Source organism: bacterium (genome assembly GCA_019637795.1).
GTDB lineage: Bacteria > Desulfobacterota > Binatia > HRBIN30 > CADEER01 > JAHBUY01.
This window is the reverse complement of sequence record JAHBUY010000004.1, coordinates 171,243-401,272: the sequence shown is the minus strand read 5'-3', so window position 1 is coordinate 401,272 and position 230,030 is coordinate 171,243. Positions and strand designations below refer to the sequence as shown.

The following is a 230,030-nucleotide window of genomic DNA, read 5'->3' as shown; positions in this document are numbered from 1 at the left end:
TGGCCGCGCCACAGGCCCTCGTGGTTCGCCCAGCCGAGCACCGTCGGCAGCCCGGTGTTGGCGGAGAAGCGGGCGAAGTACGAATACGGGTTGCCGGTCGCCTCCAGGATGACCGCCTGCTCCGGCACGTTGGCGCGCAGCCACTCGATGGCGGCGAAGTCGTCGGGGTGCTCACGCCGCAGGTAGGCGTTGCCGTCGAGCGTCTTCCACGGCGAGTTGATGCGGTCGAGGGTGATGCCGAGCGGGTAGCAGGCCGACATGGCGACCAGCACCGCGGTGGCGCCGCCGATCAGGCGCGCCGTCGGCGCCCACTGCCACTGGCGCGCCTGCAGCCGGCCGAGCGCCCACGGGGCGGCGATGGCGAGGATCGTCCAGCCCTGGAAGTAGAGCTTGAACACGGTGTTCATGCGGTAGAGCTTCTCGCCGTACGAGTCCTTGATGAAGGCGAGCTCGCAGGCGAGCAGCGCCGTGGCGCCGAGGGCGATGAGCAGGAAGCCGGCGCGTTCGGGGCCGTCGCTGTCGCGGTAGGCGACGGCGAGCGCGCCGAGGACGATGATCGCCAGCAGCGGCAGCACGGCGTTGCCGGCGAAGGCGGCGACGGCGATCGCCAGGCCGACGACGGCGTAGAGCAGATGCTGGCCCTCGCCGCCGCCGCTCGGCAGCAGGCGGGCGCCGCGCGCCGCCACCAGCACCGCCGGCGGGAACAGCAGCAGGCCGAAGACGGTGACGAACTGCGCCAGCGAGGTGGTGGCGATGGTGAAGCAGGCGGAGCCGATGCACGGCTCGTTCGGCCCCGGCTTCACCAGCGGCGGCACGAAGTGCAGGTAGAAGGGGAGGAAGAGCACGTAGATGCCGACCAGCATCACCACCAGGCGCACGCCGAGGCGCAGGCGCTGGCGCGACAACAGGGGCGTCAGCGGGATGGCGCGGCCGGCGAGCAGGGCCACCACCAGGACGCCCATCGGCAGCTCCCAGTTGCTGATCGCCACCATCGCGGCGAGCACGAAGGTGACCAGCGCCCAGGGCACGAGCGCGCGCCAGGGGTTGGCGGGCGCGTCCTCCGGGCGCGACGGGAACAGGCGCTCGTCGAGCAGCGCCGCCAGCAGCAGGATGCCGACCGGCAGCACCATGAAGTGCGGGTGCAGGTCGCCGTGGATGGTGGAGAAGAACGGGAACTCGTTGATCGTGTCGCCCTTGGCGACGATGCGCGACGAGCGCCAGTAGTCCATGCCGCGCAACGTCCCCTTCTCGAGGAACTGCCAGGCGCCGTCGAGGTTGCCGAGGAGCGACGACATGGCGCCGCCGAGCACCGCCAGGCCCCAGCGCGCGGTGAGCGCCAGCACCACCCAGGCGGTCTGCGAGAAGGCGAGGCCGCCGACGGTGGCGACGCAGAGGTTGTAGCCGACGGTGTCCGCCACCGGCGCCAGGCGCAGCAGGTTGGCGAACATCAGGTAGCCGAAATAGTAGTAGTTGATGGTGTCGCCACTCATCCACGGATCGTAGGGCGGCATGGCATCGGCGCGCAGCAGCCCGTTGATGAACGCGAAGTCCATGTACTTCTCGGCGCCGAAGATGTCGGGCGCCATCCAGCGCTGGAAGACGAAGAAGAGGAAGCCGATGGTCCACAGGCCGTCGGCGCGCGCCACCTGCCGCCAGCCGCCGTCGCGCAGCCAGGCGCCGATCGCGGCGCGCTGCGCCACGGCCAGGGCCGCCGCCAGCGCGATCCAGCCGGCCAGCGACACGGCGAGCGCCGTGCCGTAGGGGACGGCGAAGCCGAGCAGCCAGGCGACGTAGGTCAGCAGCAGCAGGCCGGCGATCTTGGCGAACGGGTAGCCGTGCGCCGACGCGCGTCCGAACAGCGGAAAGAGCAGCGGAAGCGCCAGGATGCCCAGCGCCTCGAGCAGCAACCACCAGATCAGCACCGCCATCGGCGGCCCATAGCAGGCCGGGCGGTTGCCCGGCCAGCCGCCAGGGGGCGGGCCGAGGCCACCCGGCGCCTTCGCGCGTCAACCGCGTCTCTGCTCGGATGGCAGGGCGCCGTGTCGGATCGGGGCCGGACGGCGCGGGCTATGCCGATGGCGGACCTTCGTCGAGGCACGGCAGCCCGTCCGCGAGCTCGACCCAGCGCAGCTTGTGACTGGTCCAGACGTGGGCGACGGGCGGAAACGCCTCCGGGTCATCGAGGCTGTTGGTCGTGACGTCGATCGCCGGCCCGTAGTCCGTGGTCCAGTAGGTCAACGGCGTGCCGCAGCGTCCGCAGAAGGTGCGCGTGACCGGGGGCGACGACGTGAATTCGACCGGCCTGCCCGCGGTGAACGAGAAATTCGCCGCATCGAGATGCAGCCACGGCACGATGGCCGCTGCCGAGGCCTTGCGGCAGGTCCGACACTGGCACGTCGTGCTGACGAGCGGCTCACCCTGGATGCGATACCGCACCGCGCCGCACAGACAGCCGCCTTCGATGGTCTTGGTCACCAACGTCGCTCCTCGCTGCTGCGTCCGACGTAGCAGACCTCGGCCGCGCCGGGCGAGGGAGCGCGCCCGCGGCGTCCGCGGCGAACCGGAGCCGGGCCGGCACCGCGGGCGGTCGCGCCGTGAGGCGGTTGGCCGGCGGGCGTTCCGAACCTCGCCGCCGGTGGCGTCATGACGCTCACCCGCTGTCCCGTCCCGCCGCGGGCGCTGGCGTCCGGTCTCACGGCAAACGGCGTGACAGCGAACCGCCGTTCGCCCACGACTCCAGCCGTGTCGACGACATGGCCGGGCAATGCCGCGCCGCTCCGCGTTCGCGCCGTCGTGTTGAAAGGGCCGTGACCAGCGCGATAACGGTGGAGGTCGCATGAAGATCGCGATCATCGGTGCCGGCGCCGCCGGCCTCGCCGCCGCATACGACCTGACCAGGGCCGGTCATTCCGTCACCGTGTTCGAGGCCGCGAACCGCGTCGGCGGGCTCGCCGCCGGATTCAAGGCCGACCACTGGGACTGGACGCTGGAGAAATTCTACCACCACTGGTTCCAGTCCGATGCCGACATCCTCGGCCTGATCGACGAGCTGGGCGCCAGGGACAAGGTGATCTTCCCGCGGCCGACCACCGTCGTCTACCACGAGGGGAGGTTCTATCCCTTCGACTCGCCGCGGCGCTGGATCACCTTCCCCGGTTTCAGTTGGCTCGATGTCGTCCGCTTCGGCGCCGTCGGCGCCTACTTCAAGGCGCTGCCCAACGGCATCGCGCTGGAGAAGCACACCGCGCACGAGTGGCTGCAGCGCTGGCTCGGGTGGCGCGCCTACGACGCGGTGTGGCGGCCGATGCTGGTCGGCAAGTTCGGCGAGGAGCACTACAAGGACATCAACCTCGCCTGGCTGTGGGCCCGCATCAAATCGCGGACGATGCGCCTCGGCACCTTCGAGGGCGGTTTCCAGGCCTTCCTCGACCTGCTCGCCGATCGGGTACGGGCCGCGGGCGCGACGATCGCCCTCGAGGCGCCGATCGCGCAGATCGCCACCAATCCGGACGGGACCCTGACCGTGACCACGCCCGAGGGGCCGTTGGTGGTCGACCACTGCATCGCCACCACCGCGCCGCGCGCCCTGGCGCGCATGGCGCCGCAGCTCCCCGCCGCGTACAGCGCCCAGCTCACCAACCTGAAGAGCCTCGGCGCCGTGGTGATGGTGATCACGCTGCGCCAGCGCCTCACCGACTACTACTGGTTCAACCTCCCCAAGGAGGCGGGCTTCCCCTACCTGGCACTGGTCGAGCACACCAACTTCCTGCCCCCCGAGCACTACGGCGGCGACCACATCCTGTACTGCGGCGACTACCTGCCGCCCGGCCACGAGTACTTCCAGCTCTCGGCCGACGCGCTGCTCGAGCGCTTCCTGCCGTCGCTGTCGCGCTTCAACCCGTCCTTCGACCGCGGCTGGGTGAAGCAGCACTGGGTCTGGCGTACCGAGTACGCCCAGCCCATCCCGCTGCGCAACCACTCGCGCAACATCCCGGCGATCAAGACGCCGCTGCCCGGCCTGTGGCTGGCCAGCATGAGCCAGGTCTACCCGTGGGACCGCGGCACCAACTACGCGGTCGAGATCGGCCGGCGCGTGGCCCGCATGGTGATGGGGAAGCCGGAGACGGCGTGAGCAGTGGGCGCGCCCTGCCCGGCGGCGCGTTCCGGACGCCAACGACCGCCGACGATCAGCGGCCGGTTGCGGCGACCACGCCTGGCCTCCCGGCGGGTCGCATGGCCTCCGCTCAGGCGCTCCTGCGGCGCCGGTGCTCCTCGATCGACACCGGCTGCGGCTGCATCACCACGCCGGCGGGCAGGGACAGGCGGAAGATCGAGCCGTCGCCCGGGCGGCTGCTGGCGCTGACCCGGCCGCCGAGCAGCTCCACGAAGCGGCGGACGATGTAGAGGCCGAGGCCGACGCCGCTGGTCGCGGCATCGCTGGGCGCCTGGTGGAACATGTCGAAGATGTGCGGCAGGTGCTCGCTCGGGATCCCCACCCCGGTATCGCGCACCTGGACGTCGAGCAGGCGGGCGCGGGCGTCGAACAGCACCGACACGGTGACGGCGCCCCGCTTGGTGAACTTGAGCGCGTTGCCGACCAGGTTGCGGACGACGATCTTGAGCTTCATCGGGTCGGTGCGGATCAGATCGGCGTTGCGCGGCACTTCCCAGCGCAGCGCCACCCCCGGCTGCCGCGGCAGCGCGTCGGTCTCGTACTGGAGCTCGGTGAGCAGCGTGCGCAGGTCGACCTCGCGGAGCTGCAGGCCGCTGCGGCCGGCTTCGATGCGGTTCACCTCGAGCGTGGCGTTGATCAGCTCGAGCAGCGAGTGGGCGTTGTCGCGCAGCCGGCGGAGCACGTCCTGCTGATCGCCGATCACCGGCCCGAAGGCCTCGTCGCGCAACAGGTCGGCGTAGCCGATGATGACGTTCAGCGGCGTGCGCAGCTCGTGCGACATGGTCGACAGGAACTCGGTCTTGAGGCTGTCGGCGCGCCGCAGGTCGCTGACCAGGCGGACGTTGTTGAGCGCGATCGCGACGTGCTGCGCGACGCCGCGCACCAACTCGCGCCCGCGGTCGGCGAAGCGCGCCGCGCCGGCGCGGGTGCCGGCGAGCACGACGCCGATGACGGCGTCGCGACGCGACAGCGCGGCGCCGAGCAGCGAGCGCGTCTCCCAGCGCTGCAGCAGCGCCGCCGTCTCGCTGTCGGCGTCCTCGTCGCTGAGCGACAGATCGCGCGCGTCGAGGATGCGGTCGACCAGCGGGAAGGCGCCGGCGTCGAACTCGACGCCGCGCAGGCTGGCGATCGCGCCCGGCACGCGGCCGGCGGTGCCGACGATCAGGTGTCCGCCCTGCGCGTCGCGCAGGATGATGACGCTCCAACTGGCGTGCAGGGCGCTGCGGATGGCGTCGGCGATGCGGTCGAGCACGTCGTCGGCGTCGAGCGAGTCGTTGATCTCGCGCGCGATCGCCACCAGGCTCTGGCCGACCGCCGCCTCCTCCTCGCGCCGCGTCGCCTCGCAGAAGATGGCGAAGCGGTAGAGGTCGAGGTGGTGGGCGCCGAACAGCGACACCGCCGCCGCCGCGGCGCTGACGAACAGCAGGTAGGGGGCCGGCACCGCCGAGGCCGGGGTCGCCGCCAGCAGCGCGGCGCTGGCGATCAGCGCCACCGCCACCAGCACGCTCTGCCCGCGCAGGCCCCAGGGCAGCAGCAGCGAGACGCCGGTCATCAGGCAGATCGCCGCCAGCAACGTCAGCTCGGGCGGCATCCCGGCGATCCAGCCGTAGACGTGCACCAGGATCATCAGCGCCGACCAGGCGAGGATGTTGACCGCCGACAGCCAGCCGCGCCGCACCAGCTCGCGCCGCCACATCAGCAACGGCACGAAGACCGCCACCTCCAGCGGGTAGATGGCCAGGAACACCGGCCAGTGGTCGTCGTAGAGCAGGTACTCGAAGATCCCGGCCAGCCCGAACAGCCCGAGGCAGAGGCCCACGGTCAGCGGCAGGCGGTCGGCGACCAGGTGCTCGCTCTCGTTCCGATAGGCGCTGTCGAGCGGGGAGTCCTCGTCCACGGAGGGCGGGGATCAGCAAGTTCGGCGCCAGCCCTGGCGTCGGGAAGGACACGCCCGCCGCCGCCGCCGCCGGACGATTGTGCGCCACCCGGCGTACCGCCGTGGACGCGCTGCGGCACCGGCCGTGGGCGGTCGGCGGGACCGGTCAACCGGCGAGGCGGCGGATGACGGCGTTGGCGAAGCCGTCGGTGCCGAGCGAGCCGCCGAGGTCGCGGGTCTTCTCTCCCGCCTCGAGGGCGCCGTCGTAGGCGCGCTTGATCCGCTCCCCGACCTGCCGGCAACGGGGGTCGTCGCGCTCGTCGGCGAGGTGGTTGAGCATCATCACCGCTGACATCAGCAGCGCCAGCGGATTGGCGATGCCGCTGCCGGCGATGTCGGGCGCCGAGCCGTGCACCGCTTCGAAGACCGCATGGCGATCGCCGTAGTTGGCGCCGGGAACGACGCCGAGGCCGCCGACCAGCCCGGCGCACAGGTCGCTGACCACGTCGCCGTACAGGTTCTCGAGCAGCAGCACGTCGAACTGGGTCGGATCCTGCACCAGCTTCATGCAGCCGGCGTCGATGATCATCTCCTGGTAGTCGATGTTCGGGTACTCGCGCTGGTGCACCCGCCGCGCTTCGCGCAGGAACAGGCCGTCGGTCATCTTCATGATGTTGGCCTTGTGGAAGACGGTGATCTTGCGCCGCTGGCGGCGGGTGGCGAAGCGGAACGCCCAGTGGGCGATGCGGGTGCAGGCGGTGTGGGTCGCCACCTTCATGCTCATCACCGCGTCATCGGTGATCTGGTTCTCGATGCCGCTGTAGAGCCCTTCGGTGTTCTCGCGGATGATGATCAGGTCGACGCCGTCGAAGCGCGTCTGCACCCCGGCCAGATTGCGCACCGGCCGCACCGCCGCGTACAGCGTCATGCGCTTGCGCAACTGCACGTTGACCGAGGTGAAGCCCTCGCCCACCGGCGTCGTGCACGGGCCCTTGAGGGCGACGCCGCAGTGCTCGATCGCCTCCAGGGTCGCGGCCGGCAGGACGTCCGTGCTCTCCGCGAGGGCCGCCAGGCCGGCCTGGCGCTCGACCCACTCGAGCGGCGCGTCGGCCGCCGCGAGGATGCGTTGCACGGCCGTCATCACCTCCGGGCCGATGCCGTCGCCTGGGATGCACACCACCGAGTGCTTGCTCATGCCACCTCCGCGTCCGGCGGGTTGCCCAGATCCGCGCCGGCCGAATAAAGCGCACGCCGCGAGCGGCGGCAACGTGGGGTCCGCGCCCGGGCCGCGGTCGCCGCGCCGTCAGCGCGCCGCGGCGCGCACCGCGCGGCGCAGGATCTTGCCGGCCGGCGAGCGCGGGAAGTCGGCGACCACGCGCAGCCGGCGCGGCACCTTGCCGCTCGCCAGCCGCGCCCGCGCGTGGGCGAGCAGCGCCCCGGGGTCGGGACCCGGCGCCGTCAGCGGCCGCACCCAGGCGGCGACGATCTCGCCCCAGATCGGATCGGGGAGGCCGAAGACGCAGGCCTCGGCGATTCCGGGATGGCTCTCGAGCGCCTCCTCGACCTCGCGCGGGTGCACGTTCTCGCCGCCGCTGATGATGACGTCGTCGGCGCGGCCGACGATCGCCAGGCGGCCGTCGGCCGCCAGGACGCCGAGGTCGCGCGTCGCCAGCCAGCCCTCGCCGTCGCGCGCGAGCGGGCTGACCACCGGGCCGTCGATCTCGACGATTCCGACCACGCCGGGCGGCGCCAGCGCCCCGTCGCGCCGCACCCGGATCGAGACGCCGAGCAGCGGCCGGCCGTCGACCGCGATCTGCGACGCCGCCTCGGTCATGCCGTAGGTGGTCACCACCGGCACGCCGCGGCGCGCGCACGCCGCGAGCAGCGCGCGCGGCGCCGGCGCGCCGCCGAGCAGCACGGTGCGCAGACGCGGCGGGAAGGGGCGCGCGCCGCGCGCCTCGAGCACCCGCTGCAGCATGGTCGGCACCAGCGAGAGGCGCGAGATGCCGGCGCCGTCGATGGCGGCATTCACCGCCGCCGGGTCGAAGCGCGGCTGCAACACCACCGGGAGCGCCGACACCAGGCCGCGCATCAGGATGGCGAGGCCGCCGACGTGGTGCAGGGGCAGGCAGGCGAGCCAGCGGTCGTCGTCGCGCACGCCGAGCGCCAGCGCCGAGCCGAGCGCGCTCCAGTAGTGGTTGCCGGCGGTGAGCGCGATCGGCTTCGGCGCCCCGCTGCTGCCGGAGGTGAAGACGATGCTGTGCGGCGCCGCGGGATCGAAGGGCGCCGCGGGCGCGTTGCCGCTGCCGATGTCGGACCCGGCCAGGCGCGCGCCGACCAGCGCATCCGGCAACGCGCGCGCCAGCGCGTCGGTGTCGCCGTCGGTGATCAGCGCCCGGCACGGCGCCGCGCGCAACTGTCGTTCCAGCTCCGCCGCGGTCAGCCGCTCGCCGAGCGGCACCGCCACCGCGCCGCGGTGGGCGATGCCGTGCAGCCAGACGGCGAAGGCGAGGCGATCGCCGAGCAGCAGCCCGACGCGCTCGCCGCCGCCGACGCCGGCGGTCGCGAGCCGAGCCGCCACCGCGGCGGCGCGCCGGTGCAGCGCCGCGAAGGTGAGCGTCCGCTCGCCGTCCTCGAGCGCGACGCGTTCGCCATGCGTCGCCGCCCGCTCGGCCAGGAGCGAACGCGCGGCCGGCGCCGCGGTCGGGGGCGGCGCCGCGCGGCGTCGGGATCGTGGGATGGCCTCGGCATCGACCGCATACGCCGTCCCCATCTGCGCCCGCGCCAGCGCCGCGGCGTCGACCTCGACGCCCAGCCCGGGTGCCTCGGGCACCACCAGCGCGCCGTCGGCGATGGCCAGCGGCGACCGCACCAGGTCGCTTGCCAGCAGCGCCGCCGTCGCCAGCCCGCAGGCCAGCAGCGGTCCCTCGATCGCCGCCGCCACCTGCGCCGCGGCGGCGATGCCGACGCTCGCGTCGAGCGCCGAGGTCACCGTCACGCCGAGCCCGGCGGCGCGGGCGCGGCGCGCGACGGCGATGCTGTCGCGCAGACCCAGCCACGCCGGTTTGATGACGATCACGTCGGCCGCCGCGGCGGCGATGAGCCGCTCCACGCCTGCCAGGTCGGCGGCGGATTCGTCGGCGGCGATGGCCACCGGGACGGCGCGGCGCACCGCCGCCAGGCCGGCGATGTCCGCCACCGGCTGCTCGACGTACTCGAGGTCGTATGCGGCGAGCGCCCGCAGCGCCGCGATCGCGTCGTCCACCGACCACGCCGCGTTGGCGTCGGCGCGCAGCGCGACCGCCGGGCCGACCGCGGCGCGGACGGCGGCCAATCGCCGCCGCTCGCCGGCGAGATCCGTCGGGTCGAGCTTCAGCTTGAGGCAGCGGACGCCGCGCCGCACCCATGCCGCGGCCTCGGCGGCGGCCGCCTCGGGGTCGCCGGCGGCGAGCAGGGCGTTGAGCGGAATGCGCCGGCGGCGCACGCCGCCGAGCAGCGCCGCCAGCGGCACGCCGGCGGCCCGCGCCCGGTCGTCGAGGGCCGCGCACTCGAGCGCGGCGCGCCGGGCGGCGGCGCTGACGACGTCCGGCGGTGCCGCTCCCGGACGCGCGCTCGCTTCGCCGCAGCCGCGGCCGAGCTCGAACAGGGTGCCGAAGCGCGCCGCCACGGCGACGCCGGCGATGCGCAGCGGACGGACGAGCGGCAGCGCGAACGGCGTGGCGCGCGCCGTCCCGCTCATCGCAACAGGCCGGCGGCGAACAGGACCGCGAACCCGAGTTGCAACTGCGCGGTCGCCGCGAGCAGCGCATTGAACGCCGGGCCGTCGGCGGCGCGTCCCATGTCGGCGACGCGGCGCCCGGCGAGCGGCAGGGTGGCGAGCGGCAGCAGCACCCAGGGGGACGTCCAGCCGCGCGTCCACAGCAGCAGCGGGACGAGATAGGCGAAGCCGAGCAGCAGCGCGTATGCGACCCGGCCGGCCGCCGTGCCGAGGCGCACCGCCAGCGTCCGCTTGCCGGCGGCGCGGTCGGTGTCGGCGTCGCGGGTGTTGTTGACCACCAGGATGGCGGTGATCAGCGCGCCCACCGGCAGGGCGGCGAGCAGCGCCAGCGGATCGAGGGCGGCGGTCTGCACGTAGGTCGTGCCGACCACCGCGGCGACGCCGAAGAAGAGGAAGACGCAGACCTCGCCCAGGCCGTGATAGCCGAGCGGCCACGGCCCGCCGGTGTAGGCCCAGGCGGCGGCGACGGCGGCGGCGCCGAGCACGGCGACCGGCCAGCCGGCGGTCGCGATCAGGTAGAGCCCGACCAGCGCCGCGAGGGCGAAGGCGAGCCACTGCGCGGTCCGCACCTGCCGCGCCGGGAGCAGCCCGCTCTGCGTCACGCGGATCGGCCCTCGGCGCGCCGCGGTATCGGCGCCGCGCTCGAAATCGTCGACGTCGTTGGCGAGATTGGCGGCGATCTGCAGCAGCAGCGCGCCGCTCAGCGCCGCCGCCGCCGGACCGGCGCGGAACCCCCCGGCGCGCGCCGCGATCGCCGAACCGACCAGCACCGGCGCCACCGCGGCGCTCAGCGTTCTCGGGCGGATGGCGAGCAGCCAGGGGTGGGCGGCCGGATCCGTCATCGCTGCTCCGTCGCCGCGGCTCACGGCAGGCGCGGATACTTCGAGAAGTCGGGCGGCCGCTTCTCCAGGAACGCGTTCCGCCCCTCCTGGCCTTCCTCGCTCATGTAGAAGAGCAGGGTCGCGTTGCCGGCCAGCTCCTGCAGACCGGCCAGGCCGTCGGTATCGGCGTTGAAGGCGGCCTTCAGGCAGCGCAGCGCCATCGGCGAGTTGGCGAGCATCTCGCGCGCCCACTGCACCGTCTCCTCCTCCAGGCGCGCCAGCGGCACGACGGCGTTCACCAGGCCCATCGCCAGCGCCTGCTGCGCGTCGTACTGGCGGCAGAGGTACCAGATCTCGCGCGCCTTCTTGTGGCCGACGATGCGCGCCATCAGCGTCGCGCCGTAGCCGGCGTCGAAACTGCCGACGCGCGGTCCGGTCTGGCCGAAGCGGGCATTGTCGGCGGCGATGGTGAGATCGCAGACCAGGTGCAGGACGTGGCCGCCGCCGATCGCGTAGCCGGCGACCATGGCGATGACCGGCTTGGGGATGGCGCGGATCAGGCGCTGCAGGTCGAGGACGTTGAGGCGCGGCACGCCGTCGTCGCCGACGTAGCCGGCCGCGCCGCGCACCCGCTGGTCGCCGCCGGAGCAGAAGGCGTCCGGACCCTCGCCGGTGAGGATGATGACGCCGACCGCGCGGTCCTCGCGCGCCGCGGCGAAGGCGTCGAGCAGCTCCATCACGGTCTGCGGCCGGAAGGCGTTGCGCACCTCGGGGCGGTTGATGGTGATCTTGGCGATGCCCTCGCCGACCTCGTAGCGGATGTCGGTGTAGGCGCGGCGGGGTTTCCACTCGATGGACATGGGGTTCTCCGCTGTCGACCGCGGCCCTCAGCCGGCGGCGGACAGTGACGGGGCGGCGTCGGCTGCCGCGAGGAAGTCGCGGACCAGGCGCTGGAACGCCGCCGGGTTCTCGAGATGCGTGGTGTGGCCCGCGTCGGGGACGATCCGCGACACGGCCTGGGGGATGCGCGCGCGCATCGCGCGCGCGATGGCCTGGAACCTGGCGTCGTGGGCGCCGGCCAGGAGCAGCACCGGCATCGCCAGCTCGTGCAGGCGGTGCCAGTACGAGGGCTGGCTGCCGGCGCCGATGCCGCGCAGCGCGCCGGCGAGGCCGGCGGGGCGCTGGCGCAGGCGCGCGGCGCGCGCCGCGGCGCGCGCCGCCGGCGACAGCCTGGCCTGGGTGGCGAACAGCGGCTGCGCCATCCAGACGTCGACGAAGGCGGGCAGGCCGTCGCGCTCGAGGCGCTCCGCGAGCTGCGCGTCGGCGGCGCGACGGGCGGCGCGCTCGTCGGCATCGGCGATGCCGGGGGACGCGCCTTCGAGGATCAGCGAGGCGACGCGCGCCGGCTGCTCGACGGCGAAGGCGAGGGCCAGTCGGCCGCCGAGCGAGTAGCCGAGCAGGTGGACGCGCTCGAGCGCCAGCGCATCGAGCAGGGCCGCCAGGTCGTCGACGGCGCGTCGCATCGCGTAGCGCGCGGCGTCGGCCGGCGCGTCGCTGTCGCCGTGGCCGAGCAGGTCGGGGGCGACGACATGGAACCGCGCGGCGAGCCGGCGCGCGTGCTCCTCCCACAGCGCGCCGCTGCCGGTGAAGCCGTGCAGCAGCAGCAGCGGCGGTCCGTCGCCCCACTCGCGCACCGCGTAGCGGACGCCGTTCGCCGCCAGTGCGCGCGGCACCCCCGCGCGCGCCGGCGGGTCGCTCCCGGCGAGGGCGGCGCGCGCCGCCGCGCCGGCGGCGGCCCAGATCCGCCGGTGCCGCGCGACGCTGCCCGCGAGCGCGATCGGCACCTCGATGACCGTGACGCCCGGCGCGGCGAGGGCGGCGCGCAGCGCGGCGGCGACGGCGTCGCGCGAGGTCGCGCGACGGAAGGCGCAGCCGTACATCTCGACCCCGCCGCGCAGGTCGAGGCCGTGCGGGGTGCGGAAGAGGCGCTCGAACGCCGGGCTGCCGTCGGCCTGCGGCAGGTAGGAGAAGATGCCGCCGCCGTCGTTGTTGCAGACCACGAACACCGCCCGCAGCGCATGCCGCGCCGCCGCCAGCAGGCCGCCGAGGTCGTGCAGGAAGCCGAGATCGCCGGTGAGCGCCACGGTCGGGCCGGGGCTCGCCGCGGCGACGCCGAGCGCGGTCGAGACGAAGCCGTCGATGCCGTTGGCGCCGCGGTTGCACAGCACGCGCACGGCGCGCTCGGCGCCGGACCAGAAGGTGTCGAGGTCGCGGGTCGCCATGCTGTTGCCGACCATCAGCGTCGCGCCGGCGGGCAGCTCGGCGGCGAGCGCGGCGACGACGCTGCCCTCGAAGCAGGCGTCGTCGGCGGCGAGCTGGCGCGCCACCGCCGCGGTGGCGGCGGCATCGGCGCGGCGCCAGGCGGCGAGCCACCGCGGCTCGCGCGCCAGCCCGCCGCGCGCCGCCAGGGCGCGGCAGAGCGGCGCCACGTCGGCGTGGGCGATGGCCGTCGCGCGCTGCAACGGATCGTCCCAGCCGGCCGACGGATCGACCACCACCTGCCGGCAGTCGGGGAGGTCGCGCAGCCAGGTCAGCAGCGCCTTCGAGATCGGCAGCGGGCCGATGCGCAGGACGACCGCGGGGGCCAGACGGCGCGCCGTCGCCGCATCCCGCAGCAGGGCGTCGTACGCGGCGATGACGTGCGAGCGATCGTGGTCGCCGTCGCGCAGTTGCGCCGTCGCGTCGGCCAGCAGCGGCCAGCCGCGCGCCGCCGCCAGCGCCGCGATGGCGGCGCGGGTTTCGCCGTCGGCGTCGAGCGGCCCGCAGACGATGACGCCGCGGGCGCTGACGGAGAGCGCGGCGTCCAGCGCGTCGAGATCGGGCAGACGCCCCGGCGTCAGCAGCGCGGTCGGCGGCGGCGCGACGTCGGTCGAGTCCGGCAGCAGCGCCCGCGGGTCGTCGGGCCCGAGCGGTTCGCGCAGCGGCAGGTTGAGATGCACCGGTCCGGGCGGCGCGGCGCCGGCGACGGCCACGGCGCGGCTGCCGACGGCGTGGAAGTAGGCGCGCCCGGCGCTCGGCTCGCCGACCTCGCAGAACCACTTGGCGTAGCGGCCGAAGAGCGCGAGCTGATCGATCGCCTGGAAGGCGCCGCAGTCGCGCAGCTCGGGCGGGCGGTCGGCGGTGAGCAGCAGCAGCGGCACGCGCGCCTGCGCCGCCTCGACGACGGCGGGCAGGAAGTTGGCGGCGGCGGTGCCGGAGGTGCAGACGACGGCCGCCGGGCGGCGCGTCGCCCGGCCGAGGCCGAGGGCGAAGAAGGCCGCGCTGCGCTCGTCGAGGTGCGACCAGACGCGCAGGCGCGGATCGTGCGCCACCACCAGCGCCAGCGGCGTCGAGCGCGCGCCCGGGGCGACGCAGACGTCGCGCAGGCCGGCGCGCGCCATGGCGTCGACCAGGGCGCGCACCGCGGCATAGGTTGGGGCGCTCGACGGCATCGGGGCGGGGGCAACCGCCGGCTCCATCACACCTCCATCAGGGCCGCCAGCAACGGCTGCAGTTTGAGCCGCGTCTCGTCGAGCTCGGCCTCGGGATCCGAACCGGCGACGATGCCGGCGCCGGCGAACAGCAGGGCGCGCCGGCCGCGGATCAGGGCGCAGCGCAGGGCGACGTCGAAGGCGCCGTCGCCGGCGGCATCGAACCAGCCGAGCGGACCGGCGTACCAGCCGCGCTCCAGCCCTTCGCGGGCCGGCAGCGCCGCCAGCGCCGCGGCGCGCGGTTGGCCGGCCACCGCCGGCGTCGGGTGCAGGCGGTCGACGACGTCGAGCGCGTGGGCGGGCGCCGTCAGCCGGCCGGCGATGGCGCTGCGCAGGTGGTGCGCGTTGGCCAGCCGCACCACCTGCGGCACGGGGTCGATGGCCAGCGTCTCGCACAACGGCTGCAGCGCGGCGCGGATGCCGTCGACGACGATGGCGTGCTCGCGGCGGTCCTTGTCGCTGGCGAGGAGGGCGCGCGCCAGCGCGTCGTCGGCGGCGGCCGTGGTGGCGCGGGGAGCGGTGCCGGCGAGCGCGGCCGTCGAAACCGCCCGGCCGTCGACCCGCGCCAGCAACTCGGGCGTCGCGCCCAGGAAGTCGCCGCCGGCGCCGCCGAGCCAGAAGGTGGTGCAGCTCGGATAGGCCCGGCGCAGGCGCGCCGCCGCGGCGGCGCACGGGAACGGCTCGTCGGCGTCGAGCCGGCAGGTGCGGGCGAGCACCAGCTTGCTGAAGTGGCCCCGTCCGATGTCGGCGACGGTGGCGGCGACGGCGCGCTGCCACGCCGCCGGGTGCGGCGCGGGGCGGGCGCGATAGCAGGGGTGATGCGCCGCCGCGGCGGGACGGGCGCGCCACTCGTCGAGGCGCGCCAGCGTCCGGCGCAGGCGGAACGCGACGGCGTCGGGCGCGTCGCCGGGTTCGACCAGCAGGGTGACGATGCGCGTCGCCACCCCGCCGCGGCGGAGGAGGGCGAGGCGCGGCACCAGCACGCGCGCCGCCGGGAAGCCCTGCCAGTCGCCGCCCGGCGCGGCGGGGGCGAAGGCGAAGGCGGCGATCGCCAGTGGCGCGACGTCGCCGTCGACGACCGCCTCGGCGAACAGCGCCGCCGCCGCGTCGCGGGCGGTCGCGAAGCGGTGCGCGCCGTTGGCGGCGTGGCTCCAGGCGACGCCGAGCCCGGCGATCGCCTCGTCGGTCCGTTCGAGCAGCGCGGTGGCGCGTCCGGCGCGCCGCGCCGCGGCGACCAGCGGCAGCGGATCGGGGAGGTCGGCGAGCCGGCGGGCGATGCTCAGCAGCACCGGCCGGCGGCGCGCGGCGGCGAGCCCGCAGGCCTCCGCCAGGCTGTCCCGCGGCGGCGGCCATGGCGCGGCGAGGGCGGGATCCATCAGCGCGTGGCGAGCAGGAGCTGGGCGATGCCGCCGGCGAGGCGCCGCTTGCGCGGCTGGCGGAAGCCGGCGGCGGCGAGCATCGCCAGCAGCTCGGATTCCGGCGGCAGGTAGGCGGTCGAGGCCGGCAGGTACGCGTAGGCGGCGCGGTCGGAGAGCAGGCCGCCGAGCAGCGGCACGGCGCGGCGGAAGTAGAGGGCGTGGCCCCAGCGGCTGAGCGGGTGGCGCGGCTCGTCGACCTCGAGCAGCCCCAGGCGGCCGCCCGGGCGCAGCACGCGGGCCGCTTCGCGCAGCAGCGCGGGGATGGAGATGACGTTGCGCAGCGCGAAGGCGCTGGTGACGACGGTGGCGCTGGCGTCGCGCAGCGGCAGCTCGCAGGCGTCGCCGCGCACCAGGGCGTCGGCGGCGCGGCGGGCGCGCGCCCGGGCGAGCATGCCGGCGGCGAAGTCGACACCGACGACGCGCGCCCCGGCGACGCGGCCGAGCGCGCACAGATCGCCGGTGCCGCAGCCGAGGTCGACCAGCAGGTCGGCCGGGCCGACGGCGAGCAGGCGGAGCGCGCGCCGTCGCCAGCCCTGGTCGAGGCGCAGGGTGAGCAGCCGGTTCAGCAGGTCGTAGCGCGGGGCGATGCGGTCGAACATCGCCTGGACCATGGCTGCCTTGTCCTCGGGCGGCGGCAGGGTCAGCGCCATGCGACCTCCAGGCGCCCGGATTCGATCACCGCCACCGCCTGCTCGAGCGCCGCCGCATCCGGCTGTTGGCGCAGGCGGGCGAGGGCGCGCTGCAGCAACGTGCGCTGGAAGTGCAGGGCGACCAGCGTCGTCACCGCCGGCAGCAGCTCGCGGAACGTCTCGGCGATGCGTTCCGGGTCGGCGCCGCCGCCGTCGACCTTGCGCACGAAGCGGTCGAAGAGGGCGACGGCGTCGTCGGCCAGCCCCTCGACGTGCTGGGCGTGGCGCAGCGCCATCTGCATCAGCTCGGGGAGCGGGAAGCCGGCGCCGAGCACCGCCAGGCCGGCGCGCGCCATGCGCAGGTCGGCCTCGCCGTAGCGCGGCTCGCCATCGACCAGCGCCGGGACCAGCAGACCCGCCGCCTCGATCGAGGCCAGGAACGGCTCCGGAACGCCGGAGCGCGCCGCCAGCTCGGCGCGGGTCAGCGAGGGCTCGCCGCTCTCGGCGCTGACCGCCTCGAGCAACGCCGCCTTCTTGGCGCCCGAGGCGCCGCTGGTCAGCAGTCGCTTGACCACCGCCAGCGGCAGGCCGTCCGCCTGATAGCGCTTGATCCGCTCCAGCACCTCGAGGTGCGCCGTGCCGTACACCGCCCGCCGTCCCGCCCGGCGCGGCGCCGGCAGCAGGCCCTTCGCCTGGTAGAAGCGGATGGTGTCGATGGACACCCCGGCCGCGCCCGCCAGTTGCTCGACGCTGTACTCCATGCGTGATTACTCTTAGAGTAATCACTCTCAACGTCAAGCGGGGCACAGCGCGCCAGCGCCGCGCGGCGGTGACGTGCCGCGCCGCCGGCTACTTCGGCAGGGTCGGCGTCCGGTTGCCCTCGACGGTGATGTTCTGCGGCAGGACGAAACCGCCGATGACCACGGCGCCGAAGAAGCCGGCGATGATGCCCTCGAGCAGTCCGCCCTGGACGATGCGCGCCTCCACCAGGCGCTCCTGCTCGATGATGTACTTCGCCTGGTCCGACTGGGTCATCGGGAACAGCCCCCAGGCGTAGTAGAACGTCTGGTACTTGCGGCTGACCTCGACCGGGGCGTCGGGCGGCAGCAGGCGGACGTGCTCGGGGAAGGGCGGCGCCTCGGCGCGGACGTGGAAGCAGGCGGTGCTGGTGCAGGCGAGGACGGCGATCAGCAGCGCGGCGATCACCCGGGAACCGCGCGGTGTCATGGGTTGCCCTCCACGATCACGGTGCGGCGCTGGATGCTGACGATCGACATGACCGGATTCATCAGCATCTCGAACCACTTCTGGTAGGTATCGAAGCGGACCTCGCGCAGGTGGTAGCGCTCGATGTCCTGGCGCGTGCTGTTGCTGTCCGAGAACGCCTTGGCGCCCCACTGGTAGAACCAGACCGTCCGCTCGACGTGCACCTGCGCCGGCTTGTCGGCCGGCATGATGTACACTTCGCGTCCCGGCGGCGCGACGAGGTGCATGGTGCCGCAGCCGATTCCGGGGGCGGCGAGCAGGCCGACCAGCAGCAGCCGGCGCAGGGTTCGGTATCCGCGCATGCTTCCTCCCTCCGCCGCGCTTCCTAGCGGACCGGGTCGGTGGCCGCCACGCCGTCAGCCGGCCTTCGGAAACCAGGGGATGAAGGCCGAGGTGCGGGCGACGTAGTCGGCGTAGCCCGGACGCCGCCGGCCGATCGAGCGCTCCAGCAGGGCGACGCCGGAGACCTTCATCAGGAAGAAGGTCATCAGCGCCGGGCTCAGCACCGTCCACCAGGCGCCGCCGGCGGCGGCGACCAGCCACAGCCCCCACCAGACGCAGGCATCGCCGAAGTAGTTGGGGTGGCGGGTGTAGCGCCACAGGCCGCGATCCATGACCGCGCCGGCGTTCGCCGGGTCGGCCTTGAAGCGTGCCAGTTGCCAGTCGCCGACGCTCTCGCAGGCGAGACCGAGCGCCCACAGCGCGGCGCCGGCGGCGTCGAGCCAGGTCAGGTGCGCCGGCGCGACGGTCGTCTGCCCGACCTGCACCGGCAGCGACACCACCCACATCAGCGCGCCCTGCAGTCCGAACACGGTCGCCAGGCTGACGAGCGGGAAGCGCGCCCCGTGGTGGCGGCGCATCGCCTGGTAGCGGTAGTCCTCGCCGTGACCGGCGTTGCGCCAGAACAGATAGAAGGCGAGGCGCAGCCCCCACAGGACGGTGAGCAGGGTCAGCAGCAGCTTGCGCCACGGATAGCCGCCGGCCAGCGCCGCGGCGACGATGGCGATCAGGGCGAAGCCGAGGCCCCAGTAGATGTCGACGATGCTGACGTCGCGCAGGCGCAGGCTGGCGAGCCAGAGCAGCAGTTGGGCGAGCAGCGTCGCCAGCGCGGTGGCGAGGAGGATGGTGCCCAGGTCCACGGCGGTCTCAGGCGGAGAGGGCGCGCGGGCGCGGCGGCGCGGCCGCGGCGGCGAGGGCGGCATCGACCCAGTCGTCGATGCGCTGCCAGTGGGCGTAGAGCCACTCGGCGCGCCCGTCGGCGTCGCGCGGGATGGAGGCGAAGGGGACGCGCCAGAAGGCGACCCGCACCTCGCGGCCGATCAGGGCCCCCGCCAGCAGGTCGCGGACGCTCGCCGCGCCCTCGAAGCCGGTGTGGGCGCAGAACACGACGTCGGCGCCGGGGTTCTTCTCCAGCAGGCCGAGCGCGCCGCCGAGGCGCGGCGGCAGGGTGTGGCGCAGCCGCTCGGCGCGCGCCTGCAGCCTGGCGGGCAGCGCCCCGCGCAGGCGGGCGACGACGCGCTCCCGCTTCGCCGGCGAGAACCGCGTCCCCTCCGGATAGAGGAGCACGCCGTCGTTCGGGCCGAGCTGCTCGATCAGGCGCTGCACGGCGGCGATCTCGCGCCCGCTGTCGCCGGAGCCGCGCTGCACGAAGTAGTTCGGCAGGCGGTTGCCGACGATGTCGAGGCAGGGATCCCACAGCAGCTCGCGCTTCATCACGTAGCGCAGCATGATGCCGTGCCGGGCGCCGATGTGCACCGCCGGCAGCACGGTATCGCCGATGCTCGCGTGGCGCAGGAACAGCAGGTACGGGCCGCTGCGCACCGCCGCGTCGCCGCTGACCACGGTGCGCAGGCCGAAGATCCGTTCGGCGCCGTGGAAGAGGCGGCACGCCCACCAGCACTGGAGCCGGAAGTTGGCGCGCAGGTAGGCGTCGGACAGGCCGCTCAGCCGCGCCGCCGGCGTGCTGACGCGGCCGCGCCCGCCGGCGGTCGCCAGCCAGAGGACACCGGCGGCGGCGACGCCGGCCACCTCGCAGCTCAGGTAGAGCAGCGCGAAGGCGAGGCAGCGCAGCGTCGGCCATCGCCGATCGCCGCGCCACGCGTCCGTCGCCGCGGCCGCCAGCGCCAGCGCCGGCAGGGTCGCCAGCAGCAGCAGCCAGGCCGAGGCATAGAGGGTGATCGTCGTGGCGCGGCGCGCCCAGGCGCGCCACCGCGGCGGCGACAGCGGCGCGTCGCTCATCGGCTGGCCAGCAGGGCGCGCTTGAGGTCGCCGTCCAGCGGCTGCGGGCCGAGCCAGATGGCGAACAGCGCGGCGGCGAAATCGGCGTCCGGGATGGTGCCGAGCGGGCGCCCGTTCAGCGACAGCTCGGTGCCGACGCCGGGGAGGTAGGTGAGCGCGTAGCGGTCGCCGGGGCGGATGTCGACGAACAGCCGCGCGAACTGCTCCAGGCGCGGCCGCAGCGAGGCGAGCGTCGCGGCGTCGACGTTGCGCGCCATGCCCTCGATCGTCGCCGGCCCGAAGTCGCGGCCGGCGAGGGCCCAGAAGTACTCCGCCTCCAGCCGCTTGGCGACGTCGCCGAGCGCGCTGCCCGGCGCCGCTCCCTCCTCGAGATGGAGCGCCGCGACGTACGCCTTGATGACGACGCGGTAGCGCAACAGACCGGCGTTGTTGAGCACCAGCAGACGACCGCCGGCGTGGACGCTGGGGGCGAAGGTCACCCCCTCGATCTCGATGCCGCCGCGCGCGCCGACCGGCCCGCTCCAGACCACCGCCTGCACGGCCAGCGCCATCGCCGTCATCCAGCGCATCGCCCGCGTCGCCACCCCTGAACTCATGCCAGGCCGCGACACCTCTGCAAGCCGTCGCTGCGAGGAAATCCCTGCCTCCCCCGCCTACCGACAGTCCTCGCGCCCCGCAGCCCGCCCAGTAGCCAAAAGCCGAGCCGACGTGGCGATAATGGCCAATGGGTGCCCGTATTCGGGCAAATTCGTTGCTTTCGCCGTTCTCGAATGGTTCCATGCCGCTTCATGGAGAGTACGGACGGCTTTGCCGCGTTGGTCGAGCACCTGGAGCGGACGACGCGGCTGAGTCGGGCCGAGGCCGAGCGGGTGGTGGCCGAGGTGCTCGACTACTTCTCGGAGTCGCTGGAGGGATTCGTCGTCCGTCGCCACGCCGAGTTGCAGGGCGAGGAGCTGCGCAACGCGGAGATCTTCGCCCGCCTGGTCGCGGAGGCGCGGCAGCGTCGCTTCGCGGCGCCGGCGCTGAGCGAACGCCAGGTGCGGCGGATGGTGTACGGGTGAGCGGGCGCCGGCGCGCGCGCGTGATGGAGGAGCCATGTGTGGGATCGTCGGCTACGTCGGGCGGCAGGATGCGCTGCCGATTCTGATCGCCGGGCTGCATCGGCTGGAGTATCGCGGTTACGACTCGTCGGGGGTCGCGGTGGTGACCCGCGGCGGGCTGAAGGTGCACAAGGCGGCGGGGAAGGTGCGGCAGATGGAAGCGACGCTGCCGCGGCGGTTGAAGGGGACGGTCGGCATCGCGCACACGCGGTGGGCGACGCACGGGGAGCCGACGGACGCCAACGCGCACCCGCACCGCGACTGCAGCGGCCACATCGCCGTCGTGCACAACGGCATCATCGAGAACGCCGCCGAGTTGCGCGCCGAGCTGGAGGCGAAGGGGCACGTCTTCGCGTCCGAGACCGACACCGAGGTGCTGGCGCATCTCATCGAGGCGTTCGGCGGCGAGCTCGACGCGGCGGTGCGGCAGGCGCTGGCGGTGATCCAGGGCACCTACGGCATCGCCGTCGTCGACGCGCGCCAGCCGGATCGGCTGGTCGCGGCGCGCAACGGCAGCCCGGTGGTGATCGGCGTCGGCGAGCGCGAGATGTTCATCGCCTCCGACGTCGCCGCCCTGGTGCGTCACACCGAGCAGGTGCTGTACCTCGACGACCGCGAGGTCGCGGTGCTCGATGCCGGCGGCTATCGCACGGTGACGCTCGACGACCAGCCGACCACCAAGGCGCCGGCCACGGTGCAGTGGGGCCAGGAGGCCTACGACCGCGGCGAGCACGACCACTTCATGCTCAAGGAGATCCTCGAGCAGCCGGAGGCGTGCGAGCGGACGCTGAAGGGGCGGCTCGACCTGCAGTTCAGCACCGCGCACCTCGGCGGTCTCAACCTGACGCCGCGCGATCTGCTCGACATCAAGCGGGTGAAGATCCTCGGCTGCGGTTCGGCGTACTACTCCGGCATCGGCGGCGCCCACCTGCTGGAGGCGCTGGCCCGCGTGCCCGCCGACGCCGAGGCGGCGTCGGAGTTCCGCTACCGCAATCCGGTGATCGAGAAGGACTGCCTGTACGTCGCCGTCAGCCAGTCGGGCGAGACCGCCGACACGCTGGCCGCGGTGCACGAGGTGCAGCGCAAGGGCGGGCGGGTGCTCGGCATCGTCAACGTCGTCGGCTCGAGCATCGCCCGCGCCGTCGACGGCGGGATCTACATCCATGCCGGGCCCGAGGTGTCGGTGGCGTCGACCAAGGTGTTCACCTGCACGCTGGTCGCCTTCGCCCTGCTGGCGCTCTACCTCGGCCGCATTCGCGACCTGTCGCCATCGGCGGGGCGGCGGATCATCGACGGGCTGCAGAAGCTGCCCGAGCAGATGCGCGCCGTCCTGCGCGGCGCCGAGCAGATCCGCGCCGTCGCCCGCGCCCATGCGACGCGCGACAACGCCTTCTACATCGGCCGCGCCAACGGCTACCCGGTGGCGCTGGAGGGGGCGCAGAAGCTGAAGGAGATCGCCTACGTCCACGCCGAGGCCTATCCGGCCTCGGAGCTCAAGCACGGGCCGCTGGCGCTGGTGTGCCCGGAGACGCCGACCTTCGTCGTTCTGCCGCGCGACCACCTCTACGAGAAGTCGTTGTCGTCACTGGAGGAGATCCGCGCCCGGCGCGGGCCGGTGATCGCCGTCACCCACGCCGGCGACGAGCGTCTGCCGGGGCGCAGCGACGCCCTGCTGCTGGTGCCGCCGAACGAGGACGAGCTCAACCCGATCCTGCTCACCCTGCCGCTGCAGCTCGTCGCCTACTACGCCGCCGTCGAGCTCGGCCGCGACGTCGACCAGCCGCGGAATCTGGCGAAGAGCGTGACGGTGGAGTGAGGCAGGTTGTTGGTTGTTGGGTTCCGGAACTCTGACTGGCAACTCAACAACCAACAACGTGACGACCTTCAGATGACGTACTCCAACTGGAACAACACATTGTCGCGGTCGCGCAGCAGGCTGATGCCGGAGCCGCCCTTGAGCGTGCTGGCGTACAGATAGCTGTAGCTGAGCGTGAAGCGGAACGGGTCGCGCACCAGGGTCACCTGCGGCTGGGCGACGACGGCGCCGCCCCAGTCGTAGAAGACGCCGAGCGCCGGCGCCACCTGGCCGCTGAAGTACTGGGTCGCGACCAGCAGGGTGTTCAGGTACTGGTCGACCGGCTGGTGGATGAAGACGCTCTCCGACGCGCCGCTCGGGATGCCGCGGCTGTCGGGCGACTGGTTGTAGGCCGGCACGGGCAGCACCTCGCCGTTGAACAGCTTCGGCTGGCCCGGGACGTACGGGCCGATGGCGGGGATCGGCACGCGCTTCGCCGCGCCGTTCAAGTGCTTGTAGAAGAACTGGGCGCTGAAGAAGATCGACTGCCCCGGGTTGAGCCAGCGGATGAACTGGTTGTGGTCGATGCCGAGGGCGTAGTTCCAGGAATCGCCGGTGCGCCGCCCGCCGGTGCAGTAGCCGGTGCCGGTGAGGCGGCCGCCGGCGGTGCAGTTGCCGAGCGCATAGACGAAGGGATCGAGCTGCGCCTGGGTGAAGCGCGCCTCGTTGCTGAAGTAGGCGAGCTCGCTGCGCAGCACCGGCTCGCCGCTCAGGCCGAGGTAGCGCGCGTAGTCCGCCGGGACGCTGGTGGTGATGCTGGCGCCGGTGATCTGGGTCGTCGGCACCGTCTGCACCGCCTGCGCCAGGTAGCCGGCCGCCCGGCCCTGCTGGATGGCGAGCGGGAAGAAGATGCCGCTGTTGGGATCGCCCTGCACCAGGGTCTGCACCGCCGGGGTGTCGAGATACGTCCAGTAGCTGGCGATGCCCACCTGGGCGTCGCTCAGCGGCGGCAGCGGCGTGGAGAACTTGAACTGCAGGCCGCCGCGCGTGTGGGGGAGATTGGTCGGCGGGATGTCCTTGGTGGTGAGCAGGACCGCGCTCGGCTGGAAGTTGGGGAGCTGCCACGGCGAGCCGTTGGGGATGCCGGGCTGGATGGCGACGGCGTTGTCGACGGCGGCGAAGCCCTCCAGGTACGAGTCGTAGAACGGCAGGAACGGGATGTCGCCGATCTGGTAGCTGGTGCGCAGCATGTCGAGCGGCAGGCGCCGCTCGTCGAGCGGGACGAGGAAGCCGCCGAAGCTGTTGTCGAGCGGGTTGATGTTGTCGAGCAGGCGGAAGGCGTCGGTCTCGCCCCAGGCGAGGATCTGGCGACCGAAGCGGAGGTACAGCTTGCCGACGTCGGCCTCGAGGAAGGCCTGGAAGAGCCGGGCGCGCCACGAGGCGACGTTGCGCAGCGTGCGCCGCACCGGCAGGACGGGCGGCGTGCGGCCGGAGAACGGCGGCACCAGCACCTCGTTGTAGTACTGGTACGCGGTGCGGTACTCGGCCGGGCCGTAGTCGTAGACACCGTCGTACTCGAAGCGGCCGGTGAGGTTGTACTTCACGTTGCGCACCCGCACCGGCAGGTCGTTGATCAGCGCCAGCGGCCCGAAGCCGTCCTTGATCAGGCGGTCGAGATTGTGCCGCAGCTCGGCCTCGAGGAAGTACCGGCTCTGGCGCATGTGGCCGGCCGGCGACACCGGAAACGTCAGGCTGCGGAAGGTCTGCCGGCTGTGGGTCGGCGTGCCGTAGATGATCGAGATGTCGGTGTGCTGGCTGCCGACGCGCGCCGCGGTGTAGCTGCGGACGCCGAGCGAGAGCTCGCCCGCTTCGTCGAGCGCCGCGCCGTGCGCGGCGTGCGCGGCCAGCAGCAGTGCCAGACTTGCCGCCAGGGCGGCGGCGGCGGATCCCCCCGGTCTGCGCATCACGACCCTCCGTTTCGCTGACGATCTGACCGCCGGGTTTCCGCGCGCCACGCCCCACACGCGCCGCGCCCCGCCGATCACCCGGCGCCGTGTTACGTCATCGCCGCTCGTTCGCGCAACCTGGTTGACACCTCGCCGGCGCTCGCCGATCGTCGCCGGCGAAGGAGCGTCCCATGACCGCCGATGTGCTGCTCGTCGACGTCGCCGACGGCGTCGCCACCGTCACCCTCAATCGCCCGCAGGCGATGAACGCGCTGTCGCGCGTCCTGCGCGCCGCCATCGCCGAGACCTTCACCCGTCTGGCAGGGGATCCGGCCGTCGAGGTGGTGATTCTCACCGGCGCCGGCCGCGCCTTCTGCGCCGGCCTCGACCTGAAGGAGCTCGGCGGCGAGACCGGCGCCGCCGACGACGCCGCATCGGCGGTGGCCGGCGGCGACGTGGTCGGCGCCGTGCAGGGGTGCGGCAAGCCGGTGATCGGCGCCATCAACGGCTTCGCCATCACCGGCGGCTTCGAGCTGGCGCTCGCCTGCGACCTGCTGATCGCGGCGCGCGGCGCCCGCTTCGCCGACACCCACGCGCGGGTCGGCATCATGCCGGGCTGGGGCCTCAGCCAGAAGCTGTCGCGCACCATCGGCATCTATCGCGCCAAGGAGCTGTCGCTGACCGGCAACTACCTGAGCGCCGAGCAGGCGGAGGCGTGGGGGCTGGTGAATCGCGTCGTCGAGCCCGCGGCGCTGCTGCCGACCTGCCAGGCGCTGGCGCAGGACATGCGCTCCTGCGTCCCCGACGTGATGCGGGCCTACAAGCGGGTCATCGACGCCGGCTATGCCGAGACCTTCGCCCGCGGTCTGGCGATCGAGAGCGAGACCGCGCGCGACCATGCCCGCGGACTGACGCCCGAGGTGCTGGCCGCCCGCCGGGCCGGCGTGCAGTCGCGGGGACGACAGCAGTCGAGTTGAGGAGCCACGGAGGAACACCGAGCCGCAGTGATCCTCCCTGGGGTGGTGCCTCCGCTCACCACGGGTCGACGCAGGGGCGCTTCTTCCCCGCGCGCGGCGGTGGGGGCGGCGCGGCGGCGAGGGCGGCGACGATCCAGCGGCGGGTGTCGGCGGGATCGATCACGTCGTCGATCTCGAAGTGCGAGGCGACGTTGACCGCCTTGCCGATCTCGTAGGCGCGGGCGACCATCTTCTCGAACAGCGCCTGCCGCTCGGCCTCGTCCTGCACCGCGGCGAGCTCGTTGCGGAAGCCGAGGCGCACCGCGCCTTCGAGGCCCATGCCGCCGAATTCCCCGCTCGGCCACGAGACGGTGAACAGCGGCGCCTTGAAGCTGCCGCCGGCCATCGCCTGGGCGCCGAGGCCGTAGCCCTTGCGCAGGACGACGGTGCAGAACGGTACGGTCAGGCTGGCGCCGACCACGAACAGCCGCGCCGCGTGCCGCACCAGGGCCGTCTCCTCGGCCGCCGGGCCGACCATGATGCCGGGCGTGTCGCAGAGAAAGAGCAGCGGCAGGTCGAAGGCGTCGCAGAGCTGCATGAAGCGCGCCGCCTTGTCGGCGCCGTCGCGGTCGATGGCGCCGGCGAGGTGCAGCGGGTTGTTGGCGACGATGCCGAGCGGCCGCCCCTCGATGCGAGCCAGCGCCGTCACCATGCCGGCGCCGAAGGCGCGGCGCAGCTCGAGCACCGAGTCGTCGTCGGCGAGACCGGCGATGGCGCGGCGCACGTCGTAGACGCGCAGCCGGTTCGCCGGCACCACGGTGCGCAGGCGGCGCTGGTCCGGGCACGTCCAGGCGGCGAGCGGACCCTGGAAGTACGACAGGTACTGTCGCGCCACGCGCACCGCGTCGGCTTCGTCGGCGACCGCGACGTCGACGACGCCGTTGGCCGCCTGCACCGCCAGCGGCCCCACCTCCTCGGGCCGGAAGACGCCGAGTCCGCCGCCCTCGATCATCGCCGGGCCGCCCATGCCGATGTTGGCGCCCCGGGTCGCGATGACCACGTCGCAACTGCCGAGCAACGCCGCGTTGCCGGCGAAGCAGCGGCCGGAGGCGATGCCGACCAGCGGCACCAGCCCGCTCAGCGCGGCGAAGTACTGGAAGGCGAGGCAGTCGAGACCGGAGACGCCGGGGGCGTCGGTGTCGCCCGGCCGGCCGCCGCCGCCCTCGGCGAACAGCACCACCGGCAGCCGCTGGCGTTCGGCGAGCTCGAACAGGCGGTCCTTCTTGCGGTGGTTCTGGAAGCCCTGGGTGCCGGCGAGCACGGTGTAGTCGTAGGACATCACCACGCAGCGGCTGCGCGCCGGGTCGACGCGGGTGGCGTTCACCGTGCCGATGCCGCCCACCAGGCCGTCGCCGGGGGTGCGGGCGATCAGGTCCTCGAGCGGGCGCCGGCTGCGCTGCGCCGCCAGGGCGAGGGCGCCGTACTCGACGAAGCTCCCCGGGTCGCAGAGGTCGTCGACGTTCTCGCGCGCCGTGCGCTGACCGGTGCGGCGGCGCCGCGCCACCGCCTCCGGGCGGCGCGCGTCGAGGCCGACGGCGTGCCGTTCGATCGCTTCGACGAGCTCGGGGCGCAGCGCGTTCGGGTCCTCGCCGTCGGCGGCGGTGGTCGCCGCGATCGCGTCGTCGGCGGGTTCGAGGAAGAGCAGCGGCGCCGCCTCGCGCACCGCGGCGCCGGCGGCCACCGCCACGGCGACCACGATGCCGCCGGTCGGCGCGGCGACGACGTGCTCCATCTTCATCGCTTCCATCACCAGCAGCGACTGGCCGGCGGCGACCCGCGACCCGACGGCGACGTCGATGCTCACCACCGTGCCCTGCAGCGGCGCGCGCACCGCGCGCGCCCCCGGCGGCGTTGCGATCTCCACCGACGCGTCGGCGGCGGCCTCGACGTCGGCGACGGCGAAGAAGCGGCGCGGATGGCGGGCCGCGTCGGCGGCGGCCAGGCTGCCGAGGCGGGCGTCGACCCAGCCGGTGGTGACGTCCATCGCCCGCACGTCGGGCTCGCTGAGCAGGGTCTGCAGGAAGTCGACGTTGGTCGCCACGCCGCCGACCCGCAGGGCGCTGAGGGCGCGAGAGGCTTTGTCGACCACGGCGCCGATCCGCGCATCGGGGACGTGCACGACGACCTTCGCCAGCAGCGAGTCGAAGCGCGGGCTCGGCGACCAGCCGCTGTAGGCGCAGGTATCGACCCGCACCCCCGGTCCGGACGGCGCGTCGAAGGCGGTGAGGGTGCCGCCGGCGGGCTTCACCGATCCGTCCGCGCCGACCGTCTCCATGTTCACCCGCGCCTGCAGCGCCATGCCGCGCGGCGGCGGCGCGGCGGCGCCGAGACCGAGATCGGCGAGCGAGCCGCCGGCGGCGATGGCGAGCTGGATCGCCACCAGGTCGAGGCCGGTGACCGCCTCGGTCACCGTGTGCTCCACCTGCAGGCGCGGATTCGCCTCGATGAAGAAGAACGGCGCCTCGTCCGGCGCCGCGTCGGCGTCGACCAGGAACTCGACGGTGGCGACGCCGTCGCAGGCGACCGCCTCGGCGAGCCGCCGCGCCGCCGCGGCGAGGCGCTGGCGCAGCCGCGGCGTCGCCCACGGGCTCGGGGCGAGCTCGATCAGCTTCTGGTGGCGCCGCTGCAGGGTGCACTCGCGCTCGCCGAGATCGACGAGCCCGCCCCGTCGGTCGCCGACGATCTGCACCTCGAGATGGCGCGCCCGCGGCAGCAGTTGCTCGACGTAGACCCGATCGTCGGCGAAGGCGTTGCCGGCTTCGGAGCGGCAGCGGGCATAGGCGGCGGCGAGGTGGTCGGCCTCGGCGACGATGCGCATGCCGCGGCCGCCGCCGCCGGCGACCGCCTTGATCACCATCGGCGCCCCGGCGAGACCGGCGAGGAAGGCGCGCGCCTGTTCGAGCGACACCGCGCCCTCGCTGCCGGCGAGCACCGGCACGCCGGCGCCGACCGCCAGGGCGCGCGCCTTCGACTTGTCGCCGAGCAGCGCCAGCGCGTCGGCGTGCGGCCCGACGAAGGTCAGGCCGGCGGCGCCGCAGGCGCGCGCGAAGTCGGCCTGCTCGGCGAGGAAGCCGTAGCCCGGGTGCAGCGCGTCGCAGCCGGCGTCGCGCGCCGCGGCGATGAGCTGCTCGGCGTCCAGGTAGGCCGCCGGACCGACGCCGCGCAGCGGCCGCGCCGCGTCGGCGTGCAGGCGGTGCAGCGCCGTGGCGTCGTCCTCGGAGAACACCGCCACCGTCGCCACCCCGACCTCGGCGGCGCTGCGGGCGATGCGGATGGCGATCTCGCCGCGATTGGCGATCAGCAGACGGGTGCACGGCATGCGAGCGGCGGCACGCCTAGCACGCGCCGCCGCGATTGACCACGCAGCGGCGGCGCGGGTCCGCGCGGCGACGTCACGGCTTCGGGATGCGCAGCGTCTTGCTGATCATCAGGCTGCCCGACGCGGCGAAGAGCAGCACCGGGAGATGCCAGGCAAGGCCGAGCGTCGTCACGGCGCCCAGGTGGTCGGTCGCGTAGGCGAGCAGCAGCAGCGCGAGCGGCACGATGCTGGTCGGGATCGGCGTGCCTTCGAAATGCGTCACCGCGCCGTCGGCGTCGCTGAGCGATTCGGCGGTGACGTTGTAGCGCGCCAGGCGGCTGAGGCCGCAGAGGACGAAGGCGACGAGGACGAGCTGGTCGAGCGCGGTCGCGAGGCCGACCGCGTAGGCGATCGCCGCCGGCGCCACGCCGAAGGAGATGACGTCGGCGAGCGAGTCGAGCTCGCGTCCCATCGGCGACTGGCGATGGCGCCAGCGCGCGACGCGGCCGTCGAGCACGTCGAAGACGATGGCCAACGGCACCAGGGCCGCCGCGATCCACAGCGCGCGCGCGCCGCCGCCGCCGTGGAACTGCATGGCGTGGAAGACCGCCAGGACGCCGCAGCCGCCGTTCGCCATGGTGAAGAGGTCGGCGGCGTGAAAGCTGCGGAGCATCGAGAAGTGCTTCATCGCCGCGGCAGGGAACCACAGATGACCCGGCGTGGCCAGGCGCGACCCCGCGTCGCGCGGGGAATTCGCGTTCGCCCGCGGCGACGCGCTAGAGAGCGCGGCGCATGGCATCGGCGATCGAGGCGCGTCCGCCGCGCTGGCTGCGCCTGGCGCCGTTTCTCGGCCGGGCGCCGGCGCTGACGCCGCGCCAGTGGCAGGTGCTGGGGCTGGTGTCGATCGCCACGCTGTTCGATCAGTACGACCGCGCGCTGTTCGCCCTGGCGCTGCCGCAGATCCAGTCGAGCCTCGGCATCGCCGAGGCGGACGTCGGCTGGCTGGGCTCGATCGTCCGCCTCGGCGCGCTGCCGGCGTTCCTCGCCACCGTCGCCGCCGACCGCGTCGGCCGGCGGCGCGTCCTGCTGGCGACGATCGTCGGCTACACCGTCTGCACGGCGGCGACGGCGCTGGCGCCCGACGCCCGCAGCTTCGTCGCCTTCCAGTTCCTGGCCCACATCTTCACCGCCGCCGAGTCGATGCTGGCGGTGGTGGTGATCGCCGAGGAGCTGGACGCGGAGGTGCGCGGCTGGGGCATCGGCGCGCTGTTCGCGATCCAGTCCTGCGGCGTCGGTCTGGCGGCGCTGCTGTTTCCGCTCTTCGAGTGGCTGGGGCTCAACTGGCGGGCGCTGTTCGCGGTCGGCGTCGTGCCGCTGACGGTGGTCGCCTACTGGCGGCGGGTGTTGCCGGAGACGGCGGCTTCAGCGAGGCGCGGGCCGCGGCGCTGACCCGCACGCCGGCGCTGGCGCCGATCGTCGCCCTGGCGCGGGCCTATCCCGGGCGCTTCGCCGCCGTCGCGGCGGTGGCGTTCGTGTTCTCGGCCGGCGGCGCGGCGGCCGACTTCATGGGCCCGAAGTACCTGCAGGACGCGCACGGCTGGTCGCCGGCGCGGGTCGCCGTGCTCTACGTGCTCGGTGGCGGGCTGGCGATCGCCGGCTCGGCCTACGCCGGCCGGCTCAGCGATCGCGTCGGCCGGCGGCCGGTGACGGTCGCCTTCGGCGTCACCGTGCTGTCGCTCGCCATCGCCTTCTACAACGCCGCCGGCTGGTGGCTGCCGGTGCTGTGGATCGCGCTCATCTTCGCCGTCGTCGGACACGACGTCCTGCAGGCCAGCTTCGGCGCCGAGCTGTTCCCGACCTCGTACCGCAGCACGGCCACGGGGGCGCGCGCCATCGTCGCCACGCTCGGCGGCGCGCTCGGCCTGGCGGTGGAATCGCTGCTCTACGGCGCGCTCGGCTCGCACTGGCAGGCGATCTCGCTGATGCTCGCCGGCGCGCTGCTCGGGCCGTTGATCGTCGCGCTTGCCTTTCCCGAGACCGCTGGGCGAAGTCTGGAGGACATCGCTCCCGAGCCGACATGACCGCATCCCGTTCTCGCGGCGCCCTGGCCGCCGGCCTCCTCGTCCTCCTCGTCGCCACGGCGTTCGCGCAGAGCGCGCCGCCGACGCCGAAGTCGGTGCGCATCACCATGGAGGCCCTCCATGCGGCCGGCGGCGTGCCGCCGGGGTGGGAGCTGGCGCTCATCCCCGGCGACGTCCTGAGCGGGCGGCAGTTGTTCATCACCCAGGGCTGCCACAACTGCCACGTCGTGCAGGGCGCCAACCTGCCGGAGGTGCCGCCGGCGCAGCGGCAACCCGGGCCGGAGCTCACCGGCATGGGCTCGCACCACCCGCCGGTCTACTTCCTCGAATCGATCGTCAACCCGCAGGCGGTGCGGGTCGAGGGCGCCGGCTACCTCACGTCCGATGGGCACTCGACGATGCCGGCCTACCCGGACCTGACGGTGGCGCAATTGCAGGACCTCGTCGTCTTCCTCGCCAGTCTCACCAGCGGCGGCGAGGCCTGCCACGCGCCGCCGGCGATCACGCCCGGGGCCGGGCCGGTGCCGACCAACGTCGTCGCGCCGTCGGCGCCGACGCCGGCCGCGCCGCTGCCGGCGCCGCCCACGGTGGCGGCGCAGGTGTTCCTGGTGCAGACCTACGACATCCTGCCGGACAAGCTGACGGCCTTCGAGCAGTGGCTGCAGCAGACCTTCGTGCCGGCGCTGCGGGCCTTCGGCGGCGTCGTCAGCATCGAGACCACGGTCGACCGCGCCCGCCGCGGACCGCCGATGACCACGGTCATCGCCTTCCGCGATCGCGCCGCCTACGAGCGCTGGAACAACAACATCGGCCAGCGCGAGCTGGCGGCGAAGTTCGACGAGTTCATCGGCGTCCACGGCCACGTCGTGTACGACTCGCCGCCGCTGTATCGCGCCAGGACGTTGTCGATGGAGTCGGAATGACCGGCGCGGCGCGCCATCTGACGTGCGGCCTGTGCGGGTTGCTGGTGAGCGGCCTGGTGGCGGCGTCCCCGGCGCTCGCTGCCGAGGAGGAGACGGCGCGCCAGATCCTCGACCGCCAGCGCGCCCTCGACGAGGGGGCGCGCCGTTGGAGCGACCGCCATCAGCGACTGGCGATGGAGGTCGTGACCCCGGAGCACGCGCCGCGGTCGATGACGCTGGATCTCTTCGACAAGAAGACCGCGCCCGGCGAGCAGCGCACCATCGCCTTCTTCTCGGCGCCGGCGAGCGCCAGGGGCACCGCGTTCCTCGGCGTCACGCACCCGGATCGCGCCGCCGACCAGTGGCTCTACCTGCCCGAGCTCCGCCGCGCCCGCCGGGTGGGCGGCGCGGCGCGCCACAGCGGCTTCGTCGGCACCGACCTCACCTATCACGACCTCGACCTGCTGGCGGAGATGCCGCACTGGAGCGAGGCGGACGCGACGGCGGCGCGGCGGGGCGAGGAGACGATCGACGGCGTGCCGTGCCACGTCATCGAGCTGACGCCGGTGCGCGAGGACATCGGCTACCAGCGCATCGTCCTCTGGCTGGGGCGCGACGACCTGGTCGCCCGCCGCGTCGACCTCCACGAGCAGGCGCCGGCGCGCGGGTGGTTCGGGCGCGGCGGCGACGCGATGCCGACGCGCCGCATCGAGCAGCGCGACATCCGCCGCGTCGGGGCGATCCCGGTGCCGTTCCGCGCCGAGGTGCACACGCCGGCGGCGGGGAGCCGGACCATCATCAGCTTCGAGCGCGTCACCTTCGACCTCTCCCTGCCGGACGAGCTCTTCACCCAACCGGCGCTGGAGTGGGGCTCCTACGCCCCGGGCGCCAGGTAACGCCGCGGCGGCGCTCCGCCCTGGCCCCTCACTCGAACAGCGGAATCACCCGGGCGCCCTCGACGCGCGGCGTCTGCACCTCGCGGACGATCTGGCCGTCGCGCAGCTCGACGGTGCGGTGGCCGTAGGTGGCGGCGAAGGTGCTGTGGGTCACCATGATCACCGTCACGCCGCGCTCGTCGTTGAGCTGGCGCAGGAGATCGAGGATCGCCTGGCCGGTGAGCGAATCGAGATTGCCGGTCGGTTCGTCGGCGAGCAGCAGCGTCGGCGCGGTGATCAGGGCGCGGGCGATGGCGACGCGTTGCTGCTCGCCGCCCGACAGCTCGGCGGGCCGGCGGCGGGCGGTGGCGACGTCGACGCCGACCTGCGCCAGCAGCTCGCGGGCGCGGGCGGCGGCGGCGCGGGCCCCGTGGCCGTGCAGCTCGAGCGGCCAGGCGATGTTCTCCTCGACGCTGAAGCTGGGGAAGAGATTGAAGTTCTGGAAGACGATGCCGACGTGGCGCAGGCGGATGTCGCTGCGCGCGTCGTCGGAGAGCGCCGCCAGATCCGCGCCGGCGACCCGCACCCGGCCGGTGTCGGGCGTGTCGAGTCCGGCGATCAGGTTGAGCAGCGTGCTCTTGCCGGAGCCGCTGGCGCCCATGATCGAGAGGAACTCGCCGCGCGCGACCGCGAGGCTGACGTCGCGCAGCGCCGGCACCGCGGCACGCCCCTGCGCGTAATGCTTGCTGACCCGGTCGAGCTGGACGGCCGGCGGGTTCGGCATGCGCTCCTCCTCCTCATCGCGCCGGCGCGGCGCCGGCCGCGGCGCGCTCCGGGGGCGACGGCTCGCCATGGCGCGGCGCACGGGACTCGCTCATCGGCGCCGGCGCGCGGCGGCGCGCAGGGCGCGCGCCGGCTCGCTGGCGCTCTCCGCCACCATCGGCGCGGCGGCGTCGTCGAGAAAGGCCTGGTACCGGGTGCGCAGCTCGCCGAGGAACTCGATGTCGGCGGCGACGTGCTTGAGGCGCCGGCCGAGCAGCAGCGGCAGGACGCGGAAGGCCGCCGGCGCATCGGCGGCGTCGGCCTCGGCGATCGCCTGCCGGCGCGCGCGTTCGAGGCTCTTGCCGTAGAACCAGACGTTCTCCTGCAGGCGGTCGAGGACCTTCAGCATGATCGGCGGGTCGGCCTCGTCGGCGAACAGCAGGCGGGCGGAGATCTCGTCCTCGGCCCAGCCGCCGGCGGCGGCGTCGTGCGCCGTCAGCCACTCGTCGAAGACGGTGATGCCGAGCGGCGTGATCTCGTACGGGGTCCGCCGCGCGTCGGCGTCGGGCGGGTTGTCGGCGCTGCGGATCAGGCCGTCGAGCACCAGTCGCTGCAGCTCGCGATAGAAGTTGCCGGTGCTGACGTCGACCCCGGATCGCTCGCGGTACGCCTTGACCAACGCATAGCCGTGCTGGCGGCTGCCGGCGCGGAGCATGCCGAGGATGAGATAGCGAAACATCGGTCTCCCTCCACCTGCGTCGCCGATACGTCCGCCAAATTCCGACAGTCAAGACACATCAATGGGTAGCTGCAACGCAGTCAGTGGCGGGTCACAGCGGCCGCCGCTGGCGGGCGGTGCACGCCGCGCAGCGAGGAGCGGCATCGAGCGGCGGGCATCGAGTCGACCCGCTCATTGTGCCGCGCGGCGCGGCGCGGCTAGCTGGCGCGTGGGCATCCACCAGGAAGGAGGCGGCATGAACAGCGTCGACGGATGTTGCGACGGGGCGGCTGGCGCTCCGCTGCCGAGCGCCGAGGCGGCCATCGATCGGGCGCGGGCCTTCCTCGGCTCGCGCCGCCTGGGCGAGCTGCCGGAGGAGGTGTTCCGGCTCGGCGAGGTGTGGATCCTGTGCGAGCGCTGCGTCGCCCGCGGCGACGCCGGCGCCGCGGACGGGCTCTACGCCCTGCTCGCCGGGTTCGCGCGCCGCGGCGCCGAGCCGCCGTCCGGATTCTGGCCGGGCACGGCGGCGCTCTATCTCGGGCTGCTGGCCGGGACCGCCGGCCGGGCGGATGTGGCGGCGGCGCACCTCGAGGATGCCCTGCGCGCCGCGACGACGATCGGCGCCGCCGTCGAGGTGGCGCGCACGCAGCTCGCCTACGCGCGGGTGCTGCTGGCGCGCGGCGCCGCCGGCGACGCGGCGCGCGCGCACCGGCTGCTGGTGGCGCTGCTGGCCAGCCTGCAGTTGCCCGAGAACCCGCCGGCGGCCGCGGCTCCGGCGGCCCCCGTCGCGCCGGCGCGCCGCGGCTTCGTCTTCCGCCGCGAGGGCGACTACTGGACCCTGGCGTCGCCCGGGCGGCTGGCGCGCGTGCGCGGCCGGCGCGGCTTCGAGTACATCGTCGAGCTGCTGCGCCGGCCGCACCGGCCGATCTACGTGGTCGAGCTGATGCGCCCCGAGGGCGGCGGCGCCGCCGGCCTGTCGGCGCGCGAGCTCGACGAGCACGGACTGCGCGTGGTGGCGGCGGCGCGCACCGAGTCGGAGCTCGACCGGCGCGCCCGCCTGGACTATCGCGCCCGCTGGCGCGAGCTGCTCGCCGAGCAGGCGGCGGCGGAGCGCGACAACGACCCCGGCCGGATCGAGCAGGCGCAGCGGGAGATCGACATGCTGGCGCGCCAGCTCGCGGCCGGCCGCCATGGAACGCGCGGCGCCACCTCGGCGCAGGAGCGGGCGCGGGTCAACGTGCGCAACTGCGTCGCCGGCGCGTTGCGCGCCATCCGCCGCCACGACGAGCCGCTGTGGCGCCACCTCGTGAACGCCATCAAGACCGGCACGTACTGCGTCTACGAGCCCGACCGCCCGATCGACTGGGAGCTGTGAACGATGACCCGCGAGCGGCAGACCGCGGGGCGCGCCGGCCAGGATGCGGCCGAGCGGTGGCTGCGCCGCGCCGGATACGTGATCCTGGCGCGCAACTATCGCTGCGCCGCCGGCGAGATCGACCTCGTCGCCCTCGACCGCCGGGTCGTCGTCTTCGTCGAGGTGAAGACGCGCCGCCGCCCGCTGCTCAGCCCGCTCGATGCCGTGACGGCCTCGCAGCAGCGCCGCATCGTCAGCGCCGCGACCGACTACCTGAGCCGCCATCGCCTGTCCGGTCGCCCGCTGCGCTTCGACCTCGTCGGCGTCTGGCTCGACGGCGCCGCGCCGCGCTGCGAGCTGGTGCGCGGCGCTTTCGGCGGTGACGACGGGTGATGGCGGGAGGGGCTGGTCGCGCCCGCGGCGCGGCGCGCATTGCCGTCGAAACGGACGGCGAACCGGGCGGCGAACCGGGCGGCTGGCCCCGGCTCCGGGCGCGTGCTACCCGGCAGCGCATGCTCGACATCAAGATGATCCGCGAGCGGCCGGACGAGGTGAAACGCGCGCTGGCGACGGTGGGCACCGCGCCCGAGCTGGTCGACGCCGTCCTCGCCGCCGATGCGCGGCGCCGCAAGCTGATCACCGAAGCGGAGCAGATGCGGGCGACGCGTGCCGCGACCTCGAAGAGCGTCGGCACACTGCCGCCGGCGGAGCGCGAGCGGGTGGTGGCCGAGATGCGCGCCCTCGGCGACCGCATCGGCGAGGTCGAGCAGCAGGTGGCGGCCGCCGAAGCGGCGTTCACCGCGGCCCTGTTCGAGCTGCCGAACCTGCCGCACCCGGACGTGCCGGTGGGTCCCGATGAGAGCGCCAACCGCGTCGTGCGCGAGGTCGGCGACGCGCCGGCGTTCGCCTTCGCGCCGCAGCCGCACTGGGATCTCGGCCCGGCCCTCGGCATCGTCGACTTCGAGCGCGGGGTGAAGATCGCCGGTTCGCGCTTCTACGTGCTGCTCGGCGCCGGGGCGCGCCTGCAGCGGGCGCTGATCAACTGGATGGTCGACCTGCACACGACGGCGCACGGCTATCGCGAGGTGTACCCGCCGGCGATGGTGCGCACCGAGTGCGCGATCGGCACCGGGCAGTTGCCGAAGTTCGGCGACACGATGTACCGCGACGTCGAGGAGGACTTCTGGTTCGTCCCCACCGCCGAGGTGCCGGTGACCAACCTCTATCGCGACGAGATCCTCGAGCCGGGCCGGCTGCCGATCCGCCACGTCGCCTACACGCCGTGCTTCCGGCGCGAGAAGATGTCGGCGGGGCGCGACGTCCGCGGCATCAAGCGCGGACACCAGTTCGACAAGGTCGAGATGGTGAAGTTCGTCGCCCCCGAGACCTCCGACGCCGAGCTGTTGTCGCTGCTCGACGACGCCGAGGACGTCTGCCGGCGGCTCGGCCTGCGGCATCGCGTCGTGCAGATGTGCACCGGCGATCTCAGCTACGCGGCGGCGATGAAGTACGACGTCGAGGTCTGGGCGCCCGGCTGCGGCGAGTGGCTGGAGGTGTCGTCGTGCTCGAACTTCCGCGACTACCAGGCGCGGCGCGCCAACATCCGCTACCGGCCGGCGCCCGGCGCCAAGCCCGAGTTGCTGCACACCCTGAACGGCTCCGGCCTGGCCCTGCCGCGGGTGATGATCGCCGTTCTCGAGACCTACCAGCAGGCGGACGGCAGCGTGCAGGTGCCGCTGGTCCTGCGGCCCTACATGGGCGGCACGGCGGTGATCGCGGCGGACAACGGATGAGCGGCCGCCGGGCGACGGCATTAGCGCGGCTTCAGAGGCTGCTGCGCGGGTGGCGCCCGCTCCCCTCCATTGGCAGCCCGGAAGGGCGGTGCTAGCCTCGCGCCGTCACCGTACCCGGACGCCCGCGGCGTCCACAGCCCGCACCGTATGCCAGAGCTCATCATCGGGGACGATCCAGCCGACGACCCTCCACAAGGTCGCGCCGGCCGTCTGCGCTCCCGATGCGCGGGCGGCCGGGCGGGACGAACCACCCACGTCGCACGACGGGGTGAGTGGAGGATGCATGGCTGATCGTTCAGTCGAGCCGCTGCCCGAACCGCGCCTGCGGCCCGTCCGCCGCGCCGAAGGCGATCTCGCCAGCAAGTGGGCCGAGCTCGCCGGGGTGCTCGAGCGGCACCGCGGCGAGCGCCTGGTGATCCTGCTCGCCGGCTACCCGGACCCCGACAACATCGCCTCCGGCCTGGCGCTGCAGCACCTGGCGCGCCTGCACGGCGTCGAATCGCGGCTGCTCTCGTTCCACGAGGTCAGCCACCAGGAGAACCAGGCCCTGGTCACCCAGCTCGACCTCGACCTCTGGCTGTACGACGGGCGGTGCGATCTCGCCGCGTACGCCGGCTACGCCCTGGTCGACACGCAGCGAATCGATCCGGCGATCGTCGAGGCGCTCGCCGGCAAGCGCTTCGTCGCCTGCGTCGATCATCACAAACGGATCGAGGAGACGGTCGCCGAGTTCACCGACGTTCGCGAGGAGGTCGGGTCGACGGCGGCGATCATGTGCGAGTACCTGCGCGGTGCCCACCCCGACGGTCTCGACCCCGACGATCCCGAGCACATCAAGCTGGCGACGGCGCTGATGCACGGCATCCGCACCGACACCCGGCTCATGCTCGAAGCCTCGCGCGCCGACTTCCTCGCCGCCGCGTTCGTCTCGTCGGCCGTCGATCAGGGGCTGCTGCGCAAGATCTCGGCGCAATCGGTGAGCCCGGCGGTGATGGACATGATCCAGGCGGCGCTGGAGCGGCGGAAGACCTACGACAATTTCCTCGTCAGCGACGTCGGCTTCGTCCGCAAGGAGCACCGCGACGGCATTCCCCAGGCGGCCGACTTCCTGCTGACCCGGGCCGGCATCGACACCGTGCTGGTGTTCGGCATCGTCGACGGCAAGGCGATCGAGGGCTCGCTGCGGACGCGCGGCGACACCATCAATCCCGACGCCTTCCTCAAGCGCGCCTTCGGCGTCGACGAGGAACGGGGCGCGCCGTACGGTGGCGGCAACCTGCGCAACAAGGGCGCCTTCCAGATCCCGCTCGGCTTCCTCGCCCAGCACAAGGATCGCGAGCAGCTCTACCGTCTCGCCTGCGAGATCGTGCACGAGAAGTTCCTCGCCGCGATCGGACGGGTGGAGAACAATTCCTGAGATGCGACGCCGGTGCAGACGCGGGGTCCGGGGGGTAGGGGGTGACGGGTGACGGGGCTTTGCCCAAGAAAGGTTGCTAGGTTGTTAGTTGTTAGGTTGTTAGTCTCAGAGGCCGTTCAGGCCTAACAACCTAGCAACCTATTGAGTATCGTAAAATATAGTGACATTGAGCGGCGGATGTGATACACGACGATCCATGGGAAATCCGGCGGGGGTGAAGCGGGATTTTGATGAGTTGGAACGGCGGCGACTGGAGGCCGCGCGGTTACTGAAGGCCGGGGTGAAACCGGCCGAGGTGGCGCGGCGGGTGGGCGTCCATCGCCAGTCGGTGAGTCGCTGGGTGCAGCAGTTGGCGACCCACGGGCGGGCCGGGCTGAAGAAGGCGGGGCGCGCGGGGCGCCCACCGCGCCTGACCGCCTCGCAACGCCGCCAGCTCGAACGCGCCCTGCAGCGCGGCCCGGAAGCGCTCGGATACCCCACCGGGTTGTGGACCACCGGGCGCGTCGCGGAGCTGATCGAGCAGGAGTTCGCGGAGCGCTTCCATCCCGGCCACGTCTGGCGCTTGCTCCGGCAGCTCGGGTGGAGCTGCCAGCGGCCGACCGGGCGCGCCCTGGAGCGCGACGAAGCCCGTATCCGCTGGTGGAAACGCGAGCACTGGCCCGCCCTTAAAAAAAAGCCCGCCGCGAGCGGCGCACCATCGTCTTCATCGATGAAAGCGGACTCAGTGAGCGCCCGCACCGCTGTCGGACATGGGCGCCGCGGGGGCAGACCCCGGTCCTCCAGTATCACTTCCACTGGAAGACGCTCTCGGCGATCGCGGGCGTAACGTGGTGGCAGTTCTACTTCCGGCTGTACCCCGGCACGATCAAGAGTCCGGAGATCGTCGACTTCTTGGGCCGTCTCCAACGGGCCCTCCCCGGCAAGCTGCTCATCATCTGGGATGGGCTGCGGCAGCACCGCAGTCGACTGGTGAAGGACTTCATCGCTCGCCAGCGCGGCGCGATTCACCTGGAGTACCTGCCCGCCTACGCGCCGGAGCTGAACCCCGTGGAATACATCTGGGGGTACTGGAAGAAGCATGAGCTGCCCAACTTCTGTCCGAAGGACTTCTCGCAGCTCACCACCGTGGCGCGCCGCGCCTTGCGCCGAATGCAGCGCCGCCCCACGCTGGTGACCGCCTTCTGGCAGCAAGCGGAGCTGTTCTAGATCCCGTCACTATATTCTGCGAGACTCAATAACAACCTGGGGCTGCCTCGCGGGAGCAGCGAATTCTTGGGCAAGGCCGGGTGACGGCTTGCGCGCCTGAGCGCGCACCAACCTGCAACTCCAGCAGCGCGGCGCCGCAAGGCGCTACGCGCCCTTGATCCGCAGGCCTCTCGGCGTCGCGAGCCGCTCGACCGCGTGCAGCCCGAGGTCGACGGCGATCGCCAGCAGCGCCGCGGGCAGTGCGCCGCTCAGCACCAGGTTGACGTCGGTCACCGACAGGCCGGTGACGATGGGGTCGCCGAGGCCGCCGGCGCCGATGAAGGCGGCGAGGGTGGCGGTGCCGACGCTGATGACGGCGGCGGTGCGGATGCCGGCGAGGACCACCGGCGCCGCGAGCGGCAGCTCGACGCGCCACAGCAGGTCGCGCGGCCGCATGCCGACGCCGCGTCCGACCTCGATGAGCAGCGGATCGACGCTGCGCAGCCCGGCGACCGTGTTGCGGAGGATCGGCAGCAGCCCGTAGAGGAACAGCGCCGCGATCGCGGGCGCGGTGCCGATGCCGAACAGCGGCAGCATGAAGGCGAGCAGCGCGATCGACGGGATGGTCTGCAGGATGCCGGCGCTCGCCAGTGCCAGCCCGGCGAGCAGCGGCCGCCGCGAGGCGACGATGCCGAGCGGCAGGCCGATCAGCACGGCGCCGAGCAGCGCCGTGCCGGTGAGCAGCAGGTGCTGGGCGGTGAGCCGGGCGGTGATGGCGCGTCGCTCCCAGAGCACGCCGGCCAGCGTCGTGGCGCGGCGCGTCGGCGCCACCTCGCGCGTTCCCAGCCCGAGCTCGCGCAGGAAGGCGGCGGCCACCTCCTCCGGAGCGCGGCGCTCGATCTCGACGGCGGCGTTGAGGCGGCGCATGGTCGCGGCGTCGATGCGGCCGGCGAGCAGGCGCAGCGCGGCCTCGGCGTCCGGGACGCGGGCGAGGAGATCGGCGCGCGCGAACGGCGCCGCCTGATAGGGCGGGAAGAAGGCGCGGTCGTCGGCCAGCGGCAGCAGGGCCAGGGCGGCGATCTTGGCGTCGGTGGCGTACCCGTCGGCGACGTCGATGTCGCCGTTCGCCAGCGCCTGGTAGGCGAGGTCGTGCTCCATCCCGACGGTGCGGGCCTCGTCGAGGCGGTAGGCGGCGCGCAGCCCGGGCATGCCATCGGGGCGGGCGAGGAACTCGTGCGACAGGCCGTAGCGCAGCGGATGGGCGGCGAGATCGCTGGCCGTGGCGATGCCGAGCGCGGCGGCGCGCGCCGGCCGCATCAGCAGCACGTACGTGTTGTCGAACCCGAACGGGGCCAGCCAGACGAGCCCCTCGCGGCTGCGGAAGGCCTCGCTGACCTCGGCGAACACCGCCGCCGCGGTGGTGGGCGCGTCGGCGGCGCCGAGGATGCTGCGCAGGGCGGTGCCGGTGTACTCCGCGTAGACGTCGATGGCGCCGCTGCGCAGGCCGTCGTAGCAGACCTGGGTGCCGGCGAGGTTGAAGCGGCGCTCGACCACGGCGCCGGCGTGGGTTTCCAGCACCTGGGCCATGAGCTCGCCGAGGATGGCGCTCTCGGTGAACTTCTTGGCGCCGACCACGACCCGCGGCGGGTCCGCGGCGCTGGCGCGCGCCGGCGCCGCGCTCAGCGCGGCGGCGAGCAGCAGCAGGGCGCGGCTCATGGCGGCGCGGCGTCGCGACGGGTGACGAAGGCGGCGACGAACGGCGACGCCGGCGCGCGCCGGATCGCCGAGGGCGTGCCGAGCTGGACCAGACGGCCGTCGTCGAGCACGGCGACGGCATCGGCGAGGCGGAACGCCTCGTCGACATCGTGGGTGACCAGCACCACCGTCTTGGCGAGCCGCGCCTGCAGGGCGCGGAACTCGTCCTGCAGGCGGACGCGGATGAGTGGATCGAGCGCTCCGAACGGCTCGTCCATCAGCAGGATGGCGGGGTCGGCGGCGAGCGCCCGCGCCAGGCCGACGCGCTGGCGCTGGCCACCGCTGAGCTGCGCCGGGTAGCGGTTGGCGAGCGCGTCGTCGAGGCCGAGGAGGGCGAACAACTCGCGCACCCGGGCGCGGCGGCGCGGAGCCGGCCAGCCGAGCAGGCGCGGCACGATGGCGGCGTTGGCGGCCGCCGTCAGGTGCGGAAACAGGCCGGCGTCCTGGACGACGTAGCCGATGCGCCGGCGGAGCAGGACGGGGTCGAGCGCGGCGGCGTCCGCGCCATCGATCCGCACCCGCCCGCTGCTCGGTTCGAGCAGGCGATTGATCAGCTTCAGCAGCGTCGTCTTGCCGCCGCCGGAGGGGCCGAGGAGGGCCAGCGTCGTGCCGCCGGCAATGCGCAGCGAGACCTCGTGCAGGGCGACGTGGCCGCCGGGATAGACCTTGCGCACCTCCTCGATGTCGATGGTCGCCACTGTCGGGCGCGATACTGGATGGACGGTGCGCCTGCAACGGAACGCTCGGGCGCGGCGGGCGCGCGTCCGCCGCGCCGCGCGCTCATGGAAGGTGCGGCCCCGCGTTGACAAGCCGCCAGCCCTGTGTTGCAAAACGTGAACGTCCCGGCGACGGGCTCGCAACCGCCACGGCGCGGGGCCCGACGTCGCTGACGACGAGCGCGATGACGTCCGCGAGCCCCGGCCCCAGCGCCGTCGATCCCCTCCTGCACATCGAGCAGCACCGGGCGCCGCACGTCCTTCGCGAACGCCTCGCGCACGACGTGCGCCGCGGCCTCGTGGGGCGCCCGAAGCGGCTGCCGCCGAAGTACTTTTACGACGATCGCGGCTCGCAACTGTTCGACGCCATCTGCGATCTGCCGGAGTACTATCTGACGCGAACCGAGCACGCGCTGCTGCGGCGCGTGGCGGGCGCGATCATCGCGATGGTGGCGCCGTCGCATCTGATCGAGCTCGGCAGCGGCGCCTCGCGCAAGACGCGCGTCCTGCTCGATGCGCTGCAGCGCGATCAGGCGCGGCCGGTGTACGTGCCGATCGACGTCAGCGGCGGCATCCTGCGGCAGAGCGCGAGCGCGTTGCGCGCCGCCTATCCGCGCCTGCGCGTGCACGGCCTGGTGGCGGATTTCGAGGACGGACTGCCGTCGCTGCCGCGCGGCCGCCGCCTGGTGGCGTATCTCGGCAGCTCGATCGGCAATTTCGAGCCGCCGCACGACGAGCGCCTGTTGGGCTCGATCGCGGCGCGCCTGCAGCCGGGCGACGCGCTGTTGCTCGGGGTGGATCTGGTCAAGGCGGCGGCGACGCTCGAGGCCGCGTACGACGACGCGGCCGGGCTCACGGCGGAGTTCAACCGCAACATCCTGCGGGTGCTGAATCGCGAGCTCGGCGCCGATTTCCGCCCCGACCGCTTCGATCACGTGGCGTTCTTCAATGCCGACGCGGCGCAGGTCGAAATGCACCTGCGGGCGCGCGAGGCGCACGCGGTGTCGATCGCGGCGCTCGACCTGGTGGTGGAGTTCACCGCCGGGGAGACGATCCACACCGAGTGCAGCCGCAAGTTCACGCGCCCCGGCGTCGAGGGGCTGCTGGCGCGGAGCGGGTTCCGCCTCGCGCGCTGGGACGAGTCGCCGGACGCCGCCTTCGCGCTGGCGCTCGGCTGCGTCGGGTCCGTCGCGTGACCGCGGGCGACGGCCGGGAGCACAGGGGGGCAGGGCGGATGAACAGTGGACGCGGGGCGGCGTACGACCTCCCGGTGACGTATGTGGACGACGACGCGGCGCTGCGGCGCGTCTGCGCCCATCTCGCGGCGGCGCCGCGGTTCGCGCTCGATACCGAATTCGTCGGCGAGCGGACCTATGTGCCGGCGCTGGAGCTCATCCAGGTCGCGACTGCCGACGAGGTGGCGTTGATCGACTGCCGGGCGGTGGCGTCGCTGGCGCCGTTCTTCGAGGTGCTCGCGGCGCCCGGCGTCGAGAAGGTGTTCCACGCCGGTCAGCAGGACCTCGATCTCTTCCACAGCCTGACGGGGAGCGCGCCGACGCCGATCCTCGATACGCAGGTGGCGGCCGCGCTCGGCGGTTACGGGGCGCAGGTCGGCTACGCGCAACTCGTGGAACGGCTGCTCGGCGTCAGCGTCGACAAGAGCGAGACGCTCACCGACTGGTCGCGGCGGCCGCTCACCAAGGCGCAGCTCGCGTACGCGGTGGACGACGTCCGCTACCTGCTGCCGGCCTGCGACGCGTTGAAGGCGCGCCTGAGCGAGCTCGGCCGCTGGGCATGGGCGGTCGAGGAGTGCCGGCGGTTGGAGCGCACGGTGCGCAGCATTCCGATGGAGCCCGGCGACGCGTGGCTGCGGGTGCGCGGCCGCGGTTCGCTGCGGGCGCGCGGCCTGGTGGTGCTGAAGGCGCTGGCGGAGTGGCGCGAGGAGATCGCCAGGACGCGCAACAAGCCGCGCGCCAGCATCGTCCGCGACGAGGCGCTGGTGGAGATCGCGCGCAAGGCGCCGATCACCGTCGACGGCCTGCGCGGCCTGCGCGCGGTGCACTCGCGCGACCTCGAGCGGCAGGCCGCCGACGTGGTGGTGCGGATCGCCGCCGCGCTCGATACCCCGAAGGACACCTGGCCGCAGCCGCCGCCTCCGCCGACCGCCACCCCCGCCACCGGCGTCGTCGAGCTGTTGCAGGCGGTGCTGCGGTTGCGTGCCGAGGAGGCCGGGATCGCGCCCACCCTGCTGGCGACCAACGCCGACCTGCAACTGCTGGTGCAACGCCACGCCGCCGGCGCCGCGGCCGAGCTGCCGATCATGCAGGGCTGGCGCCACGCCATCGCCGGCGACGCGCTGATGGCGCTGCTCGAGGGGCGTGCCGCGGTGTCGCTCGACCCGGCGAGCGGCGCGGTGCGGGTGAGCAAGCGGCGCGACGGCGAATCCTGACCGCTTGAGGAGCACGATGGCGATCCTGCGGATGACCCACATCGGCGTCTGCGTCAGCGACCTGGCGCGCGCCACCGCCTTCTATCGCGACGGCCTCGGCTTTCGGCACCGGTCGGAGCTGCGCGTCTGCGGACCGCCGTCGACCACCCTCCTGCGCCTGGCCGACGTGGACCTCGAAGCGGTGTACCTCGAACGTGACGGCACCCGCATCGAGCTGTTGCACTACGTCGTGCCCGGCGCGCTCGGCGATGGCGCGCCGCGGCCGATGAACGGTCGCGGCCTCACCCACCTCTCGTTGCGCGTCGACGATCTGCGCGCGACCCTGCCGGCGCTGCGCGCCCTCGGCGGCCGGGTGCTCGACGAGACGCTGATCGAGATCCCGGAATTCGGCGCCGCCGCGGTGTTCGTCGCCGACCCGGACGGGACGCTCATCGAGCTGGTGCAGGCGCCCGGCGATCCGGAGGCGCCGCCGGGCGGCTGAGCCCGGCGCCCGCGGCGGCGGCGCCCGGCCGGCGCCCGCCGGGATGGCCGGGTCAGCGACGGCCGCGCGTGCGAGCCGCGTCGGCGAGGCGCGCCAGCACGGCGGCGAGCGCGGGGTCGCTCACCTCGGGCAGCGCGATCGGCGCTTCGATCGCGCGCGGTGGTCCCGCAGGCGCCGGCCGGGGGGTGGCGCGGCGCGGCGCCGGGCCGGACACGAAGTAGATGTCGCGGATCAGGTCGGCGCCGAGCCGCTGGTTCAAGCGCCGCCGCAGCTCCTCCTTCATGAACTGCAGCTCCTGCATCCAGGCCGCGCCGGCGACCCGCACGGAGAGCACGCCGTCGCGATACGACGCCGGCTCGGCGCGCGCCGCGACCGCCGGTCCGACCTCGTCGGCCCAGAACGTCCACAGCCGATAGGCGGCCAGCCGGCGCTCGGGATCGATCCGTTGCACCACCTGACGCAGCGCGTCAGCGACGCGGTCGGGGCGATTGCGCGGCCGCGTCATCGACCGATCTCGTCGGCGGGCGAGCCCATCCCTAGTGGAAGAAAAAACTTGACCCCGCTAGATCTTGTGGTATGACGCGTCGCCACGACACGAAGCGAGACGAGATCCCGGGTGCGGCCGGGCAGGTGAGGGGGAGAGGGTCCGATGGCTGAGCGGGCGGCCAAGCGAGAAACGGCGGCAGGGACGGAGACGGTGGCAGCGGCGCCGGCGCGCGAGGGGCTGCGGTTCCAGCGCCACTTCACCAGCCCCGACGTCGCGCCCTTCGACGCCGTCGCCTGGGAGCGGCGCAGCGCCGTCATCCAGGATGAGAAGGGGCGGGTGGTCTTCGAGCAGCACGACGTCGAGATCCCCGCCGCCTGGTCGCAGTTGGCCACCAACGTCGTCGTGTCGAAGTACTTCCGCGGCGCCATCGGCAGCCCGGAGCGCGAGAGCAGCGTGCGCCAGATGATCGGCCGCGTCGTGCGAACCATCCGCGGCTGGGGCGAGGCGCAGGGATACTTCGCCACGCCGGCGGACGCCGAGATCTTCGCCGACGAGCTCACGCACCTGCTCCTGGAGCAGAAGGCCTCGTTCAACAGCCCGGTCTGGTTCAACGTCGGCATCGAGGCCCACCCGCAGTGCTCGGCCTGCTTCATCCTGTCGGTCGAGGACACCATGGAATCGATCCTCGGCTGGTACCGGAACGAGGGGATCATCTTCAAGGGCGGATCCGGCGCGGGAGTCAACCTGTCGCGCATCCGCTCCTCGAGGGAGCGCCTGGCGGGTGGCGGCACGGCGTCGGGTCCGGTGTCCTTCATGCGCGCCGCCGACGCATCGGCGGGCGTCATCAAGTCGGGCGGCAAGACCCGCCGGGCGGCGAAGATGGTGATCATCAACGCCGACCACCCCGACGTGATGGAGTTCGTGCGCTGCAAGGAGGAGGAGGAGAAGAAGGCCTGGGCGCTGATCGACGCGGGCTACGACGCCTCGCTCGACGGGCCGGCCTACGGCTCGGTCTTCTTCCAGAACGCCAACAACTCGGTCCGGGCGACCGACGAGTTCATGCAGGCGGCGGTCGAGAACAAGCCGTGGCAGACGCGCTTCGTGCTCGACGGCCAGGTGTGCGAGACCATGCCGGCGCGCGAGCTGCTGCGCGCCATCGCCGAGGCGACCCACGTCTGCGGCGATCCCGGCATGCAGTTCGACACCACCATCAACGGCTGGAACACCTGCGCCAATACCGGCCGCATCAACGCCTCGAATCCGTGCTCCGAGTACATGCACCTCGACAACTCGGCGTGCAATCTGGCGTCGCTGAACCTGCTCAAGTTCCTGGGCGACGCCGGCGAGTTCGACGTCGAGGGGTTCCGCCACGCGGTGGACCTGCTGATCACGGCGCAGGACATCGTGGTCGACAATTCGAGCTACCCGACCGAGGCGATCGGCGCCAACGCCCGCGCCTTCCGCGAGCTCGGGCTCGGGTACGCCAATCTCGGCGCGGTGCTGATGTCGCTCGGCCTCCCGTACGACTCGGAGGGTGGTCGCCAGTACGCCGCTGCGATCACGGCGCTGATGTGCGGCGAGGCCTACCTGCAGTCGGCGCGCATCAGTGGCCAGCTCGGGCCGTTCGCCGGCTACGCCGTGAATCGCGAGCCGATGCTCGGCGTCATCGCCAAGCACCGGAGCTGCACCCACAAGCTCGATCCGTCGCTGGTGCCGCTCGAGCTGCTGACGGCGGCGCGCGCGGTGTGGGACGAGGCCTACGCGGCCGGCCGCGAACACGGCATCCGCAACTCGCAGGCGACGGTGCTGGCGCCGACCGGCACGATCGCCTTCATGATGGATTGCGACACCACCGGGGTCGAGCCCGACATCGCCCTGGTGAAGTACAAGAAGCTGGTCGGCGGCGGCATGCTGAAGATCGTCAACACGACGGTGCCGCGGGCGCTGAAGCGGCTCGGCTACGAGTCGAAAGAGGTGCAGGAGATCGTCGAGTACATCGACGAGCATGACACCATCGAGGGAGCGCCGAACCTGAAGGACGAGCACCTGCCGGTGTTCGACTGCGCCTTCAAGGCGGCGCGCGGCCAGCGCTCGATCCACTATCTGGGCCACCTGCGGATGATGGGCGCGGTGCAGCCGTTCATCTCGGGCGCGATCTCGAAGACCATCAACATGCCGCACGAGGCGACGGTCGACGAGATCATGGAGGCGTACATCGCCGCCTGGAAGTTGGGCGTGAAGGCGGTGGCGATCTATCGCGACGGCTGCAAGCGGACGCAGCCGCTGAACACGGCGAGGAGCGAGAAGACGCTCGAGGTGGCGGCGCCGGTGGTCGAGGCACGACCGGTGCGCCGGCGGTTGCCGCAGGACTGCCGCTCGGTGCGGCACAAGTTCGACATCGCCGGCCACGAGGGCTACATCCACGTCGGCCTGTTCGAGGACGGCAGCCCGGGCGAACTGTTCATCAAGATCGCCAAGGAGGGCAGCACCATCTCCGGGCTGATGGATACCATCGGAATCCTGACCTCGATGGCGCTGCAGTACGGCGTGCCGCTCGACGTGCTGGTGAGCAAGTTCAGCCACGTTCGCTTCGAGCCGTCGGGGTTCACCAAGAATCCCGAGATCCCGCTCGCCAAGTCGCTGATCGACTACATCTTCCGCTTCCTCGGGGCGAAGTTCCTCAATCCCGAGCAGCGCGAGGCGGTGGGGTTGGCGCTGCCGGATCGCGGCGATTCGACGGCGGAGCGGATGTCCGCGGCGCCGGCGCCGGTCGGCGATCACGTCGTCGACGGGCTGGGTTTCAGCCCGCAGTCGGACGCGCCGAGCTGCGCCGACTGCGGCTCGATCATGATTCGCAACGGCAGTTGCTACAAATGCCTCAACTGTGGCGCGACGAGCGGTTGCTCGTGACGGGCGCCGGCTGAGGCCGGGCAAGACCTGGGAAGCGCTGGCACGTGGTGGTGCGGTGGTGTGGAGCTTCCCGGAGGTGGTGGGGTGGTGTGGCCGGTGGGAGCCGGCGCGGGGCGCCTTCGGGCGCCCCGCGGAGGTGGAACTCTCGCCCCACGCTCGCGGCCTCTATAGGACCTAACCCTCAGGCGATCAAGCGTCGAAAGACGGTCTGCTTGAGATGATCCATCAGCGCCGCTGATTCGTCCTGCTCCCGCATCAGTTGCTCGATCAGGATGCCGGCGAGCGACACGAGGATCAGCGAGGCGTCGAGGCGGGGATTGACGTCGGCCCGGAAGATCCCGCGGGCCCGGCCGCGCTCGATGATGTCGGCCAGCACGCTGCGGAACAGCTCGTAGAGGTCGCTGATCCTGCCGATGACGTCGTCGCGCTTGGGCTCGGGGCGGATCAGCAGGCCGAACAGGAAGCGCACCGAGTAGACGTTGCCGCGGACGAACTCGAAGAAGCGGTCCATCAGCAGCTCGATCTGGGCGCGTTCGTCGAGGCCCTCGAGGTCCTCGAGATCGAGGTGATACGGCTCGAGCGTGCGCCCGAGCGCGGCGCGGAACAGCGCCTCCTTGGAATCGAAGTGCCAGAGGACGAGCGCTTTGCTGACCTGCGCCTCGCGCGCCACCTGAGAGAGCGGGGTGTGTTCATAGCCGTTCTCGGAGAAGAGGCGGGCGGCGGTGGCGAGGATCCGATCGCGCGTCTGGAGTCCCTGGTCTCCGTGTGCCTGCTCGACCATCCCAGGCGAAGCTACGGGGAAAGCGCGGCGTGTGTCAATTTGCGCCGCCTGCCGCGGCATCGCTCGCGCGCCCCCGCGCGCAAGGGGCGCGCGACTTGCCGCCGCGAGAGGGCTTGGGCAGAGTACGGGCTCGATGGGGGTCCGGTTCTACATCGGCTGCGCCGTGACGGCCTGGGTGGGAGCGCTCGTGGCGATCGGCGTCGGCCACCGCATGGTCCATGACGTCGCCGCGTCCGCAGCGACGCCCGAGGTCGATGCGGCGCCGGCCGGCGTGATCGCCGCCGCCCCGAGCGGACCGCGCTGGTCGGTGCAGATCGACGGCTGGACGATCAAGGTCGACGAGGTCGTCAAGCAGGCGATTCCCGAGCTCGAGCCCGAGTACGTGCGGCCGGTGCTCTCGTCGTACGATGAAATGATCGCCCGCCACGCGGAGGCGGCCGGGCTCGATTGGCGGTTCGTCTCGGCGGTGATCTACGAGGAGTCGCGCTTCGATGCCGACAGCCGCAGCTCCGCCGGCGCGGTGGGGTTGATGCAGGTGATGCCGGCGGCGGCCGAGGACGTCGGCGAGCTGCGCTTCCACGAGCCCGAGGCCAACGTGCGGACCGGCGTGCGCTACCTGCAGCGCCTGGTGCGGGAGTACGCGGCGGCGCCGGAGCGCGACCGCCTGGCGCTGATGCTGGCGGCGTACAACATGGGCATGGGGCACGTCCGCGACGCCCAGGAGCTGGCGCGCCGCTTCGGCTACGATCCGCTGCGCTGGGACGGGGCGATGGACGTCATGGTCGGCCTGCTCGAGGAGCCGCAGGTGGCGTCGGCGACGCGCCACGGCTTCGCCCAGGGGCGCGCGGTGGTCGGGTACGTCGAGCGGATCCTCAATCGCTACGCCAGCTACCGGCGGACGCTGCCGGCGGTGATGCCGGCCAACCTCGCGACCGGGTGAGCGCGGGCGGAATCGCGGATCTCACGGGCGAGGGGCGTCCCGGCCGCGAGATCCGCGCTGCCCGCTCGGTTCATGCCGCGCTCGGGAGCGGTTCGGAGGAGAAGCGGAGCTCGCCGTGCTCGGCGTCGACCGCGACGCGGCTGTGGTCGCGGATCTCCCCGGCGATGATGCGACGGCCGAGGGTGGTCTCGAGCTCGCGCTGCAGCAGGCGCTTGAGGGGCCGGGCGCCGTAGACCGGATCGTAGCCGACGGTGGCGAAGTGCTCGAGCGCCCGATCGGTGAGCGTGAGCTCGATCGCGCGCTCCGCCAGGCGGGTGCGCAGTCGCGCCAACTGGATCTCGACGATGCGCTTGAGTTGCTCGCGGCTGAGGGCCTGGAAGACCACGATCTCGTCGACGCGGTTGAGGAACTCGGGCCGGAACTGCTGCCGCAGCGCCTCCAGCACTTCCTCGCGCATCCGTTCGTGCGCCTGCGGGTCGGCGCCGCCGCGGTAGCCGAGGATGATCGGGCTGCCGACGTTGGAGGTCATGATCACGACCGTGTTCTTGAAGTCCACCGTGCGGCCCTGGCCGTCGGTGAGCCGGCCGTCGTCGAGGATCTGCAGCAGGACGTTGAACACGTCGTGATGGGCCTTCTCGATCTCATCGAACAGGATGACGCTGTACGGCCGGCGGCGAACCGCCTCGGTGAGCTGGCCGCCCTCCTCGTAGCCGACGTAGCCCGGCGGGGCGCCGATCAGCCGGGCGACGGTGTGCTTCTCCATGTATTCCGACATGTCGAGGCGGATCATCGCGCCCTCGTCGTCGAACATGCACTCGGCGAGCGCGCGCGCGACCTCCGTCTTGCCGACGCCGGTCGGCCCCAGGAAGATGAACGAGCCGATCGGGCGGTTGGGATCCTTCAGTCCGGAGCGGGCGCGGATGACGGCGTCGGCGACGGCGCGCACCGCCTCATCCTGGCCGATGACCCGCTGGTGCAACTGCGCCTCGAGCTGCAGGAGCTTCTGCACCTCACCCTCCATGAGACGGCTGACGGGAATGCCGGTCCAGCGTGCCACCACCTCGGCGATGTCCTCCTCGTCGACCTCCTCCTTCATCAGCCGGCTGGCGCCGCCCGCCTGCAGCCGCTGCTCCTCGGCGGCGAGCTGCTTCTCGAGCTCGATCACCTTGCCGTACTTGAGCTCGGCGGCGCGGTTGAGGTCGTAGCTCCGCTCCGCCTGGTCGATTTCCTGCTTGGTGTTCTCGATCGCCTCGCGGATCGAGCGCAGCTTGCCGATCGCCTCCTTCTCCTGCTGCCAGCGGGCGCGCAGGCCGTCGGTCTCCTCGCGCAGCTCGGCCAGCTCCTTCTCCAGCTTGGCGAGCCGGTCGCGCGACGCGGCATCGGTCTCCTTCTTGAGCGCCTCGCGCTCGATTTCGAGCTGCATGACGCGGCGCGAGGCCTCGTCGAGCTCGGCGGGCATCGAATCGTTCTCGGTGCGCAGCTTGGCGGCCGCCTCATCGACCAGATCGATCGCCTTGTCGGGCAGGAAGCGATCGGTGATGTAGCGGTGCGAGAGCGTCGCCGCCCCGACGATGGCGCTGTCCTTGATGCGCACGCCGTGGTGGATCTCGTAGCGCTCGCGGAGGCCGCGGAGGATCGAGATCGTGTCCTCGACGGTCGGCTCATCCACCAGCACGGGCTGGAAGCGCCGTTCCAGGGCGGCGTCCTTCTCGATGTGCTTGCGGTACTCGTCGAGGGTGGTGGCGCCGATGCAGTGCAGCTCGCCGCGCGCCAGCATGGGCTTCAGCAGGTTGCCCGCGTCCATGGCGCCCTCGGCGGCGCCGGCGCCGACGACCGTATGCAGCTCGTCGATGAACAGAATCACCTCGCCAGCGGCGTCCTGGACCTCCTTCAACACCGCCTTGAGACGCTCCTCGAACTCGCCGCGGAACTTGGCGCCGGCGATCAGCGCGCCCATGTCGAGCGCGACCAGGCGGCGATCCTTCAGGCCCTCGGGCACGTCCTTGCGGACGATACGGTGGGCGAGGCCCTCGACGATGGCGGTCTTGCCGACGCCGGGCTCGCCGATGAGCACCGGGTTGTTCTTGGTGCGGCGGGACAGGACCTGGATGACGCGGCGGATCTCCTCGTCGCGGCCGATCACCGGATCGACCTTGCCGAGCGCGGCCAGCTTGGTCAGATCGCGCCCGTACTTCTCGAGCGCCTGGTAGGTGCCCTCGGGATTCTGGCTGGTCACCCGCTGGCTGCCGCGCACTTTCTGCAGGGCGCTCATCAGGGCGTCGCGGGTGAGGCGCTGCTCACGGAACAGACGCCCGGTCGCTCCGCCGTCGGCCTGGGCTGCGAGGATCAGATGCTCGACGCTGACGTAATCGTCCTTCAGCGCCGTGGCCTCGTCCTCGGCCTTGGTCATGAGTTGGCTCAACCGCTGGGTGACGAATACCTGGTCCGGCCGGGCGGCCGGGCCGCTCACCTTGGGCAGGCGGTCGACCTCCTGCTGGAGGCGCGCCTGCAGAGCGCTCGGATCGGCCCCGGCGGCCTGCAGCAGCGCCCCGGCGATGCCCTCGCGCTGCTGGAGCAGGGCGAGGAGCAGGTGCTCCACGTCGACGCCCTGGTTGCCGGCCCGAGTCGCGAGTCCCTGGGCGTCGCGTATCGCTTCCTGCGACCGTTCGGTCAGGCGGTTGAGATTCATGGGCTCCTTCTTGGTGCGGCGGATTGTCGACCGGCTGCACAAATCGACGCGGCGATGGTAAGCACGAAGTGCACCGGCGCAACGCCGCGGGCGAGAATCGGCTGGGCGACAGGGTCGCTCTGACCTGCTACACGATCTCGATGTCCGGCGGGCAGCGGCGCCGACGATCAGGAAGGAGCGAGGACGATGGCGGACACTGAGCGGGACCGGTTCGGCGACAAGCTCCGGGACCGGCAGAAGGGGCAGGAAGACGACTACTTCGGCCGGCGCGACCGAGAGCTGCTGGAGAAGATGCGGCAGCAGCGCCGGCAGGCACTGCAGAAGCCGACGGCGACCATGCAGTGCCCGCGCTGCCACTCGGAGCTCGTGGAGCGGGTGCACCACGACGTGACCGTGGACGAGTGCCCGAGTTGCGGCGGCCTCTGGCTCGACAAGGGGGAATTCGAGCTCATCGCCGGGCGGGAGCAGGAGGGCTACTTCGGCCGCCTGCTCCGGGAGCGGCTGAGCGGCGGCTGAGCGGTTCGCGGTCGGCCAAAAAGACAGAGGGGGCGGATCACTCCGCCCCCTCTTCTTTTTCCGTGAGGCGCTGGTCGCGCTCCTGGATCAGTCGGAGATGTGGGTCAGGGTGCGCAGCGAGAAGTAGTCGTCCGGATAGTCGCGCTCGATGAACTGCGAGCTGTACCGGCCGGCCAGGCAGGCGCGGTTGGTCTTGTCGTTCACGCCCACCACCATGTTCGGGGTGACGGCGGTGAACGTGCCATCGTCGTTCTTGGAGAAGTGGTAGGCGCACATGGCGTTGTAGAAGTACTCGCCGGCGCGGTTGTGCACCAGCTTCCAGTAGATCCGGTACATGTCCTTGTCCATGTACATGATCACCTTGCCGAAGTTGTAGTACGGGTCGGTCGACTCGCCCTCGAGCACGTAGACCGGGCGCGGCACCAGCACCAGGTTGTCGACCACCAGCCAGGGGATGCCCTTGGCGCCCGGCGTCTCGTAGGCGCCCTTGAAGTAGGGGATCTCGACCTCGAAGCGGCTCGGCGAGCTGGTCTTCTTCTGCGCCAGCGGCTTCGGGCTCAGGAGCGGCGCCAGGATGTTCTGCTCGCCGATGACCTTCCACTTGTAGTACTCGACCTTGCCGCCGTAGCAGTTGAGGTCGTCGGCGAAGATGTCGAGGCCGGCGACGGGATCGGAGCGGGTGGCGGCGTTGACGCGGCGGACGCGGCGGGTGGCGGGGACGTAGAACCACGACTTGTCCTGCGAGTCCCAGTCGTTGACGCGCTTGGTCAGGCCGCCGACGCCGTCGACGTCCTGCGGTTCGAGGACGTTGGAGAGCGACGTCGCCCGCAGCCCCTCCGGGTTCTCGATCGGCCCGCCGTGGCGGCCGAGGAACGCCATGGTGTGCAGCCACAGCTTGATGCGCTTGAACTCGCCACTGGTGTCGATGCCGTTGAGCGTGAACGTGGCGCCCTGGCCCTCGCCCATCGAGTTGGCGGCGTCGAAATTCCACGCCATCTTGCACGCGGCGAGCGGTTCCTTCGGGTCGATCTTCGGGAAGGGGTAGCCGAAGTAGAAGTCAGGCACCTTGCCGGTCTTCACGTCCTTGAGACCGCAGGTATTGGGATCGAGGTCGAACTTGCCGGCATTGGCCTCGCTCGCGTCCCAGAACTTCTGCGAGTAATTGTGCTTGAACTGATCGGGGTCGACGGGGACGACCTTGTACCAGTAGTCGCCCTTTTTGACCCGCTCGAGCACCACCGGCGGCAGCATGCCCTCGGCCTGCTGCCAGTTGTTGCTGTCGAGGATCCACTCCTTGCCGTCGGCGCCGGCATCCGCCGCGCCGGCGCTCGGCGTGCAGGGCGCGAGCGCAGCCAGGCCGGCCAGGAACGCCGCGGTCGCTGCGATCTGTCGTGAATAACGCATTGAGACTGCCTCCTTGGGGTCGGTCGGTCCGCCGTTCGTGTGATGCGGGACGAGGGCGCGGCTAGCGGTCGGTGGTCAGCGACCGCGTCGCGGCGCGCGCCTGCTCGGTCGACATGATGGTGCGGGGCACGCGGTCGAGCAGGAAGGCCGGGCGGATCACCTTCACCAGCGCCGGCACCACGATCAGGGCGCCGAACTTGTTGAAGGTCATCAGCAGCGTGAGCAGCAGGCCCATCTCGGCCAGGAACTTGAGGTCGGACAGGTAGAAGAAGCCGGTGCCCGCGATCATCGTCGTGCCGGTGAAGATGATCGCCTTGCCGGTGGTGGCGGTGGCGTAGTCCACCGCCTCGTCGAGGTCGCCGACCTCGTCGTAGGCGTCGATCATGCGACTGAAGTGATAGATGCCGTAATCGACGCCGACGCCGGCGCCGGCGGCCGCGATGGGGAGCGAGTTCACGTTCAGGTCGATCTTCAACCACACCATCATCGCTTCCGAGGCGAGCTGCGAGAGCACCACCGGAATCATCAGCAGGCCGGCGGCGACGAACGAGCCGTAGGTGAGGTAGAGGCAGATGAACACCAGGATGAAGATCAGGGTGAGGTTGGTCCAGTACGAGTTCTCGACCGCCTCGTTCACCGCCGCGAGGATGCCGAAGATGCCGCCGGCGAACTTGAACTCGACCCGGCTGTCCTTGCCGGCGCCGAAGCGCTTCCCGTAGTCGATCGAGTTGGCGATGATGTCGTGCGAGTAGCCGCGGAAGAGCGTCATCACGGTGCCGTAGCGGCCGGAGGGATCCATGAAGCGGTCGAGGTCGCCGGCCGACGCCGAGCTGGTGAAGACGTAGAAGAGCTGGCCGATCTCCTTCGGGCTCTCGGGGATGAGGCCCCACTTGGGATCGCCATCGTGATAGAGCTGCGCCAGTCGCTTCACGACGTCGATGATGGTGAGCGAGCCGCTCGCGCCCTCCGCCCCCTGCATGTAGTCGGAGAACTCTTCGATCTCGCTCAACGTCGCGGCGTTCTTGATGCCGTCCGGCTGCTTGGTGTCGGCGATGACGATCAACTGGCTGGCGCCGAGGAACTTGTCGTTCAGCTTGTGGTAGCCGACGTTGTACGGGTGGTCCGGGAACAACAGCGCCGAGCCCGGGGTCATGTCGCCGACCTTCAGCGTCCAGCCCCAGATCGGGAAGATGATGAACAGCGCGATAGTGAGCGCCACCACGTACCAGCGGCGCGCGCCCTCGGTGGCGATGATCGTCCAGCGCGACCAGGCCACGTAGGCGCGATCGCCGTAGTGCAGCCAGTACCAGGCCAGGCCTGGGGAGATGATGAGGAAGGCGATGAAGGCGTTCGGGACGAGGCCGTGGTGGGTGGCGCCGTAGGCGGCGGCGACCAGCCCCCACAGGATGACGCGCGCCCACCAGATGTTCATCGGCACCTTCCGCGCCGCCGGGTTCTCGTGCGACTGCGGCGGAGGGTCGATGTACGACAGCAGGATCGGGTGCAGGGTGACGACGCTGATGAAGATCGACACGATCCAGAAGCTGGCGAAGATGGCCACCTTCTGGATCAGCGGGATCGGCGCCACGGCGACCACCAGCAGGCCGATGCCGTCGGTGATGATGCCCGACATCGCCGGCTGGAAGAGGTGCGAGTAGGAGACGATGATCGCCTCCTGTTTGTCGTGCAGCCGGTAGTACTCCTCGTGGTAGCGGTCCATCGATTGGACCGAGTGGCTGAGCGCGCGGGCCGTGAGGAAGATCGGGATCACCAGCACCAGCGGGTCGAAGTTGAACCCGAGCACGGCGGCGAAGCCGAGGCCCCAGACGCTCGACAGGATGCCGGAGAGGATCGGCACCCAGATGCCGGTCCAGGTGCGGAAGTAGGTGTAGAGCAGGAAGGCGAGGGTGATGAAGGTGAGGCCGAAGATCCAGAGCAACTGGTTCAGGTACTGCAGCACCGACGTGTACAGCCAGGGCAGGCCGGTGATGTAGATGGTGTGGTTGGCGTCGTCCTCCTCCGCCTTGAGCTGCATCAGGCTCGAGTAGAGGTCGCGGAAATCGAGCGCCTCTTCCCAGAAGCCGGCGTGGACGACGGCGGCCGTGTCGTCGAGCGAGGTGAACACGCCGCGCACGCCCTTGGTGGAGTAGACCGCGAACTTGACCCGGTCGGCGTCCTCCTGCGTCTTCGGCACCTCGGGGTAGAAGAGCTCGCGGATCTGCAGCGCCCCCTCGCGGGCGGTGATGCTCTTCACCTTCGGGTGGGCGATCGACAGGATCTGGTAGGGGACGACGCCCTTGAGCAGCGTGACCTTCTTGGTGATGCGGTCGATCTTCTGCAGCGTCTCCGGATTGTAGATGTCCCCGTTCTTGGTCTCGACGATCACCGAGAGGATGTTCGCGCTGCCGAACATCCGTTTGAAGTCGGTGTAGATCTTGATGTACGGGTTCGGCCCCGGCTTCACGACCGACGGCACGAAGCAACTGAAGCCGCTCTTGCCCGACTCGCGGCACTCGGAGAACGCGTCGGCGAAGGTGCGGTACTTCGGATAGAAATCGAGGAAGTCCGTGTGCACGCGCATCTTCGTCAGGAAGAAGCAGAAGAGCGCCGTGAACAGGATGATCGCGATCGTCACGCTGCCGCGGAACTTGAGCAGGAACTTCAGGTAGGCTTCGATCCAACGCTGCGGAATCATGCGAGACCTCCGATGACGTGGTCGCTTCGGGACGTCATCACGAACCCGCGCGCTCTCTGTACTGATCGCCCTGGGTGGTGAGGATCAGGCCCTCGCTGCCGACGATGATGCCGGCGGTGCTCGGCGTCAGGCCGATGCCGCGGAACCAGTTGCCGGCGAGCTTGATCGGCAGCTCGACCATCTGCCAGCTTTCCCCGCCGTCGGTGGTGCGCAACAGCAGGCCGCTGTCGCCGATGACCCAGCCGACCTTGCCCTGCACCGCCACGTCGTAGAGGCCGAGCACGAATCCCTTGGGGCCCGGCACCGTCACCTGCTTCCAGGTGGCGCCCCCGTCACTGGTGCGCAGGAGCACCTGCTCGATGCCGGTGGCGAAGCCGTGGCTGGCGTCGGTGAACTGGACGCCGAACAGCGTCGTTTCGACCGGTCCCTTCTGCGCGTGCCAGGTCTTGCCGCCGTCGCTGGTGGCGAGGATGACGCCGAACTCGCCCACCGCCCAACCCTGCTCGGGGGTCGGGAAGTCGACGTCGTAGAGCAGGATGTCGCCCGGTTCGACGATCTCGGCGACGTCCTCGGGCAGCGCGATGTCGCTCGGCAGCGGGATCCTCGTCCAGGTCTGGCCGCCGTCCTCGGTGCGCACCATGGTGCCGAAATCGCCGACCGCGACGCCCACCTGCGGCGTCGCGAAGTGGACGCTCAGCAGGTCGCGCTTCACGCCGGTGTCGAGCGTCTCCCACGTCTTGCCCTTGTCGCGGCTGCGCATCGCCAGCCCCTTCTGGCCGGTGACGATGACGGAGCCGTCGCCCAGGCAGGCGACCGAGAGGAACGCCGCTTTGGTGCCGGCGTCCGAGCGGGAGAAGGTCTTGCCCCCGTCGGTGGTGTGGTAGATGCGGCCCAACTCGCCCACCACCCAGCCGTCCTCGTCGGACGAGAAGCAGGTGGAGAACAGGTTCTGGCGGATGTCGCCGGGCGCGACGGTTTCCTCGCCGCGGGCCGGCGCCGCCAGGGCGCACCACACCGCCGCGAGCACGAAAAGCCTAGAATGTCGGGGAATCACCTGTGCCTCTATACTTGGTTGCCCACGGTTGTGGAACCGCGTTGCGCCGGCGGGTCGCAGGGGCGACCCGCCGGTCGGATCAGGGTGCAAACGGCCGTTCGGATCGCCTCATCAGATGACGTAGTCGAGCTGGAAGAGCACGTTGTCGCGGTCGCGCAGCAGACTGACGCCGGAGCCGCCGAAGAGGTGGTTGGCGGTCAGGTAGCTGTAGCTGAAGCTGAAGCGGAACGGGTCACGGCTGAGGACCACCGCCGGCTGGACGACCCAGGCGCCGTTCCAGTCGTAGACCAGGGTGAAGGTCGGCGACACCTGGCCGCTGAAGTAGGAGGTCGAGAGCAGCAGCGTCTGCAGATACTGGTCGACCGGATTGTGCACCAGCACCTGCTGGGCGGCGCCGGAGGTCAGGAACGGCGGCTCCAGGGTCAGCGCCGGCACCGCGAGCACCTCGCCGTTGAAGACCTGCGGCGCCTGGCGGCCGAGGCCGGCGCGGTTGCGCGCCGCGGCGCCGTTCAGGTGCTTGTAGAAGAACTGCGTGGTGATGAAGATCGACTGGTTCGGGTTCAGCCAGCGGACGAACTGGTTGGTGTCGATGCCGAGGACGAAGTTCCAGGAGTCGCCGTAGCGCTTGCCGCCGGTGCACAGCTCCTGCCCCTCGGGGGTGACGATGAGGCGGCCCTTCGAGCAGCCGCCTACCGCGTAGATGAACGGATCGAGCTGCTGCTGGCTGTTGCGCGGCTCGCCGTAGAAATAGGCGAGCTCGTAGCGGATGATCGGCTGGCCGCTGAGGAACATGGCGCGGGCCCAGTCGACGGGGAAGCCGAAGGTCGACGCCAGACCCGAGATCATCACCCGCGGCGCGGTCTGCACCGTGTTGGCGAGGAAGCCTTCCGCCGGACAGTTGCCGCCGTTGGGGCAGCCGCCGATGGCGCGCGGGAACTCGCGGCTGACGTAGCTCTGCACCATCGGGTTGTCGAGATAGGTCCAGTAGTTCGCGAGACTGAACTCCATCTCGTCGATGACCGGCATCGGGGCGGTGAAGTTGAAGCGCAGGCCGCCGCGGGTGTCCTTGATGGTGCGCTGCGGATGCGTGCGCTGCTGCTGGGTGGTGGCGCTCGGATAGCCCAGGTTGGGCAGCGACCACGGCGAGCCGACGGGGATGCCCGGGTCGAAGCCGACCTTCTCGTCGATCGCCGCATAGGCCTCGACGAAGGCTTCGTACAGCGGCCCGATGCTGCCGATGCGATAGTTGGCGAGCAGCATGTCGAGCGGCACGCGCCGCTCGTCGAGCGGGATCAGGAAGCCGCCGAAGCTGTTGTCGATCGGATTGATGTTGTCGAGCAGGCGGAAGGCGTCGGTCTGTCCCCAGGACAGGATCTGACGGCCGAAACGGAACATCAGCTTCGATACCTGCGATTCCAGGTAGGCCTGGAAGAGGCGGTTGCGGATGACCGCCACCGAGCGCAGGCGGCGGCGCGCCTGGCCGATGTTGGGGAAGTTGCCCGAGAACGGCGGGACGAGGAGCGGGTTGTCGTACTGGTAGTGGGTGCGGTACTCGGCCGGACCGTAGTCGTACACGCCTTCGTATTCGCCACGGTAGGTCAGATGGTACTTGAACTTCTTGAACTGGAACGGGAGGTCGTTGAGCAGCGCCAGCGGACCGAAGCCCTCCTCGAGCAGGCGGCTGAGATTGTGGTCGAGCTCGGCTTCCACGTACGAGCGCTGCTGGCGCAGGTGACCGGCGGGCGAGACCGGGAAGGTCAACGACTTCCTCACGACGCGCGTGCCGGCCGGGCCGCCACCGTTCGAGCCGCCGCAGACGACCTTGCCGCCGACGAGATTGCAGATCGTGATGTCGGTGTCCTGCGTACCGACGCGCGCCGCCGTGTAGGCGCGGACGCCGAGGTTGATCTCGCCCCGTTCATCCAGCGCAGCGCCGAACGCCACGCCTGCCAGAGCCAGCGATGTCACTGCCGCGAAGAGACACCAATGCCCCCATCTGAATGCGCGCCGCGCCATTCGAGACCCTCCCTCTGTCGCTGTGGTGACGCCCGATCGGCCCCCCCCAAGGTGCCGGCAAGCAGGCGGCTGCTTACGTGACACCATTCTCCATTGTCAAGCTGAATGGACAGCGCTCCGCGGCGGCTATTGTGGCGTCCCTTCTGCACTTTCTCGCCGCCCCGCGACGGTCCGCAGGGCCCTGGCGCGAGCGGCGGAGGCGCGCCCGGGGCGATGGGCGACGGGCGGTCCGCCCCCCCGCCGCCCAGCAGGAGCCGAAGCGCGGCGACGGCGGCGGCCGGGACAGATGTCGCGGGGTGGCATTCAACGCCTGCCCTCAGCAGCGCATGCCGACAGAGCCGTGATCGTTTCACGCTGATGCCGCGTCGCACCCGATTCGCGACGATCCTCCCGGCGCTGTTCCTGCTCGCGGGCGCGGCGACGGCGCAGGTGCCGGCGCCGGGTGTCGCGTCACTATCGGGCGACGGAGTCGGCTGCCTGCGCGGAGCCGCCGAGGTGGAGATCGCGCTGCTGGCCTGCGCCGCGGACTGCGCGCCCATTCCCTGGCAGCTCGACGAGCGCGACGGCGACGGTCGCTGGGCGCTCGATCAGGGACCGGAGCCGAACCTCGACGATCCGCCCGGGATCGTCGACGACAACGACGAGCTGGTGTGGATGGCCGCCGACGGCGGCCGGCGCGCGACCCGCGACGAGTTGCCGGTTGGCGAATGCGTCGTCGAGGTCGAGGTCCGGCGCGGCGAACAGGCGACGTGGGTATACGCCGTCCGCACCAGTGGGGCGGCGCCGCGCTCGCCGCGCCGCTACGTGACCTACGATCCCGCCGCCGATCGTGTCGAGGGCGAGCGCGTCGCCGTCGGCTTCGGCGCGCCCACTCCGCGCTACCTCGCCGTGCGCGGCCCCGGCGCCGCCTTTGGGCCCAATCTGCTGGACCGCCTCAAGGTGCGGGCCCACGCCCGCTTCCTCGGTTTCATCCCCCTCGGTCGCGACGAGGACGACATCGAGTACGCGTTCAGCGCCTGGCGCGCCGGCCCAGTGCGCGTGCTCCGCCGCGAGTACCAGTGGGTGCGCCTCGCCTCCTGGCTGCGGACGCCGGTCTTCGAGACCGAGACGCTGATGACCCGCGACGCCATGACGCTGCCGGTGCGCCTGCGCCTCAACTTCCCGCCGACGTACTTCTTCGCCGGCATCGAGGTGCAGGCGGTGCTCGACTTTCGCGACCTGCGCGGGTGGCAGGTGGCGGCCGACGGCCGTCCAGCGGTGCGCGTCGGCGACGCGGCCGCCGCTCGGCTCGACGGCACGCGCAGCGACTGGGTGGCGATGCGTGGCGCCGACGCGACCCTGACCCTCGAGCTGGTGCGTGGTCCGTCGCTGGCGACGCTGGTGCCGACGATCGTCTACCGCGACGCCGGCGAGCCGGCGCCTCCCGAGGGGGTGCCGGGCGAGGCGCCGGCGATCGGCTACCGCCTCACCGAATGGTCCGACGTGGACCGCGGCACCCACTGGTTCGCCGCCGTGGCGCGCGCACTGCCGCCCGACGCTGACCTCGCCGCGTTCGCCCGCGAGCGCGATCAGCCGATCACCGTCTCCGCGCGCCAGCTCACGACGCCATAGGGGATTCCGTTGAAGCGGCTCCGCCCACGGACGGACCCGGCGTCGGTGACGCAGGGCCGGGCCGTCGGGCTGCCGGGGAGCCGGGCACTGTCCTGCCAACGCCAACGGGGGATGCGCCCGTGGCGAACGGGGCGAAAATCACCCGTCGCGGCGATTTCAGGTCGGCGCCGCGCCTGGCAGTCTGGCGGAGCCTTGAACGACGACGCACGTCACCGGTCCAGCAGTCGCTGCTCGTGAGCGACTGCGGCATGGGATTCGCAACCGGCGGCTGGACGAGGTGCGGGCCTCGCGCAGGAGCGGTTCCACCGGCCGGCGACGTGGCGTGGCGACCAAGCGGATGCTGAGAGACGACAGCGGTCAGGGAGCGAATCGCGGCCATCGCGTCGGGCCCGTGACGCCGATCGTGCTGCTGGCGGGGGCCGACGCGAGTCAGGCGGATCTGGCCCGCACCCTCGGCGACGCCGGCTACCCGGTCATCGCCGTGCCGCAGACCCGTCAGCTCGCCGTGCTGGCGGCCAGCGGCGCTCTGGGGCCGGTGGTGGTGGACCTCGCGGCCTGCGAGCCGGCGGCGATCGAGCGCCTGCGCCGCGCCGTCGCCAGCGCCGGCGGGCTGCTGATCGGCATCTCCGGCGGGCTGTCCGAGCGTGAGCGCCGCCGGCTGCGCCGCCGCTATGCGCTGTTCGCGATCCACGACCCGGGCGACGGGCTGGAGCGGTTCCTCGAGCTGGTGGACACCGCGGTCGACGTCGGTCGCGACCAGCAGCGCCGCCGCGCCGAGCACGCGGTGCGGGTCACTCTGCTCGCCAAGCTGTGCCACGACCTGCGCGCCAACCTCGACGTCATCAACGGCTACGTCGACGTGCTCGGTGAGGAGACCGATGGGTCCGCCCGCGCCCGCGGCGCGGTGGCGGGGTTGCGCAAGGCCGGCCGGCAGAGCCACGAGCTCGTCGACACCTACGCGGCGCTCGCCCACTGCGACGCCGAGCACCTCGCCGAGCGGCGCGAGCCGATCGACGTGCGCGCCATCGTCGCCGCCGTGCGGCGGCATGTCGAGCTCCGCTCCCGCTATGCGCCGTGCGCCCTGCTGGCCGGCGCCTCGCCGGCGGCGGCGGTGCGCGCCGACCGCGAGAAGCTGCACGCCATGCTCACCCATCTCGTCGACGCGGCGCTGAAGCGGAGCGCCGACGGCGTGGTCACGCTGCGTGTCACTGCCGCCAGCGACGCGGTGGTGTTCGATGTCGCCAGCAGCGCGGACGCCGCGGCGGCGGGCGTGCGCACCGAACCGCTTGCCCTGGACGCGGCGGACGAGCTGTTCGAGACCCCGGACCAGATTCTGGCGCTGACCATCGCGCAGCGCTTCGGCCAGTTGCTCGGCGCGACCGTCGAAGCGCGCCCGCTCGACACCGGGATCCTCTTCCGCGTCGCCCTGCCGTTCACGCCGCCCGTGCTGCGCGCGCTGCCGGCCCGCGGCGCCGCGATCTGAAAAGGGGCGGTGCCGTGGCGCGCCGTCTTCCGGCCCACCTCGCTCGCCCAGGCTAGGCCGCCGCGCTGCCCGGTTCGCGTCGCGGCTTGCCGTGGAACACCAGCGTCGCCTCGACCCGGTTGCGCACCCCGAGCTTGGCGAAGACGTGCCGAAGGTGGGTTTTCACCGTCTCCTGGCTGATCGAGAGCCTCGCGGCGATGGCGCGGTTGCTGTCGCCGTGCGCCATGCAGGCGAGCACCTCGCGTTCGCGGCGTGAGAGACTGGCATCGAGCGGCGCGCTGTCGCCGCGGTCGCCGGCGCGGCGCTGGAACTCGGCGAACAGTCTGCGCGGCAGCGACGGGTCGATCCAGACGCCGCCGGCGGCGACCGCGTGGATGGCATCGACGACCGACGACAGGCGGGTGGTCTTCAGCACGTAGCCGCGGGCGCCGCCGTCGGCGGCGCGGGTCACCATGTCGAGGTTGGCGAACGCCGAGAGCACCAGGGCGCGGGCCGCCGCAGTGCGCTGCAGAATCTGCTCGAGCAGGCCGCGGAAGTCGCGCGCGCCCGGCATCTTGTAGTCGAGCAGCACGACGTCGGGGCGCAACCGGTGCAGCACGTCGAGCAACTGCGGACCGTCGCCAGCCTCGCCGAGGATCTCGATCTCGCCCGCCTTCGCCAGTGCGATCCGCATCATTTCGCGGAACATCGCATGATCGTCAGCCAGTACGACGCGAACCATGGCCGGCGGCGATGAGCAAGCCGCGTTCCCGCCTCCCGCGTGCGGGGGATGACACGGATTCGACATCCCCAGGTGTTGGCGCGGCGTCACCGATGACAGTTTGCGCTCATGCCGCGGCCGGGCGACGCATGCGCTGCGCTGTGTCGGTTGTGGTCGGTCTCAGACCATCCTCGTCGGATCGACCACGCGATCGAAGGTGGCGGCGTCGATGTAGCCGCTCGCCAGTGCCGCTTCGCGCAGGCTGCGGCCGTCGCGCAGCGCGGCGTGCGCGATCTCCGCGGCGCGGTCGTAGCCGATCGCCGGCGTCAGCGCCGTCACCAGCATCAGCGACCGTTCGAGCAGCTCGGCGATGCGGCGACGGTCCGGTTGGATGCCGGCGACGCAGTGGATGCGGAACGACTCGCTGGCGTCGCCGAGGATGCGCGCGGCGTGCAGGAACTCGTGGATGGCGAGTGGGCGCAGCGTGTTGAGCTCGAGATTGCCCTGTGAGCCCGCGATGGCGATGGCGGTGTCGGCGCCGATGACCGCGACGCAGACCATGATCAGCGCCTCCGACTGGGTGGGGTTCACCTTGCCCGGCATGATCGACGAGCCCGGCTCATTGGCGGGCAGCCGCAGCTCGCCGAGGCCGCAGCGCGGTCCCGAGGCGAGCCAACGGATGTCGTTGGCGATCTTGAGCAGCGCGCCGGCGAGGGTGCGCAGGGCGGCGCTGGCGTGCACCAGGGCATCGATCGAGGCGAGGGCGGCGAACTTGTTCGGGGCCGAGACGAGCGGCAGACCGGTCAACGCCGCCAGGCGCGCGGCGCTTGCCGCGGCGAAGCCGGGCGGTGCATTCAAACCGGTGCCGACCGCGGTGCCGCCGAGCGCCAGCTCGCACAGTCCGGCGAGCGCGGCATCGATGCGGGCCAGGGCGTCGGTGAGTTGGCGCGCGTAGCCCGACCACTCCTGGCCGAGGGTGAGCGGCACGGCGTCCTGCAGGTGCGTGCGGCCGATCTTGACGATGTCGACCCAGGCCGCCGCCTGCTCCGCCAGCGCGTCGCGCAGGGCGGTCACCTTGGGGCACAGGCGCTCGACGAGCTCGCGGGCGGCGGCGATGTGCATGGCGGTCGGGAAGGCGTCGTTCGACGACTGCCCGAGGTTGACGTGGTCATTGGGGTGGACGGGGTCCTTGCTGCCGAGGCGGCCGCCGGCGAGTTGGATGGCGCGGTTGGCGATCACCTCGTTCACGTTCATGTTGCTCTGCGTGCCCGAGCCGGTCTGCCAGACCGAGAGCGGGAACTCGTCATCGAGCGCGCCGCTGATCACCTCGTCGGCAGCGCGCGCGATCAGGTCCGCCGTGTCGCGCGACAGCCGGCCCGCGTCCGCGTTCACCAGCGCCGCCGCCTTCTTGACGTAGCCGAGGGCGTGGATGACCGCCGCCGGCATGCGATCGTCGCCGATCGCGAAGTGCTGCAGCGAGCGCTGCGTCTGCGCCCCCCACAGGCGCGCGGCGGGCACCGCGATGGTGCCCAGGCTGTCGGATTCGATGCGGACCCCTGGCGTGGTCATGAGCAGCGAGCGCTGCCTTCGTATCTACCCCGACCGCCCCTCCTGTCCACTCCGGGGCCGGTCACGGACCCCGACCAGAGGGCGGGATCATCCGACGGCGCGGTCCAGCGTTCGGTACTGCACCGCCTCGGCGACGTGGGCGGCGGTGATCGACTCGGCGCCGGCCAGGTCGGCGATGGTGCGCGACACCTTGAGGATGCGGGTGTAGGCGCGGGCGCTGAGGGCGAGGCTGCGCATGGCGCGCTCGAGGAGCTGGCCGGCGGCTCCGTCGATGGCCGCGGCCGCGCGCAGATCGGCGGTGGTCATCTGGGCATTGCAGTAGAGGCCACGGCCGGCGAAGCGCTCGAGCTGGGCGGCGCGGGCGCGGTGGACGCGGGCGCGGATGGTGGCGGAGCTCTCGCCGGATGCGGTGGTGGCGAGCTCGGCGTAGGGCACCGGGCGCACCTCGAGGTGCAGGTCGATGCGGTCGAGCAGGGGGCCGGAGATGCGGCTGCGATAGCGCTGCACCTGCTGGATGGTGCACGAGCAGCGGTGCTGGGCGTCGCCGAGATAGCCGCACGGGCAGGGGTTCATCGCGGCGACGAGCATGATGTCGGCGGGGAAGCTGACCGAGCCGGCGGCGCGGGTGACGGTGATCCGCCGCTCCTCGAGCGGCTGGCGCAGCACTTCGAGCACGTTCTTGCGGAACTCGGGCAGCTCGTCGAGGAAGAGCACGCCGCGGTGGGCGAGCGAGACCTCGCCGGGGCGCGGGATGGTGCCGCCGCCGATCAGGCCGGCGTCGCTGATGGTGTGGTGCGGAGCGCGGAAGGGGCGGGCGGTGATCAGCGAGCGGCCGCGCATCAGGCCGAGGACGCTGTGGACGCGCGTCGCTTCCACCGCCTCTTCCAATGTGAGCGGTGGCAGAATGGTCCCCAGGCGCTGCGCCAGCATGGTCTTGCCGGCGCCCGGCGGGCCGACCATCAGGACGTTGTGGCCGCCGGCGGCGGCGACTTCGAGGGCCCGCTTGGCGCCGTCCTGGCCGCGCACGTCGGCGAAATCGGCCTCGGCACGTCCATCGCGGTTGAAGACGGCGTGCAGGTCGACCCGCGTCGGCTCGATCGGGCGCTCGCCGCGCAGGAACCCGACCGCGTCGGCGAGCGTGCCAACCGGCAGCACCTCCAGCTCCTGCACCACGGCGGCTTCGCGCGCGTTGGCTTCCGGCAGGAGGATGCCGCGCAGGCCGCGGGCGCGCGCGCCCGCGGCGATGGGCAGGGCGCCGCGCACGGCTTTCACCGCGCCATCGAGCGACAGCTCGCCGAGGACGGCATAGCCGCCCAGCGCCTCGCGCGGGAGCTGGCCGCAGGCGCCGAGAATGCCGATGGCGATCGGCAGGTCGAACGCCGAACCCTCCTTGCGCAGGTCGGCCGGGGCCAGGTTGATCACCACCTTGCGGTTCCCCGGGTACTGGTAGCCGCCGTTGCGGATGGCGGCGCGGACACGAAACATCCCCTCCTTGACCGCTCCCTCGGGCAGGCCGACCACGAAGACCTTGGACTGGGTGCCGAAGACGTCGCACTCGACGGCGACCGCGAGGCCGTCGACGCCGCGCAGCGCGCCGGACTGGACCGTTGCCAGCATTCATACTACATAACACATATCCGAAGAAGCTAGCAACATGATTGAACCTCTGCGACGCGAAGGCGCGAAGACGCGAAGTCGTGCCGAGGGCGCCGGCGCGTCTGCCGCGGGGCGCCGCGTCTTCGCGTCTTCGCTGAAGAGCTCGTCCCGGTGAGGTCGCGGGTCGGATGGGGGGCGTGGATCGCTCTGAAGCTGGTATCGGGCATCGGCAACGTGCTCGGGGTGGGCCTGGTGCGCGCCCTCGGCTCGCCCGAGGCGGTGTTCGCGGCCGGTGATCGCGAGCTGCAGCGGATCGGCGTGCGGCGGGAGGTGCGGGCGGCGCTGCGCGGGTTCAGTCGCTGGGCGGATGTCGACGACCAACTCGCCCGTCTCGACCGGGCCGGCGGCCGGCTGATCACCTGGGAGGACGCGAGCTACCCGGACCTCCTGCGCCACATTCCGGATCCGCCGCTGTACCTCCACGCCCGCGGCGAGCCCATCGACCGGGACGCACTGGCGGTCGCCCTGGTGGGGTCGCGGGACGCCAGCCCGTACGGCCGGCAGATGACGGCGCAGCTCGGCGAGGGATTGGCAGCCCGGGGCATCACGATCGTCAGCGGCATGGCGCGCGGAATCGACGCCGCGGCCCATGACGCGGCCCTGCGTGCCGGGGGGCGGACCATCGCCGTTCTGGGAAGCGGGATTGACGTGATCTACCCGAGTGAGCATCATCGCCTGTCCATGCAGATCGCTCGCAACGGCGCCGTCGTGTCCGAGTATCCCATGGGCGCGGCCCCAGACGCCGAGAACTTTCCCGGAAGAAATCGCATCATTAGCGGCATGTGCCTGGGCACCATCGTGGTCGAGGCGGCGGAGCGCAGCGGCTCTCTCATCACCGCCCGTTACGCGGCCGAGCAGGGGCGGGAGGTGTTCGCGGTGCCCGGTCCGGTGGGTGTCCGGACGCGTGGAACGCATCAGCTACTGCGCGACGGCGCGGCGCTGGTCGAGGGGCCGGAAGACGTGCTGCGCGAGATCGCGCCCCACCTCCGCACCGCGGCGCGGCCGGCGGCGCCGGTGGTGGCGGGTGTCGAGGCGACGGTGCTGGCGGAGCTCGATGAGACGCCGCGCGGCATCGACGAGCTGATCGGACGCACGCGGCTGAGCGCCGGGGCGTTGCTCGAGAGCCTCCTGCTGTTGGAGCTGCGCGGTTTGGTGCGCCAGCTCCCCGGCCAGCAGTTCGCGCGCGGCGGCGCGCCGACGGCGCACTGAGGCGACATGGCCAAGCACCTCGTCATCGTCGAGTCGCCGGCCAAGGCGCGGACGCTCACCAAGTACCTGGGGCGCGATTACCAGGTGAAAGCGTCGGTCGGCCACCTCGTCGACCTGCCGAAGAGCAAGCTCGGGGTCGACATCGAGCGCGACTTCGCCCCCGAGTACACGGTCATCCACGGCAAGTCGAAGATCATCACCGAGCTGCGGCAGGCGGCGAAGGGCAAGGAGACGGTGTTTCTGGCGCCCGACCCGGATCGCGAGGGCGAGGCGATCGCCTGGCACATCGCGCACCGCCTCGACGGCAAGAAGACCAAGGTGCGCCGGGTGTTGTTCAACGAAATCACCAAGAAGGCGGTGCAGGAGGCCCTCAAGCACCCCAAGGATCTCGACCAGAACCTCTTCGAGGCGCAGCAGACGCGGCGCATCCTCGATCGCCTGGTCGGCTACCAGATCAGCCCGCTGCTCTGGAACAAGGTGCGGCGCGGCCTCTCGGCGGGGCGCGTCCAGTCGGTCGCCGTGCGCGTGGTGTGCGAGCGCGAGCGCGAGATCCAGGCCTTCCAGAAGGTCGAGTACTGGTCGATCACCGCCCAGCTCGAAGCGGGCGCGCCGCCGGTGTTCCCGGCGCGTCTCATCCGCATCGGCGACAACCGGCTCGATCCGGAGAAGTTCCGGGTCGAGAACGAGGCGGCAGCGACGGATCTGGTCGCCCGCCTGCGCGAGGCGACGTGGACGGTCACCAAAGTCGAGCGCAAGGAGCGGCGCCGCTTCCCGACGCCGCCGTTCATCACCTCGCGGCTGCAGCAGGAAGCGTCGCGCAAGCTCGGTTACGCGCCGAACCGGACGATGCGCATTGCCCAGCGTCTCTACGAAGGCGTCGAGCTCGGTGACGCCGGGCCGGTCGGCTTGATCACCTACATGCGCACCGATTCGGTGCGCATCGCCGACGACGCGCTGGCCGAGGTGCGCAACCTGATCGGCGAACGCTACGGCAAGCCGTACCTGCCCGAGCAGGCGGTCTTCTACAAGACCAAGAAGGGCGCGCAGGACGCGCACGAGGCGATTCGCCCGACCTCGATGGAGCGGCCGCCGGACGCGGTGGCGGCGTTCCTCTCCAAGGAGGAGCTGGCGCTGTACACCCTGATCTGGAACCGCTTCGTCGCCAGTCAGATGATGCCGGCGGTGTTCGACCAGACGACGGTCGACATCCGCGCCGCCGACACCACCTTCCGCGCCACCGGCCAGGTCATGAAGTTCGACGGCTTCATTCGCGTGTACACCGAAGGGCGCGACGAGGAGCCGGCCGAAGGCGACGACGACGACGAGCACGCGCTGCCGGTGCTCAGCGAGGGGCAGTCGCTGACGCTGCGCGACCTGCTGCCGGAGCAGCACTTCACCCAGCCGCCGCCGCGCTTCAGCCAGGCGACCCTGATCAAGGAGCTCGAGGAGAAGGGGATCGGCCGGCCGTCCACCTACGCGGCGATCATCTCGACCATTCTCGCCAAGGAGTACGTGCAGGAGGACAAGCAGCGCCGCCTGCGACCGACCGAGCTCGGCTTCCTGGTCACCGACCTGCTGGTGCAGGCGTTTCCGGACATCCTCAACGTCGAGTTCACCGCTGGCATGGAGACCGTCCTCGACGACATCGAGGAGGGCAAGCAGAACTGGGTCGAGGCGATGCGCCGCTTCTACGAGCCGTTCGCGCGCGACCTCGCGCAGGCGGCGCAGAACATGCGCGACGTCAAGCGCAGTGGCCAGCCGACCGACATCACGTGCCCGAAGTGCGCCGCGCCGATGGTGGTGAAATGGGGCCGCGGCGGCGAGTTCCTCGCCTGCTCGAGCTACCCGGAGTGCAAGAGCACGGCGAACTTCGAACGCGACGCCGACGGGGTGATCAAGGTCGCGCAGGAGGAGACGACCAACGAGGTCTGCGAGCAGTGCGGCCGGCCGATGCAGATCCGCTTCGGGCGTTTCGGGAAGTTCCTCGGCTGCAGCGGCTACCCCGAATGCAAGACGACGCGCCAGATGGTGCGGCCGGTGCCGACGGGCATCACCTGTCCGGACTGCAAGGAAGGCGAGATCATGGAGAAGCGCTCGCGGGCGGGGAAGATCTTCTTCTCCTGCGGGCGCTATCCGCACTGCCGCTTCGCCACCTGGGATCGGCCGGTGCCGGAGCCGTGTCCGCTGTGCGAGGCGCCGTTCGTGGTCGAGAAGACGACCAAGCGCGCCGGCACGGTGCGCCGCTGCCTGAGCGAGGGCTGCGACTACAAGGAGCAGATCGCCGAGCCGGAGGAGGAGTGAGCCGCCGGCTCACCGTGGTTGGCGGCGGGCTCGCGGGCTGCGAAGCCGCCTGGGCCGCCGCGCATGCCGGCTGCGAGGTCGAGCTCTTCGAGATGCGACCGCTGCGCCGCACCGAGGCGCACGAGACCGACGCGCTCGCCGAGCTCGTCTGCTCGAACTCCTTCCGCAACAACTCGCGCGACACGGCGGTCGGCCTGCTCAAGGAGGAGATGCGCCAGCTCGGCTCGCTGGTCATGCAGTGCGCCGACGCGCACGCAGTGCCCGCGGGCTCGGCGCTGGCGGTCGATCGCGGCGGCTTCGCGGCGGCGATGACGGCGGCGATCGCATCGCATCCCCGCATCACGATGCGGCGCGAGGAGGTCAGCGAGATCCCCGGGGGCGTCGTGATCATCGCCACCGGACCGCTCACCTCGCCGGCGCTCTCGGCGGCATTGCAGGCGCTGCTCGGGACCCGCCACCTGTACTTCTACGACGCCATTGCGCCGATCGTCGCCGCGCACTCGATCGATCGTGAGGTCGCGTTCTCGCAGTCGCGCTACGGCAAGGGCGGCGACGACTATCTCAACTTCCCGTTCACGCGCGACGAGTACTACGCCTTCATCGATGCGGTGCTGGCGGCGGAGAAGGTTCCGACCCGCGACTTCGAGCGCTGCGTCTATTTCGAGGGCTGCATGCCGATCGAGGAGATGGCGCGGCGCGGCCGCGACACGCTCGCCTTCGGTCCGATGCGTCCGGTCGGACTCACCGATCCGCGCACCGGCCGCCGCCCGTTCGCGGTGGCGCAGGCGCGTCAGGACAACGCGGCGGCGACGCTCTACAACCTGGTCGGCTTCCAGACCAAGATGACCTATCCCGAGCAGCGCCGCGTGCTGCGCATGATCCCGGGCCTGGCGCGGGCGGAGTTCGTGCGCCTCGGCAGCCTGCACCGCAACACCTTCATCGACTCGCCGCGCGCCCTGGAGCCCACCCTGCAACTGCGGCGCCGGTCGGACGCCTTCCTCGCCGGACAACTGATCGGCGTCGAGGGCTACGTCGAATCGGCGGCCAGCGGTATCCTCGCCGGGCTGAATGCCGTGCGGCTCATGGACGAGCGGCCGCTGCTGCTGCCGCCGCCGACCACCGCGCTCGGCTCGCTGCTTGCGTACGTCACCGACCGCGCCCGGCGCGATTTCCAGCCGATGAACGCCAACTACGGCCTCTTCCCCGCCGAGGGGATCGCCGGCCGCGGGCGGGACCGCCGCGCCGCCTTGGCGGATCGCGCCGTTCGCGACGCGGCGCAGTGGCTCGCCAGCAGCGCCATGCGCTCGGCGGAGTCGACGGCTTCCTCGGGGCTGAGTCGCTGACAGGCGCCAGACGCGGAGGCCGGCAGGAGCCTCTGCGCACCTTCCGCTCAGCATCTCGGCTTCGAAGCGTCGGCTGGCCCGTCCTCCGGTCTGGGCCCGCGGCCCATTTCAAGGGCATGGAGGGGCGGTCATCTCGGCCCTTCGCGTTGACTTGCCGGCAGCGCTTCGTTAGCTCTGCCGCTTCGCCGCGATGGAGCGCACGGAGCACATCTGGCTGGACGGAAGGTTCGTCCCCTGGGAGGCCGCGACGGTGCACGTGTTGACGCACACGCTGCACTACGGCCTCGGTGTCTTCGAGGGCATCCGCTGCTACGGCGGCGCCGGCGGGTCGGGCATCTTTCGCCTGACCGAGCACACGGAGCGGCTGTTCGCCTCCGCCCACATCATCGGCATCGAGATCCCGTTCACCCGCCAGCAGATCAACGACGCCTGCATCGAAACCGTGCGCCGCAATCGGATGCAGTCCTGCTACATCCGCCCGCTGGTGTTCCTCGGCGATGGCGAGATGGGTCTGGCAGCGGTGAACAACCCGGTGCGGGTGGCGATCGTCGTCTGGCCGTGGGGTTCGTACCTCGGCGACGCCGGCGTGCGCGACGGCATTCGGGTGAAAACGTCGTCATTTCAGCGATTTCCGGTCAACTCGCTGATGAGCAAGGCCAAGGTGGTGGGGCACTACGTGAACTCCATCCTGGCCAGCGTCGAGGTGCGGCGGTCGGGCTACGACGAGGCGCTGATGCTCGACACCGACGGCTTCGTCGCCGAGTGCAGCGGCGAGAACATCTTCATCGTCAAGGGCGGGCGGGTGAAGACCTCGCCGCTGACCTCGGTTCTGCCTGGCATCACCCGCGACACGGTCATGACCCAGCTCGAGGAGCAGGGCATCGTGTGCCGCGAAGACCGATTCAGCCGCGACGAGGTCTACATCGCCGACGAGGCCTTTCTCACCGGCACGGCGGCTGAGATCACGCCCATCCGCGAGCTCGACGATCGCCGCATCGGCGACGGCACCCCCGGTCCGGTGACTCGGCAACTGCAAGCCGCATACGCCAAAATCGTGCGCGGCGAAGAGCCCCGATACCGCAACTGGTTCACACCGGTATGAGTCCGAGCCCATCGCGCTTGCCAAACCTGGACAAAGACGCTGTCGCCGCGGGCTTTTTCCTTGACACTTTTGGGGCAACTCTCTATACGGGGGCATCCTGCGGAGCAGCTGGTTCGGCCGATTGCCGACAGACGTGATGGGGGAGGCGGTGTTCTCGACGACAGCCCGGCGATGCGCTGATGGCGCGCAGGGAATGCGTATGACGCGCATGGCATCGATCGCATGGTGGGCGGTGAGCGCCCTGATGCTCGTCGCCGCCGTCGCTCGTCCCGCGTCGGCCGAGTCGACCACCGAGCGCTCGAGCTCGATTCTCATCTTCCCCAAGATCGTCTACGACAGCAGCCGCGACACCATCATTCAGATCAGCAACACCTCGAATTCCATGGTGCACGCGCATTGCTTCTACGTCGACGCGACGCCGATCTGCCTGGGCAGTGGCGACTGTCTGGCCGGCACCTGCTCGGGCGTCTGCCAGCCGCAGTGGCAGGAGGTCGACTTCAACATCTGGTTGACCAAGCAGCAGCCGACGCACTGGGCGGCCGGTGTCGGTCGCTTCACCAACCCGTCCGACGAGCCGTGCGACCGCACCACCGGCAAGTACGACTGCGACGGCGCGGGTCTCGATCCGGGGCGCGTCCCGCCGGTCGCGAGCTTCCCCTTCCAGGGCGAGTTGCGCTGCATCGAGGTCGACCAGTCCGGCGCGCCGATCAGCGGCAATCACCTGAAGGGCGAGGGGACCATCGTCTACAACGACGGCCAGGCGACCAAGTACAACGCGGTCGGGCTGCTCGGCGAGCCCTTCAGTAACAACGGCGACAACGTCCTCTGCCTCGGCGGCGGCGTCAGCGACGACTGCCCGAGCGGTGCGGAGTACGAGGGGTGCGGCCAGAAGGCGATCCTGAGCCAATTCGCCGGCGGGGCTGACAACCCGATCTTTGCCGATCTGTCGAGCGTGCAGACCCAGGTGACGTTGGTTCCATGTCGCGCCGACTACGAGCGGCAGGAAGCGACGCGCATCGTCGTCCAGTTCATCGGCGTCAACGAGTACGAGCAGCGCTTCTCCGCCAGCACGACGGTCGATTGCTGGCGCAGCTTTCTGCTGAGCGACATCAGCAACATCTTCGGCGTGCTGGTCTCGCAGACGCGGTTCGTGGAGACGCAGATGCGGCCGTCGGACGCTGCCAACTCGGGCTTCGTCGGCATCAGTGAAGAGTATCACACGATCGTGCCGATCGACGGGCTCACGGCGCGGGTGGCGTTCAACCTCCACGAACAGGGCACGCGCGACAAGACCGACCTGATCTTCATTCCGGAGGGCCCGTGAGGATGATGGGGCGGGGCGCGAAGATGGGCGTGCGATTGGTGCTGACGATGGCGCTCGCGCTCGGCCTCGGCTTGGCGGCCGGGGGGCGGGCCCGGGCGGATATCGGCTCCGACCATCCGGCGGCCATCCTGGTTTTCCCCAAGCTGCTCGTCGACACGGCCAACGGTCTCGACACGCTGATCCGCATGAGCAACGTCTCCGACACGCCGATCAACGTCTACTGCTTCTACGTCAACGCGACCCCGATCTGCTCCATTCCGGGCGGCAGTTGCTTCCCGAACCAGCTCTCCTGCCAGGCGAACATCGGCGGCCAGATCTTCATCGGAAGCTGCATCGACAACTGGCAGCCGAACGACTTCACCTTCCGTCTGACGCGCGAACAGCCGACCGGCTGGGCGGTGTCCAAGGGACAGAGCACCAACTGCCCGTTCCTCGACGGCTTCTGCTCGAACAGCCCGGCGACGAAGTGTCAACGCGACACCCAGTGCGGCGCCGGCAATCGCTGCGTCATCCAGCCGTGCCTGCCGCTTGACGGCAGTCCGCTCGGCCGCGTCGGGCCGGGTGGGCAGACCAACGAAGGCGCGATCCCGCTGTCGCCGGACGATCCCTTCATCGGCGAGCTCAAGTGCATCGCGGTCGACGAGAACGGGCAGCCGGTGGCGCGCAATGACCTCATCGGCACGGCGTTGATCGGCCGTTCGATGGGGCCGCAGTCGCGCATGCAACTCCTCGGCTACAACGCGGTGGGCATTCCCGCCATACCGGGCACCGGCAACCGCAATCGCACCTTGGTTCTCGGCGGCGATGCCAGCGCTGCCGAATACGAGGGCTGCCCCAACATCCTCATCCTCGACCACTTCTTCGACGGCGCGGTCGATCCGGTGTTGCAGAATGTGTGCGTGGATTCGGTCTGCAGCCTGAGCCGCACTCCGTGCGACACCGACGCCGAGTGCACCAAGAACACCTGCCTGGGGGCCACCTGCAGCGTTACCGACACCGCCTGCGCGACGGACGCGGACTGCCAGAACACCTGCAACCTCGGCAACAACACCTGCACCCTCACCGGGAACCGCTGCTCGTCGGACGCCGACTGCGTGGCGGCCGACTATCAGGTCCGTTTGGCGACTGATCTGACGCTGATCCCCTGCACGGAGGATTTCGAGGAGCGCCGCTTGGACCTGTCGCGGACGGTGGCGCAGTTCCTGGTCTTCAACGAGTTCGAGCAGCGCTTCTCGACCAGCCGCACGGTCGACTGCTTCAAGGAGATCCAGCTCTCCAACATGGAGACCAGCGACAACACGCGTTCGATCTTCAGCGCGGGTGTCGCCGGCACCTTGACCGGCCAGTCGCGCATCCGCGGCGTGGTCAACGACGACAACGTCGGGCGCGGCGGCAACACGCTCCTCGGCATCGCCGAGGAGTTCCGCTGCCAGGGGCCAAAGTATCAGTTCCCGACCTGCGACCTGGTCGATGCGCAGCGGACCCTGAGCGGGACGGGCAAGAATCTGCACTTCCAGGGGCGTCGCCCCCAGAGTGATTTCATCTATTTGCCGTAGCCACCCACGGGGCAACGCGGTACGGCATGGTGGCGCGGCGAATGGGCCGTGACCGAAAGGAGGAGGCTAATGCGTAGGCAGCGAGGACGAGTCGGGCTCATGGCCGCGGCTCTGGTGGGACTGGTGGTCGGGGGTGCGCAAGCCCAGGTGACCACCGAGAAGAGCGCGTCGATCCTGGTCTTTCCGAAGGTGATCGCCGATGGCACGCGTGACACGGTCATCCAGATCACCAACACCTCGAATTCGATGGTGCACGCGCATTGCTTCTATGTGAATGGCGCGCTCACCCGTCCGAACGAGCCGCGCAGCGTGTTCAATCCGCCGCTGTGGATCGAGACGGATTTCGACATCTGGCTGACCAAGCAGCAGCCGACGCACTGGGTGGTGTCGCAGGGCCGTCTGGTCAATGCGGCCGATCCGCCGTGCAGCAACACGGCGCTGCCGGTCGGGCAGAGTGGCGGCCTGCCGAGCGGCGGCTTCTACGGCTGCAACGACGCCGGCATCGATCCCGGCCGGGTGCCACCGGTGGTGGAGTACTTCACCGGCGAGTTGAAGTGCATCGAGGTCGATCCGTCGGGGGCGCCGCTGTCCGGCAACCATCTGAAGGGCGAGGCGACGACCACGACCTTCAACGTGTGCAATCCCGGCAGCCCGCTCGACCCGAATGACGGCCGCTGCGTGCTCGAGACCCTCGATACGCCCTGCTACAGCGACTCCGACTGCAACGGGGACGTGCAGGACGTCGCGAAGTACAACGCGATCGGCGTCATCGGTAACGAGAACAACGACGGCGACAACGTCCTCTGTCTCGGCGGGGAGCCGAGCGAGGAGTGCCCGAACGGCGCCGAGTACGACGCCTGCCCGCAGTTCTGGATCGCCAACCACTTCGCGCAGGGGGCGCCGAACCCGACGGTGGCCAACGGGTCGGTCGAGACGGCGTGGACGATCGTGCCGTGCACGCAGAACTTCGAGACCCAGGCGCCGCAGACGGTGACGATCGCGATCAACACCTGGAACGAGTTCGAGACGGCCTTCTCGTCGTCGACGCAGGTGACCTGCTGGGACGAGCTGAGCTTGGACGAGGTCAACCCGGTCACCTTCAGCTACGCGGCGCTGGGCACGTCGTTCGCGCAGACGCGGCTGCGGCCGTCGGCGCAGACCAACTCGGGCTTCATGATGGTGCAGACCGAGGCGTATTCGAGCGACGACGACGACGGCTACATCGCGACGGCGGACGTGAACCTGCACGTCGAAGGCGAGCGGCCGCAGCACGACCTGATCACGATCCCGCCGGACCAGGTTCGCTGATCCGAGGCCGGTACAAGCGTGCGCCAAAGGGGAAAGGAGACGACAATCATGCGACAGGTGCGTTGGGCGAGCTGGACGGTGGGACTCGCCGCGGCTCTTGCGATCGGTGGGGTGGGAACCGCGAGAGCGGATGTGACGTCCGATCGCGCGGCGGCGATCCTCGAGTGGCCGAGCATCATCTACGCCGATTCGAGCTTCGTCGGCGGGGCGATCGACACGATCGTGCAACTGAGCAACACGTCGACCGATCCGGTCAACGTGCACTGCTTCTACGAGAACGCGAACGCGCACTGCACCAACACCGGACAGGTGTGCGAGGCGGCGCAGGAGTGCTGCATCCCGGGCGCCGGCTGCGGCGTCTGCCTGCCGGGGTGGAACGAGACGGACTTCCGCATCCGACTGACGCCGCGCCAGCCGATGGGCTGGCTGGCTTCGTCGGGGGTGGCTGGGTTCTCCACCTTCCCGCCCAAGGCATTCGGGAAGTTCGCCATCGACGGGGTGACCAACTTCGGCATCGGCGGCAGCAGCAACGCCGGCAGCCGGATCCCGCCGGTGCCGGAATCGCCGTTCCTCGGCAGCCTGCGCTGCATCGTCGTCGATCAGGACGGCGTGCCCATCGACCGCAACGTCATCAAGGGCGAGGCGACGCTGCAAGTGAATGACGGCCTCGATCTCACGGTGGCCAAGCACAATGCGATCGGCATCCAGGCGATCGAAGGTGCGGTCAACGACGACAACGTGTTGGTGCTCGGTGGGCCGGATGCGGAGTACAACGGCTGCCCGAACTTCCTCATCCTCAACCACTTCTTCGATGGCGCCGAGGACCCGGTGAGCAACGACGGCTCGCAGATCGGGACGGTGCTCGAACTGGTGCCGTGCAGCGAGGACTACCTGCGCCAGAAGCCGGGCGCGGCCGTGGTCCAGTACCTGGTCTACAACGAGTTCGAGCAGCGCTTCTCCACCAGCCGGCCGATGCAGTGCAAGCAGTTCTCGCTGATCTCGAACATCGACACGACGCAGAACGAGCGTTCGATCTTCAGCGCTGGCGTGTCGGGGACGCTGACCGGCCAGACGCGCATCAACCCGATCGGCAGCGGCCTGCTGGCGGTGGCGCACGAGGTCCACGAAAGCAGCGGGCTGGCGGACTTCAACGTCCACTTCCAGGGCGATCGCGCCAACCCCGACTTCATCGTCCTGCCGTAACCGAAATCGATCAGCTCCGTACGGAAGGGCGGGGGCGAAAGCTCCCGCCCTTTCTTTTTGGGCTGGGTCGAGCGGCCGTGCCTCCGGACAACGGGGTGGCGCCTCGAGTGTCGGCATCGCACCGGGCTAGTTGGAGGCGACCATACCGGCCGTCAGGGCGATCGTAGCCGCGCCTGGGGCCTTGTCCGTGGCCACACTGAGCGGCCTCCGAGCCCGGATCGCGAGGAGGAGCCTTCACCGCCTCCCCGTGCTCGTGGGCGTTGGGACCTGGCACGGTCAGCGTGTGCCGAGTGAGCTCAAAGGGCGGATCCGCGCGCCGGACCGAGCGGGGGATCCTGCACTTGGTCCCTGCGTAGGCTCCGAGCTGCGAGAGGGCGCGCCCGGTGACGAGACCGAGATGCGAAGCAGGATGGGAGGTAGAAAGGCCGCGCCGGTCTCCCAGCGCAGCCTTTGGAGTGCGAGGAGGGGGATTTGAACCCCCACGGGTTTTACCCCACTAGGCCCTCAACCTAGCGCGTCTGCCAATTCCGCCATCCTCGCGTGGCAGGGAGGGATTACGGATTCCCGGCCGGCACCGCAGGTGCCTGGTCGGCGGCCGGTGCATCTGGCGCCGGGGCGACCGGCGGCGCGGCATCCGGCGCCGGCGCCGAGGCCGGAGCTGCCGGAGCGGCATCGAAAACCGTGGCACTGTTGCGGCGGGCCGAGAAGTAGGTCAGGCCGAGCGAGGTCAGCATGAAGACGATAGCCGTCCCGGCGGTCAGCTTGGTGAGCAGGTTGCCGGCGCCGGAGCTGCCGAAGACCGTCGAGCTGGAGCCGCCGAAGACGGCGCCCATGTCGGCACCCTTGCCGGTCTGGAGCAGGACGACCAGCACCAGGAAGATGCAGGCGAGAATGTGGATGATCGTAATGACGGTGAACATTGGAACCTTTCGTGGCGGGGTCAGGCGTTGAAGCGGACGATGCGCGCGAAGTCGGCGGCCTGCAGACTGGCACCGCCCACAAGGGCGCCGTCGAGGTCTGGCTGCGCCATCAGCGCATCGATGTTGTCCGGTTTCACGCTGCCTCCATAAAGGATTCTCACCGCAGCGGCAATCTCGGGTCCCCCTTGGGCCGCAAGCATCTCGCGGAGGGCGCGATGGACCTCCTGCGCCTGCTCCGGAGTCGCCACCTTGCCCGTGCCGATGGCCCACACGGGTTCGTAGGCGATGACGACGCGTCGTAGTGCCGCCGGGTCGAGATCGCTGACCGCCGCGCTCACCTGGCGCCCGACCACCGCCAGCGTGGTGCCGGATTCGCGCTCGGCCAACGTCTCGCCGACACAGATGATCGGCGTCAGATCAGCGCGCAGCGCCGCTGCCGTCTTGCGCCCGACCCATTGGTCCGAGTCGCCGAAGAACTGACGCCGCTCGGAGTGCCCGACGATGACGTGGCTGCAGCCGGCGCTCGCCAGCATCGGTCCGGACACCTCCCCGGTATAGGCGCCCTGGTCCTCCCAGTAGAGATCCTGGCCGGCCACGTGGACGCGCGTGCCCCGCAGGCGCGCGGCGACCGCCGCGATGGCGGTGAAGGGTGGGGCGACCAGTACGTCGCGATCTGCCGCCGTGTCGATCAACGGCAGCAGGGCATCGATCAACGACAAGGCTTCGTCGATCCGGCAGTGCAGCTTCCAGTTGCCTGCCAGGAGCGGCGTCCGAGCGGTCATCAGCTCGCTGCCAGCGCGGCCAGGCCGGGCAGGGGATCGCCTTCGACGAACTCGAGCGACGCGCCGCCACCGGTGGAGATGTGGGAGATATCATCGGCGCGCCCGGAGCGGATTACCGCCGCGACGGAATCGCCACCGCCGATGATACTGGTCGCCTCGGAGTCGGCGACCGCGGCGGCGATCGCCACGGTGCCGCGATCGAACGGCGGTACCTCGAACATCCCCAGCGGGCCGTTCCAGAAGATGGTGCGCGCTTGCGCCAGGGCAGCCCGGAAGCGCTCGACCGTCTCCGGACCGATGTCGAGGGCGACCTGATCCGCTGCGATCTCGCGCACGGTCACGGCGGCGTCGGGGCGCTTCGCATCCGGCGTGACGACATGGTCCACCGGCAACAGCATCATCACGCCGCGCTTCGCCGCGTCCTCCAGCAGGCTGCTGGCGAGCGGGATCTGGTCCTCCTCGACCAGCGACCTGCCGGTCGCCACGCCCTGGGCGCGCAGGAACGTGTAGGCCATCGCGCCGCCGATCAGCAGCGAGTCGACCCGCGACAGCAGCGAGCGAATGACCTTGATCTTGTCCGAGACCTTCGCGCCGCCGAGGATGGCGACCAGCGGCCGCGCCGGCGACTGCAGGACCTTGCCGAGGTATTCGCATTCGCGCTGCAGGAGAAAGCCCGCGGCGCGCTCCGCGACGAAGGGCACCATGCCGGCGGTCGAAGCGTGCGCCCGGTGCGCGGTGCCGAAGGCGTCGTTGACGTAGACATCGGCCAGCCGCGCGAGCGCGCGCGCGAAAGCCTCGTCGTTCTTTTCCTCTTCGGCGTGGAAGCGCAGGTTCTCGAGCAACAGCACCTCGCCCGGCGCGAGCGCCGTCGCCATCGCCTCCGCCTCGGGACCGACGCAATCGGGCGCCAGCGGTACCGGCTGGTTGAGAATCGTGGCCAGCACCTTGCGCACAGGTTCGAGGCTGAAAGCGGGATCGACTTTGCCCTTCGGCCGGCCGAGGTGGGAGGCGAGGATCACCCGGGCCCCCTGCTTCAGCGCATAGCGTATCGTCGGCAGCGCCGCCTCGATTCGCGTCGCATCGCTGACCGCGCCGTTCTTCAGCGGCACGTTGAAGTCGACGCGGATGAAGACCCGCTTGCCGTTCAGGTCGAGATCGTTGAGCAGTCGCATCGGCCCCGCTCTCGGTTCAGAGCTTGGCTCCGATCAGCGTGGCGACGTCGACCATCCGGTTCGAGAATCCCCACTCGTTGTCATACCAGGACAGGACCTTGCAGAAATTGCCGGCCATCACCTTGGTGAGCGGCAGATCGACGGTCGACGAGGCCGACGAGCCGTTGAAATCGATCGACACCAGTTCCTGCTCGGCGCAGGCGAGGATGTTCTTGAGCGGGCCGGCGGCCGCCGCGCGCATGGCGTCGTTGATCTGCTGCTCGGTGGCCGCGCCCTTGAGCTCCGCTGTCAGGTCGACCACCGAGACGTTCGGCGTCGGCACCCGGATCGCCATGCCGTCCAACTTGCCCTTCAGGTCGGGCAGCACCTCGCCGACCGCGCGGGCCGCGCCGGTGGTGGTTGGAATCATCGACATCGCCGCGGCCCGGGCGCGCCGGAGGTCCTTGTGCGGCAGGTCGAGGATCTGCTGGTCGTTGGTGTAGGCGTGCACCGTCGTCATGAGGCCGCGCGTGATGCCGAACTGCTCGTGCAGGACCTTGGCGACCGGCGCCAGGCAATTGGTCGTGCACGAGGCGTTCGAGACCACGTGATGCTTCGCCGCCTCGTAGGCGAGGTGGTTGACCCCGAAGCAGATCGTCAGGTCGGCGCCCTTCGCCGGAGCGGAGATGATGACCTTCTTGGCGCCGGCGGCCAGGTGGGCCGCCGCCTTGTCGCGGTCGGTGAACAGGCCCGTGCACTCGAGCACGACGTCGACCCCGAGATCCTTCCAGGGCAATTTGGCCGGGTCCCGTTCGCTGAATACGCGGATCGGCTTGCCGTCTACGAGGAGCGCCTTGTCGCTCGGCTCGACCGCGCAGGACAGGGTGCCGTGGACGGAGTCGTACTTGAGCAGATGTGCCAGGGTCTTGGGGTCGGTGAGGTCGTTGACCGCGACGAACTCGAGAGAGCTGCCGTGCTTGAGCGCGGCGCGCAGGATGTTGCGACCGATCCGGCCAAAACCGTTGATACCGACCTTGGTTGCCATCGTCAGAGCTCTCCTGCTGGAAGAGGGAAAAACCGAGTCGTTCCCAGTTTAGCGTTGCGAAGTCAAGAAACTAGGGCGCAGCTTCGTTGACTCGCGTGGGTGGCCCATAATAGCGTTCGATTCGCAGGGGTGGTGGTGAGGTAGCTGATGGCAGCGGCAATGGTGCCGTCCCTTCTGGCGGCGCTGACAGTCGGCGCGGGTCCGAGCAATGACGACCTGCTGACGATGGTGACGGGTTCCGGACCCGTCGTGCAGGCCGTGCTCTACCTCTTGGTCTTCTTTTCGATCGCCAGTTGGGGGGTGATCCTCTACAAAGCACGCCAGATCCGCACCGCGCGGCGCGCTTCCGATCGCTTCATCGAGACCTTCTGGGAGACGAAGAATCTCACCACCGTTCATGCCGCGAGCCAGGAGATGGCCGACAGTCCGGTGGCGCAGGTGTTCCGCGCCGGCTACCAGGAGTTGGTCCGCCTGACCCGCGCCAAACGGCAGGCGGAAGAGGCGCAGCTCAGCACCGATCTGGGCGGCGTCGCCAACGTCGAGCGTGCCATGCGGCGCGCCGCCACGCAGCAGTTGACGTCGCTCGAGCGTGCGCTGACGTTCCTCGCCACGACGGCGAGTGCGACGCCGTTCATCGGGCTCTTCGGCACCGTGTGGGGCATCATGCACGCCTTCCTCGGCCTGAGCGCCACCCAGTCGTCGACCATCCAGGCGGTGGCGCCGGGCATCGCCGAGGCGCTGATCGCCACCGCGACCGGCCTGTTCGCTGCCATCCCGGCCGTCGTCGCGTACAACTCCTTCTCACGACAGATTCGCGTCCTGTCGGCTGAGATGGACAATTTCGGCTTCGAGTTCCTCAACATCGCCGAACGGCACTTTCTCAACTGAGACCCAATGGCGTTCACCAGCGAGCGCAACAACGAAGCGTTGTCGCAGATCAACGTGACGCCGCTCGTCGACGTCATGCTGGTGCTGCTCGTCATCTTCATGGTGACCGCACCGATCCTGCACCAGGGCGTCGACGTGAACCTGCCGAAGGTGAAGGCCGGGCCGGTCAGCGGCGACGAGGTGCAACTGGTCGTGACCGTCACGCGCGCTGGCGAGATCTACCTCAATGACACGGCGATGAGCGCCCCCGACCTGTTGAGCAGGATGCAGGGCGTCCTGCGCGAGGCGCCCGATCGCAGCGTGTTCGTTCGTGCCGACGCCGCGGTGCCCTATGGAGAGGTGATGCGGGTCATCGGCTCGCTGCGCGAGGCCGGCGTCCAGCGACTCGGCATGATTACGGAGGCACCGCAGTCCTGATGCACTCGGCGGCGCCGGAGCTCGCGCCGCGCGGTGTCGAGCGCGGCCTCATCGGCACCATCGTCATCTCGGCGCTGGTCCACGTCGGCGCCATCGGCCTGCTGGTCGCCATGCCGGGCCGCTTCCTCAGCGCCCCACCGCGCGTGCAATCGTACACCGTCGATCTCGTCGCGCCGGATGTGATCGGCGGCACCAATTTGCTCCCCGGTGGCGGACCGAAGAAGCCCGTCGCCGCCAAGCTCGAGCCTCAGGCTGCCGAGCCCGCGCCCGCGGCGGTGCCGCCGCCGCAGGCCGTGGCTCCGCCACCCGCCGCGGAACCGGTCGTCCCGCCTCCGCCGCTCGCCGAGGCGCCGGAGGCGATCGAGCCGGCGAAGCCGGTGGAGGCGCCGCAACCGCAACCACAGCCGCCGGTCGCCGCCGAGCCGCCCAAGCCACCGCCAAAGCCGGTCGACGCGAAGCCGGCGGACGCAAAGCCGGAGCCGAAGGCGCCCGAACCGAAGCCGAAATCCGAGGTGAAGCCGCCGCAGCCCGCAAAGCCTGCCGAAGCGCTGAAGGGGAAGCCTGCTGCCGAAGCGCCGAAGCCGAAGGCGGTCGCGGAGAACAAGCCGGCAGCGCCGGCTCCACCGTCCGCTGCCCCGGCGAAGGCGAAGCCGGCGGAGAAGCCGCCGGCGCCGGCGGCGCAGAAGCCGGCGCCGGAGAAGGACGCCGCGAAGCCGGCGGAGGCGGCCAAGTCGGTCGCGAAGGTGCCGCCCAAGACCGCGCCGAGCAAGGCCGTCGCGGTGGCGCCGACGCCGGCGGCGAAGCAACCGGTGGACGAGGCGCAGCGGCGCGATCAGGCGATTCGCGCCGCGGTGCAGAAGCGCGCCGCGGAAGAGGGGCAACGCGCAGCGACGGGCAAGGCCGTGGACGATCGCATCGCCGCTGCGGTGCAGAAGCGCGCGCAGCAGCTCGAGAAGGGTGGTTCCGGCGCGCCGAGCGCCGGCGGCCCCATCTCGGCCGGCCCCGGGAGCGGCGTCGGCGGCACCCCGACCGACCTGCAGTACGTCCTCTACGAAGGGCGGATGCGCGAGCGCATCAAGAACGCCTGGGCCTGGAGTGGTGCCGACCGCTCGCTCACCGTCATCATCCAATTCAACGTCGCGCCCGACGGACAGATCCGCAACGTCCACACCATTCAATCGAGCGGCGACACCTCCTATGATGCCTCGGCCGAGCGCGCCGTACGCGCCGTAAATCCACTCGAACCGGTTCCCGAGAAGTACCGGGACGCCTTTGCCACCGTCGAGCTGACCTTCCGGGCCAGCGATCTGGAGTCGTGATGCGCATCAGCCCACTCGTCCTGGCCGGAGTCGTCGCCGCGGTGGTGGCGCATCCGGCCGTCGGCCAGGTCCGTTCGACGATCGTCGGTCCCGGGGTCACCCGCTATCCGATTGCCGTCGCCCCCCTCAAGCAGATCACCGGCGGCGCCGGTGATCGCTTCACCGAGGTGCTGGGACGCGACCTCGAGCTCTCGGGACTGTTCCGCGTCCTGCCGCGCGACGCGTACATCGAGAACGCACAGACCGCCGGCGTCACCGCCGAGGCGATCAACTTCGAGAACTGGTCGGTGATCGGCGCCCTGGCGCTGGTGAAGGGGACCGCGGAGCGGCAGGGCAACGATCTGACGATCGAAGCGCGGCTCTTCGACGTCGGTCAGCGGCGTCAATTGGCGGGGCGTCGCTTCCGCGGCGTCGTCGGTGACGAACGACGGATGGCCAATCGCTTCGCCGACGAGGTCATCCAGACTTTCACCGGCGAGCGCGGACCGTTTGATTCGCAGATCGCCTTCCTGTCGACCCGCAGCGGCCGCTTCAAGGATGTGTACGTCATGGGCGCCGATGGCGAGGACGTGCGCCGCATCACCAGCGAGAACACGATCAACCTGTCGCCGTCGTGGGCGCCGGACAACCGGTCGCTGATCCTGACCTCGTTCCGCAGCGGCAACCCGGATCTCTACGCGATCGGGCTCGGGCGCGGCGCCTGGTCGCGGTTGTCGGCGCTGCGCGGCCTCAATCTCGGTGGGCGCTGGTCGCCGGACGGCAGGCAGATTGCGGTCACGCTCGAGTTCGATGGCAACCCGGAGATCGCCATCCTCAATCCGGACGGTTCGTTGGCGCGCCGACTGACCGAACACTGGGCCGTCGACGTGTCCGCCAATTGGTCGCCCGACGGCACGCAGCTCGTCTTCTGTTCCGATCGATCGGGGTCGCCGCAGATTTACGTGATGAACGCCGACGGCAGCGGCGTGCGTCGGGTGAGCAGCGCGGGGCGCTACAATACCTCGCCGAGTTGGGCGCCGAAGGGCGATCGCATCGCGTATGCGACGCGCGCCGATGGGCGTTTTCAGATCATGACCGTCAAGACCGACGGCTCCGACGCGCGTCAGGTGACATCGGTCGGCAGCAACGAGGATCCGAGTTGGTCGCCCGACGGTCGCTATCTCGTCTTCAGCTCCAAACGCGGCGGCGCAGCAAAAATCTATCTCTCGGATCTGTCTGGAGCGAACCAAGCAGAATTGACCACGGGGGGGGGCGGTGATACCTCTCCAGCGTGGTCGGGTTGGTTGGAGTAGCGCGATCCGCGCGGCTCCACTGGATGAGGGTACACGCGATGAACAGGTCGTTCGTTGGGTTGGCGGTGGTGTTGGCCATGCTCGTCTCGCTTGGGTGCTCGTCCAAAAAGAAGGGCAGCGCGGGCCTCGAGGGGCAGGAAGGTGAGGCAGGCTACGGCGAGGAATCGCTCGGTGCTGGTGGCGCGCCGGGCGGTAGCCTGGCGCTGGCGCAGCAGGGCAAGTACGGCGCCGGCGGCGCTGGCAGCGATTCCGGCCCCCTGCACGACATCCATTTCAACTACGACTCGTTCGAGCTCGACGAATCGGCGCGGCAGACCCTGCAGGAAGATGCCGAGTGGCTCAAGGATCACCCCGAGGTGCGGGTCGAGATCGAAGGGCACTGTGACAACCGTGGCACCGTGGAGTACAATCTCGCGCTGGGAGCCAAACGGGCCGCCGCGGCGAAGAGCTATCTCATCGCTCTCGGGATTGGCCGCGACCGCCTGACCACGATCAGTTACGGCGAGGAGTTGCCGCTGTGCCAGGAGGAAACCGAGTCGTGCTGGAGCCGGAACCGGCGCGCCCATCTCGTGCCCGTCGGCAACTGACCGCGATTGCCTGTCTCGCGTCGCTGACGGTCGCCGGCTGCGTCACCCGCGCTGACTTCGAGCGCGTGCGCCGCGATCAGCAGGAGATGCGAGCGTCGCTGGCGGATCTGCAGGTGTCGGTCGACGCGCTCTCGCGCCGTGTCGACACCATGCGCTCGTCGCAGTCGGATTCGAAGACGCGCGCGGCACAGGATCGGGTCAAGGAGCTGGAGCGGCGTCTCGCCGACATCGAGGCGTCGCGGACCGCCGAGCCTACGTCGACTCCGGGCGCCGGGGCGGAGGCCAGCCCGACAGCGACGCCGATCGCCCGCGTTGCCGGCAGCGACGCGGCGCAGATCGCGATGCGTCGCGACGCGCAGACGGCGAGCAGCGCACCGCTGTCGTACCAGCGGGCGCTGCAGCTCTATCGCGACAACCAGCACGAGCAGGCGATCAACGGTTTCCGGGATTTCCTGCGCGGCAACCCGAAATCGCCGCTGGCCGACAACGCCCAGTACTGGATCGGCGAGGCGTACTACGCGCAGGGCGACTACAATCGCTCGATCATCGAGTTCAACGAGGTGCTGCTCAAGTTTCCGCAGGGGGACCAGGTGCCCGGAGCGCTGCTGGCCCTGGCGAGTGCCTTCTCGACCTCGGGGGACAAGATCGACGCCAAGCTGGTGCTGCAGAAACTCATCAGCGACCACCCGAGCTCGGAGGAAGCGCAGATCGGGCGGCAGCAGCTCCAGTCCCTCGCCGACTGACGCGCCCGCGCGGCGCCCTGCGCTCCATGCTGCTGGTTCGTCATCTGGCGCGCACAGAGCCGGTCACTCGGCCGCGAGTGGTCGCCGTCGGGCGTTTCGATGGAGTGCACCGCGGCCACCAGCGGGTGCTCGGCCGCCTCGCCGCGCTGGCCCGCGCGCGTCGCGCCGAAGCGGTGGTGGCCCTCCGCTATGCGCCCGAGCGCGGCCGGGCGTTGACCACCCTGCGGCAACGAGTAGCACTGCTGCGCGAGTGGGGGGTCGACTGGGGGGTGCTGCTCGGCCGGGACGACCCGGCTGACGACGCGGCCGTGGCGGCGCGTCTCGGTGCGGCGGCGCTGGTTACCGGCGGCGAGCTGACGGGGCCAGGCGTGGACGTCGAGCGGGTAGAGCTGGCGCTGAACGGCGCCTTGCCGCTGACGGCGGCGAACATTCGCGAATGGCTCATCGGCGGTGACCTCCCGGCGGTGGAGCGTGCGCTCGGGCGGCCGCACGCCGTCGAGGGTCCGGTGATCCACGGGTTTCATCGCGGCGCCCGGCTTGGCATTCCGACCGCCAACTTGCGCGTGCAGCATCTCGTGCTGCCGCCGGACGGCGTGTACGCGGTGCGCGCCGTCCACCGGGGCGTCCGGCGCGATGGCGTCGCGAACATCGGCTTGAATCCGACCTTCGGCAATGTTGCGCGCTCGGTCGAGACCCATCTCTTCGAGTTCAGTGGCGACCTGTACGGAGAGCGTCTCGAGGTGTCGTTCGTGGCGCGGTTGCGGGGCGAGCAGAAGTTCGCAGGCATCGAAGCGCTGGTGGCGCAGATCCGTGCCGACATGGCGGCGGCGCGCGACCTGCTCGCGACGCACGGCAATGGCCACTGATGAGCCGCGCCACATGTGGACGGTGGGCGCAGCGGAGGCAGGTGCGCGCCTCGATCACTTCCTCACCGAGCGCCAGGTGCTGGGGACGCGATCGCAGGTGCGACGTCTGATCGCGGCCGGCCGGGTACGCGTCGGTGATCGCGCGGTGAAGCCCGGCACCACGTTGCGCGCCGGTGACGAGATCGTCGCCGACCCACTGCCGCTGCCCGAGATTCGCGCCGTCGCGGCGCCAATCGACCTCGACGTCCTCTTCGAGGATGCGTCGCTGCTGGCGATCAACAAACCGCCCGGTCTGGTGGTGCACCCGGCGCCGGGACACTGGCAGGGCACGTTGGTGAGTGCCCTGCTGCATCGCTGGCAGGCGGTGCCAACGGATCTCGATCCGGATCGCCTCGGCATCGTCCATCGCCTCGACAAGGACACCTCGGGGATTCTCCTCATCGCACGGACGTCCGCGGCACTCGCCAACCTTGGCGATCAGTTCCGGCGCCGCGAGATCAAGAAGGACTACCTGGCCCTGGTCTGGGGCGCGCCGCGACCGTCGCGCGGGGTCATCGACCGGCCGATCGGTCGTCATCCGGTCGAGCGCAAGAAGATGGCGGTGCGGGCGCGCGGCCGCGTGGCAACCACCCGGTACGAGGTGCTCGAGCAATCGGGTCGCGTCGCGCTGGTGCGGGCGAATCCGGAAACCGGCCGGACCCACCAGATTCGCGTTCACCTCGCCTCGATCGGCCACCCGGTGGTCTCTGACCTCCTGTACGCGCGCGGACACCCGGGCCAGAGCGATCTGATCCCACGCCAGGCGCTGCACGCCGAGGCGATCGACTTCCGCCACCCGACGAGCGGGGAGCGGATGAGGCTCGCCGCCCCCCTGCCGACGGACTTCGCCGCGGCGCTGGCGGCCCTGCGCGGCACAAGCTTGACATCCCAGATGCCGTCCCATAGCGTCCCGCCCGATTCCACGACCCGGCGCCGCTCTGGATCAACCTCCAGGCCCTCGCGCCGGCGTTCCCCTGCCTGACAATTCCACCACCACACGCCCCACGGAGAGGATCCAACATGGCCGACGAGAGCGTCGGGAGGAATCGGACACCGTCTGCGGCGGCGGTCGCAGGCCGTGTCGAGCGCCGCCGTCGCGATGGCGACGGCGGCGCCGTCGCCGCCGAGGTCGCCGTGGCGCCGCCCGCCGAACCGACCGACGACGCCGTGGAGGAGGAGGCGGTCAACGGTGACCATGGCCTCAATCTCAAGTCGCTGAAATCGAAGAAGATCAGCGAGCTGGCGCAGATCGCCAAGGGTTTCAACGTCGATGGCGCGTCGGCGATGCGCAAGCAGGAGCTGATCTTCGCGATTCTCGGCGCGCAGACCGAGCAGAGCGGTCTGGTGTACGGGGAGGGCGTGCTGGAGATCCTGCCCGACGGCTTCGGCTTCCTGCGGGCGCCCGACTACAACTACCTCCCCGGTCCCGACGACATCTACGTCTCGCCCAGCCAGATCCGCCGCTTCAACCTGCGCACCGGTGATGTCGTGTCCGGCCAGATCCGCCCCCCCAAGGAGGGCGAGCGCTACTTCGCGCTGCTCAAGGTCGAGGCCATCAACTACGAGGAGCCGGAGCGGGCGCGCGACATCATCCTCTTCGACAACCTGACGCCGCTCTACCCCAACGAACAGCTCCGCCTCGAGCACGATCCCGAAGAGCACACGACTCGCCTCATCGACCTCTTCACGCCGATCGGCAAGGGCACACGCGGCCTCATCGTCGCCCCGCCACGCACCGGCAAGACGGTGATGCTGCAGAACATCGCGCACGGCATCACCCGCAACCACAAGGAGGTCGTCCTCATCGTGCTGCTCATCGACGAGCGGCCAGAGGAAGTGACCGACATGCAGCGCTCGGTCGAGGGCGAAGTCATCAGCTCGACGTTCGACGAGCCGGCCACGCGCCATGTCCAGGTCGCCGAGATGGTGATCGAGAAGGCGAAGCGCCTGGTCGAGCACGGGCGCGACGTCGTGATTCTGCTCGACAGCATCACCCGCCTGGCGCGCGCCTACAACACCGTCGTACCGCCAAGCGGCAAGATCCTCTCCGGCGGCGTCGATTCGAACGCGCTGCACAAGCCGAAGAAGTTCCTCGGCGCGGCGCGCAACATCGAGGATGGCGGCAGCCTGACGATCCTCGGCACCGCCCTGATCGACACCGGAAGCCGCATGGACGAAGTGATCTTCGAGGAGTTCAAGGCGACCGGCAACATGGAGGTCCACCTCGACCGCCGTCTGGTCGACAAGCGGACCTTCCCGGCCATCGACATCAATCGTTCAGGCACCCGCAAGGAAGAGCTGCTGCTCGGCAAGGACGTCACCAAGCGAATCTGGGTCCTGCGCAAGCTGCTGTCCCAGCTCAACCCCGTCGAGGCCATGGAATTCCTCATCGACAAGATCGAGGGCACGAAGAACAACGCGGAATTTCTGGAGAATATGAACCAGTAGTGGACGAGATCCCTGCGCCGCGGAGGGCGCTGCGGGCACGGGGGACGGCGGCCACGGCAGGAATTCGCCGTGCCCGCAGCGCCCTCCGCGGCGCAGAGCCTGTTCCCGCCGCACGGTGGTTGCCCGAGGTGGAAAACATCTGCTAGGCGTACGGATCACCCAAAGCAGAACGAGGAGCGCGGAATGCCGGAAGTGAGTATGAAGCAGCTCCTGGAGGCCGGCGTGCACTTCGGCCACCAGACGAGCCGCTGGAACCCGAAGATGAAGCCGTACATTTTCGGGGCCCGCAACGGGATCTACATCATCGACCTGCAGCAGACGGTGAAGATGCTGCAGGACGCCACGGCGTACGTGCGCGATCTCGCTGCCAGCGGCGGCTCGCTCCTCTGTGTCGGAACCAAGAAGCAGGCGCAGGACGCCGTCATGGAAGAGGCGGAGCGCTGCGGCGCTTTCTACGTCAGCAATCGCTGGCTCGGTGGAACGCTCACCAACTTCCAGACCGTCAAGCAGAGCGTCGAGCGACTGCGCAAGCTCGAGGAGATGCTCGAGGATCCGAACCAGACCGAGGGCCTGAAGAAGCGCGAGCTCCTCGAGCTCAGCCGCGAGCGCGACCGCCTGGTGCATACGCTCGGCGGCATCAAGACCATGCGCAAGCTGCCGGACGCCCTGTTCATCATCGATACCATCAAGGAAGACATCGCGGTCAAGGAAGCCAACAAGCTCGGCATTCCGGTGGTCGCGGTGGTCGATTCGAACTGCGATCCGGACATGATCGACTACCGCATTCCGGGCAACGACGATGCGATCCGCGCCATCCGCCTGTTCTGCGGCGCGATCGCCGACTCGGTGCTCGAGGGACGCGCGGTGTACGAGGAGCGTGCCCGCGGCGTCGACGCGCCGGCGGAGCCCTCGGCGCGGCCGGCACCGACCGCAGCGGTGGAGCGTGAATTCGCGCCCGAGACGGCGTCGGAAGGGGCGATCGAATGAGCGAGGTGAGCGCCTCGTCGGTGCGCGATCTGCGCGAGCGCACGGGCGCCGGCATGATGGATTGCAAGAAGGCGCTGGCCGAGGTCGACGGCGACATCGAGAAGGCCATTGTCTACCTGCGCGAGAAGGGCCTGGCGGCCGCCGCCAAACGGGCCGGCCGCACGGCGGCCGACGGTCTGGTGGAGGCCTACATCCACGCTGGCGGCAAGATCGGAGTGCTGATCGAGGTCAACTGCGAGACCGACTTCGTCGCTCGCACGGACGACTTCCGCGGCCTGGTGCGCGATCTGGCGATGCAGGTTGCCGCCGCCAACCCGCGCTACGTGAGCCGCGAGGACGTGCCCGCGGAGGTGCTGGAACAGGAGCGCCAGATCTACGCCGCGCAGGCGGCGAGCAGCGGTAAGCCGGCGCCGGTGATCGAGAAGATGGTCGCCGGCAAGATCGAGAAGTTCTACGCCGACGTCTGCCTGCTCGAGCAGGCCTTCATCAAGGACGCCGACAAGCCGGTCTCCCGGTTGGTGTCGGACGCGGTGGCGAAGATGGGCGAGAACATCGTCGTCCGCCGCTTCGCGCGGTTCCAACTCGGCGAGCAGTCCGGCGAACACTGAGGCGTCCATGGGCGCGCGCGACGAGGTGGATGCCACGGACCGCACGCCGGTCCGCGGTCTGCGCTACCGGCGCGTCCTGCTCAAGCTGAGCGGCGAGGCCCTGATGGGCAACGCCGCCTTCGGCATCGACACCGCGGTGCTGGCGGCGATCGGCGAGGAGATCCGCGCCGCCAGCGAGCACGGCGTCGAGGTGGCGCTGGTCATCGGCGGCGGCAACATCTTCCGCGGCGTGCACGTCGCGGACCAGGGGACCGACCGAGCCACCGGCGACTACATGGGCATGCTGGCAACGGTGATCAACGCCTTGGCCCTGCAGGACGCGCTCGAGCGGCACGGCCTGCCCACCCGCGTCATGTCGGCCATCGAGATCCGCCAGATCGCCGAGCCCTACATCCGGCGCCGAGCCATGCGGCACCTGGAGAAGGGGCGTATCGTCATCTTCGCCGCCGGCACCGGCAATCCCTTCTTCAGCACCGACACGGCCGCGAGCCTGCGCGCCGCCGAGATCGGCGCCGGGATCATCCTGAAGGCCACGAAGGTGGACGGCGTCTACAACGCCGACCCCAAGCTCGACGCCAACGCCACCCGGTTCTCGGAGCTGGCGTACAACGATTTTCTCCGCCAACAGCTCAAGGTCATGGATGCGACCGCGGTCACCCTGTGCCGCGAGAATTCGTTGCCGATCATGGTCTTCAACATGACGGTGCAGGGAAACATCCAGCGGGCGCTGCGCGGCGAGATGATCGGCACTCTGGTGCACTGATGGGCGCGACCGAAGACGTTCTCGCCGACGTCAAGAAGGAAATGGAGGACACCGTCACGGCGATGCGCCGGGAGCTCTCCCGCACGCGCACCGGCCGCGCGTCGACGGCGCTTCTCGAGGGCATCGTCGTCGAATACTACGGCGCGCGGACGCCGCTGAACCAACTGGCGACGCTGTCCGCTCCCGAACCCCGTCTGCTGGTGATCCAGCCCTACGACCGCAGCGCGATCAACGAGATCGAGCGGGCCATCCTGCAGTCCGACCTCGGCCTGATGCCGCAGAACGACGGCAAGTTGGTGCGCGTGCCGATCCCGGAGTTGACCGAGCAGCGGCGCAAAGATCTGGTGAAGCACGTCCGCAAGGTGGCGGAGGACTTTCGCGTTTCGATCCGCAACCACCGCCGCGACGCGAACGACATGCTCAAAGAGCTGCAGAAGGATGGCGACATCACCGAGGACGACCTGCGCCGCGGTCACGACAAGACGCAGGAGCTCACCAAGGACTACACCGAGCGGCTCGACAAGATTCTCAAGGCCAAAGAAGACGAGATCATGGAGGTGTGAGCGGTGCGCGGGCTCGACACCTCCGCGCTCGACCCGACGCGACTGCCGCGTCACGTCGCCGTCATCATGGACGGCAACGGCCGCTGGGCTCAGCGCCGCGGCCTCTCCCGCATCGAGGGCCACCGCCGTGGCAAGGAGTCGGTGCGCGCCGTGGTCGAGACGGCCCGCCGCCTCGGTATTCCGTACCTCAGCCTGTTCGCGTTCTCGACCGAGAACTGGCAGCGGCCGCACCGTGAGGTGAATGCCCTGATGGCGCTGCTCCGGCGCTACCTGCGCACCGAAGTCAAGCGCCTGATGAAGAACGAGGTGCAGGTTCGCGCCATCGGCGACATGGAGCGCTTGCCGGAAGCGGTACGCCGCGAGCTCGAGGACGTCGTCGCGCTCACTCGCGAAAATTCCCGCCTCGTCGTCGGACTGTGCGTCAGCTACGGCGGCCGGGAGGACATTCTGGCCGCCGCCAGACGGCTCGCGAGGCAGGTGCAGGCAGGTAGCCTCGACCCATCGGCGATCGACTCCCAGCGCTTCGCCGACGCGCTCGGCACCGCCGGCATGCCTGATCCCGATCTGCTCATCCGCACCAGCGGCGAGATGCGGATCTCCAACTTCTTCCTCTGGCAGCTCGCCTACACTGAGCTGTACGTCACCGACACGTTGTGGCCGGACTTCCGCGAGCAGGCGTTCGTCGACGCGCTCGTGCACTTCCAGCAGCGGGAGCGCCGCTTCGGGCTGACGGGCAAGCAACAGGAACAGGGGCGCGCCGGTGCTGCGCGCTAGGCTCGCGACCGCCGCGGTCGCGATCCCGCTGTTGTTGGCGATCATCTTCCTCGCCCCGATGTGGGGCTGGGGGGCCCTGGTCGTCGTCGTCGCCATGCTGGCGATCGTCGAGTACCTGCGTCTCGCATTCGCCGACCGGCCCGGACCGCGCGTGCTCGGCACCGCGCTCGGCGCCGCCGTGGTGCTCGCGGCGGTGAGCGCGCGGAGTCCCGGCGTCTGGGTGGTCGCCAGCCTCGCTGCCGTGCTGCCGGTGGCGATGAGCTACGTCGTCCTGGCGCGCCGCGATCTCGCCGCCGCCTTGGCCGATGTCGGCGCGATCGCCGTCGGCGTCCTGTACGGCGGTCTGTTGCTGCCGCATTTCTTCTGGCTGCGGGCGCTGCCCGATGGGGCGGCATGGGTGACCTTCGTCATCGCCATCGGCATGGCTGGTGACACCGGCGGCTACTTCGTCGGTCACGCCCTCGGCCGCCGCAAGCTGATTCCGCATCTCAGCCCAGGGAAGACGGTCGAAGGCGCGCTCGGCATCGTCGCCGCCAGCCTGCTGTGCGCGGCGCTCGCCAAGCTGGTCCTGTTTCCGCAGCGCGGGTTCGCGGAGATCCTGCTACTCGGCGCGTTGATGTCGGTGATCGGCCAGCTCGGTGACCTCAGCGAATCGGTCATGAAACGTGTCTTCGGCGCCAAGGAGTCGGGGGCGCTCTTCCCCGGCCATGGCGGCGTGCTCGATCGCATCGATAGCCTGCTTTTCCCATTGGTGCTCGTGTACTACTATCTGTTGGCGACCGGACTCGCGGTCGCGTCCCGCGCATGCTGACTGCCATCATCTCGTTCATCGTCGTGCTCGGCTCGCTGATCATCGTCCACGAGTTCGGGCATTTCCTGGTCGCCAAGTGGTCGGGGGTCGGGGTGCTGAAGTTCTCGGTCGGCTTCGGGCCAACGCTCTTCGGCCGCACGGTGAACGGCACCGAGTACGTGCTCAGCGCGATTCCGCTCGGCGGGTTCGTGAAGATGGTCGGCGAGGACCCCGACGCCACGGAACCGGTGGACCCGCGGATCTCCTTCTCGCACCAGAGCGTGTGGAAGCGGATCGCCATTGTCATTGCCGGCCCGGTGTTCAATTTGGTGTTCGCGTTCCTCATCTTCACCGTGGTGCTGGCGACTTACGGGCAGCGCGTCCCGTTGGACCAGGCGCGCATCGGCGTCGTGACCAAGGACATGCCGGCGGCGCGCGCGGGCTTGCAGGCCGATGATCTGGTGACCGCGATCGACGGCCAGGCGGTACGAACCTGGGAGGAGCTGTCGAAGGCGATTCGCGGCAGCGGCGGCGCGGCGGTGACCCTCGACGTGCAGCGTGGCGATCAGGCGCTGACGGTGGTGGTCACGCCCGAGTCTCGGCCAGAAAAGAGCATCTTCGGCGAAGCGATCGGCACGACGTACCTGATCGGCATCGAGCGCGGCTTCGCGCTGGTGTCGGTCGGCCCGTTGGAAGCGATCGCGGGCGGCGCCGACCAGACGCTGTGGTGGTGCCGCACGCTCATCATGAGCGTGGTGAAGATCGTGCAGGGGCGGATTCCGGCGCAGGAGATCGGCGGGCCGATCCTCATCGCCCAAGCAGCGGGGCAGCAGGCCCAGGTCGGCCTCGAGTCGCTCCTGCTGTTCGTCGCTGTCATCTCGATCAATCTGGGGGTCCTGAACCTGCTGCCGATCCCGATCCTCGACGGTGGTCATCTGCTGTTCTTCGTTCTGGAGATCGTGATGCGCCGCCCCCTCGACATGCGCCACCGCGAGATCGCGCAGCAGGTCGGGCTCGTGATCCTGATCAGCCTGATGGCGTTCGCCTTCTACAACGACATCCTGCGCGTCATCCGCGGGTGGGGCTGACGCGGGCGTGCGCGCCCTCGGCATCGACACCGCCACGGTCATCGCCAGCGTCGGGCTGGCCACCGACGACGCCGCAGTCGTCCGGCAGCGCCCGATGTCGAGCAGCCATGCCCGCACCTTGCTTCCGCTGATCGACGAGGTGCTCGAGACCGCAGCGGTACGGCTCTCGACGATCGACGTCCTTGCCGTCTCGATCGGACCCGGATCGTTCACCGGTCTGCGGATCGGGCTCGCAGTGGTGAAGGGGCTGGCCTTGGGGTCTGGTCTTCCCGTCGTCGCTGTGCCGACCCTTGAGGCCTACGCCCGTGCCCTCGGCCCCCGCCCGGGGACGGTGTGGCCGGTGCTCGACGCCCGCAAAGGGGAAGTCTACGCCGCCGGCTTCCGGTGGAGCGGGGCGGCGCTGACGGAGGTGGCCGCAGCGGCGGCCCTGTCGCCGGTAGCGCTCGCCAGCCTTCTGCGGCCGCCCTGTACGCTGGTCGGCGATGGTGTCGACGCATACCCGGATTGCTGGTCCACCATTCCCGGCGTCGTTGCCGTCCGCCTCGCCGAGACGCCGCCCGACGGCGCCGTCGTGGCGCGTCTGGGAGCGGCCATCCTGGGGCGCGCCGGGGCGGCGGATCTGGCGACCCTGGAGCCGCACTATTGCCGTCGCTCAGAGGCCGAATTGCACCGCGATGCAAGCCGCGCAGCGGCTGTATCCATTGAATAAGCGAAGGAAAATTGACAGGTCGAGGGGCCTGGGCTAGATGCCAGGGACCCTCCGCGGAGGCTCGAGAAATGGAGAGACACGACGAAGAACTGATCCGGTCGCTGATCGATCGGGACTTGGAGTTGCGCCGGGCCTACGAGGAGCACCTGAACCTCGAGAAACAACTCGCCGCCCTGCAGCACAAGCACTATCTGACGCCGGAGGAAGAGCTGGAGTGCAAGCGGATCCAGAAGATCAAACTGGCCGGCAAGGACCGCATCATGGAGATCCTCGGACGTTACCGCGGCGCCTGAGCATCCACCTTTCGTCGAATCGTCGCCCCGGTCGGGCGCCGGCCGCCTACTAGCATCGCCGCGCTCGGTGCGGCAGAGTGACCCGTTCATGCGTCACACCATATCGATCCTCGTCGAGAACGAGTTCGGCGTTCTTTCCCGTATCTCGGGGCTCTTCAGCGGCCGCGGGTTCAACATCGAGAGCCTGACCGTGGCGGAGACGCTCGATCCGCAGGTGTCCCGCATCACGCTGGTGACGCGCGGCGATGACCAGGTGGTGGCGCAGATCAACAAGCAATTGAACAAACTGGTGAGCGTGATCGAGGTACACGACTTCAACGAAGTCAGCCACGTCGAGCGCGAGCTGGCGCTGATCAAGGTCACCGCCGACGCGCAGACGCGGGCGGAGGTGATGCACATCGTCGACATCTTCCGCGGCAACGTCATCGACGTCAGCCCGCAGTCGTACCTCATCGAAGTGACCGGAACCGAAGACAAGATTGCCGCCCTGTTGGAGCTCCTCAAGCCACTCGGCATCAAGGAGATCGCCCGCACGGGAAAGGTCGCCATGCATCGCGGCATGCAGTTGATGCGGGGGGCGCGCGGCACGAAGGAGCGAGTGGCATGAGTCTGAAGATCTATTACGACCGCGACGCCGACCTGGCGCCGCTCAAGGGCAAGACGGTCGCCGTCATCGGCTATGGCAGCCAGGGGCACGCCCATGCCAACAACCTGCGCGACAGCGGCATCAACGTCATCATCGGCCTGCGCAAGGGCGGCGGTTCGTGGCCCAAGGCCGAAGCCGCGGGCTTCAAGGTCCTGGAACCGAGCGCCGCGGCCAAGGCGGCCGACGTCGTGATGATGCTGGTGCCCGACGAGCTCGGCGCCGAGCTGTATCAGAACGAGATCGCCGACGGGATGACCGACGGCAAGTATCTGGCGTTCGCGCACGGGTTCAACATCCACTTCAAGGGCATCGTGCCTTCGCCGACGCTGAACGTGTTCATGGTGGCGCCGAAGGGTCCCGGCCACCTGGTACGGAGCGAGTTCCAGAAGGGTCGCGGCGTGCCGTGCCTGCTCGCGATCCACCAGGATCCGAGCGGCAACACGCGCGAGATCGGTCTCGCCTATGCCAAGGCGATCGGCGGTACCCGCGCCGCCGTGCTCGAGACGACCTTCAAGGAGGAAACGGAGACCGATCTCTTCGGCGAGCAGTCGGTGCTCTGTGGCGGCCTGACCGAGCTGATCCGCGCCGGCTTCGAGACGCTGACCGAGGCGGGCTACAGCCCGGAGATGGCGTACTTCGAGTGCCTCCACGAGGTGAAGCTGATCGTCGACCTGATCTACGAGGGCGGCATCGCCAACATGCGCTACTCGATCAGCAACACCGCCGAGTATGGCGACATGACCCGCGGCAAGCGGATCATCGGGCCGGAAGCGCGTCAGGCGATGAAGGAGATCCTCGCCGAGATCCAGAGCGGCAAGTTCGCCCAGGAGTGGATGACCGAATATCGCGTCGGGATGCCGCACTTCCGCGAGCTGCGGAAGGAAGCCGAGCACCATCCGGTCGAAGAGGTGGGAGCGAAGTTGCGCGGCATGATGCCGTGGCTGGCCTCGGATCGATTGGTCGACCGTTCGAAGAACTGAGCCGTGGCGACGACTCCGGCCAGCCCGCAGCGGGATCCCGGCGCCGACGGCGGATCGACGCCGTCGCTCGAACGCCAACCGGCGCGCCTGGTCGACGTGCCGCTGCGCAAGGGCGTCTACATCCTGCCCAACCTCATTACCACGGCGGGACTGTTCAGCGGCTTCTACTCGGTGATCGCGAGCCTGCGCGGCGATTTCCTGATCGCCGCCATCGCCATCATGGCGGCGAACGTGTTCGACGCGCTCGACGGCCGCATCGCGCGTCTGACCAAGACGACGTCGCGCTTCGGCATCGAGTACGACTCGCTCTGCGATCTGGTCGCCTTCGGCGTCGCCCCGGGCATCCTCGTCTACCGCTGGGGGCTCGAGCCCTGGGGCACCTTCGGCTGGCTCGCCGCTTCGCTCTACGTGACCGCCGGCGCGCTGCGCCTGGCGCGCTTCAATGTTCTCGTCGACACCGGCCAGAAGCGCTACTTCACCGGCCTGCCGATCCCCGCCGCCGCGGAGGTCATCGCCTCGACGGTGATGCTGTACTACTTCTTCGGCGCCGAAGGCGCGACCTACCGGCACCTCATCGTCCTCCTCATGGTCTATGGCCTGGCGGGCCTGATGGTGAGCAACGTCCGCTATTTCAGCTTCAAGGAGATCGACCTCTACCACCGGCAGCCGTTCTGGGTGTTGATCGCCGGGATCCTGATCCTGAAGCTGCTGATCGCCGAGCCCCAGGTCTGCCTCTTCGCCGGGTTCTTCCTCTACGCCATCTCCGGCCCGGCGCGTTCGCTGTTCATCTCGGTCCGCCGCCTGCTGCGCCGCGCCGCGAAACGCCACCTTGACAGCGCGGCAGCGCTGCTCTAGCGTCAGCGCGCCATGATCGTCGGTTCGCCCTCCCGGATGCTAGCGCTGGCGCTACGACTACGCCCCGGGCTCGGTGCGCCTGCGATTCGCTGACGCGAGAAGACGAACGGCGCCACGGGTAGGGGAACCGCCTGTGGTTCATTGACGGGAGCACTGTGGGCCATGGGCGGGACGCCCGTGGCCCTTTTTGTTGCTCCGCCGCACCGGCGGAGCATCGGTCCGATCCCCAGGACCCTGTACGGTGAAGAAGGGGACGACGATGTCGACGCAACGAGTACAGATTTTCGATACGACCCTGCGCGATGGCGAACAGTCGCCGGGCGCGACGATGAACGTGGAGGAGAAGATCGTCATCGCGCGCCAGCTCGAGAAGCTGGGGGTCGACGTCATCGAGGCCGGGTTCGCCGCCGCGTCGAGCGGCGACGCCGACGCGGTCGCGCGCGTGGCGGAGGCGGTGAGCACGCCGGTGGTGCTGAGTCTGGCGCGCACCAAGCGGGCCGACATCGAGGCGGCGCTGCGCAGCGTCGAGAAGGCGAGGCATCCCGGCATTCACATCTTCATCGCCACCTCGGAGCTCCACCTCGCCCGCAAGTTGATGATGAGCCACCAGGAGGTGATCGACGCCGCGTGCTGGGCGCTGTCCATGGCCAAGGAGCACGTCGGCCACGTCGAGTTCTCGGCCGAGGACGCCTCGCGTAGCGATCCCGACTACCTCGTCCAGGTGTTCGGCGAAGCGATCAAGGCCGGCGCCATCGTGCTGAACGTCCCGGACACCACTGGTTACGCGGTGCCGCAGGAGTTCGGACAGCTCTTCGCCGACCTCATCGCGCGCACGCCAGGCGGCGATCGCGTCACCTGGAGCGCGCACTGCCACAATGATCTCGGCATGGCGGTCGCCAACTCGCTCGCGGCCGTGCGCAACGGCGCGCGCCAGATCGAGTGCACGATCAACGGCATCGGCGAGCGCGCCGGCAACACCTCGCTGGAAGAGGTGGTGATGGCGATCCGGACCCGCCGCGACGTCTTCGGCGCCGTCGACGTCGGCGTCCGCACCGAGCAGATCTACCCCTCCAGCCGGTTGCTCTCGCAGATCACCGGCATCCCGGTGCCGATCAACAAGCCGATCGTCGGCGACAACGCCTTCGCCCACGAAGCCGGCATACACCAGGACGGGGTGCTCAAGGACAAGCAGACCTACGAAATCATGCGGCCGGAGACGGTCGGCCTCACGAGCAACAAGCTGGTGCTCGGCAAGCACTCCGGTCGACACGCCTTCGCGCAGCGGCTGCAGGAGCTCGGAGTGGATTTCGGCGGCGTCGACATGAACGCGGCCTTCACCCGCTTCAAGGCGCTCGCTGATCGCAAGAAGCACGTCTATGACGAGGACCTGATCGCGCTGGTCGCCGAGACCGGGGTGCGCGTCGCCGATCGCTACGAGCTGCTCGATCTGAGCGTTACCTCATCGACCAGTGCCGCGCCGACCGCACGCGTCCAGATGCGCGTCGATGGCGTCACGCGGGAGGAGTCGGCAACCGGCGACGGCATGGTCGATGCGTGCTTCCAGGCGATCAGCCGCCTCGTCGGCCGCCATCCGCTGTTGGAGCGCTATCAGGTGAGCGCGATCACCGCCGATACCGACGCGCAAGGCGAGGCGTCGTGCTCGGTCCGCGACGACCAGTTCACCGCCAGCGGGCAGGGCGTCCACACCGACATCATCATGGCCAGCGCGCTCGCGTACGTGAACGCATTGAACAAGCTCGACTACCGGCACCGCCACCACCAGCGGGCGCAGGCGACCGTCGGGCCGTGAGGAGCACGATCCATGGCGGCAGCCACCATCGTCGTATGTCCCGGTGACGGCATCGGACCCGAGGTGACGCGCGAGGCGCGCGCCGTCCTCGAGCTCTGCGCGCAGCGCTTCGACCTCCAGCTCCGCTTCGAGGAGGCGGTGATCGGCGGCGCCGCCATCGACCGCGATGGCACTGCGCTTCCCGCGGTCAGCTTCGAGCGAGCGCAGCGCAGCGATGCGGTGCTGCTCGGCGCCGTCGGCGGACCGAAGTGGGACAATCCGCAGAGCACGGTGCGGCCCGAGCAGGCGCTGCTCGGGCTGCGCCGCGGCCTGGAGCTGTTCGCCAACCTGCGGCCGATCGTCGCCCACCCGGCGCTGCTCGCGGCCGCGCCGCTCAAACGCGAGCTGGTCGAGGGGGTCGACATCATGTTCGTCCGCGAGCTGACCGGCGGCGTCTACTTCGGCCGGCCGAGCGAGCGCCGGACCGGACCCAAGGGGCGGCACGCGGTCGACACGGTGGTGTACGACGAGGTCGAAGTCGCGCGGGTCGCCCGCCTCGCGTTCCAGCTCGCCGCGCCGCGGCGCAAGAAGGTGACGCAGGTGGACAAGGCCAATATCCTCGCCACCTCGCGCCTGTGGCGGGAGGTGACGCACGAGATCGCCAGGGAGTACCCCGACGTCGCCTGCGACGACGTGTTGGTCGATGCCATGTCGATGCACCTGCTGCGCCGGCCGCGCGACTTCGACGTCGTCGTCACCGAGAACATGTTTGGCGACATTCTCACCGACGAGGCTTCGGTGCTGACCGGCTCGCTCGGCATGCTGCCGTCCGCGTCGTTGGGCGACGCCCGCAACAGCCTCGGCCACCGCCGGGGACTGTACGAGCCAATTCACGGCAGCGCCCCGGATATCGCGGGGAAGGACCTCGCCAATCCGCTTGGCGCCATCCTCTCGGCGGCGATGCTGTGCGAGCACTCGCTGGGGCAACCGGCGCCCGCCCGCGCCATCGAGGCGGCGGTCTCCGCAGTCATCGACCGCGGCCTGCGCACCGCCGATGTCCGTCAGGACGGCTGCGAGGTCGTGGGCTGCCGCGCCATGGGCGACGCCGTGCGTGCGGCGTTGGCGCGCGCGGCATGAGCGGAATCGTCGTCGCCATCGTCGGCGCCGCCAGCGAGGTCGGGCGCGAGATTCCGATCGTCCTCGGCGAGCGCGGTCTGGAGCTCGCCGACCTGCGCCTCTACGACACGACCAACGAGGCCGAGGAGGCGGACGAGGGAGTCTTCTCCGTCCCGCCGCAGTCGCCGGACAGCATCGACTTCGAAGGCGTGGACCTCGCCTTCCTCTGTGGACCGCCGACCGAGGCGCGCGCTCTGGCCGAATGCGCCGTCGAGGGGGGCGCGCTGGTCGTCGACCTCACCGCGGCGCTGGCGGATGGCGACGTGCCGCTGGTCGTGCCCGAGGTGAACGCCGACGTCGTCGCCGACGGCATCGGTCGGGGCGTCTACGCTTGCCCGACGCCCGGCGCGACGGCGCTGGCGGTGGTGCTCAAGCCGTTCGACGAGGCCGCCGAGCTGCGCCGGGTCGCGGTGACCGGCTTCGAGCCGGCGTCGATGGCGGGGACGCCCGGCGTCGACGAACTGGCGCGACAGTCGCGGGAGCTGCTCACCGGCGCGTCAACCGAAGCCGTCGTATTCTCGCACCGCGCCGCCTTCAACCTGATCCCGCATGTCGGCGATGCGACCATCGGTGGTCGCACCCAGGCCGAGTGGGACATCGAGCGCCAGGCACGTCAGGTGCTCGGCCATGCCGACCTGCCGCTCGTCGTCACCTGCGTCCAGGTGCCGACATTCTACGGGCAGGCGTACTCCGTGCAGGTGGAGACCGAGCGCCGGCTCGATCTGGACGCCGCCCGCGCCCTGCTCCGTCGTGCGCCAGGCGTGCTGCTGGCGGATGACCCCAGCGCGCCGACGCTCGCCGACGTCGTCGGCTCCGACGCGACCCATGTCGGCCGTCTGCGCGAGGATCCCACCGTCCCGCACGGCTTCGTCCTCTGGGTGGTCATCGACGGCCTGCGCAAGGGCGGGGCGACGAACGCGGTGCAGATCGCCGAGCTGGCGCTGCGGGCGCGGGGGTGAGGCGCGGCCGGCAGCCGTTGCCGCCATGCAGTACCGCCTGATCGTCGAGTACGACGGCACCGATTTCCACGGCTGGCAGCTCCAGCCCGGGGCGCGCACCGTGCAAGGCGAGCTGGAGGCGGCGGTCGAGCGCCTGTTCGGCGTGCCGCGTCGCATCAGCGCGGCCGGTCGGACCGATGCCGGCGTGCACGCCGCCGGGCAGGTGGTCTGCGTGCCGGCGGCCCGCACGATGCCAGCCGAGGTGGTGCGGCGTGCCCTGAACGCGCTGACCGGTCCCGACCTGGCGGTTCGCGAGGTCGAGTGCGTCGGCGATGACTTCGACCCACGCCGGCACGCGGCCAGCCGTCGCTACCTCTATCGCATCTGGAATCGGCGCGCCGCGTCGCCCTTCTGGCGCCGCTATAGCTGGCACGTGCCGCGCGGCCTCGATGGCGGCGCGATGCGCGCCGCGGCCGAGCAGTTGATCGGCGAGCACGACTTCACGTCGTTCCAGGGCGCGGGATGCGATGCAGAGCACGCCCGGCGCCGGGTGATGCGCAGCGCGCTCACCGCCGACGGCGCGCTACTGGTCTACGAAATCGAAGCGACCGCGTTTCTGCGCCACATGGTGCGCAACATCATCGGCACGTTGGTCGAGATCGGTCTCGGCCAGCGCGCCGCCGAGCTGCGGCCGTTGCTCGCCGCCCGCGATCGCACCCAAGCCGGCGTGACCGCGCCGGCGGCCGGACTGTGTCTGGTCGAGGTGCGCTACGGCCGCGAACCGCTCACATCGTGAAGACGAGGCCGATGCCGATGCCCCACGCGATGGCGTCGGTGGTTAGGTGCGCGAGTCCCTCGGGGCGGATGATCACGTTGTCGAACAAGTTGATGTCGAGCCCGGGGTAGACGGCGATGTCGTTGAAGGTCGACCCGATGTCGTTGAACAGCCGGCCCGTGATCTCGGTGCGGATCGCGAAGTACTGGTTGCCGCGCAGGATGTTCTGCAGGCTCCAATTGAACACCTGCGGCTGGTCCCCGGTGTTCAGGAGGAATCCGAGGTGGCCGCCGAGGGCGACGCGCCCGGAGGTGTAGCGGGTGGAAACGAAGGGATTGAGGCCGAGATCGCCCGAGCCGAGGAGCTCGCTCGACGGGCCGCTCGGAATGCTCATCTCCACGCCCAGACCACCCGCCCAGTGATCGGCCAGCGCCATCTTGTACTTGCCGTAGAGCACCAGGTCGCCGACGTTGGCGTCTTCCTGCGGGCGCTTGCTCGCGAACGAGATCTGCTGCTGCATCACGAAGGGCAGGTTGCCGCCGACCTCCCATGACTCGATGCCGTAGGCGCCGATCAGGTTGAAGGTGCCGCCGTCGATGCTGGTGACGTTCGAGCCCTGTTTCTGGGCGAACGGTCGCACCGGGTAGCCGTTCAGACCGAGCGTTGGGCCCTCGACGTTCTTGGTCGGGTCGGTGACGTCGGGCTGCTTGATCGCCTGGTCGTTGTTGAGCTTCATGGCCTGCAACTCGATCCAGAAGTGTCCATCGCCGACCACCGCCGCCTCGCGGTTGAAGTTCGACCACATGCGGTCGTTGTCGGTGACCTCGTTACTCCTCTGGGCCAGCGCCGTGGCCGCACTGATCGCGAGTCCGACAGCGACCAGCGCCGCGCTGCGAAATGCACCCTTCATCGCCCCCTCCTTCCGAACCAGGTCCCCCCCTGGCCCAAACCACTGGATGGAATGCCCCAAGCCGGCTGGGCGCGGGTTTAGGCAGCGCTCCGCCGGCCTGTCAAGGTTCGGAGCCTGCCGTCGCGCGCCGCGCCTCGGCGAGCAAGCGCTTGGCGTAGCGCTCGGCCTCCGCGGGGGCGGCGGTGCCGCCCAGCATGCGCGACACCTCGGCGATACGCTGCGTTGCATCGAGCGCGCGGGCGTGGGTGAAGACGCGTCCCGCCCGCTGCTGCTTTTCGACCGCCACGTGCTGGTCGGCGTACGCGGCGATCTGCGCCAGGTGGGTGATGCACAGGAGCTGGCGGGACTGGGCCAGGGCCTTGAGGCGCCGCGCCACCGCCAACGCCACGCTGCCACCGATGCCCGCGTCGACCTCGTCGAAGATCAGGATCGGCATCTCGCCGGCGGTCGCGGCCAACGCCTTCAACGCCAGCATGATGCGCGACAGCTCGCCTCCAGAGGCGACCCGCGCGAGCGGTTTCGGCGGCTCTCCAGGGTTGGCGCCGAGGAGAAACTCGATGCGATCGATGCCCTCGGCGGTGAGCACGCCGTCGTCCGCGTCCTGCGCGACGCCGAACCGCGCGCCATTCATGCCGAGGGCGGCCAGCTCGCTGCCCATTCGCGCTTCGAGCTGGCGCGCCGCCGTCCGCCGCGCGTCGCTCAGCCGGCGCGCGACGGCCAGCGCCTCGGTCCGCCGCTCGGCTTGGCGCGCCGTCGCGGCGGCGCTGTCCGCGGCCACCGACTCCAGCGATGCCAGATCGCGTTCGACCGCGGTCAGCGCCTCGGCCAGCGCATCGGCGGGCACGCCGTACTTGCGCGACAGCCGCTGCAGGAGCACCAGCCGCTCCTCGATCGCCTCCAAGCGAGCGGGATCGCGGTCGAGCCGTTCGGCGACGCCGCGCATCTGCAGCGCCGCTTCCTCGAGCTGAACACGAGCGTTGTCGACCAGGGCGGCGACCTCGCCGAGCGCTGGCACCACGCCGCACAAGTCCGCCATCTGCTGCTGGAGGCGGGTGAGGGTGCCGACCATCGCACCCTTGCCCGCATAGAGCAGGGCCTCGCCCTCGCGGCAGGTCGTCTCGATCCGTTCCGCGTGGCGCAGGAGCTCGCGCTCCTGCCGCAGCGCCCCCTCCTCCCCGGCGCGGGGCGCCGCGGCCGACAGCTCGCGTTGTTGGTACTCGAGCAGGTCGCGGCGTTGCGCGACCTCGGTGGCGCGGCGGGCGTGGTCGTCGCACTCGCGTCGCGCCTCGGCATAGCGCGCGAAGGCGGCCGCGACCTCGGCGCGCGGTGCGCCGAGATCGGCAAAGCGATCGAGCAGCTCCAAATGGCTGGCGGGTCGCAGCAGCACCGCCTGCTCGTGCTGGCCGTAGATATGCACCAGATGCTCCCCCAGTTGCGTGAGCAGGCCGAGGGTGGCGGGCGCGCCGTTGACGTAGACGCGGCCCTTGCCGGTGCGCGTCAGGTGCCGACGGACCAGGACCTCGCCGTCATCGCCGAGGTTCAATGCCTCGCGGAGCGTATCCGGGAGCTCGCACTCGAACAGACCCTCCACCACCGCCTCGTCCGCGTCGGCCCGGATGAGATCAGCGGAGCCGCGGGTGCCGCACAGCAGGGCAAGCGACTGCAGCAGGATGCTCTTGCCGGCGCCGGTCTCGCCGCTGATGACGTTCAGCCCCGGGCCGAAGGTGAGGGCGACCTCGTCGATGATCGCCACTTCGCGGATGCGCAGCTCGCGCAGCATCGATCGTCAGGCCTGCGACCGCGGCGCCGCGGTCACCGCTCGCCCCAGCGGAGCTTGTTGCGCAGGACGCTGAAGTAGCTCCGTTGGGCCGGGCGGACCAGCGACACGACGGTGGCGCTCTTGCGGATCTCGACCGTCTCCCGATCGGCGAGCGAGAATCCAGCCTGGCCGTCCAGCGTCACCTCGACGGGGTGGTCGGGGGAGCGGACCGTCACCGTCACCCGCGCCGAGCCCGGCAGCACCATGGGCCGATTGGTCAACGTGTGTGGGCAGATGGGCGATAGCACGACGACATCGAGCGACGGGTAGATGATCGGTCCTCCGGCGGAGAGCGAGTAGGCGGTCGAGCCGGTCGGCGTGGCGACGATCAGTCCGTCGGCCTTGTAGGTGCAGACGGCCTCGCCGTCGACGGCGGTCTCGAGGTCGACGATCCGCGCCAGGGCTCCTCCCTTGCTCAGCACCACGTCGTTGAGCGCGCGGTGGACGCATGCGTCGTGCGGCGTACGGACCTCGAGCATCATGCGTGCATCCATGGGTACGCGCCCGGCGAGGGCGTCGGCGAGGACCGGGAAGACCTCCTCGGTCGTCACGGCGGTGAGAAAGCCGAGGCCCCCGAGATTGACGCCCAGGATCGGCACCGGTCGGTCGTGCACGTGGCGGGCGACGCTGAGCAGGGTACCGTCGCCGCCCAGCACCACGACGAGATCGGCGGCGGCGACGAGATCGGCCGCCGGCAGGCCGGGCGGGCATCCGAGCCCGTCCGCGGCCTCGGTTTCGGCGAGCGGCGTGATGCCCTGCTCGCGCAACCAGACCGCCAGATGTCGCCCGAGCTCGAGAGCCTGCGCGCGGCCCCGCTTGACGACGATGCCGACCTGGCGCACGTGGGCGTTCTACCACAGGGTCGCGCGTGCCAGCTAGCCGCGCGTCGGCGTGCTAGGCTGTTTCCAATGCCTCGGGCCACCGACACCCAGCCGTCACTGTTCGGCACACCGTCGGCGGCGTCTGGCGCGCCCGTCGCCGACGCCCCGTTGGCGGAGCGCATGCGGCCGACCACGCTGGCGGAGTTCGTCGGGCAGACGCATCTGGTGGGCGATCAGCGCCTGCTGCGCGACATGATCGAAGGCCAGCGGTTGCATTCCCTCATCCTCTGGGGACCGCCGGGCACGGGGAAGACCTCGCTGGCGCGGTTGATCGCCCGCAGCACGGATGCGCACTTCATCGCCTTCTCGGCGGTGCTGTCAGGCGTCAAGGAGCTGCGGGCCGTCGTGGAGGAGGCGCGGCGCATCCGCCAGCATCAGGGGCGCCGGGCGATCCTCTTCGTCGACGAGATCCACCGCTTCAACAAAGCGCAGCAGGACGCCTTTCTTCCCCATGTCGAGGACGGCACGATCGTGCTCATCGGGGCGACCACCGAGAACCCATCGTTCGAGATCATCGCGCCACTGCTGTCGCGCGCCTCGGTCCTCGTGCTGCAGCCGCTCGCCGCCGATGACCTGCGCATCATCCTCCGCCGCGCCACTACCGACACCGAGCGCGGGCTGGGCGGGCGCGGCCTGCAGGTCGAGGACGACGCCATCGAGGCGCTGGTGCAGTTGGCGCAGGGCGATGCGCGGGCGGCGCTCAATATCCTGGAGACGGCGGCGGATCTGTTGGGCCTGCGACATCGCTCGACGATGACCGCGGCGGACATCGAGGAGGCCGCCCAACGGCGCGCGCTGCGCTACGACAAGGGAGGCGACGAGCACTACAACGTCGCGTCAGCGTTCATCAAAAGCCTGCGCGGCAGCGATCCTGACGCGGCACTCTACTGGATGCTGCGCATGCTCGAGGCAGGGGACGACCCCCTGTTCGTGGCTCGCCGCATGGTGATCTTCGCCGCCGAGGACATCGGCCTGGCCGACCCCTGGGCCCTGGCGCTGGCCACCGCGGCCAAGGAAGCGGTCGAATTCGTCGGCCTTCCCGAAGGCAGGATTCCGCTCGCCGAGGCGGTGGTCTATCTCGCCACCGCCCCGAAATCGAACACCGCGTACGCCGCTATGTTGGCGGCGGCGGACGACGTCCGAGACCGCGGTCCGCTACCGGTACCGCTGCACCTGCGCAACGCCCCGACCCGACTGATGCGCGACCTCGGCTATGGGAAGGGCTACGAGTACGCGCACGCCCAGCCCGACCATGCGGTCGGTCACCACCACCTCCCGGATGAGCTCCGCGACCGCCGCTACTACGAACCGGGCGACAATGCCGTCGAGCGGGCGATCGCCGAGCGCCTCGCCGCCATCGGGCGGCGTCGCCACGGCGGCTGAGCGCGCGAGGCTTCCTTGCGGGAGGCCGAGAATTTCGGTACACGCAGGCGATCCGCGTTCGCGACAGGCGGGGCTGTAGCTCAGTTGGGAGAGCGCCTGAATGGCATTCAGGAGGTCGGCGGTTCGACTCCGCTCAGCTCCACTTGCTCCTTTCCATCGTCCGTAGGGAACTCTCCCGCAGTCCGCAGGCGCAATCGCCAAGTGCCTGCATTGCAACAATCTTCATCGCCTTGGCTGCATTCGTGGCCGGCGCGCGCAAAATCTTGACTTTGTGGTTGAACCTTCTATCCTGCCTCCTGCGTTGATGTCACCTCGACGAACCTGGAACAGGAGCGCGTGAGCGACCCAGCCAAGAGATCGCTTCGCCGGTGTTGCCGGCGAAAGCCAAGATTGCACCTCTCTTCGTCGCCCCCGGCGACTCGGAGAAGAAGCGAATAATTCGGCGGACCAACTGGGCGTCGCACGGTAGGGGACCTAGCGTTGACCGGCGGCGATGGACCTTGGGGAGGAACGAATGAACGCCCGATTCAAACTGGTCACTCTGGCGCTGGGCGGAACCGTGGCGACCATTGCCCTGTTGGCTCTGACGGAGCGATCGGCGAAGACCCAGACCACGAATCCCTATCCCCCAGTCGAGCTCGTCAGCCAGAAACCCGATGGCGGCGCGGCCAATGGCAACAGCAATGGCGCGATCGCCAATGCTGACGGTCGGTGTGTGGCGTTCTACTCCGACGCGACCAATCTCGTTCCGCTCGACAACAACGGTTACCAGGACGTCTTCGTCTACGATCGTGACACGCACCGAACCACGTTGGTCAGCGTCGGCGCCAATGGCGAGCCAGCCAACGGACCGAGCCAGTTGCAGAAGTTCCGCCCGGCGATCGATGGCGGCTGTACGACCGTCGCGTTCAGCTCGGACGCCACGAACCTGGTTCCCGGTGATACCAACCGCAAGACCGACATCTATGCGCGGGACCTGGGCGCCGGAACGAACCGCCTGGTGAGTATCGGGCTGGGCGGTGTGCCGGCCGATGGCGCGAGCTCATTCCCCAGCATGGCGGGCGACAACGGGCTGATCGCATTCCAGTCGGTGGCGACCAATCTGGTGGAAAACGATACCAATCGCGCCTCGGACATCTTCGTGGCCGAGCCGAGCGGCGCGATAACGCGGGTCAGTGTCGGACCGGGCGGCGCGCAGGCCAACGGATCCAGCATCACGCCGTCGATCAGCGCCGACGGTCGCTGCGTCGCGTTCGCGTCGACGGCGACCAACCTGCTGCCAGGAAAGCCGGACACCAACGGGGTGCCCGACATCTACGTGGAATGCGATGGCGTGGTCACCTGCCGCGCCAGTGTCAGCAGCACGGGCGTGGAGCCCGACCAGATGAGCTTTCTCCCGGCGTTGAACGCCGACGGCACGATCGTCGCCTTCAAGTCCAACGCCACGAATCTCGTGGCGGGGGACCTGAACCAATCGGCGGACGTGTTCGTGCACAATTGCCTGACCGGAGAGACGCAGCGCGTCAGCATCGGCGACCAGGGTCAGGAGGGCAACGATATCGCGATCCCACCGTCGATCAGCGGTGACGGTCGCTTCGTCGCCTTTGGGTCGTTCGCCAGCAACCTGCTGCAGGGCCAGTCGACTGGCGGCTACTCACAGGTCTACGTTCGCGACCTGCTGCGGCAGACGACGGTGCTGGTCAGCTCCAGCCTCGACGGGCAGCCGGCAAATGGCAGCGTGCCCGACCTACCGCCCAGCATCACCCAGGACGGCGGCTTCGTCGCCTTCGACTCGCTGGCGACAGACTTGGTCGCCCGGAGGACGCAGGGCTATCTGAACGCCTACATCCGCGCCAACGTGACGGTGGCGCCGTCGGCGACGAAGACGAACACGCCACGGCCGACGCCTACCCCGACCAAGCCCGTGCCCTGCACGCGCGACACCGACTGTCCCGTGGGACAGGTGTGTGGTCCGGACGATATCTGCGTCACCGCGCCGACGCCGACGCCGACCATCCGCTGCGACAACGACGACCAGTGCCCGCCGGGCCTGTTCTGCGTCAACAATGTCTGCCGCGATCTGTCGACGCCGACGGTGACGCCCACGCCGCTGCCAACCTGCGTCACCGACGACGACTGCCCGGAGGGGACGGAGTGCAAGGCCTTCGTCTGCGTTCCACCGCGCCCGTGCGAGAGCCAACTCGAATGCCGCGGCATCCGCGAAGCATGCCTCAACGGATTTTGCGAGTGCGGCGGCGACTGCAACACCGACGGGATCGTCTTCGGCAGCGAGATCACGAAGATGGTCTGCATCATCGGCGGCCAGTGCAACATCAGCATCTGTCCGGCCGGTGACATCAACCAAGACGGTGCGGTCACCGCCGGCGACGTGACGCTGGCGGTCGACAACCTCGGCCTCGGCTGTCCGGGCGAGGGCTCGCCGCTGATCTACGCCCTCGACCGCACGACCGAGACCCGGACCCTGCGGGTCGGCAACATCCAGGGTATTCCGGGTCAGTACATCAACATCGCGATCGCGATGGAGGGTGGCGATGATGTGACCACGGCGCAGGTCGACATCCTCTTCGACAAATCCCAGCTCGACGTGCCGATCAACGAGCCGGCCTGCACGCTCGATCCGCGCATGCTCGACGAAGGTTCGTTCGAAGCGGAGGTGAGGTTGCCGCAGGTGCCGGCCAACCCGCCGGGCATGGGCCGTCTGCGCGTCGCGGTGATCGACAAGATGCCGCCCATCGACAGCTTCGGTCCCGGGCCGGTGTTCCAATGCCGATTCCGCATTCAGCCTGGCGCCGCGCCGGGGAGCGGGCAGTTGACGTACGACACGCAGCGCCTCGAGATCGCCGATCCGGGCGCCAATCCGTTCAACGCCCAGGTCGCTGGCGGAACGATCGAGATCAATGAGCGTCCGCGCTGCGTCAGCGACGACATGTGCCCCGACGGGACTGAGTGCAAGGGCAACGAATGTCGACCGATCATCGTCTGCGACGGCCCGATGGCCGGTCCCGGTCAGTGCCTGGATGATCGGCAGGCGTGCGTGAACGATCGGTGCGAGTGCGTGGGGGACTGCAACCTCGATGGCCGCGTCCGCGCCAATGAGGTCACCATCATGGTGAACATCATCAACGGTGAGGCGCCGCTGTCTGCGTGCCCGGCCGCCGATTTCGCCGGCGACGGGGTACGAGCCAACGACATCACGATCGCCATCAACAACATCAACCTCGGCTGTCCGTGAGGGCAGTCGAGGTGCGTTGGCGGAGCGTCGCGACGGGGAAGGAGACAGAGATGCGCAGGAGCAAGAGCGCCCAGGCGCTTGGATTGATGGTGGCTGCTGCAACTGTGGTGGCGATGGCCGGACCGCCCGCCCGCGCCGGCATCATCGAGCCGGAGCTGTCGATCGATGGGGGCACTGGGGTTCCAGGCGGCACGGTGGCCGTCACGCTGTCGCTGGCGGACGACGTCGCTGATGTCGGCGTCAGTGCCGGCATCGACCTGCGCTTCGGCGCTGAGTCGTTGGAATTCTTCGAGCCGGTGGCGGAGAACTGCGCCGTCGCCGAGCGTATCAGCGAGACGCACGGCGTGGCCGGACGACTTCTGGATGTCGATGTGCTGAACATCGAGGTCTTCGTGGCCGGGGCTCCGAACCCTCCGCCGCCGCTTGGCAACGGCGAGATCGTGACCTGTGAGTTCCGCGTCAAGGACGGGGTGCCGGCGGGCACCGTCGCGCTCGAGATCGAGTCGCCGTTCCTGGGTGACGCCGACGGCGCGCAGATTCCGGTGCGCATCCGCAACGGCAGCGTGCGGATCATTTCCGAGCCGCCCACCCGGACGCCGACCGCCACCGCAACGCCGGTATCGACGAACACGCCGACGGCCAGCGCGACGCTGACGCGCACCACGGGGGCGACGGCGACCGCGACGGCCACAGTCACCGGCACTTCGGGGGCCACCAACACCGCGACCGCGACCCCGACGGTGACGAATACGCGTTCCCCCGTGACCTCGACCGCCACCGCAACCGCGACGCAGACGTCGGTGACGCCGCACACGCCGACGGCGACCGCCACCGCGACCCGCACCGGGGCGACGCCGACGGCGACGAAGAAGAAGAGCAGCGGCGGCGGCGGCTGCAACGTCGTGCCGACGGATCCGGCTGCGTCACCGGAGGCTGCCGCACTGCTGCTGCTGCCGGCCCTGCTGCTGTGGGTGCGGCGGCGCGGTCACTAGACACTCCGCACGCCGGTAGGATCCGGCGAACAGCGCGCTTCTCGGGGGCGGTCCGGATACGGGCCGCCCCCGCGTGCTTTTCGGCGTTGCGAATTGTCGCTGGCCTTGCTCCCGAGGCGACGCTAAGAACAGCGCTCCGCCTGGGCCGCGCCGCGGCGCCGAGGCGTGTGGCAAGCGGATGAGGATCGCGAGAACATGTCGGATCTGATCGAGCTGTTTCACTCACGACGCGCCGTCGTCGGTGTGCTCGGATTGGGGTACGTCGGGCTGCCGCTCGTCGCAACGATCGCCGAGGCGGGTTTCGCGACCATCGGGTTCGATACGCGCCTGGACAAGATCGAGTCTTTGCGGCGCGGCGAGTCGTACATCCGTCACGTTCCGTCGGCGCGGCTGACGCCCATCGTTCGCGATTCCGTCGCCGCCGGCGCGGCCGGGTTCTTCCCGAGCGCCGACTACGCCGACCTCGCACGCTGCGACGGCATCCTGATCTGCGTCCCGACGCCACTGACCGAGAACCGCGAGCCGGATCTCTCGTACGTCGTCGCGACGGCGGAGACGGTTGCCGCACACCTGCGACGCGGTCAACTCGTGGTGCTCGAGAGCACCACCTATCCGGGAACCACCGATGAAGTCGTGCGGCCCATTCTCGAACGCGGCGGACTCGTCGTCGGCCGCGACTTCCATCTCGCCTTCTCGCCCGAGCGCGAGGATCCGAACAATGTCGACTTCACCACGCGCACCATTCCGAAACTGGTCGGCGGCATCACGCCGGGATGCGGTCGGATCGCTGCCGCGCTCTACGGCGCGGTCATCGAGCGCGTCGTGCCGGTCTCCAACGCCGCGGTAGCGGAGGCGGCGAAGCTGCTCGAGAACATCTATCGCAGCGTCAACATCGCACTGGTGAACGAGCTGAAAGTGCTGTTCGACCGGATGGGCTTGAACATCTGGGAGGTGATCGACGCCGCGGCGACGAAGCCGTTCGGTTTCACCCCGTTCTACCCGGGGCCGGGACTGGGTGGGCACTGCATTCCCATCGACCCGTTCTACCTGACGTGGCGAGCACGGCAGTTCGAGATGTCGACCCGCTTCATCGAACTGGCGGGCGAGGTCAATCTCGCCATGCCGGCCTACGTCATCGAACGTCTCGCGGACGCGCTCAACGACCGCGGTCAGAGCCTCAAGGACGCCAACGTTCTGGTCCTCGGCGTCGCCTACAAGCGCAACCTCGATGATGATCGCGAGTCACCGGCGTTCAAGTTGATCGAGCTCCTGCAGCGCAAGCAGGCGCGGATCAGCTACCACGATCCCTTCGTTCCGGTTCTCCGTCCCGGACGCCGCCACGCCTTTGGCCTGCAGTCGGTGGATCTGACGCCCGAGACGCTCAGCGCCGCGGACGCGGTCTTGATCGCGACCGATCACACGACGGTCGACTACCAGGCCGTGGTCGACCACGCGCGCCTAGTGGTGGACTCTCGCAACGCAACTCGCAACGTGCGCGAGGGGCGGGAAAAGATCGTCCTCGCTTGACCTGGGGCGTCGCATGGTGGACAAGGCTGGCGGGAGACGTCGGTTTTGCATTTGACCTGCGGCACCAAAAGTGCTCTAAGGGCGCGGTTACGTGAGATCGAAAGTGGTGACGGCAAAAGCTTCGGCTCGGGAGGAAGGCGGTCCCATTCGATCGCGAATGCAGTGGAATCAAGGGGATCAGCGCAACCGAGGACGCGGCCAACTGCCTGATATTCCCTTGACAATGTGTTTGAATTTTGAGTATGTAACGCGCCACTTCTGCAGCCGCGTCCGTAATACCGCGCGCGGAAGTCTGCTGGCGTCGAACGCGAGGGAGTGAGGTATGAGTCTCGGCCGACTGGAAAGGAGGAGGGCAATGCGAACGGAGAAGCGGAGTGCTTTTCTCTCAGGGCTCTGCGGGGTCGCGGTGGCGCTGGGGATGATGGCCACTAGCGCCGGCGCGCTCGTCACGACGGAGAGGGGAGCATCGATCCTGGCCTTCCCGAAGGTCCTCGCCGACGGCGACGCCGACACGATCATTCAGATCACCAACATCTCGAACAATATGGTGCACGCGCACTGTTTCTACGTGAACGCGGCGCCGGACTTTTTCGGGAATCCGCTGTGGCAGGTGACCGATTTCAACATCTGGCTCACCAAGCAGCAGCCGACGCACTGGCAGGTGAGTAAGGGCCGCTTCGTCAGCCCGGTCGACAACACGGCCTGCATCAGCAACGGCCAGTACTACCCGAGCTCGATGTGCGACGGTGCTGGTATCGACCCCGGTGCCATTCCGCCGACGCCGCAGGGCTTTACCGGCGAGTTGAAGTGCGTGGAAGTCGACGTCGCGGGAAACCCGATCGGTGGCAACCATCTGAAGGGCGAGGCCACGCTGATCACCTCCGACGATGACGTTTCGAAGTACAACGCCATCGGCATTCAGGGCACCGACCTGGCCGGCGAGACCGGCAACGAACTCCTGCTGAATCAGCCGAACGACGCCGATGGTGGTGCGCCGGTCGGGCAGTACAACGCCTGCCCCAACGTGCTGCTGCTGAACCACCTGGCTGATGGGGTCACCGACCCGATCCTCTACGCCAACGGTTTCGGTGGCACCTGTTCGGTTGGGCAGACGCCCTGCTACAGCGATTCCGACTGCCTTGCTGGTGTCTGCAACAACCCGCCGCAGGTGCTCGACGCGCAGAAGCAGGTTGACCTGCGCAGCGCCACCCTCACGGATCTGACGCTGATCCCGTGCACGCAGGACTTCGAGAACAACGTCCCCGAGCGCGTCACGGTCCAGTTCGCGATCTACAATGAGTTCGAAGAGCGGTTCTCGGCAAGCACCTCTGTGACCTGTTGGGCCAACTTCTACCTCTACCAAGTGGACAGCCCGAACGATCCTGCCCGCTCTGTCTTCTCCTTCGCCACCCTCGGCACGGTTGCCGCGCACACGCGTATCACCCCGGTTGCGGACGGTGGCGCGGTGCTCGGTGTGGCGGGTGTGACGCGTGCCGACAGCTCTGGGAACCTGGCCCGGGCCGCGTACAACATCCACATGGAGGGTGACCGGTTCTCTGCCTCCGGCGGTGAGATCACGGATGTGATCACGATCCCCGCGGGCTTCTGAGCACCGGTGACGAGGCAGAGGCTGTGGCTGGGTTCTCCCTGACGGTTGAAAGGAGAAGGGCAATGCGTACGGTGAAGCGGAATCCTTTTCTCTCAAGCGCCTGTGCGGTGCTGGGAGGGATGATCCTGACGGCGGGGGCGGCGTACGGACGTGCGGACGTCACCTCGGACCGGCCTGCGGGTCTGATCGTCGTCCCGAAGCTGGTCTACGACTCGCGTGGCGATCTCGGCGTCCTCACGGGAAATGGCGAACCGGTCGACACCGAGATTCAGATGACGAACACGTCGAACCAGGACGTGAAGCTGCGCTGCTTCTATGTCAACGCCAACTCGCACTGCACGAACAATCCCCAAGCGGTGTGCAATGTAACCGCCGACTGCCAGCAGTTCGGGCTCGGCGGAATCTGCTTCGAGGGCTGGATCGAGACCGACTTCGAAGTCACGCTGACCCCTCGCCAGCCGCTCATCTGGCGCGTGAGCGAGGGCCTTTTCTCGCTGCCGCTGGCGGCGCAGGGCCAATTGGGCAGCATCCCGGGCGCAAGCGAGGATCCGTTCCAGGGCGAGCTCAAGTGCGTCCAGGTGGGTCCTGATGATTCGCCGATCGACCGCAACGATATGAAGGTGGAGGCGACCATCGTCACCTACACTCCATCTGGCATCGATGCCCGCGGCTACAACGGCATTGGTCTCCAGGCGGTTGAAGGCGCTAACGATGGGAACAATACCCTCGTTCTAGGCGGCGAAGATCCAGAGTACGCTGGCTGCCCGAATGTTCTCATCCTCAACCACTTCTTCGACGACGCTCAGGAGCCGGTGAACGGCAACTATCTGAAGACGCATCTGACGCTGGTGCCGTGCTCGGAGAATTTCCTGCTGCAGGACGCGGCACTCTTCAACACCACGGTGCAGTTCCTGGTCTTCAACGAGTTCGAGCAGCGGTTCTCCGCCAGCCGATCGATTCGCTGCTTCAAGGAGTTCGAGCTCTGCGCCCTCGGAACTGGCGTGGATCGAGCGATCAGCGACACTTCGGCCAGCTCGAACAGCTGCCAGCGATCGGTCTTCAGCGCCTATGTCGCCGGCACGCTCAGCGGTCAGACCCGTATTCGTGGTGTCGACGATGGTTCGAGCGCCCACGGCAATGGCCTGCTCGGGATCGCGGAGGAGTTCTACCGCAGCTCATCGAGCTCGCTGGATACGGTACAGGCAACTGACGCCTTCAACCTGCACTTCGCAGGGGAGCGGGCGAAGCCCGATTTCATCACGATGCCGTAATCGACGACAGCATCCGTTCAGGAGCCGGGAGGAATCTCCTCCCGGCTCTTTTTTTTGGCGCGATGGTGGCGGCTGGCAATGGCTCTGCCGATCCTGCAATCTTGCCCGCCAGGAGCGGTTGGGATAGGACTCGTCCAGGATAAGTCTAGCTCTCTCGCGCAGGGGCTCTGTTCATGGGAATGCTAATATTTGCAATTGTCCTTGCAGTGGCCGCAGGGTTCCTCGGGCGGACGCTCTATCGGCGCTTCGCCGTCCTCATCAAAGTTGCGCCGGTGGCGCGTTTCGACCGGATTCCGGAGCGCGTCAACGCCGTCGTTCAGTATGTTCTCGGTCAAAAAAAATTCGTTGTGGGCGAACAGCCGCTGAAGGGCGATCGGGCCGCCGGATGGATGCACTTCTTCATCTTCTGGGGCTTCACGATCCTGGCGGTCCAGGTGGTTCACATGTTCGTGCGCGGCTTCGTCCCCGGGTTCCACCTGCCGCTCCTCTCGGTGGACCTCCTCGGCGGACCGTATCTGCTGCTGAAGGACATCATCCAACTGGTGGTTCTGGGGGCGATCTCCATGGCGCTGGCGCGCTGGCTGATCACTCACCCGGCGCGTCTGTACGGCTTCGCTCCGGCGGAGAATCGCCTTCGTGGCCAGTCGCATGGAGAGGCCATCCTGATCCTGTGTTTCATCGGCACGATCATGATCGGCGGGTTCTTGTACGACGGTGGACACCTGTTCGCCGGCGCTGAAACGCCGGAGATCGCCAGGGAGCGCGCCTGGCAGCCGCTCAGCACACTGATCGGATTGGCGCTGTTCAGCGCCGGCGGGGCGGGGCTGGCGGAGTTGGCGAGCAACGTCGGCTGGTGGCTGCACAACTGCGTCATTCTGGTGTTCATGAATCTGCTGCCGCTGTCCAAGCACTTCCATATCCTCACGTCGGTGCCGAACGTGTTCTTCAAGAAGCTCGAGCCGACGGGGCAGCTCAGCAAGCAGGATCTTTCGGAGAATGCGACCACTTTTGGGACCTCGTACATAAACCAGTTCACCTGGAAGCAGGTGCTGGACATGTATTCATGCACCGAATGCGGTCGGTGTTCCTCTCACTGTCCGGCCACGATCAGCGGCAAGGAGCTGGCGCCGCGCCAACTGATGCTGAACCTGCGCGACTATCTCTACGAGAATGAGGGGGCGGTGCTGGCTGCGCCTGCGGCGGCAGCACAGGCAGGGGCCGCCGATGGCGCGATGACGACGATCGGCGAGAACATCGTCGGCGAGCGTCTGATCCACGATGAGGTTCTGTGGGCCTGTACGACCTGCCGAGCCTGCGAGGAGGCCTGCCCGGTTCTGATCGAGTATGTCGATAAGATCGTCGACATGCGGCGGCATCTCGTTCAGGAGGAGTCGCGCTTCCCGCCCGAGCTCACGCGGACCTTCAAGTCGATGGAGACGCAGGGGAACCCGTGGGGCATCGACGCCGGCTCCCGCGCTGACTGGGCCGAGGGGCTCGCGATACCGACCCTCGCGGACAAGCCGGACGCCGAGTACCTGTACTTCGTCGGCTGCGCCGGGTCATTCGACGATCGCCACAAGCGGACGACACAAGCGCTGGTCAGAGTGCTGCGCGCCGCCGACGTTGACTTCGCCATCCTCGGGGTCGAGGAGCCCTGCAATGGCGAGACCGCGCGCCGCATCGGCAACGAGTACCTCTTCCAGGCGATGGCGCAGATGGCGGTCGAAGTCTTGAACGGCTACCAGGTGCGCAAAATCATCACCAACTGTCCGCACTGCTTCAACACGTTCAAGAACGATTACCCGCAGTTCGGGGGCAACTTCGAGGTGATCCACGCCACGGAGCTGGTGGATCGGCTGATCAGTGAGGGCAGGCTCGAGCTCAACGGCGCCGGCCAACCGCGCGCCATAACCTACCACGACTCCTGCTACCTCGGCCGCTACAATGGCGTCTTCGATGCTCCACGCAGCATCCTCGGCAAGATTCCCGGGGTGCGCCTCAAGGAGATGGAGCGGAGCCGGCGCTTCGGCATGTGCTGCGGCGCGGGTGGCGGCCGCATGTGGATGGAGGAGGAGCCGACGCAGCGCGTCAACTTCCGCCGCGTCGAGCAGGCCCTGGAGACGAAACCCGATGCCGTCGCGGTCGCCTGTCCGTTCTGTATGACGATGGTGGACGACGGGCTGAAGTCGAAGGGGCTGGAGGACAAGGTCCCGGCCATCGACGTCATGGAGTTGGTGGCCAACTCGTTGAAGTCTTGAGCCGTCCCGCCCGTTCCGGGCGGCGGCGCGCTGCAGGAGACGAGGGGCAGCGGCGCGATGCGCGCCGCTGCCCCTCGTCGTTTCCGGCGCCCGCATAGGCGCCGGCGGGCTCAGTGCTTGAGCTTCTCGACCTCGGCCTTCATCTCCGGCACGGCCGTGAAGAGGTCGGCGACCAGGCCGTAGTCGGCGACCTGGAATATCGGCGCCTCCTCGTCCTTGTTGATCGCGACGATCACCTTCGAGTCCTTCATGCCGGCGAGGTGCTGGATCGCGCCCGAGATGCCGACCGCCACGTAGAGCTCGGGCGCCACCACCTTGCCCGTCTGGCCGACCTGCAGATCGTTGGGCACGAACCCCGCGTCCACCGCGGCGCGACTGGCGCCCATCGCGGCACCCAGCGCATCGACCAGCGGCTCGAGCACCGTGGTGAAGTTCTCGCCGTTCTTGAGGCCGCGGCCGCCCGAGACCACGATGCGCGCTTCGCTGAGCACCGGCCGGTCCGACTTCGTCTCGTTGAAGGCGATGAACTTCATGCGCAGCGCGGCGGTGTCGATACTGGCCTGCACGGTCTCGACGCTTCCCGCGCCGCCCTTGGCGGCGGCGTCGAACGCCGTCGTTCGGGTAGTCACGACCTTCTTCGGGGTCTCGATCGACACCGTCGCGATGGCGTTGCCCGCGTACATCGGGCGGACGAAGGTGCCATCCGCATTGATCCCGGTGATGTCGCAGGCGATTCCGGCATCCAGCCGCACCGCGACGCGCGGCAGCAGGTCCTTGCCGACCGTGCTGGCCGTTGCCACGACCACGTCATATCCCTTGTCCTTGGCCAGGTTGGCGAGCGCCTGCGCGTAGGCGTCGGCGACGTAGTGCTCCAGGGCCGCATGCTCGACGGCGTACACGGTCTTCACCCCGTACGCCGCCAATTCCTGGGCCAGCCCCCCGACGCCGGTGCCCAGCACCGCGGCGCTGCAGGTGCCGCCACTCTGTTGCGCCAACTGCAGGCCGGCGCGCACGGCGCCCAGCGCCGCCTTCGAGAACTTGTTGTGCTGGTGCTCGGCGAATACAAGCACGTTCATATCGCTGCTCCTCGCATGACTGGGCGGAGACCGCCCTCAGATGACTTTGGCCTCGGCGTGCAGCATCTGCACCAGTTCCTGCACGCTGCCCACCTTCTTGCCCGCCTGGCGCTTCGGCGGTGGCTCGAGCTTGTGGACCTTGATCGTCGGCGTGACGTCGACGCCGACTTCAGCGAGCGCGATCTCCTTCAATTCCTTCTTGCGCGCCTTCATGATGCCGGGCAGCGACGCATAGCGCGGCTCGTTCAGCCGCAAATCCGTCGTCACCACCGCCGGCAGTTGGATCTCGACGTCCTCGAGACCGCCGTCCACCTCGCGCGTCACCACCGCCGACTTCTTGTCGTCGGCCAGCTTCACCTGCGAGGCGTTGGTCGCCTGCGCCCAGCCGAGCATTTCCGCGACCATCTGGCCCACGACGTTCGAGTCGTCATCGATGGCCTGCTTGCCCATCAGAACCAGTTGCGGCTGCTCGTTCTCGATCAGCTTCTTCAGAACCCGCGCCACCACCGTCGGCTCGACCGGGTCCTCGCTGAGCACCAGGACCGCCCGGTCCGCCCCCATCGCCAGTCCGGTGCGAAGCTGCTCCTGGGCGACCTTGCCGCCGACGCTCGCCAGCACCACCTCGGCGCCTCCCTGCTTTTCCTTGATCCGCAGCGCCTCTTCGATGGCGATCTCACAGAACGGATTGACGACGTACTTGACGTTGTCGGTGACGATTCCGGCCCCATCCGGACGCACTTTGATCGTGGCGTTCGGGTCCGGGACCCGCTTCGCCGCTACCAGGATTTTCACGGCAATCCTCCTCGACGAGAATGGAAAAGGTGAGGCCTAGCACGCACCCCCAGGGGCGACAAGCAATCCTCGACCGCCGCGGATCGCGGTTTCGCCGCGATGCTGCCCGGGCCGTCGCCAGGCTCTCGCTCAGGCCGCGCGGCCCGCTTCTCAGGACTTGTAGCCGAGGCGACTCGAGAGCTCGCGACCGGATTTGATGAGCTGCGGGGCGATGTCCTTCTCGAGCCGATCCGCCGTCATCCGGTATGCCGGCCCGGACACCGCCAGGCTGGCGACCACATTGCGCGTGTAATCGCGGATCGGCACCGCGACCGAGTGTACGTCGCCAATGTGCTCGCCGAGCTCGATCGCATGCCCCGCTTCGGCGATCTGCTTCAGATGCTGCTGTAACCGCTGCTGATCGGTGATTGTCTTGTCCGTGAACTTCGGCAGGCCGGCGGTCAGGGCCTCGCGCAGATCGGCGTCTGAGATGAACGCCAACTGCACCTTGCCAGCAGCCGTGCAGTGCAGCGGCAGCGCCTCGCCGATGCGCGATGACATGCGGACCGGATGCCGCGCCTCGACGGCATCGACCGCGACCACGCACGCCTTTCTCGGGACGGCGACGAACGCCGTCTCACTGGCGTCCTCCGCCAGGGACTCGATGATCGGATGCGCCTGTTGCAACAGCCCCATATGGGCGACGAAGGTCTGTCCGAGTTGCAGGCAGCCGATCCCAAGACGGTAGTTCTCTGTCGCCTTGTTCTGCTCGATGTAGCTCCGCGACTCCAGCGTCGCCAGCAGCCGGAACACATTATTCTTGTGCAGTTTCAGGCGCTTGCTGAGCTCGGTCACGCCAAGCTCATCATGCTCGCCAGAGAACTGCTCGAGCACATCGAGCGCGTGGGATACCGATTGGATGATGTAGTTGGTCTTCTCGCGGCGCACCCTTGCCTCCCGAGGCGACGGAAAAAGGCGTTTTAGTTACTCAGCCGGCCGGTCTGCTGTCAACCGCGCCGGGGACGGTCTTGCCAGAGCGGAGCGCGGTCCGTTACTGATGGCAGCCGTTCAACCACGGCGGAGGATGACAGCGATGGCAACCACTTCGAGCACGATTCAGATCGCCACCCCGGACGGCGCCATGTCGGGCTTTCTGGCCCGACCGTCGGACGACGGTAAGTACCCGGCGGTATTGGTGATCATGGAGGCCTTCGGCCTCAACCAGCACATCAAGGACGTCGCCACCCGGATCGCCGGCGAGGGCTATGTCGCCCTGGCGCCGGACGTCTACTACCGGCAGCCGAACGCGGTCGTCGGCTACGATCAGCTACCCGATGCCATCCGCCTGATGACCAGCCTCCGCGATGACGCGATCGTCAGCGACCTCTCGGCCGCCGTGTCCCATCTACAGGCGCAGCCGTTCGTCCGCGCCGATCGCATCGGCATCACCGGCTTCTGCATGGGCGGCCGCATCAGCTTCCTCAGCGCCTGCACGATGCCGACGATCAAGGCCGCCGCGCCCTTCTACGGCGGCGGCATCGGCAGCCTGCTCGACCGCGCCGGCGGCATCGCCTGCCCGATGCTGCTCTTCTTCGGCGACCAGGACCCGTTCATCCCCAACGAGGAAGTGGCCACCATCACCGCGACGCTACGCGACCTGAAGAAGAACGCCGAGGTGAAGGTCTATGCGGGCGCGCCACACGGCTTCTTCTGCAACGAGCGCGACTCCTATCGCGCCGACGCGGCCGCCGACGCCTGGACGCGCCTGACCACCTTCCTCGCTCGCCACCTGAAGTCGTGAGCTTCACGCCGGTCACGCTGGCGCCGGCGCGCCCGGGCGCCGGCCTGGTGCTGACCTGCGAGCATGCCTCGCCGGCGGTGCCGCCGGAGTACGCCAATCTCGGCCTCGCCCCGGCGCAGTTGCGCGATCACATCGGCTGGGACGTCGGCGCCGCCACCGTCACCGAGGAGCTGAGCCGTCAACTCGGTGCTCCCGCCGTGCTCAGCGCCGCCTCCCGGCTGCTGGTCGACTGCAACCGCGATCTCACCGACGCGGATCTGATGCCGCACCAGAGCCACGGTGTCGCCATTCCCGGCAACGCCCGGATCGAAAGCGGTGAACGCCGCGAGCGCCTGCAGCGTTTCTACGACCCGTACCACGCCGCCGTGGACGCGACCGTGCGCGCCTGCCAGGACGCTCTGCTGCTGAGCGTCCACACCTTCACCCCGGAGCTCAATGGACACCAGCGGCCCTTCGACGTCGGGGTCCTCTTCGATGACTTCGTCGACCTCGCCAACGCGCTGGCGGCCGACATTGCCTCCGCCGGCTTCGCGGTGCGCATGAACGAGCCGTATTCGGCTCTCGACGGCCTCATCTTCAGCGCCCGCTGCCACGGCCGGCGGCACCGCACGCGATACCTCGAGCTCGAGATCAACAATCGCCTGCTGCGCCACGACCACGAGGCGCGGGCGGTCGCCCGTCGTCTCGTCGACGCGGTCGGCCGGCTGGTCGAGCGTTCCCTGGATGGCGCGTCCTAGCGCCGCGGAGCAACTCATGCGCATCGTCTTGTTCGGTCAGGCCGCGTTCGCGGAACGGGTCCTCGACGGCCTCCAGGCCGCCGGCCACGCGGTGGTCGCGACCTACGTGCCGCCCGACCAGCCCGGCGCCAAGCCGGATCCGTTTGCCGCGCGAGCCGTCGCGCTCGGGATCGCCACCCATCGGCATCGATCGCTCAAGGGCGCCGATGTCGCCCGCGAGGTGACCGCCTATCGGGCCGACCTGGGCGTGCTCGCCTACGTCACCCAGATCGTCCCGCCGCCGGTGTTCGAGGCGCCGCGCCTGGGCAGCATCTGCTTCCACCCGTCGCCGCTACCTCGCTACCGCGGCGGCAGCGCGATTCCCTGGCAGATCATCAGGGGCGAGACGCGAACCGGTGTCAGCGTGTTCTGGGTCGATGCGGGTATCGACACCGGTCCGATCCTGCTGCAGCGCGAGGCGGCGATCGATCCCGACGACACAGCCGCCACGCTCTACTACAACACCCTCTTCCCACTCGGCGTCGACACCGTCGTCGACGCCGTCGGCCTGATCGCCGGCGGGGCGCCGCCGCGCCTGCCGCAGGACGAATCGCAGGCGACGTACGACCCGCTGTGCCGCGACGAGCACGCGGCGATCGATTGGCATCGTCCCGTGGCGGATGTCTACAACCTCATCCGCGGCTGCGATCCCCAACCCGGCGCGTTCGTGCGTTGCAACGGCGAGCCGCTGCGCTGCCACGACGCGCGGCGCGCCGCGGCGCCGGGCGCGCCGCCGGGAACCATCACCGCGGTCGCCTCCGATGGCGTGACCATCGCCGCCGCGGGCGGCGCCATCCGCGTCGGCCGGCTCCGCATCGGCGCCAAGAAGCTCCCCGCCGGCGAGGCCGCGACCCAACTCGGGCTGCGCGCCGGCGACCGCTTCGGCGACTGAGGCCCGGCCGGCGCGGGGTTGCGTCAGGCGTAGTCCAACTCGATCAGGACGGCGCCGCCGTCGACCATCTGGCCGGCGGTGGCGTGCACGGCGCGCACCACGGCGTCGCCCTCGGCGACGATGCGGTGCTCCATCTTCATCGCCTCGACGATGATCAAACCATCGCCGAGCGCGACCGTCTGGCCGACCTCGACGAGCACCTGCAGCACCTTCCCGGGCATCGGCGCGGCCACCTGCGGCTGCAGGCACACGGCGTGCGCCGCTGTCGTTCCGGCCGCTTCCGGGTGCAGGTGGTAGACCTCGCCGCCGATCCAGACATGTGCCACATCGCCGGCGCGCACGACGTGCGCGACCTGCGAGACGCCGCCGATGACCATCTGGATCGTCGCCGCGTCGAGCAGCGCCGCCTCGACGGCGTGCGGCGTGTCGTCGACGCTGACCGTGAAGCGCCCCGGCGCCTCGCGGTGCACCGTGACGCCGACGTGGCGGCCGCCGCTGCGATAGCCGATCTGCATCAGCGCTCCCCGTGACCGAGACGCCAGGCGCCCAGCGACTGCCAGGGCGATACGCGCCGCCGGCGCCCGCCGGCGACCGCCGGCGTCGCCGGCGCCAGCGCCGCGTGCAGCGCCGCCGCGATCGCCGCGTGCTCGAGCTGCCCTGCCGGCGGCTGCCATCCCGCCATGTGATCGTCGATGAAGTGCGTCTGGGTGGCGCCGCGCGCGAACGCCGGGTGCGCCAGCACGTCGCCGAGGAAGGTGATGTTGGTGGTGACGCCGACCACCACGTACTCGCGCAGGGCGGCGAGCAGACGGTGGCGCGCCCCCTCGCGATCGGCGGCCCAGGTCGAGAGCTTGGCCAGCATCGGGTCGTAGTGGATCGTGACCTCGCCGCCGGCGCAGATTCCCGAGTCGACCCGCACGCCCGGACCCTGCGGTTCGCGCAGGAGCGCGATCCGCCCCGGCGAGGGCAGGTACTGCTGCGCCGGATCCTCGGCGTACACGCGGCACTCGATGGCATGGCCGCGGGGCTGGACCGCGTCCTGATCGAACCACAGGCGCTCGCCAGCGGCGATGCGGAGCTGCGCGTGCACCAGATCGATGCCGGTCACCCACTCGGTGATCGGATGCTCGACCTGCAGCCGCGTGTTCATCTCGAGGAAGTAGAAGTCGCCGTCGTCGGTGACCAGAAACTCCACCGTGCCGGCATTGGCGTAGGCGACGCTGCGCGCGGCCGCGATCGCCGCCGCGGCGAGGCGCGCCCGCAGCGCCGGCGTCACCACCGGCGAGGGCGACTCCTCGATGATCTTCTGGTGCCGGCGCTGGATCGAGCATTCGCGCTCGCCGAGATGCACCGTGGCGCCGTGCTGGTCGGCGAGGATCTGCACCTCGACGTGGTGCGGGCGCTCGAAGTAGCGCTCGAGGAAGATGCGTCCGTCGCCGAATGCCCCCAGCGCCTCGCGCGCCGCGGCCTCGCGCGCGGCGCCGAGCTCGCCGCTGGCGCGGACGATGCGCATTCCCTTGCCGCCGCCGCCCGCCGCCGCCTTGATCAGCAGCGGATAACCGAGCGCGTCGGCGGCGCGCTGCGCCGCGGCGGGGTCGGCCGGCAGATCCTCGACCGCGGGGACCACCGGCACGCCGGCCGCAGCCACCAGGGCGCGGGCCCGCGTCTTGTCGCCCATGGCGGCGATCGCCGCCGGTGCCGGGCCGATGAAGGTCAACCCGGCGTCGCCGACCGCCTGGGCGAAGGCGGCGTTCTCCGCCAGGAAGCCGTAGCCGGGATGTACCGCGTCGGCGCCGAGCGCCCGCGCCGCCTCGAGGATCGCCGCGACGTCGAGATAGCTCTCCCGGCTGGGCGCCGGGCCGACGCACGCCGCCGCCTCGGCGGCGCGCACGTGCGGGCTCGCACGGTCGGCCTCCGAGTAGATGGCCAGCGGCAGCAGACCGCGCTCGCGGCAGGCGCGCGCGATGCGCACCGCGATCTCGCCGCGGTTGGCGATCAGCACCCGGCGCAGGCCCACGCTCACATCCGGTAGACGCCGACCCGGGTGGCGGGAATCGGCGCGTTGGCGGTGGCGGCGAGCGCCAGGCCGAGCACGTCGCGGGTCTCGGCGGGATCGATGATGCCGTCGTCCCAGAGGCGCGCCGTCGCATAGTAGGGATTGCCCTCGTCCTCGTACTTGGCGCGGATCGGCGCCGTGAAACGCGCCTGCTCCTCTGGCGGCATGGAGTCTCCCTTGGCCGCCAACTGCTGCAGCTTCACCGTCAGCAGCGTGCTCGCCGCCTGCTCGCCGCCCATCACCGAGATGCGGGAGTTGGGCCACGTGAACAGGAAGCGGGGACTGTAGGCGCGCCCGCACATGCCGTAGTTGCCGGCGCCGTTGGAGGCGCCGACCAGCACCGTGAGCTTGGGCACCGCCGCCGTGGCCACCGCGTGCACCATCTTGGCGCCATCCTTGGCGATGCCGCCGTGCTCGTAGCGCTTGCCGACCATGAAGCCGGTGATGTTCTGCAGGAACAGCAGCGGGATGCGGCGCTGGCAACAGAGCTCGATGAAGTGCGTGCCCTTCAGCGCCGACTCCGAGAAGAGGACGCCGTTGTTGGCGACGACGCCGACCGGGTACCCGTGAATGCGGGCGAAGCCGGTGATGAGCGTCTGGCCGTACAGCGGCTTGAATTCGTGCAACCGGCTGCCGTCGACGATGCGGGCGATGATCTCGCGAATGTCGTACGGCACCCGGGGATCGGCGGAGACGACGCCGTAGATCTCGGCCGGGTCATAGGCGGGATCCTCCGCCGCCTCCGCCTCCAGCGAGGGCGGCGGCGTGCCGCCGAGGTTGGCCATGATGCGGCGGGTGATGGCGATGGCGTCGCGGTCGTCAGCCGCCAGATGGTCGGCGACGCCAGAGATCCGCGTGTGCACGTCGCCGCCGCCCAGGTCCTCGGCGGTCACCTCCTCGCCGGTCGCCGCCTTCACCAGCGGCGGTCCGCCGAGGAAGATCGTCCCGGTGCCGCGCACGATCACCGTCTCGTCCGACATCGCCGGGACGTACGCGCCGCCGGCGGTGCACGATCCCATCACGACCGCGATCTGCGCCGCGCCCAGCGCCGACAACCGCGCCTGGTTGTAGAAGATGCGGCCGAAGTGCTCGCGGTCGGGAAAGATCTCGGCCTGCAGCGGCAGGAACGCGCCGCCGGAGTCGACGAGGTAGATGCAGGGCAGGTGGTTCTCCAGCGCCACTTCCTGCGCCCGCAGGTGTTTCTTGACCGTCAGCGGGTAGTAGGTGCCGCCCTTCACCGTGGCGTCGTTGGCGACGATCACCACCTGACGGCCCTGGACGACGCCGATGCCGGTGATGAGGCTCGCCGCCGGCGCGTCCCCGCCGTACATGCCGTAGGCGGCGAGCGGCGACAGCTCGAGGAATGGCGTGCCCGGATCGAGCAGCGCCTCGACCCGTTGCCGCGGCAGCAGCTTGCCGCGCTCGGTGTGGCGCCGGCGCGCCTCTTCCGGTCCACCGGCCTGCGCCGCCGCCAAGCGCTCGCGCAGCTCGGCCGCCAGTGCCGCGTTGCGGTGTCGGTTGGCCTGGAAGGTGGGATCGTTCGGACGGAGCTTGGTTTCGATGCGCGCCATGGTGACGAGTGGCGCCTATACGATCGCGCCCGCTCGCCGCAAGGTGTCCCGCAAGGTCGGCACGTCCACCTCGCGAGGGAGGATGCCCGCTCGCGCCGCCATCGCGGCGGCGGTGCCGGCGGCCTCGCCGGTCATCATGCAGGCCGGGATCTCCTTGGTCGCATGGTGGACGCGGTGGTCGACCGAGATGCAGCGGCCGGCGGCGAGGAGATTGTCGATCTCGCGTGCGAGCAGGCAGCGGTAGGGGATCCAGTAGCGCGTGCCGTAGCGCGTCCAGTGACCGGTCAGTCCGATGGCATCGTCGAACCGCCGGTCCATGTCGTCGCGCGCCAGCACATAGGCGCCGACCAGCCGCCGGCTCTCGGTGATGCCGAGCTGGGTCGCGATGCCGCACAGGTGGGCGTCGCGAAACTGCGGCACCTCGCGCCGCAGGCGGTCGACCTCGCGCATGACCATCTTCCGGCACTCGACCTCGGCGAGCGTCAGGTCGGCGGGGTCGGTCGCGTCGATCTTGCGGACGATGCGGTCGGTCGCCCCCCATGGCATCAGCATCTGGCCCTCGCCCAGGGTACGGAAGAACCAGCCGCCCGCCTCCAGCGCCGCGCCCGGATCGCTGACGCCGCCCATGCGGAACCACAACCACGGCAGGACCTTCTCCAACTCGAAGGCCGCGCCCGCGGCGGCGAAGACGTCGCCGTCGCCGGTGGCGTCGATGACGACGTCGGCGAGAATCGCGAAGCGGCCCGACTTGCCCTGCATGGCGACGCCGATCAGCCGCGCGCCGTCGCGCAGCGGTTCGCAGCCCCAGGCGTGCAGCAGCAGCCGGGCGCCGCTCTCCTCGACCATCTCGTTGAGCGCGAAGCGCATCTCCTCGGGATCGTACGCGACTGAGTAGCGGACGCGGTGTGGGCCCGATCCCCAGACCAGGCCCCAGCGCCGGTAGGCCTCGATCATCTGCGGATCCGGGGAGCCCCACTCGTTGCGCGGTGGCGCGAAGGCGCCTCCGCGGCGGGTGATGCGTTCCACCATTTCCTGGCAGAGGCCGGCGATCACCTGTTCGCCGGCGCCGTCGTCGAGGGTCAGCAGCAGGACGATGAGACCGCCGGTGGCGAGTCCGCCGAGCGCGCCGTAGCGTTCGACGAGCAGGGTGTCGGCGCCCTGGCGGGCCGCCGCGATCGCCGCCGCCGCGCCGGCGCTGCCACCGCCGACCACCAGCACCTGGGTGCGCGCCGCGATTCGCGTGCGCCGCGCCGGCTCGTCGACGAAGTCCGTCATCGGCCGCGCGCGCCGCGTCCGGCCCCGGCGCGGCGCGCCGGACGCCGGAAGTGCGGCATCACCTGTCGGGCGAACAGGTGCGCGCTGCGCATGGCCCGATCGTGCGACATGTCGCCGATCCGCCCACTGGCGATGAAGATGCCGATGCCGAGGTCGCGCTGCATGTCCCGCAGGCGGTCGCGCACCGTGGCCGCGCTGCCGACCAGGATGTAGCCGTCGCGTTCGAGCTCCTCGAACGAGAGCTCGCTCGGCGGCGTCATGCCGGCGAGCAGAAAACGGCGCAGCGTGTCCTCGCTCAGGTAGCCGGGCGGGGCGAGGAAGTGGGGCGGGATCTTCAGGCCGCGGCGGAACAGCCAGAGGATGTGCGGCTTCGCCTCGCGGCGCGCGGCCGCGTCGCTGCTGCCGACGTACACCGGCATGGCGAGGCCGAGCTGGTCGGGCCGAGCGCGATAGCCGAGCCGCTGTGCCTCCTCCTGGTACTCGTGCAGGAGGCGTCGGGCGTTGGCGTACGGCGTGAACACGGTGACGAAGGGATAGCGCCGCTCGGCGGCGAAACGGATGGTTTCCGGGCTGCCCTGCGACGGCAGCCACACCGGCGGATGCGGTCGCTGCAGCGGCCGCGGCCAGATGTTGGCGTAGCGGACCCGGAAGTGACGGCCCTCGAAGGCGAAGGGCCCCGGTTCGGTCCAGGCGCGCAGGATCAGATCGTGCGCCTCGTAGAAGCGCTCGCGGGAATGGCTGGGATCCACGCCCAGCGACAGGTGCTCGCAGCCGATGCCGCGCACGAAGCCGGAGACGATGCGGCCACCCGACAGGACGTCGAGCATCGCGATCTCCTCGGCGACGCGCAGCGGCTGGTCGCGCAGGCCGATGGCATTGCCGAGGATGGCGAGCGTCGCGCGCGAGGTGCGGCGCGCCAACGCCGCGGCCATGAGGTTCGGGGACGGCATGGTGCCGTAGGCGGTCTGGTGATGCTCGTTGACGCACAGCCCGTCGAAGCCGAGGCGCTCGGCCTGCTCCAGCTCGTCCAGGTATTCGTTGTACAGGCGATGGCCGCGCTTGGGATCGTACGCCCGGTTCGGCAGCGTCACCCATGCCGAATCGTGGCCGCGGTCGAAGTCGCGCGGCAGATGCGGCCACGGCATGAGGTGGAAGTAGTAGAAGCGCATCAGGCGGTCAGGAATTCGATCGCCAGGGCGGCGAAGGCGTCGGCGCGCTCGAGCGGCGGGAAGTGTCCGCAGGCGGGAATCTCGCGCAGCGTCGCCGCCGGCAGCAGCGCCGCCAACGCCGTTCCATGGGCTGGCGGCAGCACGGTGTCGTCGGCGCCCCAGACGAGCAGGGTCGGGATGCGCAGCCGCGGCAGCCGCTGCTGGAGCTTGCGGTCGTAGAGGTAGGGATTCCACGACAGCCGCGCCAGCGTCGTGAGCTCGCGGTAGCCGCGCACCACGACCTCGGCGCCGTATTCGGTCGGCAGCAGTTGCGCGGCGCGCGCGGGATCGTGGAACAGGCGGCGCAGCGTCTCCTCGATCGGATTGGCGAAGTAGTCGTAGCGCGCGACGCCCTCGACCCGGATGCCAGCCGGCGCCGCCAATACGAGACGCTCGACGCGGGCGGGGTGCCAGAGCGCCAGCGCCAACGCGAGCCAGCCGCCGACCGACGTGCCGACGATCGACACCCGCTCGAGCCCGAGCGCGTCCAGCAGGTCGATGTAGTGGAAGACCAGATCGTCGATTCCGTCCACCCACTCGGGGCGCTCGCTGTCGCCGAATCCCGGATGGTCGGGCGCGACGACGAGGAACTGTGCCGCCAGCGCGTCGTGGTACGGCGCCCACATGCGCGCGGCGAGCTCCGGGTGCAGCACCAGGAGCGGACGGCCACGGCCGCCGCGCAGCACGTGGGTGCGCGCGCCGCGGACGTCGACGATCTCGCTCCGGTACGCCACCGCGTCTGCCTAGCGCAGACGGAGGAGGCTGTCAGCCGTCAGCGTGCCGCCCCTGCCGTCGATGGCGACGGATCGCGAGGGGCCGTGCCGAGGTGTCGGCCGAGAAAGGCCGAGAGAACCGCCGCGAGCGCCGCCGGCTGATCGAGCATCAGGTGATGGTGTGCGCCGGCGATCTCGGCCAGCTCGGCGGACGGAACGGCGGCGCGGAACGCGGCGAGGGCGGCGGCGTCGACGATCTCGCTGTCGGCGGCGCGCACGGCGAGGATCGGGCAGCGGGCGGCGCGCAGGTGTGGGGTCAGATCCTGGGCGCCGGCGCCGGCGAGGGCGCGGCGGTCGAAGCGCGGCAGGTAGGTGCCGTCGCGGTCGCGGACGATGCCGTGCTGGGCGATGTGGGCGATGACGGCGGCGTCGGCCCGGGTCGCCGCCGGCAGGAGGCGGAAGCGGTCGATCGCCTCGTCGCGGGTCGCGTAGCGGGTGTGCGGCAGTTTGCGCAGCGCTGCCAGCATGCGCGCGCTGCGGACGCCGATCGTCGGCCGGCTGTCGAGGACGGCGAGCGCGCCGACCGCATCGCCGGCGCGGCCGGCGTAGAGCATCGCCACCCAGCCGCCGAAGGAATGCCCGACCAGACCGCCGCCCGCGAGCCCCAGCGCCGCGACGGCCGCGGCGACGTCGCGGGCGTGGGCGGCGAGGCCGTAGTCGCCGTCGTCGGGGCGGCTGCTCTCGCCATGACCGCGCAGGTCGAGGGCGAGGCAGCGGAACCGGTCGGCCAGCAGCGGAATGACGAAATCCCACCAGTGGGCGTGCGCCGAGCCGCCGTGCAGGAACAGCACCGGAGGACGGTCGGCGGCCCCCCACTCGAGATAGTGCAGGCGGAGGCCGTTGACCTCCACCCAGCCATCGGTCGGCGTGCGCTCCGCCACGGCGTTGCCGCTCAGCGCCGCGGTGTCGGCCCGCCCCCGGCGGACTCGGCCTCCCACTCCTCCGGGGTGAGCGTCCGCAGGGCCAGGGCGTGGATGTTCGAGCGCATCGCGTCGCCCAGCAGGGCGTATACCGCGCGCTGGCGGGCGACGTGGTTCTGGCCGCGGAAGGCGGTCGAGACGATGAGCGCGCGGAAGTGGCCGCCGCCGCTCGCTGCGCCGGCATGGCCGGCGTGCAGGTGGCTCTCGTCCTCGACCACGAGCCGCACGGGGGCGAGCCCGCGTTGCAGGGTGTCGCGCAGCCAGGCCACGCGCTCGTCGGCTGGGATCGCGGTCATTGCGCTCCGGCGGTGGCGGCGCCGGCGGTGGCGACCTGGTAGGCGTAGCGCGCCGGCGCATAGTCGCCGACGCGGCGCGCGATGACCTCGAACGAAGCGCCGTCGAGCGACAGCATCGGCTGGCCGGTGTCGATGACGATGTAGCCCTGCAGGGGTTGGCCGGGGGCGACGGTGCCCTCGGCGAGGAGGTTGGAGCCGACCATCTGCGCCAGCGCGTCGGACGAGTACGTGGCGATGCCGCCGGGGACGTGGTTGGCGCGCAGCAGGTACGACATGTCCGCCTCCGCCAGGTGGGTGCGCCGCAGCAGTTGGTCGGCGCGGGCGGTGTCGAAGATGCGCGCGTGCGTGCCGTCTGGCAGGGCGACGGTCAGGTCGCCCGGGGTGACCGTGTAGCTGTGATCGCCGGTACTCGTGATGCGGAGCTGCACCACGAGCAGGCGCGACGGCGCATCGAGCAGCGGCGGGTTGGCGACCAGTCGGTACACCGGCAGGGCCACGGCGTTGAAGTCCTCGGGGCTGGCGGTCGGAATCGCCCCCGGTCGGGCCGACGTCACCTCGCGCGCGAGACATCCGGGGATGGCCAGCGCCGCCGCGAGGCCCACCGCCACCAACCACGTCCGCATCCCCCACCCCTCCCGCTGCATGCGCACCACTAGATACTCCGCGCGTGCCGCGGTGCAACTCACCCGCTCGCGGCAGCGGCGCGCCAGAGGTGCCAACGCCGTGGGACGAGCCGGACCATGGGATGCGTGGCACGCGCCAGGGGCATGGTGCGGTAGTGCGGGTAGCGGGCGCGCAGCGCCGCGAGCGCCTCGGCGTACTCGGCGCCGTCGACGACCTCCGAGGCCGCGAGCTCCAGCAGCAGATAGGCGAGGCGGCTCCAATCGTCGTCGTAGTCGTCCACGACCAGGGCGGCGCGCGGATTGGCGGCGATGTTCGCCAGGCGCCGCAGCGCCCGGGGGCCGTCGCGTTTCGGCTTGTCGTCGGCGACGAAGTAGAGGCGGTCGGCGAGGCGGACGAAGCAGAGCGGGATGACGTGCGGGGCGCCGTCGGCGTCGGCGGTCGCCAGGTGCGCGACGTGATGGCGATCGAGGAAGTCGCGCGCCTCGTCGTTCAGCGGCGCGCGCGTCACGTCGGCTCGTCGACCGGCGCCTCGCCGCGAAAGACCGCCTGCGCCTCGGCGCGCAGCGGCGCCGGGTTGCGGTCGTAGCGCGACGAGAAGTGAAACGTCTCCAGGCGCGCCGCGCCGGCGGCGCGCGCCAGGGAGCCGGCCTGGCGGGCGGTGAGGTGGTAGCGCCTCGACGCCTGGTCGCGATCGGCGTCGAGGAAGAGCGACTCGCAGAAGAACACGTCGGCATCGCGTGCCAGGCGGCTGATGCGTTCGAGGTTGGAGCGGCTGAAGAGGGTGTCCACCACGTAGGCGATCTTCTGGCCGCGCGTCTCGACCAGCAGTGCGTCGCGCAGCGCGCCGAGCGTGAAGCGCCGCGTCTGCGGGCCGTCGGGGCCGCGCCATTCCGCGTCGATCGGCGTCTCGTCCGGTAGGCCCCGGCGCACGCCCTCCTTCAACGCGTTCAACCACCGCCCCGGCGGCACGCCGAGCGCCGTCAGCCGCTCCGGCCGCACGTTGAGGCGGGTCTTCTCGGCGACGGCGAAGCCGAGGCAGGGGATGCGATGATCCAGGTGGGTGGTGGCGACCGTGAATTGCGGCGTGTCCACCAAGGCGCCGGTGAAGGGCCGCGTCGGCAACGGCTCGGGCGCGAATGCGGTCCGCGCCGGCAGGTGCACGGCCTCGATGCGTTCGGTGCCGACCTCGTGCACGGTCAGCGTGAAGGGGTAGCTCTCGATGAGGTTCCACGTGTAGCCGGCGAGCTTGCCGCGCACGTTGGCGATGATGCCGGGCGGCCCGAACAGCTCCAGGTGGAGCTCGCGCGCGAGAAAGACGCGCAGCAGGTGGTCGAAGCCGATGAAGTGATCCATGTGCGTGTGCGACACGAACACGTGGGTGATCTTCAGCAGCGCCGCCGCCGGCTGGCGGTCGATGCGGCCGAGATCGAACAGCAGCGCCCGGCCCTGGTGTTTGAGCGCGACGTACAGACCGGGGTCGCCGAACGGCGGATTGAGCAGGCGGGGGGCGAAGGCGGTGGCCATGGCGGATCGGCGCGCGCCGGCGAGGCTACCGCGGATCTCGTGCTCGAACCAGCCGGTCCCCGGCGTCGCAATTGGACCCTGGATTGGGCATCGGGTAGCGTGACCAGATGCAGGATCGCCCGACCGCTCTGCAGGCGGCGCTGGCCGAGGAGGCGATCGACGCCTGGCTCTTCTACGATTTCCGCGGCAGCGACCCGGTCGGACGCCGCATCCTCGGGCTCGGCGAGCGCATGGCGACCCGGCGCTGGTTCTACTGCGTACCGGCGGTCGGCGAGCCGCGCGGCCTGGTGTCGGCGGTCGAAGCCAACGCGCTGCAGGGCCTGCCGGGGACGATGCGCGTCTATCGCACCTGGGCGGAGCTCCGGAGTGGCCTGGCGACCATGCTGGCCGGCCTCGGCCGGGTTGCGATGCAATACTCGCCGCGCGCCGAGGTGCCGTACGTGTCGCTGGTCGATGCGGGAACCGTCGAGCTGGTGCGCGAGGCGGGCGTCGCGGTGTGCACCTCCGCCGATCTGGTGCAGCGCGTGGAGGCGGTGTGGAGCACCGCGCAGTATGCCAGTCACCTGCGCGCCGCGCAGGCCGTACGGGCGCTGGTGGACAGTGCCTTCGCCGAGATCGCGGCCCGCTGCCGCGCCGGCCGTCCCGCCAGCGAGGGCGAGATCCAGCGCTTTCTGCTCGACGGGTTCGCGGCCCGGGGGTTGGTGACGCATCACCCGCCGATCGTCGCCGCCGACGCGCACAGCGCCGACCCGCACTACGAGACGCCGGCGGGCGGCGCGCCGCTGGACGCGGGGACCTTCGTCCTCATCGACCTGTGGGCCAAGGAGCCCGACGGAATGTACGCCGACATCACCTGGACGGGATTCGTCGGTGACCAGGTGCCGCCGCGCCACGCCGCGGTGTTCGAGGTCGTGCGCCGGGCGCGCGACGCCGGCGTCGCGGCGGTGCGCGCGGGCGTCGGTGACGGCGGGCCGCTACGCGGCTGCGACGTCGATCGGGCCGTTCGTGCCGTCATCGACGGCGCCGGCTACGGGGCCCGATTCGTGCACCGAACCGGACACTCGATCGGCGTCGAGGTGCACGGCACCGGCGCCAACATCGACGGGTTCGAGACCCCGGACACGCGCCGGCTCCTGCCGGGGACGTGCTTCTCGATCGAGCCCGGGATCTACCTCGCGGGCGAGTTCGGCGTCCGCAGCGAGCTCAACGTCTTCATCGACGGGCGCACCGCTGTGGTGACCGGGGAGCCCGTTCAAACCGCCGTCGTTGCCATTCTTGGCGAGCGACGGGCGCTGTGATTGGAAGGCGACATGACCCTCACCCCCCGCGGCCGCTTGTCCGACTGGATCGCGTTGTGCGGCGCCCTCGCCCTGTTGGCCCTGGTCCTCGCCGTCGGCGCCTGCGGCAGCGACGACCTGATCTTTCCCGGCGACATCCCGGTGACCAGCACGTCGCAACCGACGTCGACCGCGACGCCGTGAGGGCAGGCGGTCGCGTCAGCGGGCGCTCATCTCTTCCATGAGGTGTCGGCTGGCCTCCGCCATCATCTCGACCAGCACCTCGCGCATCGACTTCTCGCGCGCTTCCAGCTTGCCGACGAGCAGCGTGAGGACGGCGAAGTAGCGCTCCTTGGACGTCATCTCGAGGTCCGGCAGGCGCGCCTCCATGGCCTCGACGAAGCGTTGGTGGGCGAAGGCGATGTCCTTGTCGAGCGCCTGGCTCAACAGATCGGGGCTGCTCATGGAAGACCTCCTCGTCGAGGCGACCGCCTCAGGCGCAGTCCTAATTGCGCCGCGCCTCGCGTTCAAGTTATGAGCGGCGCCGGGAGGGAGTGGTGTACCGCCGCTGGGCCGTCCGGTTGGGCGGTGCGCTGGTTGTCCTGATGCTCGCCTGTGCGCGGGGAGCAGGGCTCGAGCTCACGCTCGCCGGCAAGCCCTTCGACGTCAGCGGCTGGTTGATGGACCGGCAGGGCGTGCCGGTGAATCAGTCGACCCCCGACGACCGCAACCTCCAGCAACTCTGGCTGCGCAGCAAGTACGCCCCGCTGCCGTCGCTCACCTTCGACGCGACGTTCAACTTCCAGAACGGCGGCCCGACGACGGAGCGCACCAAGGCGGGCATCTACAGCTACCGGTCCGTGTTCCAGAGCGTCTCGCCGTCGGTCACCTTCGAGGAAGCGTTCGCCGAGCTGGCGCTCGACGCGCTGGAGCTGCGGGCCGGCATCCAGAAATTCGCCTGGGGCAAGCTCGACCGCGTGCAGCCGGTCGACGTGCTGAACACCGAGCGCTACAGCGACCCGTTCCTCCTCGACGAGGACGAGCGCAAGATCGGCGTCCCGGCGGTCGAGGGCTCCTACTACCTGCCGCGCAATCGCTGGACGCCGGAGGAGGCGCGGCTGACCCTGGTGTGGATTCCGCAGTACTTTCCATACTGGTTCCCGCTGCCCGGCGAGCGCTGGTATCCACCAGCGGGCACGCCGCCCTCGCAGTTTCCCGTCGCGCCGCTGATGCGGTCGGTGCCCGTCGGCTTCCACGTCGTGAACAGTCCGCCGCCCAGCTTCCAGCTCGACAACTGCGGCTACGCGGCACGCGCTTCCGCGTTCACCGCTGGCGTCGACTACGCCGCCTACTACTACCACGGCTTCGACAATCGCCCGGCTTTCCTGCTGACCGCCGAGGCGACGGGTGAGCCGCTGTCGATGCCGCCCTACGTGCAGAACGTCGCCGCGACGACGCGCCTCTATCCGGTCTTCCATCACATCGACCTCTGGGGAGGCGACGCGGCGTACGCCTGGGACCGCTTCACCTTCCGCGCCGAAGCGGCGTTCGTCAGCGGCCGGCCCTTCAGTCGCGACCTGCGAACCCTGGTCAGCAATCCATCCCAGCTCACCCCGGCGATCGTGGACGCCCTGCGGCAGCTCGCCGCCGGGCACTCGCCTGCCGAGGTGCGTTTGCCCCAGTCGTACGAGGTGCGCAGCGCCTTCGACTGGGGCGTGGGCGCCGATTACACCTGGTCGGACTATGTCTTCCTGCTGCAGATCAATCAGACCGACATTCTCAACAACGACGTCGATCTGCTGATCCGCAACGTCGACACCGTGCTCAGCGCCAACCTGCGCGGCAACTTCCTGCACGACGACCTGACCGTGCAGCTCATCGGCATCCAGGGGTTCGAGAGCGGCTACACGCTGCTGATGCCGCGCGTCGACTACCGTTTCTGGGGGCGCTTCGATGCTCGGGTCGGCTATCTGTTCATCGCCGGCAGCCAGAACACCGTCATCGGCCAGTACAAGGACAACGACGAGGCGTTCGTCTGGCTCCGCTACCTGCTGTGAGGCGCGCTACGATCGCCGACGGAGCGACAGCGCGCGGTCGATCTCGCGCCGCTGCTCGCGATCGCGGATCGCTTCGCGCTTGTCGTGCTGTTTCTTGCCGCGCCCCAGCGCCAGCTCGACCTTGGCGCGCCCGTTCTTGAAGTAGAGGCGCAGCGGCACCAGCGTCAGTCCGCGTTCCTTGACCTTGCCGTGCAGGCGTTCGATCTCGCCGCGGTGCAGCAGCAGCTTGCGGGTCCGCGTCGGCTCGTGTCCGAACTGCGATGCCGGTCCGTACGGGCTGATGTGGGCGTTCCACAACCATACCTCGCCGTTCTCGACGCGGGCGAAGCTGTCCTTCAGATTGGCCTTTCCCTCGCGCAGCGCCTTCACCTCGCTGCCCATCAGTGCGACGCCGGCCTCGACCGTCTCCTCGATCAGGAACTCGTGCCGGGCGCGGCGGTTGACCGCGATGTCGCGGTCGCGATTCTTGTCCGAGCTCACGATCCGCCGACGCTATCAGTCGCGATTGGCGGCCGCCATGGCGCGGACCTCGTCCGCCAGCGCCTGATGGGCCGGCGCCGGCAGGGCGAGGCGGCGAATCCGTCGCCGACGCGGTGCCGGCAGCGCGGCCACCCGCTTCGCCGCTTCCCCCAGGCGCGCGAGTGGGATCTCGCCGACCAGTCGTTCCGCCGCACGCAGCGCCTGGTCGAGGTCGTGACAGATCAGGACCCCGTCGACGCCGGCGGCGATCGCGGCGACGGCGGCATCCGCCGCCGCCCGCTCGTTGGTCACCGCGCGCATGGTGAGATCGTCGCTCCACAACACGCCGCGAAATCCCAGCTCGCGGCGCAGCAGCTCGCCGGCGATGCGCGGCGAGAGGCTCGCGATGCGATCGGGATCGAGCGCCGGATAGAGGACGTGCGCCGCCATCAACATCGGCAGCCCGGCGCGCACGGCGGCGCGAAATGGCAACAGGTCGACGGCCGACAGCTCGTCGCACCCTCGCCGCACCACCGGCCGGGTGCGGTGCGCGTCCTCGCCGGTCGCGCCCTGCCCGGGGAAGTGCTTGCCGCAGGGCAGGACGCCCGCGTCCTGCATCCCGGCGGCGAAGGCGAGACCAGTCGCTGCCACCCGCGCCGGATCGCTGCCAAAGGCGCGGTCGCCGACGACGGATCCCTCGCTCGCCGCGACGTCGAGCACCGGCGCGAAGTCGATGTCGACGCCGGCGCTGGCGAGCTCGCGTCCGATCGCCTCGCCGACGGCGCGCGCGGCCGCCACCCCGGCGCGGCCCACCTCCGCCGCCGACGGAAACGCGGTGAACGGCGGCGCGAGGCGCGTCACCCGGCCGCCCTCCTGGTCGATCGCCACCAGCGGTCGCGAGGGCAGGCGTTGCAGTGCCGCGGCCAATGTCCGCATCTGTTCGGGATCGGCAATGTTGCGGCGGAAGAGGATCACGACGCCGGGCCGGAGCCGTTCGAGCACGCGGCGCGTCTCACGGTCGAGCGTCACGCCATCGATGCCGACCGCGATCACCCGCCCGGCCATCTCGCCCGCCTCCTGCACCGGAAGCGTGTAGCAGATCCGCCGGCGCGGCGAATCAACGCCCGATTCGCCGCGCTCCGAAGGCTGCGGCGCGACACCGGCGCCGCGCCAGCTAGACTCGCCGGAAGGGCCGTGATACTCGCGCGCCGTCAAGCGGGGAGGCGGTGAGCAAGACCCGGTACATCGTCGTCGAGGGCCCGATCGGAGTAGGCAAGACGACGCTGGCCCGCCTGCTCGCCGAGGAGTGGCAGGCGCGCGCCGTCCTTGAGCAGGTCGATGACAACCCCTTCCTGCGCCGCTTCTACGACGAGCCCGACAAGTACGCCTTCCAGGCCCAGATGTTCTTCCTGCTGACGCGCTTCCGACAGCAGCAGGAGCTGGCGCAGCAGGAGCTCTTCCACCAGAGCCTGGTGGCCGATTACCTCTTCGCCAAGGACCACCTGTTCGCCCAGATCAACCTCGACTCCGACGAGCTCGCCCTGTATCGGCAGCTCTACCATCTCCTCGGGGCTCGCATTCCGAAGCCCGATCTGGTGGTGTACTTGCAAGCCAGGCCGGATGTGCTTATGGCTCGGCTCAAGAAGCGGTCGCGCGATTACGAACGGCAGGTGACGCCGGAATACGTCCGGCGCATCGCGGAGGCGTACAAGGACTTTTTCTTTCACTATGAGGACACGCCCCTTCTGGTGGTGAACTGCTCCGAGATCGACTTCGTCGCGCACTCGGAGGAGACCGCGGACCTGATCCGCGAGATCCGCGAGATGGGACAAGGCGTACAGCACTACATACCGCTTGGATCCAGATGACTGGACCGAGACGGACGGCACTTCGGGCCCTGATCGTCGTCACGCCCCGAATCGAGCCGAGCGGGAACAGGAACCCGACTCACCGGTGCTCGAGACGGACCAGCGGCGCGTCGATCGCCGACCACGCTCCCGACAGCCCTCCGGCACTCGGTCTCGGAGGGCTTTCGCATGGAGCAGAAAGTAACCGTTCCCGAGATCGTCAAGGCCAAGGCCACTGGCCGGCCGATCGTCGCCCTCACGGCGTACGATCATCCCTTTGCCCGCATCGCCGATGAGGCGGGCGTCGACCTGATCCTGGTCGGCGACTCGCTCGGCATGGTGGTGCAGGGCTTCGACACCACCCTGCCGGTGACCATGGACGAGATGGTCTACCACACCCGCATGGTGGCGCGGGCTCGTCGTCGCGCCCTGGTGGTCGCCGACCTGCCGTTCCTCTCCTATCAGGTCAGCCCGTTCGACGCGGTCGCCAACGCCGGCCGTCTCATCAAGGAGGGGGGCGCCGAGGCGGTGAAGCTCGAGGGCGGCTCGGCGGTCGCCGACACCATCGCCCGCATCGCCGCGGTGGACATCCCGGTGATGGGGCACATCGGCCTGACGCCGCAATCGGTGCACCGCATGGGCGGCCACAAGGTCCAGGGCCGCCGCCGCGGCTCGGCGCCAGGGCAGCGCGAGCGTCTGATCGAGGACGCGCTGGCGGTGGAGGCCGCCGGGGCGTTCGCGGTGGTGCTCGAGGGGATCCCGATGGACCTGGCCGGCGAGCTCACCGAGCGACTGTCGATCCCCACCATCGGCATCGGCGCCGGCGCCGAATGCGATGGACAGATCCTGGTCCTGCACGACGTACTGGGGCTCAGCGACCGGCCGTCACCGCGCTTCGCCCAGCGCTACGCCGATCTGTGGTCGGCGGCGCGCGACGCCGTCAGCGCCTACGCCGCGGACGTGCGCGAGCGCGCCTTCCCGGGCGTCGAGCACAGCTTCCGCTCGCTGGCGACGGTCCCGGCCAAGGAAGTGGCCGGGAAGAGCTGAGGCATGCGGGAGATCACCACCGCCGCCGCGATGCGCGCCTGGTCCGATGGCACGCGCAGCGCGGGGCGCCGCATCGGTCTGGTGCCGACGATGGGCTACCTGCACGCCGGCCATCTCAGCCTGGTGGCGGAGGCGCGACGGCGGGCCGAGACCTGCGTGGCATCCATCTTCGTCAATCCGCTGCAGTTCGGCGCCAACGAAGACCTCGACCGCTACCCGCGCGACCTGCCGCGCGACCGCGAGGCGGTGCGGGCCGCTGGCGTCGACGTCCTCTACCTGCCGACGGCGGCCGAGATGTATCCGGCCGGCTTCCAGACCGAGGTGGCGGTGACCCGGGTGAGCGCCGGGCTCTGCGGCGCGTCGCGCCCCGGGCACTTCCGCGGCGTCACCACCGTCGTCAGCAAGCTGTTCAACGCCGTCAAGCCGCACGTCGCGGTGTTCGGCGAGAAGGATTTCCAGCAGCTCGCGGTGATCCGCCGCATGGCGAGTGATCTCGACACCGGCATCGAGGTCGTCGGCGCGCCGATCGTGCGCGAGCCGGACGGCGTCGCCATGAGCTCGCGCAACGCCTATCTGTCGCAGAGCGAGCGGCTGGCGGCGCGCTGTCTCCCGCGCGCACTTGCCGCGGCGCGCCAGGTCGTCGCGGACGGGGCGCGCGACGCCGCGGCCGTCGTCGCGGCCGCCCGCGCGGTGCTCGACGCCGAGCCGGCGGCGCGGGTCGACTACGTCGCGCTGGTCGACAGCGACAGCCTCGAGCCGATCACCCGCATCGCCGACCGGGCCCTGCTGGCGCTGGCCGTGTTCATCGGCCGGACGCGGCTCATCGACAACGCCATCCTCACCGCATCCAACGCCTGACGCCGTGGAAGGGAGCCCCATGTATCGCAACATGCTGCGCAGCAAGATCCACCGCGCCACCGTCACTGGCGCCGATCTGCACTACGAGGGCAGCGTCACGATCGATCCCCTGCTGCTGGAGCTGGCTGACATCCTGCCGCACCAGGAGGTCGAGATCTGGAACGTCACCAACGGGGAGCGCTTCCGCACCTATGCGCTGCGCGGCCAACCCGGCTCGGGCGTCGTCTGCATCAACGGCGCCGCCGCCCACAAGGCGCGCAAGGGCGACCTGGTCATCATCGCCACCTTCGGCTGGATGAGCGAGGAGGACGCGCGGGCGTGGGAGCCGAAGGTGGTCTTCGTCGATGAGCGCAACCGCCCCAGGGAGCGCCACGGCGCCGAGCGGCCGGGGCAGGGCGACCTGCGCCAGGTCGTCTGGCAGTAGGCGCCGTCTCGCGGCGCGTCAGGAACGGCTGGCGCGTCGCCGGACGTCGCGCGGCTCGCCGCCCGCCAGACGAGCCAGCGACTTGGTGAATGGCGCCCGTGCCACCCCGCGTTCGGTGATGATCGCGGTGATCAGGGTGTGCGGGGTGACGTCGAAGGCGGGATTCATCACCTTGACGCCGTTCGGCGCGACCTGCCTGTCGAGCAGATGCGTGACCTCGCGCGCGGCGCGCTCCTCGATCGGAATCGCCTCGCCGTTGGCGCAGGCCAGGTCGACCGTCGAGATCGGCGCCGCGACGTAGAACGGGATGCGGTGTCGCGCTGCCAGCACGGCGACGGTATAGGTGCCGATCTTGTTGGCGACGTCCCCGTTCGCCGCCGTGCGGTCGGCGCCGACGATCACCGCCCCGATCGCGCCGCGCTGCATGAAGTGGCCGACCATGTTGTCGGTGATGAGCGTCACCGGGATCCGTTCCTTCTTCAGCTCCCACGCGGTCAGCCGCGCGCCCTGGAGAAACGGCCGCGTCTCCGTGGCGATGACCGCGATCGACTTGTGCGTCTCGTGCGCGGCGCGGATCACGCCCAGCGCGGTCCCGTAGCCCGCGGTGGCGAGCGCGCCGGCGTTGCAGTGGGTCAGCACCGTCGTGCGCGGTTTGAGCAGCGCCGCCCCGTGCCGGCCCATGGCGCGATTGCCGGCGATGTCCTCGTGGTAGATGGTCAGCGCCTCCTGGCGGAGCACCTCGCGCACCACTTCCGGGCTGCGCCCGCGCACCCGCTGGAAGGTGCGGCGCATGCGATCGATGGCCCAGAAGAGGTTCACCGCCGTCGGACGCGTGGCGGCGAAGCGGCGGCAGATGCGATCGAGGGCGCGCGCCAGGTCGCCGTCGGAGGTTTGCGACATCCCGAGCGCGACGCCCATCGCGGCGGCGACGCCGATCGCCGGCGCGCCGCGCACCACCATGTCCTTGATCGCGCGTGCCACCTCACGGTGGTCGCGGTAGACGCGATAGACCTCCTGCAGCGGCAACAGCCGCTGGTCGAGGAGGACGACGGCGCCATTGCGCCACTCGACCGGTCGAATCATGTGCGAAGCCCGCCTGTTCATAGATGTCGCTCACCGACCGGTCAAGGTGAGAAGCTACGCGCCGCGCAGCACGCGACCGCTGCGCGCCTCGGTCTGCGCGCCGCGGTCGATCAGCGGCTCGCCGTTCACCAGCACGTGTTCGATGCCGACCGGGCGCTGGATGAGGCGCGCCGCGCCGCCGGGGAGATCGTGCGCCAGCTCGGTGCGTTGCAGGTCGAGGCGCGCGGGATCGAAGAGCGTCACGTCGGCGGCCCAGCCCGGGCGCAGCTCGCCGCGTTCGCGCAGCCCGTACAGCGCGGCCGGCACCGCGGTGATGCGCCGCACCGCGTCCGCCAGCGAGAGCACGCCGAGGTCGCGCACCCAGCGCGCGAGCAGCGTGGTCGTGAAGCCCTGGTCGGCGAGCGTGTCGACGTGGGCGCCGGCATCCGACAACGCGATCACGCCCGCCGGGTGGCGGAGCAGCGCGCCGACCGTCGCGTCGTCGGTGTTCATGATCGGGATGCCGAACTGGATGTCGAGATCGGCCTCGAGGGCGAGGTCGAGTAGCGTATCCACGGGATCGGCGCCGCGCGCCGCCGCGATGTCGGCGATGCTGCGATCGATCCACGGCGCGTGCTCAGGCCGCGCCGAGAGGCGGGGAAGGATGTGCTCCCAGCTCGGGCCCAGCGCGGCGACGAAACCGCCTTCCGACATGGCGCGCAGCTCGTCACGGAGCTCGCGGCTGCGCAGGCGCGCCACCCGCGCGGCGCGCGGCAGCTCGAGGATCGGCCGCCAGAACGGGTTGTTGGCGATGGCGATGCCGGCGCTCTCGAACGAGATCCGGATCTCGAGCGGACGGCAGCCGACCTGCGGCACCACCTGCGCCCCGGCGCGCTGCATCGCCGCTGCCTCCTCGATGATGCGGGCCGCGCCGCTCGGGTCGAACGGGTTGGCGAGCAGGGGCGCCCAGGTGACCGGGCGCCGCGCGGCGCGGGCGACCTCGGCATAGAAGCGCTGATCCTCGAGCTTGTCGTCGGTGGCGCCGAGCAGATTCAGGGGCGCGACCTCGACGATGCCGCGGCCGAGCTCGGCGAGCACGGCCGCCAGGGCGAGGATCTCGTCGCGCGGCGCCACCCGGCTCGGGACCGGCACCCCGGAGCCGAAGAAGTGGGTCGGCGACTCCGATGTCGAGAAGCCGATCGCGCCGGCGCGCATCGCCTGGCGCACGACGTCCTGCATGCGCGCCAGCTCGGCGGCGGTCGCGGCGCGCTCGACGGCGGCGTCGCCCATGACGAAATAGCGCACCGCGGAGTGGCCGACGAAGACCGCGGTGTTGACCGAGGGGCGGGCGCGCTCGACGGCGTCGAGATAGTCGGGGAACGACTCCCACTCCCAGCGAATGCCGGCGCGCAGCGCCTCCGTCGGCATGCCCTCGACGTAGAGCAGCATCTCCATCAGCCGCTCGCGATGCGCGGCGCGGCACGGCGCGATGGTGAAGCCGCAGTTGCCCATCACCACCGAGGTGACGCCGTGCCACGACGACGGCGTCAGCGCGGGGTCCCAGGACACCTGGCAGTCGTAGTGGGTGTGGACGTCGATGAACCCCGGTGCCGCCACCAGGCCGTCGGCGTCGATGGTGCGCCGGGCGCCGCCGCTCACCGCGCCGAGCTCGGCGATGCGGCCGCCGGCGATCGCGATGTCGCCGCGCCGCGGTGGCGCGCCGCTGCCGTCACAGATCTCCGCGCCGCGTATGATGACGTCGTGCATGTGCGCTCCTGGCCGCGGGCGTCGAGCGGAGCTGCCTTCCCCCCGGACGCCGCCGTTCGGCCAGGACCTACGCTCCGCCCCCACCGATCGCAACCGGCGCGGCGGCCCGCGACGTCACGCGAGCGCGGCCAGCACCCTCGCGATCGGCAGTCGGTGGATGCAGAACTGTCCGCGGCCGCAGCGATCGCAGGTCGGCGCGGCGTGCAGCAGGGTGACGCATGGTCCGGACGGCGCCCACACCGCGCTCTCCGAATCGGCGAACAACACCAGCGCGCGAGCCCCCACGAGTCCGGCGAGATGGCTGATCCCGGAATCGTTGCCGACGTAGCGCGCCGCCCGCCGCACCACCGCCGCGACGCGCGGCAGCGATTCGCCGGCGAGCACGGCGTCGGCGGCGATGGTCGCCCCCCGCTCGATCTCCGCCGGGCCGAGCAGGGCGACCACGGCGCCACCGTGGCGTCGCCACGCATCCGCCAGCCCGGCCATGCCGTGCCAGTTCTTGGCGACGCTGCCGCTGCCGGGATGGAGCGCGAGGACGCGGTCGCCGAGGTGATGGGCGCGCCACAGCCCGTCGGCCCACGCCGCGGCGCCGGGGTCGATGGGCAGGGTCTGGAGGAGGGGCGCGACGCCGAGGCAGCGTGCGTAATAGGCGACGGCGGACTCGCCGGCGCGCATGCCGCGGAAGGCGTGCACCGCGACCGCGCCGCCGGCGGCGCTCGTCAGCCGGGCGGTGAACGCCGGCTCGGCGGCGCCGGTGAAGCTGTCGATGCGAGCGAACGCCGCGAAGTAGGCGCGCGTGGCGCTGCCGATCGGCGAGGCGGCGAAGAGGTCGGTGATCTCGCGTCGCTCGATGGAGTCGAGGGACAGGCCGTCTCCGGGCAGCAGGCCCGCGAGGTCGACGCGCGTCGCGAGGGTCACCGCGGATCCGGATGCGCGCAGCGCGGCGGCCGCTGGCCAGCAGCACAACACGTCGCCGAGGGCGCCGGGGAAGAGGATCAGGGCGGCGGGACGATGGGTCGTCATCGACACGGAATTGACTTGCCGGGCGCGGCGCCGGTACTGGATCGACAGGCCATGACGACTGCGCCTTCACGTCCGGCGGTCGCGCGCACGATCCTCGACCTGATCGGCAACACCCCGGTGGCGCGCCTGGCGCGGCTGCCCGGTGCCGACGACGCCGAAGTGTGGGGCAAGCTGGAATCGTACAACCCGGGCGGCAGCGTCAAGGATCGCATCTGCCTCGGCATGGTCGAGGCCGCGGAGCGGGACGGACGGCTGCGTCCCGGCGACACCATCATCGAACCGACCAGTGGCAATACCGGCATTGGCCTCGCCCTCGTCGCCGCGGTGAAGGGGTACCGGCTGGTGCTGACGATGCCCGACACCATGAGCGTCGAGCGCCGCAGCGTGCTCGAGGCGTACGGGGCGGAGTTGGTGCTGACCGAGGACTCGAAGGGCATGCACGAAGCGGTGCGCATGGCGGAGCGCCTGCTCACCGAGCATCCCGACTACTACATGCCGCAACAGTTCAGGAATCCCGCCAATCCGGAGGCGCATCGGCGGACGACGGCGCAGGAGCTGCTGGGCCAGTTCGAGCGCATCGACGCCTTCGTCGCCGGCGTGGGCACCGGCGGGACCATCACCGGCGTGGCGGCGGTGTTGCGCGCCGCCATGCCCGGCATCCGCATCTACGCCGTCGAACCGGCGGCCTCGCCGGTGCTCGCGCGCGGCGAACCGGGATTCCACGCCATCCAGGGCATCGGGGCGGGCTTCGTCCCCGAGGTGCTGGACGAGACCGCCTACGACGAGATCATTGCCGTCAGCGACGCCGACGCCGCGGAGTGCGCGCGGCGGCTGGCGCGCGACGAGGGCATTCTGGTCGGCATTTCGGCCGGCGCCAACTGCCATGCGGCGCTGCGCGTCGCGCGCGAGCTCGGGCCTGGCCACGTGGTGGTGACGGTCTTCTGCGACACCGGCGAGCGCTACCTGACGACCGGCCTGTTCCACGGCGAGGGCATCTGACGTGGATACCGACGCCAAGCTCGCGGCCCTGCAGTCGTCGCTGCGCGCCATGGGGCGGGTGCTGGTGGCGTTCTCCGGCGGGGTGGACTCGAGCTTTCTCCTCCAGGTCGCCGCCGAAGCGCTCGGCGACGGCGTGATTGCGGTGACCACCCGCTCGCCGACCGCCCCGGAGGAGGACGAGGCGATGGCGTGCGCGCTGGCCGCCGCGCTCGGGGTGCGGCACCGTCTGATCGACGCCAACGAGCTCGACATTCCGGGCTACGCCGCCAACCCGGTCGACCGCTGCTACTTCTGCAAGGACAGCCTGTACGAGATCTGCGCCGCCGAGGCGCAGCGGCTCGGGGTGAGCGCGATCGTCGACGGCGTCAACCTCGACGACCTCGGCGACTACCGACCGGGCCTGCGCGCTGCGCAGGAGCACGGGATTCGCCATCCGCTTGCCGAGGTCGGCCTGTCGAAGGCCGAGATCCGCACCCTGAGCCGCCGCGCCGGACTGCCGACCGCGGACCGCCCGTCGAGCCCGTGTCTGTCGTCGCGCTTTCCCTACGGCACCCGCATCACGCTCGACGGGTTGCGCCGGGTCGCGGCGGCGGAACGCGTCCTGCGCGCCCTCGGGTTTCGCGAGTGCCGGGTGCGAGCGCACGAGCCGATTGCGCGCATCGAGGTGCCGGCGTCCGAGCTGGCGCGGCTCGCGGCGCCCGAGGTGCGCGACGTCGTGGTGCGCGAGCTGCGGGCGATCGGCTTCGGCTACGTGACCGTCGACCTGCAGGGCTTCCGCTCCGGCAGCCTCAACGAGGTGTTGCCGGTCGCGCCAGGTACCACTCCGCCCACGCCCGATCCTCGGGCGTCGTGATCTTGCGGTTGTCCGGGCTGCCGGCGACCACGCGGACCCGGTGGCCGAGGCGCTCGACCAGCGCCGCGTCGTCGGTCGCCGGCCCGCCGTCGGACGGCTGCCGATGGGCGGCACGGATCAGGTCGGTGCGGAAGACCTGTGGGGTCTGCGCCAACCAGGTGCGGCCGCGCGGGGGCGTCGACTCGATGAAGCCCCGCGCGTCGACGATCTTCACCGTGTCGACGGCGGGCAGGGCGACGATCGCCGCGCCGTCGGCATGCGCGGCCGCGATCGCCGCGGCGACCGTTGCCGGGGCGACGAATGGCCGCGCCGCGTCGTGGATGGCGACCAATTCCGCCCGCGTGACCGCCGCCAGGCCGTGGCGTACCGAGTCCTGCCGTTCAACGCCGCCCGCGACCACCTCGATGCGTCGGCGGAAGGGGCCGTGCGCGTTCAGCAGCGCGTGCGTCTCGGGCAGGTCATCCGGCGGGGCGACCACGATGGCCTCGTCGACCGCCGGCACCGCGAGCAACGCCCGCAGCGAGCGGACGACCAGCGGTACGCCGCCAACGGTCACGAAGGCCTTCGGCAGCCCGGCGCCGAGCCGGCTGCCGGACCCGGCGGCGACGACGATGGCGGCAACCGATGGCAGCGGGCGACTGCGCTGGTCCACGCGCCCCTCGAGGCGGGCGCCGCGGTCAGTGGGCGAAGATGTTCTTGAGCTCTTCCATGATCTTCTCTTCCGGGTGGGAACGAGCGATGGAGAGCTCCTTGACGAGGAGGTTGCGGGCCGTGTCGAGCATCTTGCGCTCGCCGAACGACAATTCCTTGTCGCCCTTGAGCACGAACAGGTCGCGCAGCACCTTGGCGATTTCCAACACCGAGCCGGTCTTGATCTTCTCGGTGTACTCCCGATAGCGCCGGTTCCAGGTCTGCTGGTCGATCTCGACCCGCTTCTCGCGCAGGATCTTGTAGACCTTGGTCACCATCTCGCGCCCGATGACGCGGCGCAGACCGACCGAGTCCACGTTTTCCGTCGGGATCATGATGGTCATGTCGCTGTCGAGAATCCGCAGCATGTAAAACGTCTTCTCGGTTCCAGAGACGACCTTGCTCTGGATGCTCTGGATGACGCCGACCCCATGCGCAGGGTAGACGACCTTCTCACCAACCTTGAACAACGATTCAGCCTTCCCTGAGCGCGGCATAGAAACGAAGTATCGCAATTTGAAGGGGAATGGTCAAACAAGTTCGGAACTTTCCGGGCCAATAATTCCAAACTGGGTGAGCCGCGTTTCCATTCCTCGCGCCGCGCCAAAACGCAGCTTGTTTCAATGGGTTGGCCGGGTGACCTCGAGTGTATCAAAAGCTTGCAAAGGGGTTGGAGACGCTTCCTCGGACCCCGCCAGCGAGACGCGCTTGCAAGGTCGAGGGAGGTCGCAGTACAAGCCGATCATCCAACTCACGGTAGCGCGGCAGCACATCTCGGGGGATGCGGCGCGTCATGGTACGAGATCGGCAAGGCCAGGGTTCGGGCGCGGGGACGAACCAGGGGGAGGCTCAGCCCTCCCGGTTCGAGCGCTATGCGCGGTCGGTGGTTGCCCACCGGGTGATGATCGTTGCCGCCATCCTGGCAATCACCGCCGGGTTGGCGACCCAGTTGGGTTCGCTCCATCTCGAGATCCGCCGCCGCGCCAACCTGCCCGACAGCCATCCGTTCGTGCAGATTCAGAACCGGATCTCGGACCTCTTCGGCGGCGAGGCGATCGTCATCATCGGAGTCATCGCCAAGCAAGGCGACGTCTTCACCCCGGCCATGCTGGGGAAGATCCAGCGCATCACGGATCGACTGCGCGCCTCGCCGAGCGTCATCGAGCCCAGCCTGTTCAGCCTGGCGGCGCGGTACGTGCGCACCGTGGACGCCAGCGAGGGTGGGATGCGGGTCGAGCCGTTGATGGGTGGAACGCCGCCGACCGCGGAGGCGGCGGCGCGGGTGCGGGCGCGCGTCGAGTCGGATCCGCTGTTTCGCGAGTCGCTGGTCTCGGCGGACCGGCGGGCGGCGGTGATCGTGGTGGATTTCGACGACCGCATGAAGGACGTCGAGCTGGCCCAGTTCGTCGAGCAGGTGATCGCGCCGGAGCGCGACGACACGGTGACCATCGCGCTTGCCGGGGCGCCGATCCTGCGCAAGGAGCTGGCGCGCTACACGGCGATGATGGCGGTGTTGTTCCCGCTCGCGGTGCTGATCATCGGCCTCGTCCACTACGAGGCGTTCCGCACCGTCCAGGCGATGCTGCTGCCGCTGGTGACGGCGCTGCTGAGCGTCGTCTGGGCGCTCGGCATCATGGCGCTGATCGGCCTGCCGATGGACACCTGGAGCGTGATGACGCCCGTGCTCATCCTCGCCATCGCCGCCGGCCACGCGGTGCAGATCCTCAAGCGCTACTACGAGGAGCTCGCGCGCTGCGCCGACAGCCGGGAGGCGGTGGTGCGCTCGCTCGTCGCCGTCGGCCCGGTGATGCTCACCGCCGGCCTGATCGCCGCCGCCGGTTTCGGCTCGCTCACGACCTTCGGCATCACCAGCGTGCGCGCCTTCGGCGCGCTGCTGGCGGGCGGCATCGTCAGCGCGCTGATCATCGAGATGACGTTCACGCCCGCCTGTCGCAGCCTGCTGCCGCCGCCGAAGCGCCGCGAGGTGGCGCGCGAGGGGGGCGCGCGAGCGGTGGACCGGCTGCTGGATCTGCTGGCGGAGCGCGCGATTCGACAGCCGCGCATCGTCATCGCCACCACCCTCGCGATCGCGGCGATCGCCGGCGCGGGCATCTTCCGCCTGCAGGTCGACAACAGCTTTCGCCTGTGGTTCGCGCCGACGACGCAGGTGCGCATCGACGACGCGCTGATGAACGAGGTCCTGCCGGGCACCGCGACGCTCCGGATCCTCGTCGAGGGCACGCGCGACGATGCCCTGCTCGATCCCGAGGTGCTGCGGGCGATGGTCGATCTGCAGACCGAGCTGCAACGCACGCCGGAGATCGGCGGCGTCACCTCGATCGCCGATCACGTGCGGCGCATGCATCAGGCGATGCACGACGGCGACCCGGCGTTCTACGCCATCCCCGACGATCCGAAGGTCATCGGCGAGTACCTCTTCCTCTACGGCGCCTCCGCCGGGCCGGACGGGTTGAGCGCCTTCGTCGACAACGCCAACCGCAACGCCGTCATCCGCGCCCTGAGCAAGACCGACAGCGCGTCGTTCTCCCGCCTGCTGCTGCAGCGGCTGCAGGCCTACGCCGCGAACCGCTTTGCCGGCCTGCCGGTGCGGGTCGGCATCGCCGGCGGCACCCTGGGCGTGCAGACGGCGATGAACGACATGGTCGTGCACGAGAAGATCGTGAACATCATCCAGGTGGGGGCGATCATCTTCGTGCTCTGCGCGGCCGTCCTCTGGTCGGCGGTGGGGGCGCTGTTCGTGCTGGTGCCGTTGGCCCTGGCCGTGGTCGTCATCCTCGGAGCGATGGGGTGGACGGGGGTCTGGCTCGACATGAGCACCGCCGCGATCACCGCGATGGGCGTCAGCATCGGCGCCGATTTCGCCATCTACCTGCTGTTCCGGGTGCGCGAGGAACTGGCGAACGGATGCGAGGTCGAGGACGCCCTGCGCCGCGGCCTGCGGACTTCCGGCAAGGCGGCGCTCTACGTCTCGAGCGCCGTGGTCGCCGGCTATCTGACCCTGGCGCTGTCGGGGTTCAGCGTCTGGCTGCGGCTCGCGTTCCTGACCTCGACGATGGTGGCCCTCAGCGCCCTCGCCGCCTGCGCGGTGCTGCCGGCGCTGATCGCGTTGCTGCAGCCGCGCTTCCTGACGCGAACCCGCGCGCTGCCGTCGGTCGGGTCGCCGGCGGTGGTCGCGCCGGTCTCGGCCCAGTAGGGGCGCGGCTCAGCCGTCGACGGCGCCCAGCAGCAGGTAGCCGTTCACGCCGCCGTACCCGTAGCTGGTGATCAGGGCCCGTCGCAGCGCGCCGCGCAGCGGCGCGCCGACCACGTGCCGGGCGCGGCATGCCGGCGCCGGCGTCTCCAGGTTCGCCGTCGGCGGGATGATGCCGTCGCGCATCGCCAGCACGGCGATCGCGGCCTGCAGCGCGCCGGAGGCACCGAAGGGATGGCCGAGCACGCCCTTGATCGAGCTGATCGGGATGGCCGGCAGGCACTCGCCGAGCGCAGCCGAGAGCACGGCGATCTCCTTGCCGTCGAACAGCGGCGAGGCGTTGGCGTGCGCGCAGATGTAGTCGATCTGGTCCGCGCCGGTGGCGGTCGCCGCCAGCAGACGGCGGAGCGCCTGCGCGCCCGCGGCGCCGGTGGGGTCGGCGCCATACATGCCCTGCGCGTCGCAGGAGAAGCTGCCGCCGAGGATCGTCGCGTACACGCGGGCGCCGCGAGCGCGCGCCCGTTCCAAGGGTTCGAGGACCAGAAACGCGCTCGCTTCGCTGAGCACCATGCCGTCGTGGGCGACGTCGAAGGGGCGGCAGGCGGTAGCCGCATCCTCGCCCGTGGCGAGCTCGTTGGTGCGACAGAGGGCGGCGAACACCATCGGTGACAGCGGCGCCTCGGCGCCGCCGACCAGGCACGTCTCGGCGATGCCCGATTCGATCAGCGCCGCCCCATGCGCCAGCGCCTGCAGGCTCGACGGGCAGCCACTGGAGAACGTGTACTGCGGTCCCTGGGCGCCGACCGCCGCCGCGACCTCGACGCCAGGCCCGTGGTTGGGCGCGCCCGCGGCAACGAACGGATTGACCCGCCGGGCGCCGCGCTCGAGCATGATGGCGCCCTGCTGCTCGCCGTCGGACCAGCCCCCGAGGGCCGTCCCCACCAGCACCGCGAGACCGTCCGGCGTGACCGCTCCGTTCGCCAGCCGCGCGTCCGTCATCGCCAGCTCGGCGGCGATCACCGCCATCTGCGCCGCCCGCGTCGTCGTGCGCCGCCTGCGCGGGTCGCCGTGCTCGACGAGCAGCGCGTCGTCGACCTCGCCGGCGACCCGGCAGTTGGTGAGGGTCGCGTCGAACCGCCGCAGCGGCCCGACCGCCGGCCGTCCGTCGCGCACCGCTTCCCACAGGCGCTCGCAGCCCATCCCGGTGGGCGCGAGGACCCCGATGCCCGTTATCGACGCTGTTCGGACCGCCATTTCGCCGCTCGAGAGAACCCTCGCCCGGGCCAGTCGCCCTTCCTGGCGCAACCCCCACGGTCTGCCGCCCGGTGGATCTTCGACGATCGTCGTCCCATCGGCAACGCCCCCAACCCTATCTCAGGGGGAGCGTGAAGGAGAAGGTGGCGCCGCCACCGGGGTTCGACTCCGCCCACAAGCGGCCGCCGTGGCCCTCGACGATGGTGCGGCTGATCGACAACCCCATGCCCAGGCCGCTGGGTTTGGTGGTGAAGAACGGGGCGAAGATCTGGTCGAGCAGCGGCGGCGGCACGCCGGCGCCGGAGTCGGCGACCGACACCTTCACGCGTCCCGCCTGCGCCGCGATGCGCAGCTCCACGATCCCCGGCAGTTGCGCGATGGCGTCGATCGCATTGCGCAGCAGGTTGAGGACCACCTGCTGGAGTTGGATGCGGTCTCCCCAGACGCGATACGGCCCGCCCGCCGCCTCGGTGCGCAGCGCGATGCCGCGGTCGGTGGCGTCCGAGCGCACCAGCTCCACCGCCTCGAGCGCCAGCGCGGCGAGGTCGAGCAGGGCCTCGCGCGGCGGCTCCTTGCGGACGACGCGCGTCAGGGAGTGGACCACGTCGCCGGCCCGCAGCGCCTCGCTGGCGATGCGCTCCAACGCCTCCCGCAGGTCGGGCGCCGCCGCGGTCTGTTCCAGGCGCCGGGCGCTGCCGCGCGCGTAGTTCACGATCGCGGCCAATGGCTGGTTGAGCTCGTGCGCGAGGCTGGCCGCCATCTCGTTCATGAGCGCGAGGCGCAGCACGTGCGCGAGCTCGGCCTGCCGCTGCCGCGCGGCCTCCTCGGCCGCCTTGCGCGCGCTGCTGTCGGTCAGCGAGCCGACCATGCGCAGCGGCGCGCCGGTGGCGTCGCGCACGGTGCGGGCGCGCGCCAGCAGCCAGCGGTAGGTCCCGTCGGGCCGCCGGTAGCGATACTCCGCCTCGTAGTGGGTGGCGCCGCTGGCGACGTGGGCGCGCCAGCCCTCCTCCAGGGACGCGAAGTCGTCGGGGTGGATCCGCTGCGCGAAGAGGGCGGCGACGCTGACCGGATCGTCGGGCCCGACGGCGAGCATCTCGCGCAGCCGCGGCGACGCGAAGAACGCGTCGCTGTGCAGGTCCCAATCCCAGATGCCGTCGCGCGCGCCGTCGATGGCGAGCGCGAAGCGGGCCTCGCTGGCGCTGAGTTGGGCTTCCGCGGCGCGCCACGCGGTGACGTCGCGCGCGTTCACAACCACGCCGGCGATCGCCGGCTCGTGCAGCAGGTTGGCGCCGATGCCTTCCATCCATCGCCAGCCGCCGGCGGCGTCGCGCACCCGATACTGGATGCGCACCGTGTTGCCGGCGGCGGCGAGGAGCTGGTCGACGGCGCCGCGGCACACCGCGAGATCGTCGGGATGGACCAGCTCGTAGAGGTCGCGGCCTTCCATCGTATGCGGCGGATGGCCGAGGATGCGCTCGAGCGAGGGGCCGACGTAGGAGACGCGCCGGTCGCGGTCGAAGACCAACACCACGTCGGACGCGTGCTCGACCAGGGCGCGGAAGCGGCGCTCGCCGCGCCGCCGCTGCCGCTCGGCGTCGCGCCGATCGGTGACGTCGAGGGCGGTGCCGAGCAACGCCGGCCCGCCATCCCAGTCGATCCGGCCGATGCTGACGTCGATCCAGCGGACCGCGCCGCTCTTGGTGAGCAGCCGCTGCTCACGCCGCGACGGGACGTCGACCGGATCGCCGACCAGCCGCGCGGCGTTGACCGCCCGGGCCCGCGCGCGCTCCTCCGCCGGCAGCAACTGCCACACCTCCATCGCCAGCAGCTCGTCGCGCGCGTAGCCGGTGATGCGCTCGGCGGCGGGATTGACGTAGAGGAGGCGGCTCTCCCGCTGGACGAAGATCGCCGCCGGCGTGGTCTCGGCGAGGACGTGGAACAGCGGCTGCTCCACGCCGGCCGCCGTTCCCCGCGGCTCGGCGGCGGGAACCGACAACGCACGGCGCGGAAACCGGTTCGACACGTCCGCCTAATGGCCCCAGCCGCCGCGCTTTGCAATGGTCGCGCTGCCGCGCCAGCGCGAACACGGGCGGGTGGGGCGGCGTGCCTCGACCGGGCGGCGGTGGTACGCTCGACCCGGGCGAGCGAGGGCGACATGGTCAGACGCGGGCGATCGCGATGGGCGTGGCTGGGCTTCGGGATGCTGGCGTTGGCGGCGCCGGCCCCGGGTTGGGACGTCGGCGTGACCAGCCAGAGCGGCCAGTGGACGATCTACAACCGCACCGCCAACGCGGCGCGTCTCGGCTTTCCGCTCGCCGCCGGTGATCTCAACGGTGACGGCCGGGCCGACCTCGTGCTGACGCCGATGAACGCCGACAGCGGTCCGCAGCGCGAGCGCCAGAGCGCCGGCGAGGCGACGATCCTCCTGGGCAACGACGTCATCGCCGGCGAGCGCGATCTCGCGCTGCTGACGCCGCCGGCGCTGCCCGCGGACACGACGCTCATCTACGGCGCCGACCTGGTCGACAACTTCGGCACCGAGCTCGCCATCGCCGACCTCGACGGCGACGGCTACGACGACGCGATCATCGGCGCGCAGTACGGCGACGGGCCGGACAACAGCCGGCCGAACTGCGGCGAGGTCGTCATCGTCTGGGGTAGCCCGACGATCGGCGGTCAGGTCATCGATCTCGCCGCCCCCCCGCCCGGCGCGGTCACGTTCGTCTACGGCGCCGAAGCGGGGGCGGGCAGCGATGCGGGCGACCGCCTCGGTGTCTGGGTCAGCAGCACGGATTTCGACGGCGACGGCCGGCCGGATGCCATTCTCGGCGCCGACCTCGCCGACGGCCCGGGTGACACGCGGACCAACGCCGGCCAGACCTACGTGCTGTACGGCGGCCCCGAGCTGCGGCGCCGCGCCGCGATCGACCTGGCGGCGCCCGACGTGCCGCTGACGGTGATCTACGGCATCGACCGCGGCGATCAGAGCGGCGCCACGGTCCGCGGCGGCGACGTCGACGGCGACGGGGTCGGCGACGTGCTCATCGGCGCCGGCCTCAACCGGCTGTCGGCGCAGAGCGATGCCGTGGGCGGCCTCAACGGGCACGGCTTCGGCGGCGGCGACGGCCCCGGCAACGCCTGCGATCCGGTCCGGCTGGCCTGCGAGATCGGCGAGGCCTACATCCTGTTCGGGCATCGCGGCGAACGGCCGGCGAGCATCGACCTGGCGACGCCGCCGGCCGATTTTACCGTCATCTACGGCGTCGATGCCGGCGATGCCTGGGGCGAGGAGATCTTCGTCGGCGACTTCGACGGCGACGGCCGCGGCGATGTCGTTCTCGGCGCGCTGGTCGCCGACGGGCCGAACAACTCGCGCCCCTCCAGCGGCGAGGCGGCGCTCATCCGCGGCGACGACAAGCGCCTGCGCGGCGAGGTCATCGAGCTCGCCAAGGCGCCGCCGAACGTCACCATGATCTACGGCGCCGCGGCGTCCGCGATCGCCGGCGACACGGCGTTGTTCGTCGACCTCGACGGCGATGGCCGCGACGAGCTGGTGGTCGCCAGTCCGCAGGACCGGGTGGTGACGACCCGCGGCACCCGGGTCAGCGCCGGGCGCGTCATCGTGCTCTTCGGCAACGAGGCGCCGCCGCCGGTCATCGACCTGGCCAACGTGCCCGACGACGTGCCGCACCTGTGGATCAACGGCGCCCAGGGCGGCGACCTCCTCGCCTACAGCATGTCGCTCGGCGACGTGAACGGCGACGGCCTGCGCGATCTGATCCTCAACGCCATGGGCGCCGACGGCTTCAACGACCTGCTGCCGCTGGCGGGCGATTGCTACGTGCTCGATGCCGTCGCGCTCAGCATCGCCGCCGGTCGCGAGATCGTGCCGACGCGCACGCCGACGCCGTCGCCGACGGTGACGCCCAGCGCGACGCCGACACGGCCACCCGCCTGCGCCGGCGACTGCGACGGCGACGGCGCGGTGGCGGTCAACGAGCTGGTCGCCGCCGTCGGCATCGCGCTCGGCAACCTCCCGCTGGCGACCTGCGCCGCCGCCGATGGCGACGGCGACGGCGCCGTCGCCATCAACGAGCTCATCGCCGCCGTCAACACCGCGCTCGCCGGCTGCTCCTGAGGGACACCGGCGGCGCTGCCGCGGCGCCCCGCCACGGTTCAGGCCAGCGCCTGGCCGACGGCGGCGATCAGTTCGGCGATGGCGACGGCGCCATCGCCGTCACCATCGGCGGCGGGACAGATGGCCGGCGTCGCCTCGCCGAGCGCGATGCGAACGCCCAGGACGAGCTCGTCGATGGTGACGCGGCCGTCGCCGTCGCAGTCGCCGGGCCGCGGGCTGGCGAGCCGTTCGATCGCGGCGCGCGGGTCGACCAGGCCGGCGCCGGCGAGCGGGTCTGGCCCGGGTAGGGCGATGTCGCGCGCGGATCGCCGCAAGGCGTCGGCGATGCCGGCGGCGCTGGTCCGCGGCGCGCGCTGCATGAGCAGGGCGGCGACCGCCGCGGCGGCCGGCGCGGCGGCCGAGGTGCCGTGGAAGTTCGGATGGCCATTGTGGTCGGAGTCGACGCCGAAGTACGCCGTGTCGCCGCCGTCCGGCGCGGCGAGGTCGGGCTTGGCGCGGAGCTGCGGCGCGTTCGGCAGCGGCGTGCCGGTGGGGCCGAAGTAGAACGGGAGGTCGCCGCCGCGGGCGCTGAACGGCTCGACGTCGAGGACGCCGCTGGGAGGCGTGAAGGCGCCCTCGCTCGCCACTTCCTGCTGGTCGATGGCCGCCATCGCCACCGCGCCGCCCGCCGCCGGATGTCCGTACAGCGCGGCGGCGCCGAACGGCGGTCGCGCCAGGCCGAACGGATCGAGACCGAGCACGCAGGCGCTAGAGGAGAGGACGATGCGCAGTCGGACCCCCTTGTCGCCGCAGACGTGGTTCACGGCGAGATAGACGGTCCGCGCGGTGCTGCCAGTGTTGCGGAACGCCACGATCTCCAGCGGATCGCCGAGCGCGCCGCCGCCGGCGGAGCAGCCCTGGGTGTTGGTGCTGCTGGCGAGAATGCGCCCGGTCGGCGGGGGGCCGCCGAAGACGTAGAGATCGAGATCGGTGCGCGCGCCGGGGCCGAGCGTTCCGGAGAACGGCTCGTTCCACTGCAGCACGGCGCGAACGTCGCAGCGCGCCGGGATGGTGATCGCGGCGCCCGTGTCGCCGCCGCCGAAGTCGTGCAGGTCGACGCCGGTGAGCGGACCGGACATCTCGTCGCGCGGGTCGCTGTCGCGGTAGAGCTGATCGATGCCGCCGTCGCCGGCGTTGGCGGCGGCGGAGAAGAAGAGCGCGCCGTCGGCCGCCGCGTCGTTCACCGCCTGCGCGATGATGCCGTCCTGGAACATCGGCTCGGCGAAGAAGAGGACGTCGTCGGCGATGACGTCCGCCCCGCAGGCGCGCAGCGCGGCGATGTTCTCGGCGAATGTCGCCTCGTCCGGAAACGCGGCGGCGAACAGCAGGTCGGCGCCGGGCGCGAGGTCGTGGACGATCTCCGCCATGCCGGCGCCCTCGTCGCGACCGCCGCGCGGGCCGGGGTCGAGCACGACCAGTGTCGGTGGCAGATCGCCCGACTGCTGCGGGGCCGACTCGGTGAGCGTGCGCGTGCAGCCGTCGCCTTCGAGTCGCCCGCCGAGGGTGTTGCTGATCGAGTCGGAGAGCAGGCCGACGCGGATGCCGCGGCCGTCGACGCCGAAGTCCCGCTGCAGGGCGTCGATCCCGAGCACGCCGCGGACCTGGCTCTCAACGGCGCCGACGGCGGTCTGGGCGCCGTAGAGCGGGTGGATGACGGCGAGGTCGGGCAGGGCCGCCAGATCGGCGAGCGCGGCGAGCGGCACCGCGGCGACCAGCCGCGCGTAGCGGAGCGACACGTGTTCGACGCGGGCGCCGAGCGCGACGGCGCGCGCCACCCCGTCCGGCGTCAGCGAGGTGAACCGCAACTCGACCAGCGCCTCGCCCGTGCCGAGTCGCAGCGCCGGCAGGGTCGGGCCGAGGGGCGGCGCCGTGGCCTGCACCAGGGCGTCGCGCAGGCTGCTGGCGACCCGCGCCAGGGTCGGGTCGGCGGACGGCGTCGCCGCGGCGATCGCCGCGTGTCCGAGCACGGCCGCCAGAACGATCCGGCATCCGCGTCGCCGCGGCGTGCGCCGTGTCCGCTGCATCCGCCTCATTCCCTCACGCTTTACAGGTGGCGCGCGGTTGAGCCAACGCCGCCGTCGCGCCAACGCTGCCGTCGCGCGTCGCTTTTCGCGGCGCGCATCGCTACACAGGGCGCCCATGTGGGAGATGGTCCACAGCCAACTGCGCGAGCTCCATCTCGCCGACCTGCTCGACATCGGTCTGGTCACGACCTTCGTCTATTCGGCGATCGCGCTCCTGCGCCGCACCCAGGCGCGCCTGGTCGCCGGCGGCATCGTGCTGCTGATGACGTTGTTCATCGTCGCCCAGGCGCTCGATCTGCGGCTCACGACCTGGCTCTTGCAGGGCTTCTTCGCCGTCTTCCTGATCATTCTCGTGGTCATCTTCCAGGAAGAGCTGCGACAGCTCTTCGAACGCCTGGCGCTGTGGGGGCTGCGGCGTTCGGTGCCGGCGCCGCCGTCGTTCGGGACGGCCGACGTCATCACCGGGACCCTGGCCGACCTGGCGCGGGCGCGGACCGGCGCCCTGGTGGTCCTGGTCGGCGCGCAGCCGGTCGACCGTCATCTGCACGGCGGGGTGGAGCTGGGCGGCCATCTCAGCGAACCGCTGCTCAGGAGCATCTTCGACAAGGGCTCGCCGGGACACGACGGCGCCGTCGTGGTGCGGCAGGACAGTGTCACGCGCTTCGCTGCCCAGTTGCCCCTGTCGACCGACTTCAAGCAACTGCCGGGCACGGGGACGCGGCACAGCGCGGCGCTCGGGCTCGCGGAGCGCACCGACGCCCTGTGCATCGTCGTCTCGGAGGAGCGCGGCACCATTTCGGTGGCGCACAACGGGGCGCTGCGCGAGCTTGGCGGCCCGGCGGAGCTGGAGGGCGAGATCCAGCGATTCCTCCACGAGTTGTCGCCGCCGACGAGCCGGCGGCGCGTGCTGTCCGACCTGGTGCGCGAGAACTGGGTGGAGAAGATCGCCTCGTTGATCTTCGTGCTCGGGCTGTGGTTCCTCTACGTGCCCGGCTCGCGCCCGTCGACCCAGGCCTTTCCGGTTGCCGTCAAGGTGGTGAACGTCCCGCCGGGCGCGACGGTCGAGAGCATCGAGCCGACGGAGGTGACGGCGCTCCTCACCGGCCAGCGGCGGGCGTTCTACCTGTTCGACGCCAGCCGCCTGGACGTGACCATCGACGCGACCCTGGCGAAGTACGGCCGGCGGACCTTCGCGGTGACCCCGGATCAGATCCGCCACCCGCCGCAGCTCAGCGTCGAGAATGTCCAACCGGACCAGGTGCGGCTGTCCCTGCGGCTCGACGCAGCGATTCCGACGCCGACCACGGCGCCGTCGGAGACCCCGCCGCCGCGCCCCAAGTCGTCCCGCTAATGGGCGTTCCCGCCACACGATGATGCGCGTCCGCGGCCGGCTCGCCAGGATTGTCTTGCAGGGACCGGCGACACGGCATAGGCGTTGGGGCCCTGCCTGTCGGAGGATGATGCGATGTCGACCGCCTTTCCGCTTCCCGCGCCGCTCAGCGACGTCGACGGCCGCGCCAATCTCGAACGCGCGATCGGCGAGTTGGCCGAGCGCCTGCCGGAGGCGATCCGCGCCCTGGCGTCCGTCGCCTACAACTACCGCTGGGCGTGGATGCTCGACGGGCCAGACGTATTTCGCGAGATCGATCCCCAGGCGTGGCGGCGCAGCGGGGGCAATCCGCGCTACGTGATGGAGATCGCGCCGCCGCGTCGGCTGCAGGAGTTGGCGCGGTCCGAGGCCTACGTGCAGCGGGTGCGCGCCCTGGCGGACGGCGTCGCCGCCGATCTGGCGCGTCCGTCGCGGCCGGTGGTCGGACAGACGGCGCGGCCGGTGGCCTACTTCTGCTCCGAATTCGGTGCCCACGGGTCGCTGGCGCTGTACGGCGGCGGCCTCGGCGTGCTGGCGGGGGACACGCTGAAGGCCGCGTCGGACCTGGCGCTGCCGATGGTCGGCATCGGCCTCTTCTATCGCCAGGGATACTTCCACCAGCGCCTGGACATCGGCGGTTGGCAGCACGAGTACTGGCTCAACGCCGATTTCGAACGCCTGCCGGTGGTGCGGGTCACCAACGGCGATCAGCGACCGCTGCTGGTCGAGGTGCAGGTGCGCGATCGCATCGTGCGCTGCGACATCTGGCGTGTCGACTTCGGCCGCGTTCCGCTCTACCTCCTCAACACCGATCGCGAAGACAACCATCCCATCGACCGCTGGATCACCGCCCGCCTGTACATCGGCGATCGCCACGTGCGGCTGGCGCAGTACGCGGTGCTCGGCATCGGCGGCGTGCGCGCCCTGCACGCGCTGGGCATCGATCCGATGCTCGTCCACCTCAACGAGGGGCACGCGGCGCTGAGCGGGTTCGAGCGGGCGCGGCTGCGCGCGAACGGCGGCTCGTTCGAGGCGGCGCTCGCGGACGTCAAACAACACACCGTCTTCACCACCCACACGCCCGTGCCGGCGGGCAACGAGGGGTACAGCGTCGGCGAGATCGATCCGGTGCTCGGCGCGTTCGCCGACTCGCTCGGCATCGAGCGGACGGCATTCTACGACTACGGCCGCGTCAGCCCCGGCAACGCCGCCGACCCCGTGAGCATCACGCCCCTGGCGCTGCGCACCAGCGGCGCCGCCAACGGCGTGTCGGCGCGACACGGCGACGTGGCGCGCCACATGTGGCGACCGTTGTGGCCCGACCTGCCGGCCGAGCAGGTGCCGATCACGCACGTGACCAACGGCGTGCACACGACGACCTGGATGGCGCCGGCGATGCAGCGCCTCCTCGATCGCTACCTGCCGGCCGACTGGCGGGCGCGGGTTGAGGATCCGGCGGTGTGGGCGGCGGTCGACGGCATCCCCGACAGTGAGCTGTGGGCGGTGCGCTGCGGGCTGCGCCGCGAGCTGGTGGACCTGGTGCGGGATCAGTCGGTGCGCGACCGTCTGTCGCGCGGCGAACCGCCGGAATACGTCGAGGCGGCGGCGCGCGAGTTCGATCCCAACGTGATCACCATCGGCTTCGCGCGTCGCGTCGCCGCCTACAAGCGGCTCTACCTGCTGGTGCGGTTTCCCGAGCGCGGCGGCCACATGCTCGGCGACGGGCCGACCCCCATCCAGCTCATCGTGTCCGGCAAGGCGCACCCACAGGACAACGAGGGCAAGGAGACGCTGCACCGCCTGTTTCAGAACCGCACCAACGTGATCGGCGGGCGGGTGGTCTTCCTCGAGGACTACGATCTGCAGATCGCGCCGCCGCTCGTCGCCGGCGTCGACCTGTGGCTCAACCTGCCGCGGCCGCCGCTCGAGGCCAGCGGGACCAGCGGCATGAAGGTGGTGCTCAACGGCGGGCTGAACCTGAGCGTCGCCGACGGCTGGTGGGAGGAGGCGTACGACGGGCGCAATGGTTGGAACATCGTCTCGCCGGCCGCCGATGCGCATGCGCAGGACGAGCATGACGCCAACGCGCTCATCGAGCTGATGCAGAACGACGTCGTGCCGCTCTTCTACGCCCGCGGGCCGGACGGCATCCCGCACGCCTGGGTGGAGCGCATGAAGGCCTCGATGCGCGGCCTGATCCCGCGCTTCAGCGCCCAGCGCATGCTGCTCGACTACGCCAGCCAGCTCTACCAGCGCGGCGGCGGCGACGCGGCGCGGACGGCGCCGCCGGACGCGGCGGCGGCTGGCGCGCCGGCGGTCTAGCGGGCGCCGGGGGCGCGGCCGCGCCCGCCCCCGTCAACGGCTGCCCTTGAAGAGAACGGCGCCGAGGGGCGGCAGGGTGGCGTCGAGGCGGTAGGGGCGGCCGTGATGCGGCTCGGCGAGGGCCGCGAGGCCGCCGAAGTTGCCCTGACCGCTGCCGCCATAGTCGTGCGCGTCGCTGTTGAGCAGCTCCTGCCAGTGGCCCGCGAAGGGGACGCCGACGCGGTAGCCGTGGCGGGGCACCGGGGTGAAGTTGAGCACCACGACGACGGCGTTGTCCGGGTCGCGGCCGCGGCGCAGGTAGCTCACGACGCTCTCGTCGGCGTCGTTGCAGTCGATCCACTCGAAGCCCGACCAGTCCGCGTCGCACTCGTGCAGGCAGGGCTCGGCCGCATAGAGGCGGTTGAGGTCGCGCACCCAGCGCTGGATGCCCTGGTGCGGCGCGTAGGCGAGCAGGTGCCAGTCGAGGCTGTGATCGTGCCGCCACTCGCCGCGCTGTGCGAGCTCGCCGCCCATGAACAGCAGCTTCTTGCCGGGCTGGGTCCACTGATGCGCGAACAGCAGGCGCAGATTGGCGAAGCGCTGCCAGTCGTCGCCGGCCATCTTGCCGATCAACGAGCCCTTCATGTGCACGACCTCGTCGTGGGAGAGCGGCAGCACGAAGTTCTCGCTGAAGGCGTAGAGCATGCGGAAGGTGAGGGCGGTGTGATGGAAACGCCGGTGGACCGGATCGCGCGCCAGGTAGGCGAGCATGTCGTGCATCCAGCCCATGTCCCACTTGAAGCCGAATCCGAGGCCGCCGACGTACGGAGGACGCGACACCATCGGCCACGACGTGGATTCCTCGGCGGTGGTCTGGACGCCCGGGATCTCGGTGTACGCCATGCTGTTGAGCTGGCGCAGGAAGTCGATGGCGTCGATGTTCTCGCGCCCGCCGTAGCGATTGGGGATCCACTCGCCGGGCCGCCGCGAGTAGTCGAGATAGAGCATCGAGGCGACGGCGTCGACCCGTAGCCCGTCGATGTGGAAGTGATCGAGCCAGTAGTGCGCGCTGCTGAGGAGGAACGATCGCACTTCGTTGCGGCCGTAGTTGAAGATCGAGCTGCCCCAATCGGGATGGAAGCCCTGGCGTGGGTCGGCGTGCTCGTAGAGGTGGGTGCCGTCGAAGTAGGCCAGCCCGTGCTCGTCGGTGGGGAAGTGCGACGGCACCCAGTCGAGGATCACGCCGAGCTCGTGCTGGTGCAGCACGTCGACGAAGGCCATGAAGTCCTCGGGGCGGCCGTAGCGTGCCGTCGGGGCGAAGTAGCCGGTCGTCTGGTATCCCCACGAGGCGTAGAAGGGGTGCTCCATCACCGGCAGCAGCTCGACGTGCGTGAAGCCCATGTCGCGCGCGTAGGCGGCCAGGCGTGGCGCGATCTCGGCGTAGGTGAGCAGGCGGCCCGGATCCTCGGGCGCGCGCTGCCAGGAGCCGAGATGGACCTCGTAGATCGACTGCGGGCGGTCGAGGCGCTGGCGCTCGGCGCGCTGCGCCATCCAGGCGGCGTCGTTCCACGCGTGTCGCGGGTCGGCGACGACCGAGCCGGTGCGCGGCGGCAGCTCGGTGCGGCGCGCCAGGGGATCGGCCTTGTCGACCCTGTACCCGGCGAGGCCGGAGGCGACGTGGTACTTGTAGACGGCGCCCACGCCGACCCCGGGGATGAAACCCTCCCAGATGCCGGAGCGGCCGCGGACGCTCAGCGGATGGGCGCCGCGCGTCCAGTGGTTGAAATCGCCGATGACCGACACGTGGTCGGCGTTGGGCGCCCAGACGGCGAAGTGGGTGCCGGCGCGGCCGTCGACGGCGCCCGGATGCGCGCCCAGCACATCGTAGATGCGATGGTGGGTGCCCTCGTTGAACAGGTAGAGGTCCTGGTCGGTCAGCGGTGACATGCGCGGATTGGCTTGCGGGCAGCGGGCCGCTAAGCGTCAGCGGAGCACGGGCAGGGCCGGAGAGGAGGACCGGGGGAACGCATCGCGCCGCGGACGTTAGCAGAGTCCGCCCGCGCCGCCACCATGGCGCGCGCGATCGCCCTGGCTCGGTGTCCACCGCCTCCCGCCACTCCTCCATGCTCGCCTCGCGCGTGCGCCGCAGCCTGCGCGCCAGCATCGTCGACGGCGCCGCCTGCGCGGCGATGACCGGCTTTGGCGAGACCTACTTCTCGGCGTTCGGCCTGCTGCTCGGCGCCAGCCCATTTCAGGTCGGCCTGCTCACCACCGTGCCGATGCTCTGTGGCGCCGGCGCCCAGGTCCTGGCGCCGCGCATCGCGCATCGCATCGGCGACCGTCGCTTCGTGATCGGCGCGGCGCTGCTGCAGGCGAGCTGCTTTCTGCCGATCGGCGCCCTGGCGCTGGTGCCCGCGGCGGGCGGGTACGAGCAGTTGCTCGCCTGGGTGGCGCTCTACTGGATCCTCGCCCTCGGCATCCACCCGGTATGGAACAACTGGATCGGTCGCATGGTGCCAAGCGCGGTGCGCAGCCGGTTCTTCGCTGGCCGTGGCGCGGCAGTGAACGCGGCGCTCCTCGGCTCGACGCTGCTCGCCGGCGGCATCCTGCACGCGACCGAGGGAAGCCGCTGGGGGGCGACCGGCGGTTTTCTGGTGCTGTTCGGGTTGGCGGCCGGCAGTCGCCTCGTCAGCGCGAGCTTCCTCGCCCGGCAACACGATCCGCAGGAGAGCCGCCCGCCGCGCCGGCCGCGCCTGCGCGCCGTCGTGCGCGGCATGGCACGCCGCCCGTACGGCCGCCTGGTCGCGCTGCTGGTGCTGATGATGGGCGCCGTCCATCTCTCGGCGGCGTACTTCACGCCGTACATGCTGCGGCACCTGGGCCTGTCGTACGCCGCGTACACGGCGGTGAACGGCGCCGTGCTGCTGGCGCGGATCGTCTCCTCCTCGTACTGGGGCGAGGTCGCGCGTCGCTTCGGCAACCGACGGGCGCTGCAGGTCTCGGGCACGCTGCTGGTGCCGCTCTCCAGTCTGTGGGTGGTGTCGGACCACGTCGTCTACCTGCTGGCGCTGCAGGTGTTCGCCGGCTTCGCGTGGGCGGGGTTCGAGCTGGCGATCGTGCTCAATCTGCTCGACGCCACCGACGACGCCGACCGCGCCGCGGTGCTGTCGCTGTACACGCTGCTCAACGGCGTGGCGATCGTCGTCGGATCGCTGATCGGCGGCACGGTCCTGCGGGCGCTCGGCGACGGCGGGTATCACGTCCTCTTCCTCGTGTCGTCGGCGCTGCGAGCGTTGATCATGCTGCGCCTGGCGCGCGGCATCGGCGTCCGGCGGGCGCGCGAGCACTCGTTCCCGTCGGTGTTCGTGCGCGTGCTCTCGCTGCGTCCAGGGCGCGGGCCGGAGTGGCGGCCGATGCTGCTCGAGGAGCGGCCACGACGGCGGCGTCTACGACGCCGGTGACGGAGTCGGCTGGTCGGTGGGGTCGGCGCCGTCGGCGCCGGTGGCGAGGGCATCGCCCCCCGGTGCCGACTCGATGATCAACAGCGGTGGCGCCACCGGCGGCGGCCCGCCGGCGCCAAACGCGCGCGTGACCCCCAGGGTCAGCGCGTGCGTCGCGGCCTCGCTGCCAGGCAGGAAGCGGGCGAGGCCCTCATCGCCACCGCCGCCGCGCGCCGACTGCAACTGGTAGGCAAAGCCGACCTGGTTGCCGGCCAGGCTCCAGGACATGCCGAGGGCGAGCACGTCGGTGTCGAGCCGGCGCGAGAAGCCGGTCGCGGGATCGGTGCGTAGGGCAGTGGAGGAGAGATCGCTCAACTGGGCGTGTCGGTAGTCGAGTTTAAACCGTACCCCATTCTCGGCTGCGGCGCCGTTGGTGGGCGGCGGCACCGGGTTGTCCGACGTCCGCGGCATGAGGGAAAGGTCGGGGGCCAGCATCGCAAGCGGCGGCAATGCCAGCGTCGGATCGAGGAGCGTGTAGTCACGGCCGACGCGCGGCTGGATGCCCGGTGCCAGGATGCCGGTGGGGGCGGGCGCCGGGGCGGGCGTCGGCGCCCCCGCTCCGAGCATCACCAGGGCGCCGGCGGCAATCGCCAGTAGGTGCGGGTGCCGAACCGTTCCCGAGCCCGTCGCGCGCCGTACCAGCCTTGTCGCCATGTCGACCGCGCCGGCGGCGACCGTCGGCCGCGAGCGCCCTGCCTTCCGTTCCATTGCTAGCACGGGGCCGGCACGATCGCACCGACCGGGACACCGTCGCGCAGGGGGCATCGACGAGCGGGTGGGGCGTCTGCGTCGCCGACGCTGTGCGCTCGCTCACGGAGCCGGACATGGCAGCGCGCTACGTTCGGCGCCGTCGCGCAGAGGCGGACAGGCGAATTTCCAACGTCGCGGACAAAACTGGCCGCCGTCGCGGGGCATCTCCACCGGCGGTCGCCCCCGTGACGGCGGCACTGGTCTGGCAGAGGAGTTGCAAGATCGAGCGAGCGGTGAATCGAGACGCCGATGCAGATTTCATTTGCAGAACAGGTTGAGATGCGATGCTGTCGAGGCGGCGGCGAGCCAGGCGACACCGCGCCGGGGGATGCTGAGCGGGCGGGCGGCGGGCGGTGCCGACACGGCGCGCCGGGGTCTGGGGGATTCCGATGGCGATGAGTCAGGTCCTGTCGTTCGCCGGCATGTGCGTGCTGGCGGCCGTCACCTATCAACTGGCCTGCTGGGTCGGCTGCCAGTTCTGAACCCCTCACGGGCCGCCGCCGCGCCGCCCGGTCGCCGCGTGCGCGCCGCGCGCGGCAATGGCCGCGCGCCGGTGATCCGTCGTCAGTCTCGGATCTGCTGCGACAGATAGTTCTGCTCGCCGACCTGGCGGATCAACGTGAGCTGGGCCTCGAGCCAGTCGACGTGCTCCTCCTCGGAAACGAGAATCGTCTCCAGCAGCTCGCGGGTGGTGTTGTCGCCGATCTCGACCGCCTGCGCGATCGCCTTGTTGAGTCGCGGCACCGCCACTTCCTCCAGCTTGAGGTCGAGCTTCAACTGCTCGAGCACGGTCTCGCCGACCCGCACCTTCTCCAGGCGCTGCATGTTCGGCACGCCTTCGAGGAACAGGATGCGTTCGATCACCTCGTCGGCGTGCTTCATTTCCCCGATCGATTCCTCGCGGATCTTGTGCGCCAGGCGCGCGTAGCCCCAGTTCGCGCACATCTTGGCGTGGATGAAGTACTGATTGATGGCGGTCAGCTCGCCGGTGAGGATCTCGTTCAGCGTCTCGATCAGCTTCGCGTTGCCCTTCATGCCCCAACCCTCCCACTGCAGATGGACGTGGACGCCGACCGGCGTGTGGTCGTCACGATAACCGAACCGGGGGAGGGGAAAAAGGGCACGCGTTGCCAGCGCGACGCGTCGCCAGCGCGCCTCGCCGCGCTACTCGGCGGCAGCGGCGAGCGATTCGTGCTGCGACAGCAGCGTCGCGATCTCGGAACGGCACGGCGCGCAGCAACGGCCGGCGCCCGAGGCGCGGACGATATCCTTCACCGTCTGCGCGCCCTCGCGAGCGAGCTGCAGGATGGCCTGGTCGGTGACGCCGGCGCAGTGACAGACGATCATGGCTCGCGATCCTCCCCGGAAAGGCTATCCACCGCCATTTCTACTGATTCTGAAAACTATTTTCAAGATCAAAGTGAGGCCGGAACGCCGCTCACTGGAGCGGCAGCGGTGGGGACGCGGCGTGCTCGAGCCGCGCCATCGCGGTGCGCAGCGCGTCGCCGAGGGCGCGGGCGACCGGTTGCGCCAGACGGACCGTGGTCGGGCCGATGGAGACGTGGACCTGGCCGCATCCGCAGACATCGATGCGGATGGGGCCGTGCGCGGCGAGGCGCTGCGGCCGGCAGGGGGCGGGATTGGGCATGGGAGACTCCTCTCGCGGCGCCGGGCGCCGTGGCTGATCAGAAGACGAAGCCGCCACCGAGGCGCAGCTCGCTCGGCAGCGGTCCAGCATCGGACTCCTGGATGTGGTAGTCGGCCTTGAGCGCGATCTGCGGAATGGGCTTGTACTGGAGGCCGAATTCGTAGAACCAGCGCCGCGCCAGGGGATCGCGGGTGAAGCCCTTGGCGACACTGTTGGTCGTGTCGAGCCAGGAATAACGGAACCAGGGCGCCAGGTACTGGGTGCTCTCGGGCCACACCAGCGGTAGGACGTTGTACGCCGCCTCGGTGTAGATGCCGAGCATCACCTTGCCGATCGGCTGGCCGCCGGTGGCGAGCTCGATCTCCTGGTCCTGGCTGAGAATGCCGGCGTCGTCGATCAGCGCCGTCGTGCCGAGGAGGCGGAACCAGGCGCCACGCCAGATCGCCTCGGTGTGCGCCTCGTAGATCTGGGTGAACACGCCGACCCGGCGGAAGCCGATGTCCTCGTTGCCGTATTGCTCGTTCTGTCCCTGGTCGCCCATGTACATCGACCCGCCGAACGACCACTCGTCGAACGGGGCGTAGTCGAGGCGACCGACGAACGACCAGTCCTCGGCGAGCTCGTTGACGCCGCTCTGGCGCGCATCGCGCAGATCGAGGCTGCGGTAGCCCTTGGCGTTGAAGCTGGTGATGCCGTACGCCTTGTACTCCAGCCCGTCGATGATCTGGCCGAAGAAGCCGGCGCCGTTGGCCCGCCAGGTCGAGGGCAGGATGATCGTCTCCACCGGCGGCCGCGTGTTGCCGAAGTAGAAGGGCGGTTCGTGGACCTCGTTGATGAAGCCCATGGGGACCAGCATCAGGCCGCCGCGCGCGTTGACCGCCGGATGGAACAGGAAGTCGAGGGTCGCGAACTCCAGGGCCACCTCGCCGCCGTCGGAGGAGATCGTGTCCTCGCCGGAGACCGCGTGCTCGACCTCGAGCTCGGAGTTGAAGACGATCCAGTCGTTGAACTTGTACCCGGTGTAGAGGACGAAGCGCAGGAAATCGAAGGTATCCTTGGCGCCGTTCCCGTTCTCGGTGACGATCTTGTAGTTCGCTTCGCCATAGCCGCCGATGGACAGACCGCGTCCCGGCAGACCGTAGACCTTCGATGCCGAGGGGCCGAGGCCGTAGCGTCCCTTCAGTTCCTGCGTCTCCGGCAGCACCAGGAAGTCGCGGATCTTGCGGATCTCCTCGGTCAGGATCCCCTGGCGCCGCTCGACCTCGGCGACGCGCGCGGTTTCGCCCGTGGCCGGAGAGGGCGGCGGCGCGGCGGCCTGCTCGGTCGCGGGCGCCGCAGCCGCGGGCGCGGCGACGGCCGGGGCGGCCGCGGCAGGGGCTGCCGGCGCGACCGGGACGGGGGCTGCGACCGGTGCCGGCGCGGCGGCGGGCGCGCCATGCCGCGCGGCATCGAGCTCGCGCTTCATCTCTTTCATCTGTTCGAGGATCTGGCGCTGCTGCGCTTCCAGCTCCTCGATCCGTCGCTGCAGCGCCTCCTCGTCGGCCCGCACCGCCGGCGCCGCGGCCAGCAGCAGCATCGCCGCGCCGGCTGCCAAGACTCGCGCTCGCATCATTGCCTCGCCCCCCGCGCCCAGAAATTGAAAACGACTTTCAGTCTCGTTTGTCGGTCCCGGGTCATGAAGTCAAGGGTTCGTGCAGTAGGGGGGTGGATCATTTCTGGTATTGAAAATCACTTTCAGTATCAGTTAGGACGGTCTGAGCGATGGGCGCGGAGGGAGACGCATGAGACGAATGCTGCTGGTGGTGGCGGTGGCACTGGCGCTGTCGGCGGGCACGGCGTTGGGGCAGCCGACGCGCAGCCAGGTGATTGCTCGCTATGCCGAGGTGGTCCTGGCGACCTACACCGACGCGCTGGCCGGCGCGCAGGCGCTGCGAACGGCGATCGACGACTTCGTCGCCCAGCCGAGCGCGGACGGGCTGACGGCGGCCCGCGCCGCGTGGCTCGCCGCGCGCCCGGCATACCTGCAGAGCGAGATGGCCCGCTTCTACGACGGGCCGATCGACAACGCGGACACCGGACCCGAGCCGTTCATCAACGCCTGGCCGCTCGACGAGGCGTACATCGACTACGTTGCCGCCGCGGGCGGCGTCTGCGGCGGCGACTGCAACAGCTCCGGCGCGGTGACGATCGAGGAGCTGATCCTGGCCGTCGGCATCGCGCTGGGGACCACCCCGGTCAGCACCTGCGGCGCCATCGACACCGACAGCGACGGGCAGGCCTCGATCGCCGAGCTGGTGGCCGCGGTGGGGCACGCGCTCGACGGCTGCCCGGCGACCCGGCTCGATACCGGCATCATCAACGATCCCGTGCGCTACCCGACGATCGATGCCGACCTTCTGATGGCGCTCAACGAGGCCGAGAGCGAGACCACGATCTCATCCGGCTACCACGCCATCGAGTTCCTCCTCTGGGGCCAGGATCACAGCGCCACCGGTCCCGGCGACCGTCCCTACACCGACTACGTGACCGGCGGCACCGGGACCGCCGCCAACCCGGAGCGACGCGGTCAATACCTGCGCGCGGCGGCGGCGCTCCTCGTCGCCCACCTGAGCGCCGTGCGTGACGCCTGGCTCCCCGGCGTCGCCGGCAACTATCGGGCGCAGTTCCTCGCCCTCAACCCCAACGAGGCGTTGCGCCGCATGTTGACCGGCATCGGCACCCTGAGCGGTGGCGAGCTCACCGGCGAGCGCATGGCGGTGGCCTACGAGACCAAGGACCAGGAGGACGAACACTCCTGCTTCTCCGACAACACGCACGCCGATCACGTCTACGACGAGCTCGGCATCGAGAACGCGTTTCTCGGCCGCTACGGCGCGACCGACGGGCCGGGGATCGACGATCTCGTGCAGCAGGTGAACCCGACGCTGGCGACGCAGGCGCGGGCGGCGATGACCGCCGCCCGCGCCAGGATCGACGCCATCCCGACGCCATTCGATCAGGCGATCCTCGGGCCGGACTCGTCCCCAGGGCGGATGGCGATTGCCGCCGCGATCGACGCGCTCAACCACCAGACCGACCTCCTCGCCCAGTGCGCCGAGGCTCTGGGCATCTCGATCAGCACGACCCCTTGACCCGCTCCCGTTCCCGATCACGCGTCGCCGCCGCCGCGGTGCTCGCGGCGCTTGCTGCCGGTTGCGGCAGCGACGACCAGCGTGGCGGCGCGGCGCCGGTCACCCCGACGGCCACGGCGGTGCCGACCGCGACCGCCACGCCGTCGGTGGTCGTCGGCGACGCGCTCTCCGGCGGTGCCGGTACCGTTTTCGACTCCACCACCAGCGCCTTCGGCCAGCCGTCCCGCAATCTGCCGCTGGCGCAGCGCACCGCGTTCTTCGTCGGCAACGCGCTCTTCAATCGCGACTGGGTCACGGCCCCATCGTCGACCGTCGGGTCCGACGGCCTCGGCCCCCTGTTCAACGCCCGCTCCTGCTCCTCCTGCCACTTCCGCGACGGCCGCGGCCGGCCGCCGGTTCCACCGGAGGAGGACTCGGTCGGCATCCTCTTCCGCCTGTCCATCCCGGGCGTCGGCGACGACGGCGGGCCGCTGCCCGATCCGACGTACGGCGGCCAACTGAATCAGGCCGGGATCCTCGGCGTGCCCGGCGAGGGCCGGGTCGCCATCAGCTACGAGGAAGTGCCCGGTCGGTACGCCGACGGCGAGCCGTACAGTCTGCGGCGGCCGCGCTACGATCTGGTCGATCTCGCCTACGGTCCGCCCGATCCCGCCCTCCTCCTGTCGCCGCGCACCGCGCCGTTTCTCATCGGCCTCGGTCTCCTCGAGGCCGTGGACGAGAGCACCCTGCTGGCCGCCGCCGATCCCGACGATCGCGACGGCGACGGCATTTCCGGGCGCGCCAACCTGGCGTGGGACGTCCGCCGCGGTCAGCTCGCGCTCGGGCGCTTCGGTTGGAAGGCGAACGTGCCGACCCTCGAACAGCAGAATGCCGGCGCCTTCGTCGGCGATATCGGCATCACGTCGCCCCTGTTCCCGGAACAGAATTGCACCGCGGTCCAGACCGCCTGCCTGGCGGCGCCGAACGGCGGCGATCCCGAGATCGATCAGGACAAGCTCGACGCGGTGACGTTCTACAGCCGGCATCTCGCCGTCCCGGCGCGCCGCGAGGTGGCGGATCCCGCCGTGCAACGCGGCGAGGCCCTGTTCGCCGAGATCGGCTGCGCGGCCTGCCACACGCCGACGTTGACCACCGGCGCGGACGCCGCGCCGGCGCTCGCCGGCCAGCGCATCCATCCCTACACCGACCTACTGTTGCACGACCTGGGCGACGGCCTCGCCGACGGGCGACCGGATTTCCTCGCCGACGGCCGCGAGTGGCGCACGCCGCCGCTGTGGGGGCTCGGGCTCATCGCGACCGTCAACCGCCACACGCTGCTGCTGCACGACGGACGGGCCCGCGACGCCGCCGAGGCGATTCTCTGGCACGATGGCGAGGCCGTGGCCGCGCGCGAGGGCTTCCGAACCCTGCCGAGCGACGACCGCGCGGCGCTGTTGCGCTTCCTGGATTCGCTATGAACCCGACCGCGCTTCGCCGAACGGCGTGGGCGATGACCCTGCTCGCCGTCTGCGCCTGCGGCGGCGGCGGCACTCCCGCCCCGCATGCCGGGCCGCGGCGCCTCATGCTGCGCGACCTCGGCGTCACGGTGATCGTGCCGACCTACGAGGCGTTGACGCAGGCCGCCGACGCCCAGGTCGAGGCGCTCCGCACCCTGGAGGCGCAGCCCGACGCGACAGGGCTGGTCGCCGCGCAGAACGCCTGGCGCCGCGCCAGGGCGGCGTGGAAACGCAGCGAGGTCTTCGCGTTCGGCCCGGCCGCGGCCCTGCGCTCGGCGGCCAAGATCGACTGGTCGCCGATCCGTGGCGACCGCATCGAGAGCGCCATTGCCGGCAGCGCGACCTTCGACGCCGCCGCCATCGAGGATCTCGGCGCCAACGTGAAGGGGCTGCTCGCGCTCGAGTACCTGCTCTTCGATCCCACCGGCGGCGACGCCGCCGTGCTCTCCCGTCTGCGCGCCAGCCCGGCGCGCCGCGCCTACGCGCGGGCGTTGGGCGAGAATCTGCGCCATCAGAGCGCCCTGCTGCGCGATGCCTGGTCGCCGGCGGCGGGCAACTTCGCCGCCGAGCTCGCCGCCGCCGGGCAGGGCAGTCAGAGCTATCCGACGGTCAAGTCGGCGGTCGACGCGCTGGTGAACCAGCTCATCTTCGTCAGCGACGACGTCGCGCAACGCCAGCTCCAGGCGCCGCTCGGGGCGAACGGCACGCCGCGACCCGACCTCATCGTCGCCGCCCGCAGCCGCAGCGGGCTCGCCGACGTGCTCGACGACGTCACGGGCATCCAGAACGCCTACTTCGGCAGCTATGACGGCAGCAGCGGCGCCAGTCTGCACGGCATCATCGAGAGTCTGAGCCCGCGCACCGACACCGCGATCCGCCTGTCGCTGCGCCGCGTGTTCGATGCCGCCGCCGACCTGGCCGTGCCGCTGGAAGAGGCGATCGTGGACGAGCGGGCCGCGGTGGCGCGCGCCCAGCAGCGCGCGGCGGATCTGATGCGCCATCTCGAGATCGACATGACCAGCGTCCTCGGCTCCACGCTGCGCTTCAACCCCAGCGATGGCGACTGAGCGACTCCTCGGCCGCGCCCGCCGGGTCCTCGACGACGCGCGGCGTCCGGTCGACGCCAGCTCGCTGGCGGTGTTCCGCGTCGCCTTTGGCGCGCTGCTGCTGATCGCCGTCGCGCGCCACGTCGCCTACGGCTGGGTGGCCGCCTACTATCTCGAGCCGCGCGTCTTCTTTCCGTACCCGGGACTCGAGTGGATCGAACCGCTTCCGGCGGCGGGCATGTACGCCCTGTACGGCGGGCTCGCCGCCTGCGCCGTGCTCCTCGCCGCTGGCGCCTGGACGCGCTGGGCGGCGACCCTGTTCTGCCTCGGCTTCACCTACGTCCACCTCATCGACCGCACCAACTACCTCAACCATTACTACCTGGTGAGCCTGCTGAGCGCGCTGTTGGTCGCCGTGCCCGCCGGCGCCGCGTGGTCGGTGGATGCGTGGCGACGCGGGCGTGCGATCGCGGTTCCCGCATGGGCGGTGTGGCTGCTGCGCGCCCAGCTCGGCGTCGTGTACGCCTTCGGCGCCATCGCGAAGTGCAATCCCGACTGGCTGCTGCGCGCCGAGCCTCTGCGGCTCTGGCTCGGCGCCAACGCCGACCTGCCCGTGCTCGGACCATGGCTGGAGCAGGTCGGAACGGCGTATGCGTTCAGCTACGCCGGGCTGCTGTTCGACGCCGCGATCGCGCCGCTGCTGTCGTGGCGGCGCACCACCGCGCTCGCCTACCTCGGGGTGCTGGCGTTCCATCTGCTCACCGCGGCGCTCTTTCCGATCGGCATGTTCCCGTGGTTGATGATCGCCCTGACGCCGATCTTCTTCGCGCCCGACTGGCCGCGCCGCCTGCTCCGCCTGGCGCCGGCGATCGCGCCGCCGAGCGCCGCGCGCGGCTGGCGGTGGGCGCCGGTGGCCGCGGCGCTGTGGATCGGCGTGCAGATGCTCGTCCCACTGCGCCACTTCGCCTACGACGGCGATCTCTACTGGCACGAGAGCGGTTTCCGCTGGTCGTGGCAGATCATGGTGATGGAGAAGTACGGGCGCGCCGTGTTCGACCTGCGCGACCCCGTCGGCGGCACCGCGTGGCAGGTGCACCCGCAGGCGGAGCTCACCCTGCTGCAGGAGCGGATGATGGCGACGCAGCCCGACATGATCCTCTCCTACGCGCACCATCTCGCGGCGCAGGCCGCGGCACGTCTCGGGCATCCCGTCGAGGTGCGCGCGGACGTGCTCGTCACCTTCAATGGCCGCCCGCATGGCCGGTTGGTGGATCCGGACGTCGACCTCGCGGCGCTGCCGGACGGCGCGCCGGCGAGCCGCTGGCTCCTGCCGCATCCCGATCGACAGCAGATCCTGATCACCGGCACTGACGGCGAGCCGCCGACCTGAGCGGCCAACCCCGGAACGGAGGAGCGATGATCGCGAACTGGACGCCCGCCGTCTTTCTCGGCCTCTTCCTCGCGCTCGGCTTCGGCTGGAGGAGCTGGCTGCAGTGGCGCCGCTTCGGTCACACCGGTCTGGTGCTCTTCCGCTCCGGACGGTGGAGCCAGCATCTGCGGGAAGCCGCGCTGTTCGCGCTGCCCGTGCTGCTCGGCATCGAGGTCACGCGCGCCGGGCTGGCGCCGGGCGAGATCGCCCGCATCGAGGCCCTGGCCGCCCTCGGCGGCATCGGCTTCGCGCTCGGCTGCGTGCTCGCCTTCGGCGGGCTGTGGTTGATGGTGCGCGCTCAGCTCGAGATGGGCGCCTCCTGGCGGGTCGGCGTCGACGACACCAGCCGGCCCGGTCTGGTGACCCACGGGCTCTACCGCTGGACCCGCAATCCCATCTACCTGGCGATGTTCCTGGCGCTCGCCGGGCTGGTGTTGCTGCTGCCCACCTGGCTCACGCTCCTGACGCTGGTCGGAGCGATCGTCGCGGTGCGCAGTCAGGTGCGCGAGGAAGAGGCGTATCTCCTGCGCGCCTATGGCGATGCGTACCGCGCCTACACGGCGCGCGTCGGGCGCTTCCTGCCGCGCCTGGTGTCCTGATTCGTCAGCGCGCGCTCACGTCCGCCACGGGTTGTAGGTGCCGAAGCTCCACAGGTGCCCTTCGGGGTCGCGACAGGAATACCCGCGCCCGCCGTAGTCCTCGTCGGTGAGCGGGTAGACGACCTCGGCGCCGGCGGCGACAGCGCGGGCGTGATGCGCGTCGGCGTCGGCGACGATGATGTACGGGCTCTGCGTCGTCACGCCGCCAGCGGGCGGTCGCTGCAGCCTGCCGAAGGCATCGTCGCGCGCCGAGCCGAGCATGATCATGCCGCGGCCGAAGGTGAGCTGGGCATGCGCGATGGTCCCATGCTCGCCCGGGACGACGAGATGCCGCTCGAAGCCGAAGGCCCGGCACAGCCAGTCGATGGCCGCGGCCGCGTCCCGGTAGCGCAGGGTGGGGATGATCGACGCGGTGGTGTCGGTGGTGAGATCGGTCATGGGGCGCTCCTCTTCCCGCGAAGCCTATCGCGCTCCGAGTCTCCCGTCTTGGAGAAAAGTCTCGGCGCCGGATGGCACGGAGCCCTCGCCTGCGATCCAGTCGATCGGCGGAATCCGCGTCATCGGCGGTCGCTGCCGGCGTTCGACTCGCCGGCGCGATTCGCGCTAACGATCACCGCTCAGGAGGCGTGCGGACGGAATGGCTGACGAGCCGGTCGACGTATTGATCATCGGCGCTGGGGCTTCGGGCGCGGCGCTGGCGTGGAGCCTCGCCGAGACGCGGATGAACATCCTCTGCATGGAGCAGGGCGACTGGATGGATCCGAGCCAGTACCCGGGAACCCGCACCGACTGGGAGGCCCGACAGCTCGGCGACTTCAGCTTCAGCCCCAATACCCGCGGCCGCCGCGAGGACTATCCGGTCAACGATGCCAGCTCGCCGATCCAGGTCTCGATGTTCAACGCCGTCGGCGGCAGCACCATCATGTACGCGGCCCACTTCCCGCGCTTCCATCCCTCCGACTTCCGCGTCCGCACGCTCGACGGCGTCGCCGACGACTGGCCGCTCGAGTACGCGACGCTGGCGCCGTTCTACGATCTCAACGCGCGCATGATGGGCGTCGCGGGACTGGCGGGCGATCCCGCGTATCCGCCCAAGGAGGTGCCGCTGCCGCCGGTGGCGCTGGGCAAGCTGGGGACGACCCTGGCGCGCGGCTTCAACCGACTGGGCTGGCACTGGTGGCCGTCGGACAGCGCCATCACCACCCGCGACTACGAAGGCCGCGCCGCCTGCGTGAACGCCGGCACCTGCCTGGCCGGCTGCGCGCAAGGCGCCAAGGCCAGCACCGACATCACCTACTGGCCGCCGGCGCTGCGCCAGGGGGTGACGCTGCGCACCCACTGCCGGGTGCGCGAGATCACCGTCGACGCCAACGGCATGGCCGACGGTGTCATCTACTACGACGCCGAGGGCGTCGAGCGGCGGCAGAAGGCCCACGTCGTCGTGCTCGCCTGCAACGGCATCGGCACGCCGCGCCTGCTGCTCAACTCGACCTCCAAGCACTTCCCCGACGGGCTCGCCAACCGCAGCGGCCTGGTCGGCAGGAACCTGATGTTCCATCCCTACGCCATGGTGACCGGCATCTTCGACGAGCCGCTGGAGGGCTACAAGGGCCCGACCGGCTGCTGCATCATGAGCCAGGAGTTCTACGAGACCGATGCGGCGCGCGGCTTCGTGCGCGGCTACTCCTTCGAGATCCTGCGCGGCTTCGGCGCCGTGACCACCGCGCTGTGGGGCATGCAGGTCGGGCGCATGAGCTGGGGCGCCGATCATCGCCGCGCCTACGAGGACCTCTTCGATCGCACGGCCGGGATGGCGGTGATCTGCGAGGATCTGCCCGAGGCGTGCAACACGGTGACGCTGGACTCCGCTCTCGTCGACTCGAACGGGATCCCGGCGCCGAAGGTCACCTATCGCCTGAGCGACAACAGCACCGCGATGCTCGCCCACGGCGTCGAACGCGCGCGCGAGGTGCTCACCGCGTCGGGCGCGCGCGAGTGCATCGTCGCGTCGCCGCTGCCCTTCGCCGGCTGGCACCTGATGGGTACGGCGCGCATGGGCCGCGATCCCGAGACCTCGGTGGTCAACGAGTGGGGCCGCAGCCACGACGTGCGCAACCTGTTCATCGTCGACGGCAGCATCTTCGTCACCGCCGCCGCGGTGAACCCGACCAACACCATCCAGGCCCTGGCGCTCTACATCGCCGACGCGATGAAGAGGAATCTGGCCACCCTGTTCGACTGAGGCGGGCGATGACCGATACCACCCCGTTCACCGAGTCGCAGACGCGGGCCCTCGCCCATGTCCTCGACGACATCATCCCCGCGAGTCCGGATCGCGGACTCCCGGCCGCCGGCGCCCTCGGCGCCGCGGCCTACGTCGAGCGGTCGCTGGCGGCGATGCCGGGGTTGAAGGCGATGGTCGCCGACAGCCTCACCCAACTCGATGCGCTGGCGCGGACGCGCCACCCGGGCGGCCTCGACGCCATGCGGCCCGAGGAGCGCGCCGCCGTGCTGCTCGAGCACGCCGGCTCGGAGCACTCGTTCCCGCCGATCCTCATCCTGCACGCCTTCGCCGGTTACTATCAGGACCCGCGGGTCCTCGAGCTGCTGGGCCTGCCGCCCCGGCCGCCGCATCCGGAGGGCTACGCCATGGAGCCCGACGACCTCTCGCTGCTCGATCCGGTGCGCCAGCGCGGCCGCAAGTATCGCCAGTGCTGAGCCGCGCGCCCGCCGCCCGCGGTCACGCCGCCTGACGCGAGATCGCCAGCACGCCCGACCGCCGTGGGCCCTGGTTCAGGGGCTCGAAGGTCTCGACCGCCTCGCCGCCGGCGGCAAGGGCGCGGCGGAAGTCCGCCTCGTAGGTGACGCGGCCGAAGTCGATGGTGGTCAGCAGGCGGAGCAGCGGCTTCAGCGTCTCGACGGCGCGCGACGGCGCGTGCTCGAAGGTCTGCGTGAAGTAGATGCGCGCGCCCGGGGCGAGCCGGGAGCGGACGTGGCGCAGCGCCGCCGGGGGATCGGGCAGCAGCATGAAGCTGGCGCTGAAGTAGGCGGCGTCGTAGGGGCCTCCGCGGTGGTCGTACACCGACTCCAGCCGCGGCTCGATGCTCGCCAGCAGTCCCCGCTGGGCCACGGCTCGGCGACAGCGCTCGATGTAGTCGCCGTCGATGTCGAGCCCGGTGACGTGGATGCGCTTCCCTGTCAGCAGGGCCGCATTCGCCAGCAGGGCGCTGCCGGTGCCGATGCCGATGTCGAGCAGCCGGCAACCGACCGGTAGCCGCTCCAGCACGGCGCGGTACCAGCCGGCGGTCAGTCCGACGATGGCGGTGTCGTAGATCAGCGCTCGAGCGTGGCGGACGGCGCGCATGCGCTCCTCACCGCGCAGACTCGGCGGCGCGATTCAAGCGCAGCCGGTGAGCAGGCGCTGCACGGCGAGGATCAGCTCGTTCACCGCCACCTGGCCGTCGCCGTCGGCGTCCAGCACGGCGCAGGCGTCGACGGGCGCGCTGCCGAGCGCGATCGTCACGCCGGTGATGATCTCGTTCACCGTCACCGTGCCGTCGCCATTGCAGTCGCCGGCGCAGGTCGTGGGTGCCTGCGTCGGGGTCGGCGTCGGCGCCGCCAGGTCGAGATTCACCGCCGCCATCTGGGCGCCGATGTAGTTGCCGAGCTCGCCCGGGGAGGGGTTGGAGTCGTCGATCACCAGCGCCTCGTGTGACTCGGCGTCGTACTCGCCCGTGTATTCGTAGAATTCGTAGCGCCGGGTGACCGATTCGTTGCCCTCGCCGATCTGCGCCTCCTGCTCGAGCTGTGCTGGCCGACCCCGCCGCGCCTGCAGCAGCGTCCATTCGATCTCCGTCTCGCCGGCCTCCTGCGGGACCGCCGGATCGTCGGTCACCAGGTGATGCAGCTCGGCCGGCTCCGGCGCCTCGGTCTTGAACACCTTGACCCACACCGCGTCGCCGAACTCGTAGGCGCCCGGCGGTGGCGGCTCGATGGCCGCGGCGACCACTGGCTGTTGGTTGGGCGCCTGCGGCGGTGCCGGCGAGACGTTCCACACCGGCGCCGGGATCCGCACCGTCGAGCCGGCGGGGCGCAGCGCGCCCGGGCTCTGCGGATCGGCGAGCAGCCAGCGGTAGACGGTCGCGGTCGGATTGCGGTTGAGGCCGATGCCGAAATGCTCGCAGCCGCTGGTCGGATAGTTGGCGGCGCCGCCGGTCCAGCAGGCATGACCATCGGTGGGCGAGATCACCGCCGGCGCCAGCGGCGTGGCGGCGGTGAACGTCTGGCTCTGCGGGTCGTAGGGACTCTCGTAGCGGACGTAGACGCCGCCGGCGAAGTCCTCGACCCGCGGGTTGCCGTACCGCTGGTAGGGCTCGCCGAAGGTGAAGCTGACGTCGCCGCTGCTGATGCCGTCGAGCTCGATCTCGAAGCCGTGCGTCTCCTCGCCCGTGTCGTTGAACACGTCGAAGTTGCTGAGCGTGCCGAACGTGATCGCCGTCGGCGTCGGGGAGGGCGGAGCCTCCGTCGGGTTGGCGGCGGGAGCGCCCGAGGGCGCGAACGAGAGAACCAAGACGAGGGCGGACAGCGACGGCACCAGTCTGCGCATGCCCGATTCATAGGGCTCCCTGGACATCGCGCAATGTCGCGATGAGACCGGCATGAGACGGGGGCGCCGGCGCCGTGGGGCGCGGCGCGCGCTTGATCACGCCGGCGATTCCCCCTAGCAGCAGGGCCGACAGCCCGGAGGAGACGATGATCACACTGTATGGCGTTCCCGCGTCGCGCACCTTTCGCCCCTTGTGGATGCTGCGCGAGCTGCAGCTCGCGTTCGAGCACGTGCCGGTGAACTATGCCGATGGCGGAACCCGCACGGCGGAGTTCATGAAGCTCAACCCCAACGGGCACATCCCGGTGCTGGTGGACGGCAGCACCGTGCTCTGGGAGTCGATGGCCATCAACCTCTACCTGGCGCGCCAGTACGGCGCTGGCACGCTGTGGCCGGCGTCGGTCGCCGACGAGGGGCGCGCCTTCCAGTGGAGCTTCTGGGTCATGACCGAGGTCGAGGCCAACCTGCTCCAGGTTCTGATGCACCGCCGCATCCTGCCGAAGGATCAGCGCGATGCGGCGGTGGCGGCGGCCGGCGAGAGCAAGCTGGCGGCGCCGTTTGGCGTGCTCGAAGGCGCGCTGCGCGGCCGCGACTACCTGCTCGGCGCCGCCTTCACGGTCGCCGATCTCAACGTCGCGTCGGTGTTGAGTTGGGCCGCGCTCGCCGGGATCGACCTCGGCCGCTGGCCACAACTCGCGGCGTGGCTGGCGCGCTGCACCGACCGCCCCGCCTGCCGGGCCGCGCGCGCCTGAGCGACGCCGAACGACGCACCCGGTGTCTCCGCTGGCCGCCGTGCGCGCCGTGCGCCGATGATCGTTCATCGCAGCAACCGCGCCGAGGCGTTGGTCGACGCCCTGGCGGAGCTGGTGGCGACGCCGCCTGCCGATCCGTTCGCGCCGGAGGTGGTCGTCGTCCAGGGCCGCGGCATGGCGCGCTGGCTCGGGCTCGAGCTGGCGCGGCGCCTCGGCATCTGGGCCAACCCCGCCTTTCCGTTCCCGCGCGCCTTCATCGAGCAGGTGGCGGCCGCGATGCTCGGCACGCCGCCCGAGGCGTCGATGGTGTACGCCCCCGAGGGACTCGCGTGGGCGATCGCGGCCGAGTTGCCGCGCCAGCTCGCGATCCCGCGCTTCGCGCCGGTGGGGCGCTTTCTCGCCGCCGACCGCGACGGCAGTCGCCTGCTGCCCCTGGCCCGGCGCATCGCCGATCTGTTCGACCAGTACGCCGTCTTCCGGCCCGACCTGGTGCTGCGCTGGGAGGAGGGCGGCGGCGATCCCGGCGACTGGCAGCCGGCTTTGTGGCGCGCGCTCGTCGCTCGCATCGGGTCGCTGCACCCGGCGGCGCGGGCGCGCGATCTCCTCGCCGCGCTGGGCCGCGGCGCCGCGCCGGCGATGCCGCTGCCGGCGCGCGCCAGCATCTTCGGGCTGGCGACGCTGCCGCCCCTCTACGTCGATCTGCTCGCCGCGCTCGCCGAGCGCGTCGAGCTGCACCTCTTCGCGCTGACGCCGTCGCGCGACTACTGGGGCGATCTGCCGTCGGCGCGTGAACGCCGTCGTGCGCTCGCCGCCGCCGGCGCCGACGCGGAGGCGCTCCATCTCGACGCGCCGCCGCTGCTGGTCTCGCTGGGGCGCGTCGGCCGCGACTTCCAACGGCTCTTCGAGGCTCGCGTCGACTACCAGGACGACCCCGTCGACCGCTATCGCGATCCGGGCACGGGGTCGCTGCTCGCGGCGCTGCAGTCGGATCTCCTCGACTTGCGGCGGCGCGGCGACGAGGTGCCGCCGCTGGCGCAGGCGGTCGACGATGCCTCGATCGCCATCCACGCCTGCCATTCGCCGATGCGCGAGGTCGAGGTGCTGCACGATCGACTGAGCGCGCTCTTCGCTGCCGACCCGACGCTGCGGCCGCACGACGTGATCGTGATGACGCCGGCGATCGACACCTATGCGCCGCTGATCGACGCGGTGTTCACCAGCCCGGACCGACCGCGCATTCCCTATGCCATCGCCGACCGCCGCGCTCGGGCGACGCGCGACGTGGTCGACGCGTTCCTGCGCGCGCTCGACCTGCTCGCCGGCCGCCTGCCGGCGTCGGGCGTTCTCGACCTGCTGGCGCTCGAGGCGGTGCACGAGCGCTTCGGGATCGCCGCCGAGGCGCTCGACACCGTGCGCGGGTGGAGCGAGGCGGCGGGCGTCCGCTGGGGGGCCGACGCGGCTCACCGCGCCGCCGAAGGGTTGCCGGCGTGCGACGAGAACACCTGGCGCTTCGGTCTCGACCGACTGCTGCTGGGAACCGCGCTGCCGAGCGGCGGCGAGCCGCTGTGGGCCGGTGTCCTGCCGTACGGCGACGTCGAGGGCAGCGAGGCCGAGCTGCTCGGTCAGTTCGCGGTCTATGTCGAAACCCTGAGCGGATTCCGCCGCCGCGTGGCGACCGCGCACACGCCCGACGAATGGCGGGACCTGCTGGGCGAGCTGCTCGCCGCGATCGCGCTGCAGAAGCCCGCCTATGCCGATCAGCACGCGACCGTCCTCGGCGTGCTGGCGGCGATCGCCGAGCGCGCCGCCCGCGCCGGATTCACGGCGCCGCTCGGCCTCGCGGCGCTGCGCCGCCTGCTCGAGGACGAGCTGGCGGTGGAATCGGCGCCGCTCGGCTTCCTGACCGGCGCGGTCACGCTGTGCGAGCTGGTGCCCATGCGCACGGTGCCCTTCCGCGTCGTCGCCCTGGTGGGTCTGAGCGATGGCGTCTTTCCGCGCGTCGCGCGCCCGCTCGCCTTCGACCACATGGCGCAGGCGCCGCGCGCCGGCGACCGCACCCCGCGCGACGACGACCGCTACCTGTTCCTCGAGGCAGTGCTCGCGGCGCGCGAGCGGCTCCTCATCACCTACGTCGGCCGCAGCATCACCGACAACAGCGAGCTGCCGCCGTCGGTCGTGGTGAGCGAGTTGCTCGACGCCATCGACGCCACCGTGACGCGGCCGCCGAGGCCGGACGGCAGCGTGCCGCGGGCGCGCGACGGGGTCGTGCACCATCACCCGTTGCAGCCGTTCAGCCCCAGCGCGTTCCGCGGCGACGGCCTGCACCTGAGCGTTGCGCGCTCCCAGTTCAAAGGCGCGCGCGCCCTGTGCGGACCGCGCCGTGAGGCGCCGCCGTTCCTGGTCGCAGCCCTGCCGGCAGCGGCCAGCGCGGTGCTCACCCTCGAGGCCCTGGTCGATTTCTTCGCCAACCCGTCGCGCTGGTTCTTGCGCGAGCGGTTGCAGCTCGTCCTGCCGCGCGAGGATGAGGCGGTGGACGACCGCGAGCCGATCGAGCTGTTGCCACTGGAGCAATGGGAGGTCGGCCAGAAGCTGCTGACGGGCTGCCTGGCCGGTGGCGAGGCGACGGCGATGTATCCCCGCCTGCGCGCCAGCGGCCTGTTGCCGCACGGAACCCCCGGACGGACGGAGGTCGACCAGCACTGGGAGATGGCCGCGGCGATCGCCCGCGAGGCTCGGGCGCAAGGCATCGCCGAGCTGGGCGATCCCATCGACGTATCGCTGTCGATCGATGGGACGACACTGAGCGGCGTGCTGCCGGGGCGCGGCCGGCGCGGGTTCGTGCAGGCCCAATACTCGCGCGTCGGCGGCGGTCGCGAGCTCGAGTTGTGGATCCGCCATCTCATGCTGAACGCCACCCTCGATCCTGGCGCGGTGTCGGTCCTGGTCGGGCGCGCGGAGAAGGGCGCTGACATGGCCACCGTGCGCTTCGCGCCGGTGGCGAGCGCGGCCGCGCACCTGGCGACCCTGGTGGGACTCTTCCGACTCGGCCAGTCGCGACCGCTGCCGTTCTTTCCCAAGACGTCGCGCGAGTACGTGGCGGCCTCGCGTCGCCGTAGGGCGACCTTCGAGTCCGCCCGCAAAGCCGCCGGCAAGGCGTTCGTCGGCCGCGAGAAGATGCCGGGCGACGGCGCCGACGCCAGCGTCCGCCTGCTCTATCCCGAGATCCCCCCGCCGCTGCGCGAGGACGCGCCGGCGGACGAGACGGCGGAGCTGTTCACCGTCGCCCGGGCGGTCTTCCAGCCGCTGCTCGACCACCGGGAGACAACGCCGTGACGCCGCTCGACCCGCTGTCGGTGCCGCTCGCCGGGCTCCAGCTCATCGAAGCGAGCGCCGGCACCGGCAAGACCTTCGCGATCACCACGCTGGCGGTGCGGGCCGTGCTCGAACGCATCGACATCGGCCGCATCCTCATCGTCACCTTCACCAACGCCGCCACCGCCGAATTGCGCCGGCGGCTGCGCGAACGCCTGCACCTGGCGCATCGGCTCTATGAGAATCCGGCGACCCCGGCGGACGACGATCTGCGCGCGCTGGTCGAGCAACGAAGCGCCGCCGGCCACGCCGACGGCGATCGCCGGCGGCTGCGCGCCGCGCTCGACGGCTTCGACGAGGCGGCGATCTTCACCATCCACGGATTCTGCCAGCGGGCGCTGCGCGAATTCGCTTTCGAGAGCGGGGCGCCCTTCGATGCCGAGCTGATCGGCGACCCACGCCCGCTGCTGGCCGACGCGGTGCGCGACGTGTGGGCGGCACGCCTGTACGACGCGCCACCGCCGATGGTGGCGCGGCTCGGCGACCACAAGGTGTCGCCGAGCAGCCTGGCCCACGTGGCCGGCCTCTTCGCGCAGCACCGCGACCTCGCCGTGCGTGAGGCGCCGGCGGACGATGACGCGGATCCGGCGCTGCGCTGGGCGCGCCAGCTCATGCGCGAGGCGGGACCGGCGGTGTTGGAGACCCTGGCGCGGCGCAAGGCGCGGGCGAACGTGCAGGACTTCGACGACCTGTTGCAGCAACTCGACGGCGCCCTGCGGGGGCCCAACGCGGCGGCGCTCGCCGAGGGCATCGGACGCCGCTACGGCCTGGCGCTGATCGACGAGTTCCAGGACACCGATCCGGTCCAGTATCGCATCTTCCACGCGCTCCACAGCCGCATCGGCCTGCCGCTGTTCCTGATCGGCGATCCCAAGCAGGCGATCTACGCCTTTCGCGGCGCCGACGTCTTTGCCTACCTCGCGGCGCAGCGGGCCGCGACCGAGCAGCACACCCTGCTCACCAACTGGCGGTCGTCGCCGCGCCTGGTGCGGGCGGTGAACGCGGTGTTCGACGGCGTCGAGGAGCCGTTCGTCATTCCCGAGATTCCCTTCCGTCCGGCGACGGCCGCGGCCCGCAACCGCGACGAGCTGGGCGGCGCGGCGGCGAACGCGGCGCCCCTGCGCATTCTCGTTCCCACGCGGGGCGAGCTCGGGAGGCCGGACCGCGAGCCGTTGACCAAGCCCACGGGCAGCGGGCACTGGTTCTACCGCGCCCTCGCCGATCAGGTCGTGACGCTGCTCGACGGGCGCACGACGCTCGGCGGGCGCGCGGTGCGCGCCGGCGACGTCGCCGTGCTGTGTCGCAAGAATGTCCAGCTCGCCGCGGTCAGCGACGCGTTGCGCCTTGCCGGCGTGCCCAGCGTGGCGCTCGGCGACGCCAGCGTCTTCGAATCGCCCGAGGCGCAGATGCTGGAGCACATCCTGCGAGCGCTCGCCGAGCCGGGCGATGCCGTCGCCCTGCGCCTGGCGCTGGTGACGCCGCTGGTCGGCCTGAACAGCGAGCAGGTCGCGGCGCTCAACGCCGACAGTGCGCGCTGGGACGACTGGGGCGAGCGATTCCAGCACTGGAACGAGCGCTGGCGCGGCAGCGGCGTCACCGCCGCGCTGCGCGGCCTGTTCGATGAGCTCGAGGTGGCGGAGCGCGTGCTCGCGCAACCCGGCGGCGAGCGGCGGATGACCAATCTGCTCCATCTCGGCGAGCTGCTGCAGCAGGCGGCGAGCGAGAGCCGCCGCGGTCCGCGCGGCCTGGTCGACTGGCTGCACCGCATGCGTACCGATCCGACCCTACGCTGGGACCTGGGCAGCGAGGCGGCGCAGATTCGGCTGGAGAGCGACGCGCACGCGGTTGCGCTGATCACCGCCCACAAGAGCAAGGGGCTGCAGTATCCGGTGGTCTGTTGTCCGTTTCTCTGGGACGTGGTCGAGCCGCGCCTGGAACGCGACTGGCCGTGTTTCCACGACGACGCGCGCCGCCTGACGATCGATCTGGGCATCCCGGCGGCGGAGGACAGCCGCGCCCGCCGTCGTCAGGAGCAGCTCGCCGAGGAGACGCGGCTGCTGTACGTCGCCCTGACCCGCGCCGAGCAGCTCTGCCTCCTGCTGTGGGCGCCGTTCAACGGCTACGAGGATTCGCCGCTGGCGCGGCTGCTGCATCGCCTTCCGCGACACGGCGCTCCCCGCGAGCGCGATGCCGCGGCGCTACGGGGACTCACCGACGACGAGATCGTCGCCGACCTGCAGACGCTGGCGGCCGCGGCGCCGGACGCGATCGCCGTCGAGCGGCTGCCACCGCCGCGCGATCTGCGGCACGCACCGCCGATCGACGACGCCGCGGCGCTCATCGAGCCCCCGGCGCTGCCGCCGGTGACGCAGGCGTGGCGGATCGCCAGCTTCACCAGCCTGAGCGCCGGCGCCGAGGCGCTGGGCGTGGCGGCCGAGGAGGGGATCGACCGCGACGAGGTGGCGGGCGGCGAGGCGTCGAGCGCGTCCGGCGCGAGCGCGCTGCGGGGATTTCCGCGCGGCCGCGGTCCGGGCACGCTGGTGCATCGCATTCTCGAGCTGGCCGATTTCGCGAACGACGACCCCGCGGCGCTGCGGGCGCTGGTGGCGCGCCAGCTCGGCGCGGCGCGCCTCGGCGCCGAGTGGATCGAGCCGCTGTGTGCGGCGCTGCGCGACGTCCTCGACACGCCGCTCGTCGGCGGGGTCGACGGCTTTCGCCTGCGCGACGTGCCGCGGCGGCGGCGGTTGACGGAGATGGAGTTCGCGTTCCCGGTTCACCGGGCGGATGGCGGTGCGCTGACGCCGGCCGCGCTGGCCGACGTGTTCGCGCGCCATGGTGGCACGGAGGCGGTCCGCGCCTACGGCGAGCGCCTGCGGCGGCTGCCGTTCCGGCCGTTCGCCGGCTATCTGCGCGGCTACATCGACTGCGTCTTCGCCCACGAGGAGCGGTGGTACGTCGTCGACTACAAATCGAACGACCTCGGCGCGGCGCCGGCGTGCTACGCCCCGACCGCGCTCGCCGTCGAGATGGTGCGGCACGATTACGTCCTCCAGTACCACCTGTACCTGGTGGCCGTGCACCGCTACCTGCAGCGTCGGTTGCCCGGCTACGACTATGTCCGCCACGTCGGCGGCGCGCTGTACCTGTTCGTGCGTGGGATGGCGCCGGCGTGTGGCCCGGCGACCGGCATCGTCCACGACACGCCGCCCCTGGCGCTCATCGAGGGGCTGTTGGAGGTCCTGGGTGGCGGGGCATGACGGCGTGCGGGAGGCGAAACGCGTGATGCCGCTGCTCGACGGGCTGCGGACGGCCGGCGTGCTTTCGGGGCTGGACGTGGCGATCGCCGAGAGTCTCGGTCGCCTGGCGGGCGAGACCCGAGGGGAGGTGTTGCTCGCGACGGCGCTCGCCAGCCGCGCGGTGCGGCAGGGGCACGTCTGTCTCGATCTGGCGCGGACGGTCGCCGAGGGACCTCCGCGCGACGATGGCGGCGAGCCGGCGGCCGGCGCGACGCTGCCAGCGCTGGCGCCCTGGGCGTCGGCGCTGCGCGCCAGCCCGCTGGTCGCCGACGCGACCGCCGACGCGGGGATCGCGCCGCTGGTGCTCGACGCCGCGCACCGCCTCTATCTGCGCCGCTACTGGCTGTACCAGGAGTCGCTGGCGACGGCGATCTGTCGGCGCGCCGCGGCGCTGGCGGACGGCGTCGACGAGGCCGTGCTGGCGGACGGGCTGACGCGCCTCTTCGGCCCGGCTGACGACGCGACGCCGGACCGGCAGCGGGCGGCGGCGTACACCGCCGTCACCCGCCGCTTCTGCGTCGTCTCCGGGGGACCCGGGACCGGCAAGACGCACACCGTCGTGCGCATCCTGGCGCTGGCGATCGAGCAGGCGCTGGCCTCCAGGGCGCCGGCGCCGCGCATCGCGTTGATGGCGCCGACCGGCAAAGCCGCGGCGCGACTGCAGGAAGCGGTACGGTCGGGAACCGGGTCGCTCGCCTGCGCGCCGGAGGTGCGCGAGGCGATTCCGGACGAGGCGACGACCATCCATCGCGCCCTCGGCGCGGCGCGCCGCGGGGCCACCACGTTCCGTCGCCATCGCGGCGATCCGCTGCGCGCCGATCTGGTGGTGGTGGACGAGGCCTCGATGGTCGACCTGGCGCTGATGGCGCGCCTGTTCGACGCCCTGCCGGCGGCGGCGCGAGTGGTGCTGCTCGGCGACCAGGACCAGCTCGCGTCGGTCGAGGCCGGCGCGGTCCTGGGTGACATCTGCAACAGCGGCGCGCCGTGCGGAGGCGGCGCCGCCGGGGCCCCGGGGGTGTCCGAGGCCATCGTGCGACTCGACCGGAGCTACCGCTTCGCCGGCGGTATCGGCGCCCTGGCGCGGGCGATCAATGCCGGCGCGGTCGAGGCCACGTGGAACGTGCTCGATGCCGGCGGGGACGTGGGCTGGCACGCCGCTGGGCCTGACGGCGGCCTCGGCGCCGACGGCGAGGCGCTGGTGCGGCGCGGTCTGGAGGACTTCTGTCGGGCGCGGGCGGCGAGCGAGCGGATGCGCGCGCTGGAGCGCTTCCGCGTCCTCTGCGCCCATCGCCGCGGCCCGGGCGGCGTCGAGGCGGTGAATGCGCGGATCGAGCAGCTCCTCGCCGACCTGGGGGCCATCCGGCTCGACGGCGAGTGGTACGTCGGCCGGCCGATTCTGGTGACCCGCAACGACTACCACCTGCGGTTGTTCAACGGCGACGTCGGCATCATCGCCGCGGCCGAGGACGGCTCATCGCGGCGACAGGCGGTGTTCCTCACCGCCGACGGCGGTGAGCGGCGTCTCTCGCCGGCTCGTCTGCCGCCGCACGAGACCGTGTTCGCGATGAGCGTCCACAAGAGCCAGGGATCCGAGTTCGACGCCGTCGCCGTGCTGCTACCGCCGGAACCATCGCCCGTGGTGTCGCGCGAGCTCCTCTACACCGCCGTCACCCGCGCCCGCCGGCACGCCACCATCATCGCGCCGCGCGCCGTCGTCGACCATGCCGTCAGCCACGCGATCGCCCGCGCCTCGGGCCTGCGCGATCGACTGTGGGGGGCCGGGGAGAACGGAGCGGAGCGCTCGGGCGGCGGCCAGCTCCCGCTGTTCAGCGGCGACTGACCGCGACCACCTCAGCGCCCGCGTTCGAGGCCGAAGGCGCGGATCAGGTTGTAGACATGGGCGCGGGACAGATCGAGGCGGTGTGCCGTCTCGACCACGTTCCACTGCGTCTCGTCGAGCACCGACCTGAGCAGGTCTCTCTGGAAGCGACGGGTCGCCTCCTGGAAAGTCTCGGGGCCCGGCGCCTGCTCGGCGAGCGTGGCGTCTGGAAAGAGGTGGGCGCGCTCGACGTATGGCACCCCCTCGCCGGCGGCGCGGATGACGGCGGCCAACACGATGTTGCCCAACTGGCGGACGTTGCCGGGCCACTCGACGGCTTCGAGCGCGCGCCGGGCGCCCGGCGACAGCTCGAGGCGCGGCAAGCCGTGACTGGCGCAGTGCTCGCGGCAGAAATAGGCGGCCAGCTCGGTGAGATCGTCACGGCGCTCGCCGAGCGACGGCATGCGGATCGGCAGCACCTGCAGGCGGAAGAGGAGATCCTCGCGGAAGCGCTTCTCGGCCACTGCCTGCTGCAGGTCGGCGTTGGTGGCGGCGATCACCCGCACGTCCGCGGTCGACGGCGTGGTGGCGCCGAGCGGGTAGTACGTTTTCGCGTGCAGGAACTGGAGGAGTTTGGCCTGCGCGGCCGGGGTGAGCTCGCCGACCTCGTCGAGCATCAGCGTGCCGCCCTGCGCGGCGCGAATCTTTCCGTCGCGCGCCCCGTCGGCGCCGGTGAAGGCGCCCTTCACGTGACCGAACAGCTCGCTCTCCAGCAGGGAGTCCGGGATCGCGGCGCAGTTGAGCTCGACGAACGGCTGCAGGGCGCGTGGACTGTTGTCGTGAATCAGGCGCGCGAGCTGCGTCTTGCCCGTTCCGGGCTGGCCGGTGATCAGGACATCGACGTTGAGCGGGGCGACGAGGGCCGCCTGGCGGAGGACCGCGGCGAGCGCCGGCGAGCGGCCGATGACGCCATCGAGCCGCAGGGTGGCGCGGAGCGCGCTGGTGGGATCGCTCTGCTGCTGGCGGCGGTGCTCGTCGAGCATGCGGTCGGCCAGCGGCGCCAGGTGGCGGGCGAACGTCTCGGCGCGCCGCCGTTCCTCCTCGGAGAACGTCGCCGGTTGCGTGCCCCCCTGCAGGTAGAGGACGCCGCGCGGCGGATCGCCGATCGGCGCGCAGAGCACGGCCTCGATGCGGCTGCGCCGGACGCTGTCGCGCACGCCGAAGCGCGGATCGAGCATGGCCGAGGGCGTCACGATCGTCTGCCCGGTGGCGAGCGCCTCGGCGATGATGCCACGTGAGATCGCCCCGCGGACGGTGGCCAGCTCCGCGTCGGTGAAGCCGTGGCCGATCCACCAACCCTCGTCGCCGGCTCGCTCGTCGTGGAGTTGGAGGTAGCCCTGGCGAGCGTCGACCGCCTCGACCACGAGCGCCAGAGCCTCACGCAAAAAAGGCTCGAGGTCCCGTTGTTGGCCGAGCTCCAGCAGCCGTAGGGACAGCGCGTAATCGCGCTGCAACTGTCGCAGATCGAGGGATTGTTCTCGCGCAGGGTCCATGGGTTTGCACCGAACGGGCGGAGTTACACCAGCGACCGGCAACGTTGTCCAGCCCAAAATACGAGTGACTCACATGCTGTCCACTACATCGGACAGCCGCGAGCACGACAGATGGGCGCGCCAGCCCCATCGGGTTGGCACGATCCGTGGTGTGTCCATGGGGAATCAATCGCTCAGGGGGTTCCGAGATGAAGGCACACCAGTCGCCCACCGTATTCATCATCGACAACGACGCCCCCTTGCGGGCATCCTTGCGCTTCCTGCTCGAGTCGGCCGACCTGGCCAGCCAGGAGTTCGAAAGCGGGGAGGCCTTCCTGGCGGCGTACGATCCTGGGCGGGCCGGTTGCCTGATCCTCGACGTTCGCCTTCCCGGAATGAGCGGCATCGTCCTGCAGCAGACGCTGCGCGAGCGCGGCTGCCGCCTGCCGATCATCGTCACGACCGGCTTCGCCGACGTCGGCACCGCGGTGAGCATGCTGAAGCGAGGTGCCTTCGACTTCTTCGAGAAGCCGTTCACCGACCAGCAGATCCTCGAACGGGTCCGTCAGGCGATCGGCTTCGATGCCAGTCGCCGTCAGGTCAGCGCCCAGCGGGAGGCGCTGAGCGCCCGTATTGCCTGCCTGACCGCGCGCGAGCACGAGGTGTTCCAGGAGGTGGTGCACGGCAAGGCGAACAAGGTCGTGGCGCTGGAATTTGGGATCAGCGAGAAGACCGTCGAGGTCCACCGCGCCCGGGTGATGCAGAAGCTCGGCGCCACGTCGCTGGCCGAGTTGGTGCGGATGGATCTGCTGGCGCACGCGCCCACGGACTCGCTGCTGCTGCGCGTGGCGCGGTCCGCGCCGGCGCGGCCCACCGCCTGATGGCGCCATCGCCTCATCCCGCGCCATGCAGGGTGTCCAACCGCACCAACTCGGCCAGCGAGCCCACCGCCAGCTTCTCCATCACCCGGGCGCGGTGGGTCTCGACGGTCTTCTTGCTGATGCCCAGCTCCTGCGCCACGACCTTGTTCGCTTTGCCGGCAACGATCAGGGCCATGACCGCGCGCTCGCGTGGCGTCAGCCGGTTCAGGCGTCCGAGGAAGGCCGTCCGTTCGCGATGGCTGCCGCGGCGGCTGCGGTCGAACGCCAGCGCCTGCGCGACGGATGCCACCATCTGCGGCAGCGCGCAGGGCTTCTCGATCAGATCGAATGCGCCGCGCTGCAGCGCCCGCACCGCCACGGCCACCCCGCCGTAGCCGGTCAGCACGATCAGCGGATGCGCGAATCCGGCCCGCAGCAACAGTTCCTGGCCGGCCAGACCGGGGAGGCCCGGGCGGTCCACGTCGAGCACGACGCAGCCGGCATCGTCCGCCTGCCGCGCCCGCAACAGATCGGGAACGGTCCCGAATCCCTCGCTCTGCACCCCCGCGGCGGCGAGACCGCGCACCAGGTCGTGACGGTGCAGCGGCGCGACCGCGATGACGAAAGCGGTGGCGTCCGGCTCGCTATCCATCGCGTTCATCGCGATCCTCCTCGAGGGCGGAGGAACCAAGAGACGTGCCAGGATGGAGGATTCGATCTCGCCGCCCGATCGCAGCACCGTCGGTACCGATGCACATCCTCACCAAGCGCGGGATTGCTTCATGTGTCTGGCATAAGGCAGCGAACTGCCACGACTATCGTGGCTTGTAAGCCATTCGAAACAGTTGCCTGCGGTTGACGGTCGGCGCGGGCGCTCGGGAGGTTGGGTGTGACAGCGGATGGAGAACGGCTGAGTACGGAGGAGCGGGCGCTCCTCTACGACCTCGGCCGGGCGATCAACGAGTTCGTCGATCTCGATCGGTTGCTGCCCGAGATCGTGACCCGGCTGCGCTCGTTGTTCGGGATCGAGAGCAGCGCGGTCATGTTGCTCGACGCGGCCCGGAGCGAGTTCTACGTGCCATACGTGGCGGACATTGCTCCGGCGGTGGAGCGTCGCCTGGCGGCGGTGCGCTTCCCGGCCGATCGGGGCATCGCCGGCGCGGTGCTGCACAGCGGGGATGTGGCGCACGTGCCAGACGTCAGCCGCGATCCGCGCTGGTACGGTGCGGTCGACGGGCGCACCGGCATGACGACCCGCTCGCTGCTCTGCGCGCCGTTGCGCGGGCGCGCCGGCACCCTCGGCGTGCTCTCGCTGCGCAACAAGGTGCGCGGCACGTTCAGCGACGATGACCTGCGGCTGATCCGCGCCGTTGCCGACCACATCGGCCTCGCGATCGACACCGCGCGCCAGCTCGGCGAAGCGCGCGGTACCGCCGAGCGCCTGCGCGACGAGGTCGAGGTCTTGCAGCAGCAGGTGGCGCGCGACGCCGGCGTGCACGGGATCGTCGGCCACAGCACGGCGATGCAGCGCGTGTTCGAGCTCATCGCTAGTGCTGCGGCGCTGCCGGTGACGGTGCTCATCACCGGCGAGACCGGGGTGGGCAAGGAGCTCATCGCCCGCGCCATTCACGCTGGCGGGCCCCGCCGGGCGCGGCCGTTCGTCGCCATCAACTGTGGCGCGCTCAGTGACACGCTGCTCGAGAGCGAGCTGTTCGGCCATCGCAAGGGGGCGTTCACCGGCGCCCTGTCCGACAGGAAGGGCCTGTTCGAAGTGGCGGACGGCGGGACGGTGTTCCTCGACGAGGTCGGCGACATGCCGGCAGCCATGCAGGTGAAGCTGCTGCGCGCCCTGCAGGAGGGCGAAATCCTGCCGGTCGGCGACACGACCCCGCGTTCCGTCGATGTCCGCGTCCTCTCCGCCACCAACCGCGACCTCGCCGCCGGGGTGCGTGATGGTGGCTTCCGCGCCGACCTCTTCTATCGCTTGAGCGCCTTCCCGATCGTCGTCCCCCCCCTGCGCGAGCGCCGCGAGGACATCCCACTCCTCACGGCGCGTCTCCTCGAGCGAACCCTGAAGCGCTTCGAGCGTCCGGCAACCCAGTTTTCTCCTGCGGCGCTGGTGCGGCTCAGCAACCACGACTGGCCGGGCAACGTGCGCGAGCTGCAGAACGAGATCGAGCGGGCGATCGCGTTGGCAGCCCCGGGCGCTGTCATCGACGCCGCAGACCTCTCGGAGCACGTGCGGGGAGCCAGCGTGGTGGCGCCGCCAACGGTTGCCGCCGGGGGGATCACCCTGCGCCGGGCGCGCGACCTCTTCGAGCGCGATTTCATTGCCCGGGTGCTGAGCCAACAGGGCGGCAACGCGTCGCGGGCCGCCCGCGTGCTCGGCATCAGCCGAGTCATGCTGCACAAGAAACTGCGCGCCTACGGCATGCGGCGCATTGATCTGGTGCGCGTCTCGGCTTGAGGGCAGTCCAACTGATCGAAGAGGCGGGGCCTCTCTATGGCATCCATTCGACCGGACGTCTGTCTCCGCCGCTCGGCCGCGGACGCGTCGGCACGGCCCCTGTCCACGGAGGAATCACCATGGCGCTACTCGCGGATTCCGACTGCGTCGACCTGACGGTCGGCGCGCCAGATCCGGAGCGCGGCGCGGCTGCTTTCCGGGCCGCGGCGGTGGCCGTAGCCAGGGATCGCCAGCGGCGCGACGCCGGCGACGGCTTCCAGTGGCTGTTCAACGGCGACGGAGTCACCCACTGGGCGACCGTCGGCGCCGGGACGTTCGTCATGGTCGACGACCGGCTCGAGTCGGTCCCGGCGGACGACCTCGGCCTGTTCTGGTGCACCATCCCGGCGCCGGCGAACTTCCTCCTCCGCCTGCAGTGGCTACGCTGGCGGCAGGAGGACGCATCGGGAGTGTTTGTCCGCTTTCCCCATCCGGAACCCTGTTCGGAGGGCAATCCAGCATTCAGCGCCATCTATCGCGGCTTCGAGGTGCAGATCGACGAGCTCGGCCTGCCTGGCGCCAGCGCAATCCACCGTACCGGCGCGATTTTCGGTCAGCGCGATCAACGCCTGCGCCCGCCCAAGACGCGGCCGCCGGCGGAGTGGAATGACCTGGAGATTGCGGTCCGTGGACAGAGCTACGTCGTGCGTCTGAACGGCGAGGTCAGCACTGAGTTCGAGAACCGCGACCCTGCGCGCGGCCTGCCGACGACCCGCATGGCGCCGAGCTACATCGGCCTGCAGATCTCCCCCGGATCCCGCGTCGCCTTCCGCCGCATCGCAATAAAAGCGCTTCCGTAGCACATAGAATAGTCCTCCGAACCCGCCACGACCCGGTGGGTCCGTCTCCCGCCGCCCGAACCAAAGGCCACAGCCCAGCGTACTCAACGTCCGCGGCCGCCGGCCGTGGCGATAGCCCCCTCGCTCGCCGCCCACGCGCGCTCCGTTCCTCGTTCCCTTGCTATCGCATCCCCCCGGCACCCGCTCTCGCGAGCGGGCGCGAGCTGTGGTTACAACTTAGTCGATGTATGGCCTCTTTTCCCCCTTTCACCAATTGGCCGACGCTACCGGCACTGCGCCGGCGGCACAGTCGGTGGCGCCTCGCTTCCAACACTACTACAATCAACCGTTGGAGCCTGTGCAGTGAGCGAACGTGGTCAGATCAGCTACCAAATCATTTCTGGCGTCCACGCGGGCGCGGCGGTCAGAGTGCGAGAGGAGGTCTTCCTGAAGGACTTTGGTCAGATAGGGGATGACGGAAAGGACTCCGTTGGGTATCATCTTCTAGCACTAAACGAGTGTGGGGAAATCATCGCCGGCTTTCGCCTCCTTGGTCCCGAAGTGCGTCCGTTCGCCTTCGAGAAAGCCTACGATCTGTCCGCAGTTGTTCGGGCTGGCGCTCAACCGGCCCTTCTTGGCAGGCTCTTTGTGAGGCAAGACTTCCGAGGCGCCACCACAAGCATGCAACTCCTAATCGGCTTGCTAGAGCTTGGGCGATCATTTGCTGCCGGACACAGCATTACGGATTTCTACATCAGTGCATTCGGCCATCTCGTCCGCTTGTACGAGCGAGCTGGATTTAGCAATTTGGGCGTTGAAGTCACCGACGACCATTGGCAAACACTCCATCTGATGCACATGCGAGTGTGACGGTGGTGATAATATAATGCTTCGCTTACATGGACTAATTCCAGCCGTCGCTGCTGCGGCGAGTATCCTGCTGGCAATTGTAGTCTATGCATCTGCTCCGGACCGTCGCCTCGGTCGTGTCTTTGCCTTCCTTGCTCTTGCCCTGGCGTCATGGAACCTCATCTTTTTCGCTCTCTACGCCTTTGACAATTACCAACAAGCGTTGGACTATTCCCGCATCTTCAGGACTGGCGGACTATTTCTTCTTCCTGCCATTCTCCATCTCGCCCTTGTTCTCCCTGGCCGTGGCATTTCCACTTCTTGGAGAGCTGTGCTGCTGCTCGACTACGGAGTCACTGCAGCGATGGCATTCCTAAATGCGCTGGGGGTCCTAGTTACGCACCTCTCAACATTTTACTGGGGATATTATTCTGTCGGCGGGCCAGGTTACCTAGTCTTCTCATTATCTGTCGTATTCAATTTTGCCACATCAATTGTCCTACTCGTTCGGGAATACTATGTAACCCGTGAGCCCAGGATGCGTCTCCAGCTCAAGTTTTGGCTCTTCGGAATGGGCGTGGCCATACCGCTGGGGTTGACAAATCTTTTGCCGGCTTACGGAATACGTCTCTATCCTCTAGGTAATGTCGCTAGCGTTCTTTGGGCCGGAATTGTCGGCTATGCAATCGTCCGCCATCGGTTGATGGACATTGACGTAGTAGTCGCAAAGGGCCTCGCTTATATAAGTGTAAGTGTTATAGTTATAGGACCAATCTCCTGCATTTTCCTTATTATCCAGGACTGGGCATTTGGTGAAATTCACTATGATTTCTCTGCGACCGTTGTGATTCTGTTTCTTGCTGTTGGCATTCTCTTTCCATACGTTCGGGCCGCGACGGAACGCCGCCTGGGTAGGTCGCTCTTTCGGACAAAGTTCGCTGCACGTGCTGCTCTGGATGCTCTGGCATCTCAGGTCATCAGAATTCTGGACCGTCAGCGCCTTCTCGAGTTGCTGTGCGCCGAGATGGCCGAAGCGTTCTCGATCGATCACGTCGCAATTTACCTGTCGGAGGGTGCGGGGCCCTTTGCGTTTAAGCACTGTTGTGGGCCGATCCCGACGGCGCAGGCGATCGACCGCGACGATCGTTTTATCCGCCTTCTCTCGCAATCGAGCGATGGAGTGCTCCGCGAGGAAGTGGAGGGTGTGGGCACGGGGAGCGACCTGAGAACCGGAGTGATGACTGAGAATGGATGGGCGGTTGCAGTGCCGTTTCGAAGCGGAAGAGAGATCATCGGTATCTTGTGTCTCGGACCTAGGAGGGGACTGGAGGCGTTCACAACGGGAGACCTGTCCATACTGGCTAGGGTAACTGCAGAAGCTGCTATCGCACTGCAGAACGCCCGCCTGTTCGAAGAAGTACGTCAATCGCGTGCAATCATCAGCAGAGCAGGTCGTCTGTCCGCCATAGGGACCCTGGCTGCAGGAATTGCCCATGAGATCCGGAATCCGCTGGTCTCCATCCAAACATTCTTCCAACTTGCTCCAGAGAGGCTAAACGATGACGAATTTATGACGTCATTCCTTAAGCTCGCCGAAGCTGAGGTTCAGCGGATCAGCAATCTGATTTCCGAGCTGCTAACATTTGCAAAGTCGCCGACACCGACGTTGCGATTAATAGACGTGAGCGAGATTGTGGAGCGTGCGTCGATTCTACTCGAGCCACAAGCAAGGGCCCAGGGGGTGCGATTGTCGCACTCGATAGAGGGCGATCTTCCTAGGGTTCTTGTAGATGCCGATCAGATCATGCAGGTGGTGCTTAATATTGGACTTAATGGTATTCAGGCGACGCCGAGAGGTGGTGCGGTGACCCTGACCTGCAGAGAGGTGAGCACGGACGGGGTGCATTGTTGTCAGATCGAGATTGTCGACACGGGCCGCGGTATTCCGAGCGCGGTGCGCGAAGCGATTTTTGACCCGTTCTTCACCACCAAGGAGAAGGGCACCGGGCTCGGTTTGGCAATAGCCCAGCAGATAGTGTCGGAGAGCGGCGGATTTATCGGTGTCTCGAGCGCGGATGGGGAGGGGAGTCGGTTCGTCATCAGCCTGCCGGTTGAGAGCAGAGGGTCGTTGAATCCGCGCGCCGCGCTACAGGGGGTTTGCGAGAGGTGAGGATTCAGCAGCGTCGCGGGCGGGGGCATTCGGTGAGCTGCTGGCAGACACTCCAGGCAACAAGGCGCGGGTTCTATAGCTGCCAAGTGGTAGGTTCGATCGGATCATACTGGCAGAAAGATCCCGTCGTGATGGACAATTCAAGGAACCTGGCGCCGTTGGGGCTGACGCACTGAATTGTCCGGAAGGCGGATGTGATGCGGTTGCGAACGCTGATGCGGGCCTTCTCGGCAATTGATCCAGAGGGCCGGGGCGATCCTGACAGCGCAAAGGCGCGCGACAACTCGCGAAGAAGACTCTCGCGCTCAGCCGAGAGCAACTCGCGGCGCCCGACATCGTTGTTGGAATCTGCTTCGTCGATTTCGGCGGCGAGCTCTTGAAGCCGCCGGCGGTAGGAGGTCCTCGCTTCGATGTCGGACTCGGCACCCGCCGCTTCCCCTATGCGGACGACTCGCCCATGGGCGCCGGCGACCAAATCGAGCACATGTACGGGCGTTCTTGGTCTGGCGAGAAGAACGGCAATATACTGGAGGCCCAGGGTCGGGCGAAGAAGTCCAGATTCACCCTTGTACGAGAAAGTCCAGAAGTCTCCATTTCGACGAAGGGCATTTGGGGCTCCTGGGGCTGCTGGAACCTCGGAGGAGGGGCTACCCCCGCGAGCGATTGTGTCACAGAGCGACCGAGCCTTCATCGCATAGTGGTCGAGGTTCAACGAGGAGAACGTGCGAGCTGCTTGTGCCGCAAGGGAGAGGGCAGCCGATGGGTCTTCGTCGTGGGACAGGAGAAAATGCGCAAGATGAAGCGATGATCGAGCAGTAAACGGGGCGGCGCCGAGCTGTCTGTTGGCATCTATTGAGAATCGAAAGTGATCGCCGGCGCTATCCATCCCTAGTGACTGAGCGAGAAGTCCAAGATAGTGAGATACGCTTCCATCAACGAGTGATCCCCATGCGGTAACGATAAAGTCTGACGCATATGGTAAAAGAATATTGTAGAGAGTTGTAGCATGGGGGATGCTTGAGACTGTAACAGCTACATCGGCGAGGACTGCGAGAAGGTATAAGAATAGGTGATTGGGTGGAATGCACTGAAATGAATTGCCAGCAAGCTCATGCAGGAATTCCGTGGCCAGATCGAGATGAGAGGTGTGGGCCAGTATCCAGGCGTGAGCGACGCGAATAGCCGGTATATGGGGGAGTTGGGCAAGAGCATCCTGCGTAGTGTGTGCCCAGGCTGTTGCATCGCGTCGTAGTTGGGTGCGCTGAAAGCTTTGGAGCAAATGGTACTGCAAGGGGCTGTTGTCGTGCACGCGACTCCCGAGTTCGTACGCTACTCGCGAGAGTCGATCAGCATGGGCAAAGCTCCCGCGCATCGTTGCGCGCGCTACTCGCACGAGGGCGATCTGCCAGCGAAAGCGGGGATATGGAGAGGATTCGGAGATCTGGGCTGCCAACTCCAATTCGTGATCTGCATCGATCAGCCTGCCCGTGCTGAGAAGTCCAAACTGACGAAACATCCTGGCGTTGAAGCGCACTTGGGGGTCGCGTATGTCGTCTCCGAGCTCAAGGAGCGTTGACGCTGAGTCGAGAAGTTCGTGTGTTCGTCCAGGCCTCAGTAGCGTCAGGCTATGAGTCTCAATCGCGTGTGCGTGCAGGCGCGTGTCGGAAAGATGAGAGGCAAGGCCGAGGGCGCTTGCGCTGTACATATCTGCCCGCGCGTTGTTGGGAGAAAAATAGAGCGAGCGACTTAGTGCGCTTAGGATCTCGACGGTGAGGCTCGGAAACCGATCGCCGAGTCGCATCTGGGCCTCTTCGAGGAGGGTTATCGCCTCGCAGTCGACGGGGATGGTTCCCCACATGAGGCCTTTGAAGCCGAGGGCGGCGCGCGCAAGGCGCTCTGGGCTGCGGAGGCGACGAGCAAGGGCGGCAGCATCCTCGAAAGTACGACGAGATTGGGCCCACTCGCCCGCACCGGCCTCGGCGGCGCCCAATTTTAAGAGCAAGTCGCAGGAGTCGGGTTGTGAAAACACGGCGCCAGATAGCGCTTGTGCGCGGCGAAGCTGTGAGACTGCCTCTTCGTAAGCGAAGGCGGCATGTGCGGCGTCGCCGGCATCTATGCAATACTCGGCGGCTTGCCGGCGCTGGGTAAGTGGCAGTCCGCGGCAAAAGTGATGTGCGAGGGCAGCCGTGGAGACAGGCTCGCCGGCTGCAGCGCGTCGCTGCAACGTTAGCGCTGTAGCTTCATGGAGGCGCATCCGGTCCGAGGGGTGGAGTTGATCCAGGATCGCTTCGCGGACGAGGGCGTGGACGAACTGGTAGTGTGTCGTGTCGAGGTGGGTGATCACGCGGTGCGCGACGGCCTCGTCGAGGAGGGGCAGGGCATCGCGGATGGGCAGGCGAGCGGCGTCGGCGGCGACTTCGGCGTCGAATTCGCGGCCGACGACGGACGCGGCTTGCAGCAGGATCCTGCATTCGAGCGAGAGCCGATTGTAGGGCTGCAGCGTGATGGCGAGGACGTTCGCGGGCCACTGGATGGCTTCCTCGGCGTCGAATACCCTCTGGCCGTCGGCCAGGAGCTGCCCGAGCTCCTTGACGAAGTACGGGTTGCCCTCGGTGAGGTGCATGATCCGGTCGAACTCCGGGCGGCGCGGCGCGCGGGCCGCGCAGGCGGCGATGAGGGTCCGTGTCTCCGCGCGCGTGAGCCCCCGCAGCACGCGATGGCGGGCCCAGGGGTGACGCGTGGTGGAGGCCGCCAACTCGGAGAGCGGTTCCCGACTGGTGACGATGACCGCCAGCCGCATCCTCGCCAGACGCCCGGCGAGAAACTGCAGGAGCAGGAGCGAACCGGCATCCGCCCAGTGGGCATCGTCGATGATGAGGAGCAGCGGCTGCGCCGTCGTGGTGGCGGCCAGGAACTCGCAGAAGCGATCGAACAACATGAAACGCGCCTGCTGCGCTTCCTTGGTCGCGTCCACGATGCCGCGGATCGGCACGCCGGCTCGGGTGGCGGCTGCGTCCAGCAATTGGCTGAAGTCCGCACTGTTCCCCGGAGCGGGTTCGCTGCCGAGATGCTGTCGCAGCACCTCGGACCACGCCCAGTAGGCCGGCGCGCCTTCGCTCTCCCAGCATCCACCCCGCAGCACCTCGAAACCGCGGCCGCGGGCAACGGTCGCGACCTCGTAGGTGAGCCGCGTCTTGCCGATGCCCGCCGAGCCACTGACGATCTCCAATCGTCCGCTGCCCGCGCTGGCGGCGTCGAGACTGCCGAGGATCGCCTCCATCTCGCGCCGCCGACCGACAAAGGTGCCGTCGGCGGCAGCGACCTCCGCCGGCCGTGTCGCGCGCGTCGGTTCAATCGACATGAAGACCGAAGCCCCCCAGATCCCCTCCTAGAGCCCCGTCGCTGACTTCGTCAACGAACTTTCTGCCCAGCCGCACCCTTTTTTTGCGCCGCGCCGAACAACGTCACGCCGGATGTAACGCCTACGCGGGTGAACCGCTCACGCCCGAATGAGCCGGGCAGCGATCAACGAGGGATCGGAGGATGGGATGCAGCGACGTCAGAGAAAACAAACGAAGGCGGTGCGACGTTCCAACGGAAATCCCAAAAAGGCCGCGCCGCGGCAGGCGCGCGCGGGGGCGCGTAAGACGGGGGAGCCGTTGCCGTTCATCGACGACATCGAGAGCCGGCGCTGGCGCTGCACGGATCCGACCAGCATCTTCTCCGGTCCACGCCCGGAGTCGGTGCTCGGGGGCCTCGAGCCAGCGTTCGTCCTCTTCGACAGTTCCGTCATGCAGGCGCTGCGCACGCGCGCGGCGGAGCGCGGCATGGAGTACGACACGCTGGTGCGGATGATCGTCCGCGAGCACGTCGACGACTACTGACCGACTGCGGTTGGCTGGCGCCCCGCCGACGAATCGGTGGAGTCAGGGCGCGGGACTGAAGCGCAGCGGCATGGCGGCAAAGCCGCGGACGTTCGGGGAGTGGACGCGGACCAGGCCGGCAGGGTCGATCTCGAAGTCGGGCAGGCGTTCCTGGATCGCTTCGAGCGCGACGCGCGTCTCGAGCCGCGCCAGCGACGCGCCAAGGCAGAAGTGCGTGCCCTTGCCGAACGCCAGATGTTGGGTGGTGTCGCGGCCAATGTCGTAGCGGTCCGGCTCCGAGAAGACCCGTTCGTCGCGGTTGGCGGCGCCGATGAGCAGGAGCAGGCGGTCGCCGGCGCGGAGCTGCCGGTCGTGGAGCGTGACGTCGCGCGTGACCGCCCGGGCCAGCATCTGCGTCGAGCCGTCGAAGCGCAGCGTCTCCTCCACCCACGCCGGGACGAGGCTCGCGTCGCGGCGCACGCGCTCGCGCTGCTCGGGATGGCGCCACAGCCAGTATGCCGCGTTGCCGATCAGCTTGGTGGTGGTCTCGTTGCCGGCGATGACCATGAGGAAGAGAAAGGCCATCACCGCAGGCACGTCGAGGTGTGCGCCGTCGAGCTCGCTCGCGAGCAGCGCGCTCACCAGATCGCTGCCGGGAGTGCGGGAGCGTTCGACGACCAGGTCGCGAAAGTAGAGCATCATCTGCTGGCTGGCCTGCATGGCGGCCGGCGGGATCTCCGCCTTGCCGTCCTCGCGGTGGACGACGGTGTCCGCCAGCGTCCGCAAGCGGTCACGATCCTCCTCGCGGATGCCCAGCAGCTCGCTGACCACCGCCATCGGCAGCTTGCCCGCCAGGTCGGGAATGAGGTCGCACGCTCCGGCGGCCGCGAACTGGTCGATGTAGCCATGGGTCAGGGCCCGGATGCGCTCCTCGAGGTCCGCGACCCGGCGCGGCGTGAACCCGCGCGACACGAGAGCGCGCATGTGATCGTGCCGAGGCGGATCCATGGCCAGGAAGGATGCCGTCGCCGAGGCCTGCGCCTGGCTCGAGCGTTCGAGGGCCACGCCCTCGGCGTTGGAGAAGGTGAGGGGATCCTTGAACGCGGCGACGACGTCGGCGTGGCGCGACACCGCCCAGAAGCCGAGCGCGTCGTTGCGGTATACGGGCGCGTGATCGCGCAGGGACCGATACGTCGGATACGGATCCTCGTGCAGCTCCCACGAATAGGGATTGAATTCGATTGCCGGCATCGGCCTTCTCCTTCAGCGGGCAGCGGACGCGAGCTCGTTCACCAGCGTCGCGGCGAGCAGCGCGAGGTGGGGGCGCGGCTCGACCGCGTTCGGTCCCTGCAGCACGCGGTGCATCGCCAGACCGGTGAGGACACTCACGGTATATTGCGCCAGGACGGCGCGGCGGCGGCGAGGCAACGGATGGTCGGCGAAGATCCGTCCCCACAAGGCGTCCCAGGCATCGAGCATGTGGCCCTGCAGTCCCGGGGCGCCCTTCGACGTGTGGGTCGGGAGGGTGTGCAAGAGGATCTCCAGCGTCGTGCGGTAGTGCGGGCTGCCGAAGTGGGCCCACGCGCAGTCGACGAAACGGGCGGTCCGCTCGCGCAGCGGGAGTGCGGCGGGAAACCCGTCGAAGCGCTCGGCGAAGCGCGCGAACGTGTCGTCGAGCACCGCCACGAGGATGCCGTCCTTGCCGCCGTAGTGATGCTGCACCGCGCCCCAGGTGACGCCGGCCCGCCGCGCGATGGCGCCGGCGGTGGTGCGCTGGAAGCCGAGCTCGCCGACGCACTCGACCACGGCGCGCACGATGCGGGCACGCGTCGTCGCGCTGCGCTCGGCCTGCGTGCGGCGCGTGCGCGGCGCCCGCGGTCGTGCCAACGTCGCCGCCGTCACCGAGGCGTCCCGTCGGGCAGCCCGTAGACGCTCGCCATCAAGCCGCGGCAGGTCGTCGTGCCTGGCAGGGCGAGGCCCTCGTCGGCGGCGCACGCAAGCGCGACGCCGAGGTCCTTGTCCGCCAGCGCCGTGAAGTGGCGGGCGCGCGCCATCAGGTCCGGGTCGTCGGGCGCCGCGGCCAGCCGATCGGCAAACGCGATCACCCCGGCCATCGCGTCGGTCATGATGTGCCCCGACCGACTGACCTCGATCAGCGTCGCCACGTCGACGCCGACGCGGCGCGCCAGCGCCGCCGCCTCGCGCGCCGCGAGCAGCTCCAGATAGAGCATCAGGTTGTTGCACAGCTTGGTGGCGGCCCCGGTGCCGAGCGCGCCGGTGTGGACGATGCGGGCGGCGGCGGTGGCGAACACCGGCCGACAGCGCTCGAGCGCCGCCGCGTCGCCGCCGACCATGTAGGTGAGCGTCCCGTTCTCGGCGCCGGCGGCGCCGCCGGTGATCGGGGCATCGAGCAGCGTCAGCCCCCGCGCCGCCGCCGCCGCGCCGCAGACGCGCACCGTCCGCGGCGTGATGGTGCTGTGGATGGCGAGCACCGTCCCCGGCGCCGCAGTGGCCAGGAGGCCGTCGGGGCCGTGCAGGACGGCCTCGACGTCGGCGTCGTCGCGGACGCAGATGCCGATCACCTCCGCGTCGGTCGCCAGCACCGCCGGCGATGCCGCGACCCGCGCGCCGCGCGCCGCCAGCGCCACGCACGCCTCCGGCCGGCGGTCGTGGACCGTGGTCGCGAAGCCGCCGTCGACGATGCGAGCCGCCATCGGTTGGCCGATGTTGCCGAGACCGATGAACCCGACCCGCGCCACCATGGGCGTCGGGCTACCACGAATTACATTGCGATCGCAATGTAATCGTCTGACGGGCTATGCCGCCGACCCGAGGCGCGTCAGGGCGTCATGCGCCGCCGCTCGGTACGCCGGAGCGGGTCGGATGGCGTCCTCGCGCAGGCAGGCCTCGACGAGCTTGATCGCGTGCTCGTCGCCGCTGCCGACGGCGCCGTCGATGAGCGCCGCGCGCGACGGCTGCGCCGCGCTCGGGCGGCCGGGCTCCGGGTCGCTGCCGTACACGCAATAGAGCGCCGCGCCAGCCTGCCAGGCATGGGCGAGCAGCGTGCGGCGGGTCGCGTCGGCAACGTGCGGGAAGAGCAGGCGGACCGCGCTCGGACCGGTGACGAAGTGGATCAGGGCGATCAGCGTGGTGGGCTGGACGTTGGCCAGGTAGGCACCGGCGAGCGCGGCGGTGATGTCGGACAGCAGCGCGTCGGGATCGGCGGCGGCGACGTCGATGAGGCCGAGCGCGGCGTGGAACGGCGTGAAATCCCGCAGCGGCGCGAGGGCAGCGACGATCGACCCGTCGAGCCGTCGCGCCGCGGCGGGCAGGAAGGGGAGGGCGCGCAGGGCATCAGCCGGCGTCCGCGCGACCGCGGCCGGCGCTCCCGTCGGCAGCGCGTGATAGGTCGCCGCCCAGTAGGCCAGGCCCTGCGCGAGCTCACGCCGGCGCGGCGCGGTGTCGCGGTCGCCGAGGGCGCGGGTGGCGTGCGCGGCGCGCAAGACGCCATGCAGGGCGGCGCCGATCAGACCCGGAGCCAGGCGCGGCGCCCAGGCCTCGAGGACCGCGCGCCACGGCTGGGTCGCCAACTCGCGGTCGAAGAGCAGCCGCCAGTCCGCGAAGCGCGCTTCGTCGCCGAGCGCCGCCTCCCACGCCTGCGGTTCGATCGGCTGCCGCGGCGTCGGTTGTGGTGCGAGCTGCGCGGCATAGCGCCTGAGCCACGCGCTGGCCGCGTCGGCGCGGTCGAGGCGCACCATCGCCTCGACCGCCATCGGCGCGTGGTTGGAGAACGCGAACGGCCCGTACTCGGGGCCGTATTCGAGGAGCAGGGTGTAGGCGTCGTCGATTGGGTCGTTCATGCGCGGCCTCCGCGTCGCAGGTGCTTCGATGCAGAGCACCGCGGAAGCGCGTCACGCAAGCCTGCTCTCGAAACTGCCTGCGCCCGATCCCGCGCGGCCCGCGTCGAACCCGGCGCCCCGGGCGCGGGAGCAGGTTCTCTTGCACTTCGAGATCGGCGGGCCGGCGATCCCGCGGCGGTCGGCGAGGGGGCTCGGCGGCGCCGAGGTCGCGCGCCGCCAGCCCCCGCGCCGCCTCGAAGGCCTCGTCGCGGCGATCAGTCGCCCCGCCGCCGGGCGGCGCGGGCGGAACGCGCCGGGCGCAGCCCGGCGGTGAACACCTGCGCCAGGGCCGCCACGTGTGCCCGATACGCGTCGACCGTGATGCCGGGCCCCTTCAGCCCGGAGACGCTGCGGGTGAACAGCTCCGCCGCGGCGGCGGGGGTGAGGCCGGCCGATGCCAGATCGACCTCGCCGGCGGCGGCGGCGCGGCGGAATACGCGCGTCAGGGCGGCCCGGAAGCGTTGCTCCGCGCCGGCCGGGTGGTCGCCGCACAGGCGATTGCTCTCGTCGAGCAACTCGCTGCCGTGCGGCGAACCGTAGGCGATCTCGACGAAGCGCAGACTCTTGGCCTCGACCGCCGCGCACAGGCGCTCGGCGAGCGGCGCCGCGCCCGTGAGCGCGGTCTCCGCCGCCCCCGCCGCGGCGTCGTGCAGCTCCGCCGACAGCGCCCGGAAGATCGCCGCCTTGTTGCGGAACTGGAGGTACAGGGCGGCGCGCGAGATCCCCGCCGCTCCCGCGATGTCGGCCATCGACGTGCGGCGGAAACCATAGCGGGCGAAGCGGTCGAAGGCGGCGCTCAGGATGCGCTCGCGGGTGACGACGGCCGGACGCGGCATGCGGCGTTGTTGACAAAAGACGTCCACAACGTCAATTACCGCCGCGTCGTTCCACCCGTCGTTCGCTGGGCGCGTGCGCGCCAGCGGAAAGGAGCTTCGCATGCCAGGCTCTCCGTCGCTGGCCGGGAAGACCGCCGTGGTCACCGGCGCCTCGAGCGGCATCGGCCGTGCGATCGCCGAGACTCTCGGCGCCGCCGGCGCCCACGTCTACCTCGCCGGCCGCACCCGCGCCGACATGGATGCGGCCGCGCGGCAGATCGCCGCCAGCGGTGGCCGCGCCACCGTGGTCAGCCTCGACGTGCGCGAACCGGGCGCGGTCGCCCGGCTGGTCGCGGGCGCGCTGGCCGACACCGGGCGCGTCGACATCATGGTCAACAATGCCGGCGTCTCCCATCCGAGCCCGATCGTCGACGCCGATCCCGAGCACTGGCGCGCCATGTTCGAGACCAACGTCCTGGCGTTGCTCGCCGGCTGCCAGGCGGCAGTGCGGGCGATGCGCCAGTGCGGCGCCGCGGGGCACATCGTCAACATCTCCTCGATCGCGGCGCAGCGCAACGACTCCGGCGTCTACGGCGCCACCAAGCACGCGGTGAACTGCATCTCGAGCACCCTGCGGCGCGAGCTGGAGGACGACACGATCCGCGTCGTCAACATCATGCCGGGCGCGATCGTCACCAACTTCGCCCGCCACTTCGACCCCGCGGTGGTCGCGGGCTTCGTGCAGATGGCGGGCCTGTCGGTGGAGTTGCCGGCGGACGGCCGCCTGCCGGACGACGTGATCGCCACCCTGCAGCCGAAGATGAAGCAGCTCTTCGGCAGTGCCGAGGACGTCGCCGCGGCGGTGCTCTTCGCGGTGACCCAGCCGATCACGGTGAACATCGCCGAGATGGTCGTGCGCCCGCCGAAGCAGATCGCGATCTGACCGGACGACCGGCGTGCCCGGGGGCGATCAGGGCGCGTCGCCGGCGACGCGGACGCGGATGCGCAGGGCGACCGGGTCGCCGGCGCCGGCACGCTGCGGCTGCGCGGCGCCGGGGTCGTCGAGAAAGTCGGGCCCCTGCCAGTCGCCCAGCTCCGGGGTCGCCTCGGGATCGCGTCGCAGGCGGAGGCGGAACAGGCGCTTGGGTTGTCCGGGCAGTGACAGCACCAGCAGGCGCGAGGCGGTCTTGAAGTCCAGAGCGACGCGGCCGGCGAGCACCTGCGCGCCGCCGTCGCTGCGCCAGGCGTCGTCGAGCAGGGCGTCGGCGACGTTCCGGTCGGTGTGCAGCTCGACCGCGACGTCCGCCGGCGCCGTCGCCATCGCCGCCGGAATCCGCACCTCGAATTCGAGCTGCGGCGGCAGGCGGTTGCTGTAGGTGTCGAGCGACGCGAGCCGCAGCCAGATCCCGGCCGCGGTCAGCGCCGCGATCGCGGCCAGGACGGCAAGCAGTCGCAGCAGCAACCGGCCGCCCGGCAGCGGGCCGAGGCGCCGCCGCAACACCACCCAGGCGGCGGCGATCATGCCCAGCAGGCCGCCGACCGGCCCGACGGCGAGGAAGGCGAACATGCCGCGTCCGCCCTCGAAGTCGCTCATGCCGCACAGGCCGGCGATCCACAGCGTGACGACGCCGGTGAGGAACCAGCCGGCGACGGCGCCGGCGATGCCGGCCAGCACGGCGCCGAGATGGATCATCGCGCGTCCGGCGGGCGCCGGCCGGTTACGCCGGCGCGAAGGCGAGGCCGCCGTCGATCTTCAGCACCGCGCCGGTGGTGTAGCTTGAGGCGTCGCTGGCGAAGTAGAGCGCGGCACCCACCACTTCGTGCGGCTCGCCGCCGCGTTGCAGCGGAATCATCGTCCTGGCCGTGCGCGCGAAGGCCTCGAGATCCCAGGCCTTGGTGATGTCGGTCATGAATGGTCCGGGCATGATGCAGTTCACCCGCACGCGCGGGCCGAAGGCGCGCGCCAGGCCGACGGTCATCGCGTTCAGCCCGGCCTTGGCCATGGCGTAGGGCAGCTCGTGCGGCGTCGGCTGGACGGCGGCGATGCTGCTGACGTTGATGATGCTGCCGCCGTCGGCCGCCGCCATGCGCGAACCGATGCGCGTCGCCAGCCGGAAGGCGCCGCGCAGGTTGACGGCGAAGACCTTGTCGTAGAGCGCCTCGGTGACCTCGGTGAGCGCGCCGTAGAGCGGCGACATGCCGGCGTTGTTCACCAGGATGTCGACGCGGCCGAGGCGCTCGTACGCGAGATCGGCGAGGCGATCGCAGTCCTCCCACTGGCCGACGTGACAGCCGACGCCGAGGCACTCGCGGCCGCTCGCCGCCTGGATCGCGGCCGCCGCCGCGATGCACGCGTCGGCCTTGCGACTGGCGATCACCACGCGCGCCCCGGCCTCGGCATAGGCGCGGGCGATCGCGAGGCCGAGCCCGCGGCTGCCGCCGGTGATCACCGCCACCCTGCCGCTGAGATCGAAGGCCCTGCCCGTTGGCGCCGCGGTCATGAGCTGCCCATACGACGGCGCCCGGCCGCGGGTCCAGACGGTTGGCAGGAACGCCCGCGCCAGGGTACAAGCGCGGCCCGCGATGACGACCAACTCTGCCAGCCAGCTCCACCTGCTCGCCGACGTCAGCCGGTCGCTGGCGACCTTCACCGACCTCGACGAGCTGGTCCACTTCGCCACCCAGCGGACGTGCGAGCTGTTCGAGGCCGAGGGCTGCGCGCTGCTGCTGCTGGACGCGACGCGGCGCGAGTTCCGTTTCCCGGTCGCCAGCCAGCGCCCGTCCGGTGCCAGCGCGGCGGCGCTGGCCGAGATCCGCTTTCCCGCCGACCGCGGCATCGCCGGCTGGGTGCTGTCGCACGACGAGAGCGCGCTGGTGCCCGACACGGCGACCGATGCGCGTTTCTACGATGCCGTCGATCGCCAGACGGCCATGCGCACCCGGTCGCTGCTGTGCTCGCCGCTGCGCACCCGCCGCGGCAACATCGGCGTGCTCGAGGTGGTGAACCCGGGCGCCGGGCATCTCGAGCCGGCCGACCTGGAGTTTCTCGACATCCTCGCCAGCGAGATCGGCGTCGCCTACGAGAAGGCCGCGCTGTACCACGCGCTCGAGCGCGAGGTGCTCGATCTGCGCGGCTTCTGCCGCAGCGCCGGCGTCGCGCTGTCGGCGCTCGGGGTGGTGCTGGCCGCGGCCGCGACCCTCTACCACCGCGCGCGCGTGCTGCCGTGGGAGGAGCTGCCGACCCGCCGCGGGGTGCTGATCGGCGCGCTCTGCCTGGTCATCGGCGTGACGCTGATCGGCGTCGGCCGCGGCTGGCTGGTGGCGCGGCGAGCCGCATCGAACGCCCGCTGACGCGCAACGTCAGCGGGTGCCGCCGCGGATGAGCAGCACGGCCAGTCCGACGACGACGATCAGCGCCGCGCCGATCGAGAAGTACGGCAGGATGTTGTCGGGCGGCCCGCCCGTCTGCGCATAGCGCATGATCCAGTAGCCGGCGAAGCCGAGGGCGAGGAGGAGCAGCGCGGCGATGATCAGCGTGCCGCCTTCGGGCGTGCGGCTGGGCATGCCCGGCTTGTCGCAGGCCGACCGCGAAAGTCAATCGCCGCCGGCCGGACCGGTTGCGCCCGGCGAGGCGAACGTGGTTGCATCGGCGCCATGCCCGCACGCTCCGCCACCGGCAGCCGGCCGCGCACGGCGCTCGTCCTCTCCGGCGGCGGCGCGCGCGGCGCCTATCAGGCGGGCGTGCTGCAGGGGCTGGTCGACATCGGCATGATCGGCGCCGAGGGCTCGCCGTTCGACATCATCGTCGGCTCCAGCGCCGGCTCGATCAATGCCGGCATGCTGGCGGCGCACGCCGACGCGCTGGCGGCCGGCGTCGAGCGTCTGATCGAGGTGTGGAGCACGATCGTCGCCAGCGACGTCTTCCGCACCGACATCCGCTCGCTCGGACGGATCGGGGCGCGGTGGGCATGGGACCTCTCGTTCGGCGGCGCGCTCCGCCGCGTGCAGCCGAAATCGCTGCTCGACACCGCGCCGCTGCGCACGCTGCTGAAGCGCATTCCGTTGGCGCGCATCGACGAGCACGTGCAGAGCGGCGCGCTCTACGCCGCCGCGGTCGCGGCCACCGACCTCCACACGTCGAACGGCTACCTGTTCGTGCACGGCGATCCGGACATCCGCCTGTGGAAGCGGAGCCGCTGGCGCATCGAGCGCGCCCGCCTGACCATCGATCACCTGATGGCCTCGAGCGCGATTCCGATCTTCTTCCCCTCGGTGCGCATCGAGGGCCGGCACTTCGGCGACGGGTGCATCCGCAACACCGCGCCGCTGAGCCCGGCGATCAACCTCGGCGCAGAGCGCGTGGTGGCGGTCGGCGTCCAGGGACCCGGCGTCGAGGATGCGCGCAAGAAGCCGCCGCCGCCGACCATCGCGCAGATCGCCGGCGTGCTGCTCGACGCGGTGATGCTCGATGCCATCGAATCCGACGTCGAGCACAGCGGCCGCGTCAATCGCAGCGTGCTGAGCTGCCACAGCGGGCCCGACAGCGACAGTTTCCGCTGGGTCGACGTCCTCTGGCTGCGCCCGTCCGTCGACGTCGGCGAGGTGGCGGCGGAGCTGTCCGACCACGTGCCGCCGGCGGTGCGCTACCTGATGCGCGGTCTCGGGACCGATGAATCGATCACCGAGCTGCTGAGCTACCTGCTCTTCGACCCCGCCTTCACGGGGCGCCTGATCGCGGCGGGCCGCGCCGACGTCCGCGCGGCCCGCGCCGACATCCTGCGTTTCGCCGCCGGCCGCGGCGCCCCCGCGGCCGCCCGCGGCGCCCGCTGAGGCGCGTTCATGTCCCGCCCGCGCATCACCCTGCCCGAGCTGCTCGCCGATCCCTTCGCCACCCTGGCGGCGACGCGGCGCCGGCACTGGATCGCCGACACCGATCCCGACGACGCCGTCGTCGTGGTCAGCCACGATCGGGTCCGCGAGCTGCTCGCCGACCCGCGCCTGCGCGCCAGCTTCGTGGACTTCCTGCGCGCCGTCGGCATCGAGCGCGGCCCGTTCCACGATTGGATGGCGCTGTCGCCGCTGAACCGCGATGGCGCCGAGCACCAGCGCTGGCGGACGCTGCTGTCGCGCGCCTTCACGCCGCGCAGCGTCGAGCGCCTGCGCCCGTTTCTGCGCGCCGCGGCGCACACGCTGATCGACGGCTTCGCGGCGCGCGGCGGCTGCGACGTCATGGCCGAGCTCGCCGACGTCTTCCCGTCGCTCGGCCTGTGCGAGCTGATCGGCGTGCCGGTCGCGGATCGCGAGCGCTTTCGCGGCTGGGCGAACACGATCGGCCTCGGCTTCAATCCGATCCTGATCGTCGATCGCATCGGCGAGATCGACGCGGCGCTGACGGCGCTCCTCGCCTATACGCGCGAGCTGGCGGCGCGCCGGCGCGCCGAGCCGCGCGACGATCTGGTCACTCGACTGGCGCAGGCCGGCGACGAGGCGGGATGGAGCGATGAGGAGGTGCACGGCTCGATCGCCGGGCTGGTCTTCGCCGGGCACGAGACGACGAAGAACCAGCTCGGCTGGACGGTCGCGGTGCTGGCGGAGCGGCCAGCGCTGTGGGACGCGGTCGGCACCGGCGCGTTGGCGGCCCGCGACGTCATCGAGGAGGTGCTGCGGTACCGCTCGACGGTCACGTCGGTCGGTCGGGCCGCGGCGGAGTCGTTCACGCACGCCGGCGAGCGCATCCCGGCAGGCGCGACGGTGTTCCTGTCGCTGTGGGGCGCCGACCACGATGCCACGGTCTACCCGCGTCCGGACGAGGTCGCGCCGGCGGCGAACGCCGGCGTGCCGCACTTCGCCTTCGGCCACGGCGCCCACTTCTGCCTCGGCGCGGCGCTGGCGCGCGCCGAGCTGCAGGAGTGCCTGACGGCGCTCACCGAGCGGCTCGAGTGCCCGCGCCTCGAGCCCGGCGCCGTGTGGAAGCCGCCGCTCGGCATTACCGGCCCGGAGGTGCTGCCGATCACCTTCCGCCAGCGCTCCGCGGTCGCCTGACCGGCGGTGGCGCCGACGCGGCCGGTCGGGCGCGGCCGGCGCGGGCCGCGGCCAGGCGCAACGCCATGCCGGCCAGCAGCACGGCGATGAAGGCATGGTAGGCGAGGATCGGGTGCGCGCTCTGCTTGCGACCGACGCTGTCGACCAGACAGAGGAGGAAGATCGCCCACACCACCCAGATCCCGGTCACGTGGAGCCGCCGCCACGCCGCCGGCGAGAGCCGCCGCTTCAGCGCGTCGAGCGAGGTCAGGGTCAGCAGCCCGACCAGCAGCAGGCCGGGAATGCCGATCAGGACGTCGGCATCGGTGACCATCGGCGGCCGCTCCGGAGCGTAGAGCGCGAACAGGCGCAGGATGCACCACACGTGCACCGACATGCTGAGGCCGAAGGTGACGCCGAGGGCGCGGCGGCGGCGCAGCAGCCAGGCGCTCGGCGGCGACGGGGCGAGCCGGTGCAGCGGCGCCGCGATGAAGGCGAGCATGAACCACGCGCAGGACAGCCGCGCCGTCATCCGCAGCGCCAGCTCGGTGCCGTCGCTGCCGGTGCCGGCGACGGCGAGGATGACGATCGCCGCGCCCAGGCTGAGCGCCGTGCCGCCGGCGATCAGGCCGAGGTCGCCCGGTTGCGCGGTTCGCGGCGCGATGCGCGCCGCGCCGTTCGCCGATCGGCGCATCGCCTGCCCGGTCGACTCAGCGCCCCTTCCACACCGGCGGCCGCTTCGCCTTGAACGCGGCGATGCCCTCCTTGGCGTCCTCGCTCATGAAGACGGCGGCGGAGTGGCTCATCTCGTTCTCCAGGGCCTGGGTGAGGCCGAGGAACGTGCTCTCCTTCGCCGACTGCTTGCAGGCGCGCACCGCCAGCGGGCCGTTGAGGCAGATCGTCCTGGCGAGCTGGCGCGCCGTCGCCATCACCTGGTCGCGCGGCACCACGGCGTTCACCAGGCCCATCGCCAGCGCCCGCTGCGGGGTGATGCGATCGGCGAGCAGCAGCACCTCCATGGCATTGCACCACGAGAGCTGACGGGCGCTGTGCACCGTCGAGCCGCCGCCGGGGAAGAGGCCGCGCCGCGGCTCGGCGAGCTGGAACCAGGCGTCGTCGGCGACGACGCGCAGGTCGGTGTTCCACATCATCTCCATGCCGCCGGCGGCACAGATGCCGTTGATGGCCGCGATCACCGGCTTGTACAGCTTGAATTCGGTGCCGTCGGGCAGGGTGGCGCCGTCGCGCAGCACCGCCACCAGGCTGTGCGCCATGGTGTAGCGCGAGCCCGCGACCGTCTCCTTGGCACCGCCGGCCGCCAGCTCCTCGACGTGGTCGGTGACGAAGGTGATGAACTTCTTCAGGTCGGCGCCGACGCAGTAGACGTCGCCGACGCCGGTGAGGATGGCGACGAAGGCGTCATCATCGTCGCGAAAGCGGACCCAGCAGTCGGCCAGTTGCCCGAAGTGTTCGAGGTCGAGCGAATTCCGCGCTTCCGGGCGGTCGATGGTGATGGTGACGACGTGATCGTCCTTCTCGTAGTGAATGGCCATGGCGGCAGCCGATAGCATCCGGCGACCGAGGGGGCCAAGACGTCGTCGCCCGCCGATGGCAGCCCGCGCGCGGCGACGCATCCGGGTCGCCGCCGCCACGGGCGGCGCCGCCGCGCGCTCGTGACAGCGCCCGGTCGGCGGTGCTAGCTGGCGGCCCTATGGCGGACTACGGCGTCAAGCTCGGCAGCATGCTCCTCACGGTGGTCGATCCGAACCGCGGCCACGAGGTGGCCTACAATCGCTGGTACGAGCGCGACCACTTCTACGCCGGCTGCCTGGTCGGCCCGTGGCTCTTCGCCGGCCGCCGCTGGGTGGCGCCGCGCGCGCTCAAGCAGCTCCGCTTCCCGGCCGCGCCGCTGGTGGCCGGACCGGCGCCGGGCGCCGGATCCTACGTCGCCACCTACTGGATCCACGCCGAGAAGTTCGACGAGCACCGCGCCTGGGCCAACGCGCAGGTCTTCGAGCTCTACAAGGCCGGCCGCGGCTTCGCCGAGCGGACGCACGTCCACACGCTGATGTACCACTTCGATTGGGCGCACTACCGCGACGCCGATCCGGTGCCGGTCGAGCTGGCGCTCGACCACGGCTACCGCGGCCTGGTGACGCTGGCGCTGCTGCGCGAGCCCGGCGTGGCCCAGGCGCAGCTCGACGACTGGCTGCGCACCGAACGGTTGGCCGCCTTCATGGCCGGCACGCCGATCGCCACCTGCGCCACCTGGTCGCCGGTGCCGCAGAATCCGAACGCGCCGATGGACATCCCGCTGGTGCGGCACACCGATCGCCTCGATCTGCAGATGTGGTTTCTCGACCAGGATCCGCTGACCGTGTGGACGCGTTTCGAGGCCTTCGGACGGCAGGTGGAGGCGGCGGGCCTGGCACGGGTGGCGTGGGCCTCGCCCTGGCTGCCGACCGTGGTCGGGAGCGATCGCTACACGGACCAGCTCTGGTGACCGCGGCCGGCGCGGCGGCTGCCGCGCCGGCCGAACCGCGGTCACCCGCGACCCGCTCGGGCTAGGCGGCCTTGCCCGCGGCGAGGGCTTGCACGTCGGCCGCTCGCAGGCGCTTGCCGCCGATCGCCCAGTCGCCGCCCTCGAACTCCTGGATGCGGACCCAGGTCACCGGGCGCATGTTCTCGCCCTCGACCTCGATCATCGCGGCGGTCACCTTGGCGATGAGGTCCTGCTTCTGCTGCGGGGTGAAGACATCCTTGATCACGTCGATGGTCACGAGGGGCATGGCCCTTCCTCCTGTTGGTTGCATGTCGCTCCGGCGACATGGTCGTGGGAATCACGTGATCGCGCTTGTACGCATCCCCGGCGCGCGATGCTTGCAGATGCCATGGAGATTTCCTGGAGATGTCGTGGCGGTCGCGTCGAGGGTGCCCTATCGTGCCGGCCATGATCTATCGCTTCGGGTCCTTCGAGCTCGACCTGGAGAAGATCGAGCTGCGCCGCGGCGGCGCGGTCCGACCGGTGGAACCGCAGGTGTTCGCGCTGCTCGGACTGCTGGTGGAGAACCGGGAGCGCCTGGTCTCGAAGGATGAGATCGTCGAGAAGGTGTGGGGCGGGCGGGTGGTGTCCGACGCGGCCATCGCCAGCCGGATCAAGTCCGCCCGCCAGGCGCTGGGCGACGACGGCCGGGCGCAGCGCTTCATCAAGACCGTGCACGGGCACGGGTTCCGCTTCGTCGCCGAGGCGCGGGCGACGCGCGGCGGCAGCGCCACCGGCGCCGCCGCGGACGACCCCGGCGCGGAGCCGGCGACCGCGCCGGTCGAGCAGCAGCCGGTCGGCCAGATCGGGCGGCCGTCGATCGCGGTGCTGCCGTTCCGCCTCGCCGGCGACCCAGGACGCTACGCGGCGATCGCCGACGCGCTGCCGCACGAGCTGATCGCCGAGCTGTCGCGGCTGCGCTGGCTGTTCGTCACCGCCCGCGCCTCGTCCTTCCGTTTGCGCGCCGCCGACGTCGACGTCTGCGAGGTCGGCCGTTTGCTCGGCGTGCGTTACTGCCTGTCGGGCACGGCGGAGATCGCGGGGGCGACGTTGCTGGTCACGGTCGCGCTCGCCGACACCGGCGACGGGGGCGTGGTGTGGGCCGACCGCTTCGCCGCCGCGGTCGACGACGTGCACCAGATCCGCACCGAGATCCGGTCGCGGATTCTCGGCGAGCTGGAGATCCGCATTCCGCTCCACGAAGCGGCCCGGGCGCGCCTGGCGGTGACCGACAATCTCGATGCCTGGGCGACCTACCACCTCGGCCTGCAGCACATGTACCGCTTCAACCGCCGCGACAACGCCGCTGCCGCGAGCCTGTTCACGCGCGCCATCGCCCTCGCGCCCGACTTCGCCCGCGCCCACGCCGGGCTCTCGTTCACGCACTTCCAGACGGCGTTCCTGCGCTACACGGACGACCGGCGTCGCGAGCTCGCCGACGCCCGCCGCTGCGCCGAACGCGGCCTCGACCTCGATCCGATGGATCCCTTCGTCAACTTCACCATGGGGCGCAGCTACTGGCTCGAGGGCGATCTGGACAGCAGTCTGGGGTGGCTCGAGCGCGCGGTCGCCATCAGCCCCAACTACGCGCAGGGGATCTATGCCTGCGGTTGGTCGGAATCCCTGGCGGGGCGGGGCGAGGCAGGCCGCAGCCACGTCGATCTGGCGATGCGGCTCAGCCCCCTCGATCCCCTGTACTATGCCATGCTCGCCACCCGCGGGTTTGCCCACATGGCGCTGGGCGAAGACGGCGAGGCGGCGCAGTGGGCCGAGCGCGGGGCGCGCGCGCCGGGCGCCCACCCGCTGATCGCGATGATCGCCGCGGTGGCGCACGTCCTGGGCGGCGATCCGAGCCGCGCCGACTTCTGGACGGCGAACGTGCGGGCGCGCGATGCCGGCCTCACCGCCGCCGACTTCTTCCGCGCCTTTCCCATGCAATCGGAGGCGATGCGGGGGCGGGTGGCGAAGGCGCTGACCGACCTCGGCTTCTGAGCGGGGAGGCGGGCGAGGAGCCCGTCCGACGGATCCCGCATGTCAGCCGTGATGCGACAAAAGACTTTCACCACGGAGGCACGGAGACACGGAGAGTCCTGATCTCGAAGCGCTATGGCACCGAGCCCTCCGTGTCTCCGTGCCTCCGTGGTGAGGAGTTTCTTGTCTCATCAGGGTTAGCGGCGCCGGCGATTGACGATGACGCGCGCCGGCTGCTCGTCGACGATGGCGGCCGCGGCCCCGAGGTCGGCCATCGAGGCGCTGCCCGATCGGGCGGCGAAGAGCGCGACCATGCGCAGCGTGGAGAGCGTCGCGGCGCTGGCCGCGGCGATGCGGAGCCGGCCGGGTTGGCCGGCGTTGGCGCGGACCATGGCGCCGCCGGGCGCGCCGATCAGGCGCAGGCGGATGAAGCGCAGGCGCGCCGGGTCGTATCCCAGGACGACCTCCGCGGCGCGGGCGCCGGGATCGGCGATGGCGATGGGGAGGCGGAGCTCGCGCGGTCGCGCGGCAGCGGGCGGGCCGATGCGCACCGCTCCGCTCCCACGCGCGGCGCGCAGCGCGCCCACCGGCGGCTGCCAGTTGCCGGTGCAGTCGCCGAAGGCGATGGCGCGGAAGTCCTGGCCGACGGCCGGCGCCGCCAGCGGCGCGAAGGCGACGGCGCCCGGCTGGCAGGCGGCGTCGCTGCTCGCCGGCTGGGTCACCTGTTGATTCGGTGCCGCCGCCGGCACCGGCACGAAGGCGAAGTCGGAGCCGCAGCGCTGGGCGACCGGCAGGTGGGCGACCATGCCCACCACCTGCTGCAGGATGTGCGCGGCGTCGAGCGCGGTGACCGTGCCGTTGCCGCTGGCGTCGCAGGCGCGGCGCTGGTCCGCGTCGAGCGTCCGCAGGCCGGCGGCCGCCTGCAGCGCGTAGGCCGCGTCGAGGGCGCTGATCGCGCCGCCGAGGCCGCCGCTGCGCGCCGGCGCCAGGCTGAGGGTCGTGCCGACGGCGCCGATCAGCGAGAACGCTCCGGTGGCGTCGCTGGTCGCGCCGCCGATGGTCACGCCGGCCACCGGGTGGTCGCCGCGGTAGTAGCGGACCCGACCGCTGAGCGGCGCCGGCGTGGCGGCGGTGGCGGTCGGGGTCGGGGTCGCCGGCGTCCCGGTCGGCGTCGCGGTGGGCGCGCCGCCGTCGTAGGTGGCCTGCCACCAGCGCGCCAGCTCGCGCAGCGCCAGCGGCGGGTTGGTCGGCGGCGGTTGGCCGAGCACGGTGTCGGTGCGGTTGATGCCGTGGCAGTTGGTGCAGACGCGCATCTCGCCGGCGGCGAAGGTGACCCAGTAGCGCTCGCGCACGACCGGCGTGCCGTCGGCGCCGACCAGTTGCCAGGTGAGCGCCCGGCCGGCGGGCACCAGCGCGGCGACGCTGCCGTCGGCGGCCAGGCGGACGCTGCTCGCCGGCGCGGCGTCGAGCGGCGGCAGCAGGCCGTCGCGCAGCAGTTGCGCCAGCGGCCGGCGGCCGGCGTGGAACTGCGAGTAGCCGCGGATCAGGTCGCCCTGCAGCAGTTGCAGGAAGGCGATCTCGATCGGCGTCGCGTTGGGCAGCGCGGTCTGCGTCGCGCTGCCGGCGATCTTGAGGTTGAAGTCCTGCTGCCGGTCGGCGCGGCGGGTCACGTTGCGGGAGACGATGAGCGCCAGGTTGCGCTGCACCAGGAAGTCGCGCAGGCGGGCGATCGCGGCGTCGCCGCCGAGCTCGCCGCGCAGCAGCTCGCTCTCGATCGCCGGCAGCGGCGTGCCGTGGCGCGGCGGTCGCGGTCGGGCCCGCACCTCCACCGGATCGAGCTCCCACAGCGGACCGCTGTAGCTGAGCTGCCGGTAGCTCTGATTGTCCCAGTACGTGACCGACTTGCTGATGCCCGCCGGGATGAGACGGGCGCCGGGCGTCCAGTCGGGCGTGCCCGACACCAGGCGCACGAGGTGGAAGTCGTAGCGCGACGACAGCGGTCCGTTGTCGGCGCGGTCGGCATAGGGGGAGGTGGCGCGCACCGCGATCAGGGTGCCGTCGGAGAGCGGCAGGGGATTGCGGAAGTGTCCGGGGTGGTCGGCGGGCGGCGTCTGCCCGTCGGCGACGATGGTGTTGCTGAGCGGCGAGGTGACGTAGTCGATCTGGAAGTCGTCGGCGTTGAGGTCCTCGGGCGCGTCGAGGCCGATGATGCGGCCCGCGGCGTGGGTGGCGAACTCGGGCGCGGTGGTGGCGTAGAAGTAGCCGGGGCGGAGCGGGTCCTCCCGCATCTGCAGCACGATGTCGGCGGTGCGCCGGTTCTGCGGCGCGCTGAACGCCGGCAGGCCGTCGTGCGCCGAGTCGAAGTAGCGCGCCAGCTCGTGGCGCCCGACGTGGTTGAGCGTCTCGAGGCCGGAGCCATCCTCGTTGATCTGCCAGGGGAAGAAGACGTTCATGGTGTGGCCGTGCCAGTAGCCGCCGGCCGGCTGGCGGCGCAGCTCGGGGAAGATCTCGGCGCTGCTCGCCAGCGCCTGCGCGCTGGTCTCCGAGGCATAGTTGAAGGCGCCGTAGGACAGCGTGCCCTCGCTGTTCTGCTGGTCGCGCTGCAGGTGGTCCCAGCGGGTGAAGATGACGCGGCCGTCGGAGGCGACGATGGGGGTGAAGTCGCCGGAGACGGCGTGGTCGAGCAGGCGCAGGTCGCTGCCGTCGGCGTTCATCGACCACAGACCGGTGACGGTCGGCGTCGATTCGTACTCGTCGAGCTGCGGGTAGAGCAGGGCGTTGCCGTTGTGCGGGCGGTCGGAGGTGAAGAGGATGCGGTCGTCGGTGCCGTAGATCGGCGAGACGTTGTTGGCGTTCGCCGGTTGCGGCAGGCGGACGATGCGCACCGTCTCGCCGGCGCCGAGGCCGCTGACCTCGTAGATCTGCCAGAACACCTGCGCGTAGTTGTTCTGCGTCGTGCCGCCGATGACCATCGCGAACAGCGCCTTGCCGCCGCTCCAGTGCACGCAGGGCTCGCGCACCGCGATCTCCTGGCGGGCGGCGAGGCCGTAGCCGGCCTCGGCGGTGAGGTTGCGCAGGCTGCCGTCGCCGTAGCGGATCCACAGGTCGCCGCCGCGCGGCGTGCCGGTGGTCTCGGCGCGATGGTTGCCGAACACCGCGTTGGCGCTGGCGAAGTCGCCGCCGAACGGCGGTTGGGTGACGAACAGGATGGTCGGCTCGGCGACCGCCGGCGCGGCGCCGCGTAGCGCCATGAGCACCAGCCCGAGCACCCAACGTGGACTATGCCGCATCGCTCTCCCCTCCGCCGTGCGCATCGCCCGCAGCGGAGCAAGACGTGCGCCTCTCCCGTCGCCGGTGCCGCCCGGCGCTCCCCTGCCTCTGCGATGCGACGGCGCGTCGCATTGCTGCCGCGCGACGACACGGAGGGACACCGCGCGCCGGCGATGAGCGGCTCCCGCACCGCCCATCAGTGGCGGCGCGATCCCGCTCACGCCTCCTGCAGCAGGAAGTCGAGGTCGGCGCGGGTCAGGGCGCGGGCGAAGCCGGCTTCGCCGAGCAGGTCGCGGGCCATGTCGGCCTTGCGCTGCTGCAGCTCCCAGATCTTCTCTTCGATGGTGCCGCGCGCGATCAGGCGGTAGGCGATCACGGTGCGGTCCTGGCCGATGCGGTGCGTGCGGTCGATCGCCTGCGCCTCGACGGCGGGGTTCCACCAGGGGTCGAAGAGCACCACGTAGCTGGCGGCGGTGAGGTTGAGGCCGGTGCCGCCGGCCTTGAGCGAGACGAGGAAGACCGCCGGGCGTTCGTCCGTCTGGAAGGCCTGGACCACGGCGTCGCGCCGCTGCGTCTGCCCGGTGAGCATGTGATGGGCGATGTCGCGCGCCGCCAGCTCGCGCCCGAGCAGGTGCAGGCACTGCACGAACTGCGAGAACACCAGCACCTTGTGCCCCTCGGCCAGGAGCGGCTCGAGGAGCTCGAACAGGGCCTCGAACTTGCCCGAGCCGAGGCCCGCGCGGCCCTTGGCGAGCGCCGGGTGGCAGCAGATCTGGCGCAGGCGGGTGAGGGCGGCGAGGATGGTGATCTTGTGCTTGCGCAGCGCCGCGGCGTCGTTGCTCAGCTCGTCGACCAGGCGCCGGCTGCGCCGCAGCTCGGCCAGGTAGAGCTGGCGCTGGCCGTCGCTGAGCTCGCAGTCGCGGCGCTCCTCGATGCGCTCGGGGAGGTCGGCGGCGACTTCGCGCTTGAGGCGGCGCAGGAGGATGGGGCGCAGCTTGGCGGCGAGCACGGCGCGGGCGTGCGGCGGGGCATCGAGGCGGTCGAAGCGGGCGCTGAAGTCGGCGCGGCTGCCGAGGTAGCCGGGGTTGACGAAGCTGGCGATGCTCCACAGGTCGAGCGGCCGGTTCTCCAGCGGCGTGCCGGTGAGCGCCAGACGGTGGGTGGCGCGCAGGGCGCGCGCCGCCTGGCTGACGGCGGCGTCGGGGTTCTTGATGTGCTGCGCCTCGTCGAGGATCGCGGCGCGCAGCGGCACCTCGCTCCACTGCTCGAGGTCGCGGCGCAGCAGGGCATAGTTGGTGATCGCCAGGTCGTGCGCCGACAACGTCGAGCGCAGCGCGTGGCGCTGGGCGCCGCGCTCGAGGACGAGGACGCGCAGCGCCGGCGCGAACTGCGCCGCCTCGCGCGCCCAGTTGTGCATCACCGAGGTCGGACACACCACCAGGCTCGGCCCGCCGTTCGGGTCGCGGTCGACCAGGTGCTGCAGCCAGGCCAGCGCCTGCAGCGTCTTGCCGAGGCCCATGTCGTCGGCGAGGACGGCGCCGATGCCGAGCTGCGCGGCGTAGGCGAGGAAGTCGAGGCCGCGCCGCTGATAGGCGCGCAGGGTGGCGCGGATGCCCGTCGGCACCGCCACCTCCGGCACGCCGCGAAAGGCGCGCAGTCGCTCGCGCAGCGCCGCCAGCGCCTGCAGCGCGGCGCGGCCGTCGGCCATCGTCTCCAGGGCGGCGAGGCTCTCCGGGCGGGCGCCGGCGAGCTGCCACAGGGTGACGCGCTGCTCGCCGCCGCCGACCTCGATGCCGAGGTCGGCGAGGACCGCGGCGCTGGCGTCGTGCGCCTCGATCGCGTCGCGCCGTACCCAGCCGCCGGAGAGGCGCACGAAGTGGGTGGTGGCGGCGCGCAGCTTGGCGAGGTCGGCGTCGGCGAGCGACAGACCCTCGGCCGCCCACTCGGCGGACACCGCGAACCAATCGACGCCGCTGGCGGTGACGCGCACGCTCGGGCGCACCACGTGACCGCCGGCGAGCAGGCGGCGGATGCGCTCGCTGCCGAGGAAGCGGACGTGCGTCGGGCGCGCCTCCCATGCCGCGGCGAACCCCGCCATGCGCCGCGGCGATGCCTGCATCCACCAGCCGACGTCGCGGTCGGGGGCGCTCGGCGCGTTGCCGCCGGGCCGCCCCTTGTTGCCCGGCGCGGCCCCGGTGGCGGCGAGCCAGTCGACCAGCGGCGCGACCAGGGTCGGGTCGGGCTCCTCGATCCACGCCGCGCCGGCCGGCACCGCCTCGGCCGGCGCCGCGGGGGCGCCCGTGGCGCTGGGCGCGGCCGCCGGATCGATGGCCGCGAAGCCGTCCGCGCCGGCGTCTGCCGGGCGCTGCCAGGCGCGCCAGCGCTCGTCCGGGTGCATCTCGATCACCGGCGCGTCGCCGGCGGGCGCGCCGGGCGGCGCCCAGTCCGCATCGCCGGCGAGGAAGATCCGGATGTGCAGCCAGTCGTCGTCGCGCAGATCGAGGGCGACGACGGGGGTGCCGGTGAGATAGCGGGTGTGCGCCGCCAGCGTCTCGCGCACGTGCGGGAAGCGATGCGCGAGCGGCGCGAAGACCTCGGCGCAGCGTTCCCGCGGCACGTCCACGCCGCCGAAGGCGAGCAGGCGATCGCGCAGGTGCGGCGGCGGCTCCTCGGCGACGGCGAACCAGTGGCCGTCGCAGAGGACGGCGCCGCTGCCGCGGTCGTTCGCCGCGCTCGGCAGGTAGACGACGTCCGCCAGCCAGCGCTGCGTGCCGTCCGGCCAGAGGCAGACCAGCTCGAGTCGCCCGCCGTCCTGGCGCGGCCGCACCGCCGGCAGGATGCGCAGGGCGGCGCGGCCGAGGCGCACGGGATCGCCGGGCGCGATCGCGGCGCGGGCGGCGATGCCGGCGTCGAGGTCGTCGGCCCAACGGACCAGCGGTCCGGGCTCGTCGAGCGTGCGCAGCATCGCCAGCAGGACGCCCCCGTGCGAGACGCCGTCGTGCCAGAGGCCGCTGCGCGTGCTGGCATCGAGGTAGGTGGCCAACAGCCGCAGTTGATCGGGGGCGAGGAGGCCCGGCGTGCGCTGCGCCTCGCCGAGCAACTGGCGAAGCTGCTCCATGGACCGCGGCTCGTCGCGCAGTCGCGTCGTGGTGAGGCGGCCCGAGGCGGTCAACCAGAAGCGGCCGCCCGGCGCCGCCGTGAAGCCCCAGACGAAGCGCAGGGCGCGCGGCGCCGGCGCGTGTCGGTCGCGCGCCCAGGTGACCAGATCGTCGACCAGCGCCCGCTGCTCGCGGGCGGCGAACCGCTGCGCCAGGTCGCCGCGCTGGCGGTAGGGCTCGAGCGCCGGCGGCAGCGGGCCGCCGGTGCGCGCGGCGATGCGCGAGGCGAGGCGCCAGCAGAGCACCTCCGCATCCGGCTCGTCGAGGACCGCTTCGAGGTCCGCGTCATAGGCGCTGAGCGCGAGCTGGTGCGGCAGCGTCCCGAGCAGGCGGCGCAGGATGCCCCGCCGCCCCCAGGGGTCGGCGGTGGCGGCGAAGTCGCCCGCCAGATCGCGGCGCCGGCGCGCCAATGGAGGGGCGGCACGAGCGGGCGGAGCGGCGGCGTCATCGACGCGGATGGCGCCGGCCAGGAGCGCCCGCCCGGCGGCGTACGCGTGCTTGCACTCGAATCCGACCGGGCAGGTGCAGGCGCACGTCCACCCCGCGGGGGCCGTCTCCCACGTCCAGGAGACGTCGTACGCGTCGTTGCCGATGACGACGGCGGAGGCACTGCCATCGCTGTACAGCAACTCGACGACCCGTCGCTGCCGGTAGTACCGCTCGCCCCGTTCGCGCGTCACCCGATCGAAGCTGGCGATCGTCCGCGTCAGCAGGGCCGCCTGCCCGCTGCTGAGCACCATCCCGTTTGCGGCAGGGCGATGGATCGACACGGAGCCCCGCACCATCACGCGGAGCGGGCGCCGATGCAAGAGCGGCCGGTCGGTGTCACGCCGAGATGCGAGCGGACGCCTGGACGCGATGGGCCACCCATGGGCACCGAGGCATCCCGTTCACCGCCGGCTGGCGGCGTTCCGGTTGACTCAGACGAAGCCGTACAGGTGGGCGGCGTTGCCGCAGAAGAGGCGGTGCTTCTCGTCCTCGGGCACGCCGAGGCTCATCTCGTTGATGAGCCAGCGCGAGCTCGGCCAGTCGTTGATGTGGTGCGGGAAGTCGCTCGCCCACATCATGTTGTGCAGGCCGACGGCGTGGCGGTTCTGGACGCCGTAGGGGTCGCGGATGAAGCCGAGCACCCAGTTGCGGTGGAAGTACTCGCTCGGCAGGTGGCGGAGCTGCACGCCGGTCCAGAAGCGGTTGCGGCGGTAGCGGTCGTCCATCTCGCCGAGCAGGTAGGGGACCCAGCCGGCGCCGGCTTCGGCGCCGACGATGCGCAGGAGGGGGAAGCGCTCGCAGACGCCGTGGAAGATGGTGTCGGCGATCAGGCGCGGCATCGCCGACAGGGTCGTCGCCAGGCTCGCGAGCTGCGTCGGGCCGCCGCGCGCGACGCCGGCGCGGTCGCGCTTCTGGCCGGCGACGGCGAGCGAGATGTGGAGATGGACCGGCATCTGCAGCCGCTCGGCGGCGGCCCAGAAGGGATCGTCGTCGGGGCTCAGCGCCGCGCCGCCGCTCGGCCAGGTGCTGAGCGAGGCGCCGCGGGCGCCCAGGGTGCGGGTGCGCTCGAGCTCGGCGATCAGGCTGTCGACGCCCAGCGCCGGCATCTGCGCGATGGCGCCGAGGCGGTCGCCGTGGCCGCCGCAGAAGGAGGTGAGGACCCAGTCGTTGTAGGCCCGGATGCCGGCGAGGTGGAATTCGGGGTCGGTGTTGCTCATGAAGTAGCGCATCGTCCGCTGCGGCGGGTAGATGATCGCGGCGTCGACGCCGTCCTCGTCCATGAGCTGCAGGCGGCCCTCCGGCTCCCAGCAGCCGGGGTGGAGCTCGGCGTAGCGCACGCCGGTCCAGCGCAGCTTCTGCGGCGGCGTCGCCATCACCGTCACCAGGCCGAGCGGCTCGACGTGCTCGCCGAGCTGCCAGGCGTCGCCGCCATCCTCGTCGCGCACCAGTTTCGGCGCCATGGCGCGGAAGCGGGCCGGCAGCCAGCGCTCCCACAGGTCGGGGGGCTCGATGATGTGCTGGTCGGCGTCGATGATCTGGTAGCTGGTCATGGCGTCCTCGCGGGCGGCGATGCGTGGTGGGCGGCGCCGACACACGGCCCGCCGCCGCGTCCCCCGCGTCGCCCCAGGCGCCGCACTGAGTCAGAGCGCCCGCGGCGGCGCACTGGGCGAGATCAGGTCGCGAGGTGACAATTGTCATCCCGCCGCGCCGCGCTGCCGGCTAACGATCTGCCGATGCTCGCGCCCACCGACCCGCGCCTGATCCGCCTGCTGAGCTACTATCGCGACGCCGAGCTGCACGGCGCCGGGCTGCTGTTGCACATGGCGGCGATGGAGGAGGATCCGCGTTCGCTGGCGAGCCTCACCCGCCACATGGCCGACGAATCGCGGCACGCGGCGCTGATCACGCGTCGCATCGCCGACCTCGACGGCGCCCCGCAGCGGGTGCGCGACGGCTATCAGCGGCGCATGGCGCGCGCCGGCGGCGTGCCGCGCACGCTGCTCGAGCTCTATGCGGCGACCCGGGTCGCCGAGCAGCGGGCCCAGGCGCGCTACGCCGCGCACCTGTCGAGCCCGGCGGTCGATCCCGAGACGGCGGCGCTCCTGCGCACCATCAACGGCGACGAGGTGTGGCACCTCGCCTGGGTCGAGGGGCGCCTGCGCGAGCTCGCCGCCCGCGAGGGCGAGGCGCGGGTGGAGGCGGCGCTACGCCGCTTCCAGGACGCCGACGCCGTGGT

At 70.7% G+C, this 230,030-nt stretch carries 192 protein-coding genes, 2 tRNA genes and 1 pseudogene (2 of these 195 cut by a window edge); 103 read left to right on the top strand and 92 right to left on the bottom strand.

The annotated features are described in order from the left end of the window. Nucleotides 1–1,928, bottom strand: partial view of a hypothetical protein gene (locus KF840_15750; protein MBX3026362.1) — the 5' portion only. 211 nt of this gene lie to the left of the window's left edge; 1,928 of the gene's 2,139 nt are visible here — the first part of the coding sequence; it begins with the start codon at nucleotides 1,926–1,928; its stop codon lies beyond the left edge, outside the window. A 139-nt stretch (nucleotides 1,929–2,067) separates the two neighbouring features. Continuing rightward, nucleotides 2,068–2,838, bottom strand: coding sequence for a GFA family protein (locus tag KF840_15745; protein MBX3026361.1), 771 nt, complete (start codon nucleotides 2,836–2,838; stop codon nucleotides 2,068–2,070). On the opposite strand from KF840_15745, the gene KF840_15740 reads away from it, so the two are divergent. Continuing rightward, the gene (locus tag KF840_15740) at nucleotides 2,837–4,132 is read left to right on the top strand and encodes an NAD(P)/FAD-dependent oxidoreductase (GenBank protein MBX3026360.1); all 1,296 of its coding nucleotides are present in this window, start codon (nucleotides 2,837–2,839) and stop codon (nucleotides 4,130–4,132) included. The two genes, KF840_15745 and KF840_15740, sit on opposite strands and share 2 nt — an antisense overlap. Before the next feature lie 112 nt (nucleotides 4,133–4,244). Here the strand turns inward: KF840_15740 and KF840_15735 are convergent, their stop codons facing one another. The 14 genes from KF840_15735 to KF840_15670 all read right to left on the bottom strand — a co-directional run bounded on the left by KF840_15735 (nucleotide 4,245) and on the right by KF840_15670 (nucleotide 20,326). Further along, entirely contained in the window at nucleotides 4,245–6,071 is a 1,827-nt protein-coding gene (locus KF840_15735; GenBank protein ID MBX3026359.1) for a HAMP domain-containing histidine kinase, read from the bottom strand. Nucleotides 6,072–6,216: 145 nt separating this feature from the next. Then, complete coding sequence (locus KF840_15730) at nucleotides 6,217–7,245, bottom strand: NAD-dependent isocitrate dehydrogenase (GenBank protein MBX3026358.1); 1,029 nt, start codon at nucleotides 7,243–7,245, stop codon at nucleotides 6,217–6,219. Between the two features lie 108 nt (nucleotides 7,246–7,353). Continuing rightward, entirely contained in the window at nucleotides 7,354–9,789 is a 2,436-nt protein-coding gene (locus tag KF840_15725; protein ID MBX3026357.1) for an AMP-binding protein, read from the bottom strand. Then, nucleotides 9,786–10,670 (bottom strand): 1,4-dihydroxy-2-naphthoate polyprenyltransferase, encoded by an 885-nt coding sequence (locus tag KF840_15720; protein MBX3026356.1) that lies wholly within the window; start codon nucleotides 10,668–10,670, stop codon nucleotides 9,786–9,788. Before KF840_15720 ends, KF840_15725 begins: the two co-directional genes overlap by 4 nt. Before the next feature lie 20 nt (nucleotides 10,671–10,690). Next, nucleotides 10,691–11,509 (bottom strand): 1,4-dihydroxy-2-naphthoyl-CoA synthase, encoded by an 819-nt coding sequence (menB, locus tag KF840_15715; GenBank protein MBX3026355.1) that lies wholly within the window; start codon nucleotides 11,507–11,509, stop codon nucleotides 10,691–10,693. Between the two features lie 27 nt (nucleotides 11,510–11,536). After that, a complete protein-coding gene (menD, locus tag KF840_15710; protein ID MBX3026354.1) occupies nucleotides 11,537–14,167 on the bottom strand; it encodes a 2-succinyl-5-enolpyruvyl-6-hydroxy-3-cyclohexene-1-carboxylic-acid synthase in 2,631 nt (876 codons plus the stop codon). Continuing rightward, nucleotides 14,167–15,555 (bottom strand): isochorismate synthase, encoded by a 1,389-nt coding sequence (locus KF840_15705; GenBank protein MBX3026353.1) that lies wholly within the window; start codon nucleotides 15,553–15,555, stop codon nucleotides 14,167–14,169. The genes menD and KF840_15705 overlap by 1 nt, the downstream gene beginning before the upstream one ends. Beyond that, entirely contained in the window at nucleotides 15,555–16,247 is a 693-nt protein-coding gene (locus tag KF840_15700) for a ubiquinone/menaquinone biosynthesis methyltransferase (protein MBX3026352.1), read from the bottom strand. Before KF840_15700 ends, KF840_15705 begins: the two co-directional genes overlap by 1 nt. Then, the gene (locus KF840_15695; protein ID MBX3026351.1) at nucleotides 16,238–16,987 is read right to left on the bottom strand and encodes a MerR family transcriptional regulator; all 750 of its coding nucleotides are present in this window, start codon (nucleotides 16,985–16,987) and stop codon (nucleotides 16,238–16,240) included. The genes KF840_15700 and KF840_15695 overlap by 10 nt, the downstream gene beginning before the upstream one ends. An 88-nt stretch (nucleotides 16,988–17,075) precedes the next feature. Beyond that, nucleotides 17,076–17,453 carry a hypothetical protein gene (locus KF840_15690; protein MBX3026350.1) on the bottom strand — a complete coding sequence of 126 codons (378 nt, stop codon included), beginning with the start codon at nucleotides 17,451–17,453 and terminating at the stop codon, nucleotides 17,076–17,078. Next, nucleotides 17,450–17,794, bottom strand: coding sequence for a hypothetical protein (locus KF840_15685; protein MBX3026349.1), 345 nt, complete (start codon nucleotides 17,792–17,794; stop codon nucleotides 17,450–17,452). The genes KF840_15690 and KF840_15685 overlap by 4 nt, the downstream gene beginning before the upstream one ends. Before the next feature lie 54 nt (nucleotides 17,795–17,848). Then, complete coding sequence (locus tag KF840_15680; protein ID MBX3026348.1) at nucleotides 17,849–18,694, bottom strand: DUF1295 domain-containing protein; 846 nt, start codon at nucleotides 18,692–18,694, stop codon at nucleotides 17,849–17,851. Continuing rightward, nucleotides 18,639–19,730, bottom strand: coding sequence for a lysophospholipid acyltransferase family protein (locus KF840_15675; GenBank protein ID MBX3026347.1), 1,092 nt, complete (start codon nucleotides 19,728–19,730; stop codon nucleotides 18,639–18,641). Before KF840_15675 ends, KF840_15680 begins: the two co-directional genes overlap by 56 nt. Then, nucleotides 19,727–20,326: a chalcone isomerase family protein gene (locus tag KF840_15670; protein ID MBX3026346.1), complete on the bottom strand. Its 600-nt coding sequence runs from the start codon at nucleotides 20,324–20,326 to the stop codon at nucleotides 19,727–19,729. The genes KF840_15675 and KF840_15670 overlap by 4 nt, the downstream gene beginning before the upstream one ends. A 192-nt stretch (nucleotides 20,327–20,518) precedes the next feature. Between KF840_15670 and KF840_15665 the strand changes: the two genes are divergently transcribed. Next, nucleotides 20,519–20,791 (top strand): hypothetical protein, encoded by a 273-nt coding sequence (locus KF840_15665; protein MBX3026345.1) that lies wholly within the window; start codon nucleotides 20,519–20,521, stop codon nucleotides 20,789–20,791. A 34-nt stretch (nucleotides 20,792–20,825) separates the two neighbouring features. Continuing rightward, nucleotides 20,826–22,646, top strand: coding sequence for a glutamine--fructose-6-phosphate transaminase (isomerizing) (gene glmS, locus KF840_15660; GenBank protein ID MBX3026344.1), 1,821 nt, complete (start codon nucleotides 20,826–20,828; stop codon nucleotides 22,644–22,646). Between the two features lie 68 nt (nucleotides 22,647–22,714). On the opposite strand, the gene KF840_15655 is transcribed toward glmS, so the two are convergent. Then, on the bottom strand, nucleotides 22,715–24,589 hold the full coding sequence (locus KF840_15655) for a hypothetical protein (GenBank protein MBX3026343.1): 1,875 nt from the start codon (nucleotides 24,587–24,589) through the stop codon (nucleotides 22,715–22,717). A gap of 173 nt (nucleotides 24,590–24,762) precedes the next feature. Here KF840_15655 and KF840_15650 point away from each other — a divergent pair, with 173 nt between their 5' ends. Then, nucleotides 24,763–25,548, top strand: coding sequence for an enoyl-CoA hydratase (locus KF840_15650; protein ID MBX3026342.1), 786 nt, complete (start codon nucleotides 24,763–24,765; stop codon nucleotides 25,546–25,548). Between the two features lie 55 nt (nucleotides 25,549–25,603). Here the strand turns inward: KF840_15650 and KF840_15645 are convergent, their stop codons facing one another. Further along, a complete protein-coding gene (locus tag KF840_15645) occupies nucleotides 25,604–28,906 on the bottom strand; it encodes an ATP-grasp domain-containing protein (protein ID MBX3026341.1) in 3,303 nt (1,100 codons plus the stop codon). A 73-nt stretch (nucleotides 28,907–28,979) separates the two neighbouring features. Continuing rightward, on the bottom strand, nucleotides 28,980–29,558 hold the full coding sequence (gene pssA, locus KF840_15640) for a CDP-diacylglycerol--serine O-phosphatidyltransferase (GenBank protein ID MBX3026340.1): 579 nt from the start codon (nucleotides 29,556–29,558) through the stop codon (nucleotides 28,980–28,982). Nucleotides 29,559–29,677: 119 nt separating this feature from the next. Between pssA (KF840_15640) and KF840_15635 the strand changes: the two genes are divergently transcribed. The 4 genes from KF840_15635 (at nucleotide 29,678) to KF840_15620 (ending at nucleotide 32,764) form a co-directional block, all read left to right on the top strand. Then, on the top strand, nucleotides 29,678–30,334 hold the full coding sequence (locus tag KF840_15635) for an MFS transporter (protein MBX3026339.1): 657 nt from the start codon (nucleotides 29,678–29,680) through the stop codon (nucleotides 30,332–30,334). A 74-nt stretch (nucleotides 30,335–30,408) separates the two neighbouring features. Beyond that, nucleotides 30,409–30,966: an MFS transporter gene (locus KF840_15630; protein MBX3026338.1), complete on the top strand. Its 558-nt coding sequence runs from the start codon at nucleotides 30,409–30,411 to the stop codon at nucleotides 30,964–30,966. Beyond that, nucleotides 30,963–31,889: a cytochrome c gene (locus KF840_15625; GenBank protein ID MBX3026337.1), complete on the top strand. Its 927-nt coding sequence runs from the start codon at nucleotides 30,963–30,965 to the stop codon at nucleotides 31,887–31,889. The genes KF840_15630 and KF840_15625 overlap by 4 nt, the downstream gene beginning before the upstream one ends. After that, nucleotides 31,886–32,764, top strand: coding sequence for an outer membrane lipoprotein-sorting protein (locus KF840_15620; protein ID MBX3026336.1), 879 nt, complete (start codon nucleotides 31,886–31,888; stop codon nucleotides 32,762–32,764). Before KF840_15625 ends, KF840_15620 begins: the two co-directional genes overlap by 4 nt. 28 nt (nucleotides 32,765–32,792) lie before the next feature. Here KF840_15620 and KF840_15615 read toward each other — a convergent pair whose 3' ends face one another. Together KF840_15615 and KF840_15610 are read right to left on the bottom strand one after the other, a co-directional pair. Then, entirely contained in the window at nucleotides 32,793–33,527 is a 735-nt protein-coding gene (locus tag KF840_15615; protein MBX3026335.1) for an ABC transporter ATP-binding protein, read from the bottom strand. 90 nt (nucleotides 33,528–33,617) lie between these two features. After that, complete coding sequence (locus KF840_15610) at nucleotides 33,618–34,244, bottom strand: PadR family transcriptional regulator (protein MBX3026334.1); 627 nt, start codon at nucleotides 34,242–34,244, stop codon at nucleotides 33,618–33,620. Nucleotides 34,245–34,479: 235 nt separating this feature from the next. Between KF840_15610 and KF840_15605 the strand changes: the two genes are divergently transcribed. From KF840_15605 to KF840_15585, 5 genes and pseudogenes are all read left to right on the top strand, one after another. Continuing rightward, nucleotides 34,480–35,598, top strand: a complete 1,119-nt coding sequence (locus KF840_15605) for a hypothetical protein (GenBank protein ID MBX3026333.1) — start codon at nucleotides 34,480–34,482, stop codon at nucleotides 35,596–35,598. A gap of 3 nt (nucleotides 35,599–35,601) precedes the next feature. Then, nucleotides 35,602–35,970 carry a YraN family protein gene (locus KF840_15600; protein MBX3026332.1) on the top strand — a complete coding sequence of 123 codons (369 nt, stop codon included), beginning with the start codon at nucleotides 35,602–35,604 and terminating at the stop codon, nucleotides 35,968–35,970. A gap of 119 nt (nucleotides 35,971–36,089) precedes the next feature. After that, the gene (serS, locus tag KF840_15595; protein ID MBX3026331.1) at nucleotides 36,090–37,370 is read left to right on the top strand and encodes a serine--tRNA ligase; all 1,281 of its coding nucleotides are present in this window, start codon (nucleotides 36,090–36,092) and stop codon (nucleotides 37,368–37,370) included. 283 nt (nucleotides 37,371–37,653) lie between these two features. Further along, entirely contained in the window at nucleotides 37,654–38,787 is a 1,134-nt protein-coding gene (locus KF840_15590) for a DHH family phosphoesterase (protein MBX3026330.1), read from the top strand. A gap of 196 nt (nucleotides 38,788–38,983) precedes the next feature. Continuing rightward, nucleotides 38,984–39,993, top strand: a pseudogene (locus KF840_15585) (IS630 family transposase). 144 nt (nucleotides 39,994–40,137) lie between these two features. Here the strand turns inward: KF840_15585 and KF840_15580 are convergent. After that, on the bottom strand, nucleotides 40,138–41,688 hold the full coding sequence (locus KF840_15580; protein ID MBX3026329.1) for an ABC transporter permease subunit: 1,551 nt from the start codon (nucleotides 41,686–41,688) through the stop codon (nucleotides 40,138–40,140). After that, on the bottom strand, nucleotides 41,685–42,425 hold the full coding sequence (locus KF840_15575) for an ATP-binding cassette domain-containing protein (GenBank protein ID MBX3026328.1): 741 nt from the start codon (nucleotides 42,423–42,425) through the stop codon (nucleotides 41,685–41,687). The genes KF840_15580 and KF840_15575 overlap by 4 nt, the downstream gene beginning before the upstream one ends. 203 nt (nucleotides 42,426–42,628) lie before the next feature. Here KF840_15575 and egtD point away from each other — a divergent pair, with 203 nt between their 5' ends. The 3 genes from egtD to KF840_15560 are packed head-to-tail and all read left to right on the top strand — an operon-like array spanning nucleotide 42,629 to nucleotide 45,373. Continuing rightward, entirely contained in the window at nucleotides 42,629–43,639 is a 1,011-nt protein-coding gene (gene egtD, locus KF840_15570; protein MBX3026327.1) for an L-histidine N(alpha)-methyltransferase, read from the top strand. A gap of 38 nt (nucleotides 43,640–43,677) precedes the next feature. Continuing rightward, nucleotides 43,678–44,892 (top strand): ribonuclease D, encoded by a 1,215-nt coding sequence (gene rnd, locus KF840_15565; GenBank protein MBX3026326.1) that lies wholly within the window; start codon nucleotides 43,678–43,680, stop codon nucleotides 44,890–44,892. A gap of 16 nt (nucleotides 44,893–44,908) precedes the next feature. Continuing rightward, nucleotides 44,909–45,373 carry a VOC family protein gene (locus KF840_15560; protein ID MBX3026325.1) on the top strand — a complete coding sequence of 155 codons (465 nt, stop codon included), beginning with the start codon at nucleotides 44,909–44,911 and terminating at the stop codon, nucleotides 45,371–45,373. A 52-nt stretch (nucleotides 45,374–45,425) separates the two neighbouring features. Here KF840_15560 and KF840_15555 read toward each other — a convergent pair whose 3' ends face one another. Continuing rightward, complete coding sequence (locus KF840_15555; protein MBX3026324.1) at nucleotides 45,426–45,878, bottom strand: DUF721 domain-containing protein; 453 nt, start codon at nucleotides 45,876–45,878, stop codon at nucleotides 45,426–45,428. 144 nt (nucleotides 45,879–46,022) lie between these two features. Between KF840_15555 and KF840_15550 the strand changes: the two genes are divergently transcribed. After that, nucleotides 46,023–48,770, top strand: coding sequence for a vitamin B12-dependent ribonucleotide reductase (locus KF840_15550; protein MBX3026323.1), 2,748 nt, complete (start codon nucleotides 46,023–46,025; stop codon nucleotides 48,768–48,770). 181 nt (nucleotides 48,771–48,951) lie between these two features. Here the strand turns inward: KF840_15550 and KF840_15545 are convergent, their stop codons facing one another. Further along, nucleotides 48,952–49,551: a TetR/AcrR family transcriptional regulator gene (locus KF840_15545; protein MBX3026322.1), complete on the bottom strand. Its 600-nt coding sequence runs from the start codon at nucleotides 49,549–49,551 to the stop codon at nucleotides 48,952–48,954. Nucleotides 49,552–49,684: 133 nt separating this feature from the next. On the opposite strand from KF840_15545, the gene KF840_15540 reads away from it, so the two are divergent. Then, a complete protein-coding gene (locus KF840_15540; GenBank protein ID MBX3026321.1) occupies nucleotides 49,685–50,491 on the top strand; it encodes a transglycosylase SLT domain-containing protein in 807 nt (268 codons plus the stop codon). A gap of 70 nt (nucleotides 50,492–50,561) precedes the next feature. On the opposite strand, the gene clpB is transcribed toward KF840_15540, so the two are convergent. Next, nucleotides 50,562–53,180, bottom strand: coding sequence for an ATP-dependent chaperone ClpB (gene clpB, locus KF840_15535; protein MBX3026320.1), 2,619 nt, complete (start codon nucleotides 53,178–53,180; stop codon nucleotides 50,562–50,564). Between the two features lie 186 nt (nucleotides 53,181–53,366). On the opposite strand from clpB, the gene KF840_15530 reads away from it, so the two are divergent. Then, complete coding sequence (locus KF840_15530; protein ID MBX3026319.1) at nucleotides 53,367–53,696, top strand: zf-TFIIB domain-containing protein; 330 nt, start codon at nucleotides 53,367–53,369, stop codon at nucleotides 53,694–53,696. A gap of 87 nt (nucleotides 53,697–53,783) precedes the next feature. On the opposite strand, the gene KF840_15525 is transcribed toward KF840_15530, so the two are convergent. The 4 genes from KF840_15525 to KF840_15510 all read right to left on the bottom strand — a co-directional run bounded on the left by KF840_15525 (nucleotide 53,784) and on the right by KF840_15510 (nucleotide 60,793). Then, a complete protein-coding gene (locus tag KF840_15525) occupies nucleotides 53,784–55,100 on the bottom strand; it encodes a DUF1329 domain-containing protein (GenBank protein ID MBX3026318.1) in 1,317 nt (438 codons plus the stop codon). A gap of 61 nt (nucleotides 55,101–55,161) precedes the next feature. Further along, nucleotides 55,162–57,795 carry an MMPL family transporter gene (locus KF840_15520; protein ID MBX3026317.1) on the bottom strand — a complete coding sequence of 878 codons (2,634 nt, stop codon included), beginning with the start codon at nucleotides 57,793–57,795 and terminating at the stop codon, nucleotides 55,162–55,164. Nucleotides 57,796–57,832: 37 nt separating this feature from the next. Continuing rightward, complete coding sequence (locus KF840_15515) at nucleotides 57,833–58,822, bottom strand: hypothetical protein (protein MBX3026316.1); 990 nt, start codon at nucleotides 58,820–58,822, stop codon at nucleotides 57,833–57,835. A 138-nt stretch (nucleotides 58,823–58,960) separates the two neighbouring features. Continuing rightward, the gene (locus KF840_15510) at nucleotides 58,961–60,793 is read right to left on the bottom strand and encodes a hypothetical protein (protein ID MBX3026315.1); all 1,833 of its coding nucleotides are present in this window, start codon (nucleotides 60,791–60,793) and stop codon (nucleotides 58,961–58,963) included. 429 nt (nucleotides 60,794–61,222) lie between these two features. Between KF840_15510 and KF840_15505 the strand changes: the two genes are divergently transcribed. Together KF840_15505 and KF840_15500 are read left to right on the top strand one after the other, a co-directional pair. Continuing rightward, entirely contained in the window at nucleotides 61,223–62,476 is a 1,254-nt protein-coding gene (locus KF840_15505; GenBank protein ID MBX3026314.1) for a hypothetical protein, read from the top strand. Between the two features lie 391 nt (nucleotides 62,477–62,867). Beyond that, the gene (locus tag KF840_15500; protein MBX3026313.1) at nucleotides 62,868–63,959 is read left to right on the top strand and encodes a HAMP domain-containing histidine kinase; all 1,092 of its coding nucleotides are present in this window, start codon (nucleotides 62,868–62,870) and stop codon (nucleotides 63,957–63,959) included. A gap of 52 nt (nucleotides 63,960–64,011) precedes the next feature. On the opposite strand, the gene KF840_15495 is transcribed toward KF840_15500, so the two are convergent. From KF840_15495 to KF840_15485, 3 genes are all read right to left on the bottom strand, one after another. Then, entirely contained in the window at nucleotides 64,012–64,635 is a 624-nt protein-coding gene (locus KF840_15495; protein MBX3026312.1) for a response regulator transcription factor, read from the bottom strand. 204 nt (nucleotides 64,636–64,839) lie between these two features. Beyond that, a complete protein-coding gene (fumC, locus tag KF840_15490; protein MBX3026311.1) occupies nucleotides 64,840–66,228 on the bottom strand; it encodes a class II fumarate hydratase in 1,389 nt (462 codons plus the stop codon). 87 nt (nucleotides 66,229–66,315) lie between these two features. Next, nucleotides 66,316–67,845 (bottom strand): YifB family Mg chelatase-like AAA ATPase, encoded by a 1,530-nt coding sequence (locus KF840_15485; GenBank protein ID MBX3026310.1) that lies wholly within the window; start codon nucleotides 67,843–67,845, stop codon nucleotides 66,316–66,318. A 150-nt stretch (nucleotides 67,846–67,995) separates the two neighbouring features. On the opposite strand from KF840_15485, the gene dprA reads away from it, so the two are divergent. From dprA to KF840_15445, 8 genes are all read left to right on the top strand, one after another. Next, nucleotides 67,996–69,093 carry a DNA-processing protein DprA gene (gene dprA, locus KF840_15480; protein ID MBX3026309.1) on the top strand — a complete coding sequence of 366 codons (1,098 nt, stop codon included), beginning with the start codon at nucleotides 67,996–67,998 and terminating at the stop codon, nucleotides 69,091–69,093. A 6-nt stretch (nucleotides 69,094–69,099) separates the two neighbouring features. Continuing rightward, entirely contained in the window at nucleotides 69,100–71,394 is a 2,295-nt protein-coding gene (gene topA / locus KF840_15475; GenBank protein MBX3026308.1) for a type I DNA topoisomerase, read from the top strand. Further along, entirely contained in the window at nucleotides 71,391–72,737 is a 1,347-nt protein-coding gene (gene trmFO, locus KF840_15470) for a methylenetetrahydrofolate--tRNA-(uracil(54)-C(5))-methyltransferase (FADH(2)-oxidizing) TrmFO (protein ID MBX3026307.1), read from the top strand. Before topA ends, trmFO begins: the two co-directional genes overlap by 4 nt. 190 nt (nucleotides 72,738–72,927) lie before the next feature. Continuing rightward, entirely contained in the window at nucleotides 72,928–73,839 is a 912-nt protein-coding gene (locus tag KF840_15465; GenBank protein ID MBX3026306.1) for a branched-chain amino acid transaminase, read from the top strand. Nucleotides 73,840–74,047: 208 nt separating this feature from the next. Further along, complete coding sequence (locus KF840_15460; GenBank protein ID MBX3026305.1) at nucleotides 74,048–75,163, top strand: hypothetical protein; 1,116 nt, start codon at nucleotides 74,048–74,050, stop codon at nucleotides 75,161–75,163. Between the two features lie 23 nt (nucleotides 75,164–75,186). Then, nucleotides 75,187–76,719, top strand: a complete 1,533-nt coding sequence (locus tag KF840_15455) for a hypothetical protein (protein ID MBX3026304.1) — start codon at nucleotides 75,187–75,189, stop codon at nucleotides 76,717–76,719. A gap of 99 nt (nucleotides 76,720–76,818) precedes the next feature. Next, entirely contained in the window at nucleotides 76,819–78,027 is a 1,209-nt protein-coding gene (locus KF840_15450; GenBank protein MBX3026303.1) for a hypothetical protein, read from the top strand. Between the two features lie 132 nt (nucleotides 78,028–78,159). Further along, complete coding sequence (locus tag KF840_15445; protein MBX3026302.1) at nucleotides 78,160–79,230, top strand: hypothetical protein; 1,071 nt, start codon at nucleotides 78,160–78,162, stop codon at nucleotides 79,228–79,230. 456 nt (nucleotides 79,231–79,686) lie between these two features. Here the strand turns inward: KF840_15445 and KF840_15440 are convergent. From KF840_15440 to gap, 5 genes are all read right to left on the bottom strand, one after another. After that, nucleotides 79,687–79,770 (bottom strand) — tRNA-Leu (locus KF840_15440). Nucleotides 79,771–79,784: 14 nt separating this feature from the next. Beyond that, nucleotides 79,785–80,150, bottom strand: coding sequence for a preprotein translocase subunit SecG (secG, locus tag KF840_15435; protein ID MBX3026301.1), 366 nt, complete (start codon nucleotides 80,148–80,150; stop codon nucleotides 79,785–79,787). 20 nt (nucleotides 80,151–80,170) lie between these two features. Beyond that, nucleotides 80,171–80,932 carry a triose-phosphate isomerase gene (gene tpiA, locus KF840_15430; protein ID MBX3026300.1) on the bottom strand — a complete coding sequence of 254 codons (762 nt, stop codon included), beginning with the start codon at nucleotides 80,930–80,932 and terminating at the stop codon, nucleotides 80,171–80,173. Further along, nucleotides 80,932–82,104, bottom strand: coding sequence for a phosphoglycerate kinase (locus KF840_15425; protein ID MBX3026299.1), 1,173 nt, complete (start codon nucleotides 82,102–82,104; stop codon nucleotides 80,932–80,934). The genes tpiA and KF840_15425 overlap by 1 nt, the downstream gene beginning before the upstream one ends. Nucleotides 82,105–82,120: 16 nt before the next feature. Further along, nucleotides 82,121–83,128, bottom strand: coding sequence for a type I glyceraldehyde-3-phosphate dehydrogenase (gene gap / locus KF840_15420; protein ID MBX3026298.1), 1,008 nt, complete (start codon nucleotides 83,126–83,128; stop codon nucleotides 82,121–82,123). Between the two features lie 219 nt (nucleotides 83,129–83,347). On the opposite strand from gap, the gene tolQ reads away from it, so the two are divergent. The 25 genes from tolQ (at nucleotide 83,348) to truA (ending at nucleotide 105,482) form a co-directional block, all read left to right on the top strand. Then, on the top strand, nucleotides 83,348–84,016 hold the full coding sequence (gene tolQ / locus KF840_15415) for a protein TolQ (GenBank protein ID MBX3026297.1): 669 nt from the start codon (nucleotides 83,348–83,350) through the stop codon (nucleotides 84,014–84,016). Between the two features lie 6 nt (nucleotides 84,017–84,022). Then, on the top strand, nucleotides 84,023–84,433 hold the full coding sequence (gene tolR / locus KF840_15410) for a protein TolR (protein MBX3026296.1): 411 nt from the start codon (nucleotides 84,023–84,025) through the stop codon (nucleotides 84,431–84,433). After that, entirely contained in the window at nucleotides 84,433–85,752 is a 1,320-nt protein-coding gene (tolA, locus tag KF840_15405) for a cell envelope integrity protein TolA (GenBank protein ID MBX3026295.1), read from the top strand. The genes tolR and tolA overlap by 1 nt, the downstream gene beginning before the upstream one ends. After that, on the top strand, nucleotides 85,752–87,044 hold the full coding sequence (gene tolB / locus KF840_15400; protein MBX3026294.1) for a Tol-Pal system beta propeller repeat protein TolB: 1,293 nt from the start codon (nucleotides 85,752–85,754) through the stop codon (nucleotides 87,042–87,044). Before tolA ends, tolB begins: the two co-directional genes overlap by 1 nt. Before the next feature lie 38 nt (nucleotides 87,045–87,082). Next, a complete protein-coding gene (gene pal, locus KF840_15395) occupies nucleotides 87,083–87,631 on the top strand; it encodes a peptidoglycan-associated lipoprotein Pal (protein MBX3026293.1) in 549 nt (182 codons plus the stop codon). Continuing rightward, nucleotides 87,583–88,374 carry a tol-pal system protein YbgF gene (ybgF, locus tag KF840_15390; GenBank protein ID MBX3026292.1) on the top strand — a complete coding sequence of 264 codons (792 nt, stop codon included), beginning with the start codon at nucleotides 87,583–87,585 and terminating at the stop codon, nucleotides 88,372–88,374. The genes pal and ybgF overlap by 49 nt, the downstream gene beginning before the upstream one ends. A 26-nt stretch (nucleotides 88,375–88,400) precedes the next feature. Beyond that, the gene (locus tag KF840_15385; protein ID MBX3026291.1) at nucleotides 88,401–89,240 is read left to right on the top strand and encodes an adenylyltransferase/cytidyltransferase family protein; all 840 of its coding nucleotides are present in this window, start codon (nucleotides 88,401–88,403) and stop codon (nucleotides 89,238–89,240) included. A gap of 13 nt (nucleotides 89,241–89,253) precedes the next feature. Beyond that, a complete protein-coding gene (locus tag KF840_15380; GenBank protein ID MBX3026290.1) occupies nucleotides 89,254–90,261 on the top strand; it encodes an RluA family pseudouridine synthase in 1,008 nt (335 codons plus the stop codon). Nucleotides 90,262–90,299: 38 nt separating this feature from the next. After that, nucleotides 90,300–91,727: a transcription termination factor Rho gene (rho, locus tag KF840_15375; GenBank protein MBX3026289.1), complete on the top strand. Its 1,428-nt coding sequence runs from the start codon at nucleotides 90,300–90,302 to the stop codon at nucleotides 91,725–91,727. A gap of 183 nt (nucleotides 91,728–91,910) precedes the next feature. Continuing rightward, on the top strand, nucleotides 91,911–92,714 hold the full coding sequence (gene rpsB / locus KF840_15370; GenBank protein MBX3026288.1) for a 30S ribosomal protein S2: 804 nt from the start codon (nucleotides 91,911–91,913) through the stop codon (nucleotides 92,712–92,714). Further along, the gene (gene tsf, locus KF840_15365; GenBank protein MBX3026287.1) at nucleotides 92,711–93,322 is read left to right on the top strand and encodes a translation elongation factor Ts; all 612 of its coding nucleotides are present in this window, start codon (nucleotides 92,711–92,713) and stop codon (nucleotides 93,320–93,322) included. Before rpsB ends, tsf begins: the two co-directional genes overlap by 4 nt. Before the next feature lie 7 nt (nucleotides 93,323–93,329). After that, nucleotides 93,330–94,085, top strand: coding sequence for a UMP kinase (gene pyrH, locus KF840_15360; protein MBX3026286.1), 756 nt, complete (start codon nucleotides 93,330–93,332; stop codon nucleotides 94,083–94,085). Continuing rightward, nucleotides 94,085–94,648 carry a ribosome recycling factor gene (frr, locus tag KF840_15355; GenBank protein MBX3026285.1) on the top strand — a complete coding sequence of 188 codons (564 nt, stop codon included), beginning with the start codon at nucleotides 94,085–94,087 and terminating at the stop codon, nucleotides 94,646–94,648. Before pyrH ends, frr begins: the two co-directional genes overlap by 1 nt. A gap of 66 nt (nucleotides 94,649–94,714) precedes the next feature. Beyond that, entirely contained in the window at nucleotides 94,715–95,422 is a 708-nt protein-coding gene (uppS, locus tag KF840_15350; protein ID MBX3026284.1) for a di-trans,poly-cis-decaprenylcistransferase, read from the top strand. Then, complete coding sequence (locus KF840_15345) at nucleotides 95,409–96,233, top strand: phosphatidate cytidylyltransferase (GenBank protein ID MBX3026283.1); 825 nt, start codon at nucleotides 95,409–95,411, stop codon at nucleotides 96,231–96,233. The genes uppS and KF840_15345 overlap by 14 nt, the downstream gene beginning before the upstream one ends. After that, a complete protein-coding gene (gene rseP, locus KF840_15340; GenBank protein MBX3026282.1) occupies nucleotides 96,230–97,300 on the top strand; it encodes an RIP metalloprotease RseP in 1,071 nt (356 codons plus the stop codon). The genes KF840_15345 and rseP overlap by 4 nt, the downstream gene beginning before the upstream one ends. Nucleotides 97,301–97,307: 7 nt before the next feature. Further along, entirely contained in the window at nucleotides 97,308–98,009 is a 702-nt protein-coding gene (gene tsaB / locus KF840_15335; protein ID MBX3026281.1) for a tRNA (adenosine(37)-N6)-threonylcarbamoyltransferase complex dimerization subunit type 1 TsaB, read from the top strand. Nucleotides 98,010–98,077: 68 nt separating this feature from the next. Further along, nucleotides 98,078–98,302 (top strand): DUF465 domain-containing protein, encoded by a 225-nt coding sequence (locus KF840_15330; GenBank protein ID MBX3026280.1) that lies wholly within the window; start codon nucleotides 98,078–98,080, stop codon nucleotides 98,300–98,302. Nucleotides 98,303–98,390: 88 nt separating this feature from the next. Further along, a complete protein-coding gene (ilvN, locus tag KF840_15325; GenBank protein ID MBX3026279.1) occupies nucleotides 98,391–98,909 on the top strand; it encodes an acetolactate synthase small subunit in 519 nt (172 codons plus the stop codon). A 2-nt stretch (nucleotides 98,910–98,911) separates the two neighbouring features. Next, nucleotides 98,912–99,928, top strand: coding sequence for a ketol-acid reductoisomerase (gene ilvC / locus KF840_15320; GenBank protein ID MBX3026278.1), 1,017 nt, complete (start codon nucleotides 98,912–98,914; stop codon nucleotides 99,926–99,928). Between the two features lie 96 nt (nucleotides 99,929–100,024). Beyond that, nucleotides 100,025–100,783, top strand: a complete 759-nt coding sequence (gene pssA, locus KF840_15315; GenBank protein ID MBX3026277.1) for a CDP-diacylglycerol--serine O-phosphatidyltransferase — start codon at nucleotides 100,025–100,027, stop codon at nucleotides 100,781–100,783. A 259-nt stretch (nucleotides 100,784–101,042) separates the two neighbouring features. Continuing rightward, nucleotides 101,043–102,593: a 2-isopropylmalate synthase gene (locus tag KF840_15310; GenBank protein ID MBX3026276.1), complete on the top strand. Its 1,551-nt coding sequence runs from the start codon at nucleotides 101,043–101,045 to the stop codon at nucleotides 102,591–102,593. A 12-nt stretch (nucleotides 102,594–102,605) separates the two neighbouring features. Then, nucleotides 102,606–103,709, top strand: a complete 1,104-nt coding sequence (gene leuB, locus KF840_15305) for a 3-isopropylmalate dehydrogenase (protein ID MBX3026275.1) — start codon at nucleotides 102,606–102,608, stop codon at nucleotides 103,707–103,709. Beyond that, on the top strand, nucleotides 103,706–104,707 hold the full coding sequence (locus KF840_15300) for an aspartate-semialdehyde dehydrogenase (protein ID MBX3026274.1): 1,002 nt from the start codon (nucleotides 103,706–103,708) through the stop codon (nucleotides 104,705–104,707). Before leuB ends, KF840_15300 begins: the two co-directional genes overlap by 4 nt. A gap of 25 nt (nucleotides 104,708–104,732) precedes the next feature. Continuing rightward, a complete protein-coding gene (gene truA, locus KF840_15295; GenBank protein ID MBX3026273.1) occupies nucleotides 104,733–105,482 on the top strand; it encodes a tRNA pseudouridine(38-40) synthase TruA in 750 nt (249 codons plus the stop codon). On the opposite strand, the gene KF840_15290 is transcribed toward truA, so the two are convergent. From KF840_15290 to KF840_15280, 3 genes are all read right to left on the bottom strand, one after another. Beyond that, on the bottom strand, nucleotides 105,472–106,371 hold the full coding sequence (locus KF840_15290) for a hypothetical protein (GenBank protein MBX3026272.1): 900 nt from the start codon (nucleotides 106,369–106,371) through the stop codon (nucleotides 105,472–105,474). The genes truA and KF840_15290 overlap by 11 nt on opposite strands. 100 nt (nucleotides 106,372–106,471) lie before the next feature. Continuing rightward, the gene (gene recN, locus KF840_15285) at nucleotides 106,472–108,151 is read right to left on the bottom strand and encodes a DNA repair protein RecN (protein ID MBX3026271.1); all 1,680 of its coding nucleotides are present in this window, start codon (nucleotides 108,149–108,151) and stop codon (nucleotides 106,472–106,474) included. 32 nt (nucleotides 108,152–108,183) lie between these two features. Next, entirely contained in the window at nucleotides 108,184–109,032 is an 849-nt protein-coding gene (locus KF840_15280) for an NAD(+)/NADH kinase (protein MBX3026270.1), read from the bottom strand. Nucleotides 109,033–109,098: 66 nt separating this feature from the next. Here KF840_15280 and KF840_15275 point away from each other — a divergent pair, with 66 nt between their 5' ends. The 8 genes from KF840_15275 to KF840_15240 all read left to right on the top strand — a co-directional run bounded on the left by KF840_15275 (nucleotide 109,099) and on the right by KF840_15240 (nucleotide 121,364). Then, nucleotides 109,099–110,454: a replication-associated recombination protein A gene (locus KF840_15275; GenBank protein ID MBX3026269.1), complete on the top strand. Its 1,356-nt coding sequence runs from the start codon at nucleotides 109,099–109,101 to the stop codon at nucleotides 110,452–110,454. A 69-nt stretch (nucleotides 110,455–110,523) separates the two neighbouring features. Beyond that, nucleotides 110,524–110,596: transfer RNA gene (locus KF840_15270), tRNA-Ala, on the top strand. 372 nt (nucleotides 110,597–110,968) lie between these two features. Beyond that, on the top strand, nucleotides 110,969–113,707 hold the full coding sequence (locus KF840_15265; GenBank protein MBX3026268.1) for a PD40 domain-containing protein: 2,739 nt from the start codon (nucleotides 110,969–110,971) through the stop codon (nucleotides 113,705–113,707). A 50-nt stretch (nucleotides 113,708–113,757) separates the two neighbouring features. Continuing rightward, complete coding sequence (locus KF840_15260) at nucleotides 113,758–114,699, top strand: hypothetical protein (GenBank protein ID MBX3026267.1); 942 nt, start codon at nucleotides 113,758–113,760, stop codon at nucleotides 114,697–114,699. Between the two features lie 195 nt (nucleotides 114,700–114,894). Further along, nucleotides 114,895–116,226 carry a nucleotide sugar dehydrogenase gene (locus tag KF840_15255; protein ID MBX3026266.1) on the top strand — a complete coding sequence of 444 codons (1,332 nt, stop codon included), beginning with the start codon at nucleotides 114,895–114,897 and terminating at the stop codon, nucleotides 116,224–116,226. Nucleotides 116,227–116,581: 355 nt separating this feature from the next. Then, nucleotides 116,582–117,835, top strand: coding sequence for a hypothetical protein (locus KF840_15250; GenBank protein ID MBX3026265.1), 1,254 nt, complete (start codon nucleotides 116,582–116,584; stop codon nucleotides 117,833–117,835). 62 nt (nucleotides 117,836–117,897) lie between these two features. Then, nucleotides 117,898–119,106 (top strand): hypothetical protein, encoded by a 1,209-nt coding sequence (locus tag KF840_15245; GenBank protein MBX3026264.1) that lies wholly within the window; start codon nucleotides 117,898–117,900, stop codon nucleotides 119,104–119,106. A gap of 206 nt (nucleotides 119,107–119,312) precedes the next feature. Continuing rightward, on the top strand, nucleotides 119,313–121,364 hold the full coding sequence (locus KF840_15240) for a (Fe-S)-binding protein (protein MBX3026263.1): 2,052 nt from the start codon (nucleotides 119,313–119,315) through the stop codon (nucleotides 121,362–121,364). A gap of 110 nt (nucleotides 121,365–121,474) precedes the next feature. Here KF840_15240 and KF840_15235 read toward each other — a convergent pair whose 3' ends face one another. The 3 genes from KF840_15235 to KF840_15225 all read right to left on the bottom strand — a co-directional run bounded on the left by KF840_15235 (nucleotide 121,475) and on the right by KF840_15225 (nucleotide 124,159). Next, nucleotides 121,475–122,440: an electron transfer flavoprotein subunit alpha/FixB family protein gene (locus KF840_15235; protein MBX3026262.1), complete on the bottom strand. Its 966-nt coding sequence runs from the start codon at nucleotides 122,438–122,440 to the stop codon at nucleotides 121,475–121,477. A 36-nt stretch (nucleotides 122,441–122,476) separates the two neighbouring features. After that, nucleotides 122,477–123,232 carry an electron transfer flavoprotein subunit beta/FixA family protein gene (locus KF840_15230; protein MBX3026261.1) on the bottom strand — a complete coding sequence of 252 codons (756 nt, stop codon included), beginning with the start codon at nucleotides 123,230–123,232 and terminating at the stop codon, nucleotides 122,477–122,479. 150 nt (nucleotides 123,233–123,382) lie between these two features. Continuing rightward, nucleotides 123,383–124,159 carry an IclR family transcriptional regulator gene (locus tag KF840_15225; protein MBX3026260.1) on the bottom strand — a complete coding sequence of 259 codons (777 nt, stop codon included), beginning with the start codon at nucleotides 124,157–124,159 and terminating at the stop codon, nucleotides 123,383–123,385. A 145-nt stretch (nucleotides 124,160–124,304) separates the two neighbouring features. Here KF840_15225 and KF840_15220 point away from each other — a divergent pair, with 145 nt between their 5' ends. Genes KF840_15220 through KF840_15210 form a run of 3 tightly spaced genes read left to right on the top strand, consistent with a single transcriptional unit; the run spans nucleotide 124,305 to nucleotide 126,680 of the window. Then, nucleotides 124,305–125,012: a dienelactone hydrolase family protein gene (locus KF840_15220; protein ID MBX3026259.1), complete on the top strand. Its 708-nt coding sequence runs from the start codon at nucleotides 124,305–124,307 to the stop codon at nucleotides 125,010–125,012. After that, nucleotides 125,009–125,749 (top strand): N-formylglutamate amidohydrolase, encoded by a 741-nt coding sequence (locus KF840_15215; protein ID MBX3026258.1) that lies wholly within the window; start codon nucleotides 125,009–125,011, stop codon nucleotides 125,747–125,749. Before KF840_15220 ends, KF840_15215 begins: the two co-directional genes overlap by 4 nt. A 16-nt stretch (nucleotides 125,750–125,765) precedes the next feature. After that, the gene (locus KF840_15210) at nucleotides 125,766–126,680 is read left to right on the top strand and encodes a methionyl-tRNA formyltransferase (protein MBX3026257.1); all 915 of its coding nucleotides are present in this window, start codon (nucleotides 125,766–125,768) and stop codon (nucleotides 126,678–126,680) included. Nucleotides 126,681–126,703: 23 nt separating this feature from the next. Here KF840_15210 and KF840_15205 read toward each other — a convergent pair whose 3' ends face one another. From KF840_15205 to KF840_15155, 11 genes are read right to left on the bottom strand one after another with little or no spacing between them, the layout of a single operon-like run. After that, nucleotides 126,704–127,195: a hypothetical protein gene (locus tag KF840_15205; GenBank protein ID MBX3026256.1), complete on the bottom strand. Its 492-nt coding sequence runs from the start codon at nucleotides 127,193–127,195 to the stop codon at nucleotides 126,704–126,706. Further along, nucleotides 127,195–128,703, bottom strand: coding sequence for an ATP-grasp domain-containing protein (locus KF840_15200; protein ID MBX3026255.1), 1,509 nt, complete (start codon nucleotides 128,701–128,703; stop codon nucleotides 127,195–127,197). The genes KF840_15205 and KF840_15200 overlap by 1 nt, the downstream gene beginning before the upstream one ends. Further along, the gene (locus tag KF840_15195; protein ID MBX3026254.1) at nucleotides 128,700–130,307 is read right to left on the bottom strand and encodes a methylcrotonoyl-CoA carboxylase; all 1,608 of its coding nucleotides are present in this window, start codon (nucleotides 130,305–130,307) and stop codon (nucleotides 128,700–128,702) included. The genes KF840_15200 and KF840_15195 overlap by 4 nt, the downstream gene beginning before the upstream one ends. A 15-nt stretch (nucleotides 130,308–130,322) precedes the next feature. Next, nucleotides 130,323–131,582 carry an FAD-dependent oxidoreductase gene (locus tag KF840_15190; protein ID MBX3026253.1) on the bottom strand — a complete coding sequence of 420 codons (1,260 nt, stop codon included), beginning with the start codon at nucleotides 131,580–131,582 and terminating at the stop codon, nucleotides 130,323–130,325. Beyond that, nucleotides 131,579–132,751: an LLM class flavin-dependent oxidoreductase gene (locus KF840_15185; protein MBX3026252.1), complete on the bottom strand. Its 1,173-nt coding sequence runs from the start codon at nucleotides 132,749–132,751 to the stop codon at nucleotides 131,579–131,581. The genes KF840_15190 and KF840_15185 overlap by 4 nt, the downstream gene beginning before the upstream one ends. Then, nucleotides 132,751–133,524, bottom strand: coding sequence for an alpha/beta fold hydrolase (locus KF840_15180; GenBank protein MBX3026251.1), 774 nt, complete (start codon nucleotides 133,522–133,524; stop codon nucleotides 132,751–132,753). Before KF840_15180 ends, KF840_15185 begins: the two co-directional genes overlap by 1 nt. A 38-nt stretch (nucleotides 133,525–133,562) precedes the next feature. Beyond that, nucleotides 133,563–134,501 carry an alpha/beta hydrolase gene (locus tag KF840_15175; protein ID MBX3026250.1) on the bottom strand — a complete coding sequence of 313 codons (939 nt, stop codon included), beginning with the start codon at nucleotides 134,499–134,501 and terminating at the stop codon, nucleotides 133,563–133,565. After that, nucleotides 134,456–134,779 (bottom strand): BolA family transcriptional regulator, encoded by a 324-nt coding sequence (locus KF840_15170; protein ID MBX3026249.1) that lies wholly within the window; start codon nucleotides 134,777–134,779, stop codon nucleotides 134,456–134,458. Before KF840_15170 ends, KF840_15175 begins: the two co-directional genes overlap by 46 nt. Continuing rightward, a complete protein-coding gene (locus KF840_15165) occupies nucleotides 134,776–135,402 on the bottom strand; it encodes a hypothetical protein (GenBank protein MBX3026248.1) in 627 nt (208 codons plus the stop codon). Before KF840_15165 ends, KF840_15170 begins: the two co-directional genes overlap by 4 nt. A gap of 59 nt (nucleotides 135,403–135,461) precedes the next feature. Continuing rightward, entirely contained in the window at nucleotides 135,462–135,911 is a 450-nt protein-coding gene (locus tag KF840_15160) for a TIGR03668 family PPOX class F420-dependent oxidoreductase (protein ID MBX3026247.1), read from the bottom strand. Further along, nucleotides 135,908–136,927 (bottom strand): ribonuclease Z, encoded by a 1,020-nt coding sequence (locus KF840_15155; protein ID MBX3026246.1) that lies wholly within the window; start codon nucleotides 136,925–136,927, stop codon nucleotides 135,908–135,910. Before KF840_15155 ends, KF840_15160 begins: the two co-directional genes overlap by 4 nt. A 107-nt stretch (nucleotides 136,928–137,034) precedes the next feature. Here KF840_15155 and KF840_15150 point away from each other — a divergent pair, with 107 nt between their 5' ends. Both KF840_15150 and KF840_15145 read left to right on the top strand, forming a co-directional pair. After that, the gene (locus tag KF840_15150) at nucleotides 137,035–138,225 is read left to right on the top strand and encodes an aminopeptidase P family protein (protein MBX3026245.1); all 1,191 of its coding nucleotides are present in this window, start codon (nucleotides 137,035–137,037) and stop codon (nucleotides 138,223–138,225) included. A 12-nt stretch (nucleotides 138,226–138,237) separates the two neighbouring features. Beyond that, the gene (locus KF840_15145) at nucleotides 138,238–138,408 is read left to right on the top strand and encodes a hypothetical protein (protein MBX3026244.1); all 171 of its coding nucleotides are present in this window, start codon (nucleotides 138,238–138,240) and stop codon (nucleotides 138,406–138,408) included. A 15-nt stretch (nucleotides 138,409–138,423) separates the two neighbouring features. On the opposite strand, the gene KF840_15140 is transcribed toward KF840_15145, so the two are convergent. After that, nucleotides 138,424–138,669 carry a hypothetical protein gene (locus KF840_15140; GenBank protein MBX3026243.1) on the bottom strand — a complete coding sequence of 82 codons (246 nt, stop codon included), beginning with the start codon at nucleotides 138,667–138,669 and terminating at the stop codon, nucleotides 138,424–138,426. A 140-nt stretch (nucleotides 138,670–138,809) separates the two neighbouring features. On the opposite strand from KF840_15140, the gene KF840_15135 reads away from it, so the two are divergent. Then, nucleotides 138,810–140,261 carry a hypothetical protein gene (locus tag KF840_15135; GenBank protein MBX3026242.1) on the top strand — a complete coding sequence of 484 codons (1,452 nt, stop codon included), beginning with the start codon at nucleotides 138,810–138,812 and terminating at the stop codon, nucleotides 140,259–140,261. A 6-nt stretch (nucleotides 140,262–140,267) separates the two neighbouring features. On the opposite strand, the gene smpB is transcribed toward KF840_15135, so the two are convergent. Together smpB and nagZ are read right to left on the bottom strand one after the other, a co-directional pair. Further along, nucleotides 140,268–140,741: an SsrA-binding protein SmpB gene (gene smpB / locus KF840_15130; protein ID MBX3026241.1), complete on the bottom strand. Its 474-nt coding sequence runs from the start codon at nucleotides 140,739–140,741 to the stop codon at nucleotides 140,268–140,270. Nucleotides 140,742–140,756: 15 nt separating this feature from the next. Then, the gene (gene nagZ, locus KF840_15125; GenBank protein MBX3026240.1) at nucleotides 140,757–141,803 is read right to left on the bottom strand and encodes a beta-N-acetylhexosaminidase; all 1,047 of its coding nucleotides are present in this window, start codon (nucleotides 141,801–141,803) and stop codon (nucleotides 140,757–140,759) included. Between the two features lie 143 nt (nucleotides 141,804–141,946). Between nagZ and KF840_15120 the strand changes: the two genes are divergently transcribed. The 4 genes from KF840_15120 (at nucleotide 141,947) to KF840_15105 (ending at nucleotide 144,896) form a co-directional block, all read left to right on the top strand. Further along, the gene (locus KF840_15120; protein MBX3026239.1) at nucleotides 141,947–142,588 is read left to right on the top strand and encodes a deoxynucleoside kinase; all 642 of its coding nucleotides are present in this window, start codon (nucleotides 141,947–141,949) and stop codon (nucleotides 142,586–142,588) included. A gap of 168 nt (nucleotides 142,589–142,756) precedes the next feature. Next, nucleotides 142,757–143,614, top strand: coding sequence for a 3-methyl-2-oxobutanoate hydroxymethyltransferase (gene panB / locus KF840_15115; protein ID MBX3026238.1), 858 nt, complete (start codon nucleotides 142,757–142,759; stop codon nucleotides 143,612–143,614). A gap of 3 nt (nucleotides 143,615–143,617) precedes the next feature. Beyond that, a complete protein-coding gene (gene panC, locus KF840_15110) occupies nucleotides 143,618–144,472 on the top strand; it encodes a pantoate--beta-alanine ligase (protein MBX3026237.1) in 855 nt (284 codons plus the stop codon). Between the two features lie 19 nt (nucleotides 144,473–144,491). Then, nucleotides 144,492–144,896 (top strand): aspartate 1-decarboxylase, encoded by a 405-nt coding sequence (locus tag KF840_15105; protein ID MBX3026236.1) that lies wholly within the window; start codon nucleotides 144,492–144,494, stop codon nucleotides 144,894–144,896. Between the two features lie 18 nt (nucleotides 144,897–144,914). Here the strand turns inward: KF840_15105 and mtnA are convergent, their stop codons facing one another. The 3 genes from mtnA to KF840_15090 all read right to left on the bottom strand — a co-directional run bounded on the left by mtnA (nucleotide 144,915) and on the right by KF840_15090 (nucleotide 148,748). After that, nucleotides 144,915–145,979, bottom strand: coding sequence for an S-methyl-5-thioribose-1-phosphate isomerase (gene mtnA, locus KF840_15100; GenBank protein MBX3026235.1), 1,065 nt, complete (start codon nucleotides 145,977–145,979; stop codon nucleotides 144,915–144,917). A gap of 54 nt (nucleotides 145,980–146,033) precedes the next feature. After that, a complete protein-coding gene (locus KF840_15095) occupies nucleotides 146,034–147,725 on the bottom strand; it encodes an amidohydrolase family protein (GenBank protein ID MBX3026234.1) in 1,692 nt (563 codons plus the stop codon). A 114-nt stretch (nucleotides 147,726–147,839) separates the two neighbouring features. Further along, a complete protein-coding gene (locus KF840_15090; protein MBX3026233.1) occupies nucleotides 147,840–148,748 on the bottom strand; it encodes a hypothetical protein in 909 nt (302 codons plus the stop codon). A 51-nt stretch (nucleotides 148,749–148,799) separates the two neighbouring features. On the opposite strand from KF840_15090, the gene cysK reads away from it, so the two are divergent. Together cysK and larE are read left to right on the top strand one after the other, a co-directional pair. Then, nucleotides 148,800–149,747, top strand: coding sequence for a cysteine synthase A (gene cysK, locus KF840_15085; protein ID MBX3026232.1), 948 nt, complete (start codon nucleotides 148,800–148,802; stop codon nucleotides 149,745–149,747). Between the two features lie 49 nt (nucleotides 149,748–149,796). Further along, nucleotides 149,797–150,600 (top strand): ATP-dependent sacrificial sulfur transferase LarE, encoded by an 804-nt coding sequence (larE, locus tag KF840_15080; protein ID MBX3026231.1) that lies wholly within the window; start codon nucleotides 149,797–149,799, stop codon nucleotides 150,598–150,600. Here larE and ispD read toward each other — a convergent pair. Continuing rightward, nucleotides 150,536–151,231, bottom strand: a complete 696-nt coding sequence (gene ispD / locus KF840_15075; GenBank protein ID MBX3026230.1) for a 2-C-methyl-D-erythritol 4-phosphate cytidylyltransferase — start codon at nucleotides 151,229–151,231, stop codon at nucleotides 150,536–150,538. The two genes, larE and ispD, sit on opposite strands and share 65 nt — an antisense overlap. A 46-nt stretch (nucleotides 151,232–151,277) precedes the next feature. After that, nucleotides 151,278–151,787, bottom strand: coding sequence for a CarD family transcriptional regulator (locus tag KF840_15070; GenBank protein MBX3026229.1), 510 nt, complete (start codon nucleotides 151,785–151,787; stop codon nucleotides 151,278–151,280). Between the two features lie 386 nt (nucleotides 151,788–152,173). Here KF840_15070 and KF840_15065 point away from each other — a divergent pair, with 386 nt between their 5' ends. Then, a complete protein-coding gene (locus tag KF840_15065; protein MBX3026228.1) occupies nucleotides 152,174–154,504 on the top strand; it encodes an MMPL family transporter in 2,331 nt (776 codons plus the stop codon). A 9-nt stretch (nucleotides 154,505–154,513) separates the two neighbouring features. On the opposite strand, the gene KF840_15060 is transcribed toward KF840_15065, so the two are convergent. Further along, nucleotides 154,514–155,701 (bottom strand): beta-ketoacyl-[acyl-carrier-protein] synthase family protein, encoded by a 1,188-nt coding sequence (locus KF840_15060; GenBank protein MBX3026227.1) that lies wholly within the window; start codon nucleotides 155,699–155,701, stop codon nucleotides 154,514–154,516. A gap of 169 nt (nucleotides 155,702–155,870) precedes the next feature. Further along, on the bottom strand, nucleotides 155,871–157,709 hold the full coding sequence (locus tag KF840_15055; protein ID MBX3026226.1) for a PAS domain S-box protein: 1,839 nt from the start codon (nucleotides 157,707–157,709) through the stop codon (nucleotides 155,871–155,873). 201 nt (nucleotides 157,710–157,910) lie between these two features. Between KF840_15055 and KF840_15050 the strand changes: the two genes are divergently transcribed. Next, nucleotides 157,911–159,893: an FG-GAP repeat protein gene (locus KF840_15050; protein MBX3026225.1), complete on the top strand. Its 1,983-nt coding sequence runs from the start codon at nucleotides 157,911–157,913 to the stop codon at nucleotides 159,891–159,893. A gap of 38 nt (nucleotides 159,894–159,931) precedes the next feature. On the opposite strand, the gene KF840_15045 is transcribed toward KF840_15050, so the two are convergent. Next, a complete protein-coding gene (locus KF840_15045; GenBank protein ID MBX3026224.1) occupies nucleotides 159,932–161,899 on the bottom strand; it encodes a S8 family serine peptidase in 1,968 nt (655 codons plus the stop codon). Nucleotides 161,900–162,071: 172 nt separating this feature from the next. On the opposite strand from KF840_15045, the gene KF840_15040 reads away from it, so the two are divergent. Together KF840_15040 and glgP are read left to right on the top strand one after the other, a co-directional pair. Next, a complete protein-coding gene (locus tag KF840_15040; GenBank protein ID MBX3026223.1) occupies nucleotides 162,072–163,307 on the top strand; it encodes a diadenylate cyclase in 1,236 nt (411 codons plus the stop codon). Nucleotides 163,308–163,421: 114 nt separating this feature from the next. Beyond that, a complete protein-coding gene (gene glgP / locus KF840_15035; GenBank protein ID MBX3026222.1) occupies nucleotides 163,422–165,647 on the top strand; it encodes an alpha-glucan family phosphorylase in 2,226 nt (741 codons plus the stop codon). Between the two features lie 33 nt (nucleotides 165,648–165,680). Here the strand turns inward: glgP and glgB are convergent, their stop codons facing one another. Beyond that, nucleotides 165,681–167,573 carry a 1,4-alpha-glucan branching protein GlgB gene (gene glgB, locus KF840_15030; protein MBX3026221.1) on the bottom strand — a complete coding sequence of 631 codons (1,893 nt, stop codon included), beginning with the start codon at nucleotides 167,571–167,573 and terminating at the stop codon, nucleotides 165,681–165,683. Between the two features lie 149 nt (nucleotides 167,574–167,722). Between glgB and KF840_15025 the strand changes: the two genes are divergently transcribed. Then, nucleotides 167,723–169,087 carry an MFS transporter gene (locus tag KF840_15025; protein MBX3026220.1) on the top strand — a complete coding sequence of 455 codons (1,365 nt, stop codon included), beginning with the start codon at nucleotides 167,723–167,725 and terminating at the stop codon, nucleotides 169,085–169,087. Here the strand turns inward: KF840_15025 and KF840_15020 are convergent. From KF840_15020 to KF840_15000, 5 genes are all read right to left on the bottom strand, one after another. Further along, nucleotides 169,073–169,780 carry a hypothetical protein gene (locus KF840_15020; protein ID MBX3026219.1) on the bottom strand — a complete coding sequence of 236 codons (708 nt, stop codon included), beginning with the start codon at nucleotides 169,778–169,780 and terminating at the stop codon, nucleotides 169,073–169,075. The two genes, KF840_15025 and KF840_15020, sit on opposite strands and share 15 nt — an antisense overlap. A 660-nt stretch (nucleotides 169,781–170,440) precedes the next feature. Then, on the bottom strand, nucleotides 170,441–170,911 hold the full coding sequence (gene bfr / locus KF840_15015; protein ID MBX3026218.1) for a bacterioferritin: 471 nt from the start codon (nucleotides 170,909–170,911) through the stop codon (nucleotides 170,441–170,443). Between the two features lie 129 nt (nucleotides 170,912–171,040). Beyond that, nucleotides 171,041–171,223, bottom strand: a complete 183-nt coding sequence (locus KF840_15010; protein ID MBX3026217.1) for a (2Fe-2S)-binding protein — start codon at nucleotides 171,221–171,223, stop codon at nucleotides 171,041–171,043. 91 nt (nucleotides 171,224–171,314) lie between these two features. Continuing rightward, the gene (locus tag KF840_15005) at nucleotides 171,315–171,524 is read right to left on the bottom strand and encodes a hypothetical protein (GenBank protein MBX3026216.1); all 210 of its coding nucleotides are present in this window, start codon (nucleotides 171,522–171,524) and stop codon (nucleotides 171,315–171,317) included. Nucleotides 171,525–171,561: 37 nt separating this feature from the next. Continuing rightward, nucleotides 171,562–173,133 (bottom strand): hypothetical protein, encoded by a 1,572-nt coding sequence (locus KF840_15000; protein MBX3026215.1) that lies wholly within the window; start codon nucleotides 173,131–173,133, stop codon nucleotides 171,562–171,564. Between the two features lie 172 nt (nucleotides 173,134–173,305). Here KF840_15000 and KF840_14995 point away from each other — a divergent pair, with 172 nt between their 5' ends. The 5 genes from KF840_14995 to KF840_14975 are packed head-to-tail and all read left to right on the top strand — an operon-like array spanning nucleotide 173,306 to nucleotide 179,225. Next, nucleotides 173,306–174,655, top strand: a complete 1,350-nt coding sequence (locus tag KF840_14995) for a hypothetical protein (GenBank protein MBX3026214.1) — start codon at nucleotides 173,306–173,308, stop codon at nucleotides 174,653–174,655. A gap of 38 nt (nucleotides 174,656–174,693) precedes the next feature. After that, entirely contained in the window at nucleotides 174,694–176,112 is a 1,419-nt protein-coding gene (locus KF840_14990; GenBank protein MBX3026213.1) for a thiol oxidoreductase, read from the top strand. 32 nt (nucleotides 176,113–176,144) lie between these two features. Further along, complete coding sequence (locus KF840_14985) at nucleotides 176,145–177,218, top strand: imelysin family protein (protein ID MBX3026212.1); 1,074 nt, start codon at nucleotides 176,145–176,147, stop codon at nucleotides 177,216–177,218. Then, complete coding sequence (locus KF840_14980; protein MBX3026211.1) at nucleotides 177,208–178,587, top strand: HTTM domain-containing protein; 1,380 nt, start codon at nucleotides 177,208–177,210, stop codon at nucleotides 178,585–178,587. The genes KF840_14985 and KF840_14980 overlap by 11 nt, the downstream gene beginning before the upstream one ends. Nucleotides 178,588–178,613: 26 nt before the next feature. Next, nucleotides 178,614–179,225: an isoprenylcysteine carboxylmethyltransferase family protein gene (locus KF840_14975; GenBank protein ID MBX3026210.1), complete on the top strand. Its 612-nt coding sequence runs from the start codon at nucleotides 178,614–178,616 to the stop codon at nucleotides 179,223–179,225. 15 nt (nucleotides 179,226–179,240) lie between these two features. On the opposite strand, the gene KF840_14970 is transcribed toward KF840_14975, so the two are convergent. Then, a complete protein-coding gene (locus tag KF840_14970) occupies nucleotides 179,241–179,663 on the bottom strand; it encodes a VOC family protein (GenBank protein ID MBX3026209.1) in 423 nt (140 codons plus the stop codon). Between the two features lie 199 nt (nucleotides 179,664–179,862). Between KF840_14970 and KF840_14965 the strand changes: the two genes are divergently transcribed. Both KF840_14965 and KF840_14960 read left to right on the top strand, forming a co-directional pair. Beyond that, a complete protein-coding gene (locus tag KF840_14965; protein MBX3026208.1) occupies nucleotides 179,863–181,467 on the top strand; it encodes a GMC family oxidoreductase in 1,605 nt (534 codons plus the stop codon). An 8-nt stretch (nucleotides 181,468–181,475) separates the two neighbouring features. Then, entirely contained in the window at nucleotides 181,476–181,943 is a 468-nt protein-coding gene (locus tag KF840_14960) for a gluconate 2-dehydrogenase subunit 3 family protein (protein MBX3026207.1), read from the top strand. A gap of 22 nt (nucleotides 181,944–181,965) precedes the next feature. Here KF840_14960 and KF840_14955 read toward each other — a convergent pair whose 3' ends face one another. Together KF840_14955 and KF840_14950 are read right to left on the bottom strand one after the other, a co-directional pair. After that, the gene (locus KF840_14955; protein MBX3026206.1) at nucleotides 181,966–182,589 is read right to left on the bottom strand and encodes a class I SAM-dependent methyltransferase; all 624 of its coding nucleotides are present in this window, start codon (nucleotides 182,587–182,589) and stop codon (nucleotides 181,966–181,968) included. Nucleotides 182,590–182,622: 33 nt separating this feature from the next. After that, nucleotides 182,623–183,831 (bottom strand): PEP-CTERM sorting domain-containing protein, encoded by a 1,209-nt coding sequence (locus KF840_14950; protein ID MBX3026205.1) that lies wholly within the window; start codon nucleotides 183,829–183,831, stop codon nucleotides 182,623–182,625. Nucleotides 183,832–183,977: 146 nt separating this feature from the next. Between KF840_14950 and KF840_14945 the strand changes: the two genes are divergently transcribed. Genes KF840_14945 through recD form a run of 4 tightly spaced genes read left to right on the top strand, consistent with a single transcriptional unit; the run spans nucleotide 183,978 to nucleotide 193,091 of the window. Next, the gene (locus tag KF840_14945) at nucleotides 183,978–184,583 is read left to right on the top strand and encodes a glutathione S-transferase family protein (GenBank protein ID MBX3026204.1); all 606 of its coding nucleotides are present in this window, start codon (nucleotides 183,978–183,980) and stop codon (nucleotides 184,581–184,583) included. Nucleotides 184,584–184,640: 57 nt separating this feature from the next. Beyond that, complete coding sequence (recC, locus tag KF840_14940) at nucleotides 184,641–187,916, top strand: exodeoxyribonuclease V subunit gamma (GenBank protein ID MBX3026203.1); 3,276 nt, start codon at nucleotides 184,641–184,643, stop codon at nucleotides 187,914–187,916. Then, nucleotides 187,913–191,212: a UvrD-helicase domain-containing protein gene (locus tag KF840_14935; protein MBX3026202.1), complete on the top strand. Its 3,300-nt coding sequence runs from the start codon at nucleotides 187,913–187,915 to the stop codon at nucleotides 191,210–191,212. Before recC ends, KF840_14935 begins: the two co-directional genes overlap by 4 nt. Continuing rightward, nucleotides 191,199–193,091 carry an exodeoxyribonuclease V subunit alpha gene (gene recD / locus KF840_14930; GenBank protein MBX3026201.1) on the top strand — a complete coding sequence of 631 codons (1,893 nt, stop codon included), beginning with the start codon at nucleotides 191,199–191,201 and terminating at the stop codon, nucleotides 193,089–193,091. The genes KF840_14935 and recD overlap by 14 nt, the downstream gene beginning before the upstream one ends. Nucleotides 193,092–193,102: 11 nt before the next feature. Here recD and KF840_14925 read toward each other — a convergent pair whose 3' ends face one another. Beyond that, nucleotides 193,103–194,623, bottom strand: coding sequence for a sigma 54-interacting transcriptional regulator (locus KF840_14925; protein ID MBX3026200.1), 1,521 nt, complete (start codon nucleotides 194,621–194,623; stop codon nucleotides 193,103–193,105). A gap of 188 nt (nucleotides 194,624–194,811) precedes the next feature. Between KF840_14925 and KF840_14920 the strand changes: the two genes are divergently transcribed. Next, complete coding sequence (locus KF840_14920; protein ID MBX3026199.1) at nucleotides 194,812–195,483, top strand: response regulator transcription factor; 672 nt, start codon at nucleotides 194,812–194,814, stop codon at nucleotides 195,481–195,483. A 13-nt stretch (nucleotides 195,484–195,496) separates the two neighbouring features. Here KF840_14920 and KF840_14915 read toward each other — a convergent pair whose 3' ends face one another. Continuing rightward, complete coding sequence (locus tag KF840_14915) at nucleotides 195,497–196,201, bottom strand: response regulator transcription factor (GenBank protein MBX3026198.1); 705 nt, start codon at nucleotides 196,199–196,201, stop codon at nucleotides 195,497–195,499. 150 nt (nucleotides 196,202–196,351) lie between these two features. Between KF840_14915 and KF840_14910 the strand changes: the two genes are divergently transcribed. The 4 genes from KF840_14910 to KF840_14895 all read left to right on the top strand — a co-directional run bounded on the left by KF840_14910 (nucleotide 196,352) and on the right by KF840_14895 (nucleotide 201,766). Further along, the gene (locus KF840_14910) at nucleotides 196,352–197,929 is read left to right on the top strand and encodes a sigma 54-interacting transcriptional regulator (protein MBX3026197.1); all 1,578 of its coding nucleotides are present in this window, start codon (nucleotides 196,352–196,354) and stop codon (nucleotides 197,927–197,929) included. A 119-nt stretch (nucleotides 197,930–198,048) separates the two neighbouring features. Continuing rightward, nucleotides 198,049–198,768, top strand: a complete 720-nt coding sequence (locus KF840_14905) for a DUF1080 domain-containing protein (protein MBX3026196.1) — start codon at nucleotides 198,049–198,051, stop codon at nucleotides 198,766–198,768. Between the two features lie 342 nt (nucleotides 198,769–199,110). Then, complete coding sequence (locus KF840_14900; protein MBX3026195.1) at nucleotides 199,111–199,617, top strand: GNAT family N-acetyltransferase; 507 nt, start codon at nucleotides 199,111–199,113, stop codon at nucleotides 199,615–199,617. 16 nt (nucleotides 199,618–199,633) lie between these two features. Beyond that, nucleotides 199,634–201,766 (top strand): GAF domain-containing protein, encoded by a 2,133-nt coding sequence (locus KF840_14895; GenBank protein ID MBX3026194.1) that lies wholly within the window; start codon nucleotides 199,634–199,636, stop codon nucleotides 201,764–201,766. A gap of 73 nt (nucleotides 201,767–201,839) precedes the next feature. Here KF840_14895 and KF840_14890 read toward each other — a convergent pair whose 3' ends face one another. Continuing rightward, a complete protein-coding gene (locus tag KF840_14890) occupies nucleotides 201,840–205,127 on the bottom strand; it encodes an AAA family ATPase (GenBank protein ID MBX3026193.1) in 3,288 nt (1,095 codons plus the stop codon). Nucleotides 205,128–205,425: 298 nt separating this feature from the next. On the opposite strand from KF840_14890, the gene KF840_14885 reads away from it, so the two are divergent. Next, nucleotides 205,426–205,650 (top strand): hypothetical protein, encoded by a 225-nt coding sequence (locus tag KF840_14885; protein ID MBX3026192.1) that lies wholly within the window; start codon nucleotides 205,426–205,428, stop codon nucleotides 205,648–205,650. 42 nt (nucleotides 205,651–205,692) lie between these two features. Here the strand turns inward: KF840_14885 and KF840_14880 are convergent, their stop codons facing one another. From KF840_14880 to KF840_14860, 5 genes are all read right to left on the bottom strand, one after another. Continuing rightward, complete coding sequence (locus tag KF840_14880; protein MBX3026191.1) at nucleotides 205,693–206,880, bottom strand: cytochrome P450; 1,188 nt, start codon at nucleotides 206,878–206,880, stop codon at nucleotides 205,693–205,695. Between the two features lie 12 nt (nucleotides 206,881–206,892). Next, complete coding sequence (locus KF840_14875; protein ID MBX3026190.1) at nucleotides 206,893–207,516, bottom strand: TetR/AcrR family transcriptional regulator; 624 nt, start codon at nucleotides 207,514–207,516, stop codon at nucleotides 206,893–206,895. Nucleotides 207,517–207,527: 11 nt separating this feature from the next. Continuing rightward, entirely contained in the window at nucleotides 207,528–208,391 is an 864-nt protein-coding gene (locus tag KF840_14870; GenBank protein MBX3026189.1) for an NAD(P)-dependent oxidoreductase, read from the bottom strand. Nucleotides 208,392–208,445: 54 nt separating this feature from the next. Next, nucleotides 208,446–209,489, bottom strand: coding sequence for a DUF4243 domain-containing protein (locus KF840_14865; GenBank protein MBX3026188.1), 1,044 nt, complete (start codon nucleotides 209,487–209,489; stop codon nucleotides 208,446–208,448). A gap of 254 nt (nucleotides 209,490–209,743) precedes the next feature. Further along, entirely contained in the window at nucleotides 209,744–210,364 is a 621-nt protein-coding gene (locus tag KF840_14860) for a TetR/AcrR family transcriptional regulator (GenBank protein MBX3026187.1), read from the bottom strand. Nucleotides 210,365–210,464: 100 nt separating this feature from the next. Between KF840_14860 and KF840_14855 the strand changes: the two genes are divergently transcribed. Continuing rightward, the gene (locus tag KF840_14855) at nucleotides 210,465–211,286 is read left to right on the top strand and encodes an SDR family oxidoreductase (GenBank protein ID MBX3026186.1); all 822 of its coding nucleotides are present in this window, start codon (nucleotides 210,465–210,467) and stop codon (nucleotides 211,284–211,286) included. 27 nt (nucleotides 211,287–211,313) lie between these two features. Here KF840_14855 and KF840_14850 read toward each other — a convergent pair whose 3' ends face one another. After that, nucleotides 211,314–212,036 (bottom strand): hypothetical protein, encoded by a 723-nt coding sequence (locus KF840_14850; protein ID MBX3026185.1) that lies wholly within the window; start codon nucleotides 212,034–212,036, stop codon nucleotides 211,314–211,316. 25 nt (nucleotides 212,037–212,061) lie between these two features. Then, on the bottom strand, nucleotides 212,062–212,844 hold the full coding sequence (locus KF840_14845; protein MBX3026184.1) for a glucose 1-dehydrogenase: 783 nt from the start codon (nucleotides 212,842–212,844) through the stop codon (nucleotides 212,062–212,064). A gap of 82 nt (nucleotides 212,845–212,926) precedes the next feature. On the opposite strand from KF840_14845, the gene KF840_14840 reads away from it, so the two are divergent. Beyond that, the gene (locus tag KF840_14840) at nucleotides 212,927–213,694 is read left to right on the top strand and encodes a GAF domain-containing protein (GenBank protein MBX3026183.1); all 768 of its coding nucleotides are present in this window, start codon (nucleotides 212,927–212,929) and stop codon (nucleotides 213,692–213,694) included. Between the two features lie 9 nt (nucleotides 213,695–213,703). Here KF840_14840 and KF840_14835 read toward each other — a convergent pair whose 3' ends face one another. Next, on the bottom strand, nucleotides 213,704–213,907 hold the full coding sequence (locus KF840_14835) for a hypothetical protein (protein ID MBX3026182.1): 204 nt from the start codon (nucleotides 213,905–213,907) through the stop codon (nucleotides 213,704–213,706). Between the two features lie 90 nt (nucleotides 213,908–213,997). On the opposite strand from KF840_14835, the gene KF840_14830 reads away from it, so the two are divergent. Both KF840_14830 and KF840_14825 read left to right on the top strand, forming a co-directional pair. Continuing rightward, entirely contained in the window at nucleotides 213,998–215,173 is a 1,176-nt protein-coding gene (locus tag KF840_14830; GenBank protein MBX3026181.1) for a patatin-like phospholipase family protein, read from the top strand. A 9-nt stretch (nucleotides 215,174–215,182) separates the two neighbouring features. Continuing rightward, a complete protein-coding gene (locus KF840_14825; GenBank protein ID MBX3026180.1) occupies nucleotides 215,183–216,385 on the top strand; it encodes a cytochrome P450 in 1,203 nt (400 codons plus the stop codon). Here KF840_14825 and KF840_14820 read toward each other — a convergent pair. Both KF840_14820 and KF840_14815 read right to left on the bottom strand, forming a co-directional pair. Next, the gene (locus KF840_14820; GenBank protein ID MBX3026179.1) at nucleotides 216,354–217,058 is read right to left on the bottom strand and encodes a ferric reductase-like transmembrane domain-containing protein; all 705 of its coding nucleotides are present in this window, start codon (nucleotides 217,056–217,058) and stop codon (nucleotides 216,354–216,356) included. The genes KF840_14825 and KF840_14820 overlap by 32 nt on opposite strands. 16 nt (nucleotides 217,059–217,074) lie before the next feature. Further along, complete coding sequence (locus KF840_14815; protein MBX3026178.1) at nucleotides 217,075–217,917, bottom strand: enoyl-CoA hydratase/isomerase family protein; 843 nt, start codon at nucleotides 217,915–217,917, stop codon at nucleotides 217,075–217,077. A 158-nt stretch (nucleotides 217,918–218,075) separates the two neighbouring features. Here KF840_14815 and KF840_14810 point away from each other — a divergent pair, with 158 nt between their 5' ends. Further along, complete coding sequence (locus KF840_14810; GenBank protein MBX3026177.1) at nucleotides 218,076–218,867, top strand: hypothetical protein; 792 nt, start codon at nucleotides 218,076–218,078, stop codon at nucleotides 218,865–218,867. A 61-nt stretch (nucleotides 218,868–218,928) separates the two neighbouring features. Here KF840_14810 and KF840_14805 read toward each other — a convergent pair whose 3' ends face one another. Beyond that, nucleotides 218,929–219,153: a tautomerase family protein gene (locus KF840_14805; protein ID MBX3026176.1), complete on the bottom strand. Its 225-nt coding sequence runs from the start codon at nucleotides 219,151–219,153 to the stop codon at nucleotides 218,929–218,931. A 161-nt stretch (nucleotides 219,154–219,314) separates the two neighbouring features. On the opposite strand from KF840_14805, the gene KF840_14800 reads away from it, so the two are divergent. After that, nucleotides 219,315–220,898, top strand: coding sequence for a winged helix-turn-helix domain-containing protein (locus tag KF840_14800; protein ID MBX3026175.1), 1,584 nt, complete (start codon nucleotides 219,315–219,317; stop codon nucleotides 220,896–220,898). A 176-nt stretch (nucleotides 220,899–221,074) separates the two neighbouring features. Here the strand turns inward: KF840_14800 and KF840_14795 are convergent, their stop codons facing one another. The 3 genes from KF840_14795 to KF840_14785 form a co-directional block, all read right to left on the bottom strand. Continuing rightward, a complete protein-coding gene (locus tag KF840_14795) occupies nucleotides 221,075–224,167 on the bottom strand; it encodes a hypothetical protein (GenBank protein ID MBX3026174.1) in 3,093 nt (1,030 codons plus the stop codon). 197 nt (nucleotides 224,168–224,364) lie between these two features. After that, nucleotides 224,365–228,045: a DEAD/DEAH box helicase gene (locus KF840_14790; GenBank protein MBX3026173.1), complete on the bottom strand. Its 3,681-nt coding sequence runs from the start codon at nucleotides 228,043–228,045 to the stop codon at nucleotides 224,365–224,367. A gap of 180 nt (nucleotides 228,046–228,225) precedes the next feature. Then, the gene (locus tag KF840_14785; GenBank protein MBX3026172.1) at nucleotides 228,226–229,344 is read right to left on the bottom strand and encodes an amidohydrolase; all 1,119 of its coding nucleotides are present in this window, start codon (nucleotides 229,342–229,344) and stop codon (nucleotides 228,226–228,228) included. Between the two features lie 183 nt (nucleotides 229,345–229,527). Here KF840_14785 and KF840_14780 point away from each other — a divergent pair, with 183 nt between their 5' ends. Beyond that, nucleotides 229,528–230,030 carry the 5' portion of a hypothetical protein gene (locus KF840_14780; GenBank protein MBX3026171.1) on the top strand. 79 nt of this gene lie beyond the right edge of the window, so the window shows 503 of its 582 coding nt (coding positions 1–503); its start codon is at nucleotides 229,528–229,530; the stop codon falls past the right edge of the window.

What these genes read in the sequence shown, in the direction of transcription:
- KF840_15740 (MBX3026360.1), top strand. Translation starts at nt 2,837, where the DNA reads ATGAAGATCGCGATCATCGGTGCCGGCGCCGCCGGCCTCGCCGCCGCA.
- KF840_15745 (MBX3026361.1), bottom strand. Translation starts at nt 2,838, where the DNA reads ATGCGACCTCCACCGTTATCGCGCTGGTCACGGCCCTTTCAACACGAC.
- KF840_15730 (MBX3026358.1), bottom strand. Translation starts at nt 7,245, where the DNA reads ATGAGCAAGCACTCGGTGGTGTGCATCCCAGGCGACGGCATCGGCCCG.
- KF840_15725 (MBX3026357.1), bottom strand. Translation starts at nt 9,789, where the DNA reads ATGAGCGGGACGGCGCGCGCCACGCCGTTCGCGCTGCCGCTCGTCCGT.
- KF840_15720 (MBX3026356.1), bottom strand. Translation starts at nt 10,670, where the DNA reads ATGACGGATCCGGCCGCCCACCCCTGGCTGCTCGCCATCCGCCCGAGA.
- menB (MBX3026355.1), bottom strand. Translation starts at nt 11,509, where the DNA reads ATGTCCATCGAGTGGAAACCCCGCCGCGCCTACACCGACATCCGCTAC.
- menD (MBX3026354.1), bottom strand. Translation starts at nt 14,167, where the DNA reads ATGGAGCCGGCGGTTGCCCCCGCCCCGATGCCGTCGAGCGCCCCAACC.
- KF840_15705 (MBX3026353.1), bottom strand. Translation starts at nt 15,555, where the DNA reads ATGGATCCCGCCCTCGCCGCGCCATGGCCGCCGCCGCGGGACAGCCTG.
- KF840_15700 (MBX3026352.1), bottom strand. Translation starts at nt 16,247, where the DNA reads ATGGCGCTGACCCTGCCGCCGCCCGAGGACAAGGCAGCCATGGTCCAG.
- KF840_15695 (MBX3026351.1), bottom strand. Translation starts at nt 16,987, where the DNA reads ATGGAGTACAGCGTCGAGCAACTGGCGGGCGCGGCCGGGGTGTCCATC.
- KF840_15690 (MBX3026350.1), bottom strand. Translation starts at nt 17,453, where the DNA reads ATGACACCGCGCGGTTCCCGGGTGATCGCCGCGCTGCTGATCGCCGTC.
- KF840_15685 (MBX3026349.1), bottom strand. Translation starts at nt 17,794, where the DNA reads ATGCGCGGATACCGAACCCTGCGCCGGCTGCTGCTGGTCGGCCTGCTC.
- KF840_15680 (MBX3026348.1), bottom strand. Translation starts at nt 18,694, where the DNA reads ATGCCGCCCTCGCCGCCGCGGCCGCGCCGCCGCGCCCGCGCGCCCTCT.
- KF840_15675 (MBX3026347.1), bottom strand. Translation starts at nt 19,730, where the DNA reads ATGAGCGACGCGCCGCTGTCGCCGCCGCGGTGGCGCGCCTGGGCGCGC.
- KF840_15670 (MBX3026346.1), bottom strand. Translation starts at nt 20,326, where the DNA reads ATGAGTTCAGGGGTGGCGACGCGGGCGATGCGCTGGATGACGGCGATG.
- KF840_15665 (MBX3026345.1), top strand. Translation starts at nt 20,519, where the DNA reads ATGGAGAGTACGGACGGCTTTGCCGCGTTGGTCGAGCACCTGGAGCGG.
- glmS (MBX3026344.1), top strand. Translation starts at nt 20,826, where the DNA reads ATGTGTGGGATCGTCGGCTACGTCGGGCGGCAGGATGCGCTGCCGATT.
- KF840_15655 (MBX3026343.1), bottom strand. Translation starts at nt 24,589, where the DNA reads ATGCGCAGACCGGGGGGATCCGCCGCCGCCGCCCTGGCGGCAAGTCTG.
- KF840_15650 (MBX3026342.1), top strand. Translation starts at nt 24,763, where the DNA reads ATGACCGCCGATGTGCTGCTCGTCGACGTCGCCGACGGCGTCGCCACC.
- KF840_15645 (MBX3026341.1), bottom strand. Translation starts at nt 28,906, where the DNA reads ATGCCGTGCACCCGTCTGCTGATCGCCAATCGCGGCGAGATCGCCATC.
- pssA (MBX3026340.1), bottom strand. Translation starts at nt 29,558, where the DNA reads ATGCTCCGCAGCTTTCACGCCGCCGACCTCTTCACCATGGCGAACGGC.
- KF840_15635 (MBX3026339.1), top strand. Translation starts at nt 29,678, where the DNA reads ATGGCATCGGCGATCGAGGCGCGTCCGCCGCGCTGGCTGCGCCTGGCG.
- KF840_15625 (MBX3026337.1), top strand. Translation starts at nt 30,963, where the DNA reads ATGACCGCATCCCGTTCTCGCGGCGCCCTGGCCGCCGGCCTCCTCGTC.
- KF840_15620 (MBX3026336.1), top strand. Translation starts at nt 31,886, where the DNA reads ATGACCGGCGCGGCGCGCCATCTGACGTGCGGCCTGTGCGGGTTGCTG.
- KF840_15615 (MBX3026335.1), bottom strand. Translation starts at nt 33,527, where the DNA reads ATGCCGAACCCGCCGGCCGTCCAGCTCGACCGGGTCAGCAAGCATTAC.
- KF840_15610 (MBX3026334.1), bottom strand. Translation starts at nt 34,244, where the DNA reads ATGTTTCGCTATCTCATCCTCGGCATGCTCCGCGCCGGCAGCCGCCAG.
- KF840_15605 (MBX3026333.1), top strand. Translation starts at nt 34,480, where the DNA reads ATGAACAGCGTCGACGGATGTTGCGACGGGGCGGCTGGCGCTCCGCTG.
- KF840_15600 (MBX3026332.1), top strand. Translation starts at nt 35,602, where the DNA reads ATGACCCGCGAGCGGCAGACCGCGGGGCGCGCCGGCCAGGATGCGGCC.
- serS (MBX3026331.1), top strand. Translation starts at nt 36,090, where the DNA reads ATGCTCGACATCAAGATGATCCGCGAGCGGCCGGACGAGGTGAAACGC.
- KF840_15590 (MBX3026330.1), top strand. Translation starts at nt 37,654, where the DNA reads ATGGCTGATCGTTCAGTCGAGCCGCTGCCCGAACCGCGCCTGCGGCCC.
- KF840_15580 (MBX3026329.1), bottom strand. Translation starts at nt 41,688, where the DNA reads ATGAGCCGCGCCCTGCTGCTGCTCGCCGCCGCGCTGAGCGCGGCGCCG.
- egtD (MBX3026327.1), top strand. Translation starts at nt 42,629, where the DNA reads ATGACGTCCGCGAGCCCCGGCCCCAGCGCCGTCGATCCCCTCCTGCAC.
- rnd (MBX3026326.1), top strand. Translation starts at nt 43,678, where the DNA reads ATGAACAGTGGACGCGGGGCGGCGTACGACCTCCCGGTGACGTATGTG.
- KF840_15560 (MBX3026325.1), top strand. Translation starts at nt 44,909, where the DNA reads ATGGCGATCCTGCGGATGACCCACATCGGCGTCTGCGTCAGCGACCTG.
- KF840_15555 (MBX3026324.1), bottom strand. Translation starts at nt 45,878, where the DNA reads ATGACGCGGCCGCGCAATCGCCCCGACCGCGTCGCTGACGCGCTGCGT.
- KF840_15550 (MBX3026323.1), top strand. Translation starts at nt 46,023, where the DNA reads ATGGCTGAGCGGGCGGCCAAGCGAGAAACGGCGGCAGGGACGGAGACG.
- KF840_15545 (MBX3026322.1), bottom strand. Translation starts at nt 49,551, where the DNA reads ATGGTCGAGCAGGCACACGGAGACCAGGGACTCCAGACGCGCGATCGG.
- KF840_15540 (MBX3026321.1), top strand. Translation starts at nt 49,685, where the DNA reads ATGGGGGTCCGGTTCTACATCGGCTGCGCCGTGACGGCCTGGGTGGGA.
- clpB (MBX3026320.1), bottom strand. Translation starts at nt 53,180, where the DNA reads ATGAATCTCAACCGCCTGACCGAACGGTCGCAGGAAGCGATACGCGAC.
- KF840_15530 (MBX3026319.1), top strand. Translation starts at nt 53,367, where the DNA reads ATGGCGGACACTGAGCGGGACCGGTTCGGCGACAAGCTCCGGGACCGG.
- KF840_15525 (MBX3026318.1), bottom strand. Translation starts at nt 55,100, where the DNA reads ATGCGTTATTCACGACAGATCGCAGCGACCGCGGCGTTCCTGGCCGGC.
- KF840_15520 (MBX3026317.1), bottom strand. Translation starts at nt 57,795, where the DNA reads ATGATTCCGCAGCGTTGGATCGAAGCCTACCTGAAGTTCCTGCTCAAG.
- KF840_15505 (MBX3026314.1), top strand. Translation starts at nt 61,223, where the DNA reads ATGCCGCGTCGCACCCGATTCGCGACGATCCTCCCGGCGCTGTTCCTG.
- KF840_15495 (MBX3026312.1), bottom strand. Translation starts at nt 64,635, where the DNA reads ATGATGCGGATCGCACTGGCGAAGGCGGGCGAGATCGAGATCCTCGGC.
- fumC (MBX3026311.1), bottom strand. Translation starts at nt 66,228, where the DNA reads ATGACCACGCCAGGGGTCCGCATCGAATCCGACAGCCTGGGCACCATC.
- KF840_15485 (MBX3026310.1), bottom strand. Translation starts at nt 67,845, where the DNA reads ATGCTGGCAACGGTCCAGTCCGGCGCGCTGCGCGGCGTCGACGGCCTC.
- topA (MBX3026308.1), top strand. Translation starts at nt 69,100, where the DNA reads ATGGCCAAGCACCTCGTCATCGTCGAGTCGCCGGCCAAGGCGCGGACG.
- KF840_15465 (MBX3026306.1), top strand. Translation starts at nt 72,928, where the DNA reads ATGGAGCGCACGGAGCACATCTGGCTGGACGGAAGGTTCGTCCCCTGG.
- KF840_15460 (MBX3026305.1), top strand. Translation starts at nt 74,048, where the DNA reads ATGGCATCGATCGCATGGTGGGCGGTGAGCGCCCTGATGCTCGTCGCC.
- KF840_15455 (MBX3026304.1), top strand. Translation starts at nt 75,187, where the DNA reads ATGGGCGTGCGATTGGTGCTGACGATGGCGCTCGCGCTCGGCCTCGGC.
- KF840_15450 (MBX3026303.1), top strand. Translation starts at nt 76,819, where the DNA reads ATGGCCGCGGCTCTGGTGGGACTGGTGGTCGGGGGTGCGCAAGCCCAG.
- secG (MBX3026301.1), bottom strand. Translation starts at nt 80,150, where the DNA reads ATGTTCACCGTCATTACGATCATCCACATTCTCGCCTGCATCTTCCTG.
- tpiA (MBX3026300.1), bottom strand. Translation starts at nt 80,932, where the DNA reads ATGACCGCTCGGACGCCGCTCCTGGCAGGCAACTGGAAGCTGCACTGC.
- KF840_15425 (MBX3026299.1), bottom strand. Translation starts at nt 82,104, where the DNA reads ATGCGACTGCTCAACGATCTCGACCTGAACGGCAAGCGGGTCTTCATC.
- gap (MBX3026298.1), bottom strand. Translation starts at nt 83,128, where the DNA reads ATGGCAACCAAGGTCGGTATCAACGGTTTTGGCCGGATCGGTCGCAAC.
- tolR (MBX3026296.1), top strand. Translation starts at nt 84,023, where the DNA reads ATGGCGTTCACCAGCGAGCGCAACAACGAAGCGTTGTCGCAGATCAAC.
- tolA (MBX3026295.1), top strand. Translation starts at nt 84,433, where the DNA reads ATGCACTCGGCGGCGCCGGAGCTCGCGCCGCGCGGTGTCGAGCGCGGC.
- tolB (MBX3026294.1), top strand. Translation starts at nt 85,752, where the DNA reads ATGCGCATCAGCCCACTCGTCCTGGCCGGAGTCGTCGCCGCGGTGGTG.
- pal (MBX3026293.1), top strand. Translation starts at nt 87,083, where the DNA reads ATGAACAGGTCGTTCGTTGGGTTGGCGGTGGTGTTGGCCATGCTCGTC.
- KF840_15385 (MBX3026291.1), top strand. Translation starts at nt 88,401, where the DNA reads ATGCTGCTGGTTCGTCATCTGGCGCGCACAGAGCCGGTCACTCGGCCG.
- KF840_15380 (MBX3026290.1), top strand. Translation starts at nt 89,254, where the DNA reads ATGTGGACGGTGGGCGCAGCGGAGGCAGGTGCGCGCCTCGATCACTTC.
- rho (MBX3026289.1), top strand. Translation starts at nt 90,300, where the DNA reads ATGGCCGACGAGAGCGTCGGGAGGAATCGGACACCGTCTGCGGCGGCG.
- rpsB (MBX3026288.1), top strand. Translation starts at nt 91,911, where the DNA reads ATGCCGGAAGTGAGTATGAAGCAGCTCCTGGAGGCCGGCGTGCACTTC.
- tsf (MBX3026287.1), top strand. Translation starts at nt 92,711, where the DNA reads ATGAGCGAGGTGAGCGCCTCGTCGGTGCGCGATCTGCGCGAGCGCACG.
- pyrH (MBX3026286.1), top strand. Translation starts at nt 93,330, where the DNA reads ATGGGCGCGCGCGACGAGGTGGATGCCACGGACCGCACGCCGGTCCGC.
- frr (MBX3026285.1), top strand. Translation starts at nt 94,085, where the DNA reads ATGGGCGCGACCGAAGACGTTCTCGCCGACGTCAAGAAGGAAATGGAG.
- uppS (MBX3026284.1), top strand. Translation starts at nt 94,715, where the DNA reads ATGGACGGCAACGGCCGCTGGGCTCAGCGCCGCGGCCTCTCCCGCATC.
- KF840_15330 (MBX3026280.1), top strand. Translation starts at nt 98,078, where the DNA reads ATGGAGAGACACGACGAAGAACTGATCCGGTCGCTGATCGATCGGGAC.
- ilvN (MBX3026279.1), top strand. Translation starts at nt 98,391, where the DNA reads ATGCGTCACACCATATCGATCCTCGTCGAGAACGAGTTCGGCGTTCTT.
- KF840_15310 (MBX3026276.1), top strand. Translation starts at nt 101,043, where the DNA reads ATGTCGACGCAACGAGTACAGATTTTCGATACGACCCTGCGCGATGGC.
- leuB (MBX3026275.1), top strand. Translation starts at nt 102,606, where the DNA reads ATGGCGGCAGCCACCATCGTCGTATGTCCCGGTGACGGCATCGGACCC.
- KF840_15300 (MBX3026274.1), top strand. Translation starts at nt 103,706, where the DNA reads ATGAGCGGAATCGTCGTCGCCATCGTCGGCGCCGCCAGCGAGGTCGGG.
- truA (MBX3026273.1), top strand. Translation starts at nt 104,733, where the DNA reads ATGCAGTACCGCCTGATCGTCGAGTACGACGGCACCGATTTCCACGGC.
- KF840_15290 (MBX3026272.1), bottom strand. Translation starts at nt 106,371, where the DNA reads ATGAAGGGTGCATTTCGCAGCGCGGCGCTGGTCGCTGTCGGACTCGCG.
- recN (MBX3026271.1), bottom strand. Translation starts at nt 108,151, where the DNA reads ATGCTGCGCGAGCTGCGCATCCGCGAAGTGGCGATCATCGACGAGGTC.
- KF840_15275 (MBX3026269.1), top strand. Translation starts at nt 109,099, where the DNA reads ATGCCTCGGGCCACCGACACCCAGCCGTCACTGTTCGGCACACCGTCG.
- KF840_15265 (MBX3026268.1), top strand. Translation starts at nt 110,969, where the DNA reads ATGAACGCCCGATTCAAACTGGTCACTCTGGCGCTGGGCGGAACCGTG.
- KF840_15260 (MBX3026267.1), top strand. Translation starts at nt 113,758, where the DNA reads ATGCGCAGGAGCAAGAGCGCCCAGGCGCTTGGATTGATGGTGGCTGCT.
- KF840_15255 (MBX3026266.1), top strand. Translation starts at nt 114,895, where the DNA reads ATGTCGGATCTGATCGAGCTGTTTCACTCACGACGCGCCGTCGTCGGT.
- KF840_15250 (MBX3026265.1), top strand. Translation starts at nt 116,582, where the DNA reads ATGCGAACGGAGAAGCGGAGTGCTTTTCTCTCAGGGCTCTGCGGGGTC.
- KF840_15245 (MBX3026264.1), top strand. Translation starts at nt 117,898, where the DNA reads ATGCGTACGGTGAAGCGGAATCCTTTTCTCTCAAGCGCCTGTGCGGTG.
- KF840_15235 (MBX3026262.1), bottom strand. Translation starts at nt 122,440, where the DNA reads ATGAACGTGCTTGTATTCGCCGAGCACCAGCACAACAAGTTCTCGAAG.
- KF840_15220 (MBX3026259.1), top strand. Translation starts at nt 124,305, where the DNA reads ATGGCAACCACTTCGAGCACGATTCAGATCGCCACCCCGGACGGCGCC.
- KF840_15210 (MBX3026257.1), top strand. Translation starts at nt 125,766, where the DNA reads ATGCGCATCGTCTTGTTCGGTCAGGCCGCGTTCGCGGAACGGGTCCTC.
- KF840_15205 (MBX3026256.1), bottom strand. Translation starts at nt 127,195, where the DNA reads ATGCAGATCGGCTATCGCAGCGGCGGCCGCCACGTCGGCGTCACGGTG.
- KF840_15195 (MBX3026254.1), bottom strand. Translation starts at nt 130,307, where the DNA reads ATGGCGCGCATCGAAACCAAGCTCCGTCCGAACGATCCCACCTTCCAG.
- KF840_15190 (MBX3026253.1), bottom strand. Translation starts at nt 131,582, where the DNA reads ATGACGGACTTCGTCGACGAGCCGGCGCGGCGCACGCGAATCGCGGCG.
- KF840_15185 (MBX3026252.1), bottom strand. Translation starts at nt 132,751, where the DNA reads ATGCGCTTCTACTACTTCCACCTCATGCCGTGGCCGCATCTGCCGCGC.
- KF840_15170 (MBX3026249.1), bottom strand. Translation starts at nt 134,779, where the DNA reads ATGACCGCGATCCCAGCCGACGAGCGCGTGGCCTGGCTGCGCGACACC.
- KF840_15165 (MBX3026248.1), bottom strand. Translation starts at nt 135,402, where the DNA reads ATGCGGACGTGGTTGGTGGCGGTGGGCCTCGCGGCGGCGCTGGCCATC.
- KF840_15155 (MBX3026246.1), bottom strand. Translation starts at nt 136,927, where the DNA reads ATGGCCACCGCCTTCGCCCCCCGCCTGCTCAATCCGCCGTTCGGCGAC.
- KF840_15150 (MBX3026245.1), top strand. Translation starts at nt 137,035, where the DNA reads ATGCAGGATCGCCCGACCGCTCTGCAGGCGGCGCTGGCCGAGGAGGCG.
- KF840_15145 (MBX3026244.1), top strand. Translation starts at nt 138,238, where the DNA reads ATGACCCTCACCCCCCGCGGCCGCTTGTCCGACTGGATCGCGTTGTGC.
- KF840_15140 (MBX3026243.1), bottom strand. Translation starts at nt 138,669, where the DNA reads ATGAGCAGCCCCGATCTGTTGAGCCAGGCGCTCGACAAGGACATCGCC.
- KF840_15135 (MBX3026242.1), top strand. Translation starts at nt 138,810, where the DNA reads ATGCTCGCCTGTGCGCGGGGAGCAGGGCTCGAGCTCACGCTCGCCGGC.
- panB (MBX3026238.1), top strand. Translation starts at nt 142,757, where the DNA reads ATGGAGCAGAAAGTAACCGTTCCCGAGATCGTCAAGGCCAAGGCCACT.
- panC (MBX3026237.1), top strand. Translation starts at nt 143,618, where the DNA reads ATGCGGGAGATCACCACCGCCGCCGCGATGCGCGCCTGGTCCGATGGC.
- KF840_15105 (MBX3026236.1), top strand. Translation starts at nt 144,492, where the DNA reads ATGTATCGCAACATGCTGCGCAGCAAGATCCACCGCGCCACCGTCACT.
- mtnA (MBX3026235.1), bottom strand. Translation starts at nt 145,979, where the DNA reads ATGATTCGACCGGTCGAGTGGCGCAATGGCGCCGTCGTCCTCCTCGAC.
- KF840_15095 (MBX3026234.1), bottom strand. Translation starts at nt 147,725, where the DNA reads ATGCACGACGTCATCATACGCGGCGCGGAGATCTGTGACGGCAGCGGC.
- KF840_15090 (MBX3026233.1), bottom strand. Translation starts at nt 148,748, where the DNA reads ATGACGACCCATCGTCCCGCCGCCCTGATCCTCTTCCCCGGCGCCCTC.
- cysK (MBX3026232.1), top strand. Translation starts at nt 148,800, where the DNA reads ATGACGACTGCGCCTTCACGTCCGGCGGTCGCGCGCACGATCCTCGAC.
- larE (MBX3026231.1), top strand. Translation starts at nt 149,797, where the DNA reads ATGGGGCGGGTGCTGGTGGCGTTCTCCGGCGGGGTGGACTCGAGCTTT.
- KF840_15070 (MBX3026229.1), bottom strand. Translation starts at nt 151,787, where the DNA reads ATGCCGCGCTCAGGGAAGGCTGAATCGTTGTTCAAGGTTGGTGAGAAG.
- KF840_15060 (MBX3026227.1), bottom strand. Translation starts at nt 155,701, where the DNA reads ATGGGCTGCGAGCGCCTGTGGGAAGCGGTGCGCGACGGACGGCCGGCG.
- KF840_15050 (MBX3026225.1), top strand. Translation starts at nt 157,911, where the DNA reads ATGGTCAGACGCGGGCGATCGCGATGGGCGTGGCTGGGCTTCGGGATG.
- KF840_15040 (MBX3026223.1), top strand. Translation starts at nt 162,072, where the DNA reads ATGTGGGAGATGGTCCACAGCCAACTGCGCGAGCTCCATCTCGCCGAC.
- glgP (MBX3026222.1), top strand. Translation starts at nt 163,422, where the DNA reads ATGTCGACCGCCTTTCCGCTTCCCGCGCCGCTCAGCGACGTCGACGGC.
- glgB (MBX3026221.1), bottom strand. Translation starts at nt 167,573, where the DNA reads ATGTCACCGCTGACCGACCAGGACCTCTACCTGTTCAACGAGGGCACC.
- KF840_15020 (MBX3026219.1), bottom strand. Translation starts at nt 169,780, where the DNA reads ATGGCGACAAGGCTGGTACGGCGCGCGACGGGCTCGGGAACGGTTCGG.
- bfr (MBX3026218.1), bottom strand. Translation starts at nt 170,911, where the DNA reads ATGAAGGGCAACGCGAAGCTGATCGAGACGCTGAACGAGATCCTCACC.
- KF840_15010 (MBX3026217.1), bottom strand. Translation starts at nt 171,223, where the DNA reads ATGATCGTCTGTCACTGCGCCGGCGTCACCGACCAGGCCATCCTGCAG.
- KF840_15005 (MBX3026216.1), bottom strand. Translation starts at nt 171,524, where the DNA reads ATGCCCAATCCCGCCCCCTGCCGGCCGCAGCGCCTCGCCGCGCACGGC.
- KF840_15000 (MBX3026215.1), bottom strand. Translation starts at nt 173,133, where the DNA reads ATGCGAGCGCGAGTCTTGGCAGCCGGCGCGGCGATGCTGCTGCTGGCC.
- KF840_14995 (MBX3026214.1), top strand. Translation starts at nt 173,306, where the DNA reads ATGAGACGAATGCTGCTGGTGGTGGCGGTGGCACTGGCGCTGTCGGCG.
- KF840_14985 (MBX3026212.1), top strand. Translation starts at nt 176,145, where the DNA reads ATGACCCTGCTCGCCGTCTGCGCCTGCGGCGGCGGCGGCACTCCCGCC.
- KF840_14980 (MBX3026211.1), top strand. Translation starts at nt 177,208, where the DNA reads ATGGCGACTGAGCGACTCCTCGGCCGCGCCCGCCGGGTCCTCGACGAC.
- KF840_14975 (MBX3026210.1), top strand. Translation starts at nt 178,614, where the DNA reads ATGATCGCGAACTGGACGCCCGCCGTCTTTCTCGGCCTCTTCCTCGCG.
- KF840_14970 (MBX3026209.1), bottom strand. Translation starts at nt 179,663, where the DNA reads ATGACCGATCTCACCACCGACACCACCGCGTCGATCATCCCCACCCTG.
- KF840_14965 (MBX3026208.1), top strand. Translation starts at nt 179,863, where the DNA reads ATGGCTGACGAGCCGGTCGACGTATTGATCATCGGCGCTGGGGCTTCG.
- KF840_14960 (MBX3026207.1), top strand. Translation starts at nt 181,476, where the DNA reads ATGACCGATACCACCCCGTTCACCGAGTCGCAGACGCGGGCCCTCGCC.
- KF840_14955 (MBX3026206.1), bottom strand. Translation starts at nt 182,589, where the DNA reads ATGCGCGCCGTCCGCCACGCTCGAGCGCTGATCTACGACACCGCCATC.
- KF840_14950 (MBX3026205.1), bottom strand. Translation starts at nt 183,831, where the DNA reads ATGCGCAGACTGGTGCCGTCGCTGTCCGCCCTCGTCTTGGTTCTCTCG.
- KF840_14945 (MBX3026204.1), top strand. Translation starts at nt 183,978, where the DNA reads ATGATCACACTGTATGGCGTTCCCGCGTCGCGCACCTTTCGCCCCTTG.
- recC (MBX3026203.1), top strand. Translation starts at nt 184,641, where the DNA reads ATGATCGTTCATCGCAGCAACCGCGCCGAGGCGTTGGTCGACGCCCTG.
- KF840_14925 (MBX3026200.1), bottom strand. Translation starts at nt 194,623, where the DNA reads ATGGACCCTGCGCGAGAACAATCCCTCGATCTGCGACAGTTGCAGCGC.
- KF840_14920 (MBX3026199.1), top strand. Translation starts at nt 194,812, where the DNA reads ATGAAGGCACACCAGTCGCCCACCGTATTCATCATCGACAACGACGCC.
- KF840_14905 (MBX3026196.1), top strand. Translation starts at nt 198,049, where the DNA reads ATGGCGCTACTCGCGGATTCCGACTGCGTCGACCTGACGGTCGGCGCG.
- KF840_14895 (MBX3026194.1), top strand. Translation starts at nt 199,634, where the DNA reads ATGCTTCGCTTACATGGACTAATTCCAGCCGTCGCTGCTGCGGCGAGT.
- KF840_14890 (MBX3026193.1), bottom strand. Translation starts at nt 205,127, where the DNA reads ATGTCGATTGAACCGACGCGCGCGACACGGCCGGCGGAGGTCGCTGCC.
- KF840_14880 (MBX3026191.1), bottom strand. Translation starts at nt 206,880, where the DNA reads ATGCCGGCAATCGAATTCAATCCCTATTCGTGGGAGCTGCACGAGGAT.
- KF840_14870 (MBX3026189.1), bottom strand. Translation starts at nt 208,391, where the DNA reads ATGGTGGCGCGGGTCGGGTTCATCGGTCTCGGCAACATCGGCCAACCG.
- KF840_14865 (MBX3026188.1), bottom strand. Translation starts at nt 209,489, where the DNA reads ATGAACGACCCAATCGACGACGCCTACACCCTGCTCCTCGAATACGGC.
- KF840_14860 (MBX3026187.1), bottom strand. Translation starts at nt 210,364, where the DNA reads ATGCCGCGTCCGGCCGTCGTCACCCGCGAGCGCATCCTGAGCGCCGCC.
- KF840_14855 (MBX3026186.1), top strand. Translation starts at nt 210,465, where the DNA reads ATGCCAGGCTCTCCGTCGCTGGCCGGGAAGACCGCCGTGGTCACCGGC.
- KF840_14850 (MBX3026185.1), bottom strand. Translation starts at nt 212,036, where the DNA reads ATGATCCATCTCGGCGCCGTGCTGGCCGGCATCGCCGGCGCCGTCGCC.
- KF840_14845 (MBX3026184.1), bottom strand. Translation starts at nt 212,844, where the DNA reads ATGACCGCGGCGCCAACGGGCAGGGCCTTCGATCTCAGCGGCAGGGTG.
- KF840_14840 (MBX3026183.1), top strand. Translation starts at nt 212,927, where the DNA reads ATGACGACCAACTCTGCCAGCCAGCTCCACCTGCTCGCCGACGTCAGC.
- KF840_14835 (MBX3026182.1), bottom strand. Translation starts at nt 213,907, where the DNA reads ATGCCCAGCCGCACGCCCGAAGGCGGCACGCTGATCATCGCCGCGCTG.
- KF840_14830 (MBX3026181.1), top strand. Translation starts at nt 213,998, where the DNA reads ATGCCCGCACGCTCCGCCACCGGCAGCCGGCCGCGCACGGCGCTCGTC.
- KF840_14825 (MBX3026180.1), top strand. Translation starts at nt 215,183, where the DNA reads ATGTCCCGCCCGCGCATCACCCTGCCCGAGCTGCTCGCCGATCCCTTC.
- KF840_14820 (MBX3026179.1), bottom strand. Translation starts at nt 217,058, where the DNA reads ATGCGCCGATCGGCGAACGGCGCGGCGCGCATCGCGCCGCGAACCGCG.
- KF840_14815 (MBX3026178.1), bottom strand. Translation starts at nt 217,917, where the DNA reads ATGGCCATTCACTACGAGAAGGACGATCACGTCGTCACCATCACCATC.
- KF840_14810 (MBX3026177.1), top strand. Translation starts at nt 218,076, where the DNA reads ATGGCGGACTACGGCGTCAAGCTCGGCAGCATGCTCCTCACGGTGGTC.
- KF840_14805 (MBX3026176.1), bottom strand. Translation starts at nt 219,153, where the DNA reads ATGCCCCTCGTGACCATCGACGTGATCAAGGATGTCTTCACCCCGCAG.
- KF840_14800 (MBX3026175.1), top strand. Translation starts at nt 219,315, where the DNA reads ATGATCTATCGCTTCGGGTCCTTCGAGCTCGACCTGGAGAAGATCGAG.
- KF840_14795 (MBX3026174.1), bottom strand. Translation starts at nt 224,167, where the DNA reads ATGCGGCATAGTCCACGTTGGGTGCTCGGGCTGGTGCTCATGGCGCTA.
- KF840_14790 (MBX3026173.1), bottom strand. Translation starts at nt 228,045, where the DNA reads ATGGTGCTCAGCAGCGGGCAGGCGGCCCTGCTGACGCGGACGATCGCC.
- KF840_14785 (MBX3026172.1), bottom strand. Translation starts at nt 229,344, where the DNA reads ATGACCAGCTACCAGATCATCGACGCCGACCAGCACATCATCGAGCCC.